The organism is Streptococcus infantis, from assembly GCF_019929665.1.
Classification (GTDB): domain Bacteria; phylum Bacillota; class Bacilli; order Lactobacillales; family Streptococcaceae; genus Streptococcus; species Streptococcus infantis_H.
The window spans coordinates 115344-346029 of sequence record NZ_JAHZPZ010000001.1 but is presented as its reverse complement, the minus strand read 5'-3'; the positions used below and the strand labels follow the sequence as shown (position 1 = coordinate 346029).

Here is a 230686-nt window from a genome sequence, read left to right as displayed (position 1 = left end):
TCCTTGAGGAGCCCGACAGCATTTGTAAGAGCATCCCCTCGTAATGAGTTGGAACACACTAATTCTGCAAAATTATCTGTTTTATGCTGGGGTGTTGACTTGACACCACGCATTTCATAGAGTTTAACTGGAATACCACGCTCTGCGATTTGGTAAGCTGCTTCCGAACCTGCTAAACCAGCTCCGATAACATTAATATAAGATTGAGACACGACACTAATACCTCTTTGGGTGGAACCTAAGTTCATAACAAAACAAACTACTGGACTGTTTGACACCCACAAATCTTTCTAATTTTTCTTTTACTAGTATAACAAAAAAAGGGAAGAAGGCAAACTTCCCTGTTTAGTCATCCGATTGATTCTCTTCCCATTCATGATAAGATGCATAGAGCTGGCTTTTGTTCCACTGATATATTTTAGCGACTTCCTTAATGGCTTGATTTTTCTTAACACCTTGTAGGATGCGCTCTTGGATCTCTGAGAATAAATCCTCTTCATCCTTATCTTCTACTTCTTGACTAGCACCTTCTACAATCAGAAGACACTCCCCCTTGAGCGGTGTTTCAGAGATACTTTCAACCAACTCAGTGATTTTCCCCCGTTGGTATTCTTCATAAATCTTAGTCAATTCTCGAACTAGAACAACTGAACGATCACCGTAGACCTCTAGCATATTTTCTAGAGTATCAGCCACACGATGTGGAGATTCATAGAAAATCTGGGTCTCAGGATAATCTTTTTTTGATTCGAAAAATTGCTTTTGTTGTCCCGATTTTCGAGGTAAGAATCCATAAAAAATATGAGGTTGTGGAGCTAAACCACTGGCAATCAAGGCAGAAATTCCTGCGCTAGCACCTGGAACTGTGACAACTGCTATATTTTCTTCAATTGCAGCCTTGACTAAATCATGACCGGGGTCTGAAATACTTGGTAAACCCGCATCCGAAACTTGAGCAATACTTTGTCCTGCTTTCAAGAAACCAATCAAATCTGGAATCTTTTCCTTGGCATTGTGCTCATGAAAACTGATTTGTTTTGTTGAAATATCGAAATGCTTCAGCAATAGACCAGTATTACGAGTATCCTCGGCAGCAATCCAGTCCACTTCTTTCAAAGTCTGAATAGCACGAAAGGTCATATCCTCTAGATTCCCAATCGGCGTTGCGACAAGATATAACTTACCATAAGGTGACTGACCTTTAAAACTTTTTTGAATCTGCATGCTTACTCCCTAAACAACAATTCATCACAAAACATACATTCTGCATCTTGTTCACGACGTTGACCATAAAAGTCGCGACACACATGAAAACCGTCGTCATAGATTCGGCTCACGTTTTCTCTAACATGCTTGGTCTTAGTTGGAGCTGTTTCTTCTTCCTCATTCAGGCGCTCTCTCAATTTATCGTTCTCTAAACGAAGAGCTGTATTCTCTTCTACAACACTCTTGAGATTTTTTTTGATAGCTTCGACATCTGCCAAGGTTGCCAACAACTGTTGAGAAAAATCATCTAAGGCATCAAATAATTCTTTCTTGTTCATGAACAGCCCTTTCTTTTTTCTGTTTTCATGTTCATTTTATTGTAAAACTAGGTATTCCAAAGAATTCTGGAAAGACACATTTGCTTTCCACATTTTTCTGGCTTCGAGAAGGTTTTGCAAAATTGTACGTGCTGTATTTTTTTGAATCTCTTGGCCTGCTAAAACTTCTAAAATTCTAAAGACTTGGTCTTGTTTTTCTTTGTCATCTGCTAAACTAGCTAATTTTGAGACCTGTAAATAAGATTCCTTTTTCCCAGCATCTAACCAAGAATAGAATCGTTCACTTTCTTCAAGTAGAGTCCAAAAACTTGTTTGATTTGTCAGTTTTTCGGCTTCTGCTTGCGATTGACTAAACTCAGCTAAAAGCCTTGCTTTATTTTTGATCAATCCTGCTTGTTCAAGTTGATTCCTAAGGCTTTCGACTTGTTTCTTAAATTGGAAAATTTGAGTCCGACTTCGGATAGTTGGTAACATCTGCTCTTGATCATTGGTTAAGAAGAAAATATAGGTTTCACTTTGCGGTTCTTCAATGACCTTTAGTAGTGAATTGGCGGCATTGGCATGCATTTTTTCAGCTTGTTCAATAATAAAAACCTGACGTTGATTTTCGATTCCTGATTGAGAAAACTGGCCAACTAATTCTCGGATTCTTTCCGTTTTAATGATTTGATTCATCGGACGAATAATGGTGACATCAGGAAATTCTTCCTGATCAATCAACTTACAATTTCGGCAAGACTCGCAAGGTAAGACACCCTGCTTTTCTGTACAGAACAAACTCTTAGACAGAAATAAGGCCATCTCCATGCTTCCGAAATACCCTGAAAAGAGATAGGCATGATTCAGCTGTCTTTGTTCTAAGATGTGAACAAAACGGTCAAATTGCTGGGGTTGACAAGCTCTTAATTGCTCTTGATTCATTCTGTCGGCCCCATTCTGTCAAATAAAACTTGTTTAGTATTTTCAACCACTTGATTTAGTGGTAAACTCGCATCGATTTTAACAATACGCTCACCTTCTTTCTCAAGAAGGGAAAGATAGCCTTGACGCACTTTTCTGTGCAGGTCTAAACCTTCCAAGTCCAAACGGTTGACTTCGCGATCGCTGTTTGCAGCGATTCTTTCAAGTCCCTTCTCCACTTCAATATCAAAATAAAGTGTCAAATCTGGCTTGAGTCCATCTGTCGCAAATTGATTGAGCCAGTCAATAGCTTCAATATCCAAACCACGACCAAAGCCCTGATAAGCAACGGAACTATCAATAAAACGATCCATGATGACCAATTTTCCAGCTGCAAGTGCTGGCAAGACCTTCTCTACTAGGTGCTGTCTACGACTTGCAATATAGAGAAGCAACTCTGTCTTTGGATCCATCTGAGTATGACTAGGATCTAAAATGACTTCTCGAATCTTCTCACCAATCAAAACACCACCTGGCTCACGTGTTGTTAAAAACTCAATATTCTTTTCTTCTAACAAAGGGAGGATAGCTTCAAGCACACTCGTTTTACCAGCTCCCTCTGGCCCCTCTAAAGAGACTAAAAATCCTTTTGACATGACGAACTCATTTCTTTTTTTCTTCCTTCTATTCTATCAAAAAAACAGGCATTTGTGAAAAGCTTTTTAACCTAATAAAAATTTATTCTGAAAAACTAGGAAATACATTCGTTAATAAATAAGATAAATATTTAATTAAGTTTATATATTCGTAATCAACTACCATACTGTCTTATTTTGTCTTTGTATAACTAGAAAAAAAGAACCTTGCATAGCAAGATTCTTTTAATGTCTGACTTAAATAATTGTTCTTCTGGGAACTAAATCGAATTAAGCTTCGATTTCTGTAACCATACCTGAACCAACAGTACGTCCACCCTCACGGATAGAGAATGTAGTACCTTGTTCTACGGCGATTGGGTGGATCAACTCAACGTCGATTGTCACGTTATCACCTGGCATTACCATTTCAGTACCTGCTGGAAGTTCGATTGAACCTGTAACGTCAGTAGTACGGAAGTAGAATTGTGGGCGGTAGTTGTTGAAGAATGGAGTGTGACGTCCACCTTCTTCTTTAGTAAGGATGTAAACTTCACCTTTGAATTTAGTGTGTGGGTTGATTGAACCTGGTTTAGCGATAACTTGTCCACGTTCGATTTCGTCACGTTGAACACCACGAAGAAGGACACCTACGTTATCTCCTGCAAGACCTTCGTCAAGTTGTTTACGGAACATTTCAACACCAGTAACAACTGCTTTTGAAGTTTCTTCTTTGATACCAACGATTTCGATTTCGTCGTTGACACGAACAGTACCACGGTCGATACGTCCTGAAGCAACTGTACCACGTCCAGTGATTGAGAATACGTCTTCGACTGGAAGAAGCAATGGTTTGTCAGTGTCACGTTCTGGTTCTGGAATGTACTCATCAACAGTGTTCATCAATTCCATGATGATGTCTTCATATTTAGAGTCACCTTCAAGAGCTTTAAGAGCTGAACCTTGGATAACTGGAAGATCGTCACCTGGGAAGTCGTATTCTGAAAGAAGGTCACGGATTTCCATTTCAACCAATTCAAGCAATTCTTCGTCGTCAACCAAGTCGATCTTGTTCATGAAGACGATAAGGTGTTTAACACCAACCTGACGTGAAAGAAGGATGTGCTCACGAGTTTGTGGCATTGGTCCGTCAGTTGAAGCTACTACAAGGATAGCTCCGTCCATTTGAGCGGCACCAGTGATCATGTTTTTAACGTAGTCCGCGTGTCCTGGAGCGTCGATGTGAGCATAGTGACGTTTTTCAGTTTCGTACTCAACGTGCGCAGTGTTGATAGTGATACCGCGTTCGCGTTCTTCTGGAGCAGCATCGATAGACGCATAGTCTTTAGGTTGGTTAACTGCTGAAGGCAAGCGACGTGCCAAAACAGTTGTGATAGCTGCAGTTAGGGTAGTTTTACCGTGGTCAACGTGTCCGATAGTACCAATGTTAACGTGTGGTTTACTACGATCGTATTTTTCTTTTGCCATTTGAGTAAAAGCCTCCAATAAAATATATTTTATAGATAGACAGTAGGCAATACAGTCTAACTTTCCTTACTATTTTATCAAATTTTAGCTAAATTGCAAGTGTTTTACAAAGTTTTTATTAATTATTCTTATTCTTACTATAAGTTGTCGATTTATTGATAAAAAAGAAACAGATGAATCCGTTTCTTTTTAAAATCTTTATTTTTCTCCCACTTCTTGTACTTCTTTATGTTTTTCATAAAGTCGGACTAGGAATTTGGATATTTCTTTGAGAATTGAGTAGGTAGGAACGGCAACGATCATACCTACGACACCATAGATATTACTTGACAACAATAATAGCACGAGAATTGTAATCGGATGGACTTTCATGACTCCACCAACAATACGAGGGTATAGGATATTCCCATCTACTTGTTGGATAATCAGCATATAGATAACTGCTATAATCATCTTTTGAGGATCCGTAAACAGATTTGAAATAATCATCGGAATTAGTCCAATACTCGGTCCAACATAAGGAATCAAATTTGCTAAACCTGAGAAAATAGCAAAAACTAATGCATATTTTAAGCCAATCACACTATAACCGATAAAAGCCAAACACCCGATAATGAACGCATCGATTGATACTCCACTTATGTAACGGGAAATAGTCTCATTCAAGTTTGTTATTAAACCAGATATATTGAGTTTGTCTCGCTTTAAAATAGTTCTTTCTAGCATCGGTAAGAATTTATGACCATCTAAAAGGAAATAAATCAAGAAAACCGGTGTCATAATGATAATTAAAACAGTGCTTACCAAAGCTGAAAGGACACTTCCCACACTATTTGTCACACTATTCAAGATATTCTGTAAAATATCGACATAAGAAAGATTTAATTGTTGGATTGTTTGTTGAATATCTAGCTCTTGGAAAGTAGGATATTTCGATAATTCTATCACTAAATCTTGGATTCGAGAATAGATATCTTGGCTAGAATTAATCAAGCTACTCAACTGATTAATTAAAATCGGCAAGAGATAGACGACAGCTATCACTATGGTTCCAAAGAGAACACAAAGTGTTAACAAAATACCAATGATTCGATTAATGCGACATTCCTTCTCTAAAAAAATGACGATTGGATTTGTTAAGTAGTATAGAAATCCACCTAGTAAAAAGGGAATCATGATTGTATTTACGACACTTACAAACGGTGTAATAATAGCACCCATTTCTCGCCATAAGTAGAAAATAAGGGTTATTAATAATATCTCAGTGGTCCAGAAGAATAATTTATTTCTCCGAAACATATGCCACCTCCTCTTTTTCCTATTTTACCATATTTCGAAAAAGATTGATAACCTACATTATAAAAACAAGAATATTTTTTGTCTTTATGATAGAATAAAGTTACTATGAAGAAATTATTTTTAACATTAATCACGCTTATTTCATTTGGTTCTGCTACTACTGTTTTTGCTCAGGATTTTGATGTCGCAGCAAAACATGCCATCGCTGTTGAGGCTAACAGTGGTAAGATTTTATATGAAAAAGATGCGACACAACCGGTTGAAATTGCCTCTATCAGTAAACTACTTACCGTTTACCTAGTATATGAAGCTCTAGAGCAAGGCAAAATCACTCTTTCTACCCCAGTGGAAATTTCAGATTACCCCTACCAGCTTACAACCAACTCCGAAGCAAGTAACGTTCCCATGGAAGCTCGTAACTACACTGTTGAAGAGTTGCTAGAAGCAACATTGGTATCTAGTGCCAATAGTGCAGCTATCGCGTTGGCAGAAAAGGTTGCTGGATCAGAAAAAGACTTTGTTGATATGATGAAGGCTAAACTTCTTGAATGGGGAATTCAAGATGCTACCCTCGTCAATACAACTGGTCTAAATAATGAAACTCTTGGGAATAATATCTATCCTGGTTCTAAGAAAGATGACGAAAATAAGATGAGCGCCTATGATGTTGCAGTTGTCGCTCGTAATCTTATCCTCAAATATCCTCAGGTTTTAGAAATCACGAAAAAACCTTCTTCCACTTTTGCAGGAATGACTATTCATTCTACAAACTCAATGTTAGATGGTATGCCTGCTTACCGTGGTGGTATTGATGGTCTTAAGACTGGAACAACTGATAAAGCAGGTGCTTCTTTTGTTGGTACGACTGTTGAAAAAGGAATGCGTATCATTACCGTTGTCCTTAACGCCGACAACCAAGATACAAATCCTTACGCTCGTTTCACAGCAACTTCAGCTCTTCTGGACTATATCTCATCTAATTTTGCTCTCCAAACAATCGTTAAGCAGGGAGAAAGCTACCAAGATAGCAAATCTCCAGTTTATGACGGGAAGCAAGATACGGTTACAGCAGTCGCTAAAGAAGATATAAAAATTGTTCAACGTCTTGGTAGTCGAGCGGAATCAAGTGTTACATACACACCTGATGCTACTGAGCATGTTGCTCCTCTAGAAGCAGGTACGGTCGTTGGACATCTGACCTATGACGACAAGGACTTAGTCGGTCAAGGTTATATCACAACTGACAAACCAACCTTTGAAATGGTTGCTGATAAAAATGTTGAGAAAGCCTTCTTCTTAAAAGTATGGTGGAATCGTTTCGTTCGATTTGTAAATGAAAAATTATAAAAAAATCGCGAAAAATCGCGATTTTTTCTTTATTGATTTTTTGATAGTGTAGAGTTTTTATAGCCATAAGTAAAGTAAGTAATAACTCCTACTATTAATGCTAATACAAATGCTATCCAAGTTTCAAGAGTGTATTGAAGCATAAAGGACACACAGATCGCAGAAATCACGATAGATACCACAAGAGCAGGTCCTGCTAGTGTTGCTGCAACTGTTCCTGTAATGGTAAAAATACCAGTTCCCACCATGGCCCCAATTCCTTAAAGAATTAAATCCCATAATTTCAAATGACGATGCATTTCTGTTTTACTTAGGCTGAAGTCTTTTATTCTAAAAATATTCATTCTTCATCTCCACTAACAATAATTGTTTTATTTTACCACAGATAATGTATTTTGTGAATATTTATAAAATTGTATCTAAAAAAATGAACAAATGTAATATTTGTTCAGTTTTTTTTTTATAATGATTATCCAACTGATCCTTCCATTTCGTAGCTAATCAAGCGGTTGAGCTCAACTGCGTATTCCATTGGAAGTTCTTTGGTGAAGGGCTCTACAAATCCCATGACAATCATTTCAGTTGCTTCAGATTCTGACAAGCCACGGCTCATGAGGTAATAAAGTTGCTCTTCAGAAATCTTAGAAACCTTGGCTTCGTGCTCCAAAGCAACTTGTGAGTTGTGGATTTCATTAAATGGAATGGTATCTGACGCTGACAAGTCATCCATGATAATGGTATCACACTCGATGTGAGAAACAGATTTCTTAGAGTTCTTGTTGAAAGTCACTTGTCCACGATAGTCTACCTTACCACCGCCTTTAGCGATTGATTTAGAGACGATAGACGAGCTCGTATGTGGAGCATTGTGGATCATCTTAGCACCAGTATCTTGGTGTTGCCCTGCATTGGCAAAGGCAATCGAAAGCATCGTCCCACGCGCACCTTCTCCATCTAGGTAAACTGATGGATATTTCATAGTTGTTTTGGCACCTAAGTTTCCATCAATCCACTCAACAGTCGCATCTTTCAAAGCCTTAGCGCGTTTTGTTACCAAGTTATAAACGTTATCTGACCAGTTTTGGATGGTTGTATAACGCATATAAGCCCCGTCCAAAGCAAAGATTTCTACAATAGCAGCATGCAAGCTGTTGCTAGAATAAGTTGGCGCTGTACATCCTTCTACGTAGTGGACACTTGCTCCCTCATCAACGATGATTAAGGTACGTTCAAACTGACCAGTATTTTCATTGTTGATACGGAAGTAGGTTTGAAGTGGAATATCTACCTTGACACCTTTAGGAACATAAATGAAGGTTCCGCCAGACCATACTGCTGAGTTGAGGGCTGCCAACTTGTTATCTGTCGGCGGTACCAACTTCGCAAAGTATTGTTTAAACAAGTCTGGGTATTCCTTGAGGGCAGAATCTGTATCTGTAAAGATAATTCCTAATTTCTCAAATTCTTCCTTCATGTTATGGTAAACCACTTCTGACTCATACTGGGCAGAAGCTCCAGCTAGATAAGCACGTTCAGCTTCTGGAATCCCGATTCGTTCAAAGGTTTCTTTAATCTTTTCAGGTACATCATCCCAGGAACGAGCTGGTTTATCAGATGGTTTTTGGTAGTAGATCAAGTCATCAAAGTCAATCTCTGACAAGTCTGCCCCCCAAGTTTGCATGGGCATTTTTTTGAAGGTTTCATAAGATTTCAAACGGAATTCCAACATCCACTCAGGTTCTCCCTTAGCTGCTGATAGTTCACGAATGACATCTTCATTCAATCCTTTTCCTGTCGATAGGACAGGCTCTACATCGTCATGGAAACCAAATTTATATTCACCAAGATCGATTGGTTTTGGTTCTACTCTTTCTTCAGCCATAATATCCTTTCTTTCATTCTTTATTTCTAATGATTTATAAGACAAAGAAAGCTTGTCTTATTTGTTTTCTTGGTCTTCAATTGTTTTTTTAAGGGCATTCCAAGCTAGGGTTGCGCATTTAATTCGTTGCGGGAATTTGGCAACTCCTGATAAGAAAGCTGCATCTCCAAGTTGGTCTTGACGTTCATCCTTTTGACCTTGAACCATTTCAGAAAAGATGGTTGCAAGTTCTAGAATTTCTTGCTTGGTCTTTCCTAAAACTGCATCTGTCATCATACTAGCAGAGGCCGTTGAAATGGTACAGCCTGAGTTTAGAAAAGCAATATCTTCCAAACGGTCCTCTGCGTCAAACTTAACAGAGAGATTAATCACATCACCACAGGTCGGATTGTTGAGACTAATTTGCTCAGCGTCTTCTAACTTTCCTTGATGATGGGGATTTTTCGAATGGTCTGCTACCACTGCCATATAGAGGCTATCTAGTTTAGAAAGTGCCATTGAAAAACTCCTTTGTCTTTTGTAAGGCATCGACCAGCTTGTCGCAATCTGCCTTGGTATTGTAGATATAAAAACTAGCGCGAGCTGTTGCTGGAACGTCCAAATACTGGAGCAAGGGTTGAGCGCAATGGTGACCGGCACGAACTGCTACACCTTCATAATCCAGAGCTGTCGCAAGGTCGTGAGGATGAAGGTCACCTAGATTAAAGGCAATGACACCTGAACGCTGAGTCAAATCTTGCGAACCGTAAATGGTCAATCCTTCAATTGCCTGTAATTTTGGATAGACGTATGCGATCAATTCCTGTTCATGGGTTTCAATGGCATCCATGCCAATCTTTTCAAGATAATCCACGGCAGCTGCTAGTCCAATAGCACCAGCCATATTGGGAGTTCCAGCCTCGAATTTCCAAGGCAATTCCTTCCAACTAGCAGATTGCTCGTAGACAAAATCAATCATCTCGCCACCGAATTCAACAGGCGAAATTTGCTCCAGATATTTTTCTTTTCCGTAAAGAACACCAATACCAGTCGGACCAGCCATCTTGTGACCTGAAAAGGCAAAGAAGTCCACATCCAAATCCTGTACATCAATCTTCATATGAGGCGTGGACTGAGCACCATCCACCACCATAATAGCTCCAACTTCATGAGCCATTTGCGTGATTTCTTTGATAGGATTTACTACTCCAAGGACATTGGAAGCATGAGCTAGTGAAACAAATTTTACTTTGTCAGTCAATTTAGAACGCAAGTCATCCATATCCAGAGCTCCATCTTTGAGATAGACATAAACAAGCTCTGCCCCAGTCTTTCGGCAAGCTTCCTGCCATGGAATAATATTGGAATGGTGTTCCATGACTGAAATCAAGATCTGGTCTCCCTCAGTCAAGATTTCTTCAGCAAAACGCGCCACCCAGTTAAGACTGGTCGTAGTTCCTCTAGTGAAGAGTACTTCCTTTGTCGAACCTGCGTTGATGAACTTACCAATGGTTTCACGAGCGGCTTCATATGATGCTGTCGCACGCTCTGCCAAGGTATGAACACCTCGGTGGACATTGGCATTGTCCTGTTCATAGTAGCGATTAATGGCTTCCAGAACAGCTAGTGGTTTTTGTGTCGTCGCAGCATTATCCAAATAAACAAGAGGTTCGTCATTAACAATCTGATCTAAAATTGGAAAATCCTTGCGAATCACTTCTGCATCTAACATAGGCTTCCCCTTAGCGTTTTGACAATTTTTCTTCGATCGTCGCAATCATTTCATCACGAACTTCCTTGACAGGAATCTCAACGATTACAGATCCAAGGAAACCACGAACAACCAAACGTTCTGCAGTTGCCTTGTCTAATCCACGGCTCATGAGGTAGTACAGGTCTTCTGGATCAACTTGACCAATAGAAGCCGCGTGACCTGCAGTGACATCATTTTCATCAATCAAAAGAATTGGGTTAGCATCTGAACGCGCTTGGTCTGAAAGCATCAGAACACGGCTTTCTTGTTGGGCATCTGCTCCCTTAGCACCCTTGATGATGTGGCCAATACCATTGAAAGTCAAAGTTGCTTTTTCAAGGATAACCCCATGTTGAAGGATATTACCGATAGAGTTGCAGCCGTAGTTAGTCACTCGAGTATCAATCCCTTGAACCTGACGACCACTTGAAAGAGCTACGACCTTGAGGTCTGCATGGCTACCATTTCCAAGTAGGTCACTATCAAAGTCAGCAACAACATTTCCTTCGTTCATAACACCGATAGCCCAGTCAATACTTGCATCGTTGCCCAATTTACCTCGGCGGCTAATGTAGGCAGTAACATTTTCTCCAAGACGATCAATTGCAGCAAATTTCACTTGAGCACCAGAACGTGCAATCACTTCAACAGTGATATTAGCAGTTGCCTTAGCACTGCCCTTACCGCGTGATTCTAAACGTTCGAGGTAGCTGATTTTAGAGTTTTTACCAGCAATAATCAGAATATGCTTGTTGAATGGCACATCACTATCACTATCTTGGTAGAAAATTCCTTCGATTGGTTCTGTGATTTCTACATTGTCTGGAATATAGAGAACAGCGCCACTATTAAAGTAAGCTGTGTGGTAGGCTGCCAATTTGTCATCGTCGTATTTTACTGATGACATGAAAAATTCTTCTACGAGTTCTGGAATTTCTTCTAAAGCCGAATGGAAGTCTGTAAAGACCACTCCTTGTTCAGCCAACTCAACTGGAATTTGCTCAAAAACTGTTTGAGTTCCAACCTGCACCAATTTCAAGTGATTATCTAAAGCAGTGAAATCAGGAACATTTGCTGATGGTTCACTTTCCGTGATGGTACCATCACCAAGATTCCAACGGTGAAATTTTACACGCTCGATGACTGGCAATTCCAAACTCTCAATCTTATCAAAAGCTTTTTGACGGAGGTCTGACAACCAGCTTGGTTCAGCGTGCATTTCTGAAAAAAGTTTAATAGTTTCTTTAGTCATTTACTTCTCCTAAAAGATACGAGGGAATTACAATTCTTCCTTGTAGTCATAGCCAAGTTCTTCAGCTAGTTTCGCGTATCCTTCACGTTCCAAGCGTGCAGCCAATTCTGGACCTCCAGAAAGAACAACACGACCTTCCATCATAACGTGTACCACATCTGGTGTGATATAGTTCAAAAGACGTTGGTAGTGAGTAATGATCATAGCACCAAAACCTTCACCACGCATAGCATTCACACCTTTAGAGACAACTTTAAGGGCATCAATGTCAAGACCAGAGTCAATCTCATCTAAGAGGGCAAAAGTTGGTTCCAACATCAAGAGTTGAAGAATTTCGTTACGTTTTTTCTCACCACCTGAGAAACCTTCGTTGAGGTAACGCTCTGCCATTTCTTCTTTCATGTTGAGCAATTCCATTTTTTCGTCTAACTTAGTGATAAATTCACGAACTGAAATCTTCTCATCATCTTCTTTCCCAGCATTCATAGCTGCACGAAGAAACTCAGCATTGGTAATCCCAGGAATTTCTGACGGATATTGCATGGCAAGGAAAAGTCCCATACGCGCACGCTCATCCACTTCCAATTCAAGGATGTTTACACCGTCAAATAAGACTTCACCTTTAGTGACTTCATAGTTTGGGTTCCCCATAATAGCAGCTGAAAGAGTAGACTTACCGGTACCATTTGGTCCCATGATAGCTGCAATTTCTCCTGTTTTAAGAGTCAGATTGACCCCTTTTAAAATTTCTTTTCCTTCAATTTCAACGTGAAGATCTTTGATCTCTAATACTGACATAATTGTTCCTTTCTTTTCATCCTTTTTACTGTATTTACCTGAAATTTAACCTTTTTAAATCCCTAGAAAAACACAGTAAAATGTCAATAAATATACCTTAATAGTATAACAAAAAAAAGCCTAAAAGGCTTTGATTTTGTCTAGAAGCTAGGAGCTACTTCTTCCCTTGAAAATGATCATCTATAGCGCTCACAATTTTACCCATGATATAACTCACGCGAAAATTTCTCAGGATCAAAATAGCCCAAAGTAAGGCCACGATATACCGTTGCTCCATGATGGATTCATTAAAGAAATAAGTCTCAGCAGCAGTAAATAAGGCCATGATAATAAATTGTTGTCTGTTCATAGTCTTTTACCACCAATTCCTTTTAGTCTTCTGCTATGGTCACTTTATCTGCTAAAAATTCAAAGCCTTGAGGAAGTATAGACTCTTCCGGTTCTTCCTTATTGACTTGTTCTTGAGAACCTTTAGCTCTGCTTGAAAATGCAGCTCGAACTTCCTTCCATTCTTCCATAGAAATAGCAAGAATCTCTGGAGAAAATCCAGCAGCTCGGCTAAGAATATTGCCAAACATGGTGTTAAGATTGTCTCGTTTCATGGTTTGACCAGCATTGAAATTAGATTCAAAAGCCAAAATCGCATGATGTTCATTAGCCGCAACTGGTTTAGAACCAGCTAAGAGTGCCTTATCTGGACCAGATAAGCTTTCAATGACTTCTCCCCAAGCATTCTGAAGACGGATTAAGTTTTGACGGGCTAAGTCTGGATTTTCTACTGCTTCTTGAAGAATAGACTGCACCTTATTTCGGTCTACACGATAGATTGATTTACTGTTAGTCGGACGACTTGGTGTAGAAACAGTTTGTTTGGGATTAGAACCAACATTGGCAAGAGCTTGTTTCAATCGTACAACTTCTTCTCGAAGAGAAGACAATTCCTCAGCCACTTCACCTGAAAGTTCTGGTTGAGAATCAATTTCTGCTAAACGAATAGTCATCATTTCGGCATAAATTTTAGGTTGTAGGCTAGCCTTAATATCAGCTAGACTTTTAGTAGCAAGACTAATCATCTCAAACAAGACATCCTGCGGAAGAGCTAAGTTTCTCTCAAATGCATCACTATGATGTGTATTTTCTCCGCCTGCTTGAACAATTAAGATATCACGGAGATATTGTAGCAAATCAACTACAAAACGTGTCATGCTCTTTCCATTCTCAAAAATCAGATCAAGATTTTGAAGGGCTCCCGGTACATCCTTTTGAGCTAAAGCAGCCACGTAATGATCCAAGGCACTTAAACTAATGGTACCAGTGATTTCTTCTGAGACTGCAGTTGTCAATGTAGCTTCTTGGGTTAAGCTTAATGCCTGGTCTAAAATTGACAAGGCATCCCGCATCCCACCTTCAGCTCGGCGAGCAATAATTTCAACAGCTTCTGTTTCGTAATCAATCCCTTCTTTTTCTAAAATCTGGAAGATATGATCTCGAATATCCTGAGTCCTAATGGCCTTGAACTCAAATCGTTGAACACGAGACAAAATAGTTGCAGGAATTTTATGAAGCTCAGTCGTTGCCAAAATAAAGACTACATTTGGAGTTGGTTCTTCCAGTGTTTTCAAAAGGGCATTAAAGGCACCTGTCGAAAGCATATGAACCTCATCAATGATATAAACCTTATACTGAGCTATACTTGGAGCATAAGTTGATTTATCACGAATATCACGAATTTCATCAACACCATTATTAGAAGCAGCATCCATTTCGATAACGTCTTCTAAACTTCCATCCGTAACAGCTTGACAGATGTAACAGTTATTACAAGGTTCTCCCCCTACTTGATTAGGGCAGTTCATAGCCTTAGCAAAAATCTTAGCCACACTAGTCTTACCAGTTCCACGAGGTCCTGAAAATAGGTAGGCGTGACTAATCTTATCCTGTTCTACAGCCTGTTTAAGAGTTCTAGCAACAACTTCCTGGCCCACTAACTGTGAAAAATTTTGACTTCTATATTTTCGATAAAGCGCCTGATACATTATGCCTTCTCCTCAAACATTGAAAATTTCCATTCTGTCTTATCTAGTAAAATGGACACAAACTCTTCTAAATAGCGTTGATCAATTTCATCATAATCATCAACATAAGATGAGTCCAAATCTAATACACCCAAAAGCTGTCCATTTTGTACCATTGGAAGTACGATCTCGCTACGAGCACTACTATCACAAGAAATATAGTTTGGATAAGTCTTGACATCACCAACGATAACTGTTTGACGGCTAGCCGCTGACTCACCACAAACTCCTTTTCCGAGCGCAATTCTAACACATGAGACTCCACCCTGAAAAGGGCCTAAAATAAGCTCATTTCCGTCATATAAATAGAAACCTGCAAAGACAGTACGAGGAAAGTTCATTTTTAAGAGAGCACTAGCATTTGATAGATTAGCCAACACATTGGTCTCACCTTCTAAAAGACTAGAGAGTTGTTCATTTACAATTTGGTAAATTGATTCTTTTTCGGAATGTAACATAAATCCATTATATCAAAAAATACTAGTTGAAAAAAGAAAAATCCCTTGTTTTACAACAAAGGATTTATAATTAGTTCTGATTGATTAAAGTTCGATGTCTCCGAACAAGTCAGCCATTGAGAATCCTGTTTGAGTTTCAGGAAGTTCAAAGTCACGTTTTTCTTGACGTTTTGGACGACGTGGACGTGGAGCACGTTTTTCTTCGTTTTGTCCTTCTTCTTGAGCTGGACGTTCTTCAAGAGCTTTGATAGAAAGTGATACACGTTCTGCATCAGCATTAACATCAAGAACTTTAACAGTAACTTCTTGACCAACTGTAAGAGCTTCTTTTGGATTTTCAATACGTTTGTGTGAAATTTGTGATACGTGAACAAGTCCATCGATACCTGGCAATACTTCAACAAATGCACCGAAGTCAGTCAAACGTTTAACTGTACCTTCTACAACGTCACCTTTAGCCAATTTTTGCTCAACGCCATCCCATGGTCCAGGTGTTGTTGCTTTAAGTGAAAGTGATACACGTCCTTCTTCTTCGTTAAGGTCAAGGATTTTAACTTCAACTTCTTCACCAACAGTTACAACTGATTTTGGTGAAACGTTACGTTCGTGTGACAATTCAGTCAAGTGAACCAATCCATCAACACCACCAAGATCGATGAAAGCACCGAAGCTTGTGATACGAGCAACTTTACCAGTTACTACATCACCAGCAGCCAATTTACCGAAAACTTCAGCACGAGCTGCTGCAGTAGCTGCTTCGACAACTTCACGACGTGAAAGGATGAAGCGGTTTTCTTTAGGGTCAACTTCTTTGATTTTAGCTTCAAATTCTTGACCTACAAAACGCTCAGTGTTACGTACGAAACGAGTATCCAACATTGAAGCTGGGATAAATCCACGCAAACCTTCAAATTCTACTGAAAGTCCACCTTTAACAGCGCGAGTTCCTTTAACTGTAACAACTTCTTCTTCGCGTCCTACAAGTTTGTCCCATGCTTTGCGAGCTTCAAGGCGTTTTTTAGATACAAGGTATGTTACTGTATCAGTATCTTTACCAACTACTTGACGAAGTACAAGAACATCAAATACTTCACCTACTTTTACAAAGTCATTGATATCAGCATCGCGATCGTTTGTCAATTCGCGAAGAGTCAAGACACCTTCAACACCAGTTCCAGAGATTGCAACGTTAGCTTGATTAGCATCAACTGTCAATACTTCAGCACTAACAACATCACCAGGTTCAACTTGGCTAACGCTATTTAGCAAATCTTCAAATTCATTCATCTAAAAAATCCTCCAACAATCAAGTCTTTTTAACTTGACATACTTATAATTTTTTTCCTAAGCACCCGCAACGACATGAACATCTCGAACGTCCTTCAATTATAAAAATAAAATACCCTAAGATATTTTTCTTTTTATCTTGAATTTATTACCTAAGAACTGGGGTAGCTGGATTCGAACCAACGCATGAGGGAGTCAAAGTCCCTTGCCTTACCGCTTGGCTATACCCCATTGATGATATGGAGAGAGAGGGATTCGAACCCCCGAACCCGAAGGAGCGGATTTACAGTCCGCCACGTTTAGCCTCTTCGCTATCTCTCCGACAATCAACGAAAACTATTATATCATGAAAAATTGCAAAAAACAAGCATTATTTTGCTAAATTATAGTTCTCAATCAATATTTCCACAGCTTTTTCAAGATTCTTGTAAAAACTATCGACATTTCCATTCTTTATGATTGCAAATTGGTCATCTAGTTCGGCAATTTCACCGATTAACTTTTTACCAATTGTTAATGTGTAACCAGCGTACTTATCTTTTCCAACTACTACTTTAGCATCTGACAATTGAATCTCAATTTTTTTATCTTTTTTGCTCATACCATACCTCTTTTCACTTTATCTATTTTACAAGAAATTCCCTAATCTAGCAAGAAAAAACTCTCTATCATGCTTATCTTGACAGAGAGTTTAAGGAATATTTTTTAATTTGAAAATTGAATTATTAGTGAGTCGTCCCTCCGACCAATTTCAAATCTTTATCTTTATGGTCCACGATAGCAGCAATAGCAACTTCGATACCTCGGACAATATCTCTTAAGCACATGGATGCAGTACTAGGCTTATTTACCACTTGTTCTGTCATATAGGGAATATGCATAAATCCTGCTAGCATATTGGGAAATTTCTTATTCGCTAAATAGAGTGCCTGATACATCAAATGGTTGCAAACAAAGGTCCCTGCTGAATTGGATACTGAAGCTGGTAGCCCTTCTTCTTTTATAGCTTGTACCATTGCTTTGATAGGGAGTGTGCTAAAATAGGCAGCTTCTCCATCAAGACGGATAGGAGTATCAATAGGCTGATTTCCATCGTTATCTGGAATTCTAGCATCATCTTGATTGATAGCAACTCTCTCAGGAGTTAAACTCGCTCTTCCTCCTGCTTGTCCGATGCAAAGCACAACATCTGGATGGTATCGATTTATTTCTGCTTCTAAAACCTCTGCTGATTTATAAAAGACCGTTGGGATTTCTACCCAATGAAGCTCTGCACCATTGATTTCAGACGGTAGTGATTTAACTGCTTCTAGAGCTGGATTGACCTTTTCACCACCAAAAGGATCAAATCCTGTAACTAATATTTTCATTTTATTTCCTTTACTAAAATGCCAAAAAGTACATCAGAAATACATGTATGATAATCATGACAATAGCTACTCCTACTTGTGCTTTGATAACGCCATTTGGATCTTTCATATCCAAAAGGGCTACAGGTAGAGTATTGAAATTGGCAGCCATTGGGGTTAATAGAGTCCCACAACAACCTGCTGTCATAGCAAGAGCACCCGCCACGATTGGATCTGCTCCCAAGGAAAATACAAAGGGAACACCAATTCCAGCAGTAATGACAGTAAAGGCCGCAAAGGCATTTCCCATAATCATTGAAAATAGAACCATTCCCAACACATAAGCCACTACACCCATCAACCGACTCCCCGAAGGCACAAAACCACTTATCAGATGTGACATTAAATCTCCAACTCCAGCTACAGTAAAAATAGCCCCCAAAGCTCCTAAAAGTTGGGGAACAATCCCACTAGTTGAGACTTGCTGAACCATGCGATTGTTTTCTGATAATAAGCTTTTAGGAGAACTCTTAGTAATCAATAAAAGAGAAATGGTTGCTAAAAATGCTGCAAGACTGATAGCAATCTTACTAAACTCAGGGATCATTTTTGCTAATACTAAAGCAATCAAAGCCATCAGCATGACCGGAATAAAAATTTTATTCTTCAACCGTTTAGCTTCAAAGTTTGCCTTGACTTCATCCAGAGACGGTAAGGTTCCGATACGAACCTGTTTAAAGAGTGTTAGTAGGGCTAAGAGCAATACGATAACTCCAATACAGATAGAAGGTAGATAAGAACCACCGATAAAACTGATGCCCAATAAAGCCCAAAACCCAGCTGTTCCATATCGAACTGGGTTTGTTTTGTCTTTAGAACTACAATAGGCCGTGTGAAGAAATTGACAACCAATCACAATATAGGTTAACTCTAATAACTGTCTTGCTAGATTGGTCATTCATCTTTTCCTTTACTAAGCTTATTCGCTAGCAATTTTCTATCAAATAAGTAATTGTACAGCCCTACCACAAGCAAGGCAACTCCTGCAACAATAAGAGAAGCCGAAGCGATCCCTGCATAATTACTTTCGTAACCTAATTGGTCCAGAGTGCCCCCCACCAAGAGGACACCACCTGCACCAACGAAAGTGTTCTGAGCAAAGAAATTTGCAAAATTATCATTTGCTGCTGCACGCGCTTTTAGCGCTTCGCTCTCCTGCTCCGTTAATTTTCTACCTAATTGTGACTCTGCTGCTGCTTGTCCCATGGGTTGAACCAGAGGTCTTACAAACTGCGGCTGCCCTCCTAGACGAATGGCAAAGAACCCGTCGAGTTCCCGAAAAAAGAAATAAATTGTATAAAAACTTCCTACGGTCAGTCCTTTAATCTTTTGAATCAAGTCAATCGAACGTTGCTTGAGGCCAAAAGTTTCAGATAAACCAACCAAGGGCAAGGTTACCATAAAAATCGTAAGAACTCGTTGATTGCTAAATTCTCTTCCTAAAATTTCCAAGAACTCAACAAGAGAAACTCCAGAAACTAGAGCTGTAACTAAACTAGCTAAGACTACCGTTGCGATGGTATCTAATTTGTAGATAAAACCAACCACAATGATAACTATCCCTATTAGTTTAATCCATTCCATATAGGCCCCTTTATTCCAAAAATACTAGTCTGTTTTATTTGACATGACTTTCTAGTTCTTTTTGGTATTTACTGTTTGATTCCAATTTTTCTTTTTGCCATTTTTCAAGAGCTGCTTGATATTCTTTAGCAGATACAATTTCTTTTTGCAATTTCATTCCCTTGAAGATATATGGATCACCCTTAATACCTACTTGTGAGTATGGTTTAGAGAATGGAACTACGTTGCTGACAACTGGTGAGCCACCTGATGAAGCTGTTGGCATCAAGAGAGAACTATCAGTGAGCCATGCTTGAGCTTTAGCATATTTTTCATATCTCTTGTCCAAATCGTTTGTTTCAGAAACTGCATCATCCAAGAGTTTCTTATATTCGTCCAGACCAAGTTGAGCTACTACTTCCTTGTCTTTACCTTTTGTAATACCAAGGTGTTTCATAGCAGAACCAGTCTTAGGATCCATGATATTAAGATAACTTGCTGGGTCTTGGTAGCTTGGAGCCCATCCAGTACTGTTCAAGTCATAGTCTTTTTGGGCTGGAACACGTGCTTGCGATGTAATGCTTTCCTTTTCGTTATCGGTCATCTGAAGGACATCAATCACGACATTTTCAGAACCAAGAGTTGACTCGATTGATTGTTTGAAGGAATTACTTTGTTGAACGGCAATTGTATCTGTCTGTTCAACTGGAACATCCAAGTGAATTGGGAAGGTTACACCTTTTGCTTCCAATTCTTTCTTAGCTTTTTCGAATGAAGCTTTGGCTTTGTCTGGATTGTAGATGGTATCTTTTCCATCAACAAGCTCAACACCTTTCCATTGGTCTCCATAGTTGACCAATTCTGCTTGAGCGATATCTCCAAAGTTCTTACCGCCAGATTGTACAAAGTTATCTGGAACTAGACTGTTACGAATAATCTTGTCCGCACCATCTTCACCATTGAGCTGTGCAGCATATGAATGACGGTTGAAGGCAAAGTTGATTGCTTGACGGAAGTCTTTGTTCAACATCGCTTCTTTTGTAGAAGTTTTCTGTTCTTCACTTGTTTTCGCAGTCTTATTGTAAGATTGACGGTTTACGTTAAAGGTAAAGTAATAACTAGTTGAATCCTGTGGACTGTATGTGATTTTATCTCCGTATTGTTCCAATGTAGAAGCAAAGTTTGAGCTACTTGGGAAGATACGAGCTGTTGTATAAACACCTGAAGAGAAGCTACGGATTAATGATTCTTGGTCTGAACCATCATAGTAGGTCAATTTTACTTTCTCAATTTTAACCTTCTCTTTATCCCAATAATTTGGGTTCTTTTCGTATTCGATTAAAGATTTTGAAGTCAATGTCTTTAAGATATACGGACCGTTATAAAGAATTCCAGATGGACTTACTGCTCCGTAGTTCTTGCCTGAAGCTTTGAGGAATTCCTCGTTTACCGGCAACATGGTTGCTGAGGTTACTTTCGAATTCCAGAAACTTTCAGGTGCATTAAGAGTATACTGGACTGTGTAGTCATCCAATGCCTTAACCCCAACTGTAGAGAAGTCATTAGTCTCACCAGTCATATATTCATTCAAGCCCTTGATGGAGTTTTGAATAAGAGTGACACCGTCTGATTTACCATCTGCTACGTGTTTTAGTCCAGTAACAAAGTCATGCGCTGTTACTTCAGCGTATTCTTCACCTTCTGACGTGTACCATTTAACTCCTTTACGAAGTTTATAAGTATAAGTCAAACCGTCTTGTGAGACACTCCAGTCTTCTGCTAGTGAAGGAACCAAATTTCCATATTCATCGTTTTCCAACAATCCATCAACAACGTTACCAATAATATCCGTTGTTGAAGTACGAGTTGCAATACTGTAGTCCAAAGATGATGGGTCTACTCCATAGACATAAGAGAAGGTTGTAGGTGCATCTGCTTCTTTATCAGCTTTACCACAAGCTACAAGAAGAACTGCTGTACTCAGGACCACTCCTGCTGTTAACATCCACTTTTTCGTTTTCATAAAGATCTCCTTTAATAATGTTTAATCTACTTTTACAATCCAGCCTTCTGGTGCTTCAATGTCACCAAATTGGATACCTGTCAATTCATCGTATAGTTTACGAGTCACTGGACCAACCTCTGTTTCACTGTAGAAAACATGGAAATCATCACCGTGTTGGATCCCCCCAATAGGTGAGATTACTGCTGCTGTTCCACAGGCACCTGCTTCTACAAATCGAGCCAAGTTATCGATTGGCACATCTCCCTCAACAGGCTTCAAGCCCAAACGATGCTCTGCCAAGTAAAGCAATGAATACTTGGTTATCGATGGCAAGATTGATGGACTCAATGGGGTTACAAACTCATTATCAGCTGTAATTCCAAAGAAGTTCGCTGAACCGACTTCTTCAATCTTAGTGTGGGTTGATGGGTCTAGATAAATAACATCTGAGAAATGACGGGATTTAGCCATTTTTCCTGGCAAGAGACTAGCGGCATAGTTCCCACCGACCTTGGCAGCTCCTGTTCCATTAGGTGCAGCACGGTCATACTCATCTTGAATCAAGAAGTTTGTTGGAACCAATCCACCCTTAAAGTAATTTCCAACTGGCATAGCAAAGATGGTAAAAATATACTCCTCAGCTGGTTTTACCCCGATGATATCTCCGACACCAATCAAAAGTGGACGAAGATAAAGGGTTCCACCAGTTCCGTAAGGTGGTACGTATTCTTCATTAGCACGAACAACTGCTTTACAAGCCTCTACAAACATTTCTGTTGGCACTTGGGGCATCAAGAGACGATCACAGGTACGTTGGAGTCGTTTAGCATTTTCATCTGGACGGAAGAGTTGAATACTGCCATCCTTTGTACGATAGGATTTCAATCCTTCAAACGCTTGCTGTCCATAGTGAAGGCTTGGAGATGATTCTGAAATATGCAAGGTTGCATCTTCTGTTAATTCCCCCTGTGTCCATTGTCCATCTTTAAAATAAGCGATATAACGATAAGGTAGTTTCATATAGGAAAAACCGAGATTTTCCCAATCAATCGTAACTGTCATGACAATCTCCTTTATTCTAATCAGGCTTTGTGTTCTATTCTACACTATTCTCCTAAAAATTCAAGTATTATTTGTAATTTTCTGAAAATTTTACTTCTAAAAAATCAGTCACTAGGACTGATTTTTAATTTTCTTTGTCTTCTTTAAGGACTTCTTTGAGGTAGGCATCGAAAACTTCCTCGTCTGAAATAGTATCTGAGATAAAGCTTCCATTACTTGTGCGCTCTGATAGATTCAAATCTTGCAGAATTGCCTCGTAAATTGTTCCATTATTTGATTGGATAACAAGAGTTTGTTCGCCATCTTCTACTTCTGTACTGAAGAGATCTCCGATAAATCCTTGTTCTGAGACAGAACCGGCCAAGAAGACGCGATGTGGTTTACTCTTCAATTCTCTCAGAACTTGAAGACCACGCTTAGCACGACTGGTTGCTGGAATTTCCTCTGTTGATACACGTTTCAAGCTTCCACGTTGCGTTAACAGATAGAAGGATGAAGTATTGCAGATAAAGGCAACTTGAAGCTCATCATCTGCTTTCAGATTCATAGCTTTAACACCTGCAGCCTTGGCTCCAACAACTGGAACCTCTTCGATATTAAAGCGAAGGGCATATCCATTTTTACTAATCAACAAAACATCATCCAATTTAATCGGAGCTACTGCTACAATCTGGTCACTATCGTCTTTCAACTTGGCATATTTGACAGATTTAGAACGATAGGTTCTCCATGGAGAGAATTCTTTTCGTTCGACACGCTTGATTTGTCCAAGGCGAGTCGCTGCAAAGTAGGTCGTCGCATCATCAAACTGATCCACAACTTCTACGTATAGCACTTCTTCATTGGTTTCAAAGTTTGTAATCGTTTGGCTCAAGTGCTCCCCGATATCCTTCCAACGAATATCTGCTAATTCATGGACAGGACGGTAGATAACATTTCCTAGTGTTGTAAAGATTAAGAGATGTTGAGTTGTCTTAACAGATTGGATAAATAGCAATCGGTCATCATCCCGTTTACCAATTTCCTCTAACGTTGAAGCTGAGAAAGAACGAGGGCTAGTACGCTTGATATAGCCAGCTTTCGTCACGCTGACATATGTATCTTCTTCAGCGATCAAACTAGCTGTATCAATCTCGATCACTTTTGCTGTATCTTCTAAAGAACTCAAACGAGGTGTCGCAAACTGTCTCTTGACCTCACGAAGTTCTTTTTTCATGAGATTGTACATAGTCCGTTCGTCACCAATGATAGCCGCCAGCATAGCAATTTTTTCGCGAAGTTCTGCTTCTTCTTCCTGCAAGACAACTACGTCTGTATTGGTCAAACGGTATAGTTGCAAGGTAACGATAGCTTCAGCCTGCTCTTCAGTAAAATCATAACTGACCTTGAGGTTTTCCTTGGCATCAGCCTTGTTCTCAGAAGCACGGATAAGAGCAATGACTTCATCTAAAATAGAGATGACACGAATCAAACCTTCCACGATATGGAGACGTTTTTCAGCCTTTTCCTTGTCAAAGCGAGAACGTGCCAAGATGACCTCACGACGGTGGGCAATATAGCTAGATAAGATAGGCACAATTCCAACCTGACGAGGGGTGAAATTGTCAATCGCAACCATGTTGAAGTTGTAGTTGATTTGCAAGTCAGTATACTTGAAAAGGTAGTTGAGAACAAGCTCTGTGTTCGCATCTTTCTTGAGCTCGATAGCAATGCGAAGACCGTCACGGTCAGACTCATCACGAACCTCAGCGATACCTGCTACCTTGTTATTGACACGAACTTCATCAATTTTCTTGACTAAGTTAGCCTTATTAATCTCATAAGGAATCTCAGTGATAACGATTTGTTCCTTACCACCTTTTAACTTCTCAATTTCAGTCTTGGAACGAACAACCACGCGCCCCTTACCAGTTTCATAGGCCTTTTTGATCTCGTCACGACCTTGAATAATGGCTCCTGTAGGGAAGTCTGGTCCAGGTAAGAATTCCATAAGCTTATCAACTTTAGCAGTTGGGTGATCAATCATGTAGACTGTCGCATCGATAACTTCAGCCAAATTATGCGGTGGAATATCTGTGGCATAACCAGCTGAAATACCTGTTGAACCATTGACTAGAAGGTTTGGAAAGGCTGCTGGTAAGACAGTTGGCTCTTTCTCCGTATCGTCAAAGTTCCAAGCAAAAGGAACTGTCTTTTTATCGATATCTTGAAGAAGGTAGCCTGCAATCTCTGACAAACGAGCTTCCGTATAACGCATAGCCGCAGGTGGATCTCCGTCCATGGAACCGTTGTTTCCGTGCATTTCAACTAGAATCTCACGGTTCTTCCAGTCCTGAGACATACGGACCATGGCATCATAGATCGAAGAATCCCCGTGTGGGTGGAAATTCCCCATAATGTTACCGACAGACTTGGCCGACTTACGGTAGCTCTTGTCAAAAGTATTGCCATCCTTATTCATAGAATAAAGAATACGGCGTTGAACCGGCTTCAATCCATCCCGAATATCTGGCAAAGCCCGGTCTTGAATGATGTATTTGGAGTAGCGACCAAAGCGCTCTCCCATGATGTCCTCCAAGGACATATTTTGGATATTACTCATATAGGATACAAAGCCCGTAAAATGCAAAGTGAAAATAGGAAATTCTTGCAGTGAGCGATGCTCACAAGAGAATTTATCTTTTTCACACAGTATTTAGGGCGTGTTTAACTCCTTTCAAAAAAATAGAGTAGGTTTTTACATTAAAATTGGTATTGAGAAAAATATCTTTAGATACTATTTAAGTCATTTATTTAGATTAACCAAAAGCAACTATTCCCTATGGGTTGTTCTTTCTTCTTTGAAGAATGTACAAATATAGACAAGGTAAATAAGAAATTATAGCAGTTGATATCAGCAAGATATCAAATACAAACCTTTTCCCTCGAAATAGCTCCTCCCAATGCATTGTGTTAAGATAATGAAAAATTAAACCGAATAAATAACAGATACTTATAGGGAAGACTCTCCACTTGATTGATTTGTATAAATAATGTAAGCGTATTGAGTGATAGATTGTGGAAGAAATAAGCATAGGTAAACAAAAATCAATTAGAAAAAAATAAAACCTTAAAGTATCATGAAACATATCTGTCCGATCTATGGGAAACAACCAAATATTACATATGGTGATAATTACAGGAAAAAATAATCCATAAAATCTTTTGCCAAGTTTATTATTTTGTAAGGCAATATATATTGATAAGATTATGGACACAATTGGAAGAAATGGGAATAACATAGCAAATATTCCAAACATGAAATCAAACATACTATTTCACCTCAATAGCTATTATAAACCGAAGAATTTGTTCATCTTGTAAGTGTCTCTGAAACTATTTCAACTTCTCCAAAGCATACTCAATCATCTTATCAGCCACTTCTTTTTCATACTTAAATCCCATCTTTTGAGCAAGACTTTGAGCTTCTTGATGGAAAAGTTGCATGGTAGCAAATAAAGACTGAGTGATTTTGTCTAAACTTGATAAATCAAGAAGAGCAGAGAATTCCTTCTCTTTCTCTGTATGTAAATACTGGAAAAGATACTTGTAGTTCTTACCGATGTCGACTACTCCTCTATCACTTGCGACCTGCCAAGCTAAGATTTTCAAGAGTTCTTGATGACAAATGCCGTAGAGATGGTCCGTTGCATAAATGACTTGCTTACGACAAATTCCTTTGACCACGTAGGCTGACACCCACCAAAATTCATTACAAGATTTTTCAAAATCCGTCTCACTAGCTGGATGTATCCAAAAACGCTCTGGACTTGGAGAATAAGTCTCAAAAATACCCTTCTTATCTTCTAAAACTGTGAAGCCTGCCTCGCTATCCACCCATTCTTGCATGTGTTCTTGTGGGCAGAGAGTCAAATCAATGCGATTACCATCCTCAAAGAGCATGAGGTAAAGACGGCGATGTCCTAGAGTAACCTCTTGCTCGATGACGGGTTTACCGAACTGGTCCAACCAAGAAATGTCTCTCGTTAGATTATCTAAATTATCTACGACATAGACAACATCATAATCTTGAAATTCATCTGTTTGAACCTTTTGGTTTGTACGCGAGCCAGATAGAGCCACAGCATCAACCTGTAATTTTTTTGCTATTTGTAAAATCAGGTCAAGTATCTCATGGTCAGTTCTCATGGAAAACCTATCTTTTCAGTTGAGACTATTGATTTTATATATGACATAACGAAAAATCCTACTTTCTAGCGTTATTTACTCTTTATGAAATTTTTTTAAAATTTTATATTTATTTCATAATTTTTTAATTAAGTTATTCGGATATGACTTTAAAATAATTAACATATTATACAACATTTTACTTAAACGTAAAATTCAGACTCGCTTGAGTATTATTATCCTTATATGTCTAAATTCTCAACTCTCCTACTAAATGCCACTTTAAGTTTCAACTTACTTCCCAGAAAAAATCTGCTATTCGAATTGGTTTAATTATTATAGATTGATAAACTACTAACAAGTCTTTCTTAAATAGCAAAAGACTATAACCATAACTTCTTAGATTCATCTTGAATACCAAATATACATAAAATAATCAGTATACTGATTCACATAAATTAAAGCTGGCAAAAAAGATAACTACCAGTTGCTTAAGATTAACACTCCATTTAAATAATACTCTTTTAATATCTGGTTAAAAGAACTTTAGCATGACCATATAAAAAGTATTATCTACAAGTTAAAGATAATTTATCTCCATATCAGTTAATTGTAAAACATATAAAAATTCCCTTTAATTATAAGTGAAAATATAAACTTCGCTTTTATAAATCTAAAGTTACTCTTTCCGCCACCGAAATTGAAAAAAGGTCATTAATTTTAATTTCATTACAAGTTGGAATATAATCTTTTGCTGCATTTCTACATTCTTTAGAAATCTCAGAATTCTGTTTTAAAATACCCATATAAGAACCTACAATTTTTTTCAAATCCATATATTTAAGAAAAGTTTTTTCATCAATTATCTTTTCATCAATATAATCATAAAATTGTGAATTGATTTTTAATTCTTTTTCTAATACAAAACATTGGTTAGAGTCCTTAGTTAATATTAGTCTGTGCCTAATCTTTTTCTCACTTTTAAAGTAATTCTTTAAAATCTCTATAAGAGATGATAGGTATAAATCTAAAATACCATGATAAATCAAGACAATATTTTCTACACTATAAAAATCTATCTGATAAATTCTATCTAAGTTTTCACTAAAAAAATCACCATCTATTACTCCATAGAATTTACTATTTTGAGAGACAATTTTTTTTATATTTGAACAAGGGCCTCCATTATCCAATGTATATTTTCTAAATAATTCTATTTTTTGGTAATATTTTTTATTTATTTTTCCTTCAAAAAAAATTTTTTTATCAGTGGAAGGCAACATTTCTTCAGCTAAGTGATTTAATTCTGCAACATTTAAATTAGAAACCGATAACTCTGTCATAGCTCTAACCTTTCAAAATCATTAGCAATACAGTCTTTAAAAATGTATGGTGCATGAGTTGCTAAAATAATTCTATTGCCTTTTCTTTCGCACAAATATACTAAGTCATTAATAAGTTTTGATTGAAAGTTTAATGATAAAGATACTTCTGGCTCATCAATTAGATAAATATCTGCTTTCTCGAATACAACAGATAGAAATAGTTTTATTATCCTCTTTTCTCCTGAAGAAAGTTTCTCACAATCTATAACTTCCGAATTCTTTTTGACTTTAACTCTACCAGATTGAATTATAATCTCCAATCCTCCATAGCCGGTTGATAATAATTTGTTAGTAATAATAATATTATCTAGGATTTCATTAATTTTACTGATTACACTTTCACGAGTTTTTTCAGCTATATCTTTCTTTTCAAAAAAAGTAAACCCATACTTCTCTATGTTTTTTTTGATGTTTTCATCAATTCTATTCATTATAACCTCTAAATTAGTATCAGGTGATATATAACAAGTATCATTACTCTTTAATGAATCTTCAAGTTCTTTTTGAAACGCCTTAATAGACTCTACTTTCTCATTATTTTCTTCTAATTCTCTATAATGAGCATCCTCTAAAGTTCTCAATAAATATTCATTAATAGTCAATGCTTCTCGAATAAACAAAAAAATATCTCTTTCGTCTGCGAACCCATTAGTAGAAGTATAAAAACCGTGTGGGATATCATTCCTTAGTTTCTTTAATGTTAAACTACATGTCCTGAATATCCGATCCACTTTTGTCAAATTGTTAATTTGCCTCCAATTTCCTCTCCCATTTTCCGCGATTTGTAATAATGATCTCAATTCATCTAAATGACGACTTAACAGCTCTTGAAAAACAAATGAAATCCCACTTAATTCTCTAAGTACTGAATACAAATCATTTAATGCAAACTCTATAGATTTAACATATTTGGTTAAGTATTTACTACCTAATATATTATTCTTTGGTAGAGAGAATTCTGTAAAATCTTTTCCATCAATTTTTAAAGTAGATAAATTCAATTCTTCTACTAAATTAAAAATCTTACTTTGAAATTCAATACTTGCAATCTTATGCAAATTATCAATCGCAGTTAATATTCTAGTTTTTCCTCGGCCGTTATTTCCATAAATAACAGTATTTTTAGATAAATCTATTTTTCTAGGTTCTTTCAACTCATCCTGCGGAACATCTTTAAATGAAAATTCTAGTTTCATAATATTTAAATCCTTTCCTAATTTTAAAACACAGTCGCTTCTTCCAGCGTAAACTTGACATTATCTTCAATCCACTTACGACGTGGCTCGACCTTATCACCCATTAAGACATTGACACGACGTTCTGCGCGTGCTAAGTCTTCAATCGTGACACGAATGAGGGTACGAGTTTCTGGGTTCATGGTTGTTTCCCAGAGCTGGTCCGCATTCATTTCACCAAGACCCTTGTAGCGTTGAAGGGTAGCACCTTTACCGAACTGCTTGCGGAGTTCTTCCAGTTCTCCGTCTGTCCAAGCATAGGCTACTTCTTCTTTTTTGCCTTTACCTTTGGACATCTTATAAAGAGGAGGAAGGGCGATATACACATGTCCCGCCTCGACTAGTGGACGCATGTAGCGATAAAAGAAGGTTAAGAGAAGGGTTTGAATGTGGGCACCATCGGTGTCCGCATCGGTCATGATAATGATCTTATCATAGTTGGCATCTTCAAGGGAAAAGTCTGCTCCTACACCGGCACCAATGGTATAAATCATAGTGTTGATTTCTTCATTTTTAAGGATATCTGCCATCTTGGCCTTGGCTGTATTGATGACCTTACCACGAAGAGGCAAGATAGCCTGGAACTTGCGGTCACGACCTTGTTTGGCAGAGCCACCGGCAGAATCACCCTCGACTAGGTAGAGTTCATTCTTAGCTGGATTTTTAGACTGGGCTGGTGTTAATTTACCAGAAAGCAATCCCTTATCTTTTTTGTTTTTCTTGCCATTTCGGCTCTCATCACGCGCTTTTCGTGCTGCTTCACGGGCATCACGCGCCTTGATGGCTTTACGAATCAGATTTGAAGCTAATTCCCCATTTTCCATAAGGAAGAAGGTCAGTTTTTCAGCAACAATACTATCAACGATTGGACGAGCTAGTGGACTTCCAAGTTTGTCCTTAGTCTGTCCTTCAAACTGAAGATGTTCTTCAGGAACCAAGATAGAAAGAACAGCTGATAAACCTTCACGGTAATCTGAACCTTCAAGATTTTTATCTTTTTCCTTGAGAAGCCCCGTCTTACGTGCATAGTCATTCATAACCTTGGTAATGGCTGACTTGAGTCCTGTCTCATGCGTTCCACCGTCTTTGGTACGGACGTTATTGACAAAGGACAAGATGTTATCTGAAAATCCATCATTATACTGGAGGGCTACTTCTACTTGAAAACCATTGTCTTCCCCTTCAAAGTATAGAACTGGTGTCAAGGTTTCCTTGTCTTCGTTAAGATAAGAAACAAAGTCCTGTACCCCATTCTCATAATGGAATTCAATTGCTTCATCTGTTCGCTTGTCCGTTAATGACAAGGTTACATTCTTCAAGAGAAAGGCTGACTCATTGAGACGCTCTGAAATGGTATTGTACTTAAAGTCTGTCGTAGAAAAGATACTGGCGTCTGGCATGAAGGTCACTTTGGTACCTGTCTTAGACTTAGGTGCAGTTCCAACCTTTTCTAGAGTGGTTACTGGCTTCCCACCATTTTCAAAACGTTGTCTATAAACTGCTCCATCACGAGTAATTTCTACTTCTAGCCAACTAGAGAGGGCGTTTACAACAGAAGATCCAACCCCGTGGAGACCTCCAGATGTCTTATAACCACCCTGACCGAATTTTCCTCCGGCGTGAAGGATGGTAAAGATAACCTCAACCGTTGGAATTCCCATAGCGTGCATCCCAGTCGGCATTCCACGTCCGTGGTCTTGAACCGTTAAACTTCCGTCTTTATTAATGGTCACATCGATCCGATCACCAAATCCAGACAAGGCCTCATCGACAGCATTATCGACGATTTCCCAGACAAGGTGGTGGAGACCAGCACCGTCAGTCGATCCGATATACATCCCTGGACGTTTCCGGACCGCATCCAACCCTTCTAGCACCTGAATGGCGTCATCATTATAATTGTTAATATTGATTTCCTTTTTTGACACAAGGAACCTCCTATTTGTTCATCTTTACTATTTTACAGGTTTTCTAGGGATTTTGCAAAGCTTTTCCCTTTCAGCCGTCACAATTTCACAGGATATTCTCTGACTTTCTATACCATTTCATGGTATAATAGAAACATGATGACAATAGTATTATTAATTATAGCTTATTTATTGGGTTCAATTCCTTCAGGCTTGTGGATTGGACAAATATTCTTTAACATCAATCTAAGAGAACATGGATCTGGTAATACTGGAACGACCAATACCTTTCGAATCTTAGGTAAAAAAGCTGGAATGGCAACCTTTGTAATTGATTTCTTTAAAGGTACTTTGGCTACTCTACTTCCACTAATCTTCCATGTGCAGGGAGTTTCACCAATCGTCTTTGGACTTTTAGCAGTCATTGGCCACACCTTCCCTATCTTTGCCAAATTTAAGGGTGGTAAGGCTGTTGCAACCAGTGCCGGAGTTATTTTTGGTTTTGCTCCTCTTTTTTGCCTTTACCTTGCGGTCATTTTCTTTGGAATCCTTTATCTGGGAAGTATGATTTCCCTCTCTAGTATCTCTGCTGCTATTGCTGCGATTATTGGAGTCCTTCTGTTTCCTCTCTTTGGATTTATTTTAACTAGTTATGACCTACTTTTTACTGTGATTATTATTGGTCTTGCAAGTCTAGTGATTGTACGCCACAAGGACAATATCAAACGTATCCAAAATAAAACTGAAAATCTCATTCCTTGGGGACTTAACCTAACGCACCAAGAACCAAAAAAATAAAACGTCAGTTTCAACTGACGTTTTTTTATGTTATTTAGACTTGATATAGTTGATACCATCTGCCTTCGGCGCAACAGCTTTACCAAAGAAGGCTGCTAGGACGACAATGGTCAAGAGATATGGTGCGATTTGCAAGTAAACGGCTGGAACTCCTTGCAAGAAAGGAAGTTGAGAGCCGATAACCGCCAAACTTTGTGATAGTCCAAAGAAAAGACTTGAAAGCATGGCACCAACAGGATTCCATTTACCGAAGATCATAGCTGCAAGCGCGATGAATCCAGGTCCTACGATAGTTGTAACTGAGAAGTTAACAGAGATTGATTGAGCGTAAATAGCTCCACCGATTCCTCCAAGGAAACCTGAAATCACAACTCCAAGATATCTCATCTTGTAGACGTTGATACCCAAAGTATCTGCTGCTTGTGGGTGTTCACCAACTGAACGAAGGCGAAGTCCAAAGCGAGTCTTAAAGAGGATAAACCAAGCTAGGAATGAGAATGCAATTGCTAGATAACCTAGTAGACTAGTTGACTTGAAGAAGATATCTCCGATAACAGGGATATTAGCTAATACCGGGAAGTCAAAACGACCAAAAGTTTGTGTTAAGTTATCCGTTTGTCCCTTATTATAAAGCACCTTCACCAAGAAAACTGCCAAGGCTGGCGCCATCAAGTTAAGCACAGTACCACTGACGACATGGTCTGCACGGAAATGAATTGTAGCCACTGCGTGAATGAGCGAGAAGATAGCTCCGACTAATCCACCAACTAGAAGAGCTAACCAAGGAGTTAATGCTCCCAAATCTTGAGCAAATTCAAGGTTAAAAACAACTCCAGAAAAGGCACCCATGACCATGATTCCTTCAAGACCAACGTTAACAACTCCACCACGTTCTGAGAAAACTCCTCCGATACTTGTGAAAATAAGTGGTGCTGCATAAATCAACATCGAAGAAACCATAAGGGTTAACATTGTTGTAATCGACATCCTTATTTACCTCCTTTAAGTTGTTTTCTTGGTTTGACAAAGCGTTCGATGATGTAGTGAACGCTGACAAAGAAGATAATTGAGGCTGTAACGATACTTACAAGCTCAGATGGTACTTGTGCAGCATTCATACCAGGGGCTCCAACTTGAAGAACACTGAAAAGGAAGGCTGCAAATAGAATTCCAACTGGTGAGTTTGAAGCAAGTAGGCTTACTGCCATACCGTTAAATCCGATTGCCAATGATGAACCTTGAACATAAACGTTTTGGAAGGTACCAAGTCCTTCTACTGCGCCACCAAGTCCTGCAAGGGCACCAGAAATAATCATTGATAGAATAATGGTGCGTTTCGCTGAAATACCTGCGTATTCAGAAGCATTTGGATTGAGACCAACTGCACGGATTTCAAAACCAAGAGTTGTTTTCTTGAGCAAGAACCAGATAACTGCTACTGCTATGATAGCAAAGAAAATTCCAATGTTCATACGAGAGTTTCCAGTCAACTCAGCAAGCCATGGTGTCTGATAGGTTGCATTTGTACTAACACGAATGGATGAGTCAGTACTTTGCATGATTTCTTTAGGGAAGTGATGAATAAAGGCATTGCCCACATAAAGAACAATGTAGTTCATCATGATGGTTACAATAACTTCAGATGTCCCAAGGTAGGCTCTTAAAATACCAGGAATAGCACCAACGATCCCTCCCGCAACTAAAGCAATTACAATCGTCGCAAGAATCATCAATGGTCGTGGCAAATCTGGGAAAGAGAGGGCGAACCAGCCACTCATAACCCAACCTGCGAGAGCTTGTCCTGGAAGACCAACGTTAAAGAAACCAGCACGACTTGCAACTGCAAATCCAAGGGCAATCAGAATTAAAGGTCCCATAGCACGGAAGATTTCACCGATTCCACGAACACTACCAAATGCTGTGTAGAATAGTTCTTCATAGCCCCAGATAGCATCGTAGCCGAAAATCCACATGACGATGGCTCCGAGTAGAATTCCTAAAATAACAGAAATCAAAGGAACCGAAATTTGTTGTAATTTTTTAGACATCACTCTTCTCCTTTTTCCAATTCACCACCAGCCATCAAGACACCAAGCTCTTGTTTGTTGGTTGTTTCTGGCGTTACAATCCCTTGAATCTTACCATCATGGATAACAGCAATTCTATCAGAGACATTTAGAATCTCATCTAGTTCAAAGCTGACTACAAGGACAGCTTTCCCATTATCACGTTCTTGAATCAAGCGTTTGTGAATGTACTCAATAGCACCGACGTCCAAACCACGAGTAGGTTGACTGACGATTAGGAGATCAGGATTTCGATCGACTTCTCGAGCGATAATTGCTTTTTGTTGATTTCCTCCAGAAAGAGCTGATGCTGGAACAATCTCACTAGCAGCACGCACATCGAATTCTTGCATTAACTGTTTAGCGTACCCGATGATATTGGTGTAGTTTAAGATTCCCTTCTTGCTAAGAGGTTCCTTATAGTAGGTTTGAAGAGCGATATTTTCAGAAATCATCATTTCTAAAACTAAACCATCACGGTGGCGATCTTCTGGAACGTGGCCTACACTCATTTCTGTAATTTGACGAGGGTGTAAACCTACGATAGACTGGCCTTTCAACTCCACGCTACCAGACTCAATCTTACGAAGACCAGTGATAGCTTGGATTAATTCAGATTGACCATTTCCATCAATACCGGCAATTCCGACAATCTCACCAGCTCGAACATCGAGTGAGAGATTTTTAACAGCAGGAACACCACGGTTTTCGTTTACTACTAGGTCTTTAATAGACAGAATAACTTCTTTAGGTTGAGCTTCCTGTTTCTCAGTTTTAAAGGAAACAGAACGTCCTACCATCATCTCAGCTAAGTCAGCATTAGTCGCACCAGCAATCTCAACTGTTTCAATAGATTTACCACGACGGATAACTGTAACACGATCTGATACAGCACGAATCTCATCCAACTTATGGGTAATCAAGATAATTGATTTACCTTCTTTAACCAAGTTCTTCATGATAGCCATCAACTCATCAATTTCTGATGGCGTCAAAACAGCAGTAGGTTCGTCAAAGATAAGAATATCAGCTCCACGATAAAGTGTCTTTAGGATTTCAACACGTTGTTGAGCGCCGACAGAGATGTCTGCAACTTTGGCAGAAGGATCCACAGCAAGACCATAACGTTCAGACAACTCATTGATTTCTCGAGTTGCACGAGCAATATCTAGCACACCATTTTTGGTCAATTCACTCCCCAAAATGATATTTTCAGCAACAGTGAAAGCTTCTACCAACATAAAGTGTTGGTGGACCATCCCAATTCCTAAGCTAGCCGCTTTTGATGGCGAATCTAGCTTTACAACTTGACCGTTGACCACAATTTCACCACTAGTTGGTTCTAGAAGCCCCGCTAGCATGTTCATAAGAGTGGACTTACCAGCTCCATTTTCTCCTAAAAGTGCATGAATTTCACCTTTACGAAGTTCAAGGTTAATCTTGTCGTTAGCGACAAATTCACCAAAAACTTTGGTAATTTCACGCATCTCAATGACATTTTCGTGTGCCATGTGCTCTTCCTTTCAGAATTATATTTTATTTCAATAAAACCTGCTAAAGAAACTTAGCAAGCTCTATTGAGACAAAACCATTTGTCTCAATTCTTAAAGAAGCGGCCACTGGCCGCTTCCTAAGAAATGACTTCCTTCAATTATTTTTCAGGAACTTTGATGCTACCATCAAGGATTTTAGCTTTTGCATCTTCAACAGCTTTTTTACCTTCTTCAGAAAGGTTTGTCACTGCCAAGTCAACACCTTTATCCTTCAATGAGTAAACGATAACTTGACCACCAGGGAATTCACCTTTTTCAGCCTTGTTTGAGATATCTTGAACTGTTGTTCCAACTTGTTTCAATGTAGAAGCAAGCACGAAGTTAGCTTCTTTACCGTCTTTAGAAGTGTATTTACCTTCATCAACTTGGTCACGGTCTACACCGATAACCCAAACTTTTTCGTCTTCATTTTTACTTTCGTTCAATGATTTAGCTTCAGAGAAGACACCAGCTCCAGTACCACCAGCTGCTTGGTAGATAACGTCTGCACCTGCAGCGTATTGGGCTGCAGCGATTGTTTTACCTTTAGCCGCATCACCAAATGATCCAGCATAGTCTACTTGAACCTTGATAGATGGGTCAACTGACTCAACACCAGCTTTAAAACCAGCTGCGAAACGAGAAATAACTTCAGATTCCATACCACCTACAAAACCAACTTGTTTAGTTTTTGTAGTTTTAGCAGCTGCAACACCTGCAAGGTAAGCTGCTTCGTTGTCTGCGAAAGTAACGCTAGCAACGTTCTTTTGATCTTTAATCACATCGTCAATCAAAACATAGTTTTTATCTGAATGTTCTTTTGCTGCTTCTTCAACAGCGTTGTGAAGAGCAAAACCAACACCGAAAATCAAGTTGTAGCTTCCAGCTGCTTGGTTCAAGTTGTTAGCGTAGTCAGCTTCACTTGTTGATTGGAAATAAGTGTAACCATTGTCTTTTGAAAGGTTGTGTTCTTTACCCCAAGCTTGAAGACCTTCCCAAGCTGATTGGTTAAATGATTTATCATCAACACCACCAGTATCTGTAACGATAGCTGCTTTAGTCTTCACATCAGAAGAAGATGAAGCTGCGTTACGAGAAGAGCGATTACCACATGCAGCAAGTCCAAATGCTGCTACTGCAACTAGACCAAGGCCTAGCCATTGTTTCTTGTTCATTTCTGAACCTCCTAAATAAGATGCGCAACTAAGTTGCAAGTATGGATTGATTGGTCACAAGGACCCTTGCCACTCAGAGAGTGACACAGACTATTGTAAGTCTGTAAAAGAATATGGAAGTAATTCCCCGACCGTCATCTCGACCGTCGTTTTATCTTTGGCGACTAGAGTCACCTTTAGATCTGGTTTAAAAAATTCGACCATAACTTGGCGACAAGCACCGCAAGGCGAAATTGGTTTTTCAGTTTGACCATAGACAATCAATTCTGAAAAGTCTCGTTGTCCTTCAGAGACCGCCTTAAAGATTGCTGTTCTTTCGCCACAGTTGGTCAAGGGGTAGCTAGCATTTTCAATGTTAACCCCTGTATAGATACTTCCGTCCTTGGCTACCAAAACAGCGCCAATCGGAAAATGTGAGTAGGGAACGTAAGCTTTTTTACTAGTTTCAATCGCTAATTCAATCAACTCAGTAGTCGCCATCAGCTAATTCTCCTTTTAAGATTGCAACACCAGAAGATGTTCCAATACGAGTAGCTCCTGCTTCAACAAAGGCAACTGCATCTGCATAAGAACGAGCTCCACCAGCTGCTTTGACCCCCATATCAGGACCAACTGTCTGACGCATTAATTGAACATCTGGCAAAGTTGCTCCACCTGATGAGAAACCTGTAGAAGTCTTGACAAAGTCTGCACCAGCTTTTTGAGCAAGTTGGCAAGCCAGAACTTTTTCTTCATCCGTTAACAAACAAGCTTCAATAATAACCTTAACAAGTTTGTCTCCACTTGCTTCCACAACAGCTTGAATGTCTGTCTCAACTAATGCAACATTTCCTGATTTTAGTGCACCAACGTTGATAACCATATCAATTTCGTCGGCACCATTTTGGATGGCTTCTTTGGTTTCATAGGCTTTGACAGCTGAAGTTGTAGCTCCAAGAGGAAAACCTACAACTGTACAAACCTTGACATCAGTATCTGTTAGACCTGCTTTTGCATGCGAAACCCAGCAAGGATTCACACAAACACTGGCAAAATCGTACTCTCTTGCTTCAGATAGCAAACGATCGATTTGTTGTTCGGTTGCATCTTGCTTTAAAAGCGTATGATCAATGTATTTATTTAATTTCATTTCGGATTTTCCTTAAATTAGGAGATAATTTCGATGATTTCACGCATTTTTAGCGTTTCATCACTCATTTTAATTTTAACATATTTTTGGAAATCTGTAACTAGTTCCGGAGAAATTTTGCCATTTGCATATACTTTTGCAACAATTTCACCTTTTTTGACTGATTCTCCAACTTTCTTCTCAAAAACAATTCCTGTTTCATAATCAAGAGCATCTGTTTTGACTGCACGACCAGCACCTAATCTCATAGCGAAAAGACCGAACTCCATGGCTGGAAGTGCCTCAATAACACCATCTTCCTGAGCAGGAATCTCAATTACATGGTCAACTTTTACTGGACGATAGAGGTCTTCTAGGTTTCCACCCTGAGCTAGAACCATCGCTTCAAATTTCTTGAGTGCCTGACCATTTTCAAGATGTTGCCTTACTTCCTCGACTGTTTTTTCAACATTTGCCAGAGAAAGCATAATCTGAGCTAACTCACAGATAAAGTGACTAATATCCTCGCGTCCTTTACCCTGAAGAATTTCTAGTGCTTCTAGAATTTCCAAGCGATTCCCAATGGCACGTCCCAAAGGTTGACTCATATCCGTAATGACTGCTACTGTCTTACGCCCCACAGCTTTCCCGAGATTCACCATGGTTTGAGCCAGTTGGCGTGCCTCGTCGACTGTTTTCATAAAGGCACCTTCACCGACAGTAACATCCAGCAAAATAGCATCCGCTCCAGCTGCAATCTTTTTACTCATGACAGAACTAGCAATCAGTGGAATAGTGTCAACTGTTGCTGTCACATCACGTAGTGCATAGAGCAACTTATCCGCTTTGACTAATTGGTCAGATTGACCAATAACTGAAACACCAATATCTTGGACTTGTTTGATAAAGTCATCCTGACTGCGTTCGACTTGAAAACCTTTGATAGATTCTAATTTATCGATTGTTCCACCAGTATGTCCTAGACCTCTACCACTCATCTTGGCAACTGGTACGTCAAAACTAGCTACCAAGGGTGCTAGGATTAAAGTTACCTTGTCACCAACACCACCCGTAGAGTGTTTATCAACCTTGATACCTTCAATAGCAGATAAATCAAATTCCTGACCTGTCTTGACCATGTTCATAGTCAAATCAGAAATCTCACGTGTGGTCATGCCTTTAAAATAAACAGCCATAGCAAAAGCAGACATTTGATAATCTGGAACAGTTCCAGCTACATAGCCTTCTACCAGCCATTTGATTTCATTGGAACTGAGTTCTTGTCCATCTCTTTTTTTCTGGATTAGATCTACTGCTCTCATTCTTTCACACTTCTAAGGATATAATATCCCTTGTCTTTCTTCACGACCTCACAATTACCAAAGACTTCTTCCATCTTATTTTTGGCACTTGGAGCTCCTTGTTTTTTCTGGATGACAATGGTCAAATCTCCACCATCCTTAAGATAATCAATACTGTTCTCGATGATTTCATGAACGACCTGCTTGCCTGCACGAATGGGCGGATTCGAAATGACATGATCGAATTGACCTTCTACCTGCTCATAAATATTGGACTGGAAGATAGTCGCTTGAACATTGTTTTTTACTGCATTTTGCTGGGCTAAATCCAGGGCACGATTATTGATATCCACCATGGTCGCTTGGGCACCATAAGCTTTAACCAAAGACAAGCCGATGGGACCATAGCCACAACCAACATCAAGGATTTTTTCATCTTTTTCGACATCTAGACATCTTAACAACAACTGACTTCCGAAATCAATCATTTTTTTACTAAAGACACCAGCATCTGTCAAAAAGGTCATCTTTTGCCCAAGTAGGTCAACTCTAAGTTCATGAACATCATGGGGTGCATCTGGGTTTTCTGCATAATACATTTTACTCATAGGATTATTTTACCATAAAATTTAGATATTTTAAATCGTTTACACGGTCTATACCAACTAAGGCCCTAAGAAGAGATAACCTAGGAACATACTAATAAAAAATGAAAATAGACAAGCTAGACCAATCAATATCAGCCACCATTTTCTTGTTAAAATGGCGAGAATCAAGTAAATAAAACCAATAATTGGTAGCAAGAACAACAAGACAAAGGCAGACCAGCTATAGGTTTGACTTCCTAAACTCACAGTAAACTCAATCAATGTTGGAGACAACCACAAAATAGCAACAAGTAAACAACTTAGTTTTAGAATTTTATCACTCACTACTAGTCTCATAACATAACCTCTATTGATAGTTATACTACTTATATTTTAACAAAGAAAGCGCTTTTTCTCAAATGATTCAGATGTCTTTCTTTGTAAATTATGGTATACTGAGATATCAAACGAGGAAATTTTATGACCAACGAATTTTTACATTATGAAAAAATCAGCCGAGGAACTTGGCAATCATTACATCGTAAGACAACACCTCCTTTAACCGAGGAGGAATTAGATTCGATTAAGAGTTTCAATGACCAGATCAGTCTCCAAGATGTAACAGATATTTATCTACCGCTGGCTCACCTTATTCAAATCTACAAACGTTCCAAGGAAGATCTAGCCTTTTCAAAAGGAATTTTTCTCCAAAGAGAGAGTAAAAATCAGCCTTTTATTATCGGGATTTCAGGTAGTGTAGCAGTCGGAAAGTCAACTACTAGTCGACTCTTACAAATTCTGCTTTCTCGTATTTTTCCAGAAGCAAGTGTTGAATTAGTTACGACTGATGGTTTTCTCTATCCTAATAGCATCTTAAATGAGCGCAACATTCTAAATAGAAAAGGTTTCCCTGAGAGCTATGATATGGAAGCTCTACTTAATTTTCTTGACCAACTTAAAAACGGGCAAGATGTTGACATTCCTGTTTATTCTCACGAAATCTATGATATCGTACCTGATAAAACACAAAGAGTTCAAGCAGCGGATTTTGTCATCGTAGAGGGTATCAACGTCTTTCAAACCCCTCATAACAGCCGTCTTTACATTACAGACTTCTTTGATTTTTCAATCTACGTAGATGCTGCAGTTGAGGATATCGAGAATTGGTATTTGGACCGTTTCTTAAAACTTCTCAGTTTTGCACAAGATGATCCAAGCAACTATTACTATCGCTTCACCCAACAACCGATCAGTGAAGTCAAAGATTTTGCTCATCAGGTTTGGACTAGTATTAATTTAACCAATCTACAAAACTATATTGAACCGACTAGAAATCGGGCAGAAGTCATTCTTCATAAATCTAAAAATCATGAAATTGATGAAATTTATTTAAAAAAATGATTTCCCCTTGTCAAAATAATAGTTTTCAGATATAATGGTATAGTTAGTAAATATGGAGGTAAGAACATTGGCAAACATTAAATCAGCTATCAAACGCGCTGAATTGAACGTTAAACAAAACGAAAAGAACTCAGCTCAAAAATCAGCTATGCGTACTGCTATCAAGGCTTTTGAAGCAAACCCATCTGAAGAACTTTACCGTGCTGCTAGCTCAGCCATCGATAAAGCAGAAACTAAAGGTTTGATCCACAAGAATAAAGCTAACCGTGATAAAGCACGTCTTGCAGCTAAACTTGGTTAATCAAGAACCGCATACAAAATGAGCTCTTCGGAGCTTTTTTTGTGCACATTTTTCTGGAGGTTATCATGAAAATTGCTATTATAGGATATTCAGGATCAGGTAAATCTACTCTAGCAGAAAAGCTTTCCAGTTACTACTCAATTCCAAAGCTCCATATAGACCGATTGCAATTTCAGCCTGGTTGGCAAGATAGCGATCGCGATTGGATGTTAAAAGAGATGGCGACTTTCCTTACTGAACATGAAGATTGGGTTATTGACGGCAACTATAGCTGGTGTTGCTATGAGGAAAGGATGGAGCAAGCTGATCAGATTATCTTTCTAAACTTCTCAGCATGGAATTGTTTAGCAAGAGCCTTAAAACGCTATCTACAATACAGAGGAAAAGTTAGAGAAAGTATGGCAGACGGTTGTCCTGAACAGTTTAACTGGGAATTTATCCGCTGGATTATCTGGGACGGACGAACAAAAAATGCTAAGGATAGATACCAAAAATTAAGTGATACCTACCCTGAGAAGATGCATATTCTCCATTCTCAAGCAGAGATTGATTATTTCTTGCAATCTCTTAAAAAATAGACGATAGAGTAACATTCCATTAAGGTCAGTCTGGACTGAATAACTAAAAAAGGAAGATTTTCATCCAGAAAATCTTCCTTTTGTGTTCCCTTTTATTCTGCAATTAAAGTCTCTAGACCAACCTTCATCATATCGGTGAAGGTATTTTGGCGTTCTTCTGCTGTAGTGTCCTCTTCTGGATTAACCAAGCTATCAGAAATCGTCATAATAGCTAAAGCATCGACATGGTGTTGAGCAGCAAGGTAGTAAAGGGCTGCTGCTTCCATTTCTACAGCTTTCACGCCCCATTTACCAAGTTCAATGTTCTTTTCACCATAGTTTGAATAGAAAACGTCTGATGACAAGACATTTCCGACATGAGTGGTCATACCAAGGTCTTTGGCAATGTGGTAAGCCTTATCTAAAAGATCAAAGCTTGCAATTTGTGGGAAATCGTATTGAGGCCAATCGTTGCGGATGATGTTTGAGTTAGTTGCAGCTGCTTGAGCCAAGACCAATTCACGGACGTGAACATCCTCATTCAAAGATCCAGCCGTTCCCACACGGATTAATTTCTTCACTCCGTAGTCAACAATCAACTCGCGCGCATAAATAGAGATGGATGGCATCCCCATCCCAGTTCCCATGACTGATACACGGTGACCTTTGTAAGTACCTGTGTAACCAAACATGTTACGAACTTCGTTAAAGCAAACAGCATCTTCAAGAAAATTCTCAGCGATAAATTTCGCACGAAGAGGATCTCCAGGAAGGAGAATTTTATCAGCAATTTCACCCTGCTTAGCAGCAATATGGATAGACATAATTAAGATATAAAGGGCGACAGAGAACAAAGTAAAAATAGGAAACTGACGACGCATCGTAGATGCTAGACAGTTTATCTTTTTTACACAGTTCTCCGCCCGTATTCAGTTCTGCGAATACGGTTAACCCTACCTTTCTGTGTGTATTTTTTGTTTAGAAAAGTTTTCTGCTCGTGTTCAAATCTGAACACATGCTCTACCTTTCTTTATTAAATGATATTGATTATAAATTTAAAATATACTTTGGATTAGAAAAACTAGAGTATTCTTATTAATTTTCTATTATCCTTGTCTTTGGTCGTAAGTATTTCTCCCAAGGGATTCGGTCCAGCATTTTAGCAAAACCAAATGCCAAGTAAGCAGTCACCAAAAGAAAAGGTATAGCCTCAAATGACTGACCAGTGAACCCCATCACCAATCCAGTTGCAGACAAGGGAGCCTTCAAGGTCACAGCTAAAAAGCAAACCGAACCTAATAGTAAGACTGCTGGCTGGTTGCCACTACCTAAAATCATGGTCAAGAGTGCAGCTCCTGCCATCCCCAAGGCAAAAGATGGGGTCAAGGTCCCACCATAGGCACCTGCCCAAAGGGTAACTAAAACGACCAAGGCTTTCAAGACAAACAAGAGGATTACCATCTTGGCATTACTGCCGTTTAAAATCTCCTGAGCCATCATACGCCCATTACCAAGTAGATGAGGCAAATGGCTAGCCAATCCAACAAGGAAAAGGAATGTTACCGGCAGAGTATAGAGTATCCGCTTGTCCTTTATTCTCTTTGAAGAAACTTGTTTGTTGAAGCGACTAAAAAGCCAAGCAAGTGGAGTCAGGAAAAGAACTAATAAGGGAACAAGCCACACATCACCTAGTGACCAAGTCAGAGCTGGAATCTGGTAGAGAGCATGATCTGAAACAACAAAGCCTGCTATAAAGGCTGATACATATGTAGTCAGACCGACCAAGAAAAAACGTTTGACAGATAAAGCAATTCCCAAGGTTTCAAAAACGAAAAATACACTCGTTAACGGAACCTGATAGACAGCTGCTAAACCCGCACCAGCTCCACAGGCAATGAGAAAGATTTGGTCCTTCACGGAGAGAGAAAAAATATTGGCAATAGGTCTTGCAAATAAAGCTCCAATCTCCCGCGGCGCAGCTTCCTTACCGATAGGCGCTCCTCCTCCAACTGCAACAATCTGCCAAATTGAATGAACTAACTGTTTTAAAAAATGAAGTTTGTATTGTGATGTTTCATCTTTCATCTGCGCTTTGATGGAAAAAATCTTTGCTTTTCTTTGCAAGAAATACCAGACTAAGGCAGAACTGACACCCACGATGATTAAACTGAAGCCTATTCGTGATGAGGCAACACCATCTGTCAAGAACCCAGTGTTATGTTCTGTCTGACCAAAAGCAATCCCTTCAACCAGCTCTAAAAGATAATGGAGCAAAATTCCGAATATGCCTGAAACTAGTCCTAGCATGATGACCGCTAGAACTAATTTGAGGTTATATGGGATCTTCTGAAGACTCCTCCTCAACTCATGTACCATGATTATAATTCAGCAAGAATCGCTTTCAGCAATCCTTTGAAGTCGCCTTTGACACGCTCGGTCACTTCTACAACTTCTTCGTGGTTAAGTTCTTCTTGGAATCCTGCAGCATGGTTAGTGATACATGAAATACCGAGAACTTTCAAGCCTGAGTGAGCGGCCACAATAACTTCAGGAACAGTGGACATACCGACAGCATCTGCACCAAGAGTCTTATATGCACGGATTTCAGCTGGAGTTTCATAAGTTGGACCTGTCACACCGATATAAACCCCATCATCCAGTTTAATGCCCAATTTGTCTGCTACTTGATGAGCAGTCTCACGGTATTCTGGAGTGTAAGCTTTCGACATATCAGGGAAACGTGGACCAAAGTCATCCAAGTTTTCACCGATCAATGGGTTTTGACCAGTCATGTTGATGTGGTCAGTAATAGCCATCAAGGTACCAGGACCGAAGCCGATACCGCCAGCTGCATTGGTTACAATGACACCTTCGCAGCCCAAGACTTTCATAACACGGACAGGAAAAGTCACAACTTCAAGAGGATTTCCTTCGTAGAAGTGAAAACGACCTTGAAGAGCCAAGACTTTACGTCCAGCAAGATCACCATAAACCAATTTACCAGCATGTCCGACTACTGTGGATTGACCCCAGTTTGGAATGTCAGAGTAGTCTACTACGACTGCATTTTCGATTTCTTCAGCCAATTCTCCAAGACCTGAACCAAGGATCAAGCCGAACTCCGGCGCTTCAACTCCCTTTTCTTTCAAGAAAGCAGCTGTTTCATTGATTTTATTTAAAAATGTCATTAGGTATCTCCTTCTTTATGTTTTAAAAATTGACCAATTTTGTCAAAGGTATTAGCGTTACGAATGGTAATATTGCGATAGAAAGGCATCTTAAGTAAGTGCTTGTGATAGGCTGTTGCATAGTAGGATTCCTCAGAAAATTTCCCCCAAAAAATCCCAAGTCTTCCAAAATGAACCACTTCATCTTTCAGTTCCAAACTGTTCACTTTCTCGATGACTTGATCCACATCCAAGCTCTCAGTGTAAAAGAGCACATCCTTGCGAACTAGGTCTTTGGTCCACCAATCTGGCAGATTATTCAGCTCTTCTTCATAATCTTCCTGACTCAGCAAAGAAAAGCTCTGAATAAATGGATAATGGATTTCAAAGAAAGCCTCTAACTTTTCAACCAATTGGGCTTTAGGAGCTATCGAAGTAAAGAAAATGTTGCCACTGTTGATGTAGGTTTCAACCTTTTCCAGTCCCAACTCTGTCAGTTCTTGACGAAGTTGCGCCATGACAACTTTATTTTTCCCACCTACATTAATGCCCCGAACAAGTAAAGCATAGCGTTTCATCTTATACCAATTTATCTAAGAAACTTTCACCAATCATGGCTTTTTCAACACCAAAGTTCTCTGCAATCGTTGCTGAGATGTCAGCGAAGTGTCCAACTGGAATTAATCCATTGCCTTTAAAGGATGGACTGTATGCTAAAAGTGGAATATATTCACGAGTATGGTCAGTACCAGCATAGGTTGGGTCATTTCCGTGGTCAGCAGTAATCAAAAGAAGATCGTCTTCTCTCATTGCTGCCATAATTTCTGGCAAGCGCTCATCAAACTCATGCAAACAATCACGATAGCCGTGTGGATCACGACGGTGTCCATATAAAGCATCAAAGTCTACCAAGTTTGTGAAGGAGAACCCTTTTTCAAATTCAGGAAGTCCCATAGTCTTCAATAGTGTATCAATTCCATGACTATTTGACTTATTGTGACCCATATCGTGGTTGATACCTGCACCATTGAAGATATCGTTAATCTTACCAACTGCATATGTATCAATACCGGCTTCATTCAATTTGTCCAATACAGTTGGAGCAAATGGAGATACAGCCAAGTCACGACGGTTAGCCGTACGAGTGAAGTTTCCAGGCTCACCAACATAAGGACGGGCAATGATACGACCAAGAAGAGCTGGACGTTCCAATGTGATAGAACGAGCGTACTCACAAATACGATAGAGTTCATCCAAAGGAATGATGTCTTCGTGAGCTGCGATTTGAAGAACTGGGTCAGCTGATGTATAGATAATCAACTCGCCAGTTTCCATTTGGCGTGGTCCAAAGTCATCGATTACTGCTGTTCCTGAGTATGGTTTGTTGGCTTCACGAATAACCTTACGTCCTGAAAATTCTTCGATTTTAGTAAGGATTTCCTCTGGGAATCCATTCCAGAAAGTATCGAAAGGTTCAGTGATATTAAGTCCCATGATTTCCCAGTGACCAGTCATGGTATCTTTACCTAGAGATACCTCTTCAAGCTTAGTCGCATAACCTGTTGGATTGCTCTCAGCTGGAACTGTCTTCAATGGTGTTTCTCGAGGAATGTTCCCAAGACCAAGTTTTGCCATATTTGGAACATTCAAACCTACTGATTTTGAAATGTGTCCAAGCGTGTCTGATGCACCATCAGGAACACCAGCGTTGACAAAGTTATGAGCATCTGGTGCTGCACCGATTCCTACAGAATCTAGTACCACCAAGTGAATACGATTAAATTTTGGCATAGTGTGTCTCCTTTTTATTTTGATTATTTTGCTTTTGTTGAAGTTAAAATCTGAACGCCCTCTTGTCCAGCAACGATGACCTTATCCACCATTTGGTTAAACAATCCATGCTCGACGACACCAACGACATGATCCAATTCTTGTCCAAGAGCAATTGGGTCTTCAATCACTTCCAAGGCCAAATCGATGATAAAGTTTTGCATGTCAGTCACAAAACGTTGACCATCCTTTTCACGAAAGCTCGGTTTATAGCCAGCTCGTTCAAATCGACGGAAGACCTGTTCGGCACCATATTGAACAACCTCTACTGGTAATTTAAAGGCACCAAGTTTCTCTACTAGCTTACTTTCATCAACTACCCAGATATATTCTTTAGATGGAGTTGCGACAACCTTTTCCATGAGAAGGGCACCACCACCGCCTTTGATTCCGTTAAACTGACTGTCTACTTCATCTGCACCATCAACTGTCAGGTCTACAAAGTCCACTTGATCAATTGACTTAAGAGGAATATTGAGTCCTTCTGCCTGCTTGCTGGTCACACTAGAAGTCGTTACAGCTGTAATCTGTAAGCCCTCTTCCTTGATACGACGACCTATTTCTTCTACGAAATAGTAGGCAGTTGAGCCTGTTCCAAGCCCGACAACCATACCATCTTTGACGAACTCGGCAGCTTTAATCCCTGCCATTTTTTTCAGATTTTCCACTTATACACCTCCAAATAGAGCTACTTCTATTATATCATGAATACGCTTCAAATTCATCCTTGCACTAGAAAAACCCGAACATTTTATGTCGGGTTTTGTGATGTTTACTTAACCATATCAGGGTCATAGTCGTAAAATCCAGTATCCAAGAAACGATTTTTAGGATGGAGCTTGCGAACTTCTTCATCGAGCAAGAAGGCCTGGTCATGAGTAAAGTTACCTTCTTGAATTAAATTGCGCGCTTGGATAAAGAGTTTTGCAATTTCTACAAAGTTTTGGCCTGGAGTGTAGAGACCTTCAAGCTTCCAATGAGTGAAACCATGTTCTACCAACTCAGTCAACTTGGTCATCAAATCAAGATCATTATTAGCAAAGATATGAGTCCCATGATTGTCTTCAAAAATAGAATAATGGCTCTCTGGGTCACTTGGCTCAGCCAAGAACAAGTCACGTTGACGAGATTTTTCATCATCAATCTGTGTGAAATTATAGTAGTTTTGCAAGAGTGGACGCTTCGAATGGTGGATGACACTAGCACCGTATACCAAGACCTCAGCAGGAATTTCTAAAATTTCAGGCATTTTGAAAAGTTCTGCAGATGGGATTTCACGCGCCAAAACAGCTTCTGATGCTCCTGCTTTTTGTCCCCAGAAATTAATCTGACGACTGCTTGTGACCATGGTTGAGGCATCGTAGATGGTTTTGAAAGAATAGCCATCACGGTTGACTACATAAAAGACACCTGCGTCCCCAACTGTGATATAGTCCGTTTTGATTTCTTCTAAAAAGTCCAAGAATGGCTTGATACGGTCCATCATGTCTTGGTGCATAAGAGCATTGACCGCAACGATTAATTCCTTACCGGCATCATGAACGATTTTTGCGATTTCACGCAATTCTTCATGACTAAAGGTAGTTGGCAAACGAAGACCAAAATCTTTCTCACCGGCATAAATGCGGTCGACACCAGCTTCAAGTAGCTGTTTTACTTGTTCAATACTTTCAGCAGTTGCTGTAATGATAATCTTTTCCATAGAGAAAATTATACCACATTTCCAAAAAATCAGCTATATAGAAAAGTGGGTCTTGTTAGTCCAAATTTTGAAAAAAAAAGTGAACCGTATCACTAACAGTTCACTTTTTAGATTTATGCTTGTGTCTTTTCAACAAGTCGTCCGTCATTCATCACATAAATACGGTCAACCTTATCTAGTAAGCGAGTATCATGTGTAATCATGACAACTCCCCTGCCTTGCTCATGGGCAATTGAAGCCAGCATATCCGTCACTTGATAAGCACGTTGTGTATCCAAGCTAGCTGTCGGCTCATCTGCAAGTACGATACTCGGGTTATTGTATAAGGCTCTAGCAATTGCAGCTCGTTGGCGTTCTCCACCAGAGAGAGCTTTGGGATAGTGATTTTGAACCTTTTCCAAGTCCAACAAACTGAACAACTCTTGTCGGTTACTTTTTTCTGATTTCTTTTTATCCAAGCGATCAATTAAATCTAATTGCTCCTTAACCGTTAAAAAGGGAATCAGATTTGAAGCCTGGAGGATAAAACCAAATTCACTGAAGCGTAAATCCGTTTTTTCTTTTTCAGATAAATGCCCAGTCTCTTTTCCCTTTACTAGAATCTTTCCACTTGAAGCTTCCTGAAGTTGGCCTAGAGTCGTTAAAAAGGTTGTTTTACCTGATCCAGAAGGCCCCACAATCGCTACAAACTCCCCAGCGTTTAGCTGAAAATTGGTCTCATGAAGAGCTGTGACTTTCATATTGCCTTCGCCATAAGTTTTTGTCACTTGAATCATCTCAATTAATGTCGTCATATCATTCTCCTTATCATTCTGCAATCGCTGTAATTGGATCCACTTTAAGTAGACGCGGAAGCGAAATGACGCCACCTAGTAGTGCCATCAAGCAAATGACCAGGCTTAAGACAAAGTATGCCAACCAACTAGGGTAGAAAAAGAAGGTCGCAGGTAAGACTAAAATGACAGCCCAAATGGCTAACAAAGCCAATCCTATACCCAAACCAGATAAAAGAAAGATTTGACAGAAAAGGGACCATACGATGGATTTTATCTGAATCCCTTGCGCTCGCATAATTCCATAAAGGCCTAATTTTTGAATGGTAATGATGTAGATAAAAATTCCTACAATCAGACCTGTAATGACAATCATAGCTAGAATCATTCCTGAGAATACATTGACCTGAGGGGTATAGCCAGGAATTTTAGAAATCATTTTTTGAATAGAAATCTGCTTCAAACCATCGCCAGTCACTTCTACATCATTTTGCAATACCAATGCGGAGATCGAACGATTGCCTTTTGTTATTCCTTGTAAATCCCAATACGTTGTTAAACTTGTAAAGATAACAGGTTCCGTGAAAAATTTATTTTCTCTGGTCAAACCTACAATCTTAAAACTTGTCTCACTTCCGTTGAGTTGAATAGCATCCCCGAGTTTGATGCCGTAATTTTCAAAAGACTGATCCACTACCACTTCTTGCTCATTTTCTGGGTAACGCCCTTCAATCAAGGTTGGCGAGATAAAACTGTCCCACTCTTGACCAAAAATAGAGACATTCAACTTGTCACTACTATCGACAAGGTTTGTCACCGCGAACATGTAGCTTAGGGGAACAGCATCCTCAGACACTTTATCTTTGTAGTCTTTTTCTGGTATAAAGGATGCAGTCAAATTATCATTTGCATAATCAGATAGCACAACTCCTGTTGCTTGCCAATTATCAATAGCAGCCCTGTTATTTCGAACAAGCCCGAGAGCCAAACTAGTCATAAAAAAGACCATAAAAGCAATGAGAAAAATGGTTGTTAGAATTAAACTGTAACGCAATTTATTCTGTAAAATTTCTTTGATAGCAAGATACATGCCAATCTCCTTTAAGTATTCTGTTGTCGAGGGAACAAATCTCCTCTTTACCATAGCACTAAAGATAGAAAACTATCTCGTCATGAACAGCTAGAATCAATTTAAAAGAATCCTGTCCTTACTTCAAAATTGAATTTATTTGCATCTGTGTATGATTTTTATTCGTTTTAACCATCAAATTTCCCCTCGTTAAAATAAGAAAAAAATAATAAAGTTTAAACGGTTTACTCATCCTATCATTTTCCCATCAGCATGTCAAGAATTCCGAAATTGGCCTTGATAACAGATTTTATGCAATTTGTAACAATCCTGTAATAATTCTCTCTTTAAAAAATGATAAAATAGTAATGTACTGTTAAGGAGAGAAATATGCACGCAAGAAAACTACACCCGTATGAGTTAGAACAAGAAAGTATAAAAACTGCTCAGTTTCAAGATTATGTTCCAGAAAATACTTCTGTTGCTAGTGTAAAGGAAGTCCTATTTTTTGTAAACATTGCTTGCTTCTGTGTCTTTTTAGCTATCTTTAGTTTTATGTTCTTATCGCTTAAATTGAACACTGTTTTATCATTTGCTTTGGCTATCGGCCTCAGTCTTGTAGCTTTACAATTTCAGCGCACTTTTATCAAGAAAAAATTCAAATAAAAACCTTCGATAAATCGAAGGTTTTTTTATTTATTCTTTCGTTTTGATGGTGTTGTGATAGCTATCTTGACTTCAAAAATTGTTCCGTTAGGTTTGTTATCTTTCACACTGATAGAGCCTTTTAAGGCATCGACGATCTGCTTAGCTAAAGACAAGCCTAAACCGAAACCACCCTTTTGTCGTGTACGTGCCTTATCCACGCGATAAAAACGATCAAAGATTTTCTTTTTATCGGCTGCAGAAATACCGATCCCATTATCAGCTACCGTTAGATAGAGGCTTCGTTCTTTTGTTGAAATCTCAAAATAGATATCTCCTTCTTCTTCTGTATACTTGACCGCATTGTCAAACAGAATGGTCATCAATTGCTTGAGGAGGAGTTTATCTGTGATAATGGTGCGATGAACACGATTTTGGAAACGAAAAACACGATTATTCTCGGACGCAATCATCTCATAGTTAGTAAAGGTTGTATTAAAGAAGTCTGGCTCTACCTCTCCAAACTCAGGCTTGATTCCATCATCTCTACGTGCCAGATTGAGAAGGTTAGTCGTTAGAAACTTCATATTTCGAACTTCTTCCAAACTAGAAGCGATACTCTCACTTGACTCCATAATAGTCGCCTCTGGTTTTCTAAAAAGAGTTTCCAGACGGTTCTGAAGAACTGCCAACGGAGTCCGTAATTCATGACTGGCATTTTCCACAAAGCTTTTCTGCTTTTGCATACTTTCAAGTAAGGGTTTAACACTGACACGTGCAAGATAGAGACTGGCTAAGATAGATAGAATCCAGAAACTTGCCATCACCACCACGATTAACTGCTCGTGGTTTTGACTAATTTGCTCTAGTTGGCTTGTGTTAATCAGGATAGCAGCATACTTAATATTAGTCGAAACAGAATCAATATTCATTTCCGTTAAGACCACCCGATAAATCTCATCCTGGCCGTAGCTATTCACAACATGAAGTTGTCGGATATGGTTTAAATCCTTTTTATTGAAAGTTATTCTGTCTAATCCTAAAAAGCGATTGCCAGTCACTAATTGATTCAAATTTGAATCTAGCAAAATCACTTCAGTATTGGAACTCACATTTGGCTTTTTATCAGAAGCTGAAGCGACACTGCCACTATCTAAATCCTTAACGTCTTCAGTTGCACGATTGACGGCCAATTGAATGATGTCCTGAGGATTGTTGCTGAGAGATAGCAGTTTCTCATCCACTGATGTGTAGAGACTGGAGTGCATAACTTGCAAGATAATCAAGGTCATAGCAGAGAAAATTAGGGTGAACACACCAAAATTACGGACAAAGTAGCTGAAATCTTCTGCGTACCAATTCTTTCTTATTTTATTAAACATGTTTTAAAATATACCCAACACTACGCAAAGTTTGGAGATTTTCAGCAAAGGCTGAACCTTTCAATTTCTTACGAACTTTTGATACATAGACTTCTACCACGGAGATGGTTGTGTCACTGTCAAATCCCCATAAACGGTCAAAGATTTGGGTTTTTGGTAAGATGACATTTTGGTTTTGGAGGAAATAGACCAAGAGTTCAAATTCTTTACCAAGCAGCTCAACAGAGGCATCTTGAACCTTAACTTCATTCGTAGATAGATTGACTGTCAAATCACCGTACGTTAAGGTATTTTCGTTAAATTTCCCTGAGCGTTTGAGAAGGGCCTGAATACGCATCTTGAGTTCTTCTAGATAAAATGGTTTGGTTAGATAATCATCTGCTCCCAGCTCAAACCCATGTCCTTTGTCATCGAGACTTTCCTTAGCTGTCATGATGAGAACAGGAGTCGAAACACCTTTTTCACGTAGTTCTTTTAAGACTTGGAAACCATTTTTTTCTGGTAACATCAAGTCCAATAGAATCAAGTCATAGACGCCACTTTCAGCCTCGTAGAGACCTTCTTCGCCATCAAATACCTGCATAACATCTGCAAAATCATCCAAAAAATCAAAGACTGAATTTGACAGGCCTAGGTCATCTTCCACTAATAGAATTTTAATCATCAAAAATTCCTCCTTATTATATCCATTATAGCAAAAATATCTTAAAAAAAACTCAACTTTCCTTGTTTTTCTAAGAGAAAGTTGAGTTTTTATATACTATTTAGTCAAGAAGTTTTTAAGCCTTGCCATATTGTGCAACAACTGCTTCAACCGCTGCTTTTTCACGTTTAATCAATTCAACGCGCGCTGCGATATCCTTGATACCCATGCTGATATTACGGCTAAGAGCGAGGTCAGAAAGTTGTGGTTCAAAGAAGGCCTTATACTCTGCCAAACGTTGTTCTGTTTTAAAGATGTGTGATGGGAAGATGACAAAGCTATCAAAGCTCATATCTCCACCAAGGGCTGCCTTGATCCAATCCCAGTTTTCACGAGCCCAAACCCAAACAGTTTCTTGGGTAGCTTGGTGTCCAAGGAATTGGAGATACCATGCTGAAAGGTCTTGTGGTTTGACGACAAATTTGTCCTTCCAAGTTGCAAGAAGAGTTTGGATGTTTTCTGCATCTGTACTGTATGCAAGCGCAGCTGCTAATTGACGTTTGAAAACTGCATCTGTTGCATGTGTGTATAGGTCTAGGTAAGTTGCAACCAAGTCCTTAGTTTCATTGTGTTTAATCTCATTGATGAGGACTTGAGCACGAATGGCTGCCGGAAGTCCTGCAAGATTTTCTTTATGGGCTGCAAAGATTTGACTAGCAACTTGACTAGCTTCTTCATCATTTGAACGAATCATCATAGAAATGGTCAATTGACGAACCAATTCATCTTCATCAGATTCACCCTCTTTAGCTTCAAAGCCAAGTCGTTCATAGTTGTGACGAGCCAATTTAGCAACCAGATTATTAAAGGCTTTCTCAGCTTCTGTTCCTTCATCGATAAAGCGCTCAAGGGCAGAAATAACTTGAGAAACTGCAGCAACAACCAAGTAAGACTCTTCCTTGGCAAGTTTATCAAGTACTGGCAACAAGTCTGCATATGATACATGTCCTGCTTCAGCAAGCAAGCGACGTTCTTGGACGATTTGAAGCTTACTTGTGTTATCAAGTTCAACTAATTCTGAAAGGATAGCATCCAGTAATTCATCTTGATAGTCAGTAATGTAGTGGGCAGTGTTTTCAGTGTTGAGACGAAGAGCTGTTTTGTTTTCAGCAAGAAGAGCTGCATAACCTGGAATTTCGATGCTTTCAGTTTCGAGTGTATCTGGCAAACCTTTCCAGTTACTGTTAAGGGGTACTACCCAAAGACGGTTTTTGTCTTCGTGTTCACCGATGAAGAATTGTTTTTGTGAGATCTTCAAAACATCATTTTCAACTGTAGCAGTCAAAACTGGATAACCAGGTTGCTCCAACCAAGAATCCATAAAGGCTGCTACATCACGGCCTGATGCTTGACCAAGGGCATTCCAAAGGTCACGACCAATAGTGTTTCCGTATTGGTGTTTTTCAAAGTAAGCATGCAAACCTTTAGCAAAATCAGCATCTCCTAGCCAACGACGAAGCATGTGCATGAGACGACTTCCTTTAGCATAAACGATAGCAGAGTCAAAGAGTGTATTGATTTCATCTGGGTGTTTGACTTCGACGTGAACAGACTGAACACCATCAGTTGCATCACGTTTAAGAGCAGCTGGCACTCCACTTGTTTGGAAATCTTCAAAAATATTCCAGCTTGGCTCAATCGCATCTACACAGACGTATTCCATCATGTTGGCGAAGCTTTCGTTGAGCCAAAGGTCATCCCACCACTTCATAGTCACAAGGTTACCGAACCATTGGTGAGCAAGCTCGTGGGCAATGACAAGGGCTACTTGTTGACGGCTAGCAAAGGTGGAGTTCTCATCCACAACCAAGTAGACTTCACGGTAGGTTACGAGACCCCAGTTTTCCATAGCACCTGCTGAGAAGTCAGGAAGGGCGATGTGAAGAGATTGAGGGATTGGATACTTGACTCCGTAGTAGTCTTCGTAAAATTCGATAGAACGAACAGCGATGTCTAGTGAGAAATCAAGGTTTGAAAGTGGATGGGCCTTGGTTGAGTATACACCTACCAAGGTACCATTTTTAGTTGTAGCAGTTACCCCCTGCAAATCACCAGCTACGAAAGCTAGCAAGTAAGAAGACATTCGAGGTGTAGTTTCAAACTTCCAGATGCCAGTTTCTTTGCGATTTTCAACGTCAATCTCAGGCATGTTTGACAAGGCAAGTTCGCCTTCTGCTTGGTCAAAACGAAGAGCTAGATCAAAGGTTGCTTTCGCTTCTGGTTCATCCACACATGGGAAGGCTTCACGGGCAAAGTGGCTCTCAAACTGAGTCGACAAGACTTCCTTCTTAACTCCATCAACTGTGTAGTATGATGGATAGATTCCTGTCATGTTGTCTGTGATTTTACCTGAAAAAGCAATAACCAATTCAAATGAACCTGCTTCTGTAAGTTCGATATGAAGGGCTTCGTTTTCGTTATCAACTGTAAATGGACGAGCTTGACCTGCTACTTCAACTGAAGCAATTTCCAAGTCCTTTTGGTGAAGGGAAATACGGTCACTTTTAGCTAGACCGGTAATAGTTACTTTTCCTGAAAAAGTCTTGGTCTCACGACTCAAGTCTAAAAACAAATCATAATGTTCAGGAACAAATGTTTCGATATAATGTTCTACTGCTTGCATCATATTCTCCTATTCTAAATTCATGAGCATATGCTCTAGTTCAAACATACCTATTTTATCATATTTTAAGTCAGAAAAAAGCTTTGAAAGTTCATTTACACATTTTTGTCTTTTTGAACTCAAATAATAAGAAAATGGTTTTGTGAACGCCTAGAATTTCTATATTTTAAGCCTGTTTTGGTATTTTGTCAAAACGAGCAAAAAACACCAAAATTTATAGGAAATTCGCATCAATTTCTTTGACTAATGCATACGTTAGTGCTAAAATAAGTGTGTTTGGTATATTAATACTTAATCTATGATAATCATTATGTCTTTTTTAATGTATTGCACTTCTATTTTTAGTTTTCTTCAAAAGCGAATCCAATATTTAAAACATTCATTAGTTATTTTTTAAATATTGGATTCACGTCCATGAAATAAACTAGCATAAAATCCCTTTTACGTCTAATAGTTACTCTAAATATAAAGTAGTTGATAACATACGGAGTCTCAAAACTATTGCATTAATTTATCTTCACTGGAGCTGGAGTAAACTGCAATAAAGAAAGGATTATTCGTCAGAGTAGGACTGTCAATTTTATTAAAAGATATAAATCAACATTTTGGTTGTTATTACCAAACAAGAAGATTTTCTGGAAGAAAGGAATGGAGGAACAAGTGAAAACTTTCTATAAAAAATTATTCGCGTTTGTAGCAATGTTCAGTGTAGTTGCTCTTGGTTTGTCAATCATCAAGCCAGTTTCTGCAGCAACTGTCACTCCCACTATTACAAACCTTAAAGCAGATACATCTGGTCAAAAGGTCACATTTTCTTTTGAATGGGACTTAACAGGTAAATCTGTTAAAGAAGGAGATACTTTTACCATCGATGCTCCCGAAGGTTTAAATATCACAGAACTCGCTACGCAATCACTTCAAGCCAACGGTGCTGAAGTAGCTACCTTGTCAATGACAAACAAGAAGATTACTTTTACTTTTAAAAAAGCAATCGAATCCATGAACCAAAATGTTAAGGGTGGGTTCCAATACCGAGCAGTGTGGGATAGCACTCCAGGAAATCCTGGAAACAAGACAGCCACTTCTAAAGTCGGTTCAGAATCTGTCATCATTACACGCCCTGATGGACCTGGCGTATTTGAATCAGTATTGAATAAATACAACCTTACAGGTGACTATGTATCTAAGACATTCAAATTGGATGTTTCTGAAAACTATGCTTGGATGAATGTTGGAGATGACTACTATCTAACAAAATGGTTTATCCGTATCAATGGAGATGGTAAAAAACAAGCCATCACAAACCCTGTTGTATCAGATAAAATCCAAGCTCCAGCCGTCGATTACTCAAAAATCACTTTTGCTCCTGCTGCAAACCACGCTGCAAGTGAATTCTTCGTTGGAACTTACTTGAAACCATCATTCACATTGAGAAAAGGTGGACAAGTGGTTGCTTCAGGTTGGGATTTCTGGAAACATGTGAAATTCGATGCAGACGGAAATGGATTTACCGTTAATTTATCAGACGTAAGTGATGTTTTCAAAACAGCTACGGACGAAGAATTAATCGTTGAATACCAAACAATCATTCCTAAGACAACCATCCGTGTTGACAACAATGCAACCTTGACAGCTGATGAAATCACAACACCTCAAACTGATCCAGCTTTCTGGAACAATAATGAGTTGAAATTCTGGGTATCTGGTGATACAACTGTGACAGTTCAGAAAGAGTGGGTTGGTGACGAAGAATCTGACCGTAAAGATATCACTGTTCAATTATATGCTGATGGCCAAGCTTTGGAAGGGATGACACAAACTCTTACAAAAGCTTCTGATTGGAAAGCAGCATTCACTAATTTGCCAGGTATCAAAGACGGTAAGAAGATTGAGTACTCAGTAGTGGAAACAAATACACCTGAAGGTTACACTTCTAAAGTTGAAAAAATTGATGATGCAAACGTAATTAAGGTCGTCAACACATCAAACAAACCAACTACAACAACTACTGAAGCCCCAACAACAACTGAGGCTCCAACTACTACTGAAGCTCCAACTACTACTGAGGCTCCAACTACTACTGAAGCTCCAACTACTACTGAAGCTCCAACTACTACTGAAGCTCCAACTACTACTGAAGCTCCAACAACTACTGAAGCTTCAACAACTACTGAAGCTCCAACAACTACTGAAGCTCCAACAACTACTGAGGCTCCAACAACTACTGAAGCTCCAACTACTACTGAAGCTCCAACTACTACTGAAGCTCCATCAACTACTGAGGCTCCAACAACAACTGAAGCTCCAACAACTACTGAAGCTCCAACAACTACTGAAGCTCCAACTACTACTGAAGCTCCAACTACTACTGAAGCTCCAAAAACGACTGAAGCCCCAAAAACGACTGAGGCTCCAACTACTACTGAAGCTCCTTCAGAAGTTACAACAACAACTGAAGCCCCAACAACAACTGAAGCTCCTTCAGAAGTTACAACAACTACTGAGGCTCCAACTACTACTGAAGCTCCTTCAGGAGTTACAACAACAACTGGAGCTACAACAACAACTGGAGCTACAACAACAACTGAAGACAAACCAGGACTTCCAAATACTGGTGAACGTAATAGCCTAATTGTTTCTGTTGCTGGTGTTGCAATGCTTATCGTAGCTGTAGGAACAGTTTTACATTATCGTAAAAAATAATCAACCAATGTAGAAGTGATATGAATAGGGATTTTAAAGATAACTATCTTTGAAAACTTTATCCAATAACTTCACTTGATAGATTCAAAAAAGCGGACATGATTGTCCGCTTTTTGTTTAGCTATTTTATCATTTAAAGTCAAAAAAGCTTTGGACGGCGATGCCTAAAACTTTATTTCTTATAGCAGTCTATAGAGGGTAAACCTTGCGAAATTCTTCTAAAACAACCTTGCTGTCAGGTGTAAAATCCAGACCTGCTTCTCCTAACCAGTCTTTGAAAAAGTCTTCATGAACCTGACGCCAATAGGCTAAAGATTTGTCACCTTCCCCTTCTTTGAAGGCATGATCAGCTGACACTTGATGAAAAGGCTGAACGGAAACCTTTGTAATTTCGATAATGCAGACAGCTTGATCCTTACTGTCTAAAATAACATCAAAGGTCCCTTCTTGGGGAAGGGGTTCGTCCTCTACTGCATAGAGGTCGTAGGCAGAGGCTGTTGCTGTTTTTTCGCCTGTAAACACCAGATCCGCTAAAAGATCTGGGTCCACTCCAAAAGCCCAAGCGTCTATCTCATCACCGATAGAGGGGTTGATTTGCTTGTAGGCATTCCACATTTCTTGAGGTGTCATAGGTTGCTCCTTTGTATTTTTTTACTTTCTTCTTTTACACGTTTGAGATGATCTGGATGGTCAATTTTTAAATCAAAAATCTCTGGAATAGAACTATAATGGATAATGCACTTGATATCCATTTGATTCATTTTTTGTATGAAAGAAGCATTCAGATATCCTGCTACGGCGAAATCTATCTTTTTCATCCTTGCTTTATCCTGCATCTGTCTCAGCATTTCTAACATAATGGGACTTTCCATATCATGCCATTGACTATTTCTCACAGTGGCAAAAACAAAAGAAGTTAAATCATTCATTCCCACTACAATCTTTAAAATGCCCGTTTCCAGTATCCTGTCTAAGTCAAAATAAGCTGACGGTAATTCAATCATTGTTCCAACTTTTCCAGTAAAACCATGCTGGCGCAATACTCTAATAGCTTGTTTTAACTGTTCAGCATCATTGACAAAAGGAAAAATAACAGACAGATTGGGATTGGTTTGATAAACTTCTGTAACGACATGTGCCTCAGCCTGAAATTCATCCAAACACGCCAGTAAACGCCTAGTTCCTCTATATCCAAATAAGGGGTGGCTTTCGTCAAAATACTCTTTAGTCCCGTCTAGACTATTTGCTTCTGCATTTGTTAACTCTGAAAAGCGATACCAGACTTCTTCATCAGGGTACAAATGACAAATAGTGTCTAGATAATCTCTTACAAATTGCTGACAACTTGGTAACAGGATGTTTTGACTGATTTCCCTCACCAAATATTCGCCACGAATCAAGCCGACGTGGTGCAATAAATGGGGATAAACTTTTTCAACAATTTTTTCGCCACTAAGAGCTAGTTGATTTTGCATGTTTTACCTTCCAATTCATGTAAGAGGTCTTGTCCAATTCTGGAAATCCTCGTAACTCTGCCTTCACTTTTAATACTAAAGGCGAGGCATTTTTTTCGGTAATTTCTTCCAAATTCAGCCAAATGACATTTGCTGAATCATTACTTCCATCAAGAACTTCATGAGGAAGGGATTTTTGAGAGCTCTCGAAATCGAGCACGATATCATAAAAGGCCATGATATGATGTACAGCGAAGTCTTCCCCCTCTTCTTGAACCAGCACGTCATAAATCCTAGGATTGCAATAACGGCTAAGAGTATAGCCCGTCTCTTCTAGAACTTCTCTCTTAAGGGTTTCTGTCAACCCCTCACCGAGTTCCTGACTACCACCCGGTAGATCAAAACGATGTTGATAGGGGCCTCTTGTTTTTTCAATACAGAGCAGTTTCCCCTCTTGAAGACAGACTCCGTATACCCCAAAGTGATTTTTGATTTCCATCCAACTCCTCCTACTTCAAAGACCAGCCACCATCAATAGTCAGAATCTGTCCCTGCATGGTAGATGCCTTCCCACTTGCTAGGAAGAGGCTGACTTCAGCTATTTCACTTGGCTCAATCCAGCGTTTGATAGGTGTTTCACTGGCTACCCAGTCTGCCAGACCACCTGGTTCAAAGTCAGCTGCTGTCATACCAGTCTTAACCGCACCAGGAGCAATGCCAAAGACCTGAATCCCAGCTTCAGCATAGTCTAAAGCCAACTGCTTGGTAAAGCCTGCCAAGGCATGTTTTGACGAGGTATAGGCGTGACCACCCCCGCCTGCTAGACTTGAAGCAATGGAACACATATTGATGATGATCCCTTTTTTATTCTCTAGCATTTGCGTAAGATAATGTCGCGTCAGTTCTACTGGTGTCACATAGTTGATTTCAAAAATTTCTTGGATTTCCTGAGCAGATTGTTCTAGTAGAGATTTGTAGTCATCTAAAACCCCAGCTGTATTGCAGAGGACATCCACCTGAGGACACCAATCAAAAATGGGTTCCAAGTCAAGCGTTAAATCACGTTGCAAAAAGTAAAAGTCACCCTGTAAATCAGGATTTTCACCCTGATCCACTCCAAAAACCTGATAACCTTTTTCTAAAAAGAGTCGAGCTTGAGCCAGACCAATCCCTGAGCTAACACCTGTAATCAATACACGTTTAGTCATGGACTTCCACCCAATCCGTCGCTAAGACATCACAAGGAGTTGGACTCCACATAGAAAAACCTTCTCCTTCACCAGATACGTTGATGAGGAAATAGGGTGTCACTTCAAGGGCGACGCCATTTTGCTCGATGGTATCAAAAAGCTGCACATAATTTTCAGCTCCACCCCATCCAGTACGTACATATTTCTTTTTCGCCTTTAGTCCAGGCAGGATTTCTTCGAATGTCATGTATCTCTCCTTTATAGTTCTCTTGTTTTATTATAACAAAAAACCGTTTTGCAACGGCTTTTTGACTGTGATTTCTTAAAATGCATTTTTTCCTATGGCAAATCATTCCCTGCTGCGAGGTAAATCTCATACCATTCTTTTCGAGTTAGGTTAACATTACTTGCTTGGCTTGCTTCTATCAAATGTTTAGGGTTGGTTGTTCCTACTACTGCCTGCATCTTAGCTGGATAGCGTAACACCCAAGCGATAGCAATAGCTGATGGGCTCACCCCGTATTTTAAGGCTAGTCGATTTAGGACTTGGTTTAGTTGTTGGAACTTCTCATTGCCGACAAAATTCCCTTTGAAATATCCGAACTGCAAGACTGACCAAGCCTGAATAACCATGTCGTTTAATTTGCAGTATTCAAAGACGCTACCATCACGCAAAGCTGCCTTGTCACCTTCCATATTGACATGGAAACCTGATTCAAATCCTGGAGTGAAAGCTGCACTTAGTTGTAATTGATTGATAGATAAAGGTTGTTTGACCTCTTTCTTCAGTAATTCCATCATCATAGGATTTTGATTGGACACACCGAAGTCTCGAACTTTACCTGATTTGTGTAGAATTTCAAAGGCTTGAGCCACTTGAACAGCTTCCATCAAAGCATCTGGACGATGGAGAAGCAAACTATCTAGATAATCAACCTGCAATCTTTTTAGAATCCCGTCTACTGATTCTAAAATATAATCTTTTGAAAAATCAAAATAGGTAAATTCTGCTATGCGAATGCCACACTTGGACTGGATCCACATCTTTTCTCGCAGGTCAGGACGATTGTTTAACACTTGACCCAGTAATTCTTCGCAACGACCTCCACCATAGATATCTGCCAAGTCAAAGGCATTGATTCCTACAGATAGGGCTGTTTCAACCAACTCCTCAACCTCTTTAACCGACTTGTCACTGATTCGCATCATGCCTAGAACGATTTCGGACAATTCTCTTTTCTCTTGACCAAATGGAATGTATTTCATGGCAATTTCCTCCGTTTTTCTTCATAATACTTAATATTTTAACTACTATTGAGAATCACTTTCCTCTACTCTATAATAATAAAAATCTGCATTATAATTTCCAGCTGTTTGAGTAATAATTAGTCGTGGCCGTGAGCTATCTGATTGGTCACCCATTGGGTTTTTAAAACCTATTCTAAACAATCCTATAGCAGCACTCGTATGACCACTTTGTAAACTAACAGACGGAACACCACTCTTCTTAGATGAATTTTTGATTACTTTAATCCTATTTCCATCCCCGGTTGTTCCATCAGAATTAATTATCAATTCATTTCCACGACCATTCCTCCATGTTCCAACAAGGGTTGAAATATCACCATTTTCAATCGCTTCAATATCTAAATCGACTTCTGAAAGTGACTTATGTTGATAAAGTTTCCACCAATCCACTCTATATGGTCTAAGATAACTTTTCCCATAGAGAATTCTGTTCTCTTGAGTTTTGTTATTATCTGGTCCAGTTTCATTAGCAGGGATAAATGTTAACACTAATTCTTGCCCAATAATTGCATTTCTATTATCCCCTACAAAATACACTTCATAATAATCATTAATTTTTTTCGGTTTTTTACTTTTATCCAACTTAAATTGAGCATGCATAGAACCACTCCAAAATATCCAATTTCCATCTTGATAAGATAATCTTGGAAAAACAGAAGTTATGCCTTCATAGTAATCTTCTCTCTTATACCCATACAAAGTAAAATTTGATTCTGCAATTGCTTTTTCTAAATAGTCATTAGAATATGTCCCTTCAAAAGCGCTTAAATCTCCTTCAAAAATATTATCCTTACTATTTTTAAAATAATCACTACTACTAGCAAACACCATCTCATGATTTTTATTTCCATCAGATAAGGTGATTACCTTTAAAATTTTAGATGAATCATCTACATTATTATTAATTAAAATAGAGATTTTAAAATCCTTATTTCCGTCTGACTTATTAAATTCTGTAACAGAAGAACTATTGTTGCCATCTTCCTTCCAATCCGTAGAAAAGTCTCCAAATACATTACCTTCGTCTGTATTATATGAAATTCTCCAATTTTGATTATTCTTAGCAACAGTAGCTTTCTCACCTGTAGAAGAAATATAATCACCTGAAATATCCTCAAAATCTGATTTTATGACGTCAGTAGTAGTTGATTGTACTTCTTGAGGTTTACTTTCTTTACGATTTATAAATATAGAAAGCAAAAGAAAAATAGCAAGTATTAAAACAACTCCTATATAAAGAATAGCATTTTTCTTCATTCCCAATCTCCAAAATATTATTTGTTTTAGTAAAAAAACAGTTTTTCTATGTTAAAAATAGAAAACTGTTTTTATCTATAGATCTTAGCCAATCACACTTCCATTTGGTACAGCTGGATCAACTGTTAGAAGGGTTAATTTGCCATCATGTTCAGCTGAGAGGATCATCCCTTGGCTGACATATTTTTTCATCATTTTACGTGGTTTGAGGTTGGCAACGATTTGGACTTTCTTGCCGACCAATTCTTGTTCGTTTGGATAGTATTTCGCAATTCCTGAGAGGATTTGACGATCTTCACCATCACCAGCATCCAAGCGGAATTGAAGCAACTTATCAGAACCTTCTACTTTAGAAACTTCTTTGACTTCAGCAACACGAATTTCAACCTTGTCGAAGTCTTCAAACTTGATTTCATCCTTGTTTAGTTTGAGTTCAACTTCGTCTGGGTTCCATTCTTTTTCGACTGCTGGCATGTTACCTTCCATTTGTTCCTTGATATAGGCGATTTCTTCTTCCATATCGAGACGTGGGAAGATTGGTGTTCCTTTTGCAACTACAGTTACTCCTGCAGGGAAATCAGCTAAGCTCAAGTTTTCAAGGCTAGAAACTTCTGCTAGTCCAAGTTGAGTCAAGACTGCACGACTGGTTTCCATCATAAATGGCTCAATCAAGTGAGCTACGACACGAAGACTAGCTGCCAAGTGGCTCATCACACTTGCCAATTGCTCACGAAGAGCTTCGTCCTTAGCCAGTACCCATGGAGCTGTCTCATCGATGTATTTATTGGTACGTGAGATAAGAGTCCAGACTGCTTCAAGTGCACGTGGATAGTCAACTGCTTCCATGTAGGTATTGTAGTCAGCGATTGATTGTTCTGCCACTTGAGCAAGTTCATTGTCAAAGTCTGTTACACCTTCTACATAGGCAGGGATTTGACCATCAAAGTACTTGTTAATCATTGAAACCGTACGGTTGAGGAGGTTTCCGAGGTCATTTGCCAATTCATAGTTGATACGCCCTACATAGTCCTCTGGAGTAAAGGTGCCGTCTGAACCAACTGGAAGGCTACGCATGAGGTAGTAACGAAGTGGATCGAGACCATAGCGCTCTACCAACATTTCAGGATAAACGACATTCCCTTTAGACTTGGACATCTTGCCATCTTTCATGACAAACCAACCGTGGGCAATTAAACGATCTGGCAATTTGATATCCAACATCATAAGAAGGATTGGCCAATAAATCGAGTGGAAACGAAGGATGTCTTTCCCAACCATATGGAAGACTGTTCCATTCCAGAACTTATCAAAGTTACCATGTTCATCTTGACCGTAACCAAGAGCTGTCGCATAGTTAAGAAGGGCATCGATCCAAACGTAGACAACGTGTTTCGGATTTGATGGGACTGGTACACCCCAGGTAAAGGTTGTACGAGAAACTGCTAAGTCTTCCAAGCCTGGTTCAATGAAGTTACGCAACATTTCATTAAGGCGACCATCTGGAGTGATGAAGTCAGGATGTGATTTGAAAAATTCGACCAAGCGGTCTTGGTATTTGCTGAGGCGAAGGAAGTAAGACTCTTCTGAAACCCATTCAACCTCGTGACCTGATGGAGCGATACCACCTGTTACATTTCCAGCTTCATCACGGAAAACTTCCGCAAGCTGGCTTTCTGTAAAGAATTCCTCATCGGATACTGAGTACCAGCCAGAGTATTCACCTAGGTAGATGTCATCTTGAGCAAGCAAGCGTTCAAAAACTTGTGCTACCACTTTTTCATGGTAATCATCTGTAGTACGGATAAATTTATCATATGAGATATCAAGCAATTTCCAGAGTTCTTTAACTCCAACTGCCATACCGTCGACATAAGCTTGAGGCGTGATGCCAGCTTCTTCTGCTTTTTGTTGAATCTTTTGGCCATGCTCATCAAGACCAGTCAGATAAAAGACATCGTAGCCCATCAGGCGTTTGTAACGTGCTAAGACATCACATGCTATAGTTGTGTAGGCAGAACCGATATGAAGTTTACCAGATGGATAGTAAATCGGTGTTGTAATATAAAAATTCTTTTCAGACATAATATTTCCTTTCCAGGCTAATGAAACCTGTTTTTCTAACACTTCATTATACCACATTTTTAGTGATTTTCGATAGAGAAATCCATACAAAAACAAGACAGACATATGTCTATCTCGTTTTTTATCTTTTAAATTATTCATAGCGAAGTGCTTCGATAGGATCAAGCTTAGAGGCTTTATTGGCTGGTAGAACACCGAATATCATACCGATACTAGCTGAGACCGCTAAACTAAAGAGAGCGATTGGGATGGATACTCCAACCTCGATTCCTGCAATCAAATTTTGAAGAAGAACCCCTGCAAGCATGGTCATTCCTGCAGCAAGCAGTAGACCAATAAAACCACCTAATAAGGTTAAAATCATGGATTCAATCAAAAATTGAACCAGGATATTACCCCGAGTTGCTCCTAGCGCTTTGCGTAGACCGATTTCACGGGTACGCTCTGTCACCGAAACAAGCATGATGTTCATAACACCAGTACCACCAACAAAGAGGGAAATCCCCGCAATGGCACTAATAATCGTAGTTATAAAGCCGAACATTTGTTGCACTTCGTTGAAGGCTTCTGTTGCATCTGCTACCTGATATTCCCCTTGTTGGAGACCTGCAATCTCTGTCATTCTTCTTGCCAACTCTGGCCCCAAAGTCTGGGTCAGGCTGGTATCGTTAACACGAAAGACAATATTTGAAATCTCGTCTGTGTTAAAATTAGCTGCCAAGGAAATGTTGGTCGTAATTGGAAGTCCTCCAACACCAAATGCTTTGGCTGCCTTGGCTTCCTTACTTGCATAAACACCAATAACACGGTAACTAATCTCATTTACTTCAATAATTTGATTGAGGGCTTCTTTTGCTGAACCAAAAAGGCTATTGGCTAGTTCTTCATCTAAAATGATCACACTTGCAAAATCTTTATAATCTTGTGCTTTAAGTCCACGACCTGCAATGATTTCATTTTCGACCGCATCCATATAGGTGACATTCCCACCCGTCATGTTCGCGTGTTCGACCTTTTTATCCTTATAAGTCAAGGTCACATTGGCTGAGTTGGTTACGTAATAACTATCTACTCCCTTGAGCTTTGCAGCTTCCTTAACCCAAGCTTCTTGAGGTTTTGGTGGTTCAACAAAATCTTCTTCTTGACCGCCAGACAAGGTCAGGGCAGATTGTCTTTGTGTAAAGGAACCGTCCTTACTCTTAGTAGGTGAGAAAAAGACATGAATGTCTTTTTGAGACTTGGTCATATTTTTATTGACCTGACGAGACATAGAGTCACCCAAGGCCATGATAACGACAACGGAGGAAACACCGATGATAATACCAATCATGGTCAGGAAGGAACGCATCTTGTGGGCCATGATGGATGAAAAGGCAAATTTCAGATTCTGCATCTTAGTTTTCCTCCTTTTCTACTAGTCCACTATCAGACGAAATGACACCATCGCGGATGACAATCTGACGCTTCGCGTAGGCGGCAATTTCAGGCTCATGCGTAACCATAATAATGGTTTTTCCTTCTTTGTTTAATTCAACTAAGAGTTGCATGATCTGATTACCCGTTTTAGTATCAAGAGCTCCTGTTGGTTCATCAGCTAAGATGATAGAAGGATTGTTAACGAGTGCACGTGCTATGGCCACCCTTTGTTTCTGACCACCTGATAACTCCGAAGGTAAATGATGACTACGCTCAGTCAGTTCAACCTTTTCCAGATACTCTTCTGCTAATTTGCGACGTTTTGAGGCAGGAACCCCCGCATAAATCAAGGGAAGTTCGACATTCTGGAGAGCATTCATTTTGGACAAGAGAAAGAATTGCTGAAAGACAAAGCCAATCTCTTGATTTCGCACCTTGGCTAATTGTTTCTCACCCAAACCAGCTACTTCTTTTCCATCTAGATAATACTGACCACTTGTAGGGGTATCTAACATACCAATGGTATTCATGAGAGTAGATTTACCTGAACCAGATGGCCCCATGATAGCCACGAATTCTCCCTCGTGAACTTCAAGGTTAATGTTTTTGAGAACTTGAAGCTCTTGATCACCATTTCGATAACTACGGCAGATATTTTTGAGGCTAATTAGTTGCTTCATCAGTCTTCACCTCTTTTCCTTCTTGCAAGGAAGCTGTCGGATTACTGATGACTTTTGCTCCATCTGTCAGACCAGATGTGATTTCTTGGTTTTCTGCATCTGCATTGCCCAATCCAACTTCAACCTTTTTGGCCTTTTGATTTTCATCAAGAATCCAAACGTAGTTTTTATCTTCTTCCATCACAATGCTGGTAATCGGAACAAGCAATGCCTTACTCATACTTTTCACTTCTACACTGACAGAAAAACCTTGTTTCAAATCGCCAATTTCACTAGTTACATCGACTGTATATGGGTATTTAGAACCTGTGTTTGAACCAGCTAAGCTACTACTTGCTTCGCTACTGTTCTTTGGATAATTTGAAATATAGCTAATCTTACCATTCCAAGTTTTATCTGGGTAAACCTTTGAAGTAAAGGTAACTTCTTGACCTACAGATAGATTGGCAAGGTTATATTCAGAAAGCTCTCCCTTGACCTGCAAGTTGTCGTTACTAACGATATGTACCAATACTTGGCTATTTCCTGTTGGAGATTTTGAAACATTGCGATTGACTTCGACAACTGTACCTTCTACAGTACTCAAAACTGTAGCAGAATCCAACTGTGCCTGGGCTTTTTCAAGTTGTGCCGCTGCATCTGCACGAACATCACGCGCATCACTGATTTGTGAATCGATAGAAGCTGTAGCTGATGTAGAAGATTGTGCTTGGGTTTGGTCCGTAGCGCCTTCAATCCCAGCTTGAGGGAGCACAGGTGTTGCTGCAGCAGTATTTCGAGCCTCATTCAATTCATTGATATGACGGTCAGCTTTAGCAACTGCACGACTGGCAGCATCATAGGCAGCCTGAGCTTCTGTACTACTATACTTGACAAGAGCTTGGCCTTCACTTACCTTATCTCCGACAGAGACCGAAACCTCATCCAAGTCACCTCTACTAGCATCATAATAAACATATTGTTCATTTTGAGCTGTTACGGTACCAGATAAGAGAACCGATGAAGCCACTGATCCCTCTTTGGCAAGAACGATTTTTGCAGTTTCATCTTGTGTTGCAGTTTGATTTGGTTGTCTCAATAGAAGGACAGCAGCTGCTCCAACTACAAGAACTGACGTAACTCCTATAGCTGTAAATAGGGGCCATTTTTTAGCTTTTGACTTCTTTTTCATATCCATACCTCTTTTATAAACATATATTAAGATTATAGCACAAGTCCTAAAAATGGACAATTGCTTTCTGACTATCCAAAAAACAATCACCAAATCTTTTATTGTTGTGTTAGTTATATAATACAGCTTCTTTTTTATTTTTGCAAGCATTTTCTTAAGAAATTTAAGCGTAGCAGATTTTTGCATTGACTTTCAAAAAAAGATAGAATATGACTAGAAAACAACTAAAGGAGCTTTCTTATGAGAGAATATGATATTATCACCATCGGAGGAGGTAGCGGGGGAATTGCTACCATGAATCGTGCTGGTGAACATGGTGCTAAGGCGGCAGTTATTGAGGAAAAGAAATTAGGTGGCACTTGTGTCAACCTCGGCTGTGTCCCTAAAAAAATCATGTGGTATGGAGCCCAAATTGCAGAGAGTATCCACAAATATGGACCTGACTATGGATTCACAAATACTGGGAACGAATTTGATTATGCAACTCTTCGTAAGAATCGTGAAGCCTATATTGATCGTGCTCGCTCGTCTTACGATGGAAGCTTCAAGCGCAACGGAGTTGATTTGATTGAAGGACGTGCCGAGTTTGTCGATGCTCATACTGTCAGCGTTAATGGCGAATTGATCCACGCTAAGCATATTGTGATTGCGACTGGAGCTCATCCTCATATCCCTGCTATTCCTGGTGCTGAACTAGGTGGTAGCTCAGATGATGTCTTCGCCTGGGAAGAGTTACCTGAATCGGTAGCTATTCTAGGTGCTGGTTACATTGCTGTAGAATTGGCTGGTGTACTCCATACACTTGGTGTTCAGACAGATTTATTTGTCCGCCGTGAACGTCCACTACGTGGATTTGATAGCTATATCGTTGAGAGTCTAGTTCAAGAAATGGAAAATACTGGATTAAACCTCCACACCCATAAGGTTCCTGCTAAACTTGAAGAAACTGAACAAGGTATTACCATTCATTTCGAAGATGGCAGCACTCATACTGCCAGTCAAGTTATCTGGGCAACTGGTCGCCGTCCAAACGTTGAAGGACTTCAACTCGAAAAAGCTGGTGTTACCCTCAATGAACGTGGCTTTATCCAGGTTGATGAATACCAGAACACAGTCGTTGACGGAATCTACGCACTTGGAGATGTCACAGGTGAAAAGGAACTAACTCCTGTTGCTATCAAGGCTGGTCGTACCCTATCCGAAAGACTTTTCAACGGTAAAACCAATGCTAAAATGGACTACACGACTATTCCAACTGTAGTTTTCTCACACCCAGCAATCGGAACAGTCGGTCTGACTGAGGAAGAAGCTATCAAAGAGTACGGCCAAGAAAACGTTAAAGTCTATACTTCAAAATTTGCATCTATGTATTCTGCTGTTACTAGTCACCGTCAAGAAGCTCGCTTCAAGCTCGTAACAGCTGGTGCAGATGAAAAGGTAGTAGGACTTCATGGAATCGGCTACGGGGTTGACGAAATGATTCAAGGTTTTGCAGTTGCTATCAAGATGGGAGCTACAAAAGCCGACTTTGATGCTACTGTCGCTATCCACCCAACTGGCTCAGAAGAATTTGTGACTATGCGTTAAAAGAAAAGAGAGACCCCTTGGTCTCTTTTTTACTCTAAATCGGCCGTTACAAATTTGTAACCTTTTATTTTAAAATAGGTTGACATTTATATCTCATTCAGTATAATAGTTACTATAATTTATAGAAGAGGTTAACTATTTTGAAAAAAGCACACATTTACGCTATCCCAGCTATCGGGGCTGCACTGATTGCAGTATTGGCACAAATTAGTATTCCCATTGGTCCCGTTCCTTTCACTCTGCAGAACTTTGCTATTGGACTGATAGCTACTGTTTTTAGACCTAGAGAAGCCGTCCTCTCTGTTGGACTCTATCTATTACTTGGCGCCATTGGTCTTCCTGTTTTCGCTAGTGGAGGAGCTGGTTTTCATGTTTTGGTAGGCCCAAGTGCTGGTTATCTTTGGTTCGACCTTGTCTATGCAGGGATTGCTTCCTATCTCATTCACACCAATAGTGGTGTCCTACGTATTTTCTTTGCAAATCTCTTGGGAGATTCACTTGTTTTTGTCGGTGGTATTCTCAGTCTCCACTTCTTAGCTGGAATGACTTTTGATAAAGCACTGGCTGTCGGTGTTATTCCCTTTATCATACCTGATCTTGCCAAAATTGTAGCCATTAGCTTCATCAGCCGACCACTACTCCAACGTCTCCGTACACAAGCTTATTTTTCAAGCAAATAAAAGGGCCGGGAATTTTCCTAGCCTCTTTTTAATTAATCTTAGATGAAAGTTTATTGATTCTTAAAAGCATCCACCATGATTTGAAATTCTTCATTTGAGAGAGTAATTCCTTTCCCCATCTTGGTGTGGTCAGGACTCCAGCTACGAATGTCAAACTTCGCTGGCGCACCATTAAAGCTGACACGATTGATTTCTTTGGTCCATCCTTTTTCATTTTCAGATAGAGTAAGCAAGTGTTCTTCAATTTCAAACGTAAATTCTGCCATGTTTTTCTCCTTTTTGTTCTCAATTGATTATTCGAAAAATCTTGTAGATTTCATAAAATTTTTATATAATGATTAAAAGAAGGGAGGCCGGAATGAAAGATTTATTAAAACAGGCTTTGCAAAAAGTCCATGATTTTGTCAATGGACATGAAGATTCCATTCCTGAAAAAAGCGATCCCCTAATTGCTAGACTTGAAGAAGCCTTAGCTAAAAAAACAGCTGTACACATCATTTTTGCTGAGTCAAGTTTTACCGGCGATATTATCAAGTATGATACTGACCGCCAACAAATTATCGTTAAAAATTTCGCAAAAAACGTTAGCCGTATTATTCGAGTGTCGGATATTCGAAGAGTAACTTTCGTTCCTTCTACTATCCAAACGGCCCAAAAAAGAAGATTTAAGAAAGAGTGAGATGCTTCTATCATCTCACTCTTTTTATCTTAGCGAATTTGTTCAAAATGAAGGTGAACAGCGATGTGGTCGCCATAACCACTTCTCTCCAAATCACGTTGCAAACGATAAGAGATATAGTGTTCTGCGATTGTAATGTAGCCAGCACCAAGTAAGCGGTGCTCAACCATTGATTGAATCATACTGATAGTCGCACGTTCTACTTTTGCTTCTTCCAAATCCAACACAACTTTTTTAGTAACTTGAGCTAGATTTTGGCGCAAATCGTCAGTCAAAACATAGACTGTCTGAGCCGCCTTAAGGATAGCTTGGTAGATTTTATCTGGATCAAAATCAGCGACTTGTCCATCACGTTTAATTACTTGCATAGTTTTCTCCTTTTAATTGTTATTTTCTTTAATTTCTGCTAACATTTTCTCTTCTTCTGCTGTCAGTTCATACTCTTCTAGCAAATCAGGTCTACGTTGGTAGGTTTTCTTGAGGCTCTCATAGAGTCGCCATTGACGTATGTTTTCATGGTGTCCACTCATAAGAACATCTGGAACTAGCATTCCACGATAATCATAAGGTCTTGTGTACTGAGGATATTCCAAGAGTCCTGATGAAAAGCTATCATCTTGGTGACTTGCTTCCTTCCCAATAACTTCTGGAATCAAGCGAACCGTCGCATCAATCATGGTCATCGCTGCTAGTTCTCCACCAGTCAAGACATAATCTCCAAGAGATATCTCATCGGTTACCAAGGTCTTAATACGCTCATCATAGCCTTCGTAGTGACCACAGATGAAGATAAGCTCTTCTTCTTGCGCCAAATCCTCCGCATAAGCCTGGTCAAACTGTTTCCCAGCAGGGTCTAAGAGAATCACGCGCGGGTTCTTTTTTTCAATCGCATCAAAGGCGTCAAAGATGGGTTGCGCTCGGAGGAGCATCCCTTGACCACCTCCATAAGGTTCATCATCCACATGACGGGCCTTTTCAGCGTAGTCACGAAAATTATGATAGTGGATATCTAAGAGTCCTTTTTCACGAGCCTTGCCAACGATGGAATGTTCTAAGGGTGTGAACATTTCTGGAAAGAGAGTTAAAATATCAATCTTCATCGTCTAACCCTTCTAAGAGTTCAACATCCACACGGTTATTAGGAATATCTATATTAAGAACTACAGGCGGGATATAAGGTAAGAGTAAGTCTCGTTTGCCTTTTCGTTTGACTACCCAGACATCATTGGCGCCTGGCTGAAGGATTTCCTTGATAGTTCCAATCAAGTTATCTCCCTCATAGACTTCTAAACCGATAATCTCGTGGTAGTAAAACTCACCCTCATCGAGGTCATTGAGATTTTCCTCTGCAACCTTCAGACTGTAACCCTTGTATTTTTCGATATCATTGATATGGTACATATCCTTAAACTTGATGATATCGAAGTTTTTTTGTTTACGGTGGCTTGCAATGACCACTGTGCGCACAAACTGATCTTTTTCATCAAATAAGGCAAGCTCTGCCCCTTTTTTAAAGCGTTCTTCAGCAAAATCTGTCACTGACAAGACTCGCATCTCACCCTGTAGCCCCTGCGTATTGACGATTTTCCCAACATTAAAGTAGTTCATCTGATCTCCTGTATCTGTTTCTCCCTTTATTTTATCATGTTACAGGGATTTTCACAAGTTGGAGAAAGAGATAACGATTCTTTAATTATGAAGAACATTCATGGATTTTCTTGCAAAAAAAAGCGAGACCATGTCCCGCTTTTCTTATTTTTCGTCAATAACGATTCTTACTTTTTTGTCTTCAGTTGGGACAGAGTAGACAATCGTTCTTATCGCAGAAATAGCGCGACCCTTACGACCGATTACACGACCCACATCGCTCTGGTCAAGATCCAAATGATATTCCAAAAATTCTGGTGTATCTTCAATCTTGATAGTTAAGGCATCTGGTTGTGAAATCAAAGGTTTCACAATTGCAATAATGAGATTTTCAATCGTATCCATCTGTCAACCTACTTTAAACTTATTTTGAGAATTTAGAATCGTGGAATTTCTTCAATACGCCTTCTTTTGAAAGGATGTTGCGAACTGTATCTGAAGGTTGAGCTCCATCAGCTAACCATGCCAAAATACGGTCTTCTTTCAAAGTTACTTGGTTTTCTTCAACAAGTGGGTTGTAAGTTCCAACTGTTTCGATGAAACGTCCGTCACGTGGTGAACGTGAATCTGCTACGTTAATACGGTAGAAAGGTTTTTTCTTGGAACCCATACGAGTCAAACGGATTTTTACTGCCATTTTTAATATCTCTTTTCTTTTATTTTTTATTTCGGTGAAATAGCTAAGCTATTTAGCACATGTTCTATTATAACAGATTTCTAACAGGTGTCAAGAAAAAAACTTGACAGAACTTAAAATTTTTTATTTTTTAGAAATATGTAGACTAATTGGGATAAGTTAGAAAGAAAAAATTAACTTCTACACCTACAAAGCTTATTCTGACAGACTTTATAACAGTCTAAGAAAAAAGCAGAGATTCATACAGTATCTAGATTTTCCAAAATTTCTTTATCATCAAATATTATTAACGAAATTATCTAAACCAAATCCGATGCATTGCTTCAAAGAATTCTTTAGTTGTTTTACTAGCGAAGGCTTTTATTAAAAAGTTTTTTCAAATAATTGCCTCATTGACACATAAATTCTTGCTTTCTAAACTTAAGTGTGATATATTTATAACATAAATTTAAGTGTTATATATTTATAACACAAAAAAGGAGTCTATCATGAAAAAAAGTCAAAAAATGCGTGGCCTCATTGCAATGATTGCCGTAGCTCTCTTTATTGATTTTATTGTTTTATTTGGTTCTAATCTTAGTTGGGGACCCAAGTTAGTTATTACTGGTATTTCAGTGTCAGGTCAAATTATAGTTATTTGGAGCTGGCTACATATGAAACCACGGCCTCATAAGAGTCAGAAAGATAAGGGGAAGATTATTTTTGACTTGTCTGCTAAGCTTTACTCGATACTTATTTTTGCAGCAAGCATTTTTTATACAGTAGGGATTTGGGTTGCGACCCCAAGCGTAAGTTCTGATATTAAAGAATGGATTTTGGGAATTGGCCTCGTTATTGAAGTGATTTTATTTGCTTTTTTCTGTTTGAAAAATGTCAAGGAAACTCCGGACGAACGCTTTTATGCTAATTTAGCCAAGGCAGCTTGCTTGATGTTTGTTTTTATACTAGGCGCACTGATGATCTTAGCAGTTATCATTGGGTATATGGGGTCTCTCACTCTTTACATGGGACAGATATTTTTTAGCATAGCTGCCTTGATTTGCATCTTTGCAGTTGTCTATCTTATCTTGGAACGGAGAGGATAAGCATGGCCAAAGAAAGTAATATTATTACTAATCTCAAATCTGTTCGTGAGTCCACAGGCATGACCCAGCAGGAGTTAGCCGCCCTCATCGGCATGCGACGTGAGACAATTCTGCACTTGGAAAATAACCGTTACAATCCTTCGCTGGAAATGGCTCTTAAAATTGCTCAAGTTTTTAATCTGAAAGTAGAAGACCTCTTTGAACTCAGACAGAAAGAGGAAGCATAATTCTTTTCGATTCGTGGCTACAAATTGACTCCAAAAGGAGAGCGGATACTGGAACAATACCAGAACATTGTCGACCGTCATCCGAAGAAAAATCTCTAATCAAGCCACTTTTTGGTTGACTTCCTCTTAAACTACCTTGTCACTAATATTTGAAATCCCTTTTCTTTTACGGTACAATAGTAGAAATGAATCTTGAAAGGAATAACATGAAAAAATTAGCTACACTACTACTCATCTCAACATTTGCCCTTGGTGGATGTACAAGTATCCAACGTGCACTTCGTGGGGATGATTACGTAGATTCTAAGATTGCTGCTGAGGAAAGTTCAAAAGCGACTGCCCAAGCAGAAAAAGATTTGAAAGACGCCTTAACAAACGAAAATGCTAACTTCCCTCAACTTTCTAAGGAAGTTGCTGAAGACGAGGCTGAAGCTATCCTCCACACAAGCCTAGGCGATATCCGCATCAAGCTCTTTCCAAAGTTAGCTCCACTTGCGGTTGAAAACTTCCTTACTCACGCTAAGGAAGGCTACTACAATGGCGTTACTTTCCACCGCGTAATCGATGGATTTATGGTACAAACCGGAGATCCAAAAGGGGATGGTACAGGCGGTGAATCTATCTGGCATGATAAAGACAAAACCAAGGATAAGGGAACCGGTTTTAAAAATGAAATCTCTCCATACCTCTATAATATCCGTGGTTCCCTATCCATGGCCAATACTGGTCAACCAAGCTCAAATGGTAGCCAATTCTTCATCAACCAAAGTACAACAGACTATTCTGCTAAACTTCCTACAAGTAGCTATCCTAAGAAAATTATCGAAGCCTACAAAGAAGGCGGAAATCCAACTTTAGATGGAAAACACCCAGTCTTTGGTCAAGTTATTGATGGGATGGATGTAGTAGATAAAATTGCTAAGGCTGAAAAAGACGAAAAAGACAAGCCGACTACTGCTATTACCATCGACAGTATCGAAATTGTTAAAGACTACGATTTCAGTAAACAATAAAATCATTAGATTTAAGGAGACTATAAAATGATTCTATTTTGGGGGTCAAAAGGTTACCAAAAAGTGTTGGGACATACACAAACTGCTATCGAATGTGGCCATTGTAACAATGTTGGTACTTGGGAAATTACGGAATACGGGCGCAAGTTTACTCTTTACTGGATTCCGCTCTTCCCTTATGGTAAAACTTATTTCGTTTCTTGCCCGATTTGTCAATACGGAAAAGAAATCCAAAAATCTGAGATTGAAACCTATTTGAATTACTAGTCAAAAAGCCAAGTCACACAGACTTGGCTTTTTCCTATTCTAGTTTTGCGAGTTTCTCTTTTTATGTTAGTTCATTGAAATCCCAGATTTGATCCATCCAACCTTCATAGAAGTCTGGTTCGTGGCAGACCATAAGGATAGAACCCTTATACTCTTTTAGAGCACGTTTGAGTTCGTCCTTGGCATCCACATCCAAGTGGTTGGTAGGCTCGTCTAGAACAAGGACATTATTCTCACGATTCATCAAGAGACAGAAACGAACCTTGGCTTGTTCCCCACCTGATAAGACTTGAATTTGGCTTTCGATGTGCTTAGTCGTCAAGCCACAACGAGCAAGGGCTGCACGAACTTCTGCTTGATTAAGGGCTGGAAAGGCATTCCAAACTGCTTCTAAAGGTGTCTGGCGATTGCCACCTTCCACCTCTTGTTCAAAGTAGCCGAGTTCTAGGTAATCACCACGTTCAACTTCCCCAGAAATGGGTGGAATAATGCCTAAAAGACTCTTCAATAGCGTTGTTTTCCCGATACCATTGGCACCAATGATGGCAACCTTCTGATTGCGCTCAAAGGTAAGATTTAATGGTTTTGTAAGTGGGCGGTCGTAACCAATCTGTAAGTCCTTGGCTTGGAAAATAAAACGTCCAGGTGTACGAGCTGGCTTAAAATCAAAGGACGGCTTTGGTTTCTCACTTTGAAGCTCGATAATGTCCATCTTATCCAATTTCTTCTGGCGAGACATGGCCATATTACGAGTAGCAACACGCGCCTTATTACGGGCTACGAAATCCTTGAGATCAGCAATTTCTTTCTGTTGACGCTCATAGGCTGCTTCCAGCTGCGATTTCTTCATGGCATAGACTTCTTGGAACTGGTAATAATCGCCAGAGTAGCGTGTTAACTGTTGATTCTCCACATGATAAACGATATTGATCACATCATTGAGGAATGGAATATCGTGCGAAATGAGAACAAAGGCATTCTCATAGTTCTGAAGATAACGTTTGAGCCAGTCAATATGCTCTGCATCTAGATAGTTGGTTGGCTCATCCAAAAGCAAGATATCTGGTTTTTCAAGGAGGAGTTTAGCCAAGAGTACCTTGGTTCTTTGTCCACCAGATAAGGCTGTTACGTCCGTATCCATACCATAATCCATGACACCAAGAGCACGCGCGACTTCGTCAATCTTAGCATCCAAGGTATAGAAGTCACGACTTTCCAAACGGTCCTGAAGTTCGCCGACTTCTTCCATTAGAGCATCAATATCAGCACCCTCTTCTGCCATTTCCATATAAAGGTCATTGATCCGTGCTTCGGCTTTGAATAATTCGTCAAAGGCTGTACGCAAAACATCACGCACAGTTTGACCTTCTTTGAGAACTGCATGCTGGTCTAGGTAGCCTGCTGTCACATATTTAGACCATTCCACCTTACCTTCATCAGGTAACATTTTTCCAGTTACGATGCTCATGAAGGTTGATTTTCCTTCACCATTAGCACCAACTAGTCCGATGTGTTCACCCTTGAGGAGACGGAAGGATACGTCTTCAAAAATCGCACGGTCACCAAAACCGTGACTTAAATTTTTTACTTCTAAGATACTCATTTTAATTCCTTATCTTGTTTTTATGTAGTAGTTTATAAAGGACCCAAGCCAGGTAACCACCCAAAGTGTTGGTCCATAAATCATCAATCTCAAAGACCCGATTGAAATCAAAGAAAAAGTCTAAAACTAGCTGTGTGCATTCGATTCCCAAGCTCAATAAAAAGCTAAACAAAATCACACGCTTCGTTTTTCTTAGAGCAGGTATAAGATAGAGAAGCTGGAAAATTAATGGGAAGAGCAAGAGGATATTTAAAGCATTTTGTAAAAAGATCCAAAAGAGCTGTAAAAAGCTGGTTACTTCTCCCAGATTCCAAAGGGAGTTAAAAGGCGTCAAAAGAAAAACCAGGCGTCCAAAAGTTTGAATACCTGGAGTTTCCACTCCTGTAGGAAGTTGAGGCTGGGGAGTAAAACAAAAACAGACGATACAAACACTGTATAGCACGATTCCCAGGCCTAGTAATTTTTTTCGATTCATCTTATGGATTTACTTCAGCTACTGCTTTTTGGCGATCACGTTTCATGGTATTTGAACGCAATTGTCCGCATGCGGCATCGATATCTGTACCGTGTTCTTGACGAACAACACAGTTGACGCCTTTTTTCTTGAGTGTATCATAGAAAGCCATGACACGCTCTTTCGGACTACGACTGTATTGGTCGTGCTCACTGACCGGGTTGTAAGGAATCAAGTTGACATATGACAATTTCTTAATATTCTTGAGCAATTCTGCCAACTCAAGTGCTTGTTCAACTCCATCATTGACTTCATTAAGCATGATATACTCAAAAGTTACACGGCGGTTGGTTGTTTCGATATAATACTCAATCGCTGCAAAGAGTTTTTCAATTGGAAAGGCACGGTTAATCTTCATAATGCTTGAACGCAGTTCATTGTTTGGAGCATGAAGAGAAACAGCAAGGTTAACCTGGACTCCTTCATTGGCAAACTCACGAATCTTATGAGCCAAGCCAGAGGTTGATACGGTGATATGACGAGCACCGATAGCCATTCCCTTGTCATCATTGATGGTACGAATAAAGTTCAAAACGTTATTGTAGTTATCAAATGGTTCTCCAATCCCCATAACAACGATATGGCTAACACGTTCATCTTGTCCACGTTCGTCAAAATATTTTTGAACCAACATAATTTGAGCTACAATTTCTCCGTTATTGAGGTCACGTTGCTTCTTGATCAAACCTGACGCACAGAAGGTACAACCGATATTACATCCTACCTGAGTTGTTACACAGACTGATAAACCGTAGTGTTGACGCATAAGCACCGTCTCAATCAACATACCGTCTGGCAACTCAAAGAGGTACTTCACAGTACCATCGGCTGACTCTTGAACAATACGTTGTTTCAAAGGATTAACCACAAACTGCTCGTTGAGTTTGGCAATCAAATCCTTAGACAAGTTAGTCATTTCTTCAAATGTCTGAACACGTTTACGGTAAAGCCATTCCCAGATTTGATCCGCTCGGAATTTCTTTTCTCCTTGCTCTAAGACCCATTCTTGCATTCCTTGACGAGTTAAACTATAAATCGACGGTTTCATCTTTTCTCCTTATTTTCTAGTCTTTCTTACGGATGACGAAATGACGTTGTCCCTTTTCTTCATTCTGTGGTTTCTGTTCTTTACGGCGACGTCTATTCCTCTTGTCCGTATGATTTCTTTTCTTATTTTGAGAAGACTTTTTCCCTTTACGGTTGTCTTTCTCTTCTTCTTTCTTGCGCATTTTTTGGTCAAATGGTGCTCGTTTAGGAGTCTCATTTTCTAAGACAAAGTAGGCACAACCATAGCTACAATACTCGAGTAGGTAATCTTGTAAACGACTGATTTTCTCGAGAGATTCTTCAGCTCGCTCATTCTTGTAGAATCCTCGCAAGCGCAACTGCTCATTGCTCCAGTCTCCTACAATATAATCATACTTGTTTAAAACTTCCGAAAAGCGTTGAGTAAAAGCTGTTGCATCAAAAGCTTCCTTACTATTTTCAACCAAGTTGAAGGTAAAACCTTCAGCCTCGACTTTATCTCCAGATAGATGAAATTCTGGACCAGGGAATTTATTGTAATTGTATAATTCAGGTGCAATTTCTTTACGCATAATATTCCTTTTTAACGTTTACTTAATACTCTATTTTACCATATTTTTGCCATATTTACATCTTTTGATTTAAAATGAAAAAAGTCTGACGATTTCACCCTTTAATTCTAAAAGACACAACTGTACTAAAAAGAAAAAACTGGGAAAACCCAGTTTTTAAATATTATAGGTAAAGTAATTTGAAAAGTGCTACAGCGGCAATAGCAGCAGCAATCGGTGCAACTACTGGTACCCAAGCATACCACCATTTTGAATCACCCTTGTGTTCACCAAGGATTGATTTAGGAAGTACTGCGTGAAGAAGACGTGGTCCAAAGTCACGAGCTGGGTTCAAACCTGGTCCTGAAGGCCCACCAAGTGAAGTAACCAAAGCCATTACCAAGAAACCAAGTGCCAAGTGTGCAATACCAAGACCTGGTGACAAGAATGGAGCTACTTGTGTTTTCGCTTGTTCAAGATATGTAGCGACTTGTTCTTGAGGAATTGTTTGACCTTGAGCAGTCGCTTGTGCCACTTGTTCATTAATCAATGCTTGAGCTTTTGTAACTAACTCAGCACCAAAGAAGTTCTTTGTTAAACCAAGTGCTGCAAAGAAAAGAACAAATGATCCAATAAACTCATTGATAAATCCGTTCACAGTTGCTGCATAACGTGATTCTTTTGTTCCATGGTCGATACTTGAAATTGTTGAGAAAGTTCCCAAGATGTTATTTGGATTTTCTGTCTTCAAGTAGTAAGGACGGTGAGTCGCAACAACCAAGGCTTGTCCGAAGATTGCTCCCAAAACTTGTGCGATGATGTATTGGGCTACTTGTGACCAAGGGAAGAGACCGCTAACTGCAAGTCCAAGAGTGAAGGCTGGGTTGATGTGGTTACCAGAAACGTTACCAAACATCAAAGCTGGGATCATAACCCCCATACCGTAACCAACAGCGATAACGAGCCAGCCACTTTGGTGACCTTTCGTACCTTTAAGTTCAACGTTGGCAACTGCACCATTACCCAAGATAATCAAGATAGCTGTTCCCAAAAATTCAGTGGCATATTTGACTGCCCATGTGAAATCCATTGATAGATTCTCCTTAATATTTTTTAGACAATCCCTATTCTATCAATTTTTAAACCTTTTAGCAACAGATTTTCTAAAAGAATCCAAAGGGAAAACGCTTTTATTTCAAGTCTACAAAAAAGACCTAACAAACATCCTTTGTTAAGTCCTAATTTCGATTATTCTTGACGCTGACCAAAGTCCTTAATCATCTGCTCCATTTCCTCACGACTTGGTGTCGTAAGCATATAGAGATAGTCTCCTTGCAATTCAGCAAAGGCTGCCGGCATAATTTTCTTTACTTTGAACTGCTGACCATATTTAGCGAGCAAGTCTTCTTCTGAATAAACATAGTTAGCATTGGCGCGACGAGATGTTGCCAAGCAATACTGGGTTTCAAACGGAGACTCTGGGAATGCTTCACCTGCAACGATAGCTGCATAGCCCTTGTACAAATCTAAGGAATGCGCATAGTTATAGACATCAATAGTGAAGCCACCCGCTGGACGGTTATTGTACTCAATGGCAATATAATCATCACCCTCACGGAAGAACTCGATATGGAAGAAACGTTCTTTCATACCAAATTCCTTGACGATAGCCTCACCATACTTGCGAAGTTTCGGATCCATATCTTTAAGAACATAATAAGAATTGTCCATCTTGTAAATCATGAGATCAAGGGGTGTATGTGCATAGTCAAAGGTAGTTGAAAAGACAATATTCCCATCTCTATCCACCAAACCATCGAAGGTACAGATTTCACTAGAGGTAATAAATTTTTCAAAGAAATAAACTGTTGAATGGTCCCATTCAGCCTTAAAGTGGTTTACATCATCTTCTGTTTCAAGTTTGAAGGTTGCAGCTGCCCCAACTCCATTATCAGGTTTGGCAATCATGGGAAGACCGATTTCTTTCACAGCTTTGTCAACATCTGCTTCTGTTTCAATGACAGCACCTGGCACAACTGGAACTCCAGTTTTTTGGAAGAGTTTTTTCATTTCAGACTTGAACTTGGTCTTCTTGAGGTCTTCTGGTTTGGCACCAAAAACATTGAACTGTTCACGAAGAGCAGCATCCAACTCTAGCCAGTATTCATTATGAGATTCGATGCGGTCAATTGGACCATGCTTATAGAAAAGAAAGGCAACTGCTCGTTTAACCTCATCGATATTTTCAAGATTATCAACTCGGAAGTACTCCGTCAAGCTATTGCGTAATGGTTCATCTAGTTGTTCGTAGGGTTCTTGCCCAATCCCTAGAACTGTGATTCCTTTATTGGCTAGCTCAATACTAAATTGCTGAAAATTTTGTGGGTAATAGGGTGAAATTACAAGATAATTCATAAGCAACTCCTTTTATAGACTCATATGACCGAGGAAATAAGGCATTTGTTTGCGCCACCATTCCCAGTCATGGGCAACATCGTGCCCCCATTCTGCAAACCAGGCAGGAATTTGTTTTTGGTCAAAGGCTTCTTTTAACTTGTAGTAAGAAGGAAGGCCATCCTGTTCCCAAGCACCTAGTCCTGTACAGATGACAATCTCAGCCTGACGGTAACGATCGATAAACCAACCATCATTTTGATTCCAGATATAGTCTACTGGTGAATTTTGATAGATAGCATCATCGTTGTAGTAATCTCCAACAAAGAAACGAGCATCATAGACACCACTGAGGGCGATAACCTTGGTAAAGACATCTGGATGATGGAGGAAGAAATTCAAAGCGTGATAGGCTCCCATAGAGCACCCTGTTGTCATCATACCGTCAAACCAGCCTGTCTTGTGCTTGATAAAAGGAATAGCTTCTTCAATCACATATCGTTCATAGGCACGGTGCATCTCAGCTTGATCATGACTATTTTTCCAAGTCGCAAGCCAGCTCTCACTATCTACACTTGAAAGGGTAAAGAACTGCACGCGACCTTCTTCAATAAAGGATGCACAAGCATCAATCATCCCAAAATCATAGTATTCATTGTGGCTACCACCTGAAGAAGCAAAGACAACAACTGGGATGCCTCCATGTCCGTATCGATTGACATACATTTCACGGTTAAGATGACCACTCCAGTGGCTAAGATGTTCAATATGCATATCCTGTCTCCTTTATACTAATTACCAATTTTCTGCAAAAAAGCGTAGGCAAGCTGGAAGATTTTCTGACCATGGCACTTCATGGTGAATGGCTCCAGCCTGAACCTTGAGAGAGAGATTTTCCAACTCAACTCCTCCTGCTATCAAATCATGATAATAGCTAAGAGAAGAGTCAATATAGGCCTGCTTAATATTACCAGCCATAAGGGTCTTATCCGTGTCATCCGCCTCTTCCGTTCCAACATAGATGAAGACACGCTGGTCAGGTAATAGTTTTTTACGCTCCATATAGCGATCAAAGGCCTCTTGGTGAAGCCAGTTGGCTGATGAGAACACTCCCAAACACCCAATCTGATCCTGATACTCCAAGCCAATAAACTGAGTAATATTGCCGCCTAGAGAAGACCCAACCATAGCAGTGTGCTTGCGGTCTGATTTTGTACGATAGTTTTCATCGATAAAGGGTTTGACCACTTCCATGACAAACTCAGCGTACTCGACTCCCTTACCACCAAACTGTTGACCGGGAATATTAGACTCCTGGAATTTCCATGCCGCATACTCATTCATCCGTCCTAGACCATCATTATCAATAGCCACTACAATCATACGGCTGATATCTGGATTCCGTTTAATGGTAGGAATGATCTTCCATGAATGACCGACATAGGATTCTTTACTGTAAAAGACATTTTGACCATCATGAAAATAAACAACCGGATAAGTGCGATCCGTGTCTTTCTCGTAGTTTTTCGGGAGGAGAACACGTACACGGCGGTCCTTGCCTGTGTATGGAACCTTGAGTTTATGCTCTCGCATTTTCAGGTAAAAGTAGGATTGATTCATTGTCAGAAAACTCTCTATATTCAAAATTTTACCTAATTATATCATAAAAATAGAAAAAAAGTCAGTTTCCATCCAGATTTAGGACAATAAACTAACTTTTTTTACTTATTTTATCTTTTCCTCTGGTTTTTCTGATTAAAGGAGGTCATCAATTAACTCATCAACCGCATCTTTCTCAGCTTGAGGGGTAATTTCAGTAATCATAATTCCTGCTACTGCTCGCTCAACCAATCCTTCAACATCCATACGTGTTTCATACTGTTCAGCATTCTTAATTTTAGGATTTGTTTTGGGACGATCAGGCGCAAAAATCGTACAGCAGTCTTCAAAAGGTTGGATAGAAATTTCAAAGGTATCAATTACCTGAGCAATATCTATGATTTCCAACTTATCCATGGTCACAACTGGTCGGATAATCGGTGTATTGGTTACGGCGTTGATAGCCTGCATACTTTCTAGGGTTTGGCTTGCCACCTGACCAAGACTTTCACCATTGATGATGACCAAACCATTTCTCACTTCACGGATACGGTCTGTAATGCGCATCATAAAGCGGCGAGTCAGAGTCATGAGGTAAGCTTCTGGTGCCTTAGCCTTAATCTCTTCTTGAATCTCCGTGAATGGCACTTCGATAAACTGGATATTCCCACCGAACTTGGTCAATTTACGGGTCAAATCCTGCGCTTTCTTGAGGGCACCTGGACTAGTATACGGTGGGCTCGCAAAGTGAACAGCCTCTATATCTACTCCACGTTTCAAAGCAAGATAACCTGCTACAGGAGAGTCAATCCCCCCTGACAACATGAGCATACCTTTCCCAGAAGTGCCAACTGGCAAACCACCAGCCCCACGAATGGTCTCATAGGAAAGATAAGCCGCCTCTTCACGAATCTCCACTTGCAGATTGATATCGGGATTTTTCATCTGGGCTTGTACATTTGGAATGGCATCAAAAACAGCACCACCAAGAACTTGATTGAGTTCTCGACTATCCAGTTCAAAGTTGTGATCACTACGTCTACTAGAGATCTTAAAGGTCATACCTTCCTTATAGATGTCCTGCATAATCTCTTGAACAGCAGATTTAAGAATTTCTACAGATTTTTCAACCTTATATACTGGAGAAAAGTTTTGAATCCCGAAAACCTGTTTGAGAGACTCAGCTACTGCTGCATAGTCGGCTCCATTAAGATAAGCATGGGCACGGTCGCGATCAGCAGTTACCTTGACTTGAGGATAGATAGATAAAACATCTGAGATATTATTACGTAGTTTATTGATGAAACGCATACGGTTTTTACCTTTGGTTGAAAGTTCCCCGTAGCGAATCATAATTTCTGAATATTGCATGAATGCTCCTATCTTACTTTTCTAGTTTGATTGTAAATTAATTTTAGTTTGGTCAAAAATTGCTCAACTTGACTCATGTCATTTTCTAGGTCTAGGCTGACGCGTACTGCTGACTGAGCCTTATCTTTTTCAACACCCATGGCAATCAAGGTACCCGCAGGTTTTCCTGCCTTGGACGAGCAAGCAGAGGTTGTGGAAATGAAAATATCATAGTCTTCAAATGCATGAACGATGACTTCACCACGGACACCCTTAATTCCAAAAGTCAGAATATGAGGAGCAAAGTCTTCCTCACCTGAGAAAACAAAAATATCTGGATATTCGAGTAGAGCTTGACGGATGACTGCCTTCATCTGACTTGTTTTGATTGTAAACAAATCCAGTTTTTCCATGGCCAAACGTAAGGCCTTGGCTGTTGCTGCAATTCCTGCTACATTTTCAGTTGTTGAACGATAGTCACGCTCTTGGCCACCACCAGTTAATAGGGGGATGATTTTCTTGCCAGACTTGATATAGACAAATCCAACACCACGAACTCCGTGAAATTTATGACTAGAGAAGGTCGCAAAATCCACTCGGTCAGTCAAATACTTTTCTGTCGGAATCTTAGCTAAAGCTTGAACGGCATCAACATGGAAGGAAATCGTTGGCTTATCTGCCAAAAGTTCTGAAATAGCTTCAATAGGCTGGATTGAGCCGATTTCATTGTTAACAGCCATGATGGAAATAAGTGTGGTATCAGGTCGTATTAGACTTTCTAATATCTCCAAATCCACAAAACCTTGCTCATCTACTGGTGCAAAATCCACCTCAAATCCTTGAGTCTGAAGCCAAAGAGCAGACTCCTTAACCGCTGGATGCTCAATTTCTGACACGATGATGTGTTTACCAAACTGAGCTTTTTCAAAAGCGACACCTTTGATAACCCAGTTATCTCCTTCGGTACCACCAGAGGTAAAGAATACTTCTTCGCTTTTCTTACCAATTAAATCTGCAATCTGCTGACGAGAAGCTTCTAAAATTCTGGTAGACTGATCACCCAAACGATGAAGGCTAGATGGGTTACCAATAATTTTTGCAGACACCTGCATGTAAGTTTCAAGTACTTCAGGATAAGGCTTGGTCGTAGCCGAATTATCAAAGTAAATCATTGTTTCTCACGCTTTCTAAAATCACTCCTTCTATTGTAACACGAAACAGTTCAGGCTACAAGAAAGGCCGTTCAGGTTTATTTAAGTTTTTTTTAAAGATTTTAGGTATAATGAATCATAGTAAAGGAGAGCTATTATGTCTAACTATCGTAGAAGATCAAAACCTAAAACAGAACACATCAAAAAAGGGTTTACTGTCTTTCAAAAAACCATTGCAACGATTGCTAGTATTCTAGGTTTGATTACTGCTAGTATCACGATTATGAATGCCTTTGATAAAGATAAAGATAAAAAAGCTACAAATCCGCAAACAACTATTATCAAGGAAATCCAAAAGGAAAGCCCTGCTCAATCAAACGCTCCTGCACAGAGCCAACCAAGCAATCAAGAAACCACTCAAAAAGAAGAGGTTCAAACTCCTAGCAAGAAGGAGGATACAAAATCAGATAACAATTCTCAGAAAAATGAGCAATCTGATTCTTCTTCAAACACTCCAACTACTGAAGCAGGAGTTAGCGCAAATAACGGGGCATCTTAAGCATTTTTCAATACCAACGGTTACTTCGTTGGTATTTAATTTGCAGTTTTCTATACTTTCGAATCACAAAAAACCAGGAACTAGTGTCCCTGGTTTTTCTTTTTAAAACAAGCTATTCTGCATCGAATTAAGATTCGTACTTAGTCTTCTTTCCCTTTTTTGATAAAGGTTGCAGAAAGAACCAATCCAAGACTAGCTAGGAATGCTAAACCTACTGAATCTTGCTCACCAGTTGCTGGAAGTTGAGCTTTGGCTTCAGTTGCTGGAGCATGTGGTTGTTCTTGTTTTTGGTTTGTTGAAATTTGAGCTGGCTTGTGATCCGCAATTGGTGTAACTGGGTTTGCAACAGGCTCTTTATATTCTGGAACCTCATTCTTAGCAGCTTCAACTGCGTTAACGCCACCCTTGAACTCTGGAAGCTCATTCTTGTAAGCTTCAACTGCGTTAACACCACCCTTGAATTCTGGGAGCTCATTCTTGTCCGCTTCAACCCAATTAACGCCACCCTTGAACTCTGGAATGTCATAAACAGCCGCTTCTGCAGCATTAACGCCACCTATAAATTCAGGAATTTCAACTACTGGTGGTTCTTGATCGCCCTTACTTGAAAGGACTTCAGGTTCCGGAGTTGGTTTTGGATCTGGAGTTGGTTTTGGATCTGGAGTTGGTTCTGGATCCGGAGTTGGTTTCGGATCTGGAGTTGGCTCTGGATCCGGAGTTGGTTCTGGATCTGGAGTTGGCTCTGGATTTGGGGTTGGTTCTGGATCCGGAGTTGGTTTTGGATCTGGAGTTGGTTTCGGATCTGGAGTTGGTTCTGGATCTGGAGTTGGCTCTGGATCTGGAGTTGGTTTCGGATCTGGAGTTGGCTCTGGATCTGGAGTTGGCTCTGGATCTGGAGTTGGTTTCGGATCTGGAGTTGGCTCTGGATTTGGAGTTGGCTCTGGATCTGGAGTTGGTTGCTCAGGTTCTTCTGAAAGTTCTTGATAGTAAGTCGTCATTTCATAGAACTCTGGTTTGCCACCCTCCCAAATGAGTTTAACATCAAGTAATGGAGCCTTATCTCTGACTGCAAATGTTTGGAAGCTTGAAGTAATTGCTCCCAAATCTGTCCAAGCACCGTCTCTGTCTGTTTTCAGAGTACGAGCGAGTAAACGAGCTGCTACTCCTTGAGGCAGACTAGAAACAAGTCGGATGTGGTTAGCGTTTGTTGGTTCTGACAAGTGGTAAACCAACTCACCTTGGTCTTTCTCAGCCTTATAGCTTGTCAAGACTTTGCCATCTACAAGATTTGTGTATAGGTTGCCTCGACTTTCTCCACCGTTTCCTTGAACAGTTGGGTCGTTGATAGGTTTCACAAATTCGCCGTCATTGATAACCAACTCAGTAAATCCAACAAAACGAGCATCGTAATTAGCAGTGAAGAGAACACGGAGATAGTTAGCTTTAACTGGACTTGCAAGTTCACCTTCGATGTAGCGATTTCCAGGCATCTTAGAATCATGTGTCCATCCATCTGTCAATGAATCATCACGCATTTCATTAGCGACACCATCACCTACTGTCACAACATCTGTCCATGTCTTACCATCTTGACTAACCTGAATTTTACCATCACGAAGATAGTTCTTCGTACCATCTTGGATATAGGCTCTAATCTTCTTGATTTCACGTTCACTACCAAGTTTCAAGGTAATATGACCATCTTTACGTGCATAGTCAGAGAACTCTACAAAGTTATTGTAAACACCATCAAACAACTGATCCAAATTCTTGATCTTACGAACATCATTTGCACCATAGTAGGCATCAATTCCCATTGATGTAGAATCAAGTTTAGTTGGCTCCACTTCTTTTGTCTTAACGAGTAGAGATGTTGCTGTCACTGCTTGTTCTTGGTCAGTCTTATTAGCCAAACGAGCATAACGTACCAAGGACTTATCAGTTACTTGGCTAGCTGGATACCATTCTTGTGCATTTGGAGAGAATTCCAAGTCAAGGGCTGGATTTCCAATACCGATAGCCTGAATACTTTCAGCCTGGTGTAGACGGTCTAGCTTCATACCCAAGTAGCTATGAGCTGGAAGCTTAGTTCCACTTGGAATTTGCATGTCATAACGACCGAGACTGTCATATACTGGAGTTGATTTCAAACTTTCAACATTAGTATCTGTCATCTCGCTATTGCCAGCACGTGTTTCAACTGAGAAGTCAGCGATACGCCACCATAGATTGATATTCTTGGTGTTACGAACACGGATGTAGCGAGCTGAAATTGGAGTTTCAATTTCTTTGGTTTGTTCACCAGCTAAACGATCCAATTCTTGCCATGAATTTCCATCTGTAGAATACTCAAGAACACCTTCTGCCAATTTATCTCCTGAACCTTGAACGAGACGAACCTTAGTTACTGGTTTGACTTCACCCAAGTCTAGTTGTACCCAACCATCGACTGGAGTTGTATCCGTGCGATCAGCATTTGCAAGCATGGCTTCCGTATTATCACGGCCATCTGTAATCTGAGCAACTGTCGTGTTGTACTTGTACATGAGATTTGGACTGATGGTCACTGTAGCTGTCTGTTTAGGACGACTTACTTCTACAGGACGATTAACAGCAATTTCTCGCACAGCAAACCAAGTATTATCACGATCAGAAGTGGCAATCATTCGAACAGCTTTAGCATTGATATTGAGATTTTCAAATTTAAGAAGAGGCTCATTACCAGTGTAGCTTGGTTCTGAAAGTGTTACCCACTCATCATTTTCATTGAGGTACTCAACTTTAGCATTGTTAAAGGTATCGCGTGGATTTGCTTGAGTTCCCATTGCAAATGTCAAGTTTTGGATTGGAACAGCCTTATTAAATTTCAAGCCGATGTAGTCACCAGTTTGGATGCTGTTTGGTGATTTGATAAGGGCATGTGTTCCTAAATCTCCGTCAGTGACTTCAGCAAGTCCACCTTCTACACCTGTACGGTTTGTGATAAAGGTGCTGATTACTTGGTCTGGGTGTAGGGCTTTTTGAACTTCAGTTGCCAAGATTTCACGAAGTCCAAGCAGGAATGGACGGATATGTTGTACACCCAACTCAGCTCTTTCATCATGGTCTACATAATGGAAAGTATAAGTTTGTGATTGTTCATAAAGTTTTAAGCCCTTGTAATAGCTATCCCAAAGTCTAGCAGAATCATTGTTTTCAATAGCTTCTGATCCATCTAGGAAAGCACTCAAAGCATCCATTTGGTCAATGGCATTATCCAACCAATAGTGGATTTGAGAACGCATCTTTTCGTCACCAGATGCTTTATAAAGTTGTGCTGCAGCTTTTATTTTAGCAAATTCTGCACGCAAGTCAGCACGCTCTGCATTGACATCTTGACCAGCTTTCAACTTAGACATGAAGGCCGCCAATTTTGGTGCAAGTTCAACAGACTCTTCCAATTTCACAACACGACCATCCATGTTTTGGTTGATCATATGTTTACCAAGTTCACGGAAGGCAACAGATGTTTCACTGTCAGTAAATTTACCTGTTTCAACAAAGTTGAAGGCGATGTCATTTACTTTCTTAGCTTCTTCTTCAGATTTCCATTGTTTCCATGCGTACTGAGCTGCTGAAAAGAGGGCAATCTTAGAAGGCTCAGATTGTTGCATTGGGTTCAACATGATACCTGAAAGGAGACTTGGGTCCACATTTGGATGAAGGAATTTCTCACCGCCACCCAAAATCAAGTGTTGTTTAGAGTTATCTGTAACAGGCCAGTTAATCCATAGAGAAACTGGGCGGTATGTCTTACCTCCTGCAGTCAGATTATTCTTAAGGTTTGAAAGGAAGCTTTCAGATACTTCACCCCAAATCTTACCACCAGTAAGGGTCATAGAAGTTGAAGTTGGAAGATTTTCATTTAGAGATTTCAACTCATCTTCACGACCATTACCCCAATACTGACCAGGAACGAAGATCATTTCCTTACGAAGGCCAACATAAGTTGCTTGTTTTTCAGTCAACCAATCTGTCATGTCCTTCATCAAGCGGTTGTAGCTATTGTAGCCACCAACTGGACTTGGAGCATCATCTGCCAAAATACCGAACTCACGAACGCCGACATCCATCAATTGAGTGAATTTAGCCTTAATGGTTTCAAGGTCTTTTTGGTAGTCAGCATCGTTGCCAAAACGGATACGGTTGTTCATGAATGGGTGGATGGTCCAAACATAACGAGTCTTGTTTTGGTTTCCGACACGCGCCAATTCACGGATTTCAGCTAATTTTTCTTCTGGATAAAGTTCACGCCATTTCTTGTTGTGGTATGGATCGTCTTTTGGAGCAAAGAAGTATTGAGTCAACTTCAAGTCACCACCATAGCGCATCAATTCAGCACGATCAGCATTGCTCCATGGATTTCCATAGTAACCTTCGATAAAACCACGATTCTTAATTTCAGCGTAGTCTTCAACAGTTACATTACGTAAAACTGGAGCTTCACTTTCATTAAGCATGTGTTTAAGAGTCGTCAATCCATAGAAGACAGCATCTGTATCTTTACCGACGATAGAGATTGTATTGTTCTTAATTGACAAAGCATAAGCATCAATCTTATCAAAGAGTCCTTGAGAAATACCAGATATTTCTTTTTCTGCCTGTGAATGTTGACCATGAACACCAAGATAGATATTTGTAGCACCTGCTACTGCTGCTTGACTGCTTGTGTATGAGATTTGATGATCTTGTAGAACACTCTTCAAGCGGTTGCGAGTGTAAATATCTAGATGGTCTCCCATAACAAGATTAACTTGTTTTTGAAGTTTAGTGACACCTTCACCGTAAGTAACTTTTTGTGGTGTTGGGAATACCTTGTATTCTTTCTTGAGATAGTCTTGACTTTGTGCTGCAGCAGCGATCGCATCATCACTGGCTGGTTTTGTAGCTACAAAGCTATCCGCAAGTTCAGTTGTACCATCACTTACTTCTTCAACTTTTGGTTTTTCTGGAGTCACCGGTTTCTCAGGAGTTACCGGTTTTTCTGGAGCAACTGGCTCTTCTGATTCACTATCAGAAAGTGGCTTGAGCAGTTGAATTTCTGCAGCACTACCAAATCCTGCGACACCTGACAGAACTTTAAATTCTACCTTATTGGTTTCAACTGCTGCAAAATTAACCGTTTTTTCTTTAGTATTATTTTCCCAAGTTCCTGAAGCAACCTTAACCATTTGACCATCTTTTTGAGCATAGATTTCATAAGATGTCACGACTCCATTACCACCACCAGGACGTGGAAGATAAGTCAAACCATTGACTTTTTCAGGAGCATTCAAATTCATGGCAACGGTATATGGAGCACGGTCTCCAGTCCATTTTGAATGCCAGAAGGTGTTCGGATCATTGTCGAAAGCTTTTTCTACTGGTCCTTCAGTCTCTGTTCCTGGTGTTTCCTGACTGCTTGCAGAAACTGTGAAGTGATCTGTTGGGATTAAACGTGGGTTTACAAATGCTTCATTCGACAACTCTGCACTATGCAAGATTCCTTGGAAGCCACCGATTGTTTCAAGTGGAAGTACCAAGCTATTGTGAGCCAAGCGAGGATGAGCTGGATTTGCAATACGCTCAACCTTTTCGCCATCTACATAAACTTCTGTTTTTTGTGGTTTCGTAACAACAGAGATTTGATAACGTTTATTTTTCTCTAGTTTCTTGTCAAATTGAATATGGAATTGTTCAAATTTATAAGCTAAGTAGCCATCCTTGTCTGCAAGATAAAGTTTATTGTCCCCACTTGTAGAGAAGACTTGCTCTCCATCACCTGTAACAGTTACATCCAATTTCAAAACATGACTCGGACCAACATCACCTACTAAACCTTCGATACTAGAATCTTTTTCAAAATTCAAACCTGCTTCTGTTTTCTTCACATTCTTAGCAAGATATTCCTTGATCGTTTCTGGTTTAATGGTGAATAGGTCGCTATCTTCTATTGTCTTTTCTGGGTTTGAACGTGGTGCATAAACACTTGTTGGTTGGATACGGTCTGCATAGGTCTTAGCTGCACGATCTGAACCCCAAGTGCGTTCTGCAGTTGATTGCATACTCTTGAAGAAGCGTTTAAAGATATCAAAAGATGTCAGTCCAGTTTCATGTAAGTCAATGTTGTCATTCCAGACTGCATGACCACCACCAAGGATATTTGGATTAGATGCTTCTAAGCGTGGTCCTCCACCAGTTGAGAAGTCATTTGGTGTCCAGCGGTTGTATTGAGTTTCATAGTTTGCATAATCCCCATAACCACCTTGACTATTGCTTCCACTTGGAACACTGTAGGTTGGAATATCTGTGATATTGATAATCTTGGCACCCTGAGCAATTGCTGCCTGTGGACGTTGCCAGTGGATACTCCAGATATCCACTTCTACATCTTTCCAATCCACTGGCGTAGTTCCTTGTTTGGCAGAGAGTGAACCCCAAATACGTGGTGTTAAGCCCTTACCTTTGATGTACTGAATCATATCATTGACATAACGACGATAACTTTCAGGACTTCCATAGTACTCATCTGTACCGATATGAACTGTTGAAACGCCACGAAGTGGTGCGTCTTCACCATCGAGTAATTTATCATAGACTGATTTAACAAAAGCCAGCGTTTCTTCGTACTTGTTATCCAAGTCGAGCATTGCTACACGTTCTACATTGTGTTTTCTCGCACTAAGTTGACCCTTGTACATCAAGTCTGGACGGACCTTAACAAATGAAAGGGCGTGGCCTGGTGTATCAATTTCAGGAACAAGGTTGATATGCAAAGCTTTAGCTAACTTGATAATTTCTTGCATTTCTTCCTTGGTATAATGCTCGTCAGATGTTAATTTTTCACCATTTTCACCGACAACATCAGTTTCTACACGGAAGCCTGTCTTGGCATTTTTAAGAACATAATCCAATTCTTCTTGTTGGCTGAGATGTTTACCTTCCACGTGTTTATCGAGGAAGATATAGTTGTCGTTCAAGTGCAATTGAAGATCGTTCATCTTGTAGTAGGCCATGTTGAGCATGATATCTACAAGCGTATCATAAGGGATAAACTTACGACCTGTATCTAGCATAAAGCCACGGTGACTAAAGCTTGGGTAATCACGGATTTCTCCGTTTTGCAAGTCATTTTCTCCCAACTGAAGGAGGGTACGTGTAGCATAAAATGCTCCTGCATTGGTCGCAGCTTCTACAGTGATAACTCCATCTTTAATGGTGATACCATAGCCTTCTTTACCATAACCCTTGTCTTCAACCTTTTTAAACTCAATACGGTTTTGCGCTTCTTGACCACCGGTTGCGACTTCCAAACCACGATTTTCAAGGTCAGTTTGGTAGAACTTAGCTTCCTTGTCAAACCCAGAATTCCCAACGGAAATGACAGTTTCTGAAGTAATAGAAGTTTTACCTTCAGTGCCGTACCATTGTTGAACTGCTGGAGCAACTGCAGGTTTGGTCCCAACACCTTCATCAGCATGCAAGCCTTTAATGACAACTTCAAATTCTTTTGTGAAGGTATGGTTATCATTGGTTTGTTGGACCATCACTTTGACATGTTGTTCTGTCAGCGGTGTGTAGATTTTATTATTTAGGTCGATAACACCTTGCTTATTGCTTCCAATCAAGCTAACTTGACCAGGTAATTTAGGTAATACAAGTGATTTTCCGTCTTCAGCAACCGCTATTTCTGTAACTTGACGAATATCTGTTGGTTTGCTGGTGTCTGGAATATTTGAGTAGGCACGAATTTCTTGAATACCCACATTTTTCCATTGCATAGTACCGGCTTGATAATCTGTAATTTCAAGTTTAAGATACTTAGCTTGAACGGCTTCTTTTAAGTCAACTTTTTCATCTAGAACCGGAGTCCCTGTTCGTTGATGAGCCAACTTCCATTCTCCAGGACCTGATCCATTTACTTCGTCTTGACCTGCATAATAGAGATTCCAAGATTTGATGTTTGGATCATTTTGCTCGCCACGAACACGACGATCCCAATCAATTTCCACATGCTTGATTAAGGTTGTCTTTTCAAGCTTAAATTCGATTGTTGGTTTCACAACATCACGGTCAGTTGCCCAACGAGTATCTGGATTTCCATCAATCGCCTTCTCAGCAGTAAATGGTGTGTTCGCTTCATGGTTTGATGCTGTCGCAGTAGCCTTTTCCAAATGATTGACATCTGGAGTTTCAACCAAATCTTTAGTAACTGGCTTTTCTGCTGGTTTAGCTACTGGTGCTGCTTCTTCTTTTGGAGTTTCAGCTGGTTTTGGTGTTGCTTCTTCCTTAGGAACTGGAGTTTCAGCTGGTTTTGGTGTTGCTTCTCCAGTATTTTTAGGCTGAGCTTCCGCATCAGTCGGATTCGTTTCAGTAGGATCAGTTGGTTTTGCTGATTCAGCTTTTTCAATAGCTGCTGCTATATCCGCTGGTAACTTATCCAGGGGCTGAACCTGTGTCACCGTGCCTTCTGTCTCTGCAGGCCCTTCTGTTTCTGCTGCTTGAACCATACCAGCACCAAAAATGCTTGCACCAATCATGACAGAAGCAGCGCCTATTGCAAACTTACGTATACTGTAATGACACCGTCTCTCAAAAAAATGTTTTCCCATTTTCTTTATTTCCTTTCCAACGCTTAAATTGGGTAAGCGTTCTCATTTCCCTTTTAAAAAGGGAGGACCAAGAGGTCCTCTCTAGGTGTTTGGTTTTCTCCATTACAATAAGTTAGGAGTTTGAGTTTTCATAGTATAAAACTCAATTATATTTTAATCTTCTTTTCTTTTTTGAAGAAATAGAGCAGACATTGCTAATGTAAGACCAGCTAGGAAGAGGTGTTCAGTTGTGCCTTCACCTGTTTCAGGAAGTTTAGGCTGTTCTGTTTCTTTTTGTGCCGCTTGCATAGCAGGTGTTGGTGTAAGAGCTGGTTTCTGATCAAGTTCTTCTGCAACTGGACTTGTCTGATTGTCTTCTGCACCTAATGTTTCTTTATACTCAGGAACATCATTCTTAGCTGCTTCAACCCAATTAACGCCACCTTTGAACTCTGGAACATCATTCTTAGCTGCTTCAACCCAATTAGCTCCACCCTTGAACTCTGGAACATCATTCTTAGCTGCTTCAACCCAATTAACGCCACCCTTGAACTCTGGAATGTCATAAACAGCCGCTTCTGCAGCATTAACTCCACCTGTAAATTCAGGAATTTCAACCACTGGTGGTTGCTGTTCTCCCTTACTTGAAAGAACTTCAGGTTCTGGAGTTGGTTCTGGATCTGGAGTTGGTTTCGGATCTGGAGTTGGTTTCGGATCTGGAGTTGGTTTCGGATCTGGAGTTGGCTCTGGATCTGGGGTTGGTTTTGGATCTGGAGTTGGCTCTGGATCTGGGGTTGGTTTCGGATCTGGAGTTGGTTTCGGATCTGGAGTTGGTTCTGGATCTGGAGTCGGCTCTGGATCTGGAGTTGGTTTCGGATCTGGAGTTGGTTTCGGATCTGGAGTTGGCTCTGGATCTGGAGTTGGTTTCGGATCTGGAGTTGGTTTCGGATCTGGAGTTGGCTCTGGATCTGGAGTTGGTTTCGGATCTGGAGTTGGCTCTTCAGTTTCTTTAATTTCTTTCAAGCCTTCTACCAATTTATTAAGTCCGTTTGGAGTTAATAAGTTATGTTCTGCAAGACCATTCTTGTAAGCTTCAACAGCCGCCAAGTATTCTTTCGCATCTTGACGATCGATCTTACGAACACGTTCTACTTCAGCATTGTATGCAGCTTCATCTAATGGTTTATCCTCTTCAACTGGAAGGACGAAGCGTAATTCCGCTGCTGAAATATGTCCAGGATCACCGTATGTTTCGTTACCAGTAAAGATTGCTTTCTTCACTTTGATTGGAGCATCGAAGTTAATCACTTTTGTTTTCGCATTATTTTCCCATCCAGTAAAGCTAAAGTTATGTTCTTGTCCTTTTTCATCAATCACTGTAAGGCTACCGCTCATCACACGTCCGTTTGGACCTGAAGGGCGAGGAACATATTCAAAGCGAGTTGATTCCATCGGATTATTGAACTCTACTGTTAATGGTTTTCCTAAGCTATTCACTCCATAAGGTGTATGCCATAAAGTATTTGTATTTCCATCAAATGCATACCATACATTATCTGCTTCTTCATAAGGAGCATCAAGATCATGAATATCATCCCAATCTGGAGCGCTACGTTTCACCGCAAGTTTTTCTTTAGCCTCGTTAACGCGTTCTACAAGAGCTTTAGCGTCATCCACACTAATATCATCGTCTGCTTCTAATAAAGCTGCTACAGCGTCTTTATATGCATTTAATGAATCTTGTTTGTAGTTGCCATTTACGATTGGAGTATTCTTTTCGTATGCTTCATCGATGATCATCTTACCAGTTAACTTAATTTCTTCAATTTCAAGGTTATCTAACATAAAGTCTTTATAACCTTTGAAGTTGATTTCGTTGTTATCTGTATCTCCTTTAGTATCGGCACCACGCGCATTTGAGTAAATACCAATCCAAGTGTTTCCACCTTTTTCACCAGTAACATAGAAGCTTACTTTCTTAGGAGTTGATGATTTTTCCCAAGTGTTTTCTAAGTCGTATTTCGTTAATTTGCTACGACGAGAATTTTCGCCATTACCGATAACGAATGAGTATGCTCCATTTGAACCTGCTTCATACTCGAAGGTTACTTTATAAGTCTTACCTTCTTCGAAGCGGAAGTTTTGTGGAATTGTTTGGTAAACGAGTTTGTCATAACCTGATAAACCGTTCGTCTTCAATGACCAATTGCCTTCGATAACATCGTTGACTTTCTTACCATTCCATCCACGTTGAGTATATGGTTCGTGTTTCTCAGATAAGTGAGTACGGTTATCTTGTACGCCTTCAACATCGCCGACTACGAATGGGAAGATACCTTGAGGCACTTCTTCAAAGTCTTGTTTGAATTTACCATTTCCTGTATCGTGTTTTTCGTTGTACATTACAGATTGATTTTCAAATACACGAATTTCATCGAAGTAAGTTGCTGCTGCATCCGCATCACGTCCAAGTTCTAATGTCACGTTAGAAACATCTTCGCCGGTTGTGAAGTATACATACATGTTTTGGAAGTAACTTGTATTGTCCACTGTCGCGTTCTTCGAAAGTGTGTTATGCGCATGTGCTTGTACATAGTTCTTCGCGATTGATTTGTTAGTGTAGTTAGAAATCACTTTGTCGCCTACACGGATTGTGATATCTGCACGTGCATCACTTCGGTTATCTACACCTACATAAACAGCATATCTTGTATTTGGTTTCAAGTCTGTTAAGCGTTGTTTCAATGTCACACGTTCAGTGTTTCCTTGAATACGTAACATTTCGTTAGCCCCTTGAGATTTCACGATTTCAGCGTGTTCGCTGTCACCCGTTTTTTCCCAATGATCTAATGTTCCGCTGTTGAATCCTTGGTCATAGATGTGTAGACCTTCACTCCATACCATTGTCTTTTTGCCTTGAGGAGCTTTGTAAAGTACATATGGTTGGTTCGCATCTCCAGTAATTTGAATCTTACGGTCTGCGCCGACTGTTAATTCTACAACATCTTTCTTACCTTGGTCTGTTAAACGGTAAAGGTATACTTTATCTCCAGTCCAATCTTCTGGAAGAGTCCATTCAGTTGTTCCACCTTCAGTTGTGTAGAAGTACATCTTTTCTTTGTCGCCTGTTAAAGCTTTACCATTTTCATCCCAGTTCCATGGTACTAAGTAGCTTCTACCATTTTCGATGACACGACCGTTTAATGTTGTGACACGTTTACGGTAATCTGGGCTATTAGGGTCGTTTGATTGACGAACAATTTTCACTTCGTCCCCATTGTCATTTGTTAAATGTACTTCCATCTCTGGAGTCCACTTGTAGTTTTGACCGTTGTCGCTCATCGCAACTGGGTCACCGTTCACCCATTTAGAAACTTTGTAGTGTTGGAAGTACTTCGTCATGATGTTGTTTTCGAAGAGGTTACGAATATATCCTTCGTAGTCGCTTCGGCCTTGCCATCCTTCGAAGTCTTTCATGTTATATCCACCAAGTAATGGATAGTTAGCGGCACCACCGTAACTTGGATAGTCACCCACCCATGAGTCTTTTTGGTGGTTACGAATGAATCGAGTGATGTTTGAGTTAATACCCTTCAGTGAATATCCACCGTAAGTTAAGTCAGCTGCCCAGTGTTGGAATGTTGAGTCATATTCCGCACCGAAGCCCCACTCGATAGCCATACGCCAGCCTTGAGAGTTTAATTCTTTAGCAAGTACGTGAGTTGGCCAAGCAGTGTTATCTCCTGATTGTCCGTTACCCCAAACGTCCACATAGATGAAGTCTAAGTCAGCACCTAGTTTTTCTCTTAACTCTTTCCAACGATCCAAACGTCCATGAGCTAAGTCATATTCTGCATCGATGTTGATACCTTGGTCTAACCAGTTCCAACCGTACATATATGTCCCGTCAGAGTTTCTACGTAAAATCGCTTCGCTGAAGTATTTAGATTCAGGATATGTTTCAGAAGCATTAACGTGAATACCGATTTTAGCTCCATATTCTTTTGATTTTGCTAATAATTTCTTGAAGTCTTCAACGCCACCGATTCTCTTACCGATATCCGCATAGTTTAAGTGACCTGAGTCGTGACCTTCACTACCATATCCTTTAAGTAGGATTGATTGTCCTAAACCATCTGTGTGTAAGTTAATCTTCTTAATACCATCTAATGTCATTAAGAATGGGTTTTGCGCTTGAGATGCGAAGTTCATCGCAATACGATACGCTACTAAATCTGGAACAGATTCTGCCCCTTTAGGATTGTTCATGATATTACGATATGCAATCGCACCATCTTGCCAGTCCACCACATTATCTTTGTTTAAGTCTTTTGTGATGACTACTTTAGAACTTGGTAATTCTAATGTGTATTCTGGGAATACTAAGTTCTTATAAGCACGTTGGTACCAGTAAGGTGAGCTTTGGATACCTAAGTAGTTTACGCCTTCAACACGTTCTAACGCTGTTGTTAAACGTGCAAAGTCATTTCCTCTATAAGTAAATTGAGAGTTACTCCAAACAGATGCTGCTAATTCATTAGAAGAAACAAATCCATACATGAAGCCGTAAGCATATTCATTCATCTTGCCTTCTTTCAAGTCTAAATGATAGTCTCCACGGTTATGTGTGTTTGTAGACATTTGAGCTCCGTCGAATTTTGCACCTTGTTTGTTAGAACCAACAGAAACAAGTGTGTTTCCTGGGAATTCAATGGTTTGGATTAATTTGCGAACATTGTCGACTGGTTTACCCATTTCGACATTGTTTTTGTTCACTACTTTTGTCACATCGAAGTGCATTTCGTTGCCGACTAATTGTAATTTTACAGTGATTTCAGCGTTGATGAATTCATCATCGTTTCTTACTTTCATTACATATTCTGCAGTAGTGTCATCAATCTTACGGTATTGAACTTCTGGAGTGACTAATACACCGTTGATTGACATTTTATCTAATTTTTGAACTTGACCTGTTAACGTTTTTCCATCTAATTCATATTCTTTAACACGTGGAAACGCTGTGTCGATAATCGCTTTTAATTGTTCTGATTGTAAAGTTTCATAGTGAACATCTTGGTCATTGCGACGTAACCCATCATCCACAGCTGGAGTTTCTTCTTCTGGTTTAATGTTTTCTTGGTTATCCGCTTTGATCGATACAGAAGATAATTCTGTACCGTAAGTACCAGCTTTGAGGTAAACTTTATTCACATCAGCTAAAGCGTTCTTGACAGCTTCTGGAACAACTTCTGTGCTAAATAAATTTTGTCCATTATTTGTAGCATTTAATTGACCGTCTTTTTTGTAAACGATAGATAGGTGGTTTTCTTCACCTACATTTGGTGCTTCTACACGAGTCTTACTATACCAAGTGTTTACATTTGGTCCTTTGTATTGCCAGAACCAACCGCCCTTGTCATACCCAACAAAGATGTTGTTATCATTATCTTTATATTTTAGATATACCCCAAAGCGTGTTTCAGCTGGAGGAGTGTTTGCCTTGAACGTTAAGTCGACGCTTACATTTCCTTCCGCATCCGCCTGTAATCCAGCTTTTTCAAATAAAGCTTCGTTCGCTCCATTGTCGTTAGCCGTTGTTGAAGTTAATTTGTTGTAGCGTACTCCGCCTTCTTCAACGACTTCAACATTCCCTTTCACACGGCTTACTGAGTCCCACTCTTTTTTCACTTCGGCAGTAGCGTCACTAGTTTCTCCCGTTGCTGCTTCAGCCGGTTTGTTTTCCGCTGGTTTGTTTTCTGCAGGCTTATTGTCAGCTGGTTTTTCTTCTTGAGGTTTATCCTCTTTTGGTTTTTCTTCTTTATCTTCAACTTGTTTATCAAGTGCATCTAGACCCGCTGGTTTAGTTGTTTCAATACCTTTGATATAGTTTTGAATCCATTCTAACTGTGCAGGTGAGAAGAGGATACCACCACTACGTTTACCAGATACACCGTTTTGGTGAATACCAATTAATTTTCCATTTTCATCAAAGATTCCGCCACCACTGGCACCAGGTTCACTTCCTTGGTAGCTAATTCCACGAACGCCTTCGCCATGATTGTTAATAGCTTCGACAGTTGTATTCAGAATTGGATCGAGCTTTCCTTTTGGATAACCAAAGACGTGTACCTTATCTCCTACCTTAATGGTAGATGGTTTATCTAAAACTTCAACTGGAGCATTTGCAAGAGGTTTGCGAAGTTTGACAATGGCTAAGTCATTTTTATAACCTTTTAGAAAACCTTCACGATCCCAGTGTTTTACATCATTTTTACTAAACTTAACGTCTGGTGCACCTTCATAAGAAACTGTATACACATCCTTATCACTTTCGATGTTGTCTGCTACCTTACGATTGTTGCCATCCGGAACATCCTTGATAAAGTTATGAGATACTGATAAGACAAGATTTTCTCCGATAACAACCCCACTACCAATACCAGCTTCGCTCTTAATTTCAACAGTCGCACCGTAGTTCAATTCACCGTTTTTTGTTTTAGCGACATCTTCTGGAACTAAACTTTTATTTTCTTTTTCTAAATCTTCTTTTGAAGCAGAATGTCCACTATCTTCAGCCTTATCGAGTTTTTCACGCAAATCTTTTGGAAGTTCATTTTCAGTTGCTGAACTTACTGCAACTTCTTTTTCTTTCTCTAGTAATTCTTCCTCAGTTTTTGGTCCTTCGGTAACTTCAGGAGAACCTTGGTCTTCTCCAGGTTTTGGTGCTTCAAAATCATGTCCATTATCATCTTTTGCATTTGCCAGAGCTGCTGCTAAATCAGCTGGCATATTTGCAGTAGAACCAGTTTGCGCTGTATCTGCTAAAACAGTACTTGTTCCAAAGAATGTTGCACCAATGACAACAGAAGCAACACCTAATGAAAATTTCCGAATACTATATTTACAACGTTTTTCAAATAATCTTTTATCCATTATTTTTTATTCCTTTCTGCTTAAAAAGTAAGCGTTTGCATTTTGTCTTAAAAAAATAACCCCCTTCATTATTTTCGCTTATTTTTTAAACATATAAATATTTCTTATACCATTTTAATATATCAAAAACCGGTTTAAAAATCAATACTATATTAGTTAAAATTAGTAAAAGTAAAATCTAAATTCCGAACCAGACTGAAAGTCTTTTTACTACAAGAACACCTATAATCATAGGCATAAAAAAAGAAATCACCTTCGAAAAATTAGAGTAGATTATCCCCATTTTCGAAAGGTAATTTCTTGAATTTTTATTCTATTTTCAAACAATTATTGTTGTAAGACTTTTCGAGGTTTTGTCCCTTCAGCAGGACCAATAACTCCAGCCATCTCTAATTCTTCCATCAATCGAGTGGCTCGGTTAAATCCAACCGATAGACGGCGCTGAATCATGGATGCACTTGCTTTTTGAGTTTCAATAACCAAAGCCTTGGCTTCTTCGAAAAGTGGATCTCCACCATCTTCTCCAGAACCAAACTCACCTTCTGTCTCAGATACTTCTCCTGGGTCAAAGCTTTCATCATAATCTGCATCAGCTTGAGCCTTAATGAAGTTTACGATGCGTTCCACATCATCATCTGAGATAAAGGAACCTTGGAGACGAACAGGATGGTTTTCATCAATTGGTTTAAAGAGCATATCCCCTCGACCAAGCAATTTCTCAGCACCATTTTCATCCAAAATCGTACGTGAATCTGTTCCTGAAGAAACCGCGAATGCTACACGTGATGGCACATTTGCCTTAATCAAACCAGAAATAACATCCACTGAAGGACGCTGGGTTGCAAGAATCATATGAATACCAGCCGCACGCGCCTTCTGTCCAAGTCGGATAATGGCATCTTCTACTTCCTTGCTAGCAACCATCATGAGGTCAGCCAACTCATCCACAATCACGACGATTAAAGGTAGAGGTACTTGTTTGTACTCTGATTGAGCGTTGAATTCCTCAACTTTAGCATTGAAACCGGCAATATTTCGAACACCAACCTTAGCAAATAGTTCGTAGCGGTTTTCCATTTCATCTACGACTTTTTGAAGAGCTTTACTTGCTTTGCGAGGATTTGTTACAACTGGAATCAAGAGATGAGGGATATCGTTGTATACGGATAGCTCAACCATCTTAGGGTCCACCATCATAAATTTGACTTGGTCCGGGCGAGCCTTCATCAGAATACTTGCTATAATACCATTAACTGCAACGGATTTACCAGAACCTGTAGAACCGGCCACTAGCAAGTGAGGCATTTTTGCCAAATCAAAACTACGAGCTGTTCCGTTAACGGCCTTCCCAAGAGGAATTTCTAAAAGATTTTCAGGTTTTGTTTGAGATTGTTCCCAAAGCTCACGGAAGGATACAGTTGCAATTTCCGAGTTAGGAACTTCGATACCTACCAAGGATTTCCCAGGAATAGGTGCTTCGATACGGACATCTTTAGCAGCCAAAGCCAAAGCCAAATCATCTGCTAGATTTGAAATACGGTTAACACGGACACCAACTGCAGGTTTAACCTCATACTTGGTCACCGACGGACCGATTTCTGCTCTTTCTACAGTCACTTTAATACCAAAACTTGCGAAGGTCTCTTCCAAAATTTTAATATTTTCTCGAACGATTTTCTTTTCTTTAGACTGGTCTTTTGGTTTGTCTGGCGCAAAGAGTTGCAAGCTTGGGAGCTTATACTCCAAAGCCTTTTTAGCAGAAAAATCTACTTCAACCTCCTCGTCATCATCATCTTCAGAAAAAACTTCTTCCTCTGGATAGTCTCCTTCTTCAGGGTAATCAAAATCAGCTTGCGGGAGAATAATCTCAGGTTCTATCCATTCCTCCTCTGGAAGTGGAGGAAATTCTTGCAGTGGTTGGTCTGATAAGATTTCTCCAGTTTCCATATCTACAGGCTGCATGTCAAGCAAAGCCTGCTCTTCTCTTTCTTTTTCAAGTCTTGCTTGCTCTTCTGCTTCTCTTCGTGCCTTTTCCTCTTCACGCTTGATAAAACGCTCTTGTTTTTTCTGTTCACGGCGCTCCATCCAGATAGCAAATCGAGCTGAAAGAAAATCAGCAATATCATAGATAGACCATGGACTCATTAAAAGAGCTCCGATTAGGATTAAGATTGCCCCGATGAAATAGGTACCGATGTTTGAGAACAAAAAGGCTACCGGAATGTAGAGACCTACCCCTAACAAGCCTCCCCCTGCAAAACCGCTTACTTGAAAACTGGTTAAATCTTTAAAGATTTGTCCAATCGTTCCTTGAAAAACAGCATTTGCCATGCTAAGCTTCCAGACAAGATAAGCTTGAAAGATGAGGAGCAAGCCTGCAAAAATAAAGAAGAAACCTGCTAACAAGCCTTCTTGTTTATGAATCCATTTAAAGAAGAATAGATAAATCAAGAGAGAGAAAATAGCTAAGTATGCCAAACTCCCTACGAGTAAGCGAATCAGGTTATAAACAGTGATTCCGACAGCTCCCCATTTGAGGGCTGCAAAAATTAAACAGATAGCCAAAGCTAAGGAAATCAGCATTCGTTGAATCGCTTGTTTTCTTTCCAATTCTGCTTTAGACGGTCTTCGTCTTGTTTTAGTTGTATTCTTGTTTGCCATGCTTCTATTATATCATATTTCACCGCCATTTCTAAAAAGATCAATATCCTCCTTGAGTAGTTATGTATTAAGAGATTCAAAAAAAATTTTCTTATCCATAGTTTCCCTCTCTAAGCAATTTCAGAACATCTTTTTGATAGCCTTTATGATCCAGCTGACTGTTCATCAGAAAAAGAAGATATGCAAAATTTTAAAATTTTGATATAATAAAACTATCAAAAAGTAAAGGAATGATTGGTATGAACGCAATCACAGCTCACAGCTCACAGCTCACAGCTCACAGCTCACAGCTCACAGCTCACAGCTCACAGCTCACAGCTCACAGCTCACGCTGATTATGTAATCGGACGTGTTTTTTGTCAAGCACTAAAACAGGCTTTTTCACGTTTTTGTGGAGAAGTCTTTTCTGCTGTTCCTCAACTATATGGGTTGATTGTTGGAGGTGTAAAATGACGCCTCTAGCTATTGATAGAAGTTGGCAATCTGGAAATGAAAGAGCTGACAATTTATTTTTCTGGAGAAGTTTCGGTTTTGACGAAAAGGATATTTTAATCGAAAATACTGATGGTATCGTTAACGGAGCTCTGTTTGAATTTAAAAATAGCATTGCTGATCTTAATGCTGTGCTTACTCAAGCTATCCACTATCTGTCTAAATTAAGGATTAAAGGTGGTATTCCTATACCAAGCAAAATCGTTTTAGTTGATATAAATAAAAATCGTGCAAGTGTTTATGATGCAACTAAATATCGTTTAGAAATTTTACAAAATTATACGAATAGTGCATCAAAAAATGTAAATCAGAAGACTTTAAAAGATGCTACTAACCCTGAAAAAGTAATTGAATTTGACGTTCTTCAACCAAAAAGCCCTAAAAATCATGAATTGCTTGAATTATTCCAAATAGACGAGTATCAAAAATTTGAAATTGATTTTCCAAACATTTTAGGGTGGGCGAACTACATATACCGTCACGATAAAACAACAACTAAATCTCAAATGTTTGAGATGCTCAAACAACCATCTAATTCAATAGTCGAAAACTATATCTTACCTTGGTGTGGAGACGAAAGCGATTTTGACACCGTAATGGACGCATTAAATGACCCTGCAAATAGAAAAGATTTAGGAGCGTTTTATACACCACTACCCTATGTTAAAGAAGCAACTAAACTTGTTCATCAAGCTATTAGCAGTCTTCCTAAAGGTATGGACTATGTTATTTTGGATAGATGTGCTGGTACAGGAGCATTAGAGCATTATTTAACTGAAGAAGAGTTAAGCCATGTCATCTTGAATACTTATGAAATAAAAGAATGGCTTGTTTTGTATAACAAATATATTGGGAAGGTACGGGCTATCATACCACCACTTTCATTGGTACAAGCAAACAAAGGGAACTTAGTAACAGGTGGAGATGCTTTATCAGAAGAGTTTTTATCAATTCCAATGGAAACAGATGGAAAACATAATACATTACAAGAAGTCATAGATGACAAAAATGTTGCGATTATTGGTTTCGAAAATCCCCCTTATTCTAGCGAGTTAGCCCGTGCTCAAGAAGGAAATGTTAAATCTAAAGATAAATACAGCTATATAAGAAAATTGATGTCCGATGAATTTACTGGGGATAGTAGTCATGCAAAAGATTTACTCAATCAATTTGTTTGGTCGTTTGAGAAGTATTTTATGAGAAATGAACATGATTATTACATCCTATTTGCACCAGTAAAGTATTGGAAGTCTGTAGGATTGATGAAAAAAATTTTCGTTGATGGTTTTTTAGCAAATAGAGGGAATTTTAAAGCACAAGAAAGTTCTGTTTTAGTCGCACAATGGAAGAATGAAGTTGATACCATAACAGAAAGTTTAACTGTTCCAGCTAAAGAGATTTGGAAAGATGACAAAAAGTGGGGAACTGGGAAAGGGGCTGCAGTCATTGATGTACCTGAGGATGCTATTCTTAAAGATGTGAAGCATGTCACTATAAGAAAAGTATACAAAACGCTAGGAGAATTTTATTCTAAAAAGGTAAAAACAGATGTATTGTCTAAAATTGCTACTGGCTACGATGGTAGAGAAGTGCCACTGAAAAGCTATGGGAAACCTGTTTATAATGATAATATTTTAGCGGTTATAGAAGCCAGTGGTTTTGGTATTACTCCGCAGGACATACGAATGACTAGAATTGCTATATATCATGGACGAGGTAGTCAAGTTAGAACAACTAATTATGCAGAGCAGACAGTTTTGTTTGTTGCCAAGCAGTATCCTCAAAAAAACTGGTATGAAAGAGATATTTACTATACAACTGCCGACAAAGGAGATTTGTATAAAAAGGATATAGATTTTCTTAGAAAATCTACGTTATGGACTTGCATATCTCAAAAGAATCATTGTTTAAGCTTCCATGGTTCTGATGGGAAATTTTACAATAACGAGATGTGCTTAGATGAGAACTCTATAGTCCGTAAAGAATTGGTCGAACAAGAAAAGTATGGGAAGCTTGATAGAGCGGACTTAATGTTGTTAGGTGTCTTCGATGAATTACTTGAACTAGTCAAAGATACTCAAGAATACAATCCGGAATACAATTATGGCACTTATCAAATTGAATTAGAGATAAACACATCATACAAAGATAGTAATGATAAAAAGATATTCAACAATGAAAAAGTTAACACCAAACTAAAAGAGCTTAAAACAAGGCTAGCAGATTACTACGAAAATGAGCTTGAAAGTAAATTATTTGAATATGAACTATTGAAATAATGAGAAGACGATTTCCAAACGGAAATCGTCTTTTTCGATATTATTGAAGTACTACATCTTGTTGTTGTAAACAGATATATAGTTCCCTAAATATATTTGACTTATTTCACTGCTTGTGGTTTACGAAGGTAACCGTAAACGACACCACTGACAATTGCTCCTACCAAGACAAAGACAAGGTAAAGAAGAGCATTTGAAGTAAGGGCGATAACGAAGATTCCTCCGTGAGGAGCCATGAGTTTGATATTTGCAAGACCAACGAGTCCACCTGCTACCGCTGAACCAAGGATGAAGCTTGGGATAGCACGAGCTGGGTCTGCTGCACCAAATGGAATCGCACCTTCAGTGATGAATGACAAGCCCATAACGATGTTCGTCAAACCAGAGTTACGTTCTTCTTTGGTAAATTTATTCTTGAAGAGAAGTGTTGCCACAAAGATTGCAAGTGGTGGAACCATTCCTCCAGCCATAACTGCTGCCATGGCTACTGAACCACCTGTTGCCACTGTTGCTGCAAGAGTACCAGTACCAAAGACGTAGGCTGCTTTATTGACAGGCCCACCCATATCGACAGCCATCATTCCTCCAAGAACGACTCCAAGAAGGACAGCTGATCCACCTTCAAGACCACCAAGGAAGTTGTTCATACCAGTATTAATTGCGGCCATTGGGATATTAACAGCTAACATGACAAAGCCTGTCAAGATTGTTCCAAAAAGTGGCAAGAGAAGGATTGATTTAGCACCTTCAAGTGAGCGAGGAACCTTCACGTATTTCTTAACCAAGAGCACCAAGGCACCTGCGATAAATCCACCTACGAGGGCTCCAAGGAAACCTGATGATACCCCTGCAAGGGCTGAAGTTGCTTCACCACCCTGAGCGTAAGGGATTTTACCAAAGGCATAACCTTCTTTAGCGATAGCACCAGCTACGAAACCGGCTACCAAACCTGGTTTTTCAGCAATTGAGTAAGCAACATATCCTGCAAATACTGGCAACATCAAACCAAAGGCTGACCCACCGATTTTCATGAACATAGAAGCTAGCTCATGGTAAGAACCAAGATTTCCAAGACTCTCATTTGGAACCCCCAAAGCACCATCAATCAAGAAGGCGAGGGCAATCATGATACCACCACCAATAACGAATGGCAACATTTGTGATACACCACTCATCAAGTGTTTGTAGAAGGCACCACCTAGACTTTGTTTTTCATTAGATGCTGTTGAAGCTTGCGCTCCATTCGCAGCACGATATACTTCAGCATTACCAGAAAGAGCCAAGTTGATCAACTCTTCTGTCTTACGAATACCATCTGCAACCGGACGGTTTACCAATGGTTTACCATCGAAACGATCCATCTCAACTGCTTTATCTGCAGCAATGATAACAGCTTTGGCATTGCGGATATCTTCTGCTGTTAATTTGTTGCCAACACCACTTGCTCCGTTGGTCTCAACCTTGATACCAACACCCATTTCCACAGCCACTTTTTGAAGAGCTTCTTGGGCCATGTATGTGTGGGCAATTCCTGTTGTACAAGCTGTAACTGCTACGATAAAGTCACCAGATTCATCTGCAGGAGCTTGAACTGGCTCTTGAGCTTTTTCTGAAGCTTGGTCAAAGAGTTCAATGACTTGATCAGCTGATGTTACTTGACGAAGTTTATCAGCAAATCCGTCTTTCATCAAATATTGTGACAATTCTGCCAAGGCAGCCAAGTGAGTATCATTGGCACCTTCTGGAGCAGCAATCATAAAGAAGAGGTCAGTTGCTTGCCCGTCTAAACTTTCGTAGTCAACACCCTTGTTTGACTTAGCAAAGAGAACAGTTGCTTCTTTAACTGCAGCATTTTTGCTGTGTGGCATAGCGATACCGTCGCCCAAGCCTGTAGAAGTCAAAGCTTCACGCGCTAAAATTCCTTCTTTAAAGGTTTCAAAATCTGTCACGTATCCATGCTCCACCAAGCTATGAATCATTTCTTCGATAGCTGCTGTTTTTTCAGTTGCTTGCAAATCAAGTAACATGACATCTTTTCTCAATAAATCTTGAATTTTCATCTTTTTTCTACCTCAACTTTTTCATAAGTTTCTTTAATAAATGCTGCAGTTGCTAAATCATCTGAGAAGGTAGTTGCTGTTCCACAAGCCACTCCCCACTTGAAGGCTTCTACTGCATCTTTTGATTTGACAAACTCACCCGTAAATCCAGCAACCATAGAGTCACCAGCCCCCACTGAGTTTTTCACTGTTCCCTTGATTGGTTTAGCAAAGTATGCTCCATCTGATGTTACCAGAAGGGCTCCATCACCAGCCATAGAGATAATAACGTTTTGAGCACCTTTAGCCAGCAATTCTCGAGCGTATTTCTCTATTTCATCAAGGCTTTCAAGCTTGACTCCAAAGATAGCTCCCAGTTCATGATTATTTGGTTTCACCAAAAGTGGTTGATAATCCAAACTATCAATCAAGGTTTGACCTTCAAAGTCACAGACTACTTGAGCGCCTGTCTGACGCGTCAAGGCAATCAAATCCTTATAGATGACATTGCCTAAGTTTTTAGCACTTGATCCAGCAAATACTACTGTATCTTCTACTGTGAGATTTGAAAGAATGGCTTTTAACTCTTCAAGTTGTTCGGGCTCAACATTAGGTCCTGTCCCATTGATTTCTGTTTCTTGGTCGGCTTTAATCTTAACATTGATACGCGTATCTTCTGCCACTTGGACAAATTGCGTTTCTATTTGTTCTTCAGCTAAAGTATCTGTGATAAATTTTCCAGTAAAGCCTCCGATGAAACCTGTCGCTGTATTTGGAATATCCAAACGCTTCAAGACACGGCTAACATTGATACCTTTACCACCAGCAAACTTATCATCACTATCCATACGATTGACACTACCAACTTCCACTTTGTCCAAACGGACAATGTAGTCTATAGATGGATTGAGTGTGACTGTATAAATCATACTTCTATTACCTCCGTTTTCTCTTTGATAGCTGACAAGAGCTCTTGACCCTTACTTGTAATAACAATAGCACGTTTTATAGGAGCTACCTTAGCAAAACAAGACTGACCAATCTTGGATGAATCTGCTAGAACATATGTCTGTTTAGCATTTTCCAAAATAGCTCGTTTAACAGCTCCCTCCTCCATGTCTGGAGTTGTAAAGTAACCTTCATCTACACCATTCATTCCAATAAAGGCACGATCAAAGTGCAGTTGGTTAATCTGATTGAGAGCTACTCCTCCGATACTGGCATCAGTTGTCATCTTGACTCCACCACCGATAATGACTGTTGGGATTTGCTTATCCACTAATTGAACCGCATGGTGAATGGAATTGGTTACCACTGTAATGTCTTTTCGCTCCAATTCTTTAATGAGAAAGGCTGTCGTACTTCCTGCATCTACAAAGATAACATCTTTTTCTTTGATGAGGGAAGATGCTTTTTGAGCAATCAACTTTTTCTCTTGAAGGTTTTTGACAGATTTTTCTTGAATGGTTTCTTCTTCTTGCAAGGAGTGAGGCAACTCTGCTCCTCCATGCACTCGACGAAGTTTATTTTCGGACTCCAATTCATCTAAATCACGTCTAACTGTTGATTCTGAAGTATCTAACAAACCTACTAATTTCTCAAGTGAGACGATTTTATGCTGTTTCAATTCTTCTAAAATCACCTGTTTTCGTTCACTTTTTAGCACTAGTTTACCTCCTGTTAACGATTACATTATTCATTCTATCATAAAAAATAACAAAGTCAAGCATTTTTTGTCAATTTCTTTCACTTTCTATCATTTTCTTTTTCTAAAAATTTATTTGCAAGAATGAATCCTTTATGATAGACTATTTTAGTAAGTGTGGAAGATTACTCAAGAGGCTTAAGAGGCCGTGTTGGAAACGCGGTAGGCGTGTTAAAGCGTGCGTGGGTTCGAATCCCATGTCTTCCGTTTATTTTCTAAAAAAGATACCCAAGAAATCTTGGGTATCTTTTTTCTTATATGTTTGTTTTATAACTCGGGTGAATTTCTTAGAAAATATCAAATAACAATTTCACATTGAGAATTGTTAAGATAATGGAAACAATATAACCAAGGATGGTATTCCATTTAGCATTGGTAAATTCGCCCATCAGTGATTTCTTAGAAGTTAGATAAATCAAAGGGAAGATTGAAAACGGAAGAGCGATTGAAAGAAAGACCTGCGAATAGACCAATAACTGATCCAAGGTTTTTTCCTGATGACCAAACACAACCGCTACAATCATGACAGGCAACAAGGCAAAGAGACGAGTTGCCAAACGAATGAACCACTGAGGCAATCGCATACGCAAGAAACCTTCCATAACGATTTGTCCAGTCAAGGTACCCGTAATTGTCGAATTTTGACCACTGGCTAATAAAGCCAAGGCAAACAAGGTTGATAAGGTTGAGCTAGCTATAGCTCCTGCAATGGTGGAATCCTGCAGGGCGTTATACATTTGAGAGAAGGCAGAAATCTCGGATGCATGGCCGAAAAAGAGGGCCGCCCCGAGGATTAATAGAAGGGAGTTAACGATAAAGGCCAAGGACAGTTGAAGATTTGAATCCCAGGTCATAAAGCGCACGGCTTTTCGAACATCATCCTTGTCCTTGTGATTGATTTTCCGAGTTTGAGATAAGGAAGAATGCAAATAGAGGTTATGGGGCATAACCGTCGCACCTACAATCCCCAAGGCTAATGTTAATTGACTTTCATGTCCTGGCAAAGGACTCTCAAATAAGGTTGCATTTGGCAGATAACCTTCAACGATTCCTTGGAAACTTGGATTTGATAAAGCTACCAGATAAGTAAAGATTGCTAAAATCGTTAAAATCAGTGTTGTCACAATAGCTTCTATCTTCTTAAAGCCAAATTTCATCAAAAGCAATAAGAGAAAGACATCTAGAACCGTCAAAAGGATGGCTATCATAATCGGAATCTTAAAGAGAAGATTGAGAGCAATGGCTGAACCTAGAACTTCTGCCAGGTCTGTCGCCATCAAGGCCAACTCCAAAATCACCCATAAACCATAACGCAACCACTTTGGTGAGTGACGAGCTGTTGCTTGAGCCAAGTCCATTTGAGTTACAATTCCAAGCTTTCCTGCCATCTGCTGAAGCTGCATAGCAATGAGTGATGAAATCAAGATGACAAATAAGAGACTGTACTTATAGGATGCACCTCCAACCACACTGGTTATCCAGTTTCCTGGATCCATATACCCTACAGCCACAAGGGCACCTGGACCCAAGAAGGCCTTTAAATTTTGCCAGAAATGATTGTTATTTGGAGTATCGATAGATTGATTAATCTCAGAGAGTGACACTTTTTTATGAGAAGACATAGCTACTCACCTCTTTCTAAACCTACTTTTTCATTATTTTCTATTAGAGAAAAATAAGATTGACTTTAAACTATTAAAACAATGAAAACTATATGAAAAACATTTAGTTTTTTCATTATTTTTCTTAAGGCACCTTAATATTTTTCTTAAGGCACCTTAATATTTTTCTTAAGGCACCTTAATTATAACAGAAAATATGATAAAAACTTAAGAAAATTCAGGACTTGATTTAATATTTAGGATACAACTGAAAATTGTATCCTTTTTGTATAAAAGAATACCAAGGAATACTAAAGAATAAAACAAAAAACGTTGTAAAAACAACGTTTTAGAAAGATTTACAAAACAATGTAAATTATTAATGGAGCCGGTGGGAGTCGAACCCACGTCCAAACACCTGCTAACATATTTGTCTACAACCATAGGATATGTATTGTTTTAACAGCTCCTCGACACATAACTCAAGCCTAGGAACTGCGAGCCTATAAATCTCTTACCAAACTGCTAGACAAAGTTTGATCGTATCTCGCTAATAATAAGACCTATCATCAGACACGAGCAATCCGAATCGGGTCACGCCTGCTGGTTTTTAGGCAGCTAGAGCGTAAGAAGTGTTATTTTTTGCAGTTATATTTAACTGAGCGTTTACGTCGCCACACGAGTCGCAAAATATGCCTCATAATGCCTGTCGAATCCGTAACGACCCCAAAAGACAATAGAACTATTATACCCTATCTATGGTAAAAAAGCAAAAATGCAAGTAGATGTTCAGAAAAGTCTAGTTTTCAAGGTTTCTGATAGAGCCTGATAGCCAGAAACGCTAAGGTGAAGCCCATCTGTTGTATAGTCTGATTTGAGTTGCCCTTCCTGATCGAGTAGCTCTTCAAAGACAGATACATATTCTACCTGCATGTAGGCAGAAGCTAGATCTTGATAGGCTTGGTTCCAGACCTTGATTTTCTCATTTGTACGAATATAAACTGTCTGTTTGTATTCTTCCCCTTGATGAACTGGCAGAATAGAAACTAGCTTAATCTGTGACAGCGGATAGTCACGAGAAATACTTTGAATTACACTTTCAAGATTTGTTAATGCTTGACTCATTGGAACATCTTTCCCAATATCATTGGTCCCAATCAAAAGCACAATTTGATCCACTGCATCACCATAAAGATGGGCATCAAGGTTATCTAGTAAAAGTCCGGTCTGATAACCACGAATACCTCGATTCACAATGGTCTTTGTTGTTCCTAGCAATTCCTGCAAGGGATAATACTCAACAATAGAATCTCCGATAAAGATGATATCTGGTTCAATTACCGAAATCTGATTGAGTTTACGATACTTGGTTTGAATTTTTTCCTGCTCTTTTAAGAGCCAGTTTTCTAATAGCTGTACTGCCAAGTTATTCTCCTCTTTCTAGCCAGTTCTCTAAAACTTTGTAAACACCTGCCTGACTGTTGGCTGGAGCTACTTTTGTCGCAACTCTCTTAACAGACTCTTCTGCATTTTCCATAGCGTATGAAATTCCGGCCAACTCTAACATTTCAATGTCATTTTCACTATCACCGAAGGCCATGATTTGTTCAGGTTTTAAGTTCCAACGTTTGAGCAATTCTACTAGCCCCCACGCTTTATGAATCCCATCTTGTAAGATATCAATACAGCCATAACCGCTGGAAACAGCTCGAACACGACCATCAAACAAATCATTAACTTCTTGTAAAACCGAATCCAATCGCTCTTCACCAACTACCATGCTCATCTTGAGAACGCCACCGAAGAGACTGGAGTCAAATTCATCAACAAAGTTCATTCGTTGATAGAGCTTCTCAATCATCTCTGGAGTCATAAATTTATCAAGTTCTGTAAAAACAGTACCTTTCTTTACAAAACCACCATTCATCGCAGTTACGACAAACTGATCCTGACATTCCCTACCTCTAAAATGAGCTAAAGCCCTATCAACCATGGCATCATCCCAAGTTTGTGCTTGAATCAATTCATTGTTCTCGAATATCCGAGCACCGTTAGCAACTACGAGAACCACTCTCTCTGCTAAATGTCCCAGTAATTGTCTCATACGATGAACTTCATTTCCCGTTGAAATGACAAAACGAATGCCACGTTGATCCAGCTTATCCAAAATTTTTTCTAGGCGAGGAAGTTCTAGTTGTCCTTTTGTATCCAACAAGGTTCCATCCATATCCGTCGCAATTACTCTAATGTCCATCTTTTTCTTCTCGCTCTCCATTGCTACCATTTCAAACCTACATGCTCATTCATTTCTTTGTAGGCTGTATCAATCCGTTCCTTGGTTTCATCATCTAACTGGCTACGATATTTCCCACCCTCAATGAAATCATCTAAGATATAGGTCTGGTATAGATAGAGTGGATAACCTTCTGGAGAATAAGTTCCTTTTGGTGTCCTATTAACCCAGCTAGGATGGGCTTTAGCAGTCTCAATCGTAGTCTTTCCTGCTTTTTTCTTAATAGTCACGTCCATGAGAACGCCACGTTCTGTCCATTTGGCATTTTCCTCATCCTGCATGGTTTCAATACGCTGATTTGATAGGAAATTTCCCATAGAATAGATGATGAGTTTCTTATCCCCGTCTTTTTCAACTGTCTCAGCTGGTTCAACAACGTGAGGGTGTCCACCGAAGATAATATCAGCCCCCCAATCGATCATTTTATGGTAGAGTTCCTTTTGCTCTTCTGTTGGTTCTAATTGATACTCAATTCCCATCTGAGGCATAACAACCGTTATATCTGCTTCTTTTTCAGCTCGTTCAATTTCTGCCTTCATTTTCTCTTCGTTAAGGTCAGAAAGATGATTGTCGTAGTCTTCTTTAGAAATGTATTCTTCAATACCGTTAAAGCCATAAGAATAAGCTAGAAGAGCAACTTTTATGCCCTTGACTTCCTTGATGACGATAGGCGCCTTATCTCTTGGTTCGTGGGTGTAAACTCCGATTGGAGTCATTCCAGCTTTTTCGATAGCATCAGCAGTTGAAAAAACTCCCTCAATCTGAGAATCTAAGATATGATTGTGAGCCAAGTCTAACACTTGGTAACCAGCATCCTTTATAGCATCCATGACTTCTCCTGGTGCATTAAACAAAGGATAACCTGCAAGATAGTGGTCTTTATTTACGGTTCCTTCAAAATCACCAATAACTAGGTCTGCTTGTTTGAGCCAAGGTTTTACATACTCAAAGTTTTCATGAAAATCATAAGTCCCATCTTCCTTTAGGGCAGTTCGATAGATCGGAATATGATAGAGGAGGTCACCATTTGCCATGATGCGAACACTCGTTTCTTCTTCCGTTACGGAATTCTTACCTTTAGATTCTGAATTCTGACTCACTGCAGGTGCATTCCTATTCCACAATGGAACTCCCTTTATTCCTTGAGCTAATAAAGTCAAAGCCATCGAAATCGCAACAACAATCAACAACACAAAAACAAAGGTTTTATTACTCCACTGTCGATAGTTTTTGAAAAATTGGATAGACTCTCTGACAACTGGTAATCCTGATTGCTTTTTTCTTCTACTACGTTTTTCCATATCTTTTCTCCTTGCTTTTTGATGCAATTCTCCTTACCTTATTATACCACAGACAAATAGCTATTTCCCTTTATTAGCAACTTCTATGACTTTCTTTCTCAACTATTTTGTGTTATCATTGAATTGTAATGGAAGGAAGGAGAGAAGATGTCTGCTATAGAACGTATTACAAAAGCTTCACATTTAATTGACATGAAAGATATTATCCGCGAGGGAAATCCAACTCTACGTGCAGTTGCCGAGGAAGTCAATTTCCCATTGAGCGATCAAGATATCATCCTTGGTGAGAAAATGATGCAATTTTTGAAACATTCACAAGACCCAGTTATGGCTGAAAAGTTAGGTCTACGTGGAGGAGTCGGACTTGCTGCACCACAATTAGATATCTCAAAACGCATCATTGCTGTTTTAGTTCCTAATATCACCGAGGAAGGTGAAACACCTCAAGAAGCCTATGACTTACAAGCTGTTATGTACAATCCTAAGATTGTCTCACACTCAGTCCAAGACGCTGCTCTAGGAGAGGGAGAAGGTTGCCTATCAGTCGATCGTGCTGTCCCAGGTTATGTTATCCGCCATGCTCGAGTAACTGTCGACTACTTTGACAAAGATGGCGAAAAGCATCGCATCAAGCTAAAAGGCTACAACTCCATCGTTGTACAACATGAAATCGACCACTTAAATGGTGTTATGTTTTATGATCGTATCAATGAAAAGGATCCTTTCGCAGTCAAAGAAGGTTTACTCATTCTGGAATAAAGAAAATCCCGTTGAAAGACGGGGTTTTATGTTATAATAGAGCCATGAAAACAAATGATATTGTCTATGGCGTTCACGCCGTTACCGAAGCACTGTTAGCAAATACTGGAAATAAACTTTATCTCCAGGATGATTTACGAGGTAAGAATGTAGAAAAAGTCAAGGAACTGGCGACTGAAAAGAAAGTATCTATCTCTTGGACTTCAAAAAAATCTCTTTCCGAAATGACTGAAGGAGCTGTCCACCAAGGTTTTGTCCTACGTGTTTCTGAATTTGCCTACACTGAACTTGAGCAGATTCTTGCTCAGACTCGTCAAGAAGAAAACCCACTACTATTAATCCTCGATGGACTAACTGACCCTCATAACCTAGGTTCTATCCTAAGAACAGCCGATGCAACCAATGTTTCAGGCATCATTATTCCCAAGCATCGAGCTGTTGGTGTTACTCCTGTCGTTGCAAAAACAGCAACAGGTGCTATCGAGCACGTCCCCATTGCTCGCGTTACCAATCTCAGCCAAACCTTGGACAAGCTAAAAGAAGAAGGATTTTGGACCTTTGGAACTGATATGAATGGAACTCCTTGCCATAAATGGAACACCAGCGGAAAGGTCGCCCTTATTATCGGAAATGAAGGAAAAGGTATCTCAAGTAACATCAAAAAGCAGGTGGACGAGATGATCACTATTCCAATGAATGGACATGTACAGAGTCTCAATGCAAGCGTTGCTGCTGCTATTCTTATGTACGAAGTCTTCCGCAATCGATTATAAAAAAGTGAGGTTGGGACAAAAGATCCCGACCTCACTTTTTATTAGCAATCAAACTTTGACGCGGTAGCTGATTGAACTTTTTGTTCGTCTTTTAGACTCCAAAAAGCTCCTAATCATCCTCGCGGGGCTGGGACTACGAAATCGAGACTTTGTCTATCGATTTCTGTCCCACCGCCTTTTTAACTGTGTTCAGTAATATATTTATAGGCTTCTTGACCTGCAATAGCACCATCTCCAACTGCTGTTGTAACTTGGCGAAGGTCTTTCTGACGAACATCTCCAACTGCAAAGACACCTGCAACACTTGTCTTCATGTGGTCATCTGTCACAATCCAACCTGACTCATCTTGGATTTGTAAATCTTTTGTAAAATCGCTAACTGGATCTAAACCAACATAGATGAAGACACCTCCAAAGGCATGTTCAGTCACTTGATTTGTTTTAACATTTTCAATGACAACTGACTCCACACGGTTTTCACCCTTGATTTCTTTGACAACAGAATCCCAAATGAAGTTGATTTTATCATTGGCAAAGGCGCGGTCTTGCAAGACTTTTTGAGCACGAAGCTCATCTCGACGGTGAACGATGGTTACAGTTTTGGCAAACTGTGTTAAGAAGATTGCTTCCTCAACCGCTGAGTCACCACCACCTACAACCAACAAATCTTGGTCACGGAAAAAGGCTCCATCACAAACCGCACAGTAGGAAACTCCACGACTATTCAGTTCTTCTTCTCCTGGAACTCCTAAGAGGCGATGTTTTGAACCAGTCGCTACGATAACTGTGCGAGTTCCAAATTCTTCATTGTCTGTTATTACTTTCTTAACATCACCATGGTTCTCAATATTTTTTACAAAGCCATAGAGATGTTCAACACCTAGATTTTCAAGAGGTTCAAACATCTTTTCTGCTAGCTCAGGTCCACTAATGTTAGCATAACCTGGATAGTTTTCAATGTCAGAAGTGTTGTTCATCTGACCGCCAGGAAGGCCACCTTCAATCAAAGCTACTTTGAGATTGCTGCGAGCTGCATACAAGGCTGCAGTCATCCCAGCAGGACCTGCACCGATAATAATCGTATCGTACATTCTATTTCCTTCTTTCTTGTTGTAACTATTATTATTCTAACGGATGAAATCCTATTTGACAACTATTACGCCTTGAGAACCAACAAGATGCTCATGGTTGCAAAAGACAATACTGGAATTGTTAGAACTCCAATCATAATCATATCATAGAGGTGAGCCTGACGCTCCTTGGCAGTTTTATCCACACCTGATAGAGCTCTTAAACCAATCCAAATCCCTAAGACAACCAAGACTAGTAAAATCGTCAAAACCAAACTCTCTAAATACAAAGCAAATAGCTGAACTAGCATGCTCTCTCTCATTTCTATTATTTTTAAAGAGCAAACCCAGTTAGCTTAGCCAACTGAGTTTTTCTTATCTTCTATTATATCAAATATAGGTCCGTTTGTAACTAGCAAAGAACTCTTTTGTTCGTTCTTCTTTAGGATGGTTGATAATCTCATCCGGTGTTCCAGATTCAATAATCTTTCCTTTATCCAAGAATAAAACCTTATCAGCCACTTGAGCAACAAATGACATATCATGACTAACCAAAACCATGGTTTGACCTGATTTTGCAGCATTGGCAATCGATCTTTCTACCTCACCAACCAATTCTGGGTCCAGTGCTGAAGTTGGTTCATCCAAGAGTAAGACGTCTGGTTTCATGGCTAGGGCACGCGCTATAGCTACCCGTTGTTTTTGCCCCCCTGACAAGTGACGCGGATAATGCTGTTCACGATCAGAAAGCCCAACCTTAGCTAGCTCTTCCTTAGCAATTTCAGTCGCTTCTTCATCCGATAGTTTTTTTACTACCACCAAGCCTTCTTTAACATTGTCTAACGCTGTTCTACGCTCAAATAAATTAAACTGTTGGAAAACCATCGATAGTTTACGACGAAGAGTTAGAATTTCTTCTTGCGTAATTTGAGAAAAATCAACTTTGAAATCATCAATCTGAATAGAACCACTATCAGGAGTTTCTAGATAGTTTAGGCTACGAAGAAAAGTTGATTTCCCAGCTCCTGAAGAACCAATTAAGGCAACAACTTCTCCTTTTTGAATATCTAAGTTCAGATGGTCTAAAACGGTTTGACCTGAAAAGGATTTGCTTAAATTTGAAATTTTAATCATTAGCGAAGCTCTCCTTTCACATCTGTCTCAACATTATCTGGTGCTGTAATAGCCATTTTTCTTTCAATGAAACGGCCAAGATTTTCAATAACGATATTTACCACCCAGTAGACAAGGGCAACTGAGATAAAACGTTCAAAGTAACGATAGTCTGCACCACCCAAAATCTGAGCTTGGGCAAAGACTTCTACAACACCTGCACTGAAGGCTAGGGAAGTCCCCTTGGTCAAGCCAATCAAGGAGTTAATCAAGGTTGGTGTTGCAACTACGGCTGCATTTGGAATAATCACACGACGGTAAACTTGTGCGCGTGTCATTCCAAGACTACGGGCAGCTTCAATCTCACCAGGATTTACAGAAAGAATTGCTGCACGGATGGTTTCACTAGCATAGGCCGCCTCGTTAAAAGCAAATGCTACAATCGCAAATGTTGCTGCTGGAATAGCATTAATGTTCAGAGAAGTTCCCCATTGTTGATTCAAGGCTTTCAGAGCTAATGGAATCCCGTAATAGGTCAACATAAGTTGAACTAAAATTGGGGTTCCTTTTAGGAAACTAACAAAAAAGGCTTGTAATGGGTATATAAATCTAACTCGGTTGATTTTAACGATAGCAAAGATTAGGGCTAGCATGATACCAAAAAAGGCACCGAATACCGTTAACATCAATGTTGTAGGTAATTGCTGTACTATTCTTGGAATCCCATCAAAGACAGAACGCCAACTAAAAAGTTTGCCATCTGGAATATATTGCATCAAATTTTGATACCAATCAGATGCTAAAATCGTTGTAACATTCATAGAAACATCCTCTCAAGATAATGATTCATTCTATCATACTTATGCTCTAATTAAAAATATTTGCTACGAGCATATCAGATTTCATCTACCTTCTAGTTTATCATACTTTAAAAGTGGGAGGTTATATATATTATCTATCAAGGAGATAGAAAAAAACTAATTCAAATCCAAGTCCTTGTATGATTTACGATAGCCAATTTGTTTTACAAGACCATTTTCAACTAATATCGGACGTTTTAACAGCATACCATCACTGGCCAAGAGTTTGGCTGCTTCTTTGTTTGACAATGTTCCAACTTTATCTTTCAAACCCAGTTCACGGTATTTGATACCACTAGTATTGAAAAATTGCTTCAATTCAAATCCCGAAGTTTCGAGCCAGTTTAAAATGACCTTTTCACTCGGAGTCTCTTCAACGATATGAACGTCTTTATATTCTAGTCCGAGTTGATCTAATTCTTTCTTAGCTTTTTTACAAGTTGTACATTTTGGATATTCGATAAATTCTAACATTTTCTTCTCTTTCTATTTTTTATTTTCTTGATAACTTGCACCTTCATGCCTCAAGAGCCAAGCCTTCTTTTCGAGTCCCCAAGCATAGCCTGTCAGACGTCCTCCAGCACCTAGCACACGGTGACAAGGTACAAGGATAGACCAAGGATTGCGACCTACTGCTCCTCCGATTGCTTGAGCAGAAGCCACCTGCAAGTCCTTAGCTATTTGCCCATAAGTAACTGTCTGACCAAAAGGAATTCCTCTCAAGTAGTTCCAGACTCTTTTTTCAAAGTCACTACCGACAGGAGCTAAAGGCATTTCAGATAAGTCTTGATCTTGCCCCTTAAAATAAGTCTCTAAATAGGAAGTGATTTGATTTAAAATGGGATGACTGTCAACAACAGTCACATCATTTTCAGATAATCCCTTCTCAAAATCGCTCTCTTCTTCAATCCATATCCCAAACAAATAGTGGTCATCTGCTACCAGAGATAGGGGACCAATCGGTGACTTGTATAGCATCTTTACATACTTCTTAGGCATTTGATTTTAATTTTTGATAGGCCAAGCGTTCCCCGTCTACTGGAACTTTACCAACCTGTTTGAAGCCAAGTTTTCCAAAGATATGCTGCATGGCTATGTTTTTAGCGTGCGTATCTGAACGAAAATCTAGGTAATCGAAGCCTTCAATCAAGCCTTCTAAAAAGGTCTGAGCAACACCTTGACCTTGCGCGTCTCTAGCAACAGCAATACGATGAAATACTAAGTATTCTGCTTCATTTCCCTCCCAGTTGCCATCATAAATTGCTTCATAAGCTTTTTCTGGGCTCTTAGTCACTGCTGCATAAGCTAAGAGGTCCCCTTCGTCTAGGGCTACATAAGCTTGACCAGAGATAATATCTTCAATAATGGTATCTGCATCTGGGTAGCCGTTTTGCCACTGAGTGCTACCAGCTTCTGCCAAATATTTCTTGGCTCCCTCAATCACTTGCATAATTGCATCAACTTCATTTGGAAAGGCTAAGCGAATCTCCATCATTCATCCTCTTTTCATACTATTTTCTCTCATCATAGCATAAATTATTTCTTTCTACAAGCACTTGAAACTTGACTTATTATTTCTAATATTTTATAATCTAGTTATTAAAACTAGATAAAAAGGAGTTGAAAATGAATACCACTTTTTCCTATCCAAAATGGGAAGAAATTCCAAGTATCAATCTCTATCTGGACCAAGTTCTGCTCTATGTCAATCAAATCTGTCCTCCAGCTTCTCCTGACAAGGAGAAAGGTTTGACAGCATCCATGGTGAACAACTATGTCAAACACGGTTATATCAGTAAACCTGAAAAGAAAAAATATCAACGCAAACAAATCGCACGATTGATTGCTATTACCACTCTCAAGTCTGTTTTTTCTATCCAAGAAATTGCTCAAACCCTTAATACCCTACACACAGACACTAATTCAGAAGAACTTTACAATGCTTTTGTGGACTATATGAATGAAGATATTGATCCAGCTAATCCCATTATCCAGGCAAGCTGCCAAACAGTCAAACTCTATCATCAAACACTTGCACTAGTCTATACAGAAACCGAAAAGGAGGAAACAAATGAATACTAGTTTCAAACTTAGTAAACGACTTAGTTTTGGAGAAGAAATTGCCAACAGTGTCACCCATGCTGTAGGAGCATTTATCATGCTCATCCTACTTCCTATTTCATCAACCTATAGTTATGAGGTACATGGTTTCTTATCGTCTATCGGTGTTTCCATCTTCGTCATCAGCCTCTTTCTCATGTTCTTATCATCATCTATTTATCATTCTATGGCTTATGGTTCGACTCATAAATATGTGTTACGAATTATTGACCATTCTATGATTTATGTTGCCATTGCAGGTTCTTATACCCCAGTGGTTTTAACCCTGATGAATAATTGGTTTGGTTATCTCATTATTGCTATCCAATGGGGGACAACTATTTTCGGTATTCTTTATAAAATCTTTGCCAAGAAGGTCAATGAAAAATTCAGCCTCATCCTTTACCTCATCATGGGATGGCTTGTATTGGCTATCTTACCAGCAATCATCAGTCAGACAAGTCCAATGTTTTGGAGTCTTATGGTATCAGGTGGCCTTTGCTATACAGTTGGCGCTGGATTCTACGCTAAAAAGAAACCATACTTCCATATGATTTGGCATCTCTTTATCCTAGCAGCCTCTGCTCTCCAATATATCGCTATTGTTTATTACATGTAAAAAAGAAGTTGGGAAAAATCCCAACCTCTTTTTTTATTTACACATATTCATAAAGTACTGATGCAGGCGAAGATCATTTGTCAATTCAGGATGAAAGGAGGTTACCAGCATATTCTTTTCTTGTGCCGCAACGATTTGATGATTCACTACTGCTAGAACATCAACACCCTTACCAACTTCACTAATAATAGGTCCACGGATAAAGGTCATTGGAATTTTACCAACGCCCTTGCAGTCAGCTTCTGTATAAAAGCTTCCTAGCTGACGTCCATAGGCATTGCGCTCTACCACAATATCCATGGTCGCTAGATGGCTTTCCTCTTGAGAAGTGATTTGTTTTGCTAGCAAAATTAAACCCGCACAAGTTCCAAAGACTGGTAAACCATTGAGAATAGCCTCTCTTATAGGAATTAGCATCTGCTGATCTCGCAACAGTTTCCCCATAGTTGTAGACTCTCCCCCTGGCAAGACTAACCCCGACAGGTCACTCTGGTGTTGCTGAAAATCTTCTAGGTTTCGCAGTTCAATACTTTCAACTCCTAGTTGAGCAAGCATTTTCTCGTGTTCTACAAAGGCACCTTGCAAGGCCAAGATTCCGATTTTCATCTATTTTCCTCGCTCCGCCATGAGAATTTGGATTTCATTCTCATTGATACCAACCATGGCTTCTCCTAAATCTTCAGAGATTTGAGCCAGAATTTGAGGATTCTGATAATTGGTAACAGCTTTGACAATTGCTGCCGCACGTTTAACAGGATCACCTGATTTGAAAATCCCTGAGCCAACAAACACACCTTCTGCACCTAGCTGCATCATAAGAGCAGCGTCCGCTGGTGTTGCAACCCCTCCAGCCGCAAAGTTAACAACTGGTAATTTCCCATGTTCGTGGACATATTGAACTAATTCTACAGGTACTTGGAGTTCTTTGGCAGCAACATATAACTCGTCCTCACGGAGGTTTTGAATGCGGCGAATTTCTTGATTCATCATACGCATATGACGAACCGCCTGAACGATGTCTCCTGTTCCTGGTTCCCCTTTTGTACGGATCATAGAAGCTCCTTCAGCAATACGACGCAAGGCTTCTCCTAGATCTTTAGCACCACAAACAAAAGGAACTTGAAATTCTTTCTTGTCCACATGGAAACGATCGTCAGCTGGAGATAGAACTTCGCTCTCATCAATATAGTCAATCTCGATGGCCTCTAAAATCTGTGCTTCAACAAAATGCCCAATTCGAACCTTAGCCATAACTGGAATGCTGACTGCTTCTTGGATTTCCTTAATCATCTTTGGATCACTCATGCGAGAGACACCACCCGCTGCACGAATATCAGCTGGGATTCGTTCTAAAGCCATAATTGCTGCCGCACCTGCAGCCTCTGCAATTCTTGCTTGTTCAGGATTTTGAACATCCATGATGACGCCACCCTTAAGCATCTGTGCCAAATTCTTATTTAATTCATAACGATTTTCAGTCATTTTTTTCATCCTCAATAGTTGTATTGGTAGCTACAGTTTTATTGTAAGGTATAAAAGACTGCATAACAAGATAAAATAAATTGATTTGTCCGGGTACAATTATCTCTATCACAAAAAAAGCACCCATATTGGGTACTTTTATTTCTTAGATTTTTTAATACTTTTCACAAGATAAAAGAGATATCCTGAAACCATGTAGGCAACAAAGATAGTTGCTGCCCATTTAAAGACAAAGCCCCAACCATGTTTGGTAGCATTCAAAAAGAAATAAGGGAAGGGACTATCCTTAGCATTAGGGACATCCATCTTTAGAACAAAACCGTTTAAGAGGGCAAAAATCATATAAAGCAAAGGAAGGCTAGTCCAAAGCATGGGATCGACTAACTTATATTGACGACTCTTATCAAAAATAATTGTATCTGCTAAAAACCAGAGAGGGACAATATAATGGCAAAGGAAATTTTCCAAACGGTAAAAATCTGTCGTCAAGGGAGCTAGCATGAAATGATAGATGACACAAGTAATCATAATACTCATAGTGACGCCACCTTTGAGACGTAGAATACCAGGACTCTGCCAACTATCACCTCCACCACGCATCTTTAACAAAAGATAAGCTGTAAAAAGTACAACCAAAAGGTTAGAAAGTACTGTGTAGTATAGCAACATCCCTAAACCACCGCGCTTGGTAATCTCCAAGTATACACCGGTAAAGGCTGCTATAAATAAAAAGATACGACTATAAAATATTACTTTTTCATTTTTAATCATGATTAAATCTTCTTCACAAATTCTGATTTAAGCTTCATAGCACCAAAACCATCAATCTTACAGTCAATGTTGTGGTCACCTTCAACAATACGGATGTTTTTCACACGAGTTCCTTGTTTGAGGTCTTTAGGAGCCCCTTTGACTTTAAGGTCCTTAATCAAAGTGACTGTATCTCCATCAGCTAGTTTATTTCCATTTGCATCGATGGCAACAACTCCTTCTTCAACTTCTGCTTGCTCAGCAGGATTCCACTCATAAGCACATTCTGGGCAAACAAGAAGTGTGCCATCTTCATATACGTATTCTGAATTACATTTTGGGCAATTTGGTAATTGACTCATGTTATCTCCTTAAAAAATGTTGATTATTTGATTGTCAAATTTTCTTTAACAGCAACTATTATACCTTAAAACAGACTATTTGACAAATCATGATAAAAAAACGACAAACCGAAATTCAGTTCATCGTTTTTATAGTTCTTACAAATGTTTTTGGGCTTCTGATTTAATTTTTTCAACAACTTCTAAAATAGAGAGTCCAGTCGTATCCAAATAGATTGCATCCTCAGCCTGTTTAAGAGGTGAAGTTTCACGATGACTATCTTTATAGTCACGCGCAGCAATCTCTTCCTTCAAAGTTTCCAAATCCGTTTCGATTCCCTTTGAAAGATTTTCTTTGTAACGACGTTCTGCACGTTCATCTACAGATGCTACAAGAAAAATCTTTAATTCAGCCTGAGGCAAGACTACTGTTCCAATATCGCGACCATCCATAACGATACCACCTAGTCGGGCAATTTCTTGCTGAAGGGCTACCAATTTTTCACGAACAGCTGGAATCGCCGCAAAAGCAGAAACAGCATTGGTTACTTCATTTTCACGGATTGGATTTGTTACATCTACATCTCCAACAAAAACAAGCTGTTCTCCTGTTTCAGCGCGACCAAAACTAATCGGGTATTGTTCCAATAATTCAAGAAGTTGAGATGGCTCATCTGGGCTAATTTGGTTTTTCAATGCGATGTAAGTCGCCGCACGATACATAGCGCCTGTATCCAGATAAGTATAGCCAAAGTCCTTAGCAATAATCTTAGCTACTGTACTCTTACCACTGGAAGCTGGCCCATCAATCGCAATCTGAATTGTTTTCATTTTCACTCCTATCTTGTCTTAAGGACATCACCAGGATTTGCAAACCAAGTTCCTGAAGACATATGACCAGGATTCAAGGCTTCAAGTTGAGCAATAGAGATTCCAGCGCGAGCCGCAATGGCCGCTTCCCCTTCTCCTGCCATGACTGTAATAGTTCCTTCAGAATCAGTACGTGCCTCCGTATGTTCTTGTTGAGTTGTCTCTGCTTCTGTTGACTCTGTTGACTGGGCAGTAGTAGCCACTGTTGTAACTTCTTCTACTTTTGGAGCTGAAGAATCATAAAAATCTTTCAAAGCTGAAGTGCGATCACTTCCGCCTGATGACAAGTAGACCAATACAACTACCATCCCAACAACAATGACAAAGAAGAGAATAGCCAGAACCGTTAAAATACGATTGGCCACTACACCTGAACCTTTTTTGTTTCGTTGACGGCGTTCTGTTCTTGATTCCTCTTCTTGGTTTTCATAAATATCTTCTTGCCACGGTTCCTTTTCCATACCTTACTCCTTGAGTTTTTTTTACTTTCTTATTACAATATAAATATGAAAATCACACTTATACCTGAACGTTGCATCGCTTGTGGGCTCTGCCAGACTTATTCTGAATTATTTGATTACCATGATAATGGTATCGTCCGTTTTTATGATAATCCTGATCAGCTAGAGAGGGAAACTCCCCTAAGTAAAGATGTGTTAGAAGCTGTAAAAAACTGTCCTACACGTGCCCTGATTAAAGATTAGTCCTAGTTTTTAGCAGAAAATAAACGAGGTTTTCCACTTTATCTAGTTTAGCATATTTTTCTAGAAAATTATAGTATTTTGCTAGCTATTTTTATACAATTTTACTTTTATTTGTTCCAGCATTTCAATAATAAATAAACTGTTCTTTTAGGACATTTTTCTATCACTTAAGCACTAATCAAATTTTTTATTTCAACCACATATAAAATTATAAAAAAGAGGAATTACTTCCTCTTTTTTTGTTTAATCAAACGATTAGTCTTCAAATCCATTTGGATGTTTGCTTTGCCAACGCCATGCATCTTCACACATTTCTGTAATACCAAGTCCTGCTTCCCATCCGAGCTCTTCCTTAGCTTTTGCTGGGTCTGAATAGCAGGCTGCAATATCACCTGGGCGACGTTCAACGATACGGTATGGAATTGGGCGCCCAACAGCTTTTTCCATATTTTGGATAATTTCAAGAACTGAGTAGCCTTTTCCAGTACCAAGGTTATAGACATTGAGTCCAGAGCCTTTTTGAAGCTTCTTAAGGGCGGCAACGTGTCCTTTGGCTAAGTCAACTACGTGGATATAGTCACGAACACCTGTTCCATCTTCTGTATCGTAGTCATCTCCGAAGACTTGAACTTGTTCTAACTTACCAACTGCGACTTGTGTGACATACGGTAGAAGGTTATTTGGAATGCCGTTTGGATTTTCTCCTAGATCACCACTCTCATGCGCCCCAATTGGGTTGAAGTAACGAAGTAAGACAACATTCCACTCTGAATCTGCTTTATGGATATCTGTCAAGATTTCTTCCAGCATAAGCTTGGTACGGCCATAAGGGTTGGTAGCTGAAAGTGGGAAATCTTCTAGGATTGGAACAGTATGTGGATCTCCATAAACTGTTGCTGATGAACTGAAGATAATGTTCTTACAGTTATTTTCTTCCATTGCCTTCAAAAGGCTAACTGTACCAGCAATGTTGTTGTCATAGTAGGCAAGAGGGATACGAGTTGACTCACCAACTGCCTTCAAACCAGCAAAATGGATTACACCTGTTGGTTCTTCGTGTTTGAAAATGTCACGAAGTGTATCTGTATCGCGGATGTCAGCTTCGTAGAAAGGAATTTCAACTCCTGTAATTCTTTCCACTACTTCTAAACTTTTACGGCTACTGTTGACCAAGTTATCCACTACAACAACCTGATGTCCAGCTTGGACCAATTCAATGACAGTGTGAGTTCCGATAAAACCTGCACCACCTGTTACCAAAATCTTTTCTTGCATCTTTTTTCCTCTATTCTTAAATTATTTTTTTCATTTTACCATTTTTGATAGGGAAAGTCATTTGCTATCCTAATCCTATCGTAAAAACTAGGTAAAAAGTTTACGATTATTTCTCTTTAATATATCTTTCAGTCGGATAATCCGCTGGATCCAAGACTCCACTTCTCCCCTCAAGCATTTGGGCTAGGTGATAGCCTATAATGGGTCCAGTTGTCAATCCTGACGATCCTAATCCACTCGCAACAAATACTCCTGGCAAGTTTGGCACTTGTCCGAAAAACGGCGAAAAATCACTCGTATAAGCACGAATCCCCACACGTTCACCACTTATCATTGCACCTTTTAAGCTAGGATAAAACGAACTTGCTGCTTCAGCCATTTGTTGAAGCAAATTCTCATCAACTGCTAGGTCAAATCCCATGTCATTTTCATGGGTAGCTCCTAGAGATAATTTACCTCCAGGAAATGGTATCAAATCCCATTCACCTTCCGGCATAACTACAGGGTAAGCTCCCATGTCTTGTGGCACTTGGTAATCTCGGAGTTGCCCCTTTTGAGGACGAACGTCTACCTCATATCCTAAGGGCTCTAAGATGTGGCCAAGCCAAGCTCCTGTGGATAAGATGACTTGGTCAAACATTTGATTGTCTATCTGATAGCCCGATGATAGAGGGGTTAGACTGACCTCTTTATTTATGACCTTCACTTGACTAGCTCCCAGTAAGCGACTCACTAAGAGTTGTCCATCTACTCGAGCTCCTCCAGAAGCATAAAGTAATCTCTCAAATCCCTCTAGACCAGGAAATAGGTTACTTGCAGTCGCTTGGTCCAAAATGGCTAATTCGCCAATCAAGGGAGATTCAACTTTACGTTGCAAGGCTAGTTGATAGAGTTCTTCCAACTTAGATTCATCTTTTTTCAAGAGAAAGACTCCCGAGCGTTGATAAAAATCAACCTCCTGTCCAGACTCTTGTAAATCATTCAACAAATCTACATAGAAATCAGCTCCTAGGCGCGCCATCTTATACCAAGCCTTATTGCGTCGTTTAGAAAACCAGGGACTAATAATTCCTGCTGCCGCCTTGGTAGCTTGCCCGTGTCCAAAATCAAAAACAGTTACTTCGATATCAGCTTCCTTAGAAAGATAGTAGGCTGCTGTGGCCCCTACAATTCCTGCTCCTACAATGGCAACTTTTTTCATTGTCTTTACCTTCTAACTAGATATGATGGAATGGATTGGTTGATGCCTGACTTGCGATAATCTCTAGATACCAAGCATTCTCTTCCTTCCATTCATTCAGGAACGCTGCAATTTTTTCAACAAAAAGAACTTCAATATAGTGGCCTGGATCCAGAGCCAACAAGCCGTCTGACAACATATCTTGGGCAGTGTGGTAATAGATGTCACCAGTAATGTAAACATGAGCTCCTTTTGCTAAAGCATCAGAGTAGAAAGACTGCCCACTGCCACCACAAATAGCTACTCTTGAGATTGTTTTTTGCAAATCAGTTTCTTTATAATACACCATACGAAGGCTATCTAGACCAAATACTTCCTTAACATGACTAGCAAATTCTTCAAATGTTTGAGGTTTAATATTGCCTATACGCCCGATGCCACGTTCAGGACCTGTTTCCTGTAGAAAAGTTGTATCCTTAATATCCAATAGTTTGCAGAACCAGTCATTAAGGCCGTTTTCAACAATATCAATATTGGTATGGCTAACATAGACTGCAATATCATGCTTGATAAGATCAATATAAATCTGATTTTGAGGGCGACTAGCTACCAAGTCCTTTAACGGACGGAAGATAGGCGCGTGCTTAACGATAATCAAATCCACACCCTTTTCAATAGCTTCTGCCACTGTATCTTCACGTATATCAAGGGCAACCATGACTTTTTGGATATCCTTGTCTAAGGTACCAATCTGCAAACCACGACTATCGCCTTCCATAGAAAATTCTTGGGGGCAATAGGTTTCATAACGCTTAATCACTTCACTTGCTTTCATGGAGCACCTCCTTGATGGCTTGAATTTTATCTACTAAAACTTGACGTTCTTCATGATTTTTTTCTGGGATTTGACTAAGGGCAAATTCGAGCTTACTTGCTTCTCTTTGCCACTTTTGGACAAATACGGGGCTAAGTTCTTTAGATAGAAAAGGACCAAAGCGGGTGTCACTTGCTGACAATGTCATTTTCCCAGCCTCCACTACTAGAATCTCATAGAATTTTCCAGCTTCCTCTAAAATACTTTCAGCTACAATCTTAAATCCATGCTCTTGTAACCAACTACGTAACTCATCTTCACGATTATTGGGTTGAAGAATCAAAAGCTCAACATTGGCTAGTTTATCCAAACCCTCTTCTAATATCGTAGCAATCAAACGACCACCCATTCCTGCAATAGTGATAACAGAGACCTGATCACTTTCTTCGAAAGCTGCTAAACCATTGGCTAAACGAACCTGAATTTTCTCAGTCAAACCATGACTTTCAACATTTCTAACTGAAGATTGATAGGGTCCCTCTACAACTTCACCCGCGATGGCAGCTTCAATATGACCTTTTTCAACTAATTCAATAGGTAAATAAGCATGGTCGCTACCGACGTCCAGTAAAACAGCTCCTTGGGGAACAAAAGAAGCTACTGTTTCTAATCTCTTTGAAATCATCTTCTCTCACTTTCAAAAACTCTATTTCCCTTTATTATACCATATTTTATCTGGCAATCCTGCACCTAAAAAAGACCGCAATCATGGATTGCAGTCTTTCTTTATCTTTTAACTTGATAACGACTTGTCAGTATGAAAATCACAATAAAGACGAGCATCATAATGCCATAGATAGGCAATGTTTGACCTGTAAGTGTTGAAATTTCAAGCAATTTTTGGATTCTTGGGAATAGAGCTGTTCCAAGGAAACCTCCAACTGACCAAATAATCAATAACACACGCCAAAGACTAAATGGCAAGCAAGCTCTAACTACAGACATGAAACCAATCGATGCCAATAGATAATACAAAAGTGTCGAAATTTCAATGTCGGTCCAGCCTTGACTGGTTCCAAAAATTTTAACAAAGAGAACACTAAAGACTACCATCAAGGCACTTGGTAAAGCTCGAAGCATGGATTTTCTGAGGAAGTTTTGTTCCACAGGTTTGATATTTCGTTCAAAAGTTAATACAAACGGTGGGAATCCTTCCACAAACTGGTCAATCATGGTAATCTGAATCGGAATGAATGGGAAAATCAAAATCCATTCAGTACGTCCCAACAAAGCACTGGCAATACAGATAACTGCTAGCAAGAAGGAATAGATAGTCTTAATCAAGAAAATTGGAGCAATGTGGGCAATGTTATTGACCACACGACGACCTTCGAAGAGAATCTCAGGAACATCATTGAAATCTGAATTCAAGAGAACCAGATTTGCAATCTGACGAGTTGCTGGGTCTCCCTCAGCCATAACAATGGAACAGTCTGCCTCACGCAGAGCTAGGATATCATTGACACCATCCCCTGTCATTGCTGTAGTATGTCCTGCTTTTTTCAGAGTTTGGATGATGAGTTTCTTTTGATGAGGTGAAACACGTCCGAAAATGGCTGTTCCTTCAGCCATGGCTATCAATTCTTCATCATTAATTTTCGAACAATCTACATAGCTGTGATAGTCTGCAAAACCAGCCTTCTGGGCAATACTTGAAACAGTGACTGGATTATCACCAGAGATAATTTTCAATCCCACTTCCTGAGAACGAAGATAGTCTAGCGTCTCAGCAGCACCTTCTCGAATCGGATCTAGAATCTCAAGCAAAGCCAAAGCCTGAATATCAGATGGCTTTTGTGGCTTGTGATGGTCAAGTTTTTCTTGACTGAGCGCTAACACCAAGACACGAGATCCTCGTTCAAGAGCTTCTCTAGCTTCAGGAACTTCAGCATCCAACAACATCTCCGGTGCGCCTAGGAAAACAGTTCCTAGACCTTCCAACTCCATTGCTCCCCATTTTCGATCACTTGAAAATGGAAGGCTAGAAATCATCGGATAAGCTACCTCTCCCGCAAAACACTTTCGAATAGCTTGGGCAGTTGGATTTTTATCCTCACTGTGTGCCATATAACTAGTTAGCATTTTGGCAATGGAATCTTTGTCGTAAGCTTGAGTAAGAGGAAGGACCGTCTCAACTTGCATCTTCCCTTGGGTGATTGTCCCTGTCTTATCCAAGCAGAGCATATCCACACGTGCCAAGGTCTCAACAGAATACATCTCCTGCACCAAAACCTTTTTCAACCCAAGCTTGATAACAGCAGTTAAGAGAGAGGTGATGGTCAAAAGGGCTATACCTTTAGGCAACATTCCTAAAAGAGCTGTAGATGAATTGACTACAGAAGACTTGAGTGGCAGACCTTTTAAGACCAAGGCTTCAAGCAAGAGAGCAATACCAAAAGGAATGATAATTTTCCCAGTAAAACCAGCTAACCGGTCTAGCGATTTCATGATACGAGAGTTAATTGGCTTCACTGTCTTAGCTTCAAGCATGAGTTTAGCAGCATAGTTATCCGCCCCAACATGATGTACCTGAGCGAGGACAGAACCACTTGCAAGAAAGCTACCCGACAACATTAAGTCTTCTACTTCTTTTTGCACCAAGTCGCTCTCACCCGTTAACATAGCTTCGTTGACTTCTGCAAAACCTTCTAATACAATGGCATCACTTGGAATCTGATCTCCTGCTGACAAGCGAATAACATCATCTAAAACAAGCTCTTCAGGGTCCAAAGCGATCTCTTGTCCATCACGAATAGTGATAATCTTTTCTTTATTCAAGAGATTGAGTTTATCAACCATATGTTTGGCACGTAGCTCGGTTACAATCCCAGAAAATGCATTAAAGCAGATAACCGCAAAGAAAACTAGGTTGCTCCAGGCTTGAACAAAGGCGAGCGCTAGGGCAATGGCAAAGTTTAAAGCATTGAATAAAGTAAAGACATTTCTCTTCACAATCTGCCATGTACTAGTACTAGCTGAAGCTTGGAAATCATTGACCTGTCCCTGTTTTTGACGTTCTTTGACTTCTGATTGGCTTAATCCCAACATTTTATTTTTATCCATAAATTCTATCATATCATTTTTTTTTGAATATTTCTAATTTCATATAAAAAGCTATTCCGCCTAAACAAAAAACATTTGCCTGTCCTAGTATGATAAGGTATAATAAAAGAAAGAAAACTGAAGGAGACATCATGTTTTATACTTATCTTCGTGGGCTGGTTATGTTGATTCTATGGTCAATTAATGGAAATGCTCACTTTCACAATACTGATAAAATTCCGAGTCAAGATGAAAACTATATCCTAGTCGCTCCCCATCGTACCTGGTGGGATCCCGTCTACATGGCATTTGCGACCAAACCGAAACAGTTTGTCTTTATGGCTAAAAAGGAACTTTTCTCCAACCGAATCTTTGGCTGGTGGATTCGTATGTGTGGTGCCTTCCCTATCGATCGTGAAAATCCAAGTTCTTCTGCTATCAAATACCCAATCAATGTACTTAAAAAGAGCAATCGCTCACTGATTATGTTTCCTAGTGGTAGTCGTCATTCTACCGATGTTAAGGGTGGTGTTGCCCTAATCGCGAAGATGGCAAAGGTTCGCATCATGCCAGTTACTTACACTGGTCCTATGACTCTACAAGGGCTTGTCAGCCGTGAACGTATTGATATGAACTTCGGAAATCCGATTGATATCTCAGATATTAAAAAGATGAATGATGAGGGAATTGAGATGGTTGCAGACCGCATCCAATCTGAATTTCAACGCCTGGATGAGGAAACAAAACAGTGGCACAACAATAAAAAGCCAAATCCACTGTGGTGGCTCATCCGTATACCTGCCTTGATTCTAGCAATTATAATAGGAATTCTGACAATTTTCTTTACTTTTGTTGCAAGTTTTGTTTGGAACCCAGATAAAAAGAGAGAGCAATTACAATAGTCTAATTTTCATAAGCCCAAGTTTATTACTTGGGCTTTTCCAATGAGTTAGCATACTAATTAGCATATTGACAAAAGCTTAAATCTATAGTATACTTTCAAAGTAAGCTGATTTAGCTCAGTAGGCAGAGCGCATCCATGGTAAGGATGAGGTCGCCGGTTCGATCCCGGCAATTAGCATCAATTCAGCAGTTCCTATCTGGGGAGCTTTTTTTTCTTGACAAAGTATTGGCTCTATAGTAAAATAAAATCTGCGATGAGTCGATATGTAGCGAGAGCTACAATTGCGCAAAGGAGGTCATTACGCAGGAGCGGACCTTGAGAAATTGTGTGAACCAGTTTCTCACATGGAGATGCCTCTCACACTCTCTGGTTTTTCCAGAGAGTTTTTTCTTTTCTTAAACAAATAGGGTTCTGGACCTTATGAAACAAAAAAAGACCTATCATACAAGCTGTAAAGCCTAGTATGATAGGTTTTTAATGTTAGATTAACGTACTGTACGGATACGCATTGTGTTTGTACGAACAGCTTCACCAAGTGGTACACCTGCAACGATAACGATATCGTCACCAGATTCTACAAGACCTGCTTCAACTGCTTTACGTTCAGCGATTTCGAACATATCATCAGTTGATGATGGAGCTTCAGTCAACATTGGGATAACACCCCAGTTCAACATCAATCCACGCTCTGTCAATTCGTCGAATGTCAATGCCAAGATATCAGCATTTGGACGGTATTTAGAAATCAAACGAGCTGTGTGACCAGTCTTAGTCAAAGTTACAACCAATTTGATATTCATTGAGTTAGTAGCGTCTTTAACAGCTGAAGCCATAACTTCTGTCTTAGAGTTACGTTCGAAAGTATCTGAGTTCAAACGTCCGTATTCGTTAAGAAGAGTTTGAGCGTTCTTGTCAATTGTAGCCATTGTTGTTACTGACTCAAGTGGGTATTTACCGTTTGCAGACTCACCTGAAAGCATTGTAGCATCAGTTCCGTCGATAACAGCGTTAAATACGTCTGATACTTCTGAACGAGTTGCACGTGGTTTTTCAGTCATTGTTTCAAGCATGTTTGTTGCAGTGATAACAACTTTACCAGCAGCGTTTACTTTAGTGATGATCATTTTTTGGTAAACTGGAACCATTTCGAATGGTACTTCGATACCCATGTCACCACGAGCGATCATAATACCGTCAGCAGCTTCAATGATTTCGTCCAAGTTATCGATACCTTGTTGGTTTTCGATCTTGGCGAACAATTGAACATGACCGTTACCAGTTTCTTCACAGATGGCACGAACTTCTTCAACGTCTTTTGCAGTACGTACAAATGAAATCGCGATGAAGTTAATACCTTGTTCCAAACCGAAACGGATATCAGCGTTATCGCGCTCAGCAAGTGCTGGGAAAGGAATTTTAGTGTTTGGGATGTTTACACCTTTTTGCTTAGCAATGATACCGTCATTTTCAACGACTACTTCAAATTCACGAGTTGCATCGTCTTTTGCGAAAACACGAAGACCCAATTTACCATCGTCAACCAAAACTTGGTGACCAACTTCAACGTCATCATAGATGTCAAGCGCACCTGCAACGTTCAAAGCAATCACTTCACGAGTTGATTTGATACCTTGTTTAGTTGCAACACGAATTTTTTCACCAGTTGTATAAGAGTACTCTTTAGCATCGCCTTCGAACAACTCTGTACGGATTTCTGGACCTTTTGTATCAAGAAGGAAACCAACTTTTTTACCAGCGATTTCTTCTGCACGTTTAACAGTTGCCATACGGTCACCTTGTTCTTGGTGGTCACCGTGTGAGAAGTTGAAACGGAAAGTGTTTGCTCCAGCTTCAATCAATTTAGCAATGTTTTGTGCTGAAGCTTCAACGTCAAGTTTTTCACCCCAGTATCCGTCATCACCAAATTTTTTACCACCACGGATTTCTACCGCAGGACCTAAGGTTGCAACGATTTTTACACGTTTGTTCATGATTTTGTGACTCCTTTATATAATTCGACCTTTTATGGTCATTTTACCAGATTAGTTAAAGTTGATTATGACAAGCTCTTGTTCAAGTCAGAAAGTTCAAGGTCAGCTTTGTGAGGGTTATTGACAACAATCTTACCATCAGCTGTTAAGCTAAACAAAGCTCCCTCTTCTGCTGTTCCAAGAATTGGATTTTCAACCATTTTCTCGTTACGAATACCGACAGCGACACCACCGATTCCTTGTTTAAGGAGTTTAACAGCGTGTGCACCCATACGTGACGCCAATACACGGTCACGAGCTGTTGGTGAACCACCACGTTGGATGTGACCAAGTTCAGTTACACGAAGGTCGCTTGTATCGCCAGCTTCTTTTAGTTTTTGACCAAATTCAGCTGCTGACATGACACCTTCTGCTAAAACGATAATGTTGTGTTTTTTACCGTGTTCATATCCAGCTTTGATGCTTGCTACGATATCTTCAAATTTGAAGCCTTCTTCAGGGATGATGATTTCGTCAGCACCTGTTGCAATACCTGCCCAAAGAGCGATATCTCCAGCGTTACGTCCCATTACTTCAACAACGAAAGTACGACGGTGACTTGATGATGTATCACGAATCTTATCGATGGCATCCATTGCAGTTGTTACTGCAGTGTCAAATCCGATTGTAAAGTCAGTACCTACGATATCGTTATCGATTGTTCCAGGAAGTCCAATAGCAGGGAATCCATGCTCAGTCAGGCGCATAGCTCCATGATAAGAACCGTCACCACCGATAACCACGACACCTTCGATACCGTGTTTTTTCAATTGCTCAATCCCTTTAAGTTGACCTTCGAGTTTTGCAAACTCAGGGTAACGAGCTGAGTGAAGGAAAGTACCACCACGTGAAATGATGTCTCCTACTGAAGCAGCATCAAGTGGATAAATTTCACCAGCAACCATACCAGCGTATCCATCATAGATACCAAAAACTTCCATTCCTTCTGAGATTGCTTGACGAACAACTGCACGAATGGCAGCATTCATACCAGGGGCGTCCCCACCACTAGTCAAAACAGCAATACGTTTCATTTGGTTTTGCTCCTTTTTCTTTTAACATTCTAACTGATTATACCATATTTAAAGTTAAAATTCTTTTATTTTCATTGATTTTTAACGATAAATCGTTTTCATGACAATCTGTTTTAAAGATTCTTGTAAGCCAGCGTCTTTTGCAACTAAATAACCAGGCAAAAGAACATTTTTTTGTTCATTTTCATAACGAATGACAACAGGAATTTGCCCCTTATACTGATCTAAAATATGATAAATTTCAGAATCGTGGTCATGATTAGCTACCTGAATCCAAAAACGCTCACTCACTGCTTCTTTCAGATTATTTAAAATTAATTGAAGACGACCATCTCTGGATTGCACTTTTCCATTTAGGTAATAGAAACTTCCTTCGTGCAAGCGATTTTTAAATTGGCGGTACTGTTCAGAAAAAACAGTGACCTCCAGACTTGTTTTACTATCAGTAACTTTCAAAAAGGCCATGTTTTCACCTTTTTTAGTTCGAATCACTCGGATAGACTGAATTTCAACGAGCACTGTTGCTGTCTGTCCCTCGGAAAGTTCAGATAAACTCACAATAGGATACAAAGGATTCTTCGCTAAAACCAGCAATGGGTGTTGGCTGATGCCAACTCCTAACCATTCCTGCTCTTTTTGGAATTTCTCAATATTTGAAAAGTCCTCTGTATCTGTCCAACTATAGCTAGAATCCGCAAAGAGGCTACCTAATTCTTCTACAAAGATAAATAGAGTTGGTAGATTGGTTAAGATTTTTTGACGATTTTTATCAAATCCATCAAAAAGTCCTACTTCCACTAAAGGGGTTAAGAGGCTAATCTTTTGATAATTTTTGGGTAATCGTGTGATAAAATCTTCAACACTAGAAAATGGACGATTCTCGATAATCCAATAGGCAAAATCACGAGGCATTCCCTTAATACTCTTAAGACCTAGATGAATTGTCTTATCTGCCAATTTATCTTGATATGGAACCGTATTGATGGAAAGCGGAGCTAATTCAAAGCCCATTTCAAGCGCATCTAGGATATAATCCCCGCTGGCATAATTGAGCATGACCTGATAGAAGATTGCTGGAAAATGTGTTTTAAAGTAGGCAAGCTGAAAGGCTAAGGCAGCATAAGCATAAGCATGCGAACGGTTAAAACCATATCCAGCAAATTTTTCCATAACAGCAAAGACTTCTTGGGCCTGTTCTTTTCTATGCCCTTTTTCGAGTGCACCTTGGATAAAACTCTCCTCCATTCGATGCATCTCTGCAGCATTCTTTTTCCCCATGGCACGACGTAAAATATCGGCTTTCCCAAGGCTAAAACCTGCATAACGCTGAGCCACCTGCATAACCTGTTCTTGATAAAGCATGATGCCATAGGTTGGGGCTAGGATATCTTGCAAAACTGGGTCAAGAACGGTCACTTTTTCTTTGCCGTGTTTTCTTGCCACAAAATTATCGATATAGTCGCTCGCTCCTGGTCGGTTCAAGGAAGTCGTCGCCACTACTTCTTCAAAATTTTGTGGTTTCACTCGTTTCAATAAGCGTATGGCTCCAGGTTGTTCAAACTGAAAGATTCCCTTGGTCTTACCTGCAGCAAAGAGGGCTAAGGTTGCCTTATCTTCAAGGTCAATATCCTCAATTCTTAGTGAAATACCTTGAGTTTCATATAAGAGCTCCTGCATTTTTTGAGCAAAGGTTAAGTTTCGTAGGCCCAAGAAATCCATCTTGAGCAAGCCATTTCCTTCAACTCCATGCGCATCATATTGGGTAATCAGCATATCCTCTCCATACTTGAGAGGAATATAATCTGTTAGATTTTTATCACTGATAACGACACCAGCTGCATGGATAGAAGTCTGTCGTGGATAACCTTCAATCTTTTTAGCAATAGAGAAGGCCTTTTGGTACTCAATCTTACTTTGAATGAGTTGTCTAAAACCAAGATTTCCTTCATAGGCTGTCGTTAGAGTATCTTTAGAGCCTATTTTTTTCGTAATAGCTGTCAACTCATACTCAGGGACACCATAGCGTTTGAAGATATCTCGGATGGCTTGCTTGGCTCCAAAGGTTGAATAAGTGACAATCTGCGCAGCATGGATACTACCATAACGGTCACGAACATAACGAATAAACTCTGGACGATAGATATCTGGAATATCAATATCGATATCTGGCATGGTGTAACGTTCACGATTTAAGAAGCGCTCAAAGATAAGATTTTTAGCTACAGGATCAATCCCTGTAATATCTAAAGCGTAAGCTACTAAACTTCCTACCGCAGAACCACGTCCCATTCCCATGTAATATCCCTGAGACCGACCAAAACGCAAGAGATCCCAGACAACCAAGAAATAGTCATCGAATCCCATATCATGAATCACAGACAGTTCTTCTTCTAAACGTTCCTGATAGACTGAATCTAGCAAGCCTTTTTGCTCCAAGCCCTTGATAGCTCTCTCCCGAAGTTCTTCAACAGCAGGTCTTTCTGGATTGAAACGTGGAAGTTTGAGACTACTATCAATCTCGTAGGAAGTACCCTTGGTCAATCCTGCTAGGTTTTCGAGTGCTTGTGGAAACTTCTCTAGAAAAAACTGTTCAAGACGTTCAGCAGGCAAAAACAAACCCTGTTGAGATTGAACATCAACCTCTCTCAAGGTCACGTTCTCTTTAATCGCTTTAAGCATCTGTAGAGCTTCTAAGTCCTCAGACTCGAAAGAGTTAACACGATAAAGAGGGAGAATGGGGTGAGAAAAATTCGATTGAGCTGTATCTGGATACACTCCGATATAGTAGTCATGCCCTAAGTCCAAGTCGTTCATTCCAGAATAATAAGGAACAATAACACAAATATCTTCAAGGTAGGAAGAGAAATCAGTCCATTCTTTTTTACCTGTCATCTTTAGAGACGACAGCTTCATCAGGTTTTGATAACCTCGGTTTGACAGGGCTAGAAAACGTAGATTGATCCATTCATCTTTATGATGAACTGTCATCTCAAGGCCTAATAAAGGCTGAATTCCTTGTTTTTGGCATTCTTTGATGAAATAATAGGCTCCATAGAGATTATCTTCATCCATGATTCCAAGTGATGAATAGCCATATTCTTTCCCAAGGCTAACATATCTCTTGATTGAAACCATACTCTCCATGAAACTATAGACAGTTTTCGTATCCAGTTGGGCAATCATTCTTTCTCACCTCCCTTTTTCTTTTTCTATTATACCATTTTAAAAAATAGAAGCACAATTTCTTTCTAATCATTAAACTAAAAAACCACAGCCTTAAAGGCTATGGTTTTATGAGATGAAATAAATTCGAAGAAGAATTGCGCCTAGCTTTTTTAACTTAGTTACTTGTATCTTTCGTTAAAAATATTCCGATTAGAACTAGAACTAGTGAGAGATAAGGAAAGACCCTAAAAATCTGCCAATCCGGGTCGAATGCTAAAAGTCCGGAAAGTAAATAAAATCCTGCACTTGTATACAAGACAGTTTTATTTACTTTCTTAATTCCTATCTGTGTTAAGACAGTTGCTATAACGTAAGCAATTAAATTAGGACCTAGAAAAATCAAGAATACAATTCCCCATGGAGCAGTAAATAAAGCAAGAGTTATAAATAGAAGAATATAGGTAAGTGCCAAATAAAATGAGAAAGATAGAAGAGCCGAAGGTTTCTTGACTGCTTTTGGACCATTCTTCACATCTTCCACCGAATTATTTTCTACAATTAGCTTATCTTCTTCTTTGTTTAGATCTACATTTGAATTTTGGTCTGACATTTTTTTCTCCCACTAATTTGTTAAGTTATTTTTATTATATCCCAATTTGTCACATTAAGCTAGATAGAAAAAGCCATCTATGTTAGTCTCAGATAAACGCTCACATTTGTCTGAAAGAAACTAACATAAATGACCTACACTCCTCCCTATCAAATTTTTCTGAATCAGGTAAAACTGTCTAACTCAATTTGACAAATGAGGAGTTTTTATTATTTTTCACGAATCACTTCTACCTTGTATCCATCTGGATCTTTAACAAAGTAATAGTTTGGTTGTGTTCCTGGAAGTCCATTTGGATTTGTCACTTCGTAACCCTTGTCGCTATGTTCTTTATGAAGAGCCTCAAGGTCAGGTGTGCTTAGAGCGATGTGAGCAAAACCGTCACCTACAACATAAGGTCCATGATCATAGTTGTAAGTCAACTCCAATTCATAATCATCGCCATCAAGACCTAGATAAACAATGGTAAAAGCGTGTTCTGGGAAGTCCAGACGACGCAATTCCTTAAATCCAAAAGCATCTTGATAAAAAGCAATTGATTTTTCAAGATTCTCTACCCGCAAGCAAGTGTGTAACATTTTTGAAGCCATTTTTTCTCCTTTGTTTAAAAAAGACTGGGACAAATTTGCACCAGTCTTGTGAATAATTATTTACCAAGTTTTGCTTTAGCTGCATCTGCAAGAGCTGTGAAAGCTGCTGCATCGTTAACAGCCAAGTCAGCAAGCATTTTACGGTTTACTTCGATCTCAGCCAATTTCAAACCATGCATCAATTGTGAGTATGAAAGTCCGTTCATACGAGCTGCCGCATTGATACGTGTGATCCACAATTTGCGGAAGTCACGTTTCTTTTGACGACGGTCACGGTATGCATAGTAGTAAGAGTTCATTACTTGTTCTTTTGCAGTACGGAACAAGATGTGTTTAGCTCCATAGTAACCTTTTGCTAATTTTAAAATACGTTTACGACGTTTGCGTGATACAACGCCACCTTTAACACGTGCCATTTATATTTCCTCCAATATTTCCTAGAATTGTTAACTTACAAATACGCGATTATTTCAAGCGAGTAAGCATTGCTTTGATACGTTTGAAATCTCCTGAATGCACCATAGATGCTTTACGAAGATGACGACGTTGTTTCTTAGTTTTTCCGTGGAAACGGTGAGAAGTGTAAGCACGGAAACGTTTAAGTCCACCAGAACCTGTACGTTTGAAACGTTTAGCTGATGCGCGGTGTGTTTTTTGTTTTGGCATGATATTTTCTCCTTTTTTTAACTTTCTGACAGATTATTTCTTGTCAGTTGCTGGGGCCAACTGCATGAACATTTGACGACCATCCATTTTAGCACGTTGTTCGATGATAGCAATATCTTGAGTTGCTTCAGCGAAATCGGCTAAAACTTTTGCTCCAATCTCTTTATGGGTAATCATACGACCCTTAAAGCGAATGGAAACCTTCACTTTGTTCCCTTTTTCAAGGAACTTGCGAGCACTGCGAAGTTTCGTATCGAAATCACCCTTATCAATAACTGGGCTCAATCGAACTTCTTTCACGGTCACAACGCTTTGTTTTTTGCGTTGCTCTTTTTGTTTCTTCTGGTACTCAAATTTGAACTTACCATAGTCCATAATTTTCGCAACAGGAGGTTTAGCTTGAGGTTGAATGAGAACCAAGTCCACATTAGCGTCGTCCGCAAGTGCTTGCGCTTCACCAAGTGGTTTGATACCCAATTGTTCGCCCTCAAGACCGATTAAGCGAACTTCACGTACACGAATTTCATCATTGATGAATAAGTCTTGCTTTGCTATGGTTTTCACCTCTTTTTTTATTTTAGAGAAAAACAAGAGCGGACTTGCTAACGCAAATCCGCTCTACATGATTATAGTTCATTTCTGAAACTTGATCTGTAGGGGCCAGACAACGTTAGTCGCAAGGCGAGAAGTTCTCACTTCTGCTTTTCTCATCTTGTATATGATATCAAGTTTTTCCCTACTTGTCAAGATAAAAATAATCTTTTTTAATTTTTTCTAATATTTGAATTTAATTTCAACTATTGGTTACGAGAATAGTATATCTCATGTGGTTTCACATGATTCCCTAGTAACTCAGAGACTGTAACAAAGCTATACCCTTGTCCCTGCAAATATTCAATAACCTTTGGTAGTGAATTTACTGACGTCTGGTGAATATCATGCATCAATATAATAGAACCATCAGTCGTCTGACGTTGAATTTCTGTTAGAATGGCTGCTTCGTTTTTACTCTTCCAGTCTAAGCTATCGACATCCCACATAATAAAGCTCAAATCAAGACTATTACGGATATCATCTGAGATGGCACCATATGGTGGGCGCATCAATTTTGAACTCTTTCCGAGAACACTAGTGATTGCTGATTCTGTATCCGTAATTTGTTTCTTAGCATCTTCTAATGAGAGTTGTGTTAAAACTGGATGGTTCCAACTATGATTTCCGACTTCATGCCCCTCAGCCTGCATACGTTTGAGGATAGCTTCATTACCTGCAATATTTTTCCCTTGGACAAAGAAGGTTGCTTTGATTTTGTACTTAGCTAAGATATCCAAGGCTTGTGGTGTTGTATTACCATCAGGACCATCATCAAAGGTAAGAGCTACCACTTTTTTATGTTTTTCCGCTTGAACTTTTTTATAAAGTTCAGCATCTTTTTCTGTTAGATAGGATGTTTGAATATAATCAAAGAAATCTGAAATAGGCATTGCTATTTCTTCTACATTAGTCATTGCTTTGACTGGATATAGAACCAATTGACTATCTTTGTAAGCAAACTTCCAGCTTGACAATTCTGCAGCTGAGAAATCAGCTAAAACTTGGTCAACAACTGATTGATCTACTTTTTTATCTTGGAGAGTTGACTTAACTCCCTCAAGGACTTTTTCTTTGGCTGTGGATGGGTCTGTAAAGAATTGATCCAAGGTAAAGATAGAGCCATCCTCTTTCAGATACAGCTGGTCTAAAGTAGTATTTTCTAATTCAACGACATTAGAATTTGCCAAGTCATAGGCCTGTTTTTTAATCAAACGATTTTCAACCCCAGTTAAAGAGGAATCCCCTTTTTCTGAGTAATAAAAAAACAACTGTTCTTTACCTTCTACTTTGTCAGTGATGTCTTTTACGATGATATCTTTGACAGAGGAAATAAGGCTGTCTCCAACTAGTGGATAATAGGTGATAATTTCAGATTTCTCTTTGCGGAAATGCTCTTTTTGACTTCCTTGGGAGTAGGCGTCATCTTTTTCCTTCTTGAGGTTCTCAATCTTCTGTTCAAAGGCTTGTTTATTCAGCACTTTATAGGCAACCACACCACCGAGTGCTATCATTGTGAAAAACAAAAGCAAGACAAGAATGCCAAGTTTTTTATTGTTTTTCTTCTTTACTTTATTCTGGGGTAATCTCTTTTTTGTCATAGTCTTATCATATCAAATATGAACTATAATTTCAATGAAAACATGGCAGAAAAAGATTTAAAATAGGTAAAGAAAAGTAAAAGAACCCTAGAAAAATCTAGGATTCTTTTATAAATTAGAAACGAATACTTTCTCTTGTTTTTTCATAAGAAGTAACGAAGCGATTGGTAACACCAGGCTCAGCAACTTCTAATGCTTGAGAGATTTTTTCGAAAGATGCTTGATAATCAAATGTTGTTTCAAAGATATTCAAAGCTTCTTGGAAAGCTTGTTGAATACGATCATCAAATGATCTGTAACGGTTCGAATATTGAAGCAATTGTTCTGTCAATGTTGCATTTTGAACGATACTGTATGTTTCTTCTTCTAACATATTCATATCATTTGTCGCAATCTCAAGGATGCGATTCACAGATTCGATATTCACTTGCGCTTGTTCCAGCTCAGCCATCAAGTCTTCTGTACTGTGACTTGCATCAAAGAAGAGCTTCAAGAATTTTTGTGGAATTCCTGGAAGATTTCTCTTCTCCATGTAGCGTTTAATCGTATGGAGACGGTTGACATATACATTTGCTTTTTGACGAGCATTGATGTCATCTTTTTCAATTTTAACGAGACGTTCACTAACACCGATTTGGTCATCTTCAATATCTTTTAATGTAGATTGGAGATTTTCCAAACGTTCTTGTAAGACAGAATATGCTTCTGAAACTTCTGACTCTGCATGAGTCATTTCTTCAATAGTAGCATTCAAGGCTGAGATATCAGCTTGAAGACGACGAACTCGATTCACATCGCTTTCTGAAATCAAATAGGTTTTCCCAAGACGTTCGATATCTTTAACTAGTACCTGATTGTTTTCTTTCAAGTGTTTAAGATAGGTAGGAAGGGTAGTTACCAATTTCTCAAAAGCTTTATGGGCTGCAATTTCACGAGTGAAAATATCATAAAGTGCATTGATTTCTTCTTGGATTTGAGTGTTTTCATACTCTGCATTATCCAACTCCAATGTACGGATATTTTCGTGATTATTCTTCAAGGCTTCATAAAGAAGTTGAAGACGAGATTCGATATCAGTTTCTACAAAATGGTAGTTTTCATCTAAAAGCTTGCGATAACCTGCTTCTAAATCTTCAAGTTGTTCTGGCAATTCAGTAGTAAGCTTAGTGACAATCGCTGGAATTCTTTCAACGATATGTGTCAAAGCTAAAATATGATTTTCAGCGTTATCTAAAATGCCTGCTGCTTCAACCGGATCCCCTGATGAATTCAAAGTTACAAATTGAGAAAACTCAGATTGGATGTTCTCCAATTGTTTTTCAATTTCTGGAAGAGCTTGACCATATTTATCAGGATCTTCAGCTACAGTGTTTTGTAGTTTCTCAAATAAATCTAGGGCATGCAGAACACGTCCACTATTTTTTGACTCTTGTTTTTCCAACTCAGACAAGGCATTACGAATTGCTGCAATATCTTCTTCAACAAGTTGGATTTGACTTTCAATTTGATCAATCTGGTGCTTAGCTTTCAAAAAACGGAATGAGTTATTGTATCCTTCAGCTTCAAAGAGGTTATTCTCGATATCTGCAAAAGAGTTCAGAGACAAATCTACCCATTTTTGGTTCCATTCTCTAAAAGCAACCTGACTTTGACCAATCAGATGCATGTTTTTTACAACCTCTACCTCATCATTAACAGGAAGGTTATATAGTTCTTCTTTTTTTTCTTCTAAAGCTGCAAGTCTACTCTCATTTCGTTTACGTAGCAAAATTGCTACTGCAAAAGCAATAAGAAGCAGGACTGCAATTCCAATCAAAGTAATAATCAACTGATTATTTGACATATCAAACTCCTTTTATACATGACACAATTGTAATGATTATATCATATTTTTCAAACCTTGGGAACTATTTCCCAATATTTTTATACGTCAAGAGTACTGTAAACAGCGTTTTCTTCGATAAATTCTCGACGTGGTTCTACTCGATCACCCATGAGCATATCAAAAATCTTATCTGCTTCTGCAGCGTCATCTACTGATACACGAGCCATGAGACGATGTTCAGGATTCATAGTAGTTTCCCAAAGTTGGTGGTCATCCATCTCTCCAAGACCTTTATAACGTTGAATGGTTGGTTTAGAACGACCTTCGCTATAGCGAGCTAGGGCTTCTTGTAGGCGGATTTCTTGGTCTGCTCCAGGTTGAATATACTCTTTAATCTCACTACCAACTTTGACACCGTAAATTGGTGGTTGAGCGATATAAACATAACCAGCCTCTAGAACAGGTTTCATATAACGATAAATCAGAGTTAACAAGAGAGTACGAATATGGGCGCCATCGACATCAGCATCTGTCATGATAACCAGTTTTTGATAGCGAGCTTTGCTAACATCGAACTCAGCGCCAAATCCTGTTCCCATAGCTGTGAAAAGACTGCGAATCTCCTCATTAGCAAGGATTTTATCCATAGTTGCCTTTTCAACGTTAAGGATTTTACCACGAATTGGTAAGATGGCTTGGAACTCACGATTACGTCCTGATTTTGCAGAACCTCCTGCAGAGTCTCCTTCGACGATGAAAAGTTCAGTTTCAGCTGGATTGTTTGATGAACAGTCCGCTAATTTTCCTGGAAGATTTGAAATTTCTAAACCAGATTTCTTACGTGTAACTTCACGCGCACGCTTGGCAGCAACACGCGCTTTGGCAGCCAAAATCCCTTTTTCAACGATTCGCTTAGCAATCTGTGGATTTTCCAAAAGGAAGTCAGAAAATGCATCGCTGAAGAGGCGATTGGTAATCTTCACAACTTCACTATTTCCAAGTTTGGTCTTAGTTTGTCCTTCAAACTGAGGGTTTGGATGCTTCACAGAGATAACGGCTGTCAATCCTTCACGGACATCCTCACCTGTTAGGTTATCTTCGTTATCTTTTAGAAGTTTGTTTTTACGAGCATAGTCATTAATAACACGAGTTAATGCTGTACGGAAACCTTGTTCGTGTGTCCCACCTTCATGGGTATGAATATTGTTAGCGAAACTCATGACATTTTCATGGTAACCCGTTGTATACTGCATAGCAACTTCTACTGTAATGTCATCCATTTCACCATCTGTGTAGATTGGATTTTCAAAAATAACATCCTTGTTTTCATTGATGTACTCAACGTAGCTCGCAATCCCACCTTCGTAGTGATAATGTTTGGTTTGTTCAAGCCCTTCACGTTTATCCGTGATGGAGATTTGAAGACCGCGATTCAAAAAGGCTAACTCTTGAATCCGTTTATTTAATTTATCAAAGTCAAATGTCGTTGTTTCTGTAAAAATTTCTGGGTCTGGAGTAAAGTGAACGATTGTTCCTGTTTTATCCGTATCCCCGATCACCTCAAGGTCTGCAACAACATGTCCACGACGGTATTCTTGGTAGTGAATCTTTCCATTTTTATGAACGCGAACATCCAACTGAGTAGAAAGAGCATTTACAACCGATGACCCTACACCATGGAGTCCACCAGATACCTTGTATCCGCCACCGCCGAATTTACCTCCGGCGTGAAGAACAGTAAAGACTGTTTCAACGGCAGGACGTCCTGTTTTTTCTTGGATATCAACTGGAATTCCACGACCATCGTCAATAACTGTAATCGAATCATCTGGCTCAATAAAAACTTCGATATGACTAGCGAATCCAGCCAAGGCTTCGTCGATAGAGTTATCTACGATTTCCCATACTAGGTGGTGAAGACCTTCTTTGGCAGTTGAACCAATATACATCCCTGGACGCATACGAACAGCTTCCAGACCTTCCAAAACTTGAATTTGACTGGCATCATAATCTTGTGCCTGTTGGTTTTTAATATCTTCTGTCATTTTTCCCCTTTTTCTTACATGTCTATTGCTTGTTTTAAGGACACAACATCCTCAAAGAGATAGGCATCTAAGCCTGCAGCATGTCCTGCTTCTACATCAATGGCACGGTCACCAATGACTAGACCTGACGTTATATGATACTTATCACGTAAATAAATCATCGATTCAGGATCAGGTTTGCGTTTAAAACCTGAACTAGCCGTCACTACTTCTGTAAAGTAAGGAGCTATCTCAGTTTTCGCTAGAATCTCCAATACCTGATCGTTTCGATGAGAAACCAAGAAGTTACGGCCACCTTGGTCCGAAATTTCTTTCAAGAGAGCCGGGATCCCATCAAACAAAACTGGGTGTTCCAGCTCACGGGCTTCATTTTCCTTATATTTCTCAAGAAAGTTTTCAATACCTGGAGCATATTTTTCGATAGCAAAGGCAGTCGAAACCTTCAAAGCTTCGTAAACACTATCGTGTTCCTGCTCAATCCCGAACTCTGCTAATGTTTCTACAAAAGCTGCTGTAGAAGTTTCATAATTATCAAGCAGGGTTCCACCTAAATCCCAGATGTAATCGTGATATTTCATACCCTTCATTATACCATTTTTTTATAAAAAAAGCGATGTTTACCTTGGTTTTTGCCATTAAAAAAGAGAAGAATCTTCTCAAGTAAGAGAGATCCTTCTCAGTTTCTTTATTATTTTCCAAATACGTCTGTATAGAGCATGCCATTTCTTAGAGATTCCGCATCTCCGCCAAGCGTATCAACTAAGTGATAGGCAAAAGCCAAAGCTGTTGCTGGACCACGGCTAGTGATAACATTCCCATCCACTACTACTGTTTCTTTATGGTAGTGACCGTTAGCAATTTGTTCCTGGACTCCATCATAGCAGGTGAAGTTTCTACCTTCTAGTAGACCTGCCTGATTCAAAGCAATTGGAGACGCACAGATGGCTGCTACCTTTTTACCGATTTTCTCAAATTTTTGAAGTTCAGTGATCAATTGTTCATTGTCCCGCAAGTGGGCAGAACCAGGCATACCTCCTGGAAGGACAATCATGTCATACTCTGATAAATTACCATCAAACACTCGATCGGCTTGAACTTGAATGGCATGTGAACCTGTCACTGTATCTTCAAATCCTACCATATGGCAGGTGATATTTGCGCGGCGCAAGACGTCTACGACAGTCAAGGCTTCAATTTCTTCAAAGCCATTTGCTAGGATAACTGCAACTTTTGGCATAGCGACCTCCTTATTTCACTTTCTTCAGTACAACTTTTTTACGTTTGAATCTTGTTCGGCCACTCTTTTCATCAGCCAAATGGGTTTGGTAGCTCATCGATAACAGCAAACCGACACCAATTAGATTACTGATAATAGCGGAACCCCCTTGAGAAATAAAGGGTAAAGGAATCCCTGTCAGAGGAAGAAGACCAGTAACCGCACCAATATTTTCAAAGATATGGAACAAGAGCATCATGATAAATCCAGTTGAAATGTAGGTATAAAATTGATTATTGGATTTTAGGGTAATCTTTAACATGCGATAGATGAGCAGTAGGTATAGTGCAACCACTACAACTGAACCAATAAATCCAAAGTCTTCCGCAATTACTGTGAAAATCATATCACTCTCGCGGACTGGAATAAGGAGATTAGACACATTAAAGCCTTGACCAAAAATTCCACCGCTACCAATCGCAATTTGACCCTGCGCCTGTTGATAGGTAGTCGTTTGGGCATAATCAAAGGGATTGAGCCAAGCTAGGATACGATTTATCTGATAAGTTGGCATCCCAATCTGATGCATAAAGGCACGCCCGTCTTTTGTGATAAAGATTGCTAGGAAGCCTGCAATCGCCGATACAACTGCGACAAAAATTGGAATAATAATCTTCCAAGAAACACCAGACAATAAGACAAGTCCTGCAAAGATTGCGACAAAAACCATAGCTGTCCCAAGGTCACTTTGCAAGGCTAGTAAAACCATAACTGGCATCGTGAAAACGATCATCCACAAAATCAATAGAAAATCTAGGCCAATCGTTCGTTCTTTGTCTTTATGTTTCTTGGTAAAGGTTACGATAACGTATGCCAACATCAAAATATAGGATATCTTCATGAATTCGGAAGGTTGAAAGAGTGTATAACCACCGATTGACACCCAGTTTTTCGCACCAGTTGCAGCTACTAAACTCGGGTTGTAGAAGACTAAAGGCAAGATCATCAAGGCTAGACCGAGTCCATATAAATAAGGTGTGGACTGCCAGAGAAATTTTGTGTTAAAAAACATGACTATGAAGCTAAAAACAATTCCTAGCGATATCCAAGCCAGTTGTTGTCCAAGTATGGGCCAAACATTGTTTGGGTAGTCATGACTAACTGCTATATAAATAGCTACAACTCCAATCACCAACAAACAAAATACTGGTAATATTAAACTATAATCGACCCTAGAGTCGAGAGAACGTTTCATAAAAGGCCTCCTTCATTCTTTCAGGTATTCATTTCATTGTTTATTTAAAAATTCTTGAACTTTTGAGAATGCTTGCTCTCGGCTAATGACTCTAACACGATTGCTTCGAGCCAAAGACTTGCTGATTTGCTTACCATAGCGTTTACTTGCCATGCGACTATCTAGAATCAGAACTGCAGAGCGTTGCCCCACTCGACGCATGGTTCTTCCAATCGCTTGCTTGAGGCGAATAATAGCCATAGGAAGCTGATAATCGTAAAAAGGATTCTTCCCTTCCAAACGAAGTTCTTGATTCATCTTTTTAGTAAAGGGATCTTCTGGATTTTGGAAAGGCAAACGAGTCACCACTTCAATCACTCGAGGATGTCTTGAAAAATCGACACCTTCCCAAAAACTTCCCGCACCAAGCAAGAGCTCACGCTCGCCTCTTTCAAAGCGTTTTTTCAATTGGGCAGGTTCACCGTGCTTGTACTGGGCCAGATGGGGAACCCTCAAAGCATCTGAAACTTGCAACAATAAATCTTTTGCAGTAAATAAGACTAGAATGGGTTCTTCAAGCTGGAATAATTCTTCTAGAACTTCTCCAATAGCTTGTGCATATTCCTCGGATGAAATTTCTGTCACCAACGGAAAATCATTCACCAACAAGATTTCCTGATTTTCCTGAAACTGTTCGTCCATGCAGTAAAAGGCAGCTTGAGGAAAACCTAACAATTCTGGTAAAGAAACCCTACTACTAATTTCAAGGGTTGCAGAGATTCCTAAAAGTTGACAGGATTCTGGGAAAATCTGAGAAAAGAGCAAACGATGATTGCGACTAGAAGTGATTTCAACCTTCTTATTAGACACATCTGAAGTCGATAACCAAAATTCTCCCTCAGATGTTAAAAATCTCTGATAGTCTTTAAATTCTGGTAAATTCAACTCAGAAAAATCTTGGCGGAGCTTGTCAATGCTACTAGCTGGACACATCCTACGTTTACCAGATAAGAACTGATCGAGTAGGTAAGAAACTTCAAAACCAATACTTTCTAGCAAGCGTCTTTGAAGCATACCTTCTTCCCTCAATAGAGCTTGATCTAGTTGCTCCACCAAATCTGTTAGCAAATAAGATTTTCGAGAAAGATTTTCCAATGTCAACAAGATTTTCTGGGCTTCATCTAAAATCAAGAGACGCCCTTCTAAGAGACTAGGATCATCTTCAAGTCGAGTAACGAGGTAAGCATGATTGGTCACAAGCAACTTGCAAGAACGAGCCTTGTCCTGACCTCGTTTCCAAAAATCCTCTAGCCAAAAGAGAGAGTCTTTGTGAAGGTTGCCATCATGAACCAAGTTCGGTAAAAACTGCTGGTAGCGATATAGCTGACCAATCTCGTCTAAATCTCCTGTATCTGTCTCTGTCAACCAAACTAGAAGTTGCATCTTGAAACGAGTATACAAACGATTGGACTCTTCTTCCTCTAGCGCTGCATGAAAGGCATCTAGCTTCAAGTAATTCTGAGGACCTTTAAGACTATGAATAGAGATATGGAAAATCTCTTCTAGTTTTTTAGCCTCCTCTTGCATCACCTGATTTTGAAGGATTTTAGTCGGAACACTGAGTAGGATTCCCTCTTCATTCTCAAGTGACAAGGCCGGCAGCAGGTAACCATAGGTTTTCCCAATTCCTGTTTGAGCCTGAATAAAGGAAATGGCTTCCCCTTGTAAAAACTCTTGAACCTTTTGGGCAAATTCTTCTTGTTGACTTCTCTCCTCCAAACCTAGCAAGGCAATATTAGTTTGGAAATCTCTTGAGAGTTTGCGTGGAGAAAGGACTGGCTTTTCTTTTCTTAAGAATAAGCCTTGCACTTCTACCAAATCATGCTCAACGAGAAGAGACTGCTTCTGATAAACCTCCTCGATGACTAGGTAAGATTCATAGAGTAAACTGTCTGATAAACTCAATAAGCGCTCCAACAACCCTTTTGGCAGTCCAAACATCTTTTGTCTCATACAAAGAAAGAGTTCTGCTGTTGCTTGGGCATCAGATAGAGCTGAATGGGCTTGCTCTAGAGGAATCCCCAACTCTTGGCAAAGAATGCCGAGATTATACTTCTCAAGCTGAGGGTAAAATACTTGAGCCAACTCAACTGTATCGATACGAGGCGTTCGCAATTCATAACCCTCAAAAAAGAGGAACTCTGCCAACAAATTAGCATCGAATTGAACATTGTGCGCAACAAAAATACCGTCTTTGACCAGTTCAAAAATTTTTTCAGCCACCTGAGAAAACTCTGGAGCCTTTGCCAAACGTTTATCAGTCAAACCCGTTAATTCTTTGATATGAGAATCCAAGTGTTCATGAGGGTTGACATCAGTCGCATACTGCTCAACAATCTCACCATCTTCAATGACTACAATTCCCACTTGGATGATTTTTGCCTTGCTTCCGGTACTTGTAGCTTCTAAATCAACAACCACATACCGATTATTTCTAAAATTCATCACTAAAAATTATATCAAAATTTGCACCATTTGACACCCCTGAACTTTATTTGAAGAGTCAAGTTTCTTGCAAGATTCGAAAAAAAATGATTGAATAGAATTGTAGAGAAGGAGGGACATCATGAACCCATTAGATTTGTTTAATCAAGTAAAGGAACTCGTTGAGAACAAAGATTTTTCTGCAGCAAAAACATTTGTTGAAGAAAACAAGGATCAACTCGGTGAGTACCTTAGCCAAGCTCAAGCTTTGGTTTCAGGTTCAGAAGGACTTGACGGTCTTGTAGATAAGGTCAAAGGCCTCTTCTAATAGTCAAAAGACACCTATTATTTTCAGGTGTCTTTTTGTATTTTTTTCATGAATGCAGGAATCTGTTGACTAATCGTGGTTGGTAGAACTACAAAGTTGTCCTCAGCTAATTCTTGAGCAATTGCTGAGTGCAGATATGTTGCTACAGTGACCCTGTCATAGAGGCTAACTTGAGGAAATTGACCAGCAAAGCCAGCAATCATCCCAGCCAAGGTATCTCCCATGCCCCCAGTTGCCTGATAGGGACCTCCTACACTTAGCTGATAAAAATCTGCATGCCCGGCCTGCCAAATTCGAGTATCAGGACCTTTTTGAACTAGAATCGTTCCTGAAGAAAATCTCTTCAAAGTCTCTCCTGTTTCCTCAGTTCCTTGGGAATCCAAATCTAAGCCCGACAAGACTTGCCATTCCCTTTGGTGTGGAGTTAAAACAAGCTGAGCCTTAGGAAATTTCATTCCCGTCTTAGCAAAAATGGATAGGGCGCCACCATCCAGTATGAGGGTCTGGTCTTGATTTGAATGATGAAAGACTGTTTGGAGAAGCTCTTCTCCACGCTCATCATCCACTAGTCCAGGTCCGACCAAGACAATATTAGCCTTCTGAAACTGTTGCTCCAGTAATTGCTTATCACCAAGGTCAAAAGCCATAGCCTCCGGCAGATGGCTATGCAGAGCTGGAATATTCTCTTTATCCGTTGCTACTGTCACCAAGCCTGCACCGCTTCTAACCGCCCCTAAAGCAGCCATAATAATCGCTCCCCCATAAGGATACGTTCCTCCAATCAAGAGAAGACGACCGTAGTCTCCCTTATGACTAGAAAGAGGACGCTCAATGATTACTTTTTTCAGTAGAGCCTGATCAATGACTTTCATAATTTACTCCTTCATGCTTTCTCTTACTTTCATTATACACCTCACTACCCAATTAATAAAGGAGAAGACTATATAGTCTTCTCCTTTTTTTTAATAATCAGCCTTTTGAGAATAGTGAGTTATGAATCATTATTCTTCCTTGCGTTTCCCATTTAGGAATGCTGCTGATAAGGCTAGACTGAGACCTGCTAGGAAAATAGCTGTATCTGATTGACTTTCCCCAGTTTCTGGAAGTCTTGCTGAGTCTGCTTTTTCCGAAGCATTTCCAAGAACTTGTGAACCCTGAGTCTGCTCAGCAGAAGCCTGAGTTTCTGAAGGTTTATCAGATAAACCTCGAATATCTGCAACAGGTTTGTCGATTGTTGGAGCCACTTGGTCTCCTGCGGTTCCTAGAGTTCCTGTATATTCTGGGAGTTCGTTCTTGTCTGCTTGCACAGCATTGACTCCACCCTTGAATTCAGGCACTTCATTTTTAGCAGCTTCAACCCAATTAGCTCCGCCCTTGAACTCTGGTACTTCATTTTTAGCGGCTTCGACCCAATTAGCTCCGCCTTTAAACTCTGGAACTTCAACAATTGGGGCTGCTTGGTCTCCTGCAGTACCGATAGAGTTGCTATATTCTGGGACTTCTACTATTGGGGCTGGCTCCTCACCTACAGTTCCAATAGGGTCCGTATACTCTGGAACTTCAAGAACTGGAGCAGGATCGTCACCCTTGCTACTTGTAACAATTGCTTTCACTCCTACTTCAACAATTTGATCTTTTGCATCTCTTGTTTCAGTATGAACAACCTTACGACTTGTTCCTAATACTTCGACGTAGTCTACCTTTTCTCCATTTTGACCTTCTGAGACGATACGCCGTTCATCTTTGGCTAAGTCACTATTCTCACGAATAATTTCCTTGAATGGAATGACAGCTTTCTCAACTTCTAGACTTGGACGGTCTAAAACAAGAGCTTGATCATCCACTGCATGACTAGCTTCTGAACCAGCTTCAAAGTGAAGTCGATATTCTTTCACAAGACTACCATCTTTAGCAAGGAGTCGAACAAGTGTTGGAAGATTGCCTTGATTTGACTCAACGACAGTCGCTACACCGTGACCGCTTGTTTGGACAGTCACCTCTGGTTTCGCTCCATTAGCAGTTAATCGATATTCTGAAACCGCAGGATCAAAGTTTTCCAATGCTTTTCCTGCAACTGAAATGGTCACTGCAGGTGTTTCTGAATCACTGGCTTTGGCTGGAGAATAGGCACTAAACTCAACCATTGCGAGACCATTAGTGGTTGATTTGCGAGTCATACGTGCGCGAATAGCGGTTGTCTGAATCGGATCAAAGGTAAATTCAATTGGTTTACCAGCCTCGATTGCTCCAGATGCCTTATAAGGAATTTCTTGCCAATTTTCTGCCTTGTTAAACGGATGATCAGCATTTTCTTCATAACGTGAAATGGTGCTTGGTTCAGAATAAGTTGGTCCAACATATCTTTCGAGTACCATTGTCGCTGGTGCATCTGTTCCACTGTCTTTGAAGAACTGAATTGCTACTTTTCCTACAGAGCGAGGTGTAATCTGACCATTCTTCTTAAAGAGAACTCCTACCGACACTTCCTGATCTTTTGGAGTACGAGACCAGTTAGTCCAACGTCCATCCTCATTAAATCGCCCATCGTTGATATAGAAGATTCTATCATTAGAAGCGGCATCGGTATCGTTTGTAGTAGAGGCAAAGGCTTTAGAGTCGGTCGCATTATTGCTTGCGTTCTCAGAGATAACTTGATTTCCTCTTGCCAAAACGGTTACTTGAATCTTAGTTGTCAAGTCTGTTCCTAGGATATGACCAAGCACTTCAAAGGTGCCTTCCTGGTCTGTCGTATGTTCAGGGACTGCATCCCATTCTACGGCTAGTTTATCTGTTTTCCAATCTGTTTCTGATGGATAGTAGACTGTCACTTCTGTAGGTAATTGAAGCTTATCGCCAACACTCAATGTCATGGCAGCATTTTCGGCAGCTACTGGTTGCGTAGATTCTTTTTGACCATCACGGAAAATGCGGTACTCTTTCAAGATGGTTCCGTCTTCTGCCTTCAAAATGAGACGTGTTGCTCCTTCTGGGCTTGTAGCAGGAACGATTGTTACCAAACCATTGTCGCTTGCTGTTGCAGTAATCACTTTGCTAGCTTGAGGAATATGGTAGTCTGTCTTAGCTGGATTGAAATGTTCCAGCTTCTGACCGTCTACTCTAATAGAAATCTCTGAACTTGTAGCACTTGGAACCTTATTTCCCAAGATAGTGATTTCGGTCAAACCGACACCATCCGTTCCATTTGCTTTCTTCATGCGAATACGAACGGCATAGGTCTCAACCTTGTCAAACGTAAAGTGGTTAGTTTGACTTGCGGATAATTGTCCTGGTGCTTTGAGATGTTCAACCTCTTTCCAGTTGGCAGCATTGTTAAATGGATGGTTGGCATCTCCTTGAGCATGATTGACATCAGTTGGCAAATCTGGAATTTCTTGACCAACGTAGTATTCAATAACATATTCTTTTGGAAGTCCAATCGCACCATCTGTATAGAAATCAACTGAAAGATTGTCTACAAAGCGCTTGGTTAAATCGCCTGAGTTACCAAACAAGATAGATGCCCAATCATTATCTGTATTTGTTTGCCATGTTGTCCATCGATTTTTGACATCTGTATTGGCTCTTGAAACGGTCAAGTCGTTCAGAGTATTTGCCGAATCATCTCCACCAGTATTGGATACGATAGCTGCTGGCAATTGTGAACCTGTCCATTGTTTCGAAATATTATTTCCCGCAACAACCTGACTGGAAACACGAACATGAGCCTTGGTAGTTAGAGTGCTACCAACCAATTGACCTTTGATTTCAAAGATTCCTTCAGTTTGACTAAAGTTAGCTGGCACCTTATCCCAAACGACATCATTATAGACAGTTGTTCCATTAGAATGGTAGGCACGAACGTTAGCTGGTAATTGAACCGTTTCACCCTTAGGAAGAGTGAGGCTGATTTCTTCAGCAACCTGCAAACCTTCAACAGTCACATTTGCCACAGCTTCAATATCTGTACCTTCGACATGACCTTTAAGGGTAAAGCTATGATAGCCAGCGAGTTCTTTTTCATCCACCTTGTCCCAAGTTACAGCTAGCTTACGAGGCAAACCTTTGTCAAATTCTGCTCCGATTTGATCAGGTAAATTCGGTTGCTGATTGATATCTGTAGAGATTGAAACAGGATGAAGCTTAACAATTTTCTTAGCTACTTTGTTTTCTTTGATGACCACTACGGTGGCTACAGATTGTGTCTTCTCTGTTTGATGTTCAATACGAGGTGTGAGCGTCACACTACCTTTAGTGTAAAGTAGCAAGTTCTGACCATTTACCTCCAGATGCCCACCATCAGTAGAGCTAGCATCCAAGTGAATATCTGATGCTGAAAATTCAGTCTGTGAACCATCTTCGTAATGCCCAATGACATGATAAGGAAGGACTTGATCTTCTGTTGCAGTCTCTTTTCCTTCTACACTTACTTCCAAGCGTGTCAAGGCAGGGGCTTCTTTCACAAATTGAATCAAGTAAGTTTGAACCAAATCGCCCTTTTGGTCACTCAAGAATACAGAAGCCTGATAATCATTAGCTGCTGAAGCTTGTTGAACTGTTACCTGATAGCCTCTTGTCTGTGCTCCGACACTTGGAATCTCAGCACTGTAAGGAAGGGATACTCGGTAGTAGGTCTTTCCAGGCTCAAAGTTTTCAAGAGACTTATCTCCAACCGTGAGTCCTGTAACAGTGTTTTCTGTTTCCTTGTCACTTGCGATAAAGGTTGCCGTAACCTCGTAGTCATTGCCTTCCAATTTACCAGTTGCTTCAGTACGTCCACCTTCTTTTGTCAAGGCAGAAGGATCTTTCAAGGTCCAAGAAACGACATCCGCATCAACCAAGTTACCATCTGACAAAACAGCCGTTACCGTTTTATCCAAATCCTCTGTAGCTGTACCAACTGGTACAGTTGCAACTTTAGGCAACCACTTATCAAGTGCAATGACCTTAACAAGAGCTTCAGCCTTAGCTTCGAGACCTTCCACACTACCAAGAACTTTTTTCTCACCAGCACTTGTAAGGAGATCATCTGGGATTGCCCAAACCACAGCTTTTTCTTCGACACTACCATCACTATAAATAGCTGTTACAGTTTCCGGCAATTTAGGATTTTCGCTGACATCAGTAGTCGCCTTAACAGGGGCAAAAGCGACAAAATGACGGTTTTCTTTCTTACCTGAAACGGTTGTAACCGTCGCCTGATCAGAAGCTAAACCTGCAGAATCAGCATAAAGAGTAAATTTTCCTTCTTTTTCAGTAGATTTTACAATGACAACACCTTTACCATTGAAGGCTTTTCTCTGCCATGTGCCGTCTTTCTGAGCTTTATAACGTTCACGGCTAGCTTGTTCTCCATTATCCACACCAACGATCTGACCTTGCCCGTGAAGATTGAAATGAACAAGATTATTGGCAGTTGGTACAACATTGCCGTCTTCATCAACAATTTCATAATGGATATAAGACAAATCTTTACCGTCTGCAGTGATAACATGTTCTTCCTTGGTGAGACGAACTCTAGCAGGTTCTCCTGCTGTTGTTACACTGTCACGCGCAATCTCTTTACCATTTTCATCACGAGCAATAGCAGTCAAGGTGCCTGGTTTATATTCCACCAACCACTCAAGATACAATTCACCAGGGTTTGCACCTTCATGATAAGGTCGACCATCCGCAGTAGTTTTCTTAGTAAATTCTTTCTTGCCAAGGGACTCGTTGTTCAAGAACAATTCTACGCTAGCAGCGTTTGAGAAGGTCCGAACTGGAACCTTGCCATTGATAAGCATATTACGTTCCTTGAGCGTTTCTTCTGTCCAATTCCAGTGAGGCATGATACGAACAGTTGGTTTTTCTTTGGCACTATACCATTCACTGCGGTAAAGGTAAAAATCATTCTTAGGCAAGCCTGCTGTATCAATGATACCAAAGTAAGAGCTTTTCACTGGTGTATGATCTTGGTTATGCCAAGGTGTAGGCTCACCAATATAGTCGAAACCAGTCCAGATGAACTGACCTGCATAGCCAGCACGATCACGGTCAAAGGTCCAAGATTCAGTAGCTGTTCTACCCCAGGCTACACGGTCATTACCATAGTCAGATTGTTCATAATGACGATTTGGACGATTATCGTGATAGAGATTTTTAGCAGGATAAAAGTAGGAATCACGTGTTCGAGTTGCTGAGGAAGTTTCAGAACCGTAAATCAACCAATCTGGATGAGCTTTACGAACAGCATCGTAAAAACGCTCTCCATAGTTCATACCTACAGCATCCATGATTGCTGCTAATTTTAAGAACAAGCCTGTAGAAGCACGACTGAATTTATTTTCACCCATAGTCACATAGCGCTCTGTATCGATTGCTTTGATAACAGCTTTCAAACGCTTGGCTGTTTCTAGTGAACGTTCTCCACCATCTGCTTCATCCACTTCATTACCGAGTGACCACATGATGATTGAAGGATTATTTTTATCTCGTTCAACCATGGTTCTCAGATCAAAATCAGACCACTTCTCACCCTTTTTGGCTTCTGGATGAGTTGCATCTTGGTCAAAGAAACGTCCATAGTCATACGTTTTCTTACCACGATACCAAGTATCAAAGGCTTCTTCTTGCACCAAAAGTCCTAGACTAGCAGCAGCATCTAGCAACTGTGGACTTGCTGGATTGTGAGTCGTACGGATAGAGTTAACTCCCATATCTTTCAGGAGTTTTAATTTACGGTAGGTTGCCTTATAGTTTTCTTCTGCCCCCAAGGCACCATTATCATGGTGGATACTAACCCCGTGGAATTTCATTCTCTCACCGTTCAGAGAGAATCCCTCCTTAGCTGTCCAGTTGAAATAACGATAACCAAAAGTATCTTCTGTCACATCAACTAGCTGACCTTCATTATAAACCTTTGTTTTCAGAACATAGAGCTGAGGATGATAACTTTTGGTTGTCCAGAGAGTTGGCTTATTCACTAAGATTGTTTGCTTAAAGTCAGCTGTCTCATTTCCTGCTAGGTTCTTGGTTACAGAACGAACTAAATCTGAAACAGCCTTACCTTCCTTAGTAAAAATCTGTTGCTCCACAAATACCTTGGCTAAAGTCTTGGCAGTATTTTTGATTTTACTTTGGATTTGTGTTTCAACATTGCCATCTTTTTGTTGAGCTAATTTCGGAGTTGTAATATGATTTCCATTTTCAGCCACCTGCACCTTGTCACGGTAGCTAAGCGTCACATCACGATAGATACCACTTCCTGAGTACCAACGACTACTTGGTTGCTTATTGGTAACTTGAACAGCAATAGTATTCTCACTGCCATCTTTATTTAAAAATTCAGTGATATCATATGAAAAATGATTGTAACCACTTGGATAATGACCTACAAATTTACCATTGACATAGACCTTGGAGTCCATGTAGACACCGTCAAAGTTGATCCGAACATCCTTATCCTTAGCAGCTTCGTCTACAGTAAAGGTCTTACGATACCAGGCAGTCCCACCATTTAATTGACCACCTTCATTTCGAGCAGGAGACTTGTGATCAAAATCAAAATAGATACTCCAGTCATGAGGAAGGTTCAACTTAGACCAGTCATGAACGTCCACGTCTTTCTTAGAAAAATCACCCTGAGCATTTAATTTAAAATACCAGTCTTTATTGAAATTTTGTTTTCTTTCCTGTAAAAGTTGGTCTTCTTTTTCTTTCTCTTTGGTAACTTGAGGTAAGTCTGTTGCAGATATTTTTTCTTCCTTAGCCTTATCACTTGTTACTGGTTTATTCTGATTAGCTTCAGCAGTATGTTCTTCCAAAACTGCTGGCTTTTCAGTACTCACTTCAGCCACTATAGGTTCTTTCTCATTCACTTCAGTAGCTGGTTTTTCAGTTTTTTCTTCCTTAGGGCTAACTACTTCCGCTTCCTTTTTTTCCTTAGGACTGGTTTCCTCAGTTACTTTATCTTCAGTTACTGGTTTTGCTGCTTCATCCGTATCTTTTTCTTCTTTTTCGGTAGCGGAATCTTGTGGGCCATTTTGCTCAGCTTTTGCAATAGCTGCAGCTAGATCATCTGGAAGTTTATCCAAAGGTTGAACTTGATGAATTGTTTCTTCAGTGGTACTTGACGTTTCAGTTTCAGCTGCTTGTGCTACCCGAAGACCAAATATACTAGCTCCAATCATAACCGAAGCCGCACCAATAGCAAATTTACGAATACTAAAATGACACCGTTTTTCAAAAAATCTCTTATCCATTATGGTTCCTTTCTAAGTTTTAGTAAGCGATTACATTTCTCCTCAAAAAATAAACCTCCCTCCAGACGCTTACTTATTTTTGCATATACATATTGATGCTTTTAATATATCAAAATAGTAGATATTTTTCAATAATTTGTAGAAGTTTTACTGGAATTTTAGTAGAAATAGAGCAAGAAAAAAGCAAGTCCATTAGAACTTGCTTTTTAAAAAATCATTAATGATTGTAGTAGAGATTAGTCTCTATCCAGCGTTCTTAAAGCAGCCTGATAAGTCTGCTCCATCAGCATGGTAATGGTCATAGGTCCAACTCCACCAGGTACAGGAGTGATATGACTAGCAATTGGTGCAACAGCATCGTAGTCAACATCTCCACAAAGCTTGCCATTTTCATCTCGGTTCATTCCTACATCAATGACAACTGCACCTGGTTTGACAAAGTCAGCAGTCACAAACTTAGCACGACCGATAGCTACGACAAGAATATCTGCTTTCGAAGCAACTGCTGCTAAATCTTGTGTGCGAGAGTGGGTCAAGGTTACAGTTGCATTTTTAGCCAGGAGCAACTGGGCCATTGGTTTCCCAACGATATTTGAACGACCAATTACGACAGCATTTTTACCTTCTAACTCAATCCCATACTCATGAAACATCTCCATAATTCCAGCAGGAGTTGAAGGAATCATAACTGGGTGACCAGACCAGAGGCGTCCCATGTTGAGAGGATGGAAACCATCCACATCCTTTTCAGGGTCAATTGCTAGTAAAACAGCTTCTTCATCGATGTGTTTTGGTAATGGAAGCTGGACCAAAATCCCATGCCATGCTGGATCTTGATTGTATTTAGCGATTAATTCTAACAATTCCTCTTGAGTAATGGTCTCCGGAACTCGCACGACTTCACTTTGGAAGCCTGCAGCGATAGCAGAACGCTCCTTGTTGCGTACGTAAACTTGGCTTGCTGGATTTTCTCCGACTAAAATAACGACCAATCCTGGAACCAAACCTGTATCTTCCTTTAACTTGGCTGTTTTTTCAGCCAACTGTCCTTGTAGCTTGGCAGCTAAAGCCTTTCCATCAATAATCTGTGTCATGTATTTTCTCTTTTCTAACAAATATTCTCTATTATAACAAAAAATCGTTCGGCATTCTAACACTTCTTACCTAAGATACCCTATAGTCTGAAACTATAAGAAAAAGCCCTTAGATTTTTCTAAGGGCTTAAATTTCAAATCGTTTAAGTTCAGAATCACTAAGCTCTTTAAATTCTTTACCTGTTTTTTTTAGATATTCATTTATTTTTCCGAGGTTATACGTTATAGGTTCTGGCTTAACTCCATTTGGTAAACCAACCAGTCCATCAACCTCCATTAACGATTTGTTTTTAATTGCGTTTAAAGTTGTATCAGTCATGTAACTTTCTACCCTCCCTTAACCTTGATTTAATTATAAATCATTCTATGCTTCAATACAATTAAAAACAAACTACACCCGACAGATATTCAAAATCCTGCTTCACAATATTTTGTTCACTTTAATTTATCAATAGTTTTTTAAATATCTTTATGACTATACAAGTATACATGTTTTCCTATTCTACTTACAGAGAAGGAACTTCGAAATTAATGTTTCAAGACTAAGTGAAAAAGCCCACTTGGAGCTTTTCATGATATTCTTACAAAACCTTGCTCAAGAAATCCTTGGTTCTTTGTTCTTGGGTTTGTTCAAAAACTTGCTCTGGAGTTCCGTCTTCAACAACAACACCATCAGCCATAAAGATGACACGATCTGCTACTTCACGAGCAAAGCCCATTTCATGCGTTACGATAACCATGGTCATTCCTGACTGAGCAAGTTCTTGCATAACTGCTAGTACTTCTCCTACCATTTCTGGATCTAGGGCAGAAGTCGGTTCATCAAAGAGGAGGACATCTGGCTCCATGGCTAGACCACGGGCGATAGCGATACGCTGTTGCTGACCGCCCGACAAGCTTTGTGGATAAGCATCTGCCTTATCTGGCAAACCAACCTTTTTCAAAAGCTCATGAGCTCTCTTCTCAGCCACTGCCTTACTTTCGCCTTTTGTCTTAATAGGAGAAAGCGTGATGTTTTCCATTACTGTCATATTTGGGAAGAGATTGAATTGTTGGAAAACCATTCCCATCTTTTCACGCATGGCAAAGAGGTCATTTTTCTTATCGGTAATATCAACACCTTCAAAGATAACTTTTCCTTTAGTAGCTTCTTCGAGGAGATTCATCGAACGAAGGAGGGTTGACTTACCGCTACCAGAAGGTCCGATAATCACCACTACTTGTCCTTTTTTGATTTCAAGATCAATTCCTTTTAAAACTTCATTTTTCCCAAAGTTTTTATGAAGGTTTTCAATTTTTATAAGTGTTTCAGTCATTATTTCTTATCTCCTTGTCCCATACGATTTTCAAAAGCTTTCAAGGCCAGTGTCAAGATAGAGGTCATAATCAAGTAGTAAAAGGCTGCAAATAAGAGCGGTGTTAAAGGTAGGTAGGTGGTTGTTGATACTGTAGTAGCTCCATTCCACAACTCCATAACCCCGATAGCTGACAAGAGCGAGCTATCCTTGATAATAGTGATAAACTCATTTCCTAGAGAAGGTAAGATATTTTTGATGGCCTGGGGTAAAATGACATAGCGCATGGCATTCTTAGGGCGAATACCTAGTGAATAAGCTGCTTCTAATTGTCCCTTTGGCACTGCATTAATCCCAGCACGAACTGTTTCTGATACATAGGCACCACTATTCATAGAAATAATCAAAATCCCTGGAATCAAGCGAGTCAGATCAACATCTAAAATCCCAATTTGAATAGTCGGAGCACTAATATGCATCAAGGCAAATGCAATCATAATCTGCACCATCATCGGAGTCCCACGGAAGACCCAGATATATAGATTAGCAAACCAGGCAAGTGGTTTAATTTTTGAACGTTGTGCAAAGGCCAACAGCACTCCTAGAATGGTCCCCAAGAAGACCACCAAGATAGATATGATAATTGTTACAACGGCACCATAGTTAAAATATGGCAGATATTTCGGTAAAAAAGAAAAATTCATGGATATTCTACTTTCTGTTTTTAATATTTAAACTTAAAACTTGTATAAGGATAACATATTTTGCATAAAAATTCAACATTTTCTCCTAATATTTTCAATAAATTTTCAAAGACGATAGAAATAGCGAGAAATCTTAGTTTTTTTCTAGTCAAGTAGAGTCTGTTTATGGTAAAATAGTAAAGATAAGAAATGGAGGAGAATCAAAATGGAATCACATTTGGTTAGAATCATCAATCGCTTAGAAGCAATGACTAAAGATGGTGGTAACTTGAAACGTAACTTTGAGCGCGAAGGAGTTGTTGTCGCAGAGGTTGCTTTTAACCACGACGAAGAAAACGGACCACTCTTTACACTTCGTGACGTTGAAGCTCGTGAAACATATACATTTGATAGCATCGACCTCATTGCGATGGAAATCTACGAACTTTTATACTAATTGTTGAATAAATGCCGGAGAAGTCTCCTGTTTTGACCAATGAAAATCCTTTTTGTCTGACAAATGGGATTTTTCTTTTTATCCCTATATTTCATCTACAAAACTCTTTTATCATGAGTTCTAAGACTCAATCTTTTTACTTGCTTTCCCCTTCAATCATGATATAATGAGACTAAAGAACTTTGACTATTTTTGACCTTTCTGTTTTAGTCAAAGCCAAGAAAGAAACGAGGTAGTGGTATGCTCTGTCAAAATTGTAAAATCAATGACTCAACGATCCATCTTTACACCAATCTTAATGGACAACAAAAGCAAATTGACCTTTGCCAAAATTGCTACAAAATTATCAAAACAGATCCTAACAATAGCTTATTCAAAGGCATTACAGATTTAAACAATCGTGATTTTGATCCATTTGGAGACTTTTTTAACGATCTGAATAACTTTAGACCTTCTTCAAATAATAATGTTCCTCCAACCCAGTCAGGTGGTGGATATGGTGGCAATGGTGGTTTTGGTTCCCAAAATCGCGGGCCAGCTCAAACACCTCCTCCTAGTCAAGAAAAAGGACTCTTGGATGAGTACGGCATCAACATAACTGAGATTGCCCGCCGTGGAAATGTCGATCCTGTTATTGGCCGTGACGAAGAAATCATTCGTGTTATTGAAATTCTCAACCGTAGAACCAAAAACAATCCTGTCCTTATCGGAGAGCCTGGTGTCGGAAAAACTGCCGTTGTCGAAGGCCTCGCTCAAAAAATTGTAGATGGTGATGTTCCCCACAAACTTCAAGGGAAAGAAGTCATCCGTTTAGACGTTGTTAGCCTTGTCCAAGGTACAGGAATTCGTGGCCAGTTTGAAGAGCGCATGCAGAAACTCATGGAAGAAATTCGTGAGCGTAAAGATGTCATCCTCTTTATCGATGAAATTCACGAGATTGTCGGTGCAGGTTCTGCCGGAGATGGCAATATGGATGCAGGCAATATCCTGAAACCTGCCCTTTCTCGTGGTGAACTTCAACTAGTTGGTGCTACTACCCTCAATGAATACCGCATCATCGAAAAAGACGCCGCCCTTGAGCGCCGTATGCAACCTGTTAAAGTTGATGAACCAACTGTGGAAGAGACTATTATTATCCTCAAAGGTATCCAAAAGAAATACGAAGATTACCACCACGTTCATTATACGGATGCTGCTATCGAAGCTGCTGCTACTCTTTCTAACCGCTACATCCAAGATCGTTTCTTGCCGGACAAGGCTATTGACCTTTTAGATGAAGCTGGTTCTAAAATGAACTTAACTTTGAATTTTGTGGATCCAAAGGTCATCGACCAACGCTTAATCGAAGCAGAAAATCTCAAGGCTCAAGCAACTCGAGATGAAGATTTTGAGAAAGCAGCCTACTTCCGTGACCAGATTGCTAAATATAAGGAAATGCAAAAAACAAAAGTAACGGATCAGGATACTCCAATCATCAGCGAAAAGACGATTGAACACATTATTGAGCAAAAGACCAATATTCCAGTTGGTGATTTGAAAGAAAAAGAGCAGTCTCAACTCATCAACCTAGCTGACGACCTCAAGGCTCATGTCATTGGTCAAGATGATGCAGTTGATAAGATTGCTAAGGCTATCCGCCGTAACCGTGTTGGGCTTGGAACTCCAAACCGTCCAATTGGCAGCTTCCTCTTTGTTGGTCCTACTGGTGTCGGTAAGACAGAACTTTCTAAACAACTAGCTATTGAGCTTTTTGGTTCTGCTGATAGCATGATTCGCTTTGATATGAGCGAATACATGGAAAAACATAGCGTTGCCAAACTCGTCGGTGCCCCTCCAGGATACGTAGGTTATGATGAAGCAGGTCAGTTGACTGAGAAAGTGCGTCGCAACCCCTACTCACTTATCCTCCTTGACGAGGTTGAAAAAGCCCATCCAGATGTTATGCATATGTTCCTTCAAGTATTGGATGATGGCCGTTTAACGGACGGTCAAGGACGCACTGTTAGCTTTAAGGATGCCATCATTATCATGACCTCAAATGCAGGTACAGGTAAGGCTGAAGCAAGCGTTGGATTTGGTGCAGCTAGAGAAGGCCGTACTAACTCTGTCCTTGGAGAATTAGGCAACTTCTTTAGTCCAGAATTCATGAACCGCTTTGATGGTATTATCGAATTCAAAGCTCTCAGCAAGGAAAATCTCCTACAAATCGTTGACCTTATGTTGGATGATGTGAATAAACGTCTCTCAAGTAATAACATCCATTTAGATGTAACAGATAAGGTGAAAGAAAAACTTGTAGACCTTGGTTACGATCCAAAAATGGGAGCTCGTCCACTCCGTCGTACCATCCAAGACTATATCGAAGATGCCATTACAGACTACTACCTTGAAAATCCAAGTGAAAAAGACCTCAAGGCAGTCATGACAAGTAAAGGTAAAATCGTGATTAAGTCCAAAAATAAAACGGAAACAGTCGAGTCAAACGACTAGTTCCTCACATACAAAAGAATGTTCTTACTTGACAGTGAGAGCATTCTTTACTATTATAGAAAGAAAGCGCACTCACGAAGGAGAACTTTATGGCAAATCCAACATTTGGAGAAAAAAAAGAGGGAGTAACCTACAAAAATAGATATGGCGTTTATGCAGTCATACCTGATGCAAACCATGAAAAGATTATCCTCGTACAAGCTCCAAATGGTGCATGGTTCTTACCAGGGGGCGAAATTGAAGAAGGCGAAAACCATCTCGAAGCTCTCAAACGAGAATTGATTGAAGAATTAGGATTTACAGCTGAAATCGGCACCTACTACGGGCAAGCTGATGAATACTTCTACTCTAGACATCGTGACACCTATTACTACAATCCAGCTTATCTCTATGAAGCTACTTCTTACCAAGAAATCCAAAAACCTCTGGAGGACTTCAATCACTTAGCTTGGTTCCCAATCGATGAAGCTATTGCTAACTTAAAACGTGGAAGTCACAAATGGGCGATTGAAGCTTGGAAAAAACAACATCAAATTTAAACTATCTTTACCAAATTTCCCAAAAAGTGCTATAATAGACATAGAAATACAGGAGGAAACCCTATGAAGCTTATCAATACTACAAATTCACACTCGCAACTTGTTAAAAGTCAGCTAGAAAGTACCGACGCAACGCTTGTAGAGGTTTATTCTGCGGGAAATACAGATGTTATTTTTACTCAGGCTCCACTTCATTACGAAATCCTCATTTCCAATAAACATCGGGCAATCCGTGAAAAAGAAATGGAAAAAATTAAAGAATTTTTCCTCAGTCGTAAAATTAATCAACAGGCTATTGATAAGGCAAATATTAAAACCCTCTATTCTGATAAATTGATTGAGATTTCAATCCCTACAAAATAGAATTAATCTACCCTACAGTTAAAACTGCGGGGTTTTTTAATACCTTTTCTTGTTTATATCTTTAAATAAATTATTGTGAATAAAGCTTTTTTGTGAAAATTTCACATTTCAATCGAAAAATGTGAGAAATTTCGTTATAATAGATAGAGAGATTTTAATGAAGGAGTTTGATATGAAAGAAATAGTATACAGAGAAGCCAGGCTAGATGAATATCAAAAAATCGGGAAAGTGTTGGCTGGTGCCTTTATGGACTACCCTTTCATGACTCTTATCAAAGATGATTTAAAAAAACCAGAATATTACCCAGCATTCTTAGAATTATTGGATAGCCTTCTGACCAAACTCTATATCAAAGGAGAGACCTGTCTAGTCGCTGAACGAGACGGGGAAATCATGGCCGTTGCCCTCCTGCAACAAAAGGATTTTTCCATTCTATCTTATTTGCTGAATGGTATGGTCAAGCTTTTCCGCTTTATTACTCCGCGCAATCTCTTGAAATATCTTGATTTGGTGGAACGTTCCGAACAGCATTTGAAAAGATCAGGAAATTTTGACTGGTATTTGATGATGTTGGGAGTCAACGCTTCTAGTCAAAACCAAGGAATCGGGAGTGCTTTTCTACAAGAAGGTGTTGAACCTTATCTTAAATCCAAAGGCTGCAAACGCTTGGGCTTGATTACTAGTACTGAAAAAAATGTTTGCTTCTATGAAAAAAACAAGTATGAATTACTAGATTCGATGATGTTAGAATACGGAACAAAATCTATTGGAAACTGGGCTTTTGTAAAAATACTGGATAACTAATTTTAAACATAAAAAAGATTGGTCTAAGGACCAATCTTTTTTTTAGTTTACTTAACGGCTTCTTTCAAAGCTTCTATTTTATCCAAGCGTTCCCATGGAAGATCAATATCTGTACGTCCCATATGTCCATAAGCCGCTGTTTGACGGTAGATTGGACGTTTGAGGTCAAGCATTTGGATAATTCCTGCAGGACGAAGGTCAAAGATTTGACGCGCTGCTTTTTCAAGTTTACTTTCAGCTACTGTTCCTGTACCGAAGGTATCGATACGGACAGATACAGGTTGAGCTACCCCAATCGCGTAAGCCAATTGCACTTCTGCTTTCTTAGCAAGACCTGCAGCAACAATGTTTTTAGCAATGTAGCGAGCTGCATAAGAAGCTGAACGGTCAACCTTAGTCGCATCCTTACCAGAGAAGGCACCACCACCGTGACGTGAATAACCACCATAGGTATCCACGATGATCTTACGACCAGTCAAACCTGAGTCTCCTTGAGGTCCTCCGATAACGAAACGACCAGTTGGATTGATGAAGAATTTAGTCTCATCGTCAAGATACGAAGCTGGAATCACTTCCTTGATGACCTTGTTGATTACATCCTCATGGATTTGTTCATTGCTGACTTCTGGATCATGTTGGGTTGAAATAACGACAGTGTCCACACGCACTGGCTGGTCATTTTCATCATACTCAACAGTAACTTGAGATTTAGCGTCTGGACGAAGGTAGCTAATTTCACCAGACTTACGTAGCTCTGCTAAACGACGAACCAACTTGTGGCTGAGTGAGATTGGCAATGGCATGAGTTCTTCAGTTTCATCCACTGCAAAACCAAACATGAGACCTTGATCTCCAGCTCCAATCAAGTCAAGTGGATCTTGATCCGCATTTCCACGAACTTCTAAGGCTTCATTAACCCCTTGAGCGATATCTGGTGATTGTTCTACCAAGGATGGGTGAACTCCTACCGTCTCCGCAGAAAAACCGTACTCTGTATTGGTATAACCGATTTCTGCAATAGTATCACGAACCACTCGGTTAATATCAACATAAGCATTGGTTGAAATTTCACCGAAAACATGTACGGAACCAGTATAAACAGCTGTTTCAGCAGCAACGTGTGCTTCTGGATCTTGCTCTAAAATAGCATCCAAGATAGCATCTGAAATTTGGTCTGCAATCTTATCTGGATGCCCCTCAGATACAGATTCAGACGTGAAAAGTTTACGTTCTGACATAAAAAATGTCCCCCCTTAAAAAATATTCGTTATAGAGTTACAAAGAACTGGTAGGAAGAGTCTTTGCAAACAATCCTACCACCTTATCGGGACCATATAACCTAACTATTATAACACGAATCTTTAAAAAATACTCGTATGATTGCTATTTTTCTTACTAGGAAAGTGTTTTCTAATCATAACCAAATAAAAACTCTTAAAATAGATGAGTTTCTACTTTAAGAGTGATGTTATAAACTAATTATTTTCTAGATAAAATTCAAACCGTTCTCCGACGTATTGGCTCTTTACATACTCAAAAGCCGTTCCGTCATCAAAGTAAGAAACCTGAGTCAAACCTAAAATAGCATGTCCTTTTTCAACTTCTAGGTAATGAGCTATCTTTTCTTTTGCTAAACGTGCGTATATGGCCTGGTGAGATTTACCAATTCGATAACCATGCTCTTGCAAGGTTTGAAAGAAGTGCTTGGTTACTTCTTCTTTTTTGAAATTTTTGATAAATTTCTCAGGAATCGACGCCACTTCATAGACAACAGGAACCTTATCCGCATAACGAACACGCTCCATACGAATGATATTGTCAGTTGGCAGTAAACCTAGTTTAGCCACTTCTTGCTCATTTGGAATGGTTCGACGATAAGAAATCAAGTGACTAGACGGAGTTTTCCCTTGAGCTTTAACAATCTCCGTAAAACTAGTTGTTCCACGCATTCTTTCCTGAACACGTGTACTTGAAACAAAGGTCCCACTACCTACACGTCGTTCCAAAACCCCTTCTTCAACCAAAAGAGAGATTGCTTGACGTAAGGTCATGCGGCTAACGGCAAATTCTTCTGCTAAATCTCGCTCACTTGGAAGTCTTTCCCCAATTTTCCAACTTCCCTCATCAATGTCTTTCTTGATTTGGTCGTGGATTTTCATATAAGCTGGTAACATGCTTGATCACTTCTTTTCTTTATTTTTTCCATTGTACCCTATCTCATAGGGAAAAGTCAAACCGCACTTGTTTGGTTGGTAATTCTAGCCCTTTTATGATAAAATATTCAAGAAGATATTTCTTTTAAGAAAGGGAAAAGATGAGCAACATTTCAACTGATTTGCAAGATGTCGAAAAGATCATCGTACTGGACTATGGGAGCCAGTATAACCAACTTATCTCACGTCGTATCCGTGAGATTGGTGTCTTTTCAGAACTAAAAAGTCACAAGATTTCGGCTGACGAAGTCCGTGCTATCAATCCTATCGGGATTGTACTTTCAGGTGGTCCAAACTCTGTTTACGAAGAAGGATCATTTGATATTGACCCAGAAATTTTTGAACTTGGTATTCCAATTTTGGGTATCTGTTATGGTATGCAGCTATTGACTCACAAGCTTGGAGGAAAAGTTGTTCCTGCCGGCGACGCTGGTAACCGAGAATACGGTCAATCAACATTGACTCACACAGAATCAGCTCTTTTTGCAGGTACTCCAGATGAGCAACTTGTCTTGATGAGCCACGGTGATGCTGTAACGGAAATTCCTGCTGACTTTGTTCGTACTGGAACTTCTGCAGACTGTCCTTATGCATCTATTGAAAACCCTGATAAGAAAATTTACGGTATCCAATTCCACCCAGAAGTTCGCCACTCAGTTCACGGTTATGATATTTTGCGTAACTTTGCTTTGAATATCTGTGGTGCCAAAGGTGACTGGACTATGGATAACTTCATCGAGATGCAAATCAAACAAATCCGTGAAAAAGTAGGAGATAAACGTGTTCTTCTCGGACTTTCTGGTGGTGTTGACTCTTCTGTTGTTGGGGTTCTTCTCCAAAAAGCAATCGGCGATCAATTGATCTGTATCTTTGTAGACCACGGTCTTCTCCGTAAAGGGGAAGCTGATCAAGTTATGGATATGCTTGGTGGTAAGTTTGGTCTCAATATCGTTAAGGCAGACGCTGCCAAACGTTTCCTTGATAAATTGGCTGGTGTATCTGATCCTGAACAAAAACGGAAGATTATCGGTAACGAGTTTGTCTATGTCTTTGACGATGAGGCAAGCAAACTAACAGATGTGAAATTCCTTGCACAAGGAACACTCTATACTGACGTGATTGAGTCTGGTACTGATACTGCTCAAACCATCAAGTCTCACCACAACGTTGGTGGACTCCCAGAAGACATGCAGTTTGAACTGATCGAGCCACTCAACACTCTCTACAAGGACGAAGTTCGTGCCCTCGGTACTGAGCTTGGCATGCCAGAACACATCGTGTGGCGCCAACCATTCCCAGGACCAGGACTTGCTATCCGTGTCATGGGTGAAATCACTGAAGAAAAACTTGAAACAGTTCGTGAATCAGACGCTATCCTCCGTGAAGAAATCGCCAAAGCTGGTCTTGACCGTGATATCTGGCAATACTTCACTGTTAACACCGGCGTTCGTTCAGTAGGTGTTATGGGAGATGGCCGTACTTACGACTACACCATTGCTATCCGAGCTATCACTTCTATCGATGGTATGACAGCTGACTTCGCTAAGATCCCTTGGGAAGTTCTCCAAAAAATCTCTGTTCGTATCGTAAACGAAGTTGACCACGTTAACCGCATCGTCTACGATATTACAAGTAAACCACCTGCAACCGTTGAGTGGGAATGATTTATAAACATGATTTGAAGTGAAATGGTTGATTTAACAGCATTTTCAGTTATTATAAAAGGTTAAAAATAAATCAAAATTGATTGGTTCCCCACCAAAAACCCCACCAGAAATATTTCTGATGGGATTTTTTATATTAAATTTTATTTTTCTATTAGTTGTTTCTCTTTTTCGTGTAAAAATCGTTAACCTTCAGTAAAACATTTCCTGCCATACCATTATAAATCATGATAGTCTCAACAAAGGAAGCGCAGGCAAAAATCGCTAGTATTCTAACATCTCCCCAGAGATAAAAAGCAATTGCAGACAAGATATAACACAGTCCTCCGCCTAGGAGCAACCAGAATATCAACTGCCTTGCTTTTGCAAACCACTTTGTAAAAGCATGAGTGTCAAATTTAGTAATATCAACAGCGTAAAAAGTAGCTTCTTTCATTTGTAAGTTTTGCAGTTTGTAAGCGTAATAGCTCATGACGCATTGACAGAGTAACAATAGAAGCAATTTTAAAAAAACATTTTGTAGGGTGAAAAGTCCACTGATAAATGCTAAAATAGCATATCCAATCACGTAACTATTGGCAAGAGTTAATTGGCTCATCGAGCGATAAGAGGCCTTTTCATCCATGGCTAACAAGGATTTTGTCTTTTTATTATAAAAGAGTATTTGGCCTTTCTGATACTGTCCTAATTGTACAAGTATATCTTTCTTTTTTAAAATCATCTAACAACACACCTTAATATTTTCCCTAAACCTGAGATAGTATGGTAAATTTTGACACATTAGGTATACTCCTCTTCTAATTGTTTGATAATTTTTTGGCATTTTAAAGGAGAATAATCCGATACCAAGGTAAAACTCATAGCTAAAGACAGTGTTGCTATGATTAGTTCTGTTTGATCTTTTAGTTTAACCGCTGTTCCCAATGGTAATAGTGTCTCACTCATATTTCTTCTCCTTGTCTTCTGCAAATTGCACTTTCCCCTGCTCATACTTCCGCACGGCTAACAACCAGCGGATGGGGTTGTTTTGGAATAAGAAAAGGTACAACAAGGCAGGAAACAGGGCTGCCAAAAGCGAGAAAAAGATTTGTATATCAAATGGTTCCTGCTTATTGAATGAGTCAATAATGCCCGGGATAGCTGCAGCAAATATTACTATGGTAGTCATAAAAACTAATAACATGACAATGATAAAAATAAACATTTTCCCAAACGTCGCTTTTTTCTTGCTAAAATTTTCCCAAAACAGATTTGAATCAACAGCTTTCGCAAACTGTTGAGAACTTGCCCCCTGAACCTGCTTCACTTCTTTATACAAGGCCTCTTCCATCATCCATATAAAGCCAAAGCAAACAAAGAACTGGGCAGCGATATAAGGCGGAACCATCCAGCTACTGTATCTAAAATCGGAAAAAGCTGGTATAGCTACCATTCCCCCTATCAAACCTAAGAAAATAAAAAACAACATCAAAGGAATAATAGCCTTATTGCTCTTCCTAGCCCCTTCCGTATTTAATAAGGCACTCTTTTTGGCTACCAGAGCCTCTTTTGTTCTAGTGTTATAGTAGACGGCTTCATCACCGCTCTGTCCAATAAAAATTATTTTTCTCATTTTTAATCACCATAGTTTTTAAACATCTTTATAAAACAATATTTTTCTTTGTCGTTCGATCTTTTAAAAGAATTTTTAATAAGTCAGCAGACTCCATAGCCAACTGTTCTTCACTAATATCTATTGCCATAAAGCCACTTTTCTTATTATTGATTGGAATTTCTAAAAAAATGACTACTTTTCATTGATTAATCTATTATATTTTACCACAAAAACACACTGAGATACTCGTCCCAGAATGTTTATTTGGGAATGGATAGCAATCGCTTTTGGATGGTTGGTATTCTTATTGCTGGTATCTTTTGTCTTTTTGTTTATCAAAAACTTAAACAAAGAGTTCAAAAATAGAAAGTAGGTAATCCAACTTCTTGACTGGTAGGAATAGACTACTGTTTAATATCGTTAAGTAACCGTATCAGATTTAATTCGGTCTTTTTGATTGTCCGAGCATTGACGACATAAAAAACTCTAAGATTACCATAAGGTATAGTGTTTTTTAGAACTATAGAATGGTGAGACAGGTCGGTTGAAAAAGGAACTAAATAGTAGTATAATCACATCAAGTAAACGTAGAGAGTCGTATATGGGGATTACGCCTTGATTGAGGAGATTCCGGTTCGAATCCGGGCTTCTACGTTACTTTCAACCCCTTCATTGGGGGTTTTTGTTACCAAAAATCTGAACAAAGACAAGCAGAAATTAAAAGAGTTGAAGAAACATGAAAAATAAGATTATTGATGTTTATAAAATTGAAAATCGTCTTGTGTCTATCACTGTTGAAGACCCTGATTTCTCAAACTTGAGGATGAACCAATTTGTGGATATTGGAGGGAAAAAATACAAAGTTCATAGTATTCCATTCGTTAGAACAACGCCTCCTAAATCCATCTTAAAACAAGATACTTTTACAATTGATTACACCGAGGACGAGTTGATTGGTAAAAAAGTAATATTTAGCTAAACCTAGAAAAGGAGAAACACATTGAGACTATGGGAATATGTAGATAAAAAAGTGTATCTTGTTTTAGAAGATGGCACGTCCATCACTGGCACGGTGCTTGATTGGTATGATGGATTTGATTTAGATGGTGATGATGAAATCGTTATAGGAGACTATTCATATCCAGAGAGTAGTATTAAGGAAATTGAAGTTATTGGCACTTAGTTCAATCTAGGTGCTTTCACCTGCAAAAACATTATGGGAAAGGATTTTTATATGGCGATATTAGATGATTTACAAGCGTTATATCACAATGGTTGGGACGCCTCTTTTGTCTACAAAGGGCAAGATTGTGTTATTTTGCCAAATTCTGTCCACGATATTGTAGTGGTGATTGGAGATAAGGAATACCAGGTATCGTCATTCAATGATCTTATTTCTTTAAAAATTGGTGGTAATACTTTAATAAATATTATGGATGGAATTGAAGTGCAGTATTATTAAAATAAAAAACACCTATAAGGACAGCTTGACACTGAGCACTCTAAAATAATCTGAGTTCATGCATCTTATAAGCGAGTTAAAAGACGGTTCAAGTGAGCCGTCTTTTCATATATTCAACGTCTTCTCCTTTTCTTAACTCATATAAGAAAATATATACTACTATTTTGTAGGTCCTTTTTATACTCGAATAATATTTCATGCATGATCTTATACTTTACAATTCTTATTTTTCCTCCATCTACTTCACACGAGAATTGTATCGAAAAATTTTGATTTCCTTCATCCATTTCATCTATGAATTTTACTCCTCATATCGTTTTTTCACTCCCTACCACACTCTGCGAATATATGCTTCACAATTTTTTCTGAGCCTCCTCTTCCTACATTGTGCACCCCTTTAAAAATAAAATAGATACCTACAAATAAGAGCATCTATTTTTACGGGGATTCTATTGTCTTTGACGAACCTGAAATTTCGTTTCGATATTATTAGTTATATAACCTCTTTCTCTTAGCGCATTAGTTATTTCTGAATAAATATCATTGCCATTTGGATCTTTGACAGTAATAATTAAAACGAATTCTTGCGATGGTACATAGAGCTCGTTTCGTGGAGTTAAGTCAACTCTGAGTTTCCATCCATCCGCCAATTTTATTCCTCTGTTTAGTTTTCTATAATAGGATTTTATAGGACTCCATTTAAACCCGTGTTTTACTCGTGCTGATTCAAATTTTTCATCCCATTTCGATTCAAGCGGAACTTGTCCCTTATATTCAATCTTTCCACCATCTTTATATGAATATGTTCCAAAACTGACATCAATATTAGTTCTACAATATTCACGACCATATTTCTGGTCAAGAGGCGGTAAGTAGGCAAGGGTCATTCCTATTTCACCAATATATTTGTTGTTTTTGATAAGAGACTTTGGATATGGGAAATCATACATTTCCAGATGTGACCCCTGAGATATTTTTTGTTTAAAAACAAGCGTTACACAATCTTTACTGCATTGCAAAATATCTTGTGTATCAGCAGAAGGGATCCCAAATCCATAATATTTAATATTATCAGGATGTTCATCTAACAACTCACGAGAGTTCATTCTAGCAGAATGTATTAACATTGCTTTTGCAAGAATAAGATCAGGTTCGATCATTTCCTCATATATCGAGGCATATTTCTGCAACGATCGAGGAGTTGAATAACTTGTACCATTCCCCTCAACGATTTTTCCACTAGAATTCAATCCCTTTACTCCTAAACCATCAATTTTGTATGATGTAGAATAATTACCACCGTAATCGACAACATCAGGCTTAACAATATAATTGGCACCAGGTCCTCTTCGACTAAAAGGTGAAGGCTCATTAAATTTAACAATCGAATCTGCGGAATCAAATAATGCAACAGAACCTACTGTTATAGCACGAACAGAATCGGCTGGAGATATAAGGCGGTCATGTTCGCCAATACCTTTTTGGGGAGGCCAATTTCTAAGTGGCAGGCTATTTACATTTCCACTAGAAACAAAGACTTGTACATGGTATGTGTCTTGAATGTAATCTAAAAATACCCCTAAATCAGACATTGAACCATCACAAGGCTTATTTTCAATGCCTAGTGATAAATTCCATATTTTAGTAGTAGATGAATGTTTCTCCATCACTTCTTCGATAATTTCCATCAAATCATCTTCAGTAATGGAATCAGTTAATCCAAAATCTTTATCGCTATTTGGAATGGCAACAATATCTACAAATTTAAAACGATAAGCTGCAGGTGCAGAAATACTATTTAAAACATTTCCATACTGTATAGTCGATGCAATAAATGTGGCATGTTGTGGATTTTGATAAACTTTATCTACATATTCTTCACGTGCAACAATATAAGGCTTTAAAAATGGATTATCGTCACTTATTCCACCATCAATAATTCCGATGGTAACATCGCTATCCCTATACTCAGAATCCAATAAGGTTTGTATTTCCGTTACCGAAAAATCGTTCTGAGGAAGGGAATACTCTTGAAAAAAACCAACAGTTTTTACTCCATTAATAGAGGCCAGCTTAATAATATCATCATAAGAAGTAACTTCTATTTTCAAAAATTTAAGCTGATCACCATATGAAATAATTTCGTATTTATCTTCAAAATGAAGTGAACATAATTTGCGTATCACATAGTCCCAAATTTGTGCATTATCAAAATCATCATCAAAATCAAAGACTTTAAGTTTAATAACTTTTTTAATAGAGTTAAAATCTTCCTGTACAATAGAGTGGAGTGTTGGTGAGATTTTTTCTTCTGGCTTAATAGGTTGAATGTCGACTATTGCGGTCATGTTGGCTTGAAATTTTTGTGATGGTGGATTTTTTACCATCTCTATTGTTTCCTGAATGCTTTTTCTGTTGACCTTAATATATATTTCATTTAACTCTTCGCTACCAATAATTGGGCAATTTCTACACAGGTCAGATGGTTTGTGTGACTTTGCAATAGCCTCAGGTTTTACAGTTATTTTTCCTACAGCAGGGATTGACTCATTCTCGTTGAAAACATCTGAATAAAAAGATAGCAAATTTTCAAATTCGTCAGTTATTTCTCTTTTTAACTGCGGAGTTACTTCGCCAAAAAATTTTAATCGCCCATTCCCAATATTAGGAACGATATCTGTTGTTTTGGGAAGAACTAATTTTATAGGTAGATTATTTTCGCTCATAACTAAACCTCCTTCACAATTTTTTGAATAGTTGTTTTTGAACTACCTAAGATGTCAGCGATTGTCTGTAAACTAAAAATTTTAGAATCTTTGTCTCGTAAATATTTTGCCTTGATTTGTAATAACTCTCGTGAATCATTACAGTTTTGAGGAATGATATTTTTAGTAATAAATAGTTCTTCATAAATGCTAGATACACTAAAAGAAGAGTTATGGATAACAGAGTTTCTTATGGCTTTGGTTATTATATCTTCTATATCAGAACCACTTTGCCCATCAAGTAAAGTTGAAATTTCTAAAATTTCCTTTTGACTAAATTTATATATACCATTGGAAAATAAGGTAATTAATGCTGCAATAGCATCTCTATCCGGCAGTTCTATTTCTAACTTATAGTCAAATCTTCTCCATATTGCGGGATCAAGTAACTGTTGATGATTAGTAGCTGCTAAAATTAGGCTATCTTTGCTCATTGTATCTATATTCTGCAGAAGACTATTAACAATGCGTTTCAATTCTCCAAGTTCGTTGTTATCATCTCTAGCCTTTGCAATAGCATCAAATTCATCTAAAAATAATACGCAAGGCATTTTTTGTGCAAACTCAAACAAGCTACGAATATTTTTGGCAGTCGTACCAAGGTATGAAGAAATTAGGCTATCTAACCTAGCAACAACGAGTGGTAAATTTAATTTTTTAGCAATTAGGTAGGCACATTTAGTTTTTCCACATCCAGGTGGTCCATATAACAACAGCGAGTTAGATCCATTTATTCCAAGAGAGTTAAGTTTATCTGCATTTTGATAACTTAAAATAAATGAGTCTAATTTTTCTTCATTTCGTTTTGAGAGAATTACCTCAATATCATTTTGATATGGATAAATAATGTCAGCAAGGTCCATTCTTGATTCAGTATCTACAGGAATAGTAATAGAATTAGAACTATTCATAGGAGTTAAGGCAGATTCGGCTTGAGCAGATAATATACGTTGAAATTTAGCTGCAGAGCGGGAATCATTATCCTTTTCCAGCTTTGATACTAATTGTTTTGTATAATTTATAACTTTGGCTTGATCATGCTTTAATGCACCCTCTATGATCTTACCAATTTCAATAGAATATTTCATCATTACACCTCCTCTTTTATTATAACAGGACGAAATTTAAATGTAAAGAACGAATATCGATATTTCAGGAACGAAGTATAGTATTTCGCGTATTATTCTCCATATTTAGGAATATTTCAAATTTCATTTCTTTATATTTTGTGTAGTTAATATTTTCCCAATAGCTTTGATGGTGCATGATACATTATACAAATCAACAGACAAATATTCTTTCCTCTGTAATCATCACTATGCTTTAACTTACTTTCTTCAGGCTCTATTCCGCCATTACTTTGCAGCCTTTCCTTTTCAATCCTTGCCCTTTTTCTTTCCTTAGTTGTTGGTATAAATCCTTTTGAACTAACTAAATATGGTATCGAGCCCGAAGTTATCGCAGACTATCTGTTGGAGCTATTTAAAGTGTTATATCCTGAACATTTTGGGATTTACTCACTAGATATTTTGTCACATATTTTTTTAACTCTGGCGCGCATTCCAAACACTTCTTTAGTGATGTTACCAAGTCTGCTGACAAATCAGTCCTTTCGAAACAAACTATTAAGAGAGTTAAAAGACCCAATCGGGCTAGAAAGTTTCTGGAACTGGTTTGAGCTACTCAGTGAAGCTCAACGTCACCAGATGTTAAATCCTATTTTGAATAAATTCCGACAGTTTTTGCTTCGCCCACAACTTCGAGCAATGTTGGGACAAACTAACCCAAATTTCAGTCTTGCGGAAATCTTCAAAAGCCGAAAAATTGTATTGATTCCACTAAATAAAGCGGTAATTGGTTCAGAATCTGCCAAACTCATCGGTAGCCTAATCACTTCAATGCTCTGGATGTTAATTTTGCGCCAGACGTCAGTTGAGCCAAGCAAACGCCAGTCAGTCTTTATCTATATTGATGAGACACCAAGTTTCTTAGGAATCCCTAACGCTAATTTAGATGAAGCACTTTCGCAATCTCGCCAGTTTAATGTTGACTGGAATATTGGTTTTCAACACCTCGCCCAAATGTCACCTCAGCTAAAAGCTGGAATTGAATCCAATGTTGCGAATAAAATTGTTTTTGGCTTAAACCTAAATGAAGCCCGTTACATGACAAAATATACTCTGGAGATTGATAAAGAAGATTTTTACAGCTTACCACCATTTTGGGCATATATTAGAACAGAAATCTCTCCTAACACCTACCGTTGGATTATCGGTAAAACCTACCCACCTAAACCCAAAATTAGAGATAGTCGTATGCCATTTTGAATAGCTTGAGCCGATACGGACAAGATATTTCGGAAATTGAAAGCCAATTCGAAAACTACATTTTTGAAAAATCTTCTTCGAAAATGAAAATTCTAACCAAAAATTAACAGATTTAGGGCGCAAAAAGCGTTCCAATCGCTCTTCGAATCGTGTTGATGAAGAAAATTCTTCTTGATGTGGTAGCGAGAGAAAAACTGCCAAATCCAGTTCTTTTCGTTGATGATGATTTTAGTGGAACAAACTTCGACCGTCCAGCAATTTCAGAAGCACTTCGATTGGTTGAAAATCGACAAGTTTCAAACTTTATTGTGAAAGATTTAAGTCGTCTAGGGCGCTCTTATATCAAAGTCGGACAACTAACGGAAATTACTTTTCCGAGCTTTGACGTTCGCTTTATCGCCTTAAATGATGGTGTGGATTCTAACAAGCCCAATGAGAGCAACTCCATTTTCTTACCAATCAAGTGTTTAATGGACGAAATGTATGCGGTGGATACCAGCAATAAGATTCGAGCGGTTGTGCAATCTAAATCGAGAGCTGGTGAGCGAGTAACTACTAATCCACCGTATGGCTAACTCAAAGACTCCAGCAATCCCAAAAATTGGATTATTGACCCAGTTGCCAGTGAAGTTGTGAAGCGGATTTTTAAGGAAGCGAAAAGCGGAAAAAGTCTTTCAGAGATTGCGAAAGGATTAGAAAATGACAAAGTTTTCAAGCCAGACCGCCACCGAATCGAAATCGGATTAAAACCTATTTCCGCCAGTTCAAATGTTGAGAGCTTGCCTTATTTTTGGACGCGAGAAACTCTAAGCGCGATTTTAAGTCATGAAGAATATCTTGGACATACGGTAAATCTTCGGACACGGGAAAAATCTTATAAAGACAAACGTAAAGTAGATAACCCAAAAGAAGACTGGTTGATTTTCAAAAATACCAATGAAGCGATAATTGACCAAGAAACTTTCGATATTGTTCAAAAAATGCGAAGTCATAAGCGTTCAAATCAACGGTATAAAAATAGGGCTGGTCACGAAAACTTGTTTGCTGGATTAGTTTTTTGTGGAACTTGTGGAAGAAAACACTATTTCTGCCCACAAGAGAAAAACGGACTTAACCACGACCATTACAAGTATTCTGGCTACCGAAAGCCGATTGATGGTTGCGAAAATCCGCATTACATTCAAAAATCCGCTTTGATCGGGATTGTAAGCGACAAACTTCGTCAAACGATCCACGAGTGCCAATTAGACCAAAAAACCTTTTTGAAGAAGTTAGAGCAACAAAACCAAACTCAATTCAGTAAAGATAACAAACACCAACGGTTGCAACTCCAAAAAGATGAACACCGCTTTAAAGAAATAGACCGAATTATCCAGAAGCTTTATGAAGATAATCTACTTGGCAAAATTTCAGATGAACGCTTTGTGAAGTTAAGTCGGAGCTATGAAGAAGAACAGCACCAGCTCCAAGCTTCCATTTCTGACTTAACCGAAAAACTCGCTAAAGAACAAGAAGATAGTTTGAATATCTCCAAGTTTATGGCGAGAATTTCGAAATATACAAAGCTACCAGAATTAACCGTTGAGATAGTGAATGAGCTGATTTATAAGATTGTAATTCATAAACCAACTGGCACGAAACGCAATCGCACTATTCAGATTGACATTTATTATAATTTCATCGGAAAATTAAACAATAAAAAAAGCGAGCCAAACGACTTGGCTCGCTAACATTAACCTCAATAACTAAACTGCTAGGTGTCAGGTCAGCTAACAGGTGCAATTTACTTTTTTACTGAACTCATCAATTTAATTATCTTTTTTGTTACCCTTTGTGTTTTCTCTAATTATTCTTAAAGAATAAACTTTGTTAGAAATAGGGCAGGCTTAGGCCTGTTTTTATATACCTTTTAATGGGAAGATAACAAAATGTTATCTTTGCCTATTCATAGTCTCTTAATTTACCTGTTTTGTACTGTTCAACCAATTCCCAGAGATTATGAGTAGTTAAATCTTGTACAAAAATAAATTACTTTTTTAAATGTACTCATAAATTAGCCCTTCGTCACTTATCAATTTCCCCCAGTTCTCTCAACCGTTCCTGACTCATCTTCAACATCTCTTCCTCCACCTTACTCCATTTTCCGAAGAGGCATTCTTGTAGAACTTCTGCTGCTGAGATTTGATCTACTTCCGAATCATAAACACACGATTGATCTCTTTGATAAATTTGAATTTGATTAAAAATATTGTCATTTTCTAACTCTCGTAAGTTATCAACTAAATGTTCTACAATTCCATCATGGTGCTCTTTGGGAGTCGCTCTAGCTTGACTAGGATCTATGGCGTAGAGCTCTTCATAACGTATCAAAGTACTGAGATAGGATAATTCTGGCTTGGTCGCAATTAGTGCAAGTGAGACTTGATATCCTCTAGTTATCAATAATTGGGCCGTTTTTCTAGGAACTTGTGTTGTTCTCAAGGTGCCCTCGATTAACAAATGATAACCTTGTTTACTCAATTCATCTACGAGATATTCAACCATTTGGCCCGCAAATACTTTGGTATAATCCACACTATCTTTTCCATACTTTTCCTGTAGATCAAGGTAGTTCGGATGAAAAGAGCGATAACTATCTCCATCAATGATAATAATATTGCCTTGAAATTCCCTTTGTTTCACACGATGAATCGTTGTCTTACCAGCACCACTCTGTCCACCGAGCAAGATAGCCTTGGGCTGAGACGAAGTTGTTTTACCACGAGTTAAAGAACGGATAAGCCGTTTGGAGGCTTGTTCAAAATTATCTTGACTAAATTCTTCTAGTTTCATTAAGCCACCACTAGATGACTAGCTAGTTCTAGCATACGTTCAATGCCATCTAAATAGCCATTATATCGCTCCACATCCTCAAAAGTTGCAACAAGATAAATCTTCGTGTTAATCAAATCAGAAAGATCATCGCTCATTAGTACCCAAGGATTAGAAGTATCGTCAAATGCAATTCCTTGTTCATCTTGAAAACGATAAAGTTGCGCTAAGATATTCGCCCCTCGTTCTTTAATCACTTCAATTTTCAGAGTTAACTGATAATCTTCTACTGGTGTGAGCATTTTTTCCTCCCCTACAATATCGATATAGGAAACATTAAATTTTTTGCAGATACGATCGATTAATTCTGTCGAAACTCGACTTGTCCCATTTTCATAACGACTCAGACTATTTCTAGAGATACCAACAATCTTTGCAAACTCAGGCTGTGTTAATTTATGTATTTTACGTAACGTTTTTATATTTTCTCCAATCATGTAACTCCTCCTTTTATTTATTTCTATTATAACATAAAAAAGATAAATGCACCATTTTTGGTGCGTTGTTGTTGATAAATATAATACCACATATTTAGTTATTGAAGAAAAGATTCTATGAGTCTGTTCAAAAAGTTTTTGAGAATATAAAAAGTAAGAAAAGTATAATCGAAAACATATTGGAGATATGAATCTATGGTATACTAGTGATAATAAATAGTTATCGGTAGGAGAAATTATGAGATTAATAGTAATTTTAAATGTCAACCCAGATTCATCCATTCAAACAAAAATTATCGAAAATAGAGAATACACTCGCAATGAATTGAGAGATATTCTTCATAAAAGTTTTTCTAAATTTATCGATGAAATCATATTTTACGATAATTTTGAGAGATTCAAAAAAAGTGTTTTTAATCACCTAGACGACTTTGTGTTAAATTTTGATTTTGGATATAACAGTCGAATTAGAAACATGAGTGTCCCAGCATTTTGTGAAAATTATAAAATTAAATATTTCAACCCAGACCCATATGTACAAGTTTTATGTCAAGATAAATTTATGACAGAGAAATTTGCAGAGAATTTTGGTATAAAAGTCCCAAAAAGCTTGTTAGTATTTGATCATTCATACACTAAAGAAATTCTATCGAACTTTGAATATCCAATTATTATTAAACCGAACTATGAATCAGAATCAATAGGAATTACACAAAACTCTATTGTTGAAAATATGGAACAGGCAGATATGGCACTCAAGCAATTAATGAAGGACTTTGATGGTATTCTAGTAGAGGAATACATTGAAGGGAGAGAAGTGGCTATTACTATTTTAGAAAATGAAGGAGAGTTATTCTTTGAAGAAGTTGAACTTATTTTTCCAGAATCTAATGAATTCAAGTATCAGGCCTATACTTCAGAAATTAAACAAAAAATCGGTATAGAAATCGAAAAAAGTTGCTATTTAAGCGATAAAGATATTATCAACTTAAAGCAACTTTATAAGAACTTGTCTCCAAATAAATTGATACGAGTAGATGGTCGAATAAAAAATGCAGAATTTTATCTAATAGAGATCAATGCTAATCCTGGGTTGTATCCAAAATCTGTTGTACCTAAAACATTCAACATAAATGGCTATACGTACGATGAAATGATACAAACACTCTTTACTCATCATTTAAATTAAGGGGTAGTTTCCACGAAGTTTCATACATTAACTTCATTTCGTAATCATTCTTAATAATATCTTCCTCTATTTTATTTTTGTATTCTTCCATTTTTTCGAGGTTATACATTTTTTGATAATAATAATAGAGATTGTAGTAAATCTTATCCAAAAAACGCTTAAAAGATGTCTTTGAGATGAGTTCCTCCAATTCAACAACAATTGACTGACATTCAAGACTACCTACTCTATCCTTTAAGAGATAATAAACAACTAAATTATTGTAAATGGCAAATCGGTCATATTCATCATATGCGGTGATTTTTGCGCTATTAAGTAACTCCGGTATTGCTTCATCAATATCTCCACTATAAAATTTTATTGTAGCCTCGTTATGAAGAATCATATGATTATATACAAGTGATTCACCGAAATAGTCTCGAGCGGTTATTAAAGATTGTTCGGCACGAGAAACATCTCTTTCTACAGCATATAAGTAAGCTAGATAAATAGCATGAAGTCCTGAAAATTCAGAATCTTGTTCCTTAAAAATTCTCTCCGTAATTGACTGAACAATTTTTATACGGTCAGAAAATTGGCTATAAAAAATATTAGATAATCTGATTAAGTAGGGATATAGTGGATGAGTGTGTTGCGTACTTAATTCCTCGAAAATACGTTTTGCTTCTTCTCGTCTTTCAAGTTGTACTAAGTTCATTATTAAAATTAAAGAAAGCTGGAAGTATTGTGATGAGTTTTTATCTAGCTTAACTATATTCTTTTCAATATAGTTAATAGAAGCATCAAATTTTTCACATCGATTTAGTAATAATGCTTTGCCAAAAACAACCTTATCAATATTGTGAGAGATAAAATTAATGAAAGATAGGGATTGTTGATACAAATTAGCATCATAGGCAATTTTTACAAGTGTCAGTATAAAATCTTCATCAATTGTTTTTACATCGTGCTGTATCAGATTGAATTTTTCAAAATAGGCTACACGCCCTTCTTGTGAATCAATTCTTATCAATCTCTCTCGAATTTTAGGGAAAATAGATTTGAGTTGTAAAAATTGGCGGTGAAGTAAATAATGGTCAACTAAAATATCAAGATATTCAGCATTATTGGTTTCATATAATTTTTGGTTAATATATTTAACCAAAAGAGAGCTTAGAGCTAGTCTTAACTTAGGGGAAAATGTTGTAGGGCTAACAACCATATCTATAAAATTAGGGATTGATAAGGAAGAGTGATTTCGTTCTAGTAAATCTTTATTTACTAGAAAATCAATATTTTCCGAATCAAACTCCCCGTATAGTTGGGATAAAATTTCCATCAAATCAACTTGAGTTAACCTATTCTTTGTTAAGGAAAGTAAGATCAAAAGGGCTATTTGTTTGTCTGATAATTCTTCAACAATTTGTTTAATCGTCTGTAATTTTACTGTCCGATCCAACCGTACTCTATCATCAAAATCCTTTAAAATTGTGGAGATTTCTGCTAAATCTCCTTTTTCAACACTATCATGTAAAATTGTAAAATCAATTTGCTCATAATGCAATTCTAACTATTCAGTTAATTGTTGGATGTAATGAAGAATATGTTCATTAGAAAGTCGATTTAAGTGATAGGTTTTAAGAAAAAATTTACTACTATTTTTCAAATACTGCTCCACTCTGTTATCGTCACACTCAAAAATAAACAGGCATTGTTGAGAAGTAACTATTAATTTATTAAATAAATCCAAAGAAGAACGATCAATCTGAGAGGCTTGTGAATACAAAATAGATAATTTTCTCTGTTTTAGAACATAATTTGCATATTCAAAGAGATTTTCCACTTGAGCTTTTAGCACAAATGTCTCATATTGAGTAGGTTCTTCTATCAATGAAGCTAAGTCAATCTCTGACACTTCTAGTCCAATATTATTATCTTTAAAAAATGTTCCAATAAATGCTTTACCAAATATTGCTGAAGTTTTCAGCAATATTTTAATAGCTTTATCACTAGTCATTTTTTTGGTGTAAAATTCTTTAAAATCATCATAACCATACTCGCTACTGATTTTATCCAATTCTATAACAAATCTTTTAAATGTTGAAAAATCATTGCTATCATCTAATGGAAAAACTTCTATAAAAGATAAGTTTAGTTTCTTAGATATTTCTTTAATAAATTCGGATTTCCCTACGCCTGAATCAGCTTTAATGATATAAACTTGATTCAATCCACGATTCAAATTATTAGTGTAATCTTTTTGTAAATTACGGAGCTCTTCTTTACGATTGATAAACTTCATGATATTCTCCTACCGATAACTATTTATTATCACTATACAAAGCATCCAAATAAGTTTATAATAGCATGATTATTGATAAAGGAGTTATTCATGGATTATACACTTATTTCTACTTTCTTAGACCACTGCGAAACTCATAGACGCTTAAGTTCACATACGATTAGAGCTTACAAAAATGATATTTTGCAATTTTACAATTCAAATTACACCCGTGTGGAAACCTATGTTGAACATTTGATAAAATCCAATCTTAAATCTAATACATTACGTCGCAAAATCGCTAGTTTGAAGGTGTTTTACAACTACTTGAAATATCAGAATTTAGTTGATGAGAATCCTTTTAATCAATTACGTTTTCAATTTAGAACGGAAAAAATATTACCTAAAACAATTCCTTATGACATTTTGAAAAGTATTTTTTCACATTTAGAAGAGAAAGTTACCTATTCAAAATCTAAATATCAAAAACAAAAAGCTGAAAGAAATTTGCTAATCATTTCCTTATTACTTTCAACTGGTATTAGGGTTTCCGAACTTTGTCATATTCATCTCAAAAATATTAATCTTTCAAATAGGACTCTCCATATTATGGGAAAAGGTAAGAAAGAACGTATCCTATTTTTAGGAGATCAAATAACATTTAGCTTATTAGAAACATATATAAATAACTACTGCTTTCAAACCAGTGACTACCTATTCCCTGGAAAATATTCTCTCAAACCATTATCAGAGCAAAGTGTACGTTTAATTCTAAATAATCTTGTTGAACAACATAACTTAACTACACCTATTACCCCCCATATGTTTAGACATAGTTTCGCAACAATGCTTCTAGATAACGACGTAGATATTCGATACATTCAACAAATTCTTGGACATAGTTCTATCTCAGTCACACAAATCTATACTCATGTATCTCAGTCAAAGCAAAAAGAAATTCTAACTCTGTGTAATCCCATCGCTTCGATTCATTCACAGTCAAAAAAATAGGGCTACCTTCATGGAGGTAGCCCTATCCTGAATAATTAAGTCCAGTATCGTCAAGATCCTTGCCGTTATAGGCGAATGGGTCCCCTGTCGTATCTGTGCTTGTCTTTCTTGCCCCATAGAGGTTATAGCTGCTTGATGCGACGGCTTGTCCATCCTTGGTCAAGCCTGTCACAGAGCCTGACTGGTTGGTCAAGTAGTTGTAGCTGTCACCAGTTTGGTTGTTGAGGTAGCTGGTTTTTCTAAGTTCTTCTCAGAAGTGATGTTGGTATCAATATATTCAGCTAGAAGTAAACTTTATAATAAGCCATAAGTAAAATCTCCTGAAGAAATTCTTCAAGAGATTTTTTAATGTTAGCCAACACATTGTCTACTAATCCACATAAATACACATGCCTTCTAATAATCCCTTAGCTTCCTTAAATCCCTCTAATCCATATTTAGATAAGATTTCTACATCATCAGTCAATCTAATATCTTGTTGCGGATTAGACACTTTTTCTTTGAATAATTTTAGAACTAAATTCAACTCCGCTGTATTCATACCATAGTAATTTTTCCAATGCTCTAAACCAATTTCAAAAGAAGAGAGTTGAGGAATCAAAATCTCCCCACCGTTAGAGAATATATCCTTCCAACTATCATTAGATTCTAATTCATTCCCATTATTCCAGAAACAAGCTGTAATAACGGGGAGAATCTCTCCATTCCTTTCATCCAATAGATATTGCAAGGCCTCTTCCTCCGCCAATCGAAAATTCTGAACTGGACAATTTTCAAAATAGTATGTATAAGGAATAAAATGGCTTAAACGTTCACTATTATCAGACCGAATAGCACATACACAAACATCATTTTCAAACGTAACAGTTCCTCGACTGCCAAAACCATCCTGAACGGAATAACTAGTCCCGTCCCAAGAGTGCTCAAAAGAAAGTTCTGGAAATTTTGCGGACATAACTGCGCAAGAAATACTTGCTAAATAACATCCTTCATATAAAGTCTTTACATTTAAAGCATAAGACATCTCAATCACCTCCTGAATAATAATCAGATTTCATTCGATTCTCATATCTAGAAAGAACCTGTGCATTAGCATAACTATTAGAACCGCCTTTTGTTCTAGGAATAATATGATCTATTTGCCACTCGTTGGGATTAGGTGTAACACCTTTTTGACTTTTTTGAGGTCTATATAAAATTTCTCCAGATAAGTCTGAGCGAACTACTCCACCATTTCTTACCATATTCTCTTTTATAATAGCTTCCTTTTGAGTCGCAGTAAATTTCTTACCAACGTCAACATAATTAGAATCTTGCAAATATGAGTAGGGGCTAGTAGCCGGTATCGTATCCCCTGAAGGCTTTACATAAAAATCCGGTTTAGCTGTAGTTTTAGGCGCTGGTAAGGCAAGTGGTTTACTAGCTGGCCCAGGCAATGCTAGTTGCTGAACAGGGGTTACATCCTTACGTGGTCTCGTGACTGGTACATCCCCTGATTTCGGCTTCGTCGTCACAATATCAGCCTTAGGGGCCTTCTTAGGAGATACACTACCTGCTCCGTTGGTAAAGGTGTTAAAGGCAAAGTTCATGGCGACTGTTTGACCAGTAATCTTATTTCCTGTGGCCAAATCAATACCTGTGTCAATCGCAGTCTCAACCGCTGATTCCACTCCAATCTTGGCAACTTGTCGAACTGCTTGATTGCCAATATTTTGAGTCACATTGGTTGCCAGACTAGCTCAATTGACCGCCAATAAGACCTGAGATAGCACCTGTTCCTGCTCCTTTAGCGATCGAACCAACCAATTCCCAACCACGTTGGCCAGAACTATAGGCATCATATCCTGAGATGATTGCTCCAGAGGCTGCACCACCGATAGCCATCGCTACGGGGGCTCCAAGACCTCCAGTCGCTACGGTAAGAGCAATACCGACACCGATAGCTGCTGCAGTTACGGCAACCTTCTTCCAGTCGACATTTTTCACGAAATCAACGACTTGACTCTTGACTCGTTCAGCTGTTGTACAGACATGTTTTAAGGTGTTCTGCAAGGCTGTACCCCAGTTTCGAAGGAGATTCATACCTTCTCGTATGGTAGGGGAAGAACTCCGACCTGTTGCCAGCGCATAGGCAGATTGAACCACTTGTTGGCGCCTAGCCTCTATCTGTGCTGCCGCTTGCTGGTATTTCGTTTGTACATAGTCACTGGCACTATTGTAGGCTGTTTGAACCTTATTCCACTGTCGACTACCCCAATTAACCGCACGGTTGTATTGGGTGCTGACCCAGTTAGTCGCGTGGTTAAAGGCACTCTTGGTCACATTCCAAGCTTTGGAGGCGAAACTCTTCACACCATTCCAGGTGTTTGAGGCCACTCTTTTTACCGTATTCCAGGTATTAGAGGCGACTCGTTTAACACCATTCCAAGCATTAGAGGCCGTCTTTTTAACATAGTTCCAACCTTTTTTGATACTGTTCCAGAAGTGTCCACTCGGGTCGGTGTAGTTGACGGGGTTGTTCTGCACATAGCTGTAACGGTTCTGGCTGAGAGGGTCTGTGTCCTCACCTGGGTAGCTATCCTCGGTTAAGAAAGTACCTCCCTGACTATCATAATACCTTGCTCGTAAATAGTCAAGTCCAGTATCGTCACGAGCTTCGCCGTTATAGGCAAATGGATTGCCTGTTGTGTCTGTGCTTGTCTTTCTTGCGCCATAGAGGTTATAGCTGCTTGATGCGACGGCTTGTCCATCCTTGGTCAATCCTGTCACAGAGCCTGACTGGTTGGTCAAGTAGTTGTAGCTGTCTCCTGTTTGGTTGTTGAGGTAGCTAGCTCGACCTCGACCATAGCTAGAGATGAGCTTATTCTGCTTATCTACATGGCGGAGTTCGGTGAGACAAAAAATTTAATCTTTTGATGATTTCATAGCAAAACACCCCAAAGAATTAGACTTTCTATCTAAATTTTGGGGTGTACCACATTCAGCAATATACTTTTATTTGTTTAGATCTCGATGAAATGGCATTATTCAATGATATAAACATTAAATTTTTTTCTCTTACCATCAACTATGTATCTCTCAACGCCTCCATCCCACCACAAAACAGTGTCAGATAAAATCTCTAAAAAAATATTTTTAGAAATTTCATCATTGATAAAAAGATACTTTGCATTATTTATAAAAATATTAATGCTATCTGGGATTATATAGTCAGGACGCTCAAGACGATCAGCTAGTTCATCCCAATTACCATCTTGGAGATCGTCAATATTAAAACCTTCTGCTAATATCTGTACAGCATCTTTTTCACTCTGTACTGTTTTTCCATCAATATTTAGATTAAAATAACCAGAGAATTTGAACATTAAGTATATTTTCTCTAATTTTGTTATTCGTTTATATACATTCACCTTATTTCACCCTTATAAATTGCTCGTAATGCTTATCTGTATAATACAAACTACCATCACTTCCTTTAACAAAACGCTCTGCGTCTCTCGTACTATCAACAATTTTTGAATTTATATCAAACTCTCTATACATATATCGTATCTATGATTATCAATTTCAGAATAAATCCAAACAGGATAATCATCATCATGTTGCCAATAAGTTCGATAGTATCCCATTATTGGCCCCCCGTCTGATTATTATCATTAAAAAGTTGTAATGTTTTTTCAAAATCATTTTTTGAAATTTCTATTACGGTAATTTCCTCACTATCGTTGATAGATTCTAAATCTTCATCGGTAGGAAATTCACCCAACTCAAAGGGAATATTAGCATCATAATAACTAATTTTTCCATCTAAAAAAATTTCTAGTTTTCTAATCTCATACCCCTGATTATCAACTTCCGAAAATATCCATGTTGCATATTCGAGAGATGACTGCTCCCAATAAGTTCTATAATATTTCATTAGCTTTCTCCTAATTTTCACCATAATTTACAACACGATTTGTTATATCAAGAGAAGATTCATTAGGAACAAGGTACACTCCTTCTCTACCTTTTATAACATTTAAACCATTTGTATCAATTTCAAGATAATGAGAAGTTTGCTTGTATTTCCATGGTGTAGCATAAAACTCTCGAGATAATTGACCGTTACTTTTAGAACCTGGAGCAATATCCGTAAAATATTGACCATTACCATAGCGAGCATCTTTAGGATTATTCGCTTTTAACGATGGATTTAGAGTTCCTGTATCTAATATTCCAGCCAACCCTTTCTCGGACGTATAATGATATAAAGTAGATGGTTTATCAACAATATCTGGCTTATCTGCAAACATTTGGAGATTCTCTACTGTCATTGGTAGACGTCCACCTGTAGGCTTCGTCGTCACAACATCAGCCTTAGGAGCTTGAACTGTTTCACTACTACTCCACTGCTTACCATTACCAGTCGGAACACTAGAATTGTACTTAGCAACCTGTCTACCAGCAATCGCAGCCGTTACATCTTGAATCGGTGCAATCCACGGCACATATGGAGCGATAGCTTTCTCTATATCACTCGCTGGTGTCCCATCTATACGGTAGCCTGTTTTAGCAATATGCTCGTATAGGTTAGTATAGTGATACTTATTCATCTCAGCTACTTTTTGAGCTACCTTATCATCTTCAATAGACTTTAATACTTCATAACGAGAGATGATGTATCTATTTATAGGTGACCCCTGTGGATTAAAGTAGCCTGTGCCTTGATAAGTATTATAGTTTCCTAGAACATTACCGTATTTGTTTTTCAGTTCACTAAGAGAATTTGAATCAATATTAGCTTTTTCAGAGACTGTTAGTCCATATCTTGCCGCCTCTTCATACTTTCTAAAATCTGCGACAGATGGGACTTTATTTTCTCCCTTATCGGAGGCACCGGTTGTTTTTGGATCACAGACATGTTTCAATGTGTTTTCTAATGACGTATTCCAATTCCGATATAGATTCTTGCCTTCTCGGATGGTTGGGGAAGACTTGACACCTGTAGCTATCGCATAGGCAGACTGAATCACTTGTTGGCGCTTAGCCTCTATCTGTGCAGCCGCTTGCTGGTAGACCGTTTGTACATAGTCACTGGCACTATTGTAGACCGTTTGAACCTTATTCCACTGTCGACTACCCCAATTAACCGCTCGGTTGTATTGGGTACTGACCCAGTTAGTCGCGTGGTTAAAGGCACTCTTGGTCACATTCCAAGCTTTGGAGGCGAAACTCTTCACACCATTCCAGGTGTTTGAGGCCACTCTTTTTACCGTATTCCAGGTATTAGAGGCGACTCGTTTAACACCATTCCAAGCATTAGAGGCCGTCTTTTTAACATAGTTCCAACCTTTTTTGATACTGTTCCAGAAGTGTCCACTCGGGTCGGTGTAGTTGACGGGATTGTTCTGCACATAGCTGTAGAGGTTCTGGCTGAGAGGATCTGTGTCCTCACCTGGGTAGCTATCCTCGGTTAAGAAAGTACCTCCCTGACTATCATAATATCTTGCTCGTAAATAGTCAACTCCAGTATCGTCACGAGCTTCGCCGTTATAGGCAAATGGCTGACCTGTTGTGTCTGTGCTTGCCTTGCTTGCCCCATAGAGGTTATAGTTGCTTGATGCGACGGCTTGTCCATCCTTGGTCAAGCCTGTCACAGAGCCTGACTGGTTAGTCAAGTAGTTGTAGCTGTCACCTGTTTGGTTGTTGAGGTAGCTAGCTCGACCTCGACCATAGCTATAGGTCTCTCGTGCCTTGCCATCATGGTCATAGGTTTCAAGGACTTCTGTATGTTCACGATTGACATCGTTGACATAGTTGCGTTCCTCGTAGTAGTTGTAAGTATCCTCTCGTGTGGTATAAGGAATCAGGACATCCTGAACCTGACTGGCATAGGTCACTTCTCCCTGACCCGGTAAGTTTCCGAGTTCTGGTGGGTTGACCACGATTCCTTCCTTAGTCGCTCGATCCTTAGCCACTTTCTGGTGATAGGCTCTCGACACATCGTCAAAGATGCTATGCCAGATGCTTCCTATCGTTTGCGGTAGCGTGGATAGGGCTTGGAGGACATTCTGACTAAAGCCATACCAGAAGAGAGAGTTTTCTTCCCCACTTGGGGCTGTATATGGTGACTTACGACCTGACTTGCTTTCCTTTGGCTTGCGTTGGAAGAGTTGATAAGTGTTCTTGCCTTCCTTGCGACTAGCAGTGAAGACACGATTATCATCTCCGTCGTAAAGTGCAGCCATGAGAAGACCCTTCTTGTCCTTGATCGCAAGCAGGCGGTTCTCTGTGTCGTAGATGTAGTCTAGCTTCTCTGAATTCTTCTCAGAAGCGATACGATTGCCATTCTTATCGTAGGTATAGGTGATGGTACCATCTGGACTTTCTAGTTTGGTCAAGCGGTTATGATCATCGTAGGTAAAGTGTGTCTGGCTCTCCTTGCCATCAACTGTCTCGGTGCTGGTCAGTTTATTACCCGCTAGGTCATAGGTGTAGGAGAGCTTGGAGAGTTCCTTACCAGCTCCATCCGATACCGTCATGTTTTCCACTTGACCCAGAGTATCGTAGGTATAGGTATGGACTAGGGTTTCGCCATCCTGCTTAATGGTTTCCTTAGCGATATAGCCACCATCGTCATACTCATAGCCGTAGCTAGAGATGAGTTTGTCCTGCTTATCCATGTGACGGAGTTCGGTGAGACGGTGAGCCTTGTCATAGGTCAAGAAGCTCTTGGTTCCATCTCCTCGATTAACTTCCGTCAGATCCCCTGCTTGGTTATAGCTATAGGTGGTCTTTTGTCCCTTGACATCTGTCACGGAAGTCAGGCGATCCAGTTCATCGTAAGTATAAGAAACTGTGCTACCATCTGGGTAAATCATCTTCGAGATATTGCCATAGGCATCATACTCATACTGAATCAGGCTACCATCTCCCTGACGAACACCCGTGATCTCGCCTTCTTCGTTGGTCGCGTACTGACTAGTTCCTGTCAGATCACTCATAGACACCCGACGGCCATCCGCATCATAGGTATAGAGGACTTGACCCTCTTGCTTTTCAGAGTACTCCACCTTGAGCAGTTGATCCAGCTTGTTGTAATCATAGCTGATGGTTTTCCCATCGGACTTGGTTACTTTTTCGAGCTGGTTATTGACATTATAGGTATAGGTCTCCTTATCTCCGAGACTGTTCATGCGCTCCACTAGATTGGAAAGCTGGTCATAACTGTATCTTGTGACCTTGCCATTGCCATTCGTGACCGAAGTGACATTGCCCACACTGTCGTAGGTATAGCTAGAGGTAGAAGCCTTCTCTCCACTTCCTTGTGTTGCTGTAAGCAACTGATCCTTTAGGTCATAGGTGTAGGTCTTGACACGCTTGCTTCCGGATGTGACACTGGTGAGGTTGCCATTGGCATCATAGGTCATACTTGCGACGCCACCAGCTTCATCTGTGATTTTCGTGAGATGATTGTCGTGGTCATAGCTATACTTAGTCCACTGATCTGCCGTATCGCTTTCTGAGGTGAGGCGATTGAGGCTATCATAGGTCCGCTTGGTTACTTGACCGAGAGGATTCGTCTCCTCAAGGAGATTGCCATTCGGATCATAGGTATAGGTCGTTTCGCGTTTACCATTGATAGTTCGTTTGGTCACTTGACCAACTGGGTCATAGCTTGACTCCACTGTTCGACCAGTTGGCGTTTTGATCGTTTTTAGTTGATCGAGGGTCGTATAGTCAAAGGTGGTTGTAGCACCGGACGGTTTGGTCAGTTTGGCTAGATTTCCCGCTTCATCGTAGCTATACTTGGTTTCAAGGTCAAGAGCGTTCTTAGCCGTTAAGAGACGGCCAACCTTGTCATAGCTATAGTGATTGCTTCGATCGGATTGGTCTGTCTCTTTCACCAAGTTTCCAGACACATCATAGCTATAGGTTTTCGATAGCCCCTGTGGACCTGTTTGCTTGGTGAGACGTCCCAAGGCATCATAGGCGTAGGTGTATGCTGCCTCATTTGGTAAGGTGCGTTTGGTCACACGACCATAAAGGTCATTGACATAGTTGGTGCTATGACCGTTGGCATCTGTTTCTTTTGCCAAGCTACCTGTAGTATCATAGGCATACTGAGTCTCTCCACCTGTTGGACGTTTCTTGCTGCTGACACGGTTCATACTGTCATAGCTGTAGGTCGTTGTATGACCTTCGCCACTTGTTTCGCTCAAACGATTTCCCAAAGCATCATAGCTGAAGCTTTGCTTACTTCCTGTCGGAGCTACTGTTTCGATGATTCGTCCTAATGGGTCATACTTAAAGGCTGTCGCTTGACCATTTGGATCTGTATAGAGTACCAATTTTTTATTGGCATCATAACCATAGCTACTTGAATGGCCATTGGCATCGGTCATTTTAGAAAGGTTGCCAAGGACATCATATTCGTAAGAAGAGGTATTCCCATCGGCATCCGACTCTGTCACCACTCGGTTGAGAGCATCGTAACTATACTTGGTTTCACGTTTTAGGTGATCAACAATCTTAAGCAGATTGCCGTTTTGATCATAGTGATAAGTCTTGGTCTTACCTTCTTGGTCGGTTGAGCTTGCGACATTGCCCATGACATCATAGGTGAAAGTTTCGCTGGTCTTATCTGCGTAGACCACTTTAGTCAGTTGGTTGTCGCTATTATAGCTGTATTGGGTGACCTCACCCAAGCTGTTGGTTAAAGTGAGACGATTTCCTGCCTTATCGTAGGTGTAGGTCTCACTGAGATCCTGATTATCTTTTTTGTTCACTACTCGGTTGGCGGCATCGTAGCTATACTCTGTTACCAAACCGCTAGAATGCGTCTGCTTGATGAGACGATCAAGGGCATCGTATTCTTGTCTTACGGTAGTTCCATCTGGAAGAGTCACTTCTTCCAGTTGAGCCGTTGAAGTATAGGTCATCTTAGTGACATTGCCATTGGCATCGGTGACTTGGGTCGGATAGCCCAGCTCATTATAGGTGTACTGAGTCTTTCCACCCAAGGCATCTGTCAACTCTGTCAACTGTTCCATCTGGTTGTAGGCCATCTTAGTGACATTGCCTAAACCATCTGTAATACTGGAAACTTGATTTTGGCCTGTATAAGTCGTGCTAGCAGTATAGCCTGCCGCATCTGTAAGACTATTTTGATTGCCATTAGCATCATAGGTCATGCTAGTGCGGTAACCCAAGGCATTGGTCGTTGCGATCAGGCGCCCTGCCTTACTATATTCATAAGTCGTTTCTTTTCCAAGGGCGTCTGTCATGGACAGGATATTCCCCATCGCATCCAACACATATGAAACACTGCTACCATCTGGGTAGGTAACACCTGTCACATTTCCCGCTGCATCATAGGTGTAGCTGGTAGTCTTTTTCTCTTTGGTTTCACTGAGTTTATTACCAACACTGTCATAGGTGTAGGTCACTGTCTGACCTGCTTCATCGGTGTAAGATAGCACACGACCCGTGATATCATAAGTAGTCTCTGCCTTTGTACCGATTGGGTAAGAGACTGAGGTTAGTTTGCCTGCAGCATCATAAGTGTTTTGAGTAACTTGCCCCAGAGCATCTGTGATAGTTTTAACGGCATTGTTTCTATCATCATAAGTCAAGCTGCTACTATTACCTGCTTCATTGGTTCGAGTGACAATTCGACCCAACGCATCACGAGTAACGGTAGTCGTTTGACCTGAAGCATTGGTTTCTGTTAGGAAACGACCCTTGCTATCATATGTATAGCTAGTAGCGTGTCCGTCTGCATCAGTCACGGAAAGCTGGTTTCCAACTCCATCATAAGTGTAGCTATAGGTTCCACCTTCTCCATTCGAAGCACCGACTTTACGGCCAAAACCATCATAGGTGAAGGTAGTCGTGTTACCATTGCCTTCTGTCACAGCTGTCACTTGACCTGCCTTGTCAAAAGTATGGCTCGTCCCAACACCATCGGCATCTTTTTCGCTCAGCTTGCGACCTTCTGCATCATAGGTAAAAGTCTTGATCCCACCGAGAGGATTCGTAATGCTAGTGACTTGATTGTGTGCATTATAGGTAAAGGTTGATACGCCTCCCAAAGGATTAGTGAGGCTTACCAGATTCGCACCTTGATAGGCAAAGGAAGTTGTATGACCAGCAGCATCTGTAGTAGATAAGATGCGTCCTTGCTGATCGACAGTATAGGTAATCTTAGACCCGTCTGGCAATGTTGTCTGGATTAGATTGCCATTTGCATCATAGGTATGAGCTGTTGAGGCACCACTAAAATCGGTCAAAGACAGAAGATGGTTCTTCTCATCATAGCTAGAAGTTTTTACCGCACCATCAAAACGCGTTTCTGTCAAGGTATTGCCATTGCTGTCATATGTGTAGCGAGTTGTTTGCCCCGCTTCATTCGTCACGCTTGACAGACGGTTGTTGTCATCATACGTTTTTGAGACACTAGTTCCATCGGCATAACGAATGCCAGTTGTGCGATATTGCTCATCGTAAGTATATACGGTTTGATTGCCATTTCCATCGGTAGTGATTGTCTGACCTTCACTATAAGAAAGAGTTGAAACAGCACCTGCACCATCTGTTTGCTTGATGACACGATTTTCCTCATCGTACTCGTTTTGGATAACCTTGGTCCCATTTCCATCATACCAGGCTGTCATACGTCCCTTATCGTCATATTCATAACGAGTAGGAACTCCCGTAGCGTCCGTATAGGTAATCAAATGACCATTCGTGTCATATTCATAGGTCAAAGTTGAGCCATTAGGGATTTGAATCGCACCAATATAGCCATCTGTATTATAGGTGATACTATAAACCAAGCCTGTAGGAGATGTAACCTTGACCAGCTGGTAATTTTCATTATAATCAAAGCTTGTTTTATTGCCTTTTTCATCTGTCTGACTCGTTAAGAGACCATGATAGTTAAAGGTTTTCTCTTGATGATTGTGATCAACAATTCGGTATTCCTTAACATCGTAGTCTTCTTTTTCATCTCCTCCAAAGTCACCTTTCTTTGTTTCAACTGTTTTTACTTCGAGAGTGAGGTCATAGCCACTTGGAGCACGATATTTATCACCATCCTTCGTAAACTTAAGAATCGAACCGTCTGTACGAGTATAGTAAAGATTTTGGTCTTCATCGCTCGATAACTGCTCATTAAAGGCAAATGACCAACCTCGACCAAAGAGACTATTGATGCCTGCCGCTTTAGAATTATAGGCACGAGTAATTTCAAACTTCCCGTCAATATCTGTGATAGAAACATCTGTTCGATCTAGGTAGAAATTACCCGTGTTTAGATTGATAGGTTCAAATCCAAACTCACAGTGAAGACCACGACCCATTAAAAGCCTGTCTATTTCTGCCTTGGTATTAGATGTCAAGGCTGGTGGATTATAAGGTTTATCAACATTCTTTCTTGGATTGCGAATAAAAAGGGTATTATTTTGTACAACCATCATATCTTGGATACGATTATCGTAAGCAAGTTGATTGAGTGGTACTCCATAGTATGCCGCAATCTTTGGAAGGGTATCAAACTGAGTAACTTTGTAAATCAAGAAAGTATCACTTGACTTTTTACCACTAGTTTGACTATCCTTTTTACTCTCTGCGTCAATCGTATAAACTTTGTTTAGTTCAGGTTCTGTGAAAGGCACCTGAGTCTGCCAGTTTGAGAGCTTGTCTTTATATTTGGTCGTTCCCTTTTCAAAGGCCGCATCAAAGGAACTACTATCAGGGTATTTGTAAGAAAAACTTGCAGAGCTTTGTCCCTTGTAGTCTTTCGCAGTGTCACTTAGGTTATAATCAACCTGAGCACCCGGTGTTGTCAGACCATCCGCAAAGACTCCTTGAAATTGCAGCTTTCCTTTCTTATCTGTCTTCACCATGGTCCGAAGATTGATGGTAGTGTTCCCAATTGGATACTTGACATCAACTGGATCTGGAACGGACCAATTAATCGTCAAACTAGGAGCTTTGTCTGGAGTAAACCCAATCTGTCCTGCATTTTCTGCCGTCGCTTCGGTTGTATAGAAGGCCCCACCATCTGAACCTTCGTCTGTTGCAGCTACAACTAGACCATAATTTGGTTCCAAACCTTGAACCCATGCGTTTACAGTCTCACGGATATCAAAGTTATGCATCCCAATCTTCTTACCACTGCTCGCATTCTTTCCTGCAATTTCCATATCAAGTCCCACAGAAGTATCCCATGTGAGGTTATTGATATCAAAATCTTGTTTCAAGCGATAAGCTGCAAACTGGGTTGATTGAGAACCTGGTGCCGTATATTCATAAATGTTTAGACTAGCACTATCAATACGCGCTTCCTTAGGAATACTCTTTTGAAAATCGTAATTAATCTTAAAGTACATCCTTGCACGTCCGATGTCACGAACACCTGGAACACCCGTCATTCCGATCATTTCAGCTGTTAGATATCCAACATACCCATAAGAGTAACCTTGATATTGCCCATGTACAGATGAGGTAACAATATCAAGAATTTTTTCTCGTGGAACTGTTACAGTCGGGTCTATCCGAACAGGATACTTACGTTCAGAATCAGACAACCACTCTTTACTAGCTGTGACTGTCACTTCATGACGACCATCCCCTTTTTTCAATCCAAGTGTTAAGGCATTACTTGTAGCACCTACACTATCCACCATCATTGGAGCAGTTAGTACAAAGAGAATCTTCGTTTTCCCCTTTTCATGGACAAGGATTTGATTGTCTTTCAAAGAAACATCATACTTAGATGCATCCAAACCATAAGTAAAGGAGTTCTTCCCACCCCACTCGGCTAAGATGATTTCTTCTTTGACTCCATTAGACTGTACCGTATATTGCACATCTGTTTTGCCATCGACATTGTTGTATAAGATGGCATTCTTTTCTACAGTTGCTTGTTCGTATGTCTTATCAAGCGGATACAGGGAAATTTTGTCATCCTTATGTGTAATATCAATGGGAGTATCTTCTTTGACTTCGCTCGGAAGAACTACTCCTACTGGAGATTCTTTAGGTAGATAATAGTGCTTCCCATTAGCATGATAAGAATAAAGAGATAAATCTACAGGAACTTCTACCCCTTCTTTATCAATATAGGTTTTAATATCACTCCCAATATGCGTCACAAAGTGAGTATCATCAACGCGAAACAATTGTTCTTGCCCACTAACCGCTACTGGTTCACCATATTGTTTCTTGAGTTCTGCCTCTGCCTTACTCTCTTCGTTGATCACCTTTGGTTGTTGTAGGGCATCTCCTCCATCTTTTGCTGGTTTTGATGAGGCGTCAGCACTTGTCGTTCCTTCTGTATTCGCATTTTCAGAACCAACAGTCTGGCTACTCGCCTCTGTAACAGCTTTTTTATAAGCTTCCTCAGACTGTCCTTGTTTAATTGCTTGGTTTATTTCTTCCGCATAAATCAACGGCATGTTAGAAACAAACAAACTCAGCAATAATAACCACTGTATGGTCTTACGAAGTCTTTTCATCATCATTCTCCTTTGTAAGATAAATAAAATAATAAAGTGTAAAAATTAAAATAAGAGCATCAGTGATTGATAAAACGAAAGAACCTAGTATTGGAAACCAAGCAGCGATAGCTAAACAAACAGTAACGATAATCATTGATACTAGACCAGGTAGTCGCATTTGCTCTGCTCTACTTTTCATTGGTAAAGCCTTATAGATACTAACCAAGCTATAGGATAAGACTACTTTAAGAAAAGTTTGGATAATGGTAGTAAAAACCCAGATAGCAATCTTGACATGATCATATTCCAAACTTGTATTATCGTATAAAATTTGACCAAAGCCGCCGATGAAAATTCCGCATAAAATCACACTAAACAAGTAAATCAGAATAGTGTGATTTAAACGTTTATCTGATCGATACTGTTTATAAAACCAGATCGCTATTGGAAAAATAAGAACTGTTCCTATCATTAAAAATAGTAGGCTGAGTAAGGTCAGAATGAGTGATAACCCTTTATCGACTAGCACCGGGGAAATCGCACCTGTAAATAGAAGGCGTTGCCCCACTCCTAAAAACAGCAAGCCAGTAGCTAGTCTCCAGAACCTTGGGAGTCTTGATATTTTCATTATTTACTTGTCCTTTCTTTAACACTTTTTAAACGAGCGGTAACCACAAAACGTTGGTCATTTCCAATAGCATCACATGTTGATAAGATTAAAAATCGATCTTTTTGAGGGTCAGTGGCTATCTGACGATAGAATCCCCCATAGTCTGACGATCTTATCTGTAATGTTTCTAAATAATATCTGAGGCCTTCTCGACTTCCTAATTTGAATGTATGAAAAAGATGATCATCTGTATAGGAGTGAGCTGCCAACACCTCATATTCAAAATGTTGAGTCAAGGTGTCAATCGTAATACGTTCATGCTCTTTAAAAAAAGCTGGCTTCGCAAAATAATCTAAAGATCCAAACATAGAATCATCTAACATAGCATGTCCATAAATTATAGTGACAGGATCTTCAAATGTTATTTTGTTAACCAGCTCTGTAAATATAGCTCCATAATAGGTCTCTTTACCATCTATATCGTGAGATAGGTAATAAGCATCATCCCTTGGATGTTGAGCTACTGGATAATCAATTTGAGTCCCTTCGACTGTTAGCCAAGCAAAGACATCTGGATTCTGATGAAACCTCGTCTCTATTGCATTTTGAGAATGCTTCTCTACAGCTTTCTGTTCGAATCCATCCAAGATTTTTAGACCTAAAAATAAAACTGCAACCATTGCAATTAATGATAAACTAAACCTTAAAATTTTCATGTAACCGCTCCCATACCATCATTATAACAGACCCCTGTAACCCTTGTAAATACACTTTCCCTTTAAAATATACTTTTATTAAAATATTTTGATAATCATATACATGTGTACCGTTTCATTACCTGTTTGATTGCTACTTTTTAACATAAAAGAGGAGCCCTCTCCAAATGAGAATGGGCTCCTCTTTTAACAACAACTCCCTTGTGATAGAAGACTCCTTGATTCTACAAAGATCCAATTTTTACAATTTCTATAGGAAAATCGAGTTCTAAAATCATTTTTAATTGAGAAGAATCCTTAGATATTTCATGGTCTAGATTGTCACAATGTGCAATTCCTTACCCTTATTTCGCTGCATATTTATATGATTCCATGAAATCTTTCGAAATGATAGATTTCATAAATAGAAATGTTATTCCAATGGCTGTCGGAAAGATTGCATATCGTATTCTTAGGTGTGAATTTTACCCTGAAAATACACAAATTGAGCTAGATTCTTCCGAAAAGTTTACATCCTTTAAACTGTTATTGTTTTATCCATTATTCACAATTCTTTATCTTACTCCTAGTCAACAATTGTATAATCTTCGCTTTGAAGTAATTCCAAGACTTTTTTTACAAATTGCATTGACAGCAATCCTTCAATCTTAGAGCCATGAGTTTTGAAATTTTCGTCAATTTCTTGAATTTCTAGATTAGTTTTCCTTTCAACAATTTTCTCAGAAACGGGTGAATGAAAACTATATTCCCCAATTTCGTAATATAAGAAATATAGATATTTTTTTGTTCCTAGATGATAATCAAAAAACTCGATCTCCATATCTTTATCGTAATCATAGTAACTATTTTCCCAAAAAATATCATTAGTTTTTTCTTTCAACAATTTCTCATAGTTTTTTTCATAACTATATACTCTTTTTTTCTCTTCGCCAATGAATTGTTTATGGATCAGATTCGGGGTAAATACTTTCAAAAATTCTTCTTTTAGTTGATAGTATTTCCCCATTTCCTCTTCCGCTTTTTCAATATTACTCTCCAAATGCTGATGGAACCTTCCATTTTTGTATTCTTTAATTTTATCACGATAATTTTTAGCTCGCTTATTCACGGAATATACGCATTCTGCAATAATTTCATTGGTAATTTTTTTATCATTGATTAAATCATTATATAGCTTTGGAGTTTTCATTTCATTATCCCTTTCGACCTTTCTCTTACTATCAGATATTTAAAAAATAATTCACTTGTTTTATTGAAACGTCTAGTTATCGTTTTTTCAATAACTAGACGTTTCAATTTTATTCATAATCTCTTAATTTACCCGTTTTGTACTGTTCAACCAATTCCCAAAGATTATGAGTAGTTAAATCTGGTACAAACGTATACCATTTATTAGCCACGAACAACCCAACTAACATATCAATTGCATATTTGAAATTTAAAATCTCATCCATTTCTGTAATACTATAATACAGTTTATCATGGCAACAGTGATAAATAATCAAATTCAACCTATCTTCAATGAAATCAAACTCTAGTTCTTCTCCTTCGCGTAATAATGTTAGATAAAAATTATATTCATCACGACAAAAATTAACAGTAACATCAAAGTCCTCACCTGTTTCAATTTCGATATTTACAGTCTCTAAAATTTTTTTACATAAATACTCTTTATAAATGTTCATATTTTTTCTCCTTTTGTTGTCCATTGAGTTTAAAAATGAATTGAATGATGCCAATGTCTGGAGGGCCAAGTTCATATACTAGCCCTGTAATAAAAAAAGCATATGTTTCATACTGAACTGCACCCCAAAAGTTAGACATAAAAATCTAACTTTTGGGATGCAGTTCAGAACAAGCCTTTACAGAGACACATTACGAGAACACTATTCTCCATAGTGACCAAGGATGGCAATACCAACATGATTTCTATCATCATTTTTTAAAGAATAAGGGAATTCAACCATCTATGTCACGTAAGGGAAATAGCCCAGATAACGCTATGATGGAATCTTTCTTTGGCATTCTTAAGTCTGAGATGTTTTATGGTTATGAGAATACGTTTCAGTCACTTGAGCACTTGGAACAAGCTATTGTAGACTATATTGATTACTACAACAACAAACGAATTAAGGTAAAACTAAAAGGACTTAGTCCTGTACAATACAGAACTAAATCCTTTGCTTAATTTAATTGTCTAACTTTTTGGGGTCAGTACAGCATGGACTACAGTGGTATTATTTTTTTATAATTTCAATATTAGTAAAATTTCTCGACTCTCAACTCCTCTTTTTAAATACTTGAAACCATGCTATAATATAGTAAGTATAGCTCCAATAACCTAATGATAAAGATTTCTTACATCATCCGTAAGTGTTATTCTACTCTGATTCATATTATAATGAAAGTAACAAAAGATGGAGGTGTTTCACATGGAAACAATTTTACGAGTAGAATCATTAAAAAAGCATTATGGAAAAGAACCGAATATCACCAAAGCCTTGAACGGTATATCTTTTCAGGTTGTCAAAGGTGAGTTCTTAGGAATTATGGGGAGTAGCGGTTCTGGGAAAACAACCCTTCTTAACTGTCTCGCCACAATCATCAAGCCAACTGATGGCTCTATTCAAATGCAAGGAAAAGATTTAGGTCAGTTAAAAGGTAGTCAGTTAGCTGATTATCGTGGCAAGGAAATTGGTTACCTCTTTCAAAATTTTGAGCTTTTGGACAATCTGACAGCCAAAGAAAATATTTTACTCCCCTTGTCTTTGCACAAGGTCGATACCAACGAAAGCAAGGTTCGGTTAGAATTGCTTTCCCAATATCTAGATATTTCTGAACTTCTGGATAAGTTCCCATCTCAATTATCAGGTGGTCAACGGCAAAGGGTAGCTGCTGCGCGTGCCTTGATTTTAGACCCTAAGATTGTATTTGCAGATGAGCCCACAGGAGCTTTGGATTCAAAAAATGCGACCATTTTGATGCAAAAATTATCCGAAATGAATCAATTGGAAGAAACCACCATTCTCATGGTGACCCACGATTCAGTCGCTGCCAGCTTTTGCAACCGCATCTTGTTTATCCAAGACGGAAAACTATTCCATGAAATTCGACGCGATTATCCAAGAGAAAGTCAAGAAGATTTTTACCACAGAATACTAAAGGTCATGTCTGCACTGGCTGGAGGTGATGGCAATGTTTTCTAAATTAGTCTCAAGAAATAGCAAGAGGGATCGAAAGAATAATGGCTTGTATTTCAGTTCCATGGTTCTTTCTATTATCTCCTTTTACATCATCCTTTCTTTGTCCCATCAAGATGTGATGATCTTTCTCAAACAAATAGAGAGTGACGCTGTAAATAAACTCTTTAGCATGATTCCCATTCTTTATGTGGCAACCCTCTTTATTCTCTTTTTTCTAGTCTACTTCGCAAGCAGTATGCAGATGGAAAGGAGAAAACATGAATTTGGTGTCTATCTAACGCTAGGGATGCGAAGAAGCAAACTATTCTTGCTGCTCCTACTCGAGGATTTGAGAAACAGTATTCTTGCTCTTGGAATAGGTCTTCCAATTTCAATCTTGATTTCAGAACTGATTAGCCTAATAACCGCTAAAATTGTTGGGCTAGGGATTATTGAACATCAATTTTCTCTATCTACTACAGCTCTATTCTATACAATCATCGGTTTCCTAGCCGTAAAATTAGCTGTCTTTATTCTTTTAAGTGCAAAAACAGCCAATAAGGAAATCGGAGATCTGCTATCCTATTCTCCTTCTGGCATGAAGAAACTACTCCCCAAGAGTGTGTACCTTCTTGCTTCTGTCCTCGGAATTTTGCTTCTAGGAACAGCCTATTACTTGGGGATGAGTGGACTAGCTTGGGAAAATGTCAGAACAATGGGCATCACTGTTCTCTTGGGGACTCTAGGAACTATACTACTCTTCTTTGGTATGCGTTTGTTTATAGACTTTTTAGTCAAGCTTGGAAGCAATCGAAAACTCCACACCTATAATTTTAGACAGATTCAGGAATTAGTTATCCAGCGCTCAACTATACTAGCTATCTGCTCGCTCTTAATCTTCTCTGCCTTGTGCCTCTTTGGAGCAGGTGTTGCCATTGCAAGTGGCAATTCAGGCAATCAAACCCACGTTTTGGATTATACATTTAGAGATAGCAAGCAGGAAACAGATGAAAATCTTGATATGAATACAGTAAAAAAAGAGCTTGAAGCTGCTGGACTGGCATCACAGTTTTCAAAGATTCTACAAATCAAAGTTGGCAAACCGAAAGAAGACGAATCCGTGTCCTTTGAACAGTTCATCAAGGTATTGAAAGAGCAAAAAGAAAGTAAAAACAAGGAAATTTTGCTCCATAAATTTAAACAGTCTACTACTTCCCACCTCATACCAGTTTCCGAATACAATGAACTTAGAATGGCTGCAGGTCTGCTACCTCTAGAACTAACTAGCAAGGAAGCCTACTTGTATATGGGGAAAGATTTTCTCCCTGATGAGAACTTGGTTAACTCTGTTCTGAAAGCAACCCCTCAAATCAAAGTCATGGGAAATGATGTAAAATTGATTGGCGAAGTACAGTCTTTACCGATTGTAACGGACCGTGAAATAACCATTTCTGTAGCCCTCATAGTCCCAGATGAGACCTTTATGAGCTATACAGATGATCGGTATTCAAATTATGTTAGTGGTATCTTGGATCCTGAGCTGGTCAAGGAAAAAGGCCTAATGAAAGCTATCTCAGATACTAATAAAAAGCTGAATCAAAGTCCTCTTGGCTATGAAAGTTATATACAAAATATGGGAAGACAATTATTTTACATTATCTCTGCCAGCTATATCACCATCTATCTGGCTATCATCTTCCTTGTTGTCGCAAATACAATTATTGGCGTTCAGTTTTTGATGGGACAAAGACAATCCTACAGACGATACCAGACCTTAATCCATCTTGGAGCCAACTATGAAACTCTTTGTAAATCTTCAGAAAAGCAAATCAATTGGTATTTTGGTCTGCCAATTGCTCTTGCACTTATCAGTAGTAGCTTCGGAGTGAGCTCCCTCCTCACAGGAATATTACCAGCCAGTGCAAGAATGGCCATGGGGCAAAAATTTATCACAGCCATGCTGATAGTACTTCTCTTAGCCGGCTTCGAAGTCATCTATATCAGAATTGTAAAGAAAAATAGCAACAAGTATTTGTTGTCATTAATGGAACCCAAAAGAGACGAATAAGATAGAATAAATTAGGAAAAGGAGGAACCAATATGAAGCATATTCTCGTTATTGAAGATGAAGCCTTGATTCGAGATGAAATTGTTATCTTGTTAGAGAAAGCTGGTTACCAAGTTGATAAGTTGATTGACTTCAAAGATACAACCCAGCAAGTGCTGCAATATGATATAGATCTAATCATACTGGATTTGAATTTACCGGGAGAAACTGGCTTTCAAATTTGTAAAAATCTCAAATCAAAACGCTCTGTTCCCATATTGGTTCTCACCTCTCGTGAACAATTAAAAGATGAAATCTACGCTCTGAAATTAGGGGCAGATGAATATCTAACAAAACCTTTCAAGAAAGAAAGATTTTTGGCTCGTATAGAAAACATCTTGAAACGCTATGAAGGTAGACAAAATTTGCTTGAAAAAGATAATTTCCTGCTGGATAGAAATACCTATACTCTTTATATCAACGGACATTCGATTTTACTCCCTAAAAACCAAGGGAAATTGTTAGAAACCTTATTAGTGGCAACTGATTCTGTCGTCACAAAAGAAGAACTAAGCATGAAACTGTGGAATACAACTGAGTTCATCGATGAAAATGCCCTACAAGTAAACATTGCAAGGCTGAAAAAGATGATGAAACAGGCTGGCATTGCCCTTAAAGTCAAGTCCGTCAGAGGTATTGGTTACAAGCTAGAAGAGGTAAGTCCAGATGAAACATAACCTAAAATATCTAGCTAGTTATCTGCCTTGGTTACTTGTTCTCTTAGCATTTGATCTATTCACAGCTGTCCTGCTTTGGCTTTCAGATGTGAGAATATTTCAAGCTCTCATCCTTCTCTATATTTTAGCCACCGTCCTGCTTTTTTTCATCCTATCATTCTTACTTATAAGAAAAGAAAGAAAAAAATCCGCTGCTTATAAATCCTTCATAGCCAACCCTAAGATCGATACTGAGCTTGAATTATTGAATTTATCAAGTGCCTCAGAGAAAGAAAGCATTGAAAAAATAGCAGATACCCTTTATCAAAAGCAGGCTCAAATAGGAAAAATCAACTCATTACTAGCCGAGTACGAGGACTATGTTGAAAAATGGGCGCATGAGATTAAACTTCCTTTATCGCTTCTTTCCCTCCTTTTAGACAATCAAAGTGACCAACTACCTGAGGATACTGCTTTTAAATTGGACTATGTGAAAAATCAAATCCAAGGAAATGTATCACAGATCCTATTCTACTACAGGGTGAAAAGTGAGAAAAATGATTTTCTATTTGAAGACCTTGACCTAGAAGAGTGTATCCAAGATCTTTTGGAGAACTTTGATCCCTTGCTCAAAGAAAAGAATTTTACGATTAAGTTAGAGAACATACAAGGAATCTGCTACACTGATCAACGCAGTTTTGGATTTATCCTGTCTCAAATACTAGCCAACGCCCTTAAATATAGCTCTGACAAACCAGAACTCAAGATTTCTATGTCAAGTGACAAGGGGCGCAAAACCCTGATTATTAGGGATAATGGGTGTGGAGTTAAAGCTTGCGACCTCCCTCATATCTTTGAAAAAGGATTTACAGGTGATTCAGGAGAGACAAGGAAAAAATCAACAGGCATGGGTCTCTATCTTGTCAAACAATTAGCAGATGCTTTAAAAATCGACATCGTAGTAAAATCCGAATGGATGCATGGATTTGAAATCTCTCTTTCTATTTCGTAATTTTTCGATTAAGAAAATTGCCTAGTCATAGAAAGCACATATTTTATACCAAAAAGGAAAGCTGTACTGACCCCCAAAAATTGAACAAATAATTATTGAAAGGATTTAGTTCTGTATTGCACAGGGCTAAGTCCTTTTAGTTTGACTTTAATTCGTTTGTTGTTTTAGTTCTGGAGAATAATAACGATTCATCCCTTTCTTGACGATATCTATGCCATAACGGTCAATTAATTTCATCATGTATTTTAGACCAGAAATATCCACACCAAATCTTTTCGAAAGCTTTTTGAAGCTTTGTCCTTGCTTTCTTAGTTCATAAATCTGAACTTTATCTTCATAATTCAATTTCATAATAAAACACCCCAAAAGTTAGATTTTTTCTGTCTAACTTTTGGGGTGCAGTTCAAATTTCTGATGGGATTTTAATATTTCATGATAATTCTTACCAGAAAAACTTTCGATAAATTCTAGCAATCGTTAAAAGGATAACGTAAAGTATACCTAAGATAGTTAAAACTATTTTTCCAGTACTCACTTCTGAACCGATGACCAATATATGAAAGAGAGGAGCGAGACCAGTACACACATATATCAAATAAACAATAACATTTATTTCACCAATCCCAGCAATAAAATCTTTCATTTTTATTTTCATTTACCTTCTCCAATAATCTACTTTTAATTTAAGTATATTATAAACTTCAGAAATTTAAAAGAATGATCTGATTAAATTTTAAGTTTTTAACATCATCTACTTATGAATTCTGACAATCCAGATGTAGAACTATCCAAAACAGTAAAACCACTTGGTTCTACTGTCTCAATTCTAAAATGTTTGGCGTTTAGCTTTGCGCTCTGCACGTCCACGGGCACGACTTTCAGCACGCTTGGTCTTCCGGCGTTTTTCATCGACCGCCCATTGAATTTTCTTCTTATAGCCTGGTTTGACTTTTTTCTTTTTCTTTTTGACCAGCCCAATCATTTCGATATCCAGTTTTTCCTGTTTTTTCTCACGATTGGCACGACGGTCACGGTCATAAGTGTCTTGGAACTCTCCATCTTTGACGACTTTCGGAGTAAACTTAATACCCAATTTTTCCAATTCGCGAATATCTGAGTCGTCACTAGGCTGGTAAAGGGTAATGGCTGTACCTGGTAGACCGTTACGTCCAGTTCGTCCAACACGGTGGACAAAGAAGGACAGGTCTTGTGGAATAGCATCGTTGATAACGTGGCTGACACCTTCGATGTCAATCCCACGCGCAGCTAGGTCAGTCGCTACGATATACTCAAAATCAAGATTTTTCACCTGATTCATGATACGTTTACGTTCACGAGGAGCAATGTCTCCATGGATCTTAGCCACCTTTAATCCTTGAGCTGTTAGGTAGCTGTGCAATTCATCCGCACGAGTTTTTGTATTGGCAAAAATCATGGCGAGATACGGCTGCATGACTTGAGTCAACTCATAAATCTGAGCGTTCTTGTCTCTACCCTTTGTCGAAATCAACCAGTTGTCAATGGTATCAGAGATAACTGTCTTGGTCTTGATTTTCTCCATGACAGGATTGGACAAGTATTTCTTCAAAAATGGTTGTAGTTTTTGTGGGATAGTCGCTGAAAAGACCATAAACTGCAAGTCTTTTGGAAGACTTCCTGCAATCTTATCAACCGTCTCCAAGAATCCCATATCCAAGGTCATGTCGGCTTCATCGACTACAAAGGTCTTAGCCTTGTGAATAGCAAGGTCACCAGACTTGACCAAGTCATAGATACGACCTGGAGTTCCGATAACGATATGGGGCTGGTTACTTGCCAGTTTGTCAATCTGACGGGCCTTGTCTGTACCACCAACATAGTTCACAACACGAATCTCAACATCTGAATGTGATGCGATCTGACGAGCAGCTTGGTAAATCTGAGTCGCTAACTCACGACTTGGAGCTGTGATAACTGCCTGCACGCTGTCACTCTCTTCATCCAACTGTTGGAAAATTGGAAGCAAGAAGGTATGAGTTTTCCCTGAACCTGTTTTTGATTCACCAACCAAGTCTCGACCTGCCAAGACAATGGGAATCAACTTTTCCTGAACCTCGGTAGGAGTCGTAAATTTCAACTCCTCCAAGGCTTCTTCTATATATTTTTTAAATTTAAATTGTGTAAATGACATAATTTCCTCGATTCTATCTATCTACTCATTATACCATAATTTAGTCCATTACAGGGGATGGATTTCCGTCAAGAATAATATCATGAACATTTTAACAACCAAGCATACATAAGAAACACTCCTAGTTACAAGGAACAAGGAGTGTTATAGGATTAATTGAGCTTCCACTCGTCTTTCAGCCAATCACAAAAATGATGATAACGTTCCTTAAGAGCTTCATGATGCCCATAAGCATCAAATGTGCAATAAGTCGAAGGGACTTTCTCTGAAATCAGATCATGTAGATTTCTGGCATAAATAGGAGCCTTAGACAGACGATTGGAATGATTGGCACCTTCTGTCTGACCATTTTGCAAATAAATCAGGCTTTGATTCTTTATCAAGTCATATTCCCTGCAAAATTCTGTAAAATCAGGATACCAGAAGGAACCACAGATAGAAAAGATACAGGTCGCAGGAAGATAACTACTATAGAGACTATAGACAGCAGCAAGACCACCCAGTGAATAGCCACCATAAGCAATTCGACTTTCATCAAGCAAATAGTCTTTTTTTAGAATTTTTAAAATTCCTTGAAAGAGCTTCTGATGGTATTGGTCTACCTTCCCACCAAAATCTGGAACCCCTTCTCTCAATGCATCAGACTGCCAGGGTGTAAAGTCATCCAGACGATTTTCTGGAATCAAGCCCACCAAAATCACGGATTGGGATAGGTCTGACAAATAGTCCAATTGTCCATCATTTAAAAGAATCATTGGGTAGGCTTGTTGAGGATCATAGCTTGAAGGAAGACTGATCCTAACTTGAATCCCTTCCCAGTTAAACTCCTTATTTCTTGATAAAGTCATTGATTTTTTCAAGGGAATCAATCACTGCAGGACCGTAATCCATCAACTCATCGTAAGAGATAGTCATGATTTTTTGATTTTTGATTGCTGGGACATTTTCCAAAACAGGATTTGCCTTCATCAAATCCACTGCTTTTTCATCCAACTTTTGATTGCGATCGCTGGTTACATAGATAATCAACTCTGGATCCATTGATACTAAGTTTTCCAAGGTCAAACCAGATGTTCCTGTTGCGACATTGGTATAACCAAGTTGGTTGAGCAAGCTTTCTTGAAGGGCTGACTTGTAAGCACCAAAAGTTTCGTCATTGTAGGCTACCATAATCAAAGCCTTTTTCTTTTCACCTTGTGTTTCTGGGTTAACTTTTTTAACCGCATCGATTTTAGCTTGCAATTGCTCTGCGTATTGATTCGCCTTGTCTTGGACATTGAAAATGGTACCAAGATTCTTCACATCTTCTACGATATTTCCCAAATCCTGTTGGATAGTTGAAAGTGAAGCTTTTTGCGTATAAACAGGGATTTTATTTTCATTCCAAGCACTGATAGTTCCCATTGACTTTTCAGAGAACATCATGTTCCGTCCCATCAAGGCATCTGGTTCATAAGAAAGAACAGTTTCTTGTGAGACTGATTTTTTATCACCAATATGAGGGATGGCTTCAATTGCTTCCTTATATTTACCAGTTACCGCATTATCAGGATTGAGCATACCGGCAATTTTATCCTTCAAACCGAGTTCAAGTAGGATTTCAGTCGTTGAAAGGTTGTTGGTGATGACCTTTTCAGGTGCCTTTTCAAAGACTTGTTCGACTTCGTTTCCTTTAGCATCATAAGTTTTGATAGTTACAGGATAGCTGGTTTCTGTATTAGCTTTTTGACTAGCTTCTGTTGTAGCTGGTGCAGATGATGTTTCTTTAGATGCGTTACCACAAGCTGCCAAAGATAAGGCAGCTACTGTTACAAGTAAAATACTAAGTGATTTTTTCATGTTAATTTCCTTTAAATCTTATAAATAGTGAATCATGGCTTGCTGATCTTCTGTCCAAGTTACCTTACTTTGAACGCCATAGACAGCCTGCAATGACTCGGGTGTGATGGTCTCTTTTGGAGAACCTTGGTAAACAATCTCCCCTTCTTTCATTAGATAGAGATAGTCTGAATAGCGACAAGCCAGCTGAATATCATGCAAGACAGCTAGCACATTGATCTGAAGATTTTTGACAATGGTCAATAAGTCTAGCTGATACTTGATATCCAAATGATTGGTCGGTTCATCTAAGAGCAAGAGGGTCGGTTCTTGGGCTAAAGCGCGTGCTAACAGAACCCGCTGCTTCTCTCCTCCTGACAAAGAAGAGTAGAGTCGATTTCTCTTTTCGAACATGTCTACTTTGACCAGCGCATCCTCAACCAAAGCAAAATCTCTGTCTTTTTCCTTTTGCAAGAAAGAGAGATGGGGAGTTCTACCCAGCATGACAATCTCCTCAACTGTACAATCAAACTGAAGTTGATTAAACTGCGTGATAACTGCCATCTGCTTTGCCGTTTCTTTGACGCTCATTTGGTCTAGAGGCTTCCCATCTAAAGAAATCAAGCCCTGATTCGGCTTTTCCTGTCGATAAAAGAGTTTCAGCAAGCTGGTCTTTCCACTTCCATTTGGTCCCAAAATAGTATGAAATTGGTTTCCCTCAAGTTTAAGTGAGACTCCTTTGAGAATCTTTTTTTCTCCGATTCCAAAGTGAATATCCTGGCACATTAAGTCCATATCAGACTCTCACCTCCCTTCGTCTACTTGCAACCATGTAGATAAAGAAAGGTGCACCTACTAGGGCTGTGAAAATTCCAATCGGTAGTTCAGCATTTTGAATCAAAACGCGAGCAAAGACATCTGCCCAGACGACAAAGAGGGCTCCTAGTAAGGTTGCTATAGGAAAAAGCCTTTTGTAATTTGTACCAACCAAACTTCGAGCCAAATGTGGTGTAATCAAACCGACAAAACCGATGATCCCACAAGTCGAAACTAGGACTGCCGTCATCACAGCTACAATCGTCACGTAGAGATACCAGTAAAAACGCAAGGGAATTCCCAAAGTCAAAGCCACCTCATCTCCCATCATCATGGCATTGAAAACACGATATTGTGTAGAGAAAAATAAAAAGGCGATTCCCACGATTATAGTTGGCAAGGTTAAGTGAGCCCATGAGGTCCCCGCTAAAGAACCCATGGTCCAAAACTTGATGGTCATAACGCTATCAGCATTGGCCCCGATAGAGATAATAAAGTTTGAAAAAGCCAAAAATAGGGCATTCACTACCGTACCCGATAAGATTAAGCTAGAAGTTGTCATTCTACCTTGCATGGATGCGATGAGAAGAACTGCAACTGTTGCTAAAATCGCTCCTAGGAAAGAACCTAGACCAATCATAACTTTAAATCCAAGAATAATACTCAAAGTTGCTCCAAAGGTTGCCCCGGCTGAAATTCCTAATACATAGGGTTCTGCTATTGGATTGTTGACCGTTGACTGCATGACACTACCACACATGGAGAGGCCAGCACCAACAATCAAAGCAAGAAAAACCCGTGGCAATCTCATATTCCAAACAATAGCAAGCGTAGACTTTGAAATGTCTCCTATCTCAAAAGGAGCCCCTAACTGACTCAAAATTATCCGATAGGTATCACTCAAGCTAATTTGAACAGACCCCATAGAAACTGCCAGAAACAGAGAAATCCCCAAAGCTCCTAACAGGATAGCTAGTAAAAAACAATATCTCAGGTTTTTATGGCTTCCAGAAAATTTGGAAAGCATGAAACCCTCCTTTAACAAAAATTAAAAATTTAGACAATTTTCATAATTAGTATACCACATTTCTAAATCAGGAACAAGACTAGAAAAATATAGTAAAAAACCTCTGAAGTCAGAGGGCTGATTTGATTTTGGGCTAAAATACATAAAAACAAAAAGACTACCCAATCGAGTAGCCTTATTTCAAGATATGCTCAATTGAACACGACCTTAGCATCATGATTCTTGCTGGATAAAACGTTTATAGACTAGGCGGCAAGCCGAAGATTGTACAAAAATGTTAGTGAAACAAAAAATCTCCCCGAAGGGAGATCATTCTGGTTTATTTTACCTTACAGTGCTAGGAACCATAACCGAAGATTATACTTGAGTATATCGAGGTAAGGTGACAAAAATAAAAAGCTACTCAACTAGAGTAGCCTTATTTTCAAGATGTGCTCAATTGAACACGGCCTAAGCACTTGGCAAAAAATAAAAGCCCTCTGAATCTAGAGAGCTTGATTCTTGCTGGATAAAACGTTTGTAGACTAGGCGGCAAGCCGAAGATTGTACTGATGGTACATCGAGGCGAAGCCAACGAAGTATAGAAACGTTTTAGACGCAAGATTAACGACGAAGTCCAAGAGAGTTGATTAACTCACGGTAACGGTTAACGTCGTTTTTACGCAAGTATGCAAGCAAGTTACGACGGCGACCGATTTTCTTCATCAATCCACGGTAAGTAGCGTGGTCTTTTTTGTGTTGTTTGATGTGTTCGTTAAGGTGGTTGATTTCCCAAGTAAGGACAGCAACTTGAACCTCTACTGAACCTGTATCACCTTCGTGACGTGCATATTGTGCAATGATTTCATTTTTTTTCTCTTTTGAGATTGCCATGATGTTTCTCCTTTTTATTTGGCTTCATCCGAGTGACAGGTTGGCATGCCTGTAACCAAGAAGAAGTTATTTGTCTTTACGACATTTCTTATTCTACCAAGAACTAAGTTCTTTGTCAACTGATTTACTATTCTTACCGCAAAAGTGCTATAATAGTTATAGGAAGGATATCTAAGTTGACATCTTGAAAAGAGAGGTGATTATCATGCGTAAATTCTCGCAATATCTCCCCTACTACCTGGTCATATTTTTCTTTTATTGGCCACTTTATGAGCTGTTATTATGGACTATTTCTGTCAACTCTACCTTAAAGGAGCTCACCATCGGCAACGTTATTATCTTCTCTCCACTGGTGACTTTCATAGTATCACTATGCTACTCTTATCGTTTCAAGTTCTCAGTTTGGTGGTTAATTGGAGTTGGCTTGCTCTTTTGCTTTACCATCATTACTTTCGGAGAATTTATCCTTCTCTACTTCCTAGCCTATGAAATCTTTGCCCTCGCGGGTATGGCTGTCGGTGCCGCTATTAAGAATCTAGTGCAAAAACTGAAAAGGAAAAAACTTTCACAAAATCCTTGAAAAATCTCACAATCATGCTATAATAATGCATAGAGACAAGTCACTTAGACCCTTTCTACCAGAGAGTGCGTGGTTGCTGAGAACGCATAGGAAGCCTAAACTGATACTACTCTACTGACTTTTATGCAAACATAAAACGGTGGCTACGTTAAAGCCAATCAGAGGTGTCCCTCTTTTTTGAGGAACATAAATGAAGGTGGAACCACGTTGCGACGTCCTTTTTAGGATGTCGCTTTTTGTTTGGAGAACTATCATTACTGGCTTAGGATAGAATATAAACAAAAATTGAATATGGAGGTTGATATGAAGAAAGTATTGCCCTGGGTGATTACCTGTATCTACCTAATAGTCTATGTATGGCTAATGAAAACTCTTAGTCTATGGGGCTTGGAGTACATTGTTGTCTTTTCATTTTTTGCATTTGTTCCTCTTATACCATTTCTTGCTCCTTTTCTCGGCATCTTAATGTTTTTTAAGAAAAAGAGACTCGTTATAGCAGGATATCTTCTAAGTCTTACTGCTGGGATTTATCTGTTCAATGCACTAAGAAGCTATCCGATAAGGATATACATGAGTGGTGAAATGACTGATGAGCAATATTTGTCTTTAATCCTTTCCTTGGTAAGTTATTTACTTATTTCTACAGTTTGTTTTATTTGTAGAATGAAAATGTTAAAGCATCATTCAGTTAGATAAGCAAATATTATTGTTCTTTATAACTAACCCATCTCTATTTCTTCAAACCTCTATTTTAAAATACGATAAATTTTTAAGGAGAAAACCATGATTAAGATTACTTTCCCTGATGGCGCTGTTCGTGAATTCGAATCTGGCGTTACTACTTTTGAAATTGCCCAATCTATCAGCAATTCCCTAGCTAAAAAAGCTCTTGCTGGTAAGTTTAACGGCAAATTGATTGACACCACTCGTGCTATTACTGAAGACGGAAGCATCGAAATCGTGACACCCGATCACGAAGATGCTCTTCCAATCTTGCGTCACTCAGCTGCTCACTTGTTCGCTCAAGCTGCTCGTCGCCTTTTCCCAGACATTCATTTGGGTGTCGGTCCAGCTATCGAAGATGGTTTCTACTACGATACAGATAACCAAGCTGGTCAAATCTCTAACGAAGACCTTCCTCGTATCGAAGAAGAAATGCAAAAAATCGTTAAAGAAAACTTCCCATCTATCCGTGAAGAAGTGACTAAAGACGAGGCGCGTGAAATCTTCAAGAACGACCCATATAAATTGGAATTGATTGAAGAACACTCTGAAGATGAAGGTGGTTTGACCATCTACCGTCAAGGTGAATATGTAGACCTTTGCCGTGGGCCACACGTCCCATCAACAGGCCGTATCCAAATCTTCCACCTTCTCAATGTAGCAGGTGCTTACTGGCGTGGAAATAGCGACAACGCTATGATGCAACGGATCTACGGTACAGCTTGGTTCGACAAGAAAGACTTGAAGAACTACCTTCAAATGCGTGAAGAAGCTAAGGAACGTGACCACCGTAAACTTGGTAAAGAGCTTGATCTCTTCATGATTTCTCAAGAAGTTGGTCAAGGTCTTCCATTCTGGTTGCCAAATGGTGCCACTATCCGTCGTGAATTGGAACGCTATATCGTCGACAAAGAGTTGGCTTCTGGCTACCAACACGTATACACTCCACCACTTGCTTCTGTAGAGCTTTACAAGACTTCTGGTCACTGGGATCATTACCAAGAAGATATGTTCCCAACTATGGACATGGGTGACGGTGAAGAATTCGTTCTTCGTCCAATGAACTGCCCACACCACATCCAAGTCTTTAAACACCATGTACACTCATACCGTGAGTTGCCAATCCGTATCGCTGAAATCGGGATGATGCACCGCTATGAGAAATCAGGTGCTTTGACTGGTCTTCAGCGTGTGCGTGAAATGTCTCTTAACGACGGTCACCTCTTTGTGACTCCAGAACAAATCCAAGAAGAATTCCAACGTGCCCTTCAGTTGATTATTGATGTATATGGGGACTTCAACCTAAACGAATACCGCTTCCGCCTCTCTCTTCGTGACCCTCAAGATACTCACAAATACTTTGATAACGATGAGATGTGGGAAAATGCTCAAACTATGCTTCGTGCAGCCCTTGACGAGATGGGCGTGGATTACTTTGAGGCTGAAGGGGAAGCTGCCTTCTACGGACCAAAATTGGACATCCAGGTGAAGACAGCCCTTGGTAAAGAAGAAACCCTTTCTACCATCCAGCTTGACTTCTTGCTTCCAGAACGCTTCGACCTTAAATACATCGGAGCTGATGGTGAAGAACATCGCCCAGTTATGATTCACCGTGGTGTTATCTCAACCATGGAACGCTTTACAGCTATCTTGATTGAAAACTACAAAGGTGCTTTCCCAACTTGGCTTGCACCTCACCAAGTGACTCTTATCCCAGTTTCGAACGAAAAACACGTGAATTACGCTTGGGAAGTAGCTAAGAAACTCCGTGATTGTGGCGTCCGTGCTGATGTGGATGAACGTAATGAAAAAATGCAATTCAAGATTCGCGCTTCTCAAACTCAAAAGATTCCTTACCAATTAATCGTTGGTGATAAGGAAATGGAAGAGCAAGCCGTAAACGTTCGTCGCTATGGCCAAAAAGAAACACAAACTGTCCCAGTTGATGAGTTTGTAGCAGCTATCCTAGCTGATATCGCCAACAAATCTCGTGTTGAGAAATAAAATGATAAAACCTGGGATAAAAATTTCAGCTACCTAAAAAAGAGGTTGGGACAAAAGATCCCGACCTCACTTTTTATTAGCAATCAAACTTTGACGCGGTAGCTGATTGAACTTTTTGTTCGTCTTTTAGACTCCAAAAAGCTCCTAATCATCCTCGCGGGGCTGGGACTACGAAATCGAGACTTTGTCTATCGATTTCTGTCCCACCGCCTTTTTATATTTTGTTTCACCTGAGCTAGTAGTGATTGGTCAAACCACCACAAATGATATTCTCATCAACAATCCTTTCTATCCATTAACTTTTGGATATAGGATATCCTCCCAAGATTTGCTTCCATGAGTTAGATAAGTTGACTATCCTCAGTCCTTGTCTGCTTCATTTTCTTTTGCGCGATCGTTTTGTAAATCTTTTTCAGAGAGTTTTTGTTCGATATACTTGTCAATGTTTTCGTAAAATTCCTTGGTCGCCTCACTATCTAATTTTGCCGAATTGTTGAATTGCTTGACTTTCAATTGAACAGATTGAATACCGTAAGAGGCTTGTTTTTGGCGAATGGTTTCTAATTCTTCTTCTGAAATCGGACCTCCAACAACCGTCAAGACTAATTCATTGCTACTTGACTTGTAGACTTGATTAATGACCGTATGATTGGCGAACTCATTTTCTACAAACTGTTTGATCCCTTCTTTTCGCGCTTGATCCATCGTCAGAGTGACTGCTGAATAGCTGGCTGGAAGGACCAATAATACAATCAAGGATATCAACCCAATTTTCATTTTAATGTTTAGCTCATTAAATGAACTTAAGGGAGATTTTCTCATAAAAATTCTTGTTCCAACAATGTTGATTAGCATGATAAAGACACAGTTGATCAAGAAAAGATAAAGAGCCCCAAATAAAAATCGTACATTTCCATTAGCTAAACCATATCCTGCAGTGCAGATAGGTGGCATCAGAGCTGTTGCAATGGCTACTCCTGGTACGATATTGTTTGCTTCTTTTTTCCTTGAACCAATGAAACCTGCTATCCCACCCGCGATAGCAATGAGAACATCCCAAATGGTTGGAGAGGTTCGTGCAATCAACTCGCTACTTGCATAAGATAAGGGAGAAATCCAGAAATACAGAGTCGATACAAGCAAACTGACCAATACTTGAGTAAATAAAACCTCTAGAGATTGCTTGATTAAACGCGTATCAAAAATAGCTAAACCAAACCCCAGTCCAACAATCGGTGTCATAAGAGGGGAAATCAGCATGGCTCCAATAACGACAGCTGTTGAATTCATATTTAGACCTATAGAAGCAATAAAAATCGAACACATCAAAATCAGTGTATCTCTTAATCGAACATGAAGGTCATCATATAGTTTCTCGCGGAATTCACGTGTTGAATAGTTTCCGGACATTGGTTACTCCTTTTATTTCATATAATCTTGGTTCTGCATGGATGATGGTAAAGAGACTTCTGTCTAAACTGACATATTTTTAATTCTTAGCTATGATTCTTTTGAACATTATCTTTTAAATATCCATCAGTCCATCCTACATATTATATCAAAAATTTTACAGTCTTTCTCTGAAGAAATCAATTAATTTAAAAGATAGAGAAAGGAAGAAATTTTTGTATCCTTATCCGAAGAAGAAAAACGATATCTCCTCTGAAAGTAGATACCGTTTTAATGTTTAAAAGATGATGAGTTTGTAGCAGCAATCCTAGCTGATATCGCCAACAAATCACGTGTTGAGAAATAAGAGATAAAACCTGGTACAAAATCCTAGCTACTAAAAAAGAGGCCGGGACAAAAGTCCTAGCCTCTCAATTGTCTTTGGATTGTCGAGCAAGACGCAGTGGTTGAGTGGGTTCTACTACGCTGATTTCATCAGCTTTTACAGCCCTACTCAACTGTGCGGAGGTGGGACGACGAAATCGAATTCTACCGAATTAACGATTTCTGTCCCACTCTCTTTTTTGATGTTTCTGTTTTTACATTTGAACAATTCTACGATAGCTTCTTGAAGTAATCATAAAGATAAGTACGTAGATGAGGGCAAAGATACCACAAATAGAAAGTGTTACACTTAACATCATAGCTGTATCTACTACCCCAATGACCTTAAGAATCAAACTTAACATATGATAGGCAAAAGCCAAGTGTAGGAAAGCAAAGATTACAGGGAGGAAGAAAACAGTCAAGACCTGCTTGTTAATGGTTTGTTTGATTTGTTTTTGATCCAAGCCCACTTTTTGTAGGATGACAAAGCGTTCACGATCCTCATAACCTTCTGAGATTTGTTTATAGTAGATAACGAGTACAGTTCCAATCATAAAGATGATAGAGAGGAAAATACCAATAAAGAGAACTCCTCCAAAGAGAGCATTCATTTGGGCAATTGCGTCACTTGCAGTGCCTCCACCATAAACCATGCCGTCTTCATTTTTGAGATTATGACTAAAATTATTTACAAACTCCTCAAAATCATCAGATAGCTTTAACTGTTCCTCTAGACTAGCTGTTACATCCATACCACCGTAGAGCTGTGTGTATACAGCTGAATCCTGGTACTGTTCCAAAAAACTTTGAATATCAGCTACTACAAGATAGTTATAATCCGATACCAATAGTACATAGGGATTAGAAACATGATTGGCAATAAAATCCTGCTGGATTGCTTCCTTGATTGTATAGTTCTGATTGTTCAGACTAAATGCTTTCTGATTTTTAAGTTGGTCATTTCGAGCCCAAAGTCCTACTTCGTTACCAGTAAGGTTCAGCTTTTGTCCAGTCATTTTTTCATAATCTTTTTGATCAAAAACCAGGAAGACTGTCTTAGGCATGACATTGTTTTGCCCTTTTTCAAAGATGGTTAATTTGGTCCCCTCTTGACTCGAAAGACCGAAACTTGCATAATTGAGGACGTCCTTATTGCTGATGGTTAGGTTCTTTTCGCTAGCGTATTGAGTCAAAAGCTTGTCTAAATCCTCAACTTCTACATGTTGTCCCTTAACATCAAAATCGTGAGGATACATGAGTTTTTTCATATTCTCAGATCCGTTGTAGATACTAGTAGCTGCAGACATAGTAACCAAAACCATGGTTGAAAGGATGGCAATGGTTGCTAATCCGACAGCATTTTTCTTCATACGAAAGATAAGGTTAGAAACAGAAATGAGATTATTAGGTTGGTAGTAATATCTCTTGTTTTTCTTGAGCAACTGTAAGAAAACTGTAATACCAGCATTGAATAAGAGATAGGTCCCTACAATAACTAACATAACCGCAATAAAGAAAGTAGCGACAGCTTTGAAAGCATCTGTTACGCTTAGTGCTAGGTAGTAGCCACCACCTTGAGTAATTAGCCCTACAAGCGTCTGAAGAACTAGGAAACGCCCCTTCTTCTCACCCTTCGCTTTTTCTCTAGAAAGCTGAAGAGCATCCATACGGATAATGCGTACAGCGTTCAGGAAAACGATGACTAAAAAGATAAAACCGAATACCAGAAGGATTGAAAGCACTACAGACCATTGGAAAGTTGCAACTAACTCTACCTTCATCTTTGCAAGTTTAAGTAGCAAAGCGAAAATCAGATTATCAAAGAGGGCACCAATTCCAATCCCGGCAGTGACTGTTACTAGCCCAAATATCAAGAGTTCCTTAAAGGTCATACCAATCAAATGGCGCTTTTCTAAGCCCAACATGCCATATACACCCAGTTCTTTGGAGCGATTTTTCATGACAAAACTGTTGGCATAAAGCACGATAATGGCAGATGCAAGTGTCACAACGACAAGCCCTAGTTGTAGGGTAAATTGTATAGCAGATGCACCACGTAAATCCACAATTTTAGGATTAAAGGCTAGGGAGTAAAAGAGATAGCTGATAGTGACTGCCAAAATGACAGACAAAGCAAAAGGATAATAGAGTTTGCGGTTTTTAATTAAGTTGGAGATGGCCAACTTATTGGTTAATCGAAACATACTAGTTCACCTCACTTGCCATAACAGTCAAGGTGTCAGAGATTTCTTGGAACATCTGACGATCCGTCTTTTCACCACGATAGATTTGATTATAGAGAATACCGTCCTTGATGAAAAGAACACGTTTTGCACGGCTGGCCGCAGCTGTTGAGTGGGTCACCATGAGAATGGTTTGCCCTTGCTCGTTGATCTGATCAAAGATATCAAGGAGGGCTGCAGATGATTTAGAGTCTAGGGCACCAGTTGGCTCATCAGCAAGGAGAATTTCTGGTTCTGTGATGATAGCCCGTGCTACTGCTACCCGTTGCTTTTGTCCACCAGAGATTTCATAAGGGTACTTCTCCTGCAATTGATTGATGCCAAGATTTTCAGCTGTTACCACCAATTTTTTCATCATTTCTGTAATAGGCTTTCTAGACAATACCAATGGGAGTAAGATATTGTCTTTAACAGAAAGCGTATCTAACAAATTGAAGTCTTGGAAGACAAAGCCTAACTTTTCACGACGGAAGCTTGATGCTTCAGAATTTTTAATGGTAGCTGTGTCTGTTCCGTTTAGGAAGACCTGACCACGAGTTGGTTTGTCAAGCATAGCGAGAATATTGAGTAAAGTAGATTTCCCAGAACCAGACTCACCCATGATGGCAACATAGTCGCCTTTTTCTACAGTAAAATGAATATCTTTCAGGGCTTCTACTTGGTTGCCTTGGAAACGTGTTTTATAAATCTTTTGAACGTGTTTTACATCTAATAGTGTCATGATAATCTCCTTTTTAATATCCCATTAATTGAAACTGAGCCTGCATCATTTGAATGCCGATTTGAACTCGCTCGATATCCTTTGGACTTAGTTTACTTGTATCTTTCTTTTGTAAAATTGTTTTCATGGTTCCTCTCCTTTTTCTTTATGCTCTAAGTTTACTCCAAAAAAAGATGGCTTGCCATAACATAATCTTACAAAAGAGGCCAGTAATCTTACATTTTTGTAAGATTACAATTTTTTATCTGATTGAAACCTACTTTCTTACCATAACAAGGTCTAAATAAGAGCCTGAAAGGTTTCTTCCAAGCTCTTCACAATTCTTTTCATTCAATCAGTAAATTCACTTCAGAGAACTTAATCCTCACAGTTGTTCCTTGCCCAAGTTCGGATTCTATTTGAATCTGATGTCCTAATTCTTGGCTGATTTTCTGGGTTAGATATAGCCCAAGTCCAGATGACTGCTGAGTCATTCGACCATTATAGCCTGAAAATCCACGTTCAAATACTCGCAACCGATCACTGTTTTTAATACCAATCCCAGTATCTTTGATACAAAGGTCTGAACCATCCATGTAGATTTCAACCCCACCTTCATTTGTGTACTTGAGGCTATTTGACAGGATTTGTTCAATGACTACCAACAGCCATTTCTTGTCTGTAACAATGCTTCTATCCAAGTCATGCAGATTGATACTAAGACCTTTCTGGATAAAGAAAATGGCATATTTGCGAATGACTTCCTTGACCAGATCTTCTATATTCTCTTTCTTCAAAACCAAATCATCATGAAAGCTTTCTAAGCGTAGATATTGGAGTACGAGATTGGTATAAGAATCAATCTTAAAAATTTCCTGCTCCAACTGTTGCTTCAGTTGGCGATCTGCCACCTCACTCACTAGGAGTTTACTGGCTGCAATTGGTGTTTTTATCTGATGAACCCAGAGTGTATAGTAGTCCACCAAATCATTAAAGCGATTTTCAGCATCTGATTTCTTTTGATAGAGTTCAGATTCGCTTTTCTCTAATTTTTCAGTTAGAAGGACTTCCATTGGTGACTTAGCTTTTCTTTCGCCATAGAGCAATTCCTTACGATAACGTTGCAATTCTATCAAGAAATCAAATACCAAAAACAAAAATGTCAAAAATGTAGATAGAAAGAAGAAATAGTTAAAGTATGGCCCTTGCTTATCAAACAAGATTTCAAAGAGAAAAAGCAAACCTGTTAGCGATAGAATAAAAGCAAAAAAACGGCTACGCGAACGGATATAAGCTAGAAAAAAACTTTTAAGTTCAAGCATGTTTCAATCCGTACCCTATTCCTTTCTTGGTTTCGATAAAACCAATCAAACCTTCTTCCTCCAGTTTCTTGCGCAAACGAGCGACATTAACAGATAAGGTATTGTCATCGATAAAAAAGTCACTGTTCCAGAGTTCCCGCATCAAATCATCACGCGCTACGATATTTCCTGCATGTTCAAATAAAACTCGCAAAATCTGAAATTCATTCTTGGTTAGGCTGATAGCTTTGCCATTGACATGCACATCCATAGACTTGGTATTGAGGATAACTCCTGCATACTCTAGGAGACTCTCATCTCGTCCAAATTCATAAGAGCGGCGCAATAATCCTTGTACCTTAGCTAAAAGGACCTGCTGGTCAAAAGGCTTGGTTACAAAATCGTCAGCTCCCATATTAATAGCCATCACGATGTCCATAGCCTGGTCTCTTGAAGACAGAAACATAATAGGAACTTTGGAAATCTTGCGAATTTCCTGACACCAATGATAACCATTAAAGAGAGGCAAGCCGATATCCATGAGAACCAGATGAGGCTCAGACTGAACAAATAGCGTCAGAACTTCCATAAAGTCTTCTACCATGACTACTTCAAAACCCCATTCGGAGAGCATTTTCCCAACTTGCTGACGGATTACTGGATCATCTTCTACTAGTAAAATCTTATGCATCTGCTCCTCCTTTTTTAATATTATAGCAAAATTCTCCTGACTACTAGCAAAATTGATGTAAATCTGATATGATAAAAGTTAAGAAAGGAATTCTCATGGCCAATATTTTTGACTATCTAACTGATGTTCAATACGATTCTTTTTATGATATCCCATTAAATGAACTGGATGTACTTGCTCTGACTGAGCTGACTTATCTGTCTTTTGATAACTTACTAGACGAATCAGATAATCGCTTACTAGATGTCGCAACACGTGTTCCTCGTGACATTAACGTGTTGACTAATAAAGAACGTCTGCAACTCTTAGATCAACTCTCCACACACAAGCGTTTTAAAAATAGCAAGCTCTCTAACTTTGTCAACGATATTGATGAAGAACTCCAAAAGCAATTCGCTGCTATGACC

204 protein-coding genes, 4 tRNA genes, 1 other RNA gene, 4 pseudogenes and 1 other annotated feature (2 of these 214 only partly in view) are annotated in these 230686 nt (G+C 39.2%); of the genes and pseudogenes, 48 read left to right on the top strand and 165 right to left on the bottom strand.

All coding sequences use genetic code 11. The features are described 5' to 3' along the window. From trmFO to K1I61_RS01580, 7 genes are all read right to left on the bottom strand, one after another. On the bottom strand, positions 1-212 hold the start of the coding sequence (trmFO, locus tag K1I61_RS01610) for a methylenetetrahydrofolate--tRNA-(uracil(54)-C(5))-methyltransferase (FADH(2)-oxidizing) TrmFO (RefSeq protein WP_223332891.1). The gene continues 1123 nt to the left of window position 1, outside the view; only the first 212 of its 1335 coding nucleotides appear in the window; it begins with the start codon at positions 210-212; the stop codon falls past the left edge of the window. Positions 213-345: 133 nt separating this feature from the next. Next, positions 346-1224, bottom strand: a complete 879-nt coding sequence (gene rsmI, locus K1I61_RS01605) for a 16S rRNA (cytidine(1402)-2'-O)-methyltransferase (protein ID WP_223332888.1) — start codon at positions 1222-1224, stop codon at positions 346-348. Positions 1225-1226: 2 nt separating this feature from the next. Continuing rightward, complete coding sequence (yabA, locus tag K1I61_RS01600; protein ID WP_223332880.1) at positions 1227-1544, bottom strand: DNA replication initiation control protein YabA; 318 nt, start codon at positions 1542-1544, stop codon at positions 1227-1229. Between the two features lie 36 nt (positions 1545-1580). Continuing rightward, entirely contained in the window at positions 1581-2465 is an 885-nt protein-coding gene (locus K1I61_RS01595) for a DNA polymerase III subunit delta' (RefSeq protein ID WP_223332878.1), read from the bottom strand. Next, entirely contained in the window at positions 2462-3100 is a 639-nt protein-coding gene (tmk, locus tag K1I61_RS01590) for a dTMP kinase (protein ID WP_223332876.1), read from the bottom strand. Before tmk ends, K1I61_RS01595 begins: the two co-directional genes overlap by 4 nt. Before the next feature lie 270 nt (positions 3101-3370). Continuing rightward, positions 3371-4567 carry an elongation factor Tu gene (gene tuf, locus K1I61_RS01585; RefSeq protein WP_004253262.1) on the bottom strand — a complete coding sequence of 399 codons (1197 nt, stop codon included), beginning with the start codon at positions 4565-4567 and terminating at the stop codon, positions 3371-3373. 198 nt (positions 4568-4765) lie between these two features. Further along, a complete protein-coding gene (locus K1I61_RS01580) occupies positions 4766-5866 on the bottom strand; it encodes an AI-2E family transporter (protein WP_060955865.1) in 1101 nt (366 codons plus the stop codon). A gap of 105 nt (positions 5867-5971) precedes the next feature. Between K1I61_RS01580 and pbp3 the strand changes: the two genes are divergently transcribed. Beyond that, complete coding sequence (gene pbp3, locus K1I61_RS01575; protein ID WP_060955866.1) at positions 5972-7213, top strand: D-alanyl-D-alanine carboxypeptidase PBP3; 1242 nt, start codon at positions 5972-5974, stop codon at positions 7211-7213. A 122-nt stretch (positions 7214-7335) separates the two neighbouring features. Here the strand turns inward: pbp3 and K1I61_RS01570 are convergent. From K1I61_RS01570 to parE, 23 genes and pseudogenes are all read right to left on the bottom strand, one after another. Beyond that, a pseudogene (locus tag K1I61_RS01570) lies at positions 7336-7557 on the bottom strand (amino acid permease); the annotation flags it as partial. A gap of 125 nt (positions 7558-7682) precedes the next feature. Then, positions 7683-9095: a Fe-S cluster assembly protein SufB gene (gene sufB / locus K1I61_RS01565; protein WP_000797046.1), complete on the bottom strand. Its 1413-nt coding sequence runs from the start codon at positions 9093-9095 to the stop codon at positions 7683-7685. Positions 9096-9152: 57 nt separating this feature from the next. After that, positions 9153-9593 carry a Fe-S cluster assembly sulfur transfer protein SufU gene (sufU, locus tag K1I61_RS01560; RefSeq protein WP_125328406.1) on the bottom strand — a complete coding sequence of 147 codons (441 nt, stop codon included), beginning with the start codon at positions 9591-9593 and terminating at the stop codon, positions 9153-9155. Next, complete coding sequence (locus K1I61_RS01555; protein WP_223332874.1) at positions 9580-10806, bottom strand: cysteine desulfurase; 1227 nt, start codon at positions 10804-10806, stop codon at positions 9580-9582. The genes sufU and K1I61_RS01555 overlap by 14 nt, the downstream gene beginning before the upstream one ends. 10 nt (positions 10807-10816) lie before the next feature. Next, entirely contained in the window at positions 10817-12079 is a 1263-nt protein-coding gene (gene sufD, locus K1I61_RS01550; protein ID WP_223332873.1) for a Fe-S cluster assembly protein SufD, read from the bottom strand. Positions 12080-12106: 27 nt separating this feature from the next. Continuing rightward, complete coding sequence (gene sufC, locus K1I61_RS01545; RefSeq protein WP_000114489.1) at positions 12107-12877, bottom strand: Fe-S cluster assembly ATPase SufC; 771 nt, start codon at positions 12875-12877, stop codon at positions 12107-12109. A 154-nt stretch (positions 12878-13031) separates the two neighbouring features. Further along, on the bottom strand, positions 13032-13226 hold the full coding sequence (locus K1I61_RS01540; protein WP_004253242.1) for a DUF3272 family protein: 195 nt from the start codon (positions 13224-13226) through the stop codon (positions 13032-13034). A gap of 22 nt (positions 13227-13248) precedes the next feature. Then, on the bottom strand, positions 13249-14913 hold the full coding sequence (gene dnaX / locus K1I61_RS01535; RefSeq protein ID WP_223332871.1) for a DNA polymerase III subunit gamma/tau: 1665 nt from the start codon (positions 14911-14913) through the stop codon (positions 13249-13251). Further along, the gene (locus K1I61_RS01530) at positions 14913-15410 is read right to left on the bottom strand and encodes a GAF domain-containing protein (protein ID WP_223332870.1); all 498 of its coding nucleotides are present in this window, start codon (positions 15408-15410) and stop codon (positions 14913-14915) included. The genes dnaX and K1I61_RS01530 overlap by 1 nt, the downstream gene beginning before the upstream one ends. A gap of 84 nt (positions 15411-15494) precedes the next feature. After that, on the bottom strand, positions 15495-16697 hold the full coding sequence (gene rpsA, locus K1I61_RS01525; RefSeq protein ID WP_004253232.1) for a 30S ribosomal protein S1: 1203 nt from the start codon (positions 16695-16697) through the stop codon (positions 15495-15497). A 159-nt stretch (positions 16698-16856) separates the two neighbouring features. Continuing rightward, positions 16857-16928 (bottom strand) — tRNA-Gln (locus K1I61_RS01520). A gap of 9 nt (positions 16929-16937) precedes the next feature. After that, positions 16938-17018 (bottom strand) — tRNA-Tyr (locus K1I61_RS01515). A gap of 49 nt (positions 17019-17067) precedes the next feature. Next, complete coding sequence (locus tag K1I61_RS01510; RefSeq protein WP_006153263.1) at positions 17068-17298, bottom strand: DUF2969 domain-containing protein; 231 nt, start codon at positions 17296-17298, stop codon at positions 17068-17070. Between the two features lie 124 nt (positions 17299-17422). Continuing rightward, the gene (pcp, locus tag K1I61_RS01505) at positions 17423-18067 is read right to left on the bottom strand and encodes a pyroglutamyl-peptidase I (protein ID WP_223332869.1); all 645 of its coding nucleotides are present in this window, start codon (positions 18065-18067) and stop codon (positions 17423-17425) included. Between the two features lie 13 nt (positions 18068-18080). Beyond that, positions 18081-19004, bottom strand: coding sequence for a DUF979 domain-containing protein (locus tag K1I61_RS01500; RefSeq protein ID WP_223332868.1), 924 nt, complete (start codon positions 19002-19004; stop codon positions 18081-18083). Then, entirely contained in the window at positions 19001-19690 is a 690-nt protein-coding gene (locus tag K1I61_RS01495) for a DUF969 domain-containing protein (RefSeq protein WP_036754553.1), read from the bottom strand. The genes K1I61_RS01500 and K1I61_RS01495 overlap by 4 nt, the downstream gene beginning before the upstream one ends. Before the next feature lie 34 nt (positions 19691-19724). Beyond that, entirely contained in the window at positions 19725-21692 is a 1968-nt protein-coding gene (locus K1I61_RS01490; protein WP_214261766.1) for a peptide ABC transporter substrate-binding protein, read from the bottom strand. Between the two features lie 21 nt (positions 21693-21713). After that, complete coding sequence (locus K1I61_RS01485; RefSeq protein WP_223332867.1) at positions 21714-22736, bottom strand: branched-chain amino acid aminotransferase; 1023 nt, start codon at positions 22734-22736, stop codon at positions 21714-21716. A 124-nt stretch (positions 22737-22860) separates the two neighbouring features. Then, positions 22861-25338, bottom strand: coding sequence for a DNA topoisomerase IV subunit A (parC, locus tag K1I61_RS01480; protein WP_223332866.1), 2478 nt, complete (start codon positions 25336-25338; stop codon positions 22861-22863). Between the two features lie 773 nt (positions 25339-26111). Then, the gene (locus K1I61_RS01475; RefSeq protein ID WP_223332865.1) at positions 26112-26924 is read right to left on the bottom strand and encodes an aminoglycoside 6-adenylyltransferase; all 813 of its coding nucleotides are present in this window, start codon (positions 26922-26924) and stop codon (positions 26112-26114) included. Between the two features lie 644 nt (positions 26925-27568). Beyond that, positions 27569-28246: a hypothetical protein gene (locus K1I61_RS01470; protein ID WP_223332864.1), complete on the bottom strand. Its 678-nt coding sequence runs from the start codon at positions 28244-28246 to the stop codon at positions 27569-27571. Continuing rightward, positions 28243-29484, bottom strand: coding sequence for an AAA family ATPase (locus K1I61_RS01465; protein ID WP_223332863.1), 1242 nt, complete (start codon positions 29482-29484; stop codon positions 28243-28245). The genes K1I61_RS01470 and K1I61_RS01465 overlap by 4 nt, the downstream gene beginning before the upstream one ends. A 23-nt stretch (positions 29485-29507) precedes the next feature. After that, on the bottom strand, positions 29508-31451 hold the full coding sequence (gene parE / locus K1I61_RS01460; protein ID WP_004253201.1) for a DNA topoisomerase IV subunit B: 1944 nt from the start codon (positions 31449-31451) through the stop codon (positions 29508-29510). 135 nt (positions 31452-31586) lie between these two features. On the opposite strand from parE, the gene plsY reads away from it, so the two are divergent. Then, positions 31587-32228, top strand: a complete 642-nt coding sequence (gene plsY / locus K1I61_RS01455) for a glycerol-3-phosphate 1-O-acyltransferase PlsY (protein WP_223332862.1) — start codon at positions 31587-31589, stop codon at positions 32226-32228. 30 nt (positions 32229-32258) lie between these two features. Here the strand turns inward: plsY and K1I61_RS01450 are convergent, their stop codons facing one another. The 9 genes from K1I61_RS01450 to K1I61_RS01410 all read right to left on the bottom strand — a co-directional run bounded on the left by K1I61_RS01450 (position 32259) and on the right by K1I61_RS01410 (position 40354). Beyond that, a complete protein-coding gene (locus tag K1I61_RS01450) occupies positions 32259-33215 on the bottom strand; it encodes an ABC transporter permease (RefSeq protein WP_075228674.1) in 957 nt (318 codons plus the stop codon). Positions 33216-33217: 2 nt separating this feature from the next. Further along, complete coding sequence (locus K1I61_RS01445) at positions 33218-34276, bottom strand: ABC transporter permease (RefSeq protein WP_036754513.1); 1059 nt, start codon at positions 34274-34276, stop codon at positions 33218-33220. After that, on the bottom strand, positions 34276-35805 hold the full coding sequence (locus K1I61_RS01440) for an ABC transporter ATP-binding protein (protein WP_223332861.1): 1530 nt from the start codon (positions 35803-35805) through the stop codon (positions 34276-34278). The genes K1I61_RS01445 and K1I61_RS01440 overlap by 1 nt, the downstream gene beginning before the upstream one ends. Positions 35806-35945: 140 nt before the next feature. Continuing rightward, positions 35946-37001 carry a BMP family lipoprotein gene (locus K1I61_RS01435; RefSeq protein ID WP_006148714.1) on the bottom strand — a complete coding sequence of 352 codons (1056 nt, stop codon included), beginning with the start codon at positions 36999-37001 and terminating at the stop codon, positions 35946-35948. A 90-nt stretch (positions 37002-37091) separates the two neighbouring features. Then, positions 37092-37481, bottom strand: a complete 390-nt coding sequence (locus tag K1I61_RS01430) for a cytidine deaminase (RefSeq protein WP_004253174.1) — start codon at positions 37479-37481, stop codon at positions 37092-37094. Then, the gene (gene deoC / locus K1I61_RS01425) at positions 37468-38130 is read right to left on the bottom strand and encodes a deoxyribose-phosphate aldolase (protein ID WP_223332860.1); all 663 of its coding nucleotides are present in this window, start codon (positions 38128-38130) and stop codon (positions 37468-37470) included. Before deoC ends, K1I61_RS01430 begins: the two co-directional genes overlap by 14 nt. Before the next feature lie 17 nt (positions 38131-38147). Further along, the gene (locus tag K1I61_RS01420; RefSeq protein ID WP_223332859.1) at positions 38148-39431 is read right to left on the bottom strand and encodes a pyrimidine-nucleoside phosphorylase; all 1284 of its coding nucleotides are present in this window, start codon (positions 39429-39431) and stop codon (positions 38148-38150) included. After that, complete coding sequence (locus tag K1I61_RS01415) at positions 39428-40018, bottom strand: class I SAM-dependent methyltransferase (RefSeq protein WP_317627978.1); 591 nt, start codon at positions 40016-40018, stop codon at positions 39428-39430. Before K1I61_RS01415 ends, K1I61_RS01420 begins: the two co-directional genes overlap by 4 nt. A gap of 57 nt (positions 40019-40075) precedes the next feature. Further along, a complete protein-coding gene (locus tag K1I61_RS01410; protein ID WP_223332858.1) occupies positions 40076-40354 on the bottom strand; it encodes a 1,4-dihydroxy-2-naphthoate prenyltransferase in 279 nt (92 codons plus the stop codon). A 123-nt stretch (positions 40355-40477) separates the two neighbouring features. Here K1I61_RS01410 and coaA point away from each other — a divergent pair, with 123 nt between their 5' ends. The 3 genes from coaA (at position 40478) to K1I61_RS01395 (ending at position 42277) form a co-directional block, all read left to right on the top strand. Next, positions 40478-41398 carry a type I pantothenate kinase gene (gene coaA / locus K1I61_RS01405; RefSeq protein ID WP_223332857.1) on the top strand — a complete coding sequence of 307 codons (921 nt, stop codon included), beginning with the start codon at positions 40478-40480 and terminating at the stop codon, positions 41396-41398. A 52-nt stretch (positions 41399-41450) separates the two neighbouring features. Beyond that, positions 41451-41699, top strand: coding sequence for a 30S ribosomal protein S20 (gene rpsT / locus K1I61_RS01400; protein ID WP_029689886.1), 249 nt, complete (start codon positions 41451-41453; stop codon positions 41697-41699). 65 nt (positions 41700-41764) lie between these two features. Then, positions 41765-42277 carry a DNA topology modulation protein gene (locus K1I61_RS01395; protein WP_223332856.1) on the top strand — a complete coding sequence of 171 codons (513 nt, stop codon included), beginning with the start codon at positions 41765-41767 and terminating at the stop codon, positions 42275-42277. A 92-nt stretch (positions 42278-42369) separates the two neighbouring features. On the opposite strand, the gene deoD is transcribed toward K1I61_RS01395, so the two are convergent. The 9 genes from deoD to K1I61_RS01350 form a co-directional block, all read right to left on the bottom strand. Continuing rightward, positions 42370-43080 carry a purine-nucleoside phosphorylase gene (gene deoD, locus K1I61_RS01390; RefSeq protein ID WP_070677158.1) on the bottom strand — a complete coding sequence of 237 codons (711 nt, stop codon included), beginning with the start codon at positions 43078-43080 and terminating at the stop codon, positions 42370-42372. A gap of 271 nt (positions 43081-43351) precedes the next feature. Further along, positions 43352-44632, bottom strand: a complete 1281-nt coding sequence (locus tag K1I61_RS01385) for a chloride channel protein (protein WP_223332855.1) — start codon at positions 44630-44632, stop codon at positions 43352-43354. 2 nt (positions 44633-44634) lie between these two features. Further along, on the bottom strand, positions 44635-45444 hold the full coding sequence (locus K1I61_RS01380; RefSeq protein WP_223332854.1) for a purine-nucleoside phosphorylase: 810 nt from the start codon (positions 45442-45444) through the stop codon (positions 44635-44637). Continuing rightward, the gene (locus tag K1I61_RS01375; RefSeq protein ID WP_223332853.1) at positions 45444-46001 is read right to left on the bottom strand and encodes a DUF1697 domain-containing protein; all 558 of its coding nucleotides are present in this window, start codon (positions 45999-46001) and stop codon (positions 45444-45446) included. Before K1I61_RS01375 ends, K1I61_RS01380 begins: the two co-directional genes overlap by 1 nt. Before the next feature lies 1 nt (position 46002). Beyond that, the gene (locus K1I61_RS01370) at positions 46003-47214 is read right to left on the bottom strand and encodes a phosphopentomutase (protein ID WP_223332850.1); all 1212 of its coding nucleotides are present in this window, start codon (positions 47212-47214) and stop codon (positions 46003-46005) included. A 23-nt stretch (positions 47215-47237) separates the two neighbouring features. Continuing rightward, complete coding sequence (gene rpiA / locus K1I61_RS01365; protein ID WP_074324207.1) at positions 47238-47921, bottom strand: ribose-5-phosphate isomerase RpiA; 684 nt, start codon at positions 47919-47921, stop codon at positions 47238-47240. 104 nt (positions 47922-48025) lie between these two features. Next, the gene (locus K1I61_RS01360; protein WP_223332849.1) at positions 48026-48955 is read right to left on the bottom strand and encodes a peptidase U32 family protein; all 930 of its coding nucleotides are present in this window, start codon (positions 48953-48955) and stop codon (positions 48026-48028) included. Between the two features lie 113 nt (positions 48956-49068). Further along, positions 49069-49749, bottom strand: coding sequence for an ABC transporter ATP-binding protein (locus K1I61_RS01355; protein WP_223332848.1), 681 nt, complete (start codon positions 49747-49749; stop codon positions 49069-49071). A gap of 13 nt (positions 49750-49762) precedes the next feature. Next, the gene (locus tag K1I61_RS01350) at positions 49763-50818 is read right to left on the bottom strand and encodes an ABC transporter permease (protein ID WP_223332846.1); all 1056 of its coding nucleotides are present in this window, start codon (positions 50816-50818) and stop codon (positions 49763-49765) included. 369 nt (positions 50819-51187) lie between these two features. On the opposite strand from K1I61_RS01350, the gene K1I61_RS01345 reads away from it, so the two are divergent. Next, positions 51188-51463, top strand: coding sequence for a DUF3270 family protein (locus K1I61_RS01345; protein ID WP_223332843.1), 276 nt, complete (start codon positions 51188-51190; stop codon positions 51461-51463). A 26-nt stretch (positions 51464-51489) separates the two neighbouring features. Here K1I61_RS01345 and K1I61_RS01340 read toward each other — a convergent pair whose 3' ends face one another. The 3 genes from K1I61_RS01340 to K1I61_RS01330 form a co-directional block, all read right to left on the bottom strand. Then, positions 51490-52824, bottom strand: a complete 1335-nt coding sequence (locus K1I61_RS01340) for a sensor histidine kinase (protein ID WP_223332840.1) — start codon at positions 52822-52824, stop codon at positions 51490-51492. After that, positions 52817-53488, bottom strand: coding sequence for a response regulator transcription factor (locus tag K1I61_RS01335; protein WP_004253103.1), 672 nt, complete (start codon positions 53486-53488; stop codon positions 52817-52819). The genes K1I61_RS01340 and K1I61_RS01335 overlap by 8 nt, the downstream gene beginning before the upstream one ends. A 115-nt stretch (positions 53489-53603) precedes the next feature. Beyond that, positions 53604-56150 (bottom strand): M1 family metallopeptidase, encoded by a 2547-nt coding sequence (locus K1I61_RS01330; protein WP_223332838.1) that lies wholly within the window; start codon positions 56148-56150, stop codon positions 53604-53606. Positions 56151-56798: 648 nt separating this feature from the next. On the opposite strand from K1I61_RS01330, the gene K1I61_RS01325 reads away from it, so the two are divergent. Continuing rightward, the gene (locus K1I61_RS01325; RefSeq protein ID WP_223332836.1) at positions 56799-58853 is read left to right on the top strand and encodes a Cna B-type domain-containing protein; all 2055 of its coding nucleotides are present in this window, start codon (positions 56799-56801) and stop codon (positions 58851-58853) included. 189 nt (positions 58854-59042) lie between these two features. Here the strand turns inward: K1I61_RS01325 and K1I61_RS01320 are convergent, their stop codons facing one another. The 11 genes from K1I61_RS01320 to K1I61_RS01270 all read right to left on the bottom strand — a co-directional run bounded on the left by K1I61_RS01320 (position 59043) and on the right by K1I61_RS01270 (position 69411). Continuing rightward, positions 59043-59483 carry an ASCH domain-containing protein gene (locus K1I61_RS01320; protein WP_223332834.1) on the bottom strand — a complete coding sequence of 147 codons (441 nt, stop codon included), beginning with the start codon at positions 59481-59483 and terminating at the stop codon, positions 59043-59045. Next, positions 59480-60328 (bottom strand): putative PEP-binding protein, encoded by an 849-nt coding sequence (locus K1I61_RS01315; RefSeq protein WP_223332832.1) that lies wholly within the window; start codon positions 60326-60328, stop codon positions 59480-59482. Before K1I61_RS01315 ends, K1I61_RS01320 begins: the two co-directional genes overlap by 4 nt. After that, the gene (locus K1I61_RS01310) at positions 60306-60806 is read right to left on the bottom strand and encodes an NUDIX hydrolase (RefSeq protein ID WP_223332830.1); all 501 of its coding nucleotides are present in this window, start codon (positions 60804-60806) and stop codon (positions 60306-60308) included. Before K1I61_RS01310 ends, K1I61_RS01315 begins: the two co-directional genes overlap by 23 nt. Positions 60807-60816: 10 nt before the next feature. Continuing rightward, positions 60817-61515 carry a 3-oxoacyl-ACP reductase gene (locus K1I61_RS01305; RefSeq protein WP_006148763.1) on the bottom strand — a complete coding sequence of 233 codons (699 nt, stop codon included), beginning with the start codon at positions 61513-61515 and terminating at the stop codon, positions 60817-60819. Beyond that, positions 61508-61744, bottom strand: a complete 237-nt coding sequence (locus K1I61_RS01300; protein ID WP_000141913.1) for a DUF2829 domain-containing protein — start codon at positions 61742-61744, stop codon at positions 61508-61510. The genes K1I61_RS01305 and K1I61_RS01300 overlap by 8 nt, the downstream gene beginning before the upstream one ends. Positions 61745-61836: 92 nt before the next feature. Then, complete coding sequence (locus K1I61_RS01295; protein WP_223332828.1) at positions 61837-62763, bottom strand: aldo/keto reductase; 927 nt, start codon at positions 62761-62763, stop codon at positions 61837-61839. 45 nt (positions 62764-62808) lie between these two features. Further along, positions 62809-64062 (bottom strand): DUF6287 domain-containing protein, encoded by a 1254-nt coding sequence (locus K1I61_RS01290; RefSeq protein ID WP_223332826.1) that lies wholly within the window; start codon positions 64060-64062, stop codon positions 62809-62811. An 84-nt stretch (positions 64063-64146) separates the two neighbouring features. After that, complete coding sequence (metG, locus tag K1I61_RS01285; RefSeq protein WP_223332824.1) at positions 64147-66144, bottom strand: methionine--tRNA ligase; 1998 nt, start codon at positions 66142-66144, stop codon at positions 64147-64149. A 133-nt stretch (positions 66145-66277) separates the two neighbouring features. Next, positions 66278-67537 (bottom strand): ABC transporter permease, encoded by a 1260-nt coding sequence (locus K1I61_RS01280; protein WP_223332822.1) that lies wholly within the window; start codon positions 67535-67537, stop codon positions 66278-66280. Between the two features lies 1 nt (position 67538). Beyond that, on the bottom strand, positions 67539-68240 hold the full coding sequence (locus K1I61_RS01275; protein WP_223332820.1) for an ABC transporter ATP-binding protein: 702 nt from the start codon (positions 68238-68240) through the stop codon (positions 67539-67541). Next, positions 68224-69411, bottom strand: a complete 1188-nt coding sequence (locus K1I61_RS01270) for an efflux RND transporter periplasmic adaptor subunit (protein WP_223332814.1) — start codon at positions 69409-69411, stop codon at positions 68224-68226. Before K1I61_RS01270 ends, K1I61_RS01275 begins: the two co-directional genes overlap by 17 nt. 240 nt (positions 69412-69651) lie before the next feature. Here K1I61_RS01270 and gor point away from each other — a divergent pair, with 240 nt between their 5' ends. Together gor and K1I61_RS01260 are read left to right on the top strand one after the other, a co-directional pair. Continuing rightward, the gene (gene gor / locus K1I61_RS01265) at positions 69652-70998 is read left to right on the top strand and encodes a glutathione-disulfide reductase (protein WP_223332813.1); all 1347 of its coding nucleotides are present in this window, start codon (positions 69652-69654) and stop codon (positions 70996-70998) included. 140 nt (positions 70999-71138) lie between these two features. Next, a complete protein-coding gene (locus K1I61_RS01260) occupies positions 71139-71678 on the top strand; it encodes a biotin transporter BioY (protein ID WP_223332812.1) in 540 nt (179 codons plus the stop codon). Positions 71679-71728: 50 nt separating this feature from the next. Here K1I61_RS01260 and K1I61_RS01255 read toward each other — a convergent pair whose 3' ends face one another. Then, entirely contained in the window at positions 71729-71944 is a 216-nt protein-coding gene (locus tag K1I61_RS01255; RefSeq protein ID WP_004253080.1) for a YdbC family protein, read from the bottom strand. A gap of 92 nt (positions 71945-72036) precedes the next feature. Between K1I61_RS01255 and K1I61_RS01250 the strand changes: the two genes are divergently transcribed. After that, complete coding sequence (locus K1I61_RS01250) at positions 72037-72357, top strand: hypothetical protein (RefSeq protein ID WP_223332811.1); 321 nt, start codon at positions 72037-72039, stop codon at positions 72355-72357. 29 nt (positions 72358-72386) lie between these two features. Here the strand turns inward: K1I61_RS01250 and K1I61_RS01245 are convergent, their stop codons facing one another. The 5 genes from K1I61_RS01245 to rpsP form a co-directional block, all read right to left on the bottom strand. Further along, the gene (locus K1I61_RS01245) at positions 72387-72725 is read right to left on the bottom strand and encodes an ATP cone domain-containing protein (protein WP_004253071.1); all 339 of its coding nucleotides are present in this window, start codon (positions 72723-72725) and stop codon (positions 72387-72389) included. A gap of 12 nt (positions 72726-72737) precedes the next feature. Then, the gene (gene trmD, locus K1I61_RS01240; RefSeq protein ID WP_006148775.1) at positions 72738-73457 is read right to left on the bottom strand and encodes a tRNA (guanosine(37)-N1)-methyltransferase TrmD; all 720 of its coding nucleotides are present in this window, start codon (positions 73455-73457) and stop codon (positions 72738-72740) included. Beyond that, positions 73447-73965: a ribosome maturation factor RimM gene (rimM, locus tag K1I61_RS01235; RefSeq protein WP_016465641.1), complete on the bottom strand. Its 519-nt coding sequence runs from the start codon at positions 73963-73965 to the stop codon at positions 73447-73449. Before rimM ends, trmD begins: the two co-directional genes overlap by 11 nt. A 144-nt stretch (positions 73966-74109) precedes the next feature. Then, positions 74110-74349 (bottom strand): RNA-binding protein KphA, encoded by a 240-nt coding sequence (gene kphA / locus K1I61_RS01230; RefSeq protein WP_223332810.1) that lies wholly within the window; start codon positions 74347-74349, stop codon positions 74110-74112. A gap of 19 nt (positions 74350-74368) precedes the next feature. Then, complete coding sequence (rpsP, locus tag K1I61_RS01225) at positions 74369-74641, bottom strand: 30S ribosomal protein S16 (RefSeq protein ID WP_004253064.1); 273 nt, start codon at positions 74639-74641, stop codon at positions 74369-74371. A gap of 488 nt (positions 74642-75129) precedes the next feature. On the opposite strand from rpsP, the gene K1I61_RS01220 reads away from it, so the two are divergent. From K1I61_RS01220 to K1I61_RS01205, 4 genes are all read left to right on the top strand, one after another. Then, entirely contained in the window at positions 75130-75726 is a 597-nt protein-coding gene (locus tag K1I61_RS01220; RefSeq protein ID WP_223332808.1) for a hypothetical protein, read from the top strand. A gap of 2 nt (positions 75727-75728) precedes the next feature. Beyond that, positions 75729-75953 carry a helix-turn-helix transcriptional regulator gene (locus K1I61_RS01215; protein ID WP_223332807.1) on the top strand — a complete coding sequence of 75 codons (225 nt, stop codon included), beginning with the start codon at positions 75729-75731 and terminating at the stop codon, positions 75951-75953. 206 nt (positions 75954-76159) lie between these two features. Beyond that, complete coding sequence (locus K1I61_RS01210; protein ID WP_006155588.1) at positions 76160-76966, top strand: peptidylprolyl isomerase; 807 nt, start codon at positions 76160-76162, stop codon at positions 76964-76966. Between the two features lie 27 nt (positions 76967-76993). Beyond that, complete coding sequence (locus tag K1I61_RS01205) at positions 76994-77233, top strand: zinc-ribbon domain-containing protein (RefSeq protein ID WP_223332806.1); 240 nt, start codon at positions 76994-76996, stop codon at positions 77231-77233. Between the two features lie 61 nt (positions 77234-77294). On the opposite strand, the gene K1I61_RS01200 is transcribed toward K1I61_RS01205, so the two are convergent. The 10 genes from K1I61_RS01200 to K1I61_RS01155 all read right to left on the bottom strand — a co-directional run bounded on the left by K1I61_RS01200 (position 77295) and on the right by K1I61_RS01155 (position 87442). Next, positions 77295-78836, bottom strand: a complete 1542-nt coding sequence (locus tag K1I61_RS01200) for an ABC-F family ATP-binding cassette domain-containing protein (protein ID WP_223332801.1) — start codon at positions 78834-78836, stop codon at positions 77295-77297. A gap of 1 nt (position 78837) precedes the next feature. Continuing rightward, on the bottom strand, positions 78838-79311 hold the full coding sequence (locus K1I61_RS01195) for a VanZ family protein (protein WP_223332798.1): 474 nt from the start codon (positions 79309-79311) through the stop codon (positions 78838-78840). Position 79312: 1 nt separating this feature from the next. Beyond that, complete coding sequence (gene rlmN / locus K1I61_RS01190) at positions 79313-80398, bottom strand: dual-specificity RNA methyltransferase RlmN (RefSeq protein WP_004253810.1); 1086 nt, start codon at positions 80396-80398, stop codon at positions 79313-79315. 16 nt (positions 80399-80414) lie between these two features. Continuing rightward, a complete protein-coding gene (locus K1I61_RS01185; protein WP_006148789.1) occupies positions 80415-80948 on the bottom strand; it encodes a YutD family protein in 534 nt (177 codons plus the stop codon). 163 nt (positions 80949-81111) lie between these two features. Next, positions 81112-82017: an aquaglyceroporin Gla gene (gene gla, locus K1I61_RS01180; protein WP_223332797.1), complete on the bottom strand. Its 906-nt coding sequence runs from the start codon at positions 82015-82017 to the stop codon at positions 81112-81114. A 158-nt stretch (positions 82018-82175) separates the two neighbouring features. Then, positions 82176-83342 carry an ATP-grasp domain-containing protein gene (locus tag K1I61_RS01175; protein WP_223332794.1) on the bottom strand — a complete coding sequence of 389 codons (1167 nt, stop codon included), beginning with the start codon at positions 83340-83342 and terminating at the stop codon, positions 82176-82178. Between the two features lie 12 nt (positions 83343-83354). Further along, a complete protein-coding gene (locus tag K1I61_RS01170) occupies positions 83355-84095 on the bottom strand; it encodes an esterase family protein (RefSeq protein WP_223332792.1) in 741 nt (246 codons plus the stop codon). Between the two features lie 21 nt (positions 84096-84116). After that, positions 84117-84941, bottom strand: coding sequence for an alpha/beta hydrolase (locus K1I61_RS01165; RefSeq protein ID WP_223332790.1), 825 nt, complete (start codon positions 84939-84941; stop codon positions 84117-84119). A gap of 135 nt (positions 84942-85076) precedes the next feature. Further along, positions 85077-86291, bottom strand: coding sequence for a tRNA uracil 4-sulfurtransferase ThiI (thiI, locus tag K1I61_RS01160; RefSeq protein ID WP_223332788.1), 1215 nt, complete (start codon positions 86289-86291; stop codon positions 85077-85079). A gap of 8 nt (positions 86292-86299) precedes the next feature. Beyond that, positions 86300-87442 (bottom strand): cysteine desulfurase family protein, encoded by a 1143-nt coding sequence (locus K1I61_RS01155; RefSeq protein ID WP_223332786.1) that lies wholly within the window; start codon positions 87440-87442, stop codon positions 86300-86302. Between the two features lie 136 nt (positions 87443-87578). Here K1I61_RS01155 and K1I61_RS01150 point away from each other — a divergent pair, with 136 nt between their 5' ends. After that, complete coding sequence (locus K1I61_RS01150; protein WP_223332785.1) at positions 87579-87980, top strand: DUF6556 family protein; 402 nt, start codon at positions 87579-87581, stop codon at positions 87978-87980. Positions 87981-88120: 140 nt separating this feature from the next. Here K1I61_RS01150 and K1I61_RS01145 read toward each other — a convergent pair whose 3' ends face one another. The 3 genes from K1I61_RS01145 to K1I61_RS01135 all read right to left on the bottom strand — a co-directional run bounded on the left by K1I61_RS01145 (position 88121) and on the right by K1I61_RS01135 (position 106132). After that, a complete protein-coding gene (locus K1I61_RS01145) occupies positions 88121-96610 on the bottom strand; it encodes an SIALI-17 repeat-containing surface protein (RefSeq protein WP_223332784.1) in 8490 nt (2829 codons plus the stop codon). 153 nt (positions 96611-96763) lie between these two features. Next, positions 96764-103522, bottom strand: a complete 6759-nt coding sequence (locus tag K1I61_RS01140) for a SpGH101 family endo-alpha-N-acetylgalactosaminidase (protein WP_223332783.1) — start codon at positions 103520-103522, stop codon at positions 96764-96766. Positions 103523-103849: 327 nt separating this feature from the next. Next, the gene (locus K1I61_RS01135) at positions 103850-106132 is read right to left on the bottom strand and encodes a DNA translocase FtsK (RefSeq protein ID WP_223333179.1); all 2283 of its coding nucleotides are present in this window, start codon (positions 106130-106132) and stop codon (positions 103850-103852) included. A 500-nt stretch (positions 106133-106632) separates the two neighbouring features. On the opposite strand from K1I61_RS01135, the gene K1I61_RS01130 reads away from it, so the two are divergent. Next, positions 106633-108954: a hypothetical protein gene (locus tag K1I61_RS01130; RefSeq protein ID WP_223332782.1), complete on the top strand. Its 2322-nt coding sequence runs from the start codon at positions 106633-106635 to the stop codon at positions 108952-108954. A gap of 101 nt (positions 108955-109055) precedes the next feature. On the opposite strand, the gene K1I61_RS01125 is transcribed toward K1I61_RS01130, so the two are convergent. From K1I61_RS01125 to K1I61_RS01115, 3 genes are read right to left on the bottom strand one after another with little or no spacing between them, the layout of a single operon-like run. Next, entirely contained in the window at positions 109056-111014 is a 1959-nt protein-coding gene (locus K1I61_RS01125; RefSeq protein ID WP_223332780.1) for a fructose-specific PTS transporter subunit EIIC, read from the bottom strand. Next, a complete protein-coding gene (pfkB, locus tag K1I61_RS01120; protein ID WP_223332775.1) occupies positions 111011-111922 on the bottom strand; it encodes a 1-phosphofructokinase in 912 nt (303 codons plus the stop codon). The genes K1I61_RS01125 and pfkB overlap by 4 nt, the downstream gene beginning before the upstream one ends. Then, positions 111919-112659 (bottom strand): DeoR/GlpR family DNA-binding transcription regulator, encoded by a 741-nt coding sequence (locus K1I61_RS01115; RefSeq protein WP_223332773.1) that lies wholly within the window; start codon positions 112657-112659, stop codon positions 111919-111921. Before K1I61_RS01115 ends, pfkB begins: the two co-directional genes overlap by 4 nt. A gap of 158 nt (positions 112660-112817) precedes the next feature. Here K1I61_RS01115 and K1I61_RS01110 point away from each other — a divergent pair. Beyond that, positions 112818-112905 (top strand) — tRNA-Ser (locus K1I61_RS01110). Positions 112906-112985: 80 nt separating this feature from the next. Here K1I61_RS01110 and K1I61_RS01105 read toward each other — a convergent pair. From K1I61_RS01105 to K1I61_RS01085, 5 genes are all read right to left on the bottom strand, one after another. Next, positions 112986-114320 carry an Nramp family divalent metal transporter gene (locus K1I61_RS01105; protein WP_223332772.1) on the bottom strand — a complete coding sequence of 445 codons (1335 nt, stop codon included), beginning with the start codon at positions 114318-114320 and terminating at the stop codon, positions 112986-112988. Between the two features lie 359 nt (positions 114321-114679). Further along, positions 114680-115027: a transfer-messenger RNA gene (gene ssrA, locus K1I61_RS01100) on the bottom strand. Between the two features lie 61 nt (positions 115028-115088). Further along, the gene (locus tag K1I61_RS01095) at positions 115089-115724 is read right to left on the bottom strand and encodes an SGNH/GDSL hydrolase family protein (protein WP_223332771.1); all 636 of its coding nucleotides are present in this window, start codon (positions 115722-115724) and stop codon (positions 115089-115091) included. Between the two features lies 1 nt (position 115725). After that, a complete protein-coding gene (locus tag K1I61_RS01090) occupies positions 115726-116553 on the bottom strand; it encodes an HAD family hydrolase (protein WP_223332770.1) in 828 nt (275 codons plus the stop codon). A 23-nt stretch (positions 116554-116576) separates the two neighbouring features. Beyond that, a complete protein-coding gene (locus K1I61_RS01085; RefSeq protein ID WP_223332769.1) occupies positions 116577-117893 on the bottom strand; it encodes a CapA family protein in 1317 nt (438 codons plus the stop codon). Positions 117894-118040: 147 nt separating this feature from the next. On the opposite strand from K1I61_RS01085, the gene def reads away from it, so the two are divergent. Beyond that, on the top strand, positions 118041-118652 hold the full coding sequence (gene def, locus K1I61_RS01080; RefSeq protein WP_223332768.1) for a peptide deformylase: 612 nt from the start codon (positions 118041-118043) through the stop codon (positions 118650-118652). A gap of 44 nt (positions 118653-118696) precedes the next feature. Further along, the gene (gene rlmB / locus K1I61_RS01075) at positions 118697-119425 is read left to right on the top strand and encodes a 23S rRNA (guanosine(2251)-2'-O)-methyltransferase RlmB (protein ID WP_223332767.1); all 729 of its coding nucleotides are present in this window, start codon (positions 118697-118699) and stop codon (positions 119423-119425) included. Between the two features lie 179 nt (positions 119426-119604). Here rlmB and trxB read toward each other — a convergent pair whose 3' ends face one another. The 7 genes from trxB to K1I61_RS01040 form a co-directional block, all read right to left on the bottom strand. Then, a complete protein-coding gene (gene trxB / locus K1I61_RS01070; RefSeq protein WP_036757725.1) occupies positions 119605-120516 on the bottom strand; it encodes a thioredoxin-disulfide reductase in 912 nt (303 codons plus the stop codon). 65 nt (positions 120517-120581) lie between these two features. Continuing rightward, complete coding sequence (locus K1I61_RS01065) at positions 120582-120806, bottom strand: DUF4059 family protein (RefSeq protein ID WP_006152536.1); 225 nt, start codon at positions 120804-120806, stop codon at positions 120582-120584. A gap of 79 nt (positions 120807-120885) precedes the next feature. Further along, a complete protein-coding gene (locus K1I61_RS01060; protein ID WP_004253930.1) occupies positions 120886-121629 on the bottom strand; it encodes an amino acid ABC transporter ATP-binding protein in 744 nt (247 codons plus the stop codon). Continuing rightward, positions 121629-122429 carry an amino acid ABC transporter permease gene (locus tag K1I61_RS01055; protein ID WP_223332766.1) on the bottom strand — a complete coding sequence of 267 codons (801 nt, stop codon included), beginning with the start codon at positions 122427-122429 and terminating at the stop codon, positions 121629-121631. Before K1I61_RS01055 ends, K1I61_RS01060 begins: the two co-directional genes overlap by 1 nt. Positions 122430-122585: 156 nt before the next feature. Next, complete coding sequence (locus K1I61_RS01050; RefSeq protein WP_223332764.1) at positions 122586-122942, bottom strand: Spx/MgsR family RNA polymerase-binding regulatory protein; 357 nt, start codon at positions 122940-122942, stop codon at positions 122586-122588. A gap of 12 nt (positions 122943-122954) precedes the next feature. After that, the gene (locus K1I61_RS01045; protein ID WP_223332763.1) at positions 122955-123446 is read right to left on the bottom strand and encodes a methylated-DNA--[protein]-cysteine S-methyltransferase; all 492 of its coding nucleotides are present in this window, start codon (positions 123444-123446) and stop codon (positions 122955-122957) included. A 13-nt stretch (positions 123447-123459) separates the two neighbouring features. Continuing rightward, positions 123460-123960: a GNAT family N-acetyltransferase gene (locus tag K1I61_RS01040; protein WP_223333178.1), complete on the bottom strand. Its 501-nt coding sequence runs from the start codon at positions 123958-123960 to the stop codon at positions 123460-123462. A 134-nt stretch (positions 123961-124094) separates the two neighbouring features. On the opposite strand from K1I61_RS01040, the gene K1I61_RS01035 reads away from it, so the two are divergent. Together K1I61_RS01035 and trhA are read left to right on the top strand one after the other, a co-directional pair. Next, a complete protein-coding gene (locus K1I61_RS01035; RefSeq protein WP_036757719.1) occupies positions 124095-124550 on the top strand; it encodes a DUF1836 domain-containing protein in 456 nt (151 codons plus the stop codon). Beyond that, positions 124540-125187 carry a PAQR family membrane homeostasis protein TrhA gene (gene trhA / locus K1I61_RS01030; protein ID WP_223332762.1) on the top strand — a complete coding sequence of 216 codons (648 nt, stop codon included), beginning with the start codon at positions 124540-124542 and terminating at the stop codon, positions 125185-125187. The genes K1I61_RS01035 and trhA overlap by 11 nt, the downstream gene beginning before the upstream one ends. Before the next feature lie 33 nt (positions 125188-125220). On the opposite strand, the gene pdxT is transcribed toward trhA, so the two are convergent. The 6 genes from pdxT to K1I61_RS01000 all read right to left on the bottom strand — a co-directional run bounded on the left by pdxT (position 125221) and on the right by K1I61_RS01000 (position 129091). Then, a complete protein-coding gene (gene pdxT, locus K1I61_RS01025) occupies positions 125221-125793 on the bottom strand; it encodes a pyridoxal 5'-phosphate synthase glutaminase subunit PdxT (RefSeq protein WP_223332761.1) in 573 nt (190 codons plus the stop codon). After that, on the bottom strand, positions 125794-126669 hold the full coding sequence (pdxS, locus tag K1I61_RS01020) for a pyridoxal 5'-phosphate synthase lyase subunit PdxS (protein WP_223332760.1): 876 nt from the start codon (positions 126667-126669) through the stop codon (positions 125794-125796). 138 nt (positions 126670-126807) lie between these two features. Further along, complete coding sequence (locus K1I61_RS01015; RefSeq protein ID WP_036757713.1) at positions 126808-127440, bottom strand: Pr6Pr family membrane protein; 633 nt, start codon at positions 127438-127440, stop codon at positions 126808-126810. Positions 127441-127442: 2 nt separating this feature from the next. Beyond that, positions 127443-127781 (bottom strand): zinc ribbon domain-containing protein YjdM, encoded by a 339-nt coding sequence (locus K1I61_RS01010; RefSeq protein ID WP_006149888.1) that lies wholly within the window; start codon positions 127779-127781, stop codon positions 127443-127445. Positions 127782-127919: 138 nt separating this feature from the next. Beyond that, the gene (gene cmk, locus K1I61_RS01005; RefSeq protein ID WP_223332757.1) at positions 127920-128591 is read right to left on the bottom strand and encodes a (d)CMP kinase; all 672 of its coding nucleotides are present in this window, start codon (positions 128589-128591) and stop codon (positions 127920-127922) included. A gap of 8 nt (positions 128592-128599) precedes the next feature. Next, positions 128600-129091 carry an SAG1386/EF1546 family surface-associated protein gene (locus K1I61_RS01000; RefSeq protein ID WP_223332755.1) on the bottom strand — a complete coding sequence of 164 codons (492 nt, stop codon included), beginning with the start codon at positions 129089-129091 and terminating at the stop codon, positions 128600-128602. Positions 129092-129136: 45 nt separating this feature from the next. On the opposite strand from K1I61_RS01000, the gene K1I61_RS00995 reads away from it, so the two are divergent. Then, positions 129137-129334 (top strand): ferredoxin, encoded by a 198-nt coding sequence (locus K1I61_RS00995; RefSeq protein WP_223332754.1) that lies wholly within the window; start codon positions 129137-129139, stop codon positions 129332-129334. A gap of 255 nt (positions 129335-129589) precedes the next feature. On the opposite strand, the gene galE is transcribed toward K1I61_RS00995, so the two are convergent. From galE to K1I61_RS00970, 5 genes are all read right to left on the bottom strand, one after another. Beyond that, the gene (gene galE / locus K1I61_RS00990) at positions 129590-130609 is read right to left on the bottom strand and encodes a UDP-glucose 4-epimerase GalE (protein ID WP_006152548.1); all 1020 of its coding nucleotides are present in this window, start codon (positions 130607-130609) and stop codon (positions 129590-129592) included. A 106-nt stretch (positions 130610-130715) separates the two neighbouring features. Continuing rightward, positions 130716-131810 (bottom strand): NAD(P)/FAD-dependent oxidoreductase, encoded by a 1095-nt coding sequence (locus K1I61_RS00985; RefSeq protein WP_223332753.1) that lies wholly within the window; start codon positions 131808-131810, stop codon positions 130716-130718. A gap of 16 nt (positions 131811-131826) precedes the next feature. After that, the gene (locus K1I61_RS00980) at positions 131827-132624 is read right to left on the bottom strand and encodes a Nif3-like dinuclear metal center hexameric protein (protein WP_223332752.1); all 798 of its coding nucleotides are present in this window, start codon (positions 132622-132624) and stop codon (positions 131827-131829) included. Continuing rightward, the gene (locus K1I61_RS00975; protein ID WP_223332746.1) at positions 132611-133288 is read right to left on the bottom strand and encodes a tRNA (adenine(22)-N(1))-methyltransferase; all 678 of its coding nucleotides are present in this window, start codon (positions 133286-133288) and stop codon (positions 132611-132613) included. The genes K1I61_RS00980 and K1I61_RS00975 overlap by 14 nt, the downstream gene beginning before the upstream one ends. A 101-nt stretch (positions 133289-133389) precedes the next feature. Next, positions 133390-135726 carry a cation-translocating P-type ATPase gene (locus K1I61_RS00970; protein WP_223332744.1) on the bottom strand — a complete coding sequence of 779 codons (2337 nt, stop codon included), beginning with the start codon at positions 135724-135726 and terminating at the stop codon, positions 133390-133392. Positions 135727-135857: 131 nt separating this feature from the next. Here K1I61_RS00970 and K1I61_RS00965 point away from each other — a divergent pair, with 131 nt between their 5' ends. Continuing rightward, positions 135858-136607, top strand: a complete 750-nt coding sequence (locus tag K1I61_RS00965) for a lysophospholipid acyltransferase family protein (RefSeq protein WP_317627979.1) — start codon at positions 135858-135860, stop codon at positions 136605-136607. Between the two features lie 106 nt (positions 136608-136713). After that, positions 136714-136786: transfer RNA gene (locus K1I61_RS00960), tRNA-Thr, on the top strand. Between the two features lie 308 nt (positions 136787-137094). Here K1I61_RS00960 and pyk read toward each other — a convergent pair. The 15 genes from pyk to K1I61_RS00885 form a co-directional block, all read right to left on the bottom strand. Next, entirely contained in the window at positions 137095-138600 is a 1506-nt protein-coding gene (gene pyk, locus K1I61_RS00955; RefSeq protein WP_223332740.1) for a pyruvate kinase, read from the bottom strand. 65 nt (positions 138601-138665) lie between these two features. Then, positions 138666-139673 carry a 6-phosphofructokinase gene (gene pfkA, locus K1I61_RS00950; RefSeq protein ID WP_004253883.1) on the bottom strand — a complete coding sequence of 336 codons (1008 nt, stop codon included), beginning with the start codon at positions 139671-139673 and terminating at the stop codon, positions 138666-138668. Positions 139674-139754: 81 nt separating this feature from the next. Beyond that, positions 139755-142856, bottom strand: coding sequence for a DNA polymerase III subunit alpha (locus tag K1I61_RS00945; RefSeq protein WP_223332738.1), 3102 nt, complete (start codon positions 142854-142856; stop codon positions 139755-139757). Between the two features lie 157 nt (positions 142857-143013). Further along, positions 143014-143448, bottom strand: a complete 435-nt coding sequence (locus K1I61_RS00940; protein WP_223332735.1) for a hypothetical protein — start codon at positions 143446-143448, stop codon at positions 143014-143016. A 209-nt stretch (positions 143449-143657) separates the two neighbouring features. After that, positions 143658-144038, bottom strand: a complete 381-nt coding sequence (gloA, locus tag K1I61_RS00935; RefSeq protein WP_004253875.1) for a lactoylglutathione lyase — start codon at positions 144036-144038, stop codon at positions 143658-143660. Positions 144039-144094: 56 nt separating this feature from the next. Then, on the bottom strand, positions 144095-144454 hold the full coding sequence (rplT, locus tag K1I61_RS00930) for a 50S ribosomal protein L20 (RefSeq protein WP_000124834.1): 360 nt from the start codon (positions 144452-144454) through the stop codon (positions 144095-144097). A gap of 49 nt (positions 144455-144503) precedes the next feature. Next, on the bottom strand, positions 144504-144704 hold the full coding sequence (gene rpmI / locus K1I61_RS00925; protein WP_001125942.1) for a 50S ribosomal protein L35: 201 nt from the start codon (positions 144702-144704) through the stop codon (positions 144504-144506). A gap of 33 nt (positions 144705-144737) precedes the next feature. After that, a complete protein-coding gene (gene infC / locus K1I61_RS00920) occupies positions 144738-145268 on the bottom strand; it encodes a translation initiation factor IF-3 (RefSeq protein WP_004253871.1) in 531 nt (176 codons plus the stop codon). Between the two features lie 15 nt (positions 145269-145283). Beyond that, positions 145284-145414 (bottom strand) — a sequence feature (ribosomal protein L20 leader region). A gap of 87 nt (positions 145415-145501) precedes the next feature. Continuing rightward, on the bottom strand, positions 145502-146896 hold the full coding sequence (gene pgdA / locus K1I61_RS00915) for a peptidoglycan-N-acetylglucosamine deacetylase PgdA (protein WP_006152516.1): 1395 nt from the start codon (positions 146894-146896) through the stop codon (positions 145502-145504). 115 nt (positions 146897-147011) lie between these two features. Next, positions 147012-148739, bottom strand: a complete 1728-nt coding sequence (gene ezrA / locus K1I61_RS00910) for a septation ring formation regulator EzrA (RefSeq protein WP_223332733.1) — start codon at positions 148737-148739, stop codon at positions 147012-147014. A gap of 80 nt (positions 148740-148819) precedes the next feature. Further along, positions 148820-150766: a DNA topoisomerase (ATP-hydrolyzing) subunit B gene (gyrB, locus tag K1I61_RS00905; RefSeq protein WP_006152509.1), complete on the bottom strand. Its 1947-nt coding sequence runs from the start codon at positions 150764-150766 to the stop codon at positions 148820-148822. Between the two features lie 14 nt (positions 150767-150780). Beyond that, on the bottom strand, positions 150781-151344 hold the full coding sequence (locus tag K1I61_RS00900) for an HAD family hydrolase (protein ID WP_317627980.1): 564 nt from the start codon (positions 151342-151344) through the stop codon (positions 150781-150783). A 110-nt stretch (positions 151345-151454) separates the two neighbouring features. After that, positions 151455-152003, bottom strand: a complete 549-nt coding sequence (locus tag K1I61_RS00895; RefSeq protein WP_223332729.1) for a DJ-1 family glyoxalase III — start codon at positions 152001-152003, stop codon at positions 151455-151457. 10 nt (positions 152004-152013) lie between these two features. After that, positions 152014-153237 carry an FtsW/RodA/SpoVE family cell cycle protein gene (locus K1I61_RS00890; protein WP_223332728.1) on the bottom strand — a complete coding sequence of 408 codons (1224 nt, stop codon included), beginning with the start codon at positions 153235-153237 and terminating at the stop codon, positions 152014-152016. Between the two features lie 33 nt (positions 153238-153270). Then, positions 153271-155721, bottom strand: coding sequence for a bifunctional DnaQ family exonuclease/ATP-dependent helicase (locus K1I61_RS00885; RefSeq protein ID WP_223332727.1), 2451 nt, complete (start codon positions 155719-155721; stop codon positions 153271-153273). A gap of 121 nt (positions 155722-155842) precedes the next feature. Here K1I61_RS00885 and K1I61_RS00880 point away from each other — a divergent pair, with 121 nt between their 5' ends. Then, on the top strand, positions 155843-156028 hold the full coding sequence (locus tag K1I61_RS00880) for a hypothetical protein (protein WP_006152486.1): 186 nt from the start codon (positions 155843-155845) through the stop codon (positions 156026-156028). Between the two features lie 23 nt (positions 156029-156051). Here the strand turns inward: K1I61_RS00880 and K1I61_RS00875 are convergent, their stop codons facing one another. From K1I61_RS00875 to K1I61_RS00850, 6 genes are all read right to left on the bottom strand, one after another. Further along, positions 156052-156900 carry an NAD(P)H-hydrate dehydratase gene (locus tag K1I61_RS00875; RefSeq protein WP_223332726.1) on the bottom strand — a complete coding sequence of 283 codons (849 nt, stop codon included), beginning with the start codon at positions 156898-156900 and terminating at the stop codon, positions 156052-156054. A gap of 129 nt (positions 156901-157029) precedes the next feature. After that, positions 157030-164268, bottom strand: a complete 7239-nt coding sequence (locus tag K1I61_RS00870; RefSeq protein ID WP_223332725.1) for an SIALI-17 repeat-containing surface protein — start codon at positions 164266-164268, stop codon at positions 157030-157032. 236 nt (positions 164269-164504) lie between these two features. After that, on the bottom strand, positions 164505-165362 hold the full coding sequence (locus K1I61_RS00865) for a bifunctional methylenetetrahydrofolate dehydrogenase/methenyltetrahydrofolate cyclohydrolase (RefSeq protein ID WP_263284860.1): 858 nt from the start codon (positions 165360-165362) through the stop codon (positions 164505-164507). Between the two features lie 127 nt (positions 165363-165489). After that, a complete protein-coding gene (locus K1I61_RS00860; protein ID WP_006152530.1) occupies positions 165490-165681 on the bottom strand; it encodes a hypothetical protein in 192 nt (63 codons plus the stop codon). Between the two features lie 262 nt (positions 165682-165943). Then, positions 165944-166678, bottom strand: coding sequence for an amino acid ABC transporter ATP-binding protein (locus tag K1I61_RS00855; protein WP_223332723.1), 735 nt, complete (start codon positions 166676-166678; stop codon positions 165944-165946). Next, positions 166678-167361, bottom strand: coding sequence for an amino acid ABC transporter permease (locus tag K1I61_RS00850; protein WP_004253828.1), 684 nt, complete (start codon positions 167359-167361; stop codon positions 166678-166680). The genes K1I61_RS00855 and K1I61_RS00850 overlap by 1 nt, the downstream gene beginning before the upstream one ends. A gap of 205 nt (positions 167362-167566) precedes the next feature. On the opposite strand from K1I61_RS00850, the gene K1I61_RS00845 reads away from it, so the two are divergent. The 5 genes from K1I61_RS00845 (at position 167567) to K1I61_RS00825 (ending at position 171994) form a co-directional block, all read left to right on the top strand. Further along, complete coding sequence (locus tag K1I61_RS00845; protein ID WP_004253825.1) at positions 167567-167797, top strand: DUF1797 family protein; 231 nt, start codon at positions 167567-167569, stop codon at positions 167795-167797. A gap of 240 nt (positions 167798-168037) precedes the next feature. Further along, positions 168038-170287: an ATP-dependent Clp protease ATP-binding subunit gene (locus tag K1I61_RS00840; protein ID WP_223332722.1), complete on the top strand. Its 2250-nt coding sequence runs from the start codon at positions 168038-168040 to the stop codon at positions 170285-170287. An 89-nt stretch (positions 170288-170376) separates the two neighbouring features. Then, on the top strand, positions 170377-170826 hold the full coding sequence (locus K1I61_RS00835; RefSeq protein WP_006152478.1) for an NUDIX hydrolase: 450 nt from the start codon (positions 170377-170379) through the stop codon (positions 170824-170826). A 63-nt stretch (positions 170827-170889) separates the two neighbouring features. After that, on the top strand, positions 170890-171189 hold the full coding sequence (locus K1I61_RS00830; RefSeq protein WP_006152517.1) for a DUF1827 family protein: 300 nt from the start codon (positions 170890-170892) through the stop codon (positions 171187-171189). Between the two features lie 172 nt (positions 171190-171361). After that, positions 171362-171994, top strand: a complete 633-nt coding sequence (locus tag K1I61_RS00825) for a GNAT family N-acetyltransferase (protein ID WP_223332721.1) — start codon at positions 171362-171364, stop codon at positions 171992-171994. A gap of 47 nt (positions 171995-172041) precedes the next feature. Here K1I61_RS00825 and metK read toward each other — a convergent pair whose 3' ends face one another. Next, on the bottom strand, positions 172042-173232 hold the full coding sequence (metK, locus tag K1I61_RS00820; RefSeq protein WP_223332718.1) for a methionine adenosyltransferase: 1191 nt from the start codon (positions 173230-173232) through the stop codon (positions 172042-172044). Between the two features lie 237 nt (positions 173233-173469). Further along, on the bottom strand, positions 173470-174168 hold the full coding sequence (locus K1I61_RS00815; protein ID WP_049494919.1) for a GntR family transcriptional regulator: 699 nt from the start codon (positions 174166-174168) through the stop codon (positions 173470-173472). Positions 174169-174308: 140 nt separating this feature from the next. On the opposite strand from K1I61_RS00815, the gene guaA reads away from it, so the two are divergent. Then, positions 174309-175871, top strand: coding sequence for a glutamine-hydrolyzing GMP synthase (guaA, locus tag K1I61_RS00810; protein WP_223332717.1), 1563 nt, complete (start codon positions 174309-174311; stop codon positions 175869-175871). Positions 175872-176025: 154 nt separating this feature from the next. Here guaA and K1I61_RS00805 read toward each other — a convergent pair whose 3' ends face one another. The 3 genes from K1I61_RS00805 to K1I61_RS00795 are packed head-to-tail and all read right to left on the bottom strand — an operon-like array spanning position 176026 to position 177483. Next, entirely contained in the window at positions 176026-176592 is a 567-nt protein-coding gene (locus K1I61_RS00805) for a hypothetical protein (protein WP_223332716.1), read from the bottom strand. A gap of 59 nt (positions 176593-176651) precedes the next feature. Beyond that, positions 176652-176816 carry a hypothetical protein gene (locus K1I61_RS00800; RefSeq protein WP_223332715.1) on the bottom strand — a complete coding sequence of 55 codons (165 nt, stop codon included), beginning with the start codon at positions 176814-176816 and terminating at the stop codon, positions 176652-176654. Then, positions 176809-177483: a hypothetical protein gene (locus tag K1I61_RS00795; protein WP_223332714.1), complete on the bottom strand. Its 675-nt coding sequence runs from the start codon at positions 177481-177483 to the stop codon at positions 176809-176811. The genes K1I61_RS00800 and K1I61_RS00795 overlap by 8 nt, the downstream gene beginning before the upstream one ends. A 718-nt stretch (positions 177484-178201) precedes the next feature. Here K1I61_RS00795 and K1I61_RS00790 point away from each other — a divergent pair. Genes K1I61_RS00790 through K1I61_RS00780 form a run of 3 tightly spaced genes read left to right on the top strand, consistent with a single transcriptional unit; the run spans position 178202 to position 178927 of the window. Further along, positions 178202-178444, top strand: coding sequence for a hypothetical protein (locus tag K1I61_RS00790; RefSeq protein WP_223332712.1), 243 nt, complete (start codon positions 178202-178204; stop codon positions 178442-178444). Positions 178445-178465: 21 nt separating this feature from the next. Then, on the top strand, positions 178466-178648 hold the full coding sequence (locus tag K1I61_RS00785; RefSeq protein WP_223332710.1) for a 4-hydroxy-3-methylbut-2-enyl diphosphate reductase: 183 nt from the start codon (positions 178466-178468) through the stop codon (positions 178646-178648). A gap of 51 nt (positions 178649-178699) precedes the next feature. Then, a complete protein-coding gene (locus K1I61_RS00780) occupies positions 178700-178927 on the top strand; it encodes a 16S rRNA processing protein RimM (protein ID WP_223332708.1) in 228 nt (75 codons plus the stop codon). 449 nt (positions 178928-179376) lie between these two features. Here the strand turns inward: K1I61_RS00780 and K1I61_RS00775 are convergent, their stop codons facing one another. Next, the gene (locus K1I61_RS00775; protein WP_223332707.1) at positions 179377-181653 is read right to left on the bottom strand and encodes a S8 family peptidase; all 2277 of its coding nucleotides are present in this window, start codon (positions 181651-181653) and stop codon (positions 179377-179379) included. A gap of 2 nt (positions 181654-181655) precedes the next feature. Further along, complete coding sequence (gene iteA, locus K1I61_RS00770) at positions 181656-182780, bottom strand: anti-phage ATPase IteA (RefSeq protein ID WP_223332706.1); 1125 nt, start codon at positions 182778-182780, stop codon at positions 181656-181658. Between the two features lie 492 nt (positions 182781-183272). Here iteA and K1I61_RS00765 point away from each other — a divergent pair, with 492 nt between their 5' ends. From K1I61_RS00765 to K1I61_RS00755, 3 genes are all read left to right on the top strand, one after another. Further along, positions 183273-184019, top strand: coding sequence for a type IV secretory system conjugative DNA transfer family protein (locus K1I61_RS00765; protein WP_223332705.1), 747 nt, complete (start codon positions 183273-183275; stop codon positions 184017-184019). A gap of 155 nt (positions 184020-184174) precedes the next feature. Then, positions 184175-184594, top strand: a complete 420-nt coding sequence (locus K1I61_RS00760; RefSeq protein WP_223332704.1) for a recombinase family protein — start codon at positions 184175-184177, stop codon at positions 184592-184594. A gap of 30 nt (positions 184595-184624) precedes the next feature. Beyond that, positions 184625-185749 (top strand): DUF4368 domain-containing protein, encoded by a 1125-nt coding sequence (locus K1I61_RS00755; protein ID WP_317629460.1) that lies wholly within the window; start codon positions 184625-184627, stop codon positions 185747-185749. 334 nt (positions 185750-186083) lie between these two features. Here K1I61_RS00755 and pezT read toward each other — a convergent pair whose 3' ends face one another. Next, positions 186084-186851: a type II toxin-antitoxin system toxin PezT gene (gene pezT, locus K1I61_RS00750; protein WP_223332700.1), complete on the bottom strand. Its 768-nt coding sequence runs from the start codon at positions 186849-186851 to the stop codon at positions 186084-186086. Then, entirely contained in the window at positions 186851-187327 is a 477-nt protein-coding gene (gene pezA / locus K1I61_RS00745; protein ID WP_223332699.1) for a type II toxin-antitoxin system antitoxin PezA, read from the bottom strand. Before pezA ends, pezT begins: the two co-directional genes overlap by 1 nt. 238 nt (positions 187328-187565) lie before the next feature. Between pezA and K1I61_RS00740 the strand changes: the two genes are divergently transcribed. Beyond that, the gene (locus K1I61_RS00740) at positions 187566-188516 is read left to right on the top strand and encodes an ATP-grasp domain-containing protein (RefSeq protein ID WP_223332697.1); all 951 of its coding nucleotides are present in this window, start codon (positions 187566-187568) and stop codon (positions 188514-188516) included. On the opposite strand, the gene K1I61_RS00735 is transcribed toward K1I61_RS00740, so the two are convergent. Then, positions 188497-190059: a hypothetical protein gene (locus K1I61_RS00735; RefSeq protein ID WP_223335797.1), complete on the bottom strand. Its 1563-nt coding sequence runs from the start codon at positions 190057-190059 to the stop codon at positions 188497-188499. The two genes, K1I61_RS00740 and K1I61_RS00735, sit on opposite strands and share 20 nt — an antisense overlap. A gap of 6 nt (positions 190060-190065) precedes the next feature. Next, positions 190066-190797 carry a hypothetical protein gene (locus tag K1I61_RS00730; RefSeq protein ID WP_223335796.1) on the bottom strand — a complete coding sequence of 244 codons (732 nt, stop codon included), beginning with the start codon at positions 190795-190797 and terminating at the stop codon, positions 190066-190068. Between the two features lie 90 nt (positions 190798-190887). On the opposite strand from K1I61_RS00730, the gene K1I61_RS00725 reads away from it, so the two are divergent. Continuing rightward, on the top strand, positions 190888-191787 hold the full coding sequence (locus K1I61_RS00725; RefSeq protein ID WP_004251176.1) for a tyrosine-type recombinase/integrase: 900 nt from the start codon (positions 190888-190890) through the stop codon (positions 191785-191787). 22 nt (positions 191788-191809) lie between these two features. Here the strand turns inward: K1I61_RS00725 and K1I61_RS00720 are convergent, their stop codons facing one another. The 12 genes from K1I61_RS00720 to K1I61_RS00665 form a co-directional block, all read right to left on the bottom strand. After that, a complete protein-coding gene (locus K1I61_RS00720; protein ID WP_223332696.1) occupies positions 191810-191980 on the bottom strand; it encodes a hypothetical protein in 171 nt (56 codons plus the stop codon). Positions 191981-192157: 177 nt separating this feature from the next. Next, a complete protein-coding gene (locus tag K1I61_RS00715) occupies positions 192158-192811 on the bottom strand; it encodes a hypothetical protein (protein ID WP_223332691.1) in 654 nt (217 codons plus the stop codon). Between the two features lies 1 nt (position 192812). Continuing rightward, positions 192813-193508: an HNH endonuclease domain-containing protein gene (locus K1I61_RS09010; protein ID WP_223332688.1), complete on the bottom strand. Its 696-nt coding sequence runs from the start codon at positions 193506-193508 to the stop codon at positions 192813-192815. A gap of 13 nt (positions 193509-193521) precedes the next feature. Continuing rightward, positions 193522-194577, bottom strand: a complete 1056-nt coding sequence (locus K1I61_RS00705; protein ID WP_223332687.1) for an RHS repeat-associated core domain-containing protein — start codon at positions 194575-194577, stop codon at positions 193522-193524. 233 nt (positions 194578-194810) lie between these two features. Then, positions 194811-195197: a barstar family protein gene (locus K1I61_RS00700; RefSeq protein ID WP_223332686.1), complete on the bottom strand. Its 387-nt coding sequence runs from the start codon at positions 195195-195197 to the stop codon at positions 194811-194813. A gap of 1 nt (position 195198) precedes the next feature. After that, positions 195199-195330 (bottom strand): ribonuclease domain-containing protein, encoded by a 132-nt coding sequence (locus K1I61_RS09035; protein WP_223332685.1) that lies wholly within the window; start codon positions 195328-195330, stop codon positions 195199-195201. Positions 195331-195415: 85 nt separating this feature from the next. Then, positions 195416-195706, bottom strand: a complete 291-nt coding sequence (locus tag K1I61_RS00690; protein WP_223332683.1) for a DUF6881 domain-containing protein — start codon at positions 195704-195706, stop codon at positions 195416-195418. A gap of 10 nt (positions 195707-195716) precedes the next feature. Continuing rightward, complete coding sequence (locus K1I61_RS00685; RefSeq protein ID WP_223332681.1) at positions 195717-205292, bottom strand: HYD1 signature containing ADP-ribosyltransferase family protein; 9576 nt, start codon at positions 205290-205292, stop codon at positions 195717-195719. Next, positions 205276-205902 carry a hypothetical protein gene (locus K1I61_RS00680; RefSeq protein WP_223332680.1) on the bottom strand — a complete coding sequence of 209 codons (627 nt, stop codon included), beginning with the start codon at positions 205900-205902 and terminating at the stop codon, positions 205276-205278. The genes K1I61_RS00685 and K1I61_RS00680 overlap by 17 nt, the downstream gene beginning before the upstream one ends. Continuing rightward, the gene (locus K1I61_RS00675; RefSeq protein WP_223332679.1) at positions 205902-206600 is read right to left on the bottom strand and encodes a class B sortase; all 699 of its coding nucleotides are present in this window, start codon (positions 206598-206600) and stop codon (positions 205902-205904) included. Before K1I61_RS00675 ends, K1I61_RS00680 begins: the two co-directional genes overlap by 1 nt. A gap of 565 nt (positions 206601-207165) precedes the next feature. Further along, positions 207166-207789: a hypothetical protein gene (locus tag K1I61_RS00670; protein WP_223332677.1), complete on the bottom strand. Its 624-nt coding sequence runs from the start codon at positions 207787-207789 to the stop codon at positions 207166-207168. A gap of 109 nt (positions 207790-207898) precedes the next feature. Beyond that, positions 207899-208285, bottom strand: coding sequence for a hypothetical protein (locus K1I61_RS00665; RefSeq protein WP_223332675.1), 387 nt, complete (start codon positions 208283-208285; stop codon positions 207899-207901). A 167-nt stretch (positions 208286-208452) separates the two neighbouring features. Here K1I61_RS00665 and K1I61_RS00660 point away from each other — a divergent pair. The 5 genes and pseudogenes from K1I61_RS00660 to K1I61_RS00640 form a co-directional block, all read left to right on the top strand. Beyond that, positions 208453-208788 (top strand): annotated as a pseudogene (locus K1I61_RS00660) (IS3 family transposase); the annotation flags it as partial. Positions 208789-209032: 244 nt separating this feature from the next. Beyond that, a complete protein-coding gene (locus K1I61_RS00655; RefSeq protein ID WP_223332673.1) occupies positions 209033-209806 on the top strand; it encodes an ABC transporter ATP-binding protein in 774 nt (257 codons plus the stop codon). Next, on the top strand, positions 209796-211850 hold the full coding sequence (locus tag K1I61_RS00650; protein WP_223332672.1) for an FtsX-like permease family protein: 2055 nt from the start codon (positions 209796-209798) through the stop codon (positions 211848-211850). The genes K1I61_RS00655 and K1I61_RS00650 overlap by 11 nt, the downstream gene beginning before the upstream one ends. Before the next feature lie 32 nt (positions 211851-211882). After that, entirely contained in the window at positions 211883-212566 is a 684-nt protein-coding gene (locus K1I61_RS00645) for a response regulator transcription factor (protein ID WP_223332670.1), read from the top strand. Next, positions 212556-213557, top strand: a complete 1002-nt coding sequence (locus tag K1I61_RS00640) for a sensor histidine kinase (RefSeq protein WP_223332668.1) — start codon at positions 212556-212558, stop codon at positions 213555-213557. The genes K1I61_RS00645 and K1I61_RS00640 overlap by 11 nt, the downstream gene beginning before the upstream one ends. A 92-nt stretch (positions 213558-213649) precedes the next feature. Here K1I61_RS00640 and K1I61_RS09030 read toward each other — a convergent pair. From K1I61_RS09030 to rpsO, 9 genes and pseudogenes are all read right to left on the bottom strand, one after another. Then, positions 213650-213721, bottom strand: a pseudogene (locus K1I61_RS09030) (IS3 family transposase); the annotation flags it as partial. Beyond that, positions 213714-213908 (bottom strand): annotated as a pseudogene (locus tag K1I61_RS00635) (IS3 family transposase); the annotation flags it as partial. The pseudogenes K1I61_RS09030 and K1I61_RS00635, both read right to left, overlap by 8 nt. A gap of 91 nt (positions 213909-213999) precedes the next feature. Beyond that, on the bottom strand, positions 214000-214200 hold the full coding sequence (locus tag K1I61_RS00630; RefSeq protein WP_223333177.1) for a hypothetical protein: 201 nt from the start codon (positions 214198-214200) through the stop codon (positions 214000-214002). 183 nt (positions 214201-214383) lie between these two features. Continuing rightward, the gene (locus tag K1I61_RS00625; protein WP_223332666.1) at positions 214384-215727 is read right to left on the bottom strand and encodes a DEAD/DEAH box helicase; all 1344 of its coding nucleotides are present in this window, start codon (positions 215725-215727) and stop codon (positions 214384-214386) included. A 152-nt stretch (positions 215728-215879) separates the two neighbouring features. After that, positions 215880-216575 (bottom strand): alpha/beta hydrolase-fold protein, encoded by a 696-nt coding sequence (locus K1I61_RS00620; RefSeq protein ID WP_223332665.1) that lies wholly within the window; start codon positions 216573-216575, stop codon positions 215880-215882. After that, on the bottom strand, positions 216556-217566 hold the full coding sequence (locus tag K1I61_RS00615; RefSeq protein WP_223332663.1) for an ABC transporter substrate-binding protein: 1011 nt from the start codon (positions 217564-217566) through the stop codon (positions 216556-216558). The genes K1I61_RS00620 and K1I61_RS00615 overlap by 20 nt, the downstream gene beginning before the upstream one ends. Before the next feature lie 18 nt (positions 217567-217584). Further along, the gene (locus K1I61_RS00610) at positions 217585-218340 is read right to left on the bottom strand and encodes an ABC transporter ATP-binding protein (protein WP_223332658.1); all 756 of its coding nucleotides are present in this window, start codon (positions 218338-218340) and stop codon (positions 217585-217587) included. A 1-nt stretch (position 218341) separates the two neighbouring features. Beyond that, positions 218342-219388, bottom strand: a complete 1047-nt coding sequence (locus K1I61_RS00605; RefSeq protein ID WP_223332657.1) for a FecCD family ABC transporter permease — start codon at positions 219386-219388, stop codon at positions 218342-218344. A gap of 603 nt (positions 219389-219991) precedes the next feature. Then, positions 219992-220261, bottom strand: coding sequence for a 30S ribosomal protein S15 (gene rpsO, locus K1I61_RS00600; protein WP_001018251.1), 270 nt, complete (start codon positions 220259-220261; stop codon positions 219992-219994). Positions 220262-220466: 205 nt separating this feature from the next. Here rpsO and K1I61_RS00595 point away from each other — a divergent pair, with 205 nt between their 5' ends. The 3 genes from K1I61_RS00595 (at position 220467) to thrS (ending at position 223568) form a co-directional block, all read left to right on the top strand. Next, positions 220467-220841: a hypothetical protein gene (locus K1I61_RS00595; protein WP_223332656.1), complete on the top strand. Its 375-nt coding sequence runs from the start codon at positions 220467-220469 to the stop codon at positions 220839-220841. A 291-nt stretch (positions 220842-221132) separates the two neighbouring features. Continuing rightward, complete coding sequence (locus K1I61_RS00590) at positions 221133-221537, top strand: hypothetical protein (RefSeq protein WP_223332655.1); 405 nt, start codon at positions 221133-221135, stop codon at positions 221535-221537. An 87-nt stretch (positions 221538-221624) separates the two neighbouring features. Next, positions 221625-223568 carry a threonine--tRNA ligase gene (gene thrS, locus K1I61_RS00585; RefSeq protein WP_223332654.1) on the top strand — a complete coding sequence of 648 codons (1944 nt, stop codon included), beginning with the start codon at positions 221625-221627 and terminating at the stop codon, positions 223566-223568. 360 nt (positions 223569-223928) lie between these two features. Here the strand turns inward: thrS and K1I61_RS00580 are convergent, their stop codons facing one another. The 5 genes from K1I61_RS00580 to K1I61_RS00560 all read right to left on the bottom strand — a co-directional run bounded on the left by K1I61_RS00580 (position 223929) and on the right by K1I61_RS00560 (position 230279). Then, positions 223929-224978 carry a DUF389 domain-containing protein gene (locus K1I61_RS00580; RefSeq protein ID WP_223332653.1) on the bottom strand — a complete coding sequence of 350 codons (1050 nt, stop codon included), beginning with the start codon at positions 224976-224978 and terminating at the stop codon, positions 223929-223931. A gap of 578 nt (positions 224979-225556) precedes the next feature. Beyond that, complete coding sequence (locus K1I61_RS00575; protein ID WP_223332651.1) at positions 225557-227548, bottom strand: ABC transporter permease; 1992 nt, start codon at positions 227546-227548, stop codon at positions 225557-225559. A 1-nt stretch (position 227549) separates the two neighbouring features. Continuing rightward, complete coding sequence (locus K1I61_RS00570) at positions 227550-228308, bottom strand: ABC transporter ATP-binding protein (protein WP_006152604.1); 759 nt, start codon at positions 228306-228308, stop codon at positions 227550-227552. Positions 228309-228634: 326 nt separating this feature from the next. Continuing rightward, entirely contained in the window at positions 228635-229609 is a 975-nt protein-coding gene (locus tag K1I61_RS00565; protein WP_223335795.1) for a sensor histidine kinase, read from the bottom strand. Further along, entirely contained in the window at positions 229602-230279 is a 678-nt protein-coding gene (locus K1I61_RS00560) for a response regulator transcription factor (protein WP_000548968.1), read from the bottom strand. Before K1I61_RS00560 ends, K1I61_RS00565 begins: the two co-directional genes overlap by 8 nt. A 95-nt stretch (positions 230280-230374) precedes the next feature. Between K1I61_RS00560 and K1I61_RS00555 the strand changes: the two genes are divergently transcribed. Then, a protein-coding gene (locus tag K1I61_RS00555) for a DUF2974 domain-containing protein (RefSeq protein WP_223333176.1) crosses the window boundary here: on the top strand, positions 230375-230686 show its start. 765 nt of this gene lie beyond the right edge of the window; the window shows 312 of its 1077 coding nt (coding positions 1-312); the start codon lies at positions 230375-230377; its stop codon lies off the right edge, out of view.

Bases quoted from the DNA above. Each gene is read 5' to 3' on its own strand.
- K1I61_RS00610 (WP_223332658.1), bottom strand. From the start codon at position 218,340: ATGGACTTAATGTGCCAGGATATTCACTTTGGAATCGGAGAAAAAAAG.
- K1I61_RS01595 (WP_223332878.1), bottom strand. From the start codon at position 2,465: ATGAATCAAGAGCAATTAAGAGCTTGTCAACCCCAGCAATTTGACCGT.
- K1I61_RS00875 (WP_223332726.1), bottom strand. From the start codon at position 156,900: ATGAAAGTCATTGATCAGGCTCTACTGAAAAAAGTAATCATTGAGCGT.
- K1I61_RS01420 (WP_223332859.1), bottom strand. From the start codon at position 39,431: ATGAGAGCAGTAGATCTAATCCAGAAAAAAAGAGATGGACAAGAACTC.
- K1I61_RS01215 (WP_223332807.1), top strand. From the start codon at position 75,729: ATGGCCAAAGAAAGTAATATTATTACTAATCTCAAATCTGTTCGTGAG.
- K1I61_RS00850 (WP_004253828.1), bottom strand. From the start codon at position 167,361: ATGAATTTTTCTTTTTTACCGAAATATCTGCCATATTTTAACTATGGT.
- kphA (WP_223332810.1), bottom strand. From the start codon at position 74,349: ATGGATACGATTGAAAATCTCATTATTGCAATTGTGAAACCTTTGATT.
- sufD (WP_223332873.1), bottom strand. From the start codon at position 12,079: ATGACTAAAGAAACTATTAAACTTTTTTCAGAAATGCACGCTGAACCA.
- K1I61_RS01470 (WP_223332864.1), bottom strand. From the start codon at position 28,246: ATGACAGAGTTATCGGTTTCTAATTTAAATGTTGCAGAATTAAATCAC.
- pyk (WP_223332740.1), bottom strand. From the start codon at position 138,600: ATGAACAAACGTGTAAAAATCGTTGCAACCTTAGGTCCTGCGGTAGAA.
- K1I61_RS01540 (WP_004253242.1), bottom strand. From the start codon at position 13,226: ATGAACAGACAACAATTTATTATCATGGCCTTATTTACTGCTGCTGAG.
- dnaX (WP_223332871.1), bottom strand. From the start codon at position 14,913: ATGTATCAGGCGCTTTATCGAAAATATAGAAGTCAAAATTTTTCACAG.
- rpsO (WP_001018251.1), bottom strand. From the start codon at position 220,261: ATGGCAATCTCAAAAGAGAAAAAAAATGAAATCATTGCACAATATGCA.
- K1I61_RS01315 (WP_223332832.1), bottom strand. From the start codon at position 60,328: ATGCAAAATCAACTAGCTCTTAGTGGCGAAAAAATTGTTGAAAAAGTT.
- K1I61_RS01220 (WP_223332808.1), top strand. From the start codon at position 75,130: ATGAAAAAAAGTCAAAAAATGCGTGGCCTCATTGCAATGATTGCCGTA.
- K1I61_RS00895 (WP_223332729.1), bottom strand. From the start codon at position 152,003: ATGCCAAAAGTTGCAGTTATCCTAGCAAATGGCTTTGAAGAAATTGAA.
- K1I61_RS01055 (WP_223332766.1), bottom strand. From the start codon at position 122,429: ATGAATGTTACAACGATTTTAGCATCTGATTGGTATCAAAATTTGATG.
- rpsT (WP_029689886.1), top strand. From the start codon at position 41,451: ATGGAGGTAAGAACATTGGCAAACATTAAATCAGCTATCAAACGCGCT.
- K1I61_RS01305 (WP_006148763.1), bottom strand. From the start codon at position 61,515: ATGACTAAACGTGTATTGATTACAGGTGTTAGCTCAGGGATTGGTCTG.
- gla (WP_223332797.1), bottom strand. From the start codon at position 82,017: ATGGATTTCACATGGGCAGTCAAATATGCCACTGAATTTTTGGGAACA.
- K1I61_RS01330 (WP_223332838.1), bottom strand. From the start codon at position 56,150: ATGCAAGCAGTAGAACATTATATCGAAACATTTGTTCCTGAACATTAT.
- pgdA (WP_006152516.1), bottom strand. From the start codon at position 146,896: ATGACAAAAAAGAGATTACCCCAGAATAAAGTAAAGAAGAAAAACAAT.
- K1I61_RS00835 (WP_006152478.1), top strand. From the start codon at position 170,377: ATGGCAAATCCAACATTTGGAGAAAAAAAAGAGGGAGTAACCTACAAA.
- K1I61_RS01555 (WP_223332874.1), bottom strand. From the start codon at position 10,806: ATGTTAGATGCAGAAGTGATTCGCAAGGATTTTCCAATTTTAGATCAG.
- K1I61_RS00740 (WP_223332697.1), top strand. From the start codon at position 187,566: ATGAGATTAATAGTAATTTTAAATGTCAACCCAGATTCATCCATTCAA.
- K1I61_RS00680 (WP_223332680.1), bottom strand. From the start codon at position 205,902: ATGAAAATATCAAGACTCCCAAGGTTCTGGAGACTAGCTACTGGCTTG.
- K1I61_RS01310 (WP_223332830.1), bottom strand. From the start codon at position 60,806: ATGGAAATCAAAAATCACTTTGGGGTATACGGAGTCTGTCTTCAAGAG.
- pdxT (WP_223332761.1), bottom strand. From the start codon at position 125,793: ATGAAAATCGGAATCTTGGCCTTGCAAGGTGCCTTTGTAGAACACGAG.
- galE (WP_006152548.1), bottom strand. From the start codon at position 130,609: ATGCAAGAAAAGATTTTGGTAACAGGTGGTGCAGGTTTTATCGGAACT.
- thiI (WP_223332788.1), bottom strand. From the start codon at position 86,291: ATGCAATATTCAGAAATTATGATTCGCTACGGGGAACTTTCAACCAAA.
- K1I61_RS00830 (WP_006152517.1), top strand. From the start codon at position 170,890: ATGAAGCTTATCAATACTACAAATTCACACTCGCAACTTGTTAAAAGT.
- parC (WP_223332866.1), bottom strand. From the start codon at position 25,338: ATGAGTAATATCCAAAATATGTCCTTGGAGGACATCATGGGAGAGCGC.
- ezrA (WP_223332733.1), bottom strand. From the start codon at position 148,739: ATGTCAAATAATCAGTTGATTATTACTTTGATTGGAATTGCAGTCCTG.
- K1I61_RS00615 (WP_223332663.1), bottom strand. From the start codon at position 217,566: ATGAAAAAATCACTTAGTATTTTACTTGTAACAGTAGCTGCCTTATCT.
- K1I61_RS00865 (WP_263284860.1), bottom strand. From the start codon at position 165,362: ATGACACAGATTATTGATGGAAAGGCTTTAGCTGCCAAGCTACAAGGA.
- K1I61_RS00855 (WP_223332723.1), bottom strand. From the start codon at position 166,678: ATGACTGAAACACTTATAAAAATTGAAAACCTTCATAAAAACTTTGGG.
- K1I61_RS00595 (WP_223332656.1), top strand. From the start codon at position 220,467: ATGCGTAAATTCTCGCAATATCTCCCCTACTACCTGGTCATATTTTTC.
- K1I61_RS00690 (WP_223332683.1), bottom strand. From the start codon at position 195,706: ATGAAATATTATAGAACTTATTGGGAGCAGTCATCTCTCGAATATGCA.
- K1I61_RS01270 (WP_223332814.1), bottom strand. From the start codon at position 69,411: ATGAAAAAGAAGTCAAAAGCTAAAAAATGGCCCCTATTTACAGCTATA.
- K1I61_RS01205 (WP_223332806.1), top strand. From the start codon at position 76,994: ATGATTCTATTTTGGGGGTCAAAAGGTTACCAAAAAGTGTTGGGACAT.
- gyrB (WP_006152509.1), bottom strand. From the start codon at position 150,766: ATGACAGAAGATATTAAAAACCAACAGGCACAAGATTATGATGCCAGT.
- K1I61_RS00860 (WP_006152530.1), bottom strand. From the start codon at position 165,681: ATGACTGATACAACTTTAAACGCAATTAAAAACAAATCGTTAATGGAG.
- K1I61_RS01435 (WP_006148714.1), bottom strand. From the start codon at position 37,001: ATGAACAAGAAACAATGGCTAGGCCTTGGTCTAGTTGCAGTAGCAGCA.
- iteA (WP_223332706.1), bottom strand. From the start codon at position 182,780: ATGAAATATTCTATTGAAATTGGTAAGATCATAGAGGGTGCATTAAAG.
- pezT (WP_223332700.1), bottom strand. From the start codon at position 186,851: ATGAAACTAGAAGAATTTAGTCAAGATAATTTTGAACAAGCCTCCAAA.
- metK (WP_223332718.1), bottom strand. From the start codon at position 173,232: ATGTCAGAACGTAAACTTTTCACGTCTGAATCTGTATCTGAGGGGCAT.
- K1I61_RS01050 (WP_223332764.1), bottom strand. From the start codon at position 122,942: ATGTTAGAATTTATCGAATATCCAAAATGTACAACTTGTAAAAAAGCT.
- thrS (WP_223332654.1), top strand. From the start codon at position 221,625: ATGATTAAGATTACTTTCCCTGATGGCGCTGTTCGTGAATTCGAATCT.
- K1I61_RS00940 (WP_223332735.1), bottom strand. From the start codon at position 143,448: ATGTCAGACCAAAATTCAAATGTAGATCTAAACAAAGAAGAAGATAAG.
- K1I61_RS00885 (WP_223332727.1), bottom strand. From the start codon at position 155,721: ATGAATTTTAGAAATAATCGGTATGTGGTTGTTGATTTAGAAGCTACA.
- rpsA (WP_004253232.1), bottom strand. From the start codon at position 16,697: ATGAATGAATTTGAAGATTTGCTAAATAGCGTTAGCCAAGTTGAACCT.
- K1I61_RS01430 (WP_004253174.1), bottom strand. From the start codon at position 37,481: ATGGCGACTACTGAGTTGATTGAATTAGCGATTGAAACTAGTAAAAAA.
- sufU (WP_125328406.1), bottom strand. From the start codon at position 9,593: ATGGCACTTTCTAAACTAGATAGCCTCTATATGGCAGTGGTAGCAGAC.
- K1I61_RS01415 (WP_317627978.1), bottom strand. From the start codon at position 40,018: ATGAGTAAAATGTATTATGCAGAAAACCCAGATGCACCCCATGATGTT.
- K1I61_RS00560 (WP_000548968.1), bottom strand. From the start codon at position 230,279: ATGCATAAGATTTTACTAGTAGAAGATGATCCAGTAATCCGTCAGCAA.
- K1I61_RS01010 (WP_006149888.1), bottom strand. From the start codon at position 127,781: ATGAGTCAATTACCAAATTGCCCAAAATGTAATTCAGAATACGTATAT.
- K1I61_RS01465 (WP_223332863.1), bottom strand. From the start codon at position 29,484: ATGAAACTAGAATTTTCATTTAAAGATGTTCCGCAGGATGAGTTGAAA.
- K1I61_RS01185 (WP_006148789.1), bottom strand. From the start codon at position 80,948: ATGCGTAAAGAAATTGCACCTGAATTATACAATTACAATAAATTCCCT.
- K1I61_RS01065 (WP_006152536.1), bottom strand. From the start codon at position 120,806: ATGCTAGTTCAGCTATTTGCTTTGTATTTAGAGAGTTTGGTTTTGACG.
- K1I61_RS01580 (WP_060955865.1), bottom strand. From the start codon at position 5,866: ATGTTTCGGAGAAATAAATTATTCTTCTGGACCACTGAGATATTATTA.
- K1I61_RS00685 (WP_223332681.1), bottom strand. From the start codon at position 205,292: ATGAAAAGACTTCGTAAGACCATACAGTGGTTATTATTGCTGAGTTTG.
- K1I61_RS00880 (WP_006152486.1), top strand. From the start codon at position 155,843: ATGAACCCATTAGATTTGTTTAATCAAGTAAAGGAACTCGTTGAGAAC.
- K1I61_RS01345 (WP_223332843.1), top strand. From the start codon at position 51,188: ATGCACGCAAGAAAACTACACCCGTATGAGTTAGAACAAGAAAGTATA.
- K1I61_RS01495 (WP_036754553.1), bottom strand. From the start codon at position 19,690: ATGGAATGGATTAAACTAATAGGGATAGTTATCATTGTGGTTGGTTTT.
- K1I61_RS01130 (WP_223332782.1), top strand. From the start codon at position 106,633: ATGACGCCTCTAGCTATTGATAGAAGTTGGCAATCTGGAAATGAAAGA.
- K1I61_RS00630 (WP_223333177.1), bottom strand. From the start codon at position 214,200: ATGAAAGATTTTATTGCTGGGATTGGTGAAATAAATGTTATTGTTTAT.
- K1I61_RS01200 (WP_223332801.1), bottom strand. From the start codon at position 78,836: ATGAGTATCTTAGAAGTAAAAAATTTAAGTCACGGTTTTGGTGACCGT.
- K1I61_RS00805 (WP_223332716.1), bottom strand. From the start codon at position 176,592: ATGATTTTAAAAAAGAAAGATATACTTGTACAATTAGGACAGTATCAG.
- K1I61_RS00655 (WP_223332673.1), top strand. From the start codon at position 209,033: ATGGAAACAATTTTACGAGTAGAATCATTAAAAAAGCATTATGGAAAA.
- K1I61_RS00975 (WP_223332746.1), bottom strand. From the start codon at position 133,288: ATGATTTCAAAGAGATTAGAAACAGTAGCTTCTTTTGTTCCCCAAGGA.
- rlmB (WP_223332767.1), top strand. From the start codon at position 118,697: ATGAAAACAAATGATATTGTCTATGGCGTTCACGCCGTTACCGAAGCA.
- K1I61_RS01485 (WP_223332867.1), bottom strand. From the start codon at position 22,736: ATGACAGTTACGATTGATTGGGAAAATCTCGGTTTTTCCTATATGAAA.
- K1I61_RS00890 (WP_223332728.1), bottom strand. From the start codon at position 153,237: ATGAAACGTTCTCTCGACTCTAGGGTCGATTATAGTTTAATATTACCA.
- K1I61_RS00800 (WP_223332715.1), bottom strand. From the start codon at position 176,816: ATGAGTGAGACACTATTACCATTGGGAACAGCGGTTAAACTAAAAGAT.
- K1I61_RS00985 (WP_223332753.1), bottom strand. From the start codon at position 131,810: ATGAAAAAAGTTGCCATTGTAGGAGCAGGAATTGTAGGGGCCACAGCA.
- K1I61_RS01445 (WP_036754513.1), bottom strand. From the start codon at position 34,276: ATGTCTAAAAAATTACAACAAATTTCGGTTCCTTTGATTTCTGTTATT.
- K1I61_RS01155 (WP_223332786.1), bottom strand. From the start codon at position 87,442: ATGATTTACTTTGATAATTCGGCTACGACCAAGCCTTATCCTGAAGTA.
- K1I61_RS00760 (WP_223332704.1), top strand. From the start codon at position 184,175: ATGAAGAAAATTCTTCTTGATGTGGTAGCGAGAGAAAAACTGCCAAAT.
- pcp (WP_223332869.1), bottom strand. From the start codon at position 18,067: ATGAAAATATTAGTTACAGGATTTGATCCTTTTGGTGGTGAAAAGGTC.
- K1I61_RS01000 (WP_223332755.1), bottom strand. From the start codon at position 129,091: ATGGAAAAGGAACCGTGGCAAGAAGATATTTATGAAAACCAAGAAGAG.
- K1I61_RS00945 (WP_223332738.1), bottom strand. From the start codon at position 142,856: ATGATTGCCCAACTGGATACGAAAACTGTCTATAGTTTCATGGAGAGT.
- K1I61_RS01440 (WP_223332861.1), bottom strand. From the start codon at position 35,805: ATGGCACACGAAAATGTCATTGAGATGCGTGAAATTACCAAAGTTTTT.
- K1I61_RS00570 (WP_006152604.1), bottom strand. From the start codon at position 228,308: ATGACACTATTAGATGTAAAACACGTTCAAAAGATTTATAAAACACGT.
- K1I61_RS00590 (WP_223332655.1), top strand. From the start codon at position 221,133: ATGGAGGTTGATATGAAGAAAGTATTGCCCTGGGTGATTACCTGTATC.
- K1I61_RS01045 (WP_223332763.1), bottom strand. From the start codon at position 123,446: ATGCTATACAAGTCACCGATTGGTCCCCTATCTCTGGTAGCAGATGAC.
- K1I61_RS09035 (WP_223332685.1), bottom strand. From the start codon at position 195,330: ATGTATAGAGAGTTTGATATAAATTCAAAAATTGTTGATAGTACGAGA.
- tmk (WP_223332876.1), bottom strand. From the start codon at position 3,100: ATGTCAAAAGGATTTTTAGTCTCTTTAGAGGGGCCAGAGGGAGCTGGT.
- K1I61_RS00775 (WP_223332707.1), bottom strand. From the start codon at position 181,653: ATGAGCGAAAATAATCTACCTATAAAATTAGTTCTTCCCAAAACAACA.
- pbp3 (WP_060955866.1), top strand. From the start codon at position 5,972: ATGAAGAAATTATTTTTAACATTAATCACGCTTATTTCATTTGGTTCT.
- K1I61_RS00995 (WP_223332754.1), top strand. From the start codon at position 129,137: ATGAAAATCACACTTATACCTGAACGTTGCATCGCTTGTGGGCTCTGC.
- K1I61_RS01360 (WP_223332849.1), bottom strand. From the start codon at position 48,955: ATGGAAAAGATTATCATTACAGCAACTGCTGAAAGTATTGAACAAGTA.
- K1I61_RS01035 (WP_036757719.1), top strand. From the start codon at position 124,095: ATGAATACCACTTTTTCCTATCCAAAATGGGAAGAAATTCCAAGTATC.
- K1I61_RS00900 (WP_317627980.1), bottom strand. From the start codon at position 151,344: ATGAAATATCACGATTACATCTGGGATTTAGGTGGAACCCTGCTTGAT.
- K1I61_RS01335 (WP_004253103.1), bottom strand. From the start codon at position 53,488: ATGATTAAAATTCTATTAGTGGAAGATGACCTAGGCCTGTCAAATTCA.
- K1I61_RS00665 (WP_223332675.1), bottom strand. From the start codon at position 208,285: ATGAACATTTATAAAGAGTATTTATGTAAAAAAATTTTAGAGACTGTA.
- K1I61_RS01370 (WP_223332850.1), bottom strand. From the start codon at position 47,214: ATGCCAAAATTTAATCGTATTCACTTGGTGGTACTAGATTCTGTAGGA.
- K1I61_RS01295 (WP_223332828.1), bottom strand. From the start codon at position 62,763: ATGAAATACATTCCATTTGGTCAAGAGAAAAGAGAATTGTCCGAAATC.
- K1I61_RS00790 (WP_223332712.1), top strand. From the start codon at position 178,202: ATGAAAAATAAGATTATTGATGTTTATAAAATTGAAAATCGTCTTGTG.
- yabA (WP_223332880.1), bottom strand. From the start codon at position 1,544: ATGAACAAGAAAGAATTATTTGATGCCTTAGATGATTTTTCTCAACAG.
- K1I61_RS00625 (WP_223332666.1), bottom strand. From the start codon at position 215,727: ATGTCATTTACACAATTTAAATTTAAAAAATATATAGAAGAAGCCTTG.
- K1I61_RS01150 (WP_223332785.1), top strand. From the start codon at position 87,579: ATGTCTAACTATCGTAGAAGATCAAAACCTAAAACAGAACACATCAAA.
- plsY (WP_223332862.1), top strand. From the start codon at position 31,587: ATGATGACAATAGTATTATTAATTATAGCTTATTTATTGGGTTCAATT.
- K1I61_RS01290 (WP_223332826.1), bottom strand. From the start codon at position 64,062: ATGAAGAAAAATGCTATTCTTTATATAGGAGTTGTTTTAATACTTGCT.
- K1I61_RS00870 (WP_223332725.1), bottom strand. From the start codon at position 164,268: ATGGATAAGAGATTTTTTGAAAAACGGTGTCATTTTAGTATTCGTAAA.
- K1I61_RS00815 (WP_049494919.1), bottom strand. From the start codon at position 174,168: ATGTTACCAGCTTATATGAAAATCCACGACCAAATCAAGAAAGACATT.
- K1I61_RS01165 (WP_223332790.1), bottom strand. From the start codon at position 84,941: ATGAATCAATCCTACTTTTACCTGAAAATGCGAGAGCATAAACTCAAG.
- K1I61_RS00780 (WP_223332708.1), top strand. From the start codon at position 178,700: ATGGCGATATTAGATGATTTACAAGCGTTATATCACAATGGTTGGGAC.
- K1I61_RS01395 (WP_223332856.1), top strand. From the start codon at position 41,765: ATGAAAATTGCTATTATAGGATATTCAGGATCAGGTAAATCTACTCTA.
- deoC (WP_223332860.1), bottom strand. From the start codon at position 38,130: ATGAAATTAAATAAATACATTGATCATACGCTTTTAAAGCAAGATGCA.
- K1I61_RS01085 (WP_223332769.1), bottom strand. From the start codon at position 117,893: ATGGAAAAACGTAGTAGAAGAAAAAAGCAATCAGGATTACCAGTTGTC.
- K1I61_RS01325 (WP_223332836.1), top strand. From the start codon at position 56,799: ATGGAGGAACAAGTGAAAACTTTCTATAAAAAATTATTCGCGTTTGTA.
- K1I61_RS01105 (WP_223332772.1), bottom strand. From the start codon at position 114,320: ATGTCTTCTCATAAAAAAGTGTCACTCTCTGAGATTAATCAATCTATC.
- K1I61_RS00765 (WP_223332705.1), top strand. From the start codon at position 183,273: ATGTTACCAAGTCTGCTGACAAATCAGTCCTTTCGAAACAAACTATTA.
- def (WP_223332768.1), top strand. From the start codon at position 118,041: ATGTCTGCTATAGAACGTATTACAAAAGCTTCACATTTAATTGACATG.
- K1I61_RS01450 (WP_075228674.1), bottom strand. From the start codon at position 33,215: ATGTCGATTACAACAATGTTAACCCTTATGGTTTCTTCGATGTTGATT.
- K1I61_RS00675 (WP_223332679.1), bottom strand. From the start codon at position 206,600: ATGAAAATTTTAAGGTTTAGTTTATCATTAATTGCAATGGTTGCAGTT.
- K1I61_RS00795 (WP_223332714.1), bottom strand. From the start codon at position 177,483: ATGAGAAAAATAATTTTTATTGGACAGAGCGGTGATGAAGCCGTCTAC.
- K1I61_RS01320 (WP_223332834.1), bottom strand. From the start codon at position 59,483: ATGACACCTCAAGAAATGTGGAATGCCTACAAGCAAATCAACCCCTCT.
- K1I61_RS00650 (WP_223332672.1), top strand. From the start codon at position 209,796: ATGTTTTCTAAATTAGTCTCAAGAAATAGCAAGAGGGATCGAAAGAAT.
- K1I61_RS00605 (WP_223332657.1), bottom strand. From the start codon at position 219,388: ATGCTTTCCAAATTTTCTGGAAGCCATAAAAACCTGAGATATTGTTTT.
- deoD (WP_070677158.1), bottom strand. From the start codon at position 43,080: ATGTCTATCCATATTGCTGCTAAGCAGGGTGAAATTGCTGATAAAATT.
- cmk (WP_223332757.1), bottom strand. From the start codon at position 128,591: ATGAAAACAATTCAGATTGCGATTGATGGGCCAGCTTCCAGTGGTAAG.
- sufC (WP_000114489.1), bottom strand. From the start codon at position 12,877: ATGTCAGTATTAGAGATCAAAGATCTTCACGTTGAAATTGAAGGAAAA.
- K1I61_RS00640 (WP_223332668.1), top strand. From the start codon at position 212,556: ATGAAACATAACCTAAAATATCTAGCTAGTTATCTGCCTTGGTTACTT.
- K1I61_RS01195 (WP_223332798.1), bottom strand. From the start codon at position 79,311: ATGAATCGAAAAAAATTACTAGGCCTGGGAATCGTGCTATACAGTGTT.
- K1I61_RS01410 (WP_223332858.1), bottom strand. From the start codon at position 40,354: ATGAGACTAGTAGTGAGTGATAAAATTCTAAAACTAAGTTGTTTACTT.
- K1I61_RS00970 (WP_223332744.1), bottom strand. From the start codon at position 135,726: ATGGATAAAAATAAAATGTTGGGATTAAGCCAATCAGAAGTCAAAGAA.
- pfkB (WP_223332775.1), bottom strand. From the start codon at position 111,922: ATGATTTATACAGTCACACTCAATCCATCTATAGACTACATTGTCCGT.
- rplT (WP_000124834.1), bottom strand. From the start codon at position 144,454: ATGGCACGTGTTAAAGGTGGCGTTGTATCACGCAAACGTCGTAAACGT.
- K1I61_RS01015 (WP_036757713.1), bottom strand. From the start codon at position 127,440: ATGATTAAAAATGAAAAAGTAATATTTTATAGTCGTATCTTTTTATTT.
- trxB (WP_036757725.1), bottom strand. From the start codon at position 120,516: ATGTACGATACGATTATTATCGGTGCAGGTCCTGCTGGGATGACTGCA.
- pdxS (WP_223332760.1), bottom strand. From the start codon at position 126,669: ATGACTGAAAATCGTTATGAATTAAATAAGAATTTGGCACAGATGCTT.
- K1I61_RS01145 (WP_223332784.1), bottom strand. From the start codon at position 96,610: ATGGGAAAACATTTTTTTGAGAGACGGTGTCATTACAGTATACGTAAG.
- gloA (WP_004253875.1), bottom strand. From the start codon at position 144,038: ATGGCTTCAAAAATGTTACACACTTGCTTGCGGGTAGAGAATCTTGAA.
- K1I61_RS01170 (WP_223332792.1), bottom strand. From the start codon at position 84,095: ATGCATATTGAACATCTTAGCCACTGGAGTGGTCATCTTAACCGTGAA.
- rpmI (WP_001125942.1), bottom strand. From the start codon at position 144,704: ATGCCAAAACAAAAAACACACCGCGCATCAGCTAAACGTTTCAAACGT.
- K1I61_RS01475 (WP_223332865.1), bottom strand. From the start codon at position 26,924: ATGAGAACTGACCATGAGATACTTGACCTGATTTTACAAATAGCAAAA.
- K1I61_RS01275 (WP_223332820.1), bottom strand. From the start codon at position 68,240: ATGAAGCAACTAATTAGCCTCAAAAATATCTGCCGTAGTTATCGAAAT.
- trhA (WP_223332762.1), top strand. From the start codon at position 124,540: ATGAATACTAGTTTCAAACTTAGTAAACGACTTAGTTTTGGAGAAGAA.
- K1I61_RS00965 (WP_317627979.1), top strand. From the start codon at position 135,858: ATGTTTTATACTTATCTTCGTGGGCTGGTTATGTTGATTCTATGGTCA.
- pfkA (WP_004253883.1), bottom strand. From the start codon at position 139,673: ATGAAACGTATTGCTGTTTTGACTAGTGGTGGGGACGCCCCTGGTATG.
- rsmI (WP_223332888.1), bottom strand. From the start codon at position 1,224: ATGCAGATTCAAAAAAGTTTTAAAGGTCAGTCACCTTATGGTAAGTTA.
- rpsP (WP_004253064.1), bottom strand. From the start codon at position 74,641: ATGGCAGTAAAAATCCGTTTGACTCGTATGGGTTCCAAGAAAAAACCT.
- K1I61_RS01510 (WP_006153263.1), bottom strand. From the start codon at position 17,298: ATGAGCAAAAAAGATAAAAAAATTGAGATTCAATTGTCAGATGCTAAA.
- K1I61_RS01140 (WP_223332783.1), bottom strand. From the start codon at position 103,522: ATGGATAAAAGATTATTTGAAAAACGTTGTAAATATAGTATTCGGAAA.
- K1I61_RS01210 (WP_006155588.1), top strand. From the start codon at position 76,160: ATGAAAAAATTAGCTACACTACTACTCATCTCAACATTTGCCCTTGGT.
- rlmN (WP_004253810.1), bottom strand. From the start codon at position 80,398: ATGAAACCGTCGATTTATAGTTTAACTCGTCAAGGAATGCAAGAATGG.
- K1I61_RS01490 (WP_214261766.1), bottom strand. From the start codon at position 21,692: ATGAAAACGAAAAAGTGGATGTTAACAGCAGGAGTGGTCCTGAGTACA.
- gor (WP_223332813.1), top strand. From the start codon at position 69,652: ATGAGAGAATATGATATTATCACCATCGGAGGAGGTAGCGGGGGAATT.
- K1I61_RS01280 (WP_223332822.1), bottom strand. From the start codon at position 67,537: ATGCAGAATCTGAAATTTGCCTTTTCATCCATCATGGCCCACAAGATG.
- K1I61_RS00825 (WP_223332721.1), top strand. From the start codon at position 171,362: ATGAAAGAAATAGTATACAGAGAAGCCAGGCTAGATGAATATCAAAAA.
- K1I61_RS00725 (WP_004251176.1), top strand. From the start codon at position 190,888: ATGGATTATACACTTATTTCTACTTTCTTAGACCACTGCGAAACTCAT.
- K1I61_RS00670 (WP_223332677.1), bottom strand. From the start codon at position 207,789: ATGAAAACTCCAAAGCTATATAATGATTTAATCAATGATAAAAAAATT.
- K1I61_RS01060 (WP_004253930.1), bottom strand. From the start codon at position 121,629: ATGATTAAAATTTCAAATTTAAGCAAATCCTTTTCAGGTCAAACCGTT.
- sufB (WP_000797046.1), bottom strand. From the start codon at position 9,095: ATGGCTGAAGAAAGAGTAGAACCAAAACCAATCGATCTTGGTGAATAT.
- K1I61_RS00575 (WP_223332651.1), bottom strand. From the start codon at position 227,548: ATGTTTCGATTAACCAATAAGTTGGCCATCTCCAACTTAATTAAAAAC.
- K1I61_RS00715 (WP_223332691.1), bottom strand. From the start codon at position 192,811: ATGTCTTATGCTTTAAATGTAAAGACTTTATATGAAGGATGTTATTTA.
- K1I61_RS00845 (WP_004253825.1), top strand. From the start codon at position 167,567: ATGGAATCACATTTGGTTAGAATCATCAATCGCTTAGAAGCAATGACT.
- guaA (WP_223332717.1), top strand. From the start codon at position 174,309: ATGAGCAACATTTCAACTGATTTGCAAGATGTCGAAAAGATCATCGTA.
- rimM (WP_016465641.1), bottom strand. From the start codon at position 73,965: ATGAACTACTTTAATGTTGGGAAAATCGTCAATACGCAGGGGCTACAG.
- K1I61_RS01355 (WP_223332848.1), bottom strand. From the start codon at position 49,749: ATGACGACATTAATTGAGATGATTCAAGTGACAAAAACTTATGGCGAA.
- trmD (WP_006148775.1), bottom strand. From the start codon at position 73,457: ATGAAGATTGATATTTTAACTCTCTTTCCAGAAATGTTCACACCCTTA.
- K1I61_RS01090 (WP_223332770.1), bottom strand. From the start codon at position 116,553: ATGGACATTAGAGTAATTGCGACGGATATGGATGGAACCTTGTTGGAT.
- K1I61_RS01175 (WP_223332794.1), bottom strand. From the start codon at position 83,342: ATGAATTATCTTGTAATTTCACCCTATTACCCACAAAATTTTCAGCAA.
- K1I61_RS01385 (WP_223332855.1), bottom strand. From the start codon at position 44,632: ATGGTACATGAGTTGAGGAGGAGTCTTCAGAAGATCCCATATAACCTC.
- K1I61_RS00840 (WP_223332722.1), top strand. From the start codon at position 168,038: ATGCTCTGTCAAAATTGTAAAATCAATGACTCAACGATCCATCTTTAC.
- K1I61_RS01375 (WP_223332853.1), bottom strand. From the start codon at position 46,001: ATGAAACGCTATGCTTTACTTGTTCGGGGCATTAATGTAGGTGGGAAA.
- pezA (WP_223332699.1), bottom strand. From the start codon at position 187,327: ATGATTGGAGAAAATATAAAAACGTTACGTAAAATACATAAATTAACA.
- coaA (WP_223332857.1), top strand. From the start codon at position 40,478: ATGACCAACGAATTTTTACATTATGAAAAAATCAGCCGAGGAACTTGG.
- K1I61_RS01125 (WP_223332780.1), bottom strand. From the start codon at position 111,014: ATGAAAATTCAAGATTTATTGAGAAAAGATGTCATGTTACTTGATTTG.
- K1I61_RS01255 (WP_004253080.1), bottom strand. From the start codon at position 71,944: ATGGCAGAATTTACGTTTGAAATTGAAGAACACTTGCTTACTCTATCT.
- K1I61_RS00980 (WP_223332752.1), bottom strand. From the start codon at position 132,624: ATGAAAGCAAGTGAAGTGATTAAGCGTTATGAAACCTATTGCCCCCAA.
- K1I61_RS01500 (WP_223332868.1), bottom strand. From the start codon at position 19,004: ATGACCAATCTAGCAAGACAGTTATTAGAGTTAACCTATATTGTGATT.
- metG (WP_223332824.1), bottom strand. From the start codon at position 66,144: ATGTCTGAAAAGAATTTTTATATTACAACACCGATTTACTATCCATCT.
- K1I61_RS01245 (WP_004253071.1), bottom strand. From the start codon at position 72,725: ATGCAAGTAATTAAACGTGATGGACAAGTCGCTGATTTTGATCCAGAT.
- K1I61_RS01040 (WP_223333178.1), bottom strand. From the start codon at position 123,960: ATGGAGATTCGCTTAGCCTTTCCAAATGAAGTTGATGCAATTATGCAA.
- K1I61_RS01250 (WP_223332811.1), top strand. From the start codon at position 72,037: ATGAAAGATTTATTAAAACAGGCTTTGCAAAAAGTCCATGATTTTGTC.
- K1I61_RS00730 (WP_223335796.1), bottom strand. From the start codon at position 190,797: ATGAAGTTTATCAATCGTAAAGAAGAGCTCCGTAATTTACAAAAAGAT.
- K1I61_RS00565 (WP_223335795.1), bottom strand. From the start codon at position 229,609: ATGCTTGAACTTAAAAGTTTTTTTCTAGCTTATATCCGTTCGCGTAGC.
- K1I61_RS01350 (WP_223332846.1), bottom strand. From the start codon at position 50,818: ATGTATCTTGCTATCAAAGAAATTTTACAGAATAAATTGCGTTACAGT.
- K1I61_RS00620 (WP_223332665.1), bottom strand. From the start codon at position 216,575: ATGACTTTATCAAGAAATAAGGAGTTTAACTGGGAAGGGATTCAAGTT.
- tuf (WP_004253262.1), bottom strand. From the start codon at position 4,567: ATGGCAAAAGAAAAATACGATCGTAGTAAACCACACGTTAACATTGGT.
- K1I61_RS00580 (WP_223332653.1), bottom strand. From the start codon at position 224,978: ATGTCCGGAAACTATTCAACACGTGAATTCCGCGAGAAACTATATGAT.
- K1I61_RS01530 (WP_223332870.1), bottom strand. From the start codon at position 15,410: ATGTTACATTCCGAAAAAGAATCAATTTACCAAATTGTAAATGAACAA.
- K1I61_RS01380 (WP_223332854.1), bottom strand. From the start codon at position 45,444: ATGACATTTTTAAATAAAATCAATGAAACAGCTGCTTTCTTGAAAGAA.
- K1I61_RS01300 (WP_000141913.1), bottom strand. From the start codon at position 61,744: ATGACATTCGAAGAAATCCTGCCTGGACTAAAGGCGAAAAAGAAATAT.
- K1I61_RS01340 (WP_223332840.1), bottom strand. From the start codon at position 52,824: ATGTTTAATAAAATAAGAAAGAATTGGTACGCAGAAGATTTCAGCTAC.
- K1I61_RS00645 (WP_223332670.1), top strand. From the start codon at position 211,883: ATGAAGCATATTCTCGTTATTGAAGATGAAGCCTTGATTCGAGATGAA.